The following is a 227,970-nucleotide window of genomic DNA, read 5'->3' as shown; positions in this document are numbered from 1 at the left end:
TGCTGGTGCACGCTGCTGTCGTCGATTCGCCTCCTAGAGACGCGAGCCATCGGGCCTACTACGGCGCTGGAGTTCCTACGGAGTCTAAAGTCATCCTCGAAGATACCGCGGAAACGTTCACCACGGTGCACGAGGTACGGCTGACCCGAGGTGTGGATTGGTTCAAGGATCCGTTTCCGGTGCCTGCGTGCCTGCTAACCGATGACGGCAAGCTGCAGGCAGAAATCATAATGACCGTGGCGTATGCGCCCGTTGTTGATGCGGCGTTTGGGGACGAATGTGTGCGCAGCAGTGTTGACGCGAGTTTCGGGCGAATGGTGCCAAGCAACGGTGGATTCCAGCTTAAAGGACTGGTGCCCTTTGAGAAGGGCACCGAGCCGCACGCTTGGGAACGGCAGCGTGTGGAAATGGGTAAATGGAGCCCGATAAAGACATACAGGGCAAAGTATCCTCAGGGAACGCAGGGCGGAGACCGTTGGGCACTTAAACTTTCCCTCCTCGAGAGGGTCGAGGGGGAAGTTGCAAGTACCCAGCGCGTCTTTGTGATCTTGACGTTCAAAGGGCTGCAGCCTTCCTTGCCGGTATATCAAGACGGGCTTGCTTCCATCCGAGCTAATAGCTATTCGAGTCTCAGCCTCAGGAATGATCCCCGCATCCGGGTAAGAGGGGACGTGTGATTTATTGAGCCCACTTCCGGGCAACGTTCTGTCCTGCTGACTTTTCCTCACTGCGGTGGGCGCTGTCGTGCTGGCGCGATATGCGGCGGCATCTTCTCCCTGCAAGTTCTGTAGCTTGGGCCTTGGTCCACGGCGAAAGCGGCAAAGGTTGCCGCCGACTGCGCTGGCGGACATCCCGTCAATCCCACGGTCACTCGCGTGGCCGGTGCCGGCAAGGGTGGGCACGACAATGCCCCCGGCTTATGCCGGGGGCATTGTGCTGTCACTTGGCCAGATAGCGATACAGCGTGGCAACCGAGACGCCCACAGCGTCCGCGATTTCCTGGGGACTCATGACACCAGCGGCGTGCAGTTGCTTCGCTCTGTTGACCTTCGCGCTGTCCAGCAGTTTGGGCCGGCCCCCGCTGCGGCCACGTGCACGCGCGGCCGCAAGTCCGATGTTGGTTCGCTCGCGGAGTAGATCACGTTCGTATTCAGCGAACGCCCCGTAGATGCCCAGCATGAGCTTCGCCTGGGCGCTGTTGCCGTCCGTGCTGAGCATGGGGTTATCCAGCACACGTACCCCCACGCCCTGTTCCGCCAGCTCCTGGAAAACGTGGACCAGATTCCCGAGGGACCGCCCCAAGCGGTCCAGCTTGGCGACTACCAGAGTGTCCCCCTCCCGCAGGGACTCCAAGCACTTCGTGAGGCCGGGGCGCTCTGCCTTAGCGCCGCTGACGCCGTGATCCTGGAAGAGGTGGCGGGGGTCGGCTTTGACCCCCGCCGCTACCAGCGCGTCCAGCTGGCCGTCCGTATTCTGATCTGCCGTACTCACTCGCATGTATCCAACCAGCGCCATTCCGATTTTCCATTCTCAGTTACTCAACCCTAAGTGATGTTATGAGAATTAGTTTATGCGAAGGGTAATGAGAATACAACTCCCTTTAATTTCCGGGGTCGGCCGCCCACGGCTGGCCGCCATTCCGATACTCAACAAACGATCGTTTTGAAGAATGATGCGGCAAGCTCGAAAGGAGCCTGCCGACGTGGGTCAGGTAAGTTCGATCTATGTCTGATGAACCGAGCTGGGTGCCGCTGTTTACAACCGAACGATTCGACGTTCTTGTGGACGGGTTTCCCTCATACCTGCGCGAGCCCGTCCTCGGCTGGCTGCGAAATGGGGTTGCAAGCGTAGATCGCCTTAACCGCTGGTTTTTCTTGAGTTTCAAGCCGCGTCACGAACTGACCTTGGATTTCGCGAGGATTGGCACTCTTGGACCGAGCATGCAGCCCCGCTTCTCCGCAATATCGCCGACAGCCACTTCACCAACCTGGTCGACTATGCGCTATTTTCCGCAACCTCAAAGGCCCGAAGGCGTGCCCTTGAGGACATACTGCGTGCGGGGTCCTCCAAATGGAAAGTCGGCGAGGTCAACGGTCGCGGGCGTCTTCTCGAGCGAGTCCCGGCGGGGGTGCAGGGCGCCTTTGATGAGGTGCTGTCAGATGCCGCGCTGGCGTCGCAAAAGCTCAAGGAAGCTTGGGCTGACGCTTATGGTGTCAGTCCAAGACCCAGCGTGGCCTATGCCAATGCCGTCGTGGCTGTTGAGATAGCAGCCCTTGAAGTAGTTCCGATCAATAAGCCGGACCCGACGCTGGGCGATGTGATCACCATCCTGGACACCCAGCAAAAATACTGGTCACTTCCATTCCGGGACAACGACAAGGCTCCGCGAATCGAAGTTCTGGTAAAGCTGATGCGGCTGCTCTGGCGTGGACACAGTAGCCGACATGGACGACCGGACTACCGCGACGCCTCTGACGAAGAGGCGCGGGGTGCGGTCCTTTTGGCCGCCACCTTGGTTGGTTGGCTAACCGCAGGTCTGCTCGTCGACGCCAGAGAGGACCTAACACAGGCGACGGTCACGGGCGCCTAGCCGGCGCGGCAAGGGGGTGGGGGGTGACCCCCAAGCCGATCCCGCGCCGCCCCCGCTCGTGATAGCGCCTCCCTGCGTGAACAGGTTAGAAAGTCTTCTAGGCAATAAAGAGTCGTACATACCGGACAAACACAGTTGTCGCATTCCTTACTGCGGCCTCAGCACAGCTGTTGCACTCTGCGCTATCTAAGTTTCCGATCGTTTCTGAGAAGATGGGGCGGGCCGGCCGGCAGGAGCTGAGTCCATAATGAGCTTTGGAGGCGGCGTGGGCGCGACGATGGAATTTGGGATTGGCTGTTTTGCCTTCGAATGGCGGGAAGAGAAGGGAAGCAGATCAGCGAACGACTGGGCCAGAGATGTAACCGATACCCTGTCAACCCTTCCCAACGTCTCTGCAATCGATGTGCCAGGGCTCGGCGATACATATATGTGGAGGGCCGGCGCACCGGGAGGTGACCTCGCGATCGAGGGGTACGCTCACCCTCATTTTCATAGCGCAACCGTTCGCTTCGATATAACAATTCCACGTAGGCACCATGACTTGGTGCTCCCGGGGATGGTTGCAAGCGAGAACTATCGGGTCGTTATTCATTACGGACCAGAAAGTCCAGTGGCCTACGTTGTCCCCTTGGACGCCGTGTCGGGTAGGGGAGCCGCCTCCACGGGGGTGATGCTAGTCCGCAAACACCTCGCGCAGCACATTTCGGACACGAGTAAGGTGAAGTTTTCGTCCGTAGGCCCTAGCCCTTTTCACGCCGAGTTCTACCTAGCGGCGGGAGGCCGTCTGAATGAGATATTCGAATGCGACGTTGTACCAACCCGTGGCAACGACGATATTGTCTTCCGCTATGACGAGAGCTCCTTCGGGGATCTTGTGGAGGCCCAGACCGCACTGATGCAGGAAGTCGGCCCTGAACTTTCGCTCTACTACCAGCTAGTACGATCGCGGAACGCGCGGAGTAGAGCAGCTGCGGAAGTCGCCCGACAGGCCCAAACCCTCGTCTCCTTGCATACAGAACGGGGCTTCAAGGGTCGGTGGCGCAGATTGTTCCAGTCTGGAGCGCAAGCCAGACAGCTTTCGCTTGCTGTGATGGATGCTGAGCTAGGCGCCGCGTGGGACTCCGAACACTCCGAGAAAGCCATCCAATCGTGCTACAAGAGTGCCGATGGATATTTGCGGTCTTACATCGACGCCGTTGCAATCAACAGTCTGTCGCCGCTGGTCGTAAATGCGCGCAACGTCGTACATCAACTCGAGTCCGGTCGCACCAAGGAGTTGGAGATCACTCTAGTAACAACGGCCACGCTCGCGGGGGCTGTTGCTGGCGGCCTCATCTCCGCAGTTGTCACTCTCATGGGGCAAGGCTAGGGGGTACCCGCTAGCCTTGCCGGGCTCGCTCCCCGCCCGTGATAGCGGCTCCCTGGTTGAACAGGTTGAAAAGTTTTCGTGGGCGCGCTGAGGCGCCTCCACTGCACCGCGTCGAGCAACAGATGCGCGAGTGAGCGCCGTATCCTTGGCGGTAGAGGCTCGCCAGACAGCGAACGGACTGGCACCGTGATCGACCCAGCCGAGGTCGATCTTGAACTTCAAACATGGGGGAATTTTCGTGGCAAAATTCTGGTGGGTCAATCAGGGCCAGAGCTACAAGTGGGAGTCCGCGCTCGGGGTCATGTGGGCGCCACACGTCAACGAAGACGGCAAGACCCAGCACCACTGGGAACGAATGGACCGCGTGCAGCCCGGTGACGTTATCGTCAACTATGCCGATATGCAGATCCGTGCCATCAGTACGGCACTGACAGACGCTCGCCCAGCCGCAAATCCGCACGTCGGCCTCACCGAGTTGGAGTGGGAGAAAGACGGCAGGGAAATCAAGCTACGGATGCAGGAGCTTGAAGTACCTATGCATTTGAGTGATGTTCCGGAGGCTCTGCGCAAATCTTGGAAGTCCTATGGGAGCCCCTTCAATATCAAGGGGGGCGTGAACCAGGGCTACCTCTTTGAGCTTCCCGAAGAAGCGGGGCTATGGATCATGAACGAGCTCAGCCTGGTGGCTGAGGCCGGTGACGATCTTTCAGACGTCATTCCGGACGCTGGTGAGAGCGAAACCGACGCCGTGATTGTTGTTGGCCCCGATGGAGAAGTCGTCGTAAAGTTCAGAGCTGAACACGGTCAGCTCAAGAAGCATCTGTTCGGGGGCAAGAAGGAAAGCGAATGCGCACTATGCGGCAAGCTCCTTCCTAGAGGACTCCTGGTAACGTCCCACATCAAGAAGCGCGCCGAGTGCAACCCTGGCGAGCGTATGGATAAGAGAGTCGTCATGGCGGCATGCGCTCTGGGCTGCGACGCCGTTTACGAGCGCGGGTACATCAAGGTGAGTCCGGCCGGGGTGATCGAAATCGGTCCGCGGATATCTGCAACCGAACACCTTTCGGCATTTGTCAACGATCTAGTGGGAAAGAAAGTTTCGGCCTTCACCCCCCATACGGCCAAGTATTTTGCCTGGCACGCCAAGTGGCATGCCAGGACTGCGTTGCACGTCTAGCAGCGAGGCCATGCAGGGTGCTTCACCACCCTGCATGGCTGATCTCTCCTTCGCTGTTAGGCCATTGAGCCTGTACCAAAGGTAGGCGGCCCGGAACGTCCGATAGCGGGGTACTTGGTGACACTTTGCCGCTTCTCGTAGGCGTGGGGACGGGGCGAGCTACCGTTGTCACTAAATCCCACTGCACACCCCATTGAGGGGGTGTTGTTACGTGGTGCCGGAGGCAAGCCTGCTGCCCCGCGTCGCGGGGAGTCGGATCGCCATAGCCCTGGCTCAGCAGTTGGGAACGTGGCGATGGCTATCTGACAAGCGGAACAGGGCGGCCGGGAAATGGAGAACCCTATCTGGTGTCCCCAAGCGGCTTGGGCTGCGCACGGGCTGCAAAGGCCGAGTGCCAGATAGTGGTTCTTGTTGGTGTCGAATGATCGCGCCTGCCGCAAAGTTTCAGGTCGCTGGTTCATGGGTTGATGGATGGAAATGGTGGTGCTCCCTTTCGGCGGGGGTGGGGGTGAAGGTAAGAGGCGCACTGGAGTTACTCGGAGCTTTGCTCCGCCCTCGGGGCTGCGCGGCGCTCCGCGGTCTTCTACGCAGAGGGATTCCCAGCAGGGGGATTGCTTCGCCCCGACTGCGCGGGCTTCTACTTCTTCCATGGCCGTGCCCCAAGGCAAGGCCTGCTAGCTACGACTTCGCCCTTGGGCTCAGCAGCTATAGGTAGAAGAAGAGGTAGTTCTACTGAGGTAGAACTCTGAGGTAGTTAGGTAAGCCCTATGTCGGGGTACCCAACGCGACTTTTGCGGGGTAGCCAGACGGCTTTGTAGTGGGTGGCCCGCCTTGCTCTAAACAGGTAGCTGGGGCCACACGCGCAGGTTGCCCTGCAACCATTGCGCGTTCGTGACCACGGGCGCCGGTAGCGCCTCCACGTCTTCGGCGAGACTTTCGATGACTTCGTCAACGTCCAGAGGCGGCACCGTGATCGTGTAGACGATCGATCCGTTGAAGCGTCGCTCCTTGTGTAGGTACCCGCGGGATTCCGCTATGGCCGTATGTTTGGAGACAACTGGCTCGGAGAGCCCCGTTGCCTCCGCTATGGTCCGCACGGTCGGGAATGCCCGACCGGAATTGTTGTTGGCGAACGTTCCGATCGCCCAGCAGGTGGCCCGCGTTCCGGTTGGCAGATCTGACTGAGCAATCGCTTTGGCATACTGCAGAGGTCGTGAGGGGTCCCCTACAACCGTGGTCATGCGTTCGCCTCGGGGAATGTGAGTGACCAACCTCGCGATTGATCAAAGCGGTTCCCCTGGTACCGGCCCAGATATCCGGCAGCCTGCAGTTCCCGAACTACAAACAACACCTCGTTGTCGGTCCTGTTGCGTCCAAGTGAGGTGTTGAGCCGCTGCCAGTTCGTGAATGCAATGCGGCCTATGCCGACTGATCGCGAGAGTGCCAGGGCAACGGCACGGGCATCACTTGAGAGCTCGTGATCTCCTTCGATCTCCGTCAGCCACGTGTTCAAGTGTGCATTCATCGCACAAGCCCGATCGCCGGGGACTGCGGCGCACGTTGCTGTCGCGCCCAGCTGACGACGTCGGCGACGAGGTACCGACATTGATTGCCAAATTTGTAGAAGGGTGGCCCGGAGGTCCGGCCCGATTGGGCCAGCCACTTCTCCGAGACGCTCAAGTATTCCGCGGTCTGACGCCGCGTCAAGTAGGGGGACGAGACCCTGCCGATGGCAGGGATGCTGGCCGACGGCACTTGGTCGGGATGAATTTGCAAAGCGCTCCTTGGTGATTGGGAAAGCACGGTTTGCCTGGCTGGCGAACTGTGTTGATGTGAGCGTAGTACATATGGCTTGGCAGTGCAACCGTGTCGCGCACGGTTACTTTGGTAGGTCGACTGTGTTACGCTGGGGACATGACATCCAAAGAGCTTCCACCGCTGCCCAACGGCGTGGAGTACCTCGGCGACCCAGACGGCCCCGCCGAACACCCGCTAACAGAAGACGGAATGGACCTAACGGTCCTCTGGGCGCATTACCGCCTGGCCGGCCTGACAGTGAACGTCGGCTGGACGATCGGTCACGTGCTGGGCAGCTTTCGCGAACCGGACAGGCTGCACGTTGGCTTTGACGCTGAGCACTACGCCACGCATGTGGACCAGAATGCGAAAACTGTCTTCGAATCAAATGCTTTCGACGGCATCACCACCTCGTTCTTGCGGGCCATTCCAATGGCCCATGCCCGGTCCCTCATGCGTGATCGGCACGAACGGCTGTCCGTGGCCAGCGTTCGAAACGAAATCACGCCCTTACCCGCACGTGTCGAATCGGATAGCGATTACGTGCACGTTGCCTCGGCCTACGTTGCCCTCGGCCAAACGTCAGTGGAACCCATTAAGCGACTATCAGAGTGGTCCGGGGAGAGCAGCGAGACCTGGTCGGCGCGGCTGCGTCGCGCACGCTCTAAGGGCATCCTCGAGGGCAAAGGCCGCGATGCCCGCATTGCACCGGCTTTCGTGGCCCAGTCGAATGAGCTCTGGACCACAATGCGAGCGAGAAAGGCCAATGGCGTTGGCGATTAACAAGCTCGACAACGGACTAAAGCGGTGGGAGGCAGACTGGACCACGGCTGATGGAAGACGCACAAGGAAACGGTTCTCGACGAAGCGAGAGGCCGAGGACTTTCTCCGCTCGACCGTCGGTTCGATTCGATCAGGCACGTTCATCGACCCTCGAATAGCCAACAAGACTACGGTGGGACAGCTCTACGCTGAATGGATCGAGCGTGTTCGCACGATCGGCGCTACCGGACGAAAAGCAGCTAGCCCTAAGACTGTGGACAATTACCGCCGGTTCTATGAAAACTACGTGGGACCACGCTGGTCCCACACACCGCTTGCCAGCGTCAGCTACGACGACACTGCCGCGTGGATAACGACGCTTGTCGGCCGAAACGGGTTGCCCGCAGGATCGACTACCCGACGTGAAGTGGCACTCTTGTTCGGGCGCCTCATGGGATACGCGGTAAAGCGGAGGCTGCTCGCGGCCAACCCCACCAAAGACCCGCTCGGGCAGACTGATTACATCCCGGCGCGGGACAGACAGCGCGACCACGTCTACCTCACGATGCCCCAGCTCACCAAGCTGGCGGATCAGTGCGACGACTTCGACCTCTTCGTAATGCTGGCGGGCACATGCGGTCTTCGCTGGGGCGAAATCACGGCGTTGAAACGAGAGGACGTGACCCTGGGCGAGCGACCATCAGTTTCGATAACCCGGGCCTACTCGGAAGTGAATGGGCAGCTAATCCTTGGTTCCACTAAAGGCGGCGAGAGCCGGACGGTACCCTTGCCCCGGCTCATTGCTGCGCGGCTCGAGCGCCAGTGGCTCAGTATGGCAACCGACACCCGCCTTTTCAGCGGGGCGCGAGGATCAGCTCTCCGCAACAACACGTGGACTCGACGGCACTATGCACCCGCCATCGCACGCCTCTCCGCCAGCGATACGACCTTCCCGCGTCCAACCTTCCATGATCTTCGGCACACCGCAGTAAGCCTCGCAATTAGCTCTGGTGCCAACGTGAAGGTGGTCCAGCGGATAGCGGGACATGCGTCAGCGACGATGACTCTGGACACCTATGCAGGCCTCTTCGATCACGACCTACACGACAGCGCTGGTAGATTGAATGCCGCACTATCAAGTCTGGGCTGGAATTAGTACGTCACTTTTTCGTCACCAAGGTCCGATGCTTGGCCTATATCGAGGGCTTCTGCCTGCTCACTCGTAATGAGAAGGTCGCCAGTTCGATTCTGGCAGGAAGCTCGAGTTGCAAAGATCGGCCCCGGCGATTTCGCCGGGGCCGATCTTTTTTGTCCCCCAGGTACGGCTGCCCGGTCCCCGACGCGGCCCGTCTCCGGGCCCGGGCCGGCTGCCTCTTGTCGTGGCGCCGGTCAGCGGCCGACCATTGGCAGATGGAACAGCGGGGTCAGAGAACGGCGGCCGGCACTTCCGTGCCCGGCGCGAACCGGCGCGGCCTCTGGGGTCCGGTGATCGGCTTTGGCCTGGTGAGCCTGGCAGCCGACATTGTCTCCGACGGCGCCCGGCCGCTGGCTGGTCCGCTGCTGGCCCAGCTGGGCGCCTCTGCACTGGTCGTTGGCCTTGTGACCGGCGCAGCCGAGGCCGCGGCACAGGGACTGCGGCTCCTGTTCGGACCCTGGGCGGACCGCACCCGCCGGTACTGGACGTTCACGCTGGCCGGATACGGGCTCACCGCGGTTTGTGTGCCCCTGCTCGCTGTGGCGCCGCTCGCCGGGGAAGCCGGATTGGTGCTGGCGTCCGTTCTGATTATCGGAGACCGCGTTGGCAAGGCCATCCGCAGCCCGGCCAAGACAGTTCTGCTGGCAGCGGTCGCCAAACAAGTCGGCCGGGGCCGCGGCTTCGCCGTCCATAAATCACTTGACCTTCTCGGCGCGGTCCTCGGGCCGGTGCTGATCGCGGCAGTACTTGCCGCCACCGGCAGCATGTCGGTGGCCTTCGCCGTCCTGGCCCTGCCGGCAGCTGCAGCGATGTTTATGCTGTTCTGGCTGCGCCTCCGGGTACCGTCATCCGTTCCTGCCGCCGTCGACGCCTTACCCCCGCCCGGTGCCGACCGACCGGCGACGGTCTTCACCCGTGGTTTCCTGCTGTTCGCCGTCGCCGCATTCTTCTGGAGCGCCGGCCTGGTGGCGTTCGGTGTTATCGCCTTCCACCTCACGACAACGGCGGGAGTTCCAGTGGCGGTGGTACCGCTGCTGTACGCCGGGGCGATGGCAGCCGCAGCCCTCGGCGCCCTCGCGAGCGGCGTCATTTACGACCGTTCCGGGGCGGCGGCGCTCCTCGCGCTTCCCCTGCTGATCGCAGCAGTCCCGCCGCTGGCGCTGGCGCCCGCCGCAGGCCTGGCATTTGCCGGAGTCCTGGTCTGGGGGACGGCCACAGGTATCCAGGATTCCACCGTCAAGGCGCTTATCGCGGACCTCGTCCCGGAAGGGCGCCAGGGCACGGCGTACGGAGTCTTCGCGGCGTTTGAAGGTGCCGGGGCGCTGGCGGGCGGTGGGCTGTACGGCTCGCTGTATAGCAGCCGTCCGCTGCTGATCCTGGCCGTGGCCGTCCTGCAGCTGATCGCCTTCTCGGTCTTGGTGGTGGCGTTGTTGCGGATCCGCGAACCGCAACGGGGCCGTTCGGCGCGGACCCTGCGGCAGGACTGATCGCTGCAGCCCCGGCCCGGCTGTGGGGTCCTGCTTAGGTGCTCCAGACCGAGGCCGAGCCGGAATGGCCGGTTACGATGCTTTGGTAGACGAAAACGGCCCCCGCCGCCGCCGCGATGACAAGGAGGGCCAGCCGGACCGCACGGTTGCTCCGCAGGGGCCCCAGGAAGGCAAACCACCGGCCGATGGGCTCGTAACTGACCACCAGGGTCGCCGCGATAACCACAAAGAACACCACGGAGACGGCCTTGAGTACGTCCCCTTGCTCCACATGCTCGCGGATCAAGGCAGATGAGGGCCGGGCGTTCTGCAGCTGCTCCCCGGCCTGCGCGGTGAGCAGGGACACGGGAACCAGGCCCAGCGAAAGCACTCCCAGCGGCCAGGCCAGGTAGTTCCGCCAGCGTGGTGCGACGGCATATACGATCGCGCCGAGACCGGCGATCGGCGCCAGCACGACCACCGCGTGGACGAGCAGAATGTGGGCTGGAAGCCCCGCTATTTCAATCATGTGCGCCCTTTATCTCCAGCAGAACTGCCCCTTTGCGGCCGCATTCCCGGGCCGGGCTTCTATGATTCTTGCATGGCAGAGCGCGGACTGGCGGACGTTGCGGCGCGGCTCTATGCCCTCCCGTTCGACGACTTTGTCCCCGCCCGGACCGCCGCTGCCAAAGCGGCCGGCGCCACAAACACGAAGAATTCCCTCGCCGCGGACGTGCGTGCCCTGCCCAAGCCGTCCTTGGCCGCATGGTCCGTGAACATGCTCGCGACCCGGCGACCGGAGACCCTTCGGCAACTCGCCGAGCTGGGAGAGTCGATGCGTGCTGCACAGTCCTCCCTTGATGCCACGACACTGCGCCGGCTGGGACAGACACGGCGCCGGCTTCTCGCCGGCGCAGTCCAGGCAGCACGGGACGTGGCCCAGCAGCAGGGCAGGACGATCAGCGGGGCGACCGCTGCGGACGTCGAAGGGACGCTGCGGGCGGCGACTGCGGACGAGGGAGCAGCTGCGGCCGTGCAGTCCGGTCGCCTCCTCCGGGGCCTGTCCGCCGACGGTGTCGACGCGGTGGACCTTTCGGACGCGGTAGCACTCCCGGGGCTGGTCCCACCAGCAACGCCGGCACCGGATTCCGCGCCGGCCCCTGGCGGTGAGTCCAGCAGGACCGGAGTGCTGACTTCCGACGCCGCCCCGGCGGGAGCCACTGCGCCGCAGGCTGCAGGGCGACCCCGCCTGCAGGCCGTCCGAGAGGAACCGCGCCGGCCCAGTCCCTCAGCGCAGGAACGCGCACGGGCCGCACTGAAGGAAGCCGAAAACACAGCCAGCGTGGCGGCCGATGAAGCCCGCCAGCGTGATGCGGAGCTGGCCCAATCCACTGCCCTGGTAACGGAACTCTCCGACACGGCCCGGGACCTGCGCGAGCAGCTGGCCCGGTGCGAACCGGAGCTCAAAGCGGCCAGGAAACGGCGCGAACTGGCCGCTGCCCAAGCGCAGCAGGCTGATCGGGCGGCGGGTAGGGCCCGGCGAGCCGAGGACCTGGCACGGGAACGGGTGCTGCGGATTGGCAACACGCCGGACTGATGGCCACTTAGTGTCAGTGCCCGGCGGCACACTTAGTCCATGGAAAGCACCCAGTACTTCGAAGTCACGTACCTGGACACGGACTGCGGCCGGATCCGCACCGAGACGTTTGATGACGTCCACGCCGCCGAACGCTTCGCCGCCCGCCAGGCCGCCGACGAGCGTGGCTGGGCAATGGTTGACGCCGTTCCGGTCGAGGAAGCCCGGAAGGCTGCCTAGCTGGGTTGCCTTCCGCTCCCGGGACAGCAGAATGGGCCCCACCCGGTTCGGGTGAAGGCCCAGCTGCACGCTTCGCCGGCGGCTTGGCCGGGGTGGCTTTAGGCGAAGTCCGAGACTGCCGGGTCCGCGCCAATGCGGCCGGCGCCCTCGGCAGAGTTGTCCATTCCGTTGATGGCCTGAACATCGGTCTCGTCCAAGGTGACCTCCAGTGCCGCGTAGTTCTCGCGGATACGGGATTCGGTCACCGACTTGGGGATAACGACGTTGCCGATGGCCAGGTGCCAGGCGATAACGACCTGCGCCGGAGTGGCGTTGTGCTTTGCCGCAATCTGAGCGATGACAGGGCTCTCCAACAGCTCGCCGCCCTGGCCCAGCGGCGACCAGGCCTGGGTGAGGATGCCGTGGGAGGAGTTGAATTCGCGCAACTCGGCCTGGCTGAAGAACGGGTGCAGTTCGATCTGGTTAATGGCCGGCACCACACCGGTCTCGTCGATCAGCCGCTGCAGACCTTCCTTGGTGAAGTTGGAAACACCGATGGTCTTCACCCGCCCCTGCTTCTGCAGTTCAATGAGGGCCTTCCAGGTATCCACATACTTGTCCTGCTTGGGCTGCATCCAGTGGATCAGGTACATATCCAGGGTCTTCAGGCCCAGGCGCTCCATGGATTCCTCGAAGGCCTTCAGCGTGGACTCGTAGCCCTGGTCCGCGTTCCACAGCTTGGTGGTGATGAAGATTTCCTCGGGCGTGAGCCCTGAACGTGCGATGGCCCTGCCCACGCCTGCTTCGTTGCCGTAGATCTTGGCGGTGTCGATGTGTCGGAAGCCCGCCTCGAAGGCCTGGACGACAACCTTCTCAGCGACGTCATCCTCAACCTGCCACACGCCGTAGCCGAGCTGGGGGATGGTATTGCCGTCATTAAAAGTCATTACCGGTGAAGAAGTCATCTGGCTATCGTGCCAACGTCCACGCCGCTGCGCCAGTGGAAACCGCGCAGCTAAGCTAGGCGCTTAACCGGGAATTTTCCCGCGTATCCGGCGCACGTCCCGTCCGTCAGCGCGAAGCCGACGCCTGGGCAAGGCGGCGTTCGGCGTCGATGACGTGCTCCAGGACCATCTGGGCGCGGCGTCGAACCGACTCCGCTCCTGCGGGGACCGGGTGGACTGCGAGGCGGACCATCGCCGCTGCTTCGGCTGTGGTCGCCAGGGAATTTCCTGCCGTTGACAGTGCCCGGTGGACTCCCGTCATGGTCCCCGGGATGTCGAGTCCCTCGCTCGGCGCCCGGCGCTGGGCCTCCACACAGATTTGCCGGACCCGTCCCGAGAGCGCCGAGAGTTCGTTGCCGACCGCCAGGAGCTCGGCGTAGAGGGCCTCGTCCTCGACCCCCTCGAGGATTTGGTGGTAGCGGTCCAAGCCCCGGATGAAGCGGTCGTGGGCCCGCCGCCAGAGCCCCTTGCCAAGCTCGGCGTCGTCTTTCCGCCCCTGCCGGGCGGCGCTGAAAAAACCCACGGGCGCCTACAGGTACTGGCCGGGACCGTGGTCCGGGTCTGCGGGCCCGGGAAGCCGGGAGGGTTCCGCGCCCGGTGCCGGCGCCGCCGCCCGCTGGGGCTCGCCGTTCGCACCGATAATCACGCCGGGGGCGATCATGGTGCCGGGCGGCAACTGGCGGAGCTGCGCCTGCGCCACGGCCTGCTCCCGGGCAGCGTGTTTGGCCGCGAGGGCGGTTTGGATTCCGTGGAAGAGGCCCTCCAGCCAGCCGACCAGCTGGGCCTGGGCGATCCGCAGTTCTGCGTCCGACGGGGTCCCCTCCGCCGGAAAGGGAAGGGTGATCCGTTCCAGTTCCTCGACCAGTTCCGGGGCGAGCCCGTCTTCCAGTTCCTTGAGGGACCGCTGATGGATTTCGGCCAACCGGGCGCGGGCGGCGTCATCGAGCGGGGCAGACTTCACTTCGTCCAGGAGCTGCTTCATCATGGTGCCGATCCGCATCACTTTCGCCGGTTCATCGACGAGGTCCTGGAGCTGGCCGGTCCTTTCCCGGGTATCCGCGGCACGCCGCGACCGTGCCGGGTCCTTCGGGTCCGAGGGGCGCAGCGGTTCCGGCAGCTGTTTGTCTCCCGGCTGGACGCCGTCGCCGTCCGGGCTGGAGTCCAGGGTAGTGCCCTCGACAGGTACCACGGCGTCGGTCTGAGTGTCGTGCGGATCGCTCATGGCTTCATACTCTCACGAGCCGGGTGCCCGGCTGCGGGCGTACCCGGCCGGGCCCACGCAGTCGCTCACCCGCACCCCTCTGGCGCTGCACCCTCCGGTCCGGGCTGAGGCAGCTCAACGCCCGCTGCCGCACGTGGAAGTATTCACCTATGACTAACGAGCACAACGAGGCCACCCGCCCGGCGTTTACGGACCCCCAGGGCCCGGACGCCGCGACCGAATCCAGCCGCAGGTGGGCCCATATCGGGGCCATCATTGTCGACGCCACCCTGCAGCGCCGGCAGAACTACCACTCGACAGTCAAGCCGCGCGTTGTCGCCCTGGTCGACACCTGGCCGGATGCCGACACAACCAGCGGATTCCGCCGGCACCTCGACACGGGAACGCTCGCTGAAGTCATCAGCTGGCCCTCGCCTGGCCGTCTCGCCCAGGTCGAGGACATAACGGGCGTTTTCGAGGATCAGGGCATCGAAACCGTCATGGATCTCCGCGGCGCACTCGGTGACCCGGCCAGGAGGACCGGTCTCCGGCAGGCCCTTGCGTCCGTGCGGCATGTCAGCCCCAAAACCCTGGACTACATCGAAACCCTCAGCGGAGTGTCCACTGAGGGTGTTTAACTAGCCGGCACAGCTGCGGCGAAGGGCGACGCCGGGCACCTGTGTGCCCGGCGTCGCCCTTCCCCTGCCGGCTGAGTTCAGCTACGCCGGCCAGTGCGAACCGGTCAGCAGCATCGGCCCTGCGGGTTGGCGTCCTGGCGGTCCGTCAGGTCCCGCCAAAACTCCCGCTCAGTCATCGGCGTCGTGCCGTGGCCCAAGGCCGCATGATGCGCCGAGTACTTCGAATAGGCATCCGCGCCCATAACGCTGCCCAGGTAGCGGGCGAAACCCCGCAAACCCACAACGACGGCGTTCATTTCCGTGCCCGCATCAGTGCTGGCCGGCCTTTTCGAACCGCTGATCGGCCGGAAGTTTGTTCCACTCGGCCATCAGCTCGCGCTCCGACGGGGTGGGGATCACTCCGGCCGGAGCGAAAACGCGCGAGGCGACTGCTGGGTCCTCATGATTCGGGTTCGGCAAACCGCGCGTTGCATTGCGGAACGCCTTCACGCTGGCCAGGATCGCGGTGATAATAACGATGATGCTCAGCACCACAAAGATCACCGACAGCCAGCCCTGGATCATGGTGTTGCGGACCACGGCCTCCATGGCCAGCTGGGTCTTGGCCGTGCCGAAGGAGGTCTTGCCGTCTGCAAGGGCCTTGGTGAAGGCTGCGTTGTTTGCGAAGTAGCCCACGGCGGGCACCGGCGAGAAGATCTTGTAGAAGCTGGCGGTGATGGTCACAACGGCTGCGAAAGCCAGGGGAAGCGCCACAATCCAGAGGTACTTGAAGGATCCGCGCTTAGCCGCAATGGCCATACAAACCGAGAGGGCAATGGCTGCCAGCAGTTGGTTGGCTATGCCGAACAGCGGGAACAAGGTGTTAATGCCGCCCAGCGGATCGGTGACGCCCATCAGCAACACCGCGCCCCAGGCCGCGACCATAATCGCGGTGCAGAGCCAGGCGCCGGGGCGCCAGGAGTGCTCCTTGAACTTAGGGACAAAGTTGCCAATCGAGTCCTGCAGCATAAAGCGCGCAACCCGGGTACCGGCGTCGACGGCGGTGAGAATGAACAAGGCCTCGAACATAATGGCGAAGTGGTACCAGAACGCCATCATGGCCGTACCGCCGATGAACTGCTGCATGATGTGGGCCAGACCCACGGCCAGGGTGGGGGCGCCGCCGGTGCGGGAAATAATGCTCTCCTCGCCCACATCCTTGGCCGTCTGGGCCAGGAAATCCGGGCTGATGTTCACGCCGGCCAGCCCCAGGCTGTTGACCCACTGCGCGGCGGTCTCCACGGTGCCGCCGGTCAACGCCGCCGGGGCGTTCATGGCAAAGTACAGGCCGCGGTCAATGGAGATCGCTGCGACGAGGGCCATGATGGCGACGAAGGATTCCATCAGCATGCCGCCGTAGCCAATAAACCGGGTCTGGCGTTCCTTCTCGATCAGTTTCGGCGTGGTGCCGGAGGCGATCAGGGCATGGAAGCCGGACAACGCGCCGCAGGCGATTGTGACAAACAGGAACGGGAACAGGGACCCGGACAGGACCGGTCCGTTGTCCCGGCTGGCGAACTCGCTAAACGCCGGTACGTTGACTTCCGGACGGACCACGATGACGGCCACAGCCAGCATGGCGATCACACCGATCTTCATGAACGTGGACAGGTAGTCGCGCGGTGCAAGCAGCAGCCAGACGGGCAGGATCGCGGCGATGAAGCCGTAGATGATGAGTCCCCAGGCGATGGTGACCTTGTCCAGGTGGAAGAAGGCCGCTCCCCACTCGGTGCCGGCGACGGCGCCGCCGCCGATGATGGCCGCCATAAGCAGCACGAAGCCGATGAGGGAGACTTCCATAACCTTGCCGGGCCGAAGGTAGCGCAGGTACACGCCCATAAAGAGTGCGATCGGAATGGTCATACCCACGGAAAAGACGCCCCAGGGGCTCTCGCCGAGGGCGTTCACAACGACGAGGGCCAGGATCGCTACGATGATCACCATAATCAGGAGCGTCGCGATCAGGGCAGCGGTGCCGCCGATCACCCCGAGCTCTTCGCGAGCCATCTGGCCCAGCGAGCGACCGCCGCGGCGCATGGAGAAGAACAGCACGAGGTAGTCCTGGACGGCACCGGCCAGGACGACGCCGAGGATGATCCAAATGGTGCCCGGAAGGTAGCCCATCTGGGCGGCAATGATCGGACCGACGAGCGGGCCGGCACCGGCGATAGCGGCAAAGTGGTGGCCGAACAGCACGTTGCGGTCCGTACGGACGTAGTCTTTGCCGTCGGCCTTGTACTCGGCCGGGGTGGCGCGGCGATCGTTCGGTTTGGTCAGGTAGCGCTCGATGACCTTGGAGTAGAAGCGGTAGCCGATCAGGTAGGTGCACACTGCGGCGAACACGAACCAGATGGCGTTGACTGTTTCGCCGCGCACTATCGCGAGCATAAACCAGGCCACCGCACCCAGCAGGGAGATCGCGGCCCAGAGGGCGATCTTGGCCGGCGTCCAGTTGCGCTCTTCGGCTTCGGTTACGCCGGCGTCCACCGCGGTGGGCGGCAGCAACGGGTCCGGCGTGATGCCGTCGTCGACCAGTACGTTCTTTGGCGTGCCATCTGGCATTGTGCCCATGTCTCCTCCTTGAGAAACCAACTGGGCAAATCCCCGACAGAGGTGCCCCAAGGCACCCTACCAACGTAGGTGGTGCATGGGTATGGCTTCCGCGCCAACCGGTTCGGCGGAAGCGGTGAACGGTGCGGCAAACGCGTCGAACGGCCGAACTCAGGCGGACGGGCCGGTCAACTGCATCAGCCGCGCCTCACAAAGGTCAAGCCAGCGCACTTCGGCCTCGGTCTGGAAGATCAAGGAATCGAGTACCAGCAGCCGGGCGGTATCCATGGAGCGTTGCTGGGATGCCGTCTCACGCCGGGCTTTGGTGTAGTCCTGCAGGGCCCGGACTGACACGGCACGCTGGGCATGAATGGCGGCACCGACGTTGACACCGGGCAAGGTCAGCCCCAGCGCGAGCTTGATGGCCAGTTCGTTCCGCGGCGGACTGCTCCGCTGCACCGGGGAGCTGAACCAGCGGGTAACTTCAGCAAGCCCGTCCGCGGTGATGCTGTAAACAATGTGGCCCTCACCGTCGGCACCATCCTTGCGGACGAGCCCGTCGCGCTCCAGGCGGTCAAGAGTCGTGTAGACCTGCCCGATATTCAGGGGCCAGGAGGACCCTGTGCGCTCTTCGAACTCGATCCTGAGCTGGTAGCCATAGTGTGGCCGGTCCTGCAGGAGGGCGAGGAGACTGTGACGGATGGACATGTTGCTCCCGGAGGGTAGCGGGACGACAGCATACACGCGCCCCAAGACGCGTGTATACCGCGTATGGAATTACATTACAGTCATTTCTTCTCCGCAAGCAATTCGGATATGCCCGCCACAGAATGTGTTTGAGGCGCCGCCGGCCGGGCCGAGACTCGGGTCCGGCTTACAGGAGGAGCAGAATCTTGCCCACATGGTCACCGGAGTCGAAGTACCGGTGCGCCTCAGCGACCTGGTCCAGCGGGAAGGTCTTCGCCACCAGCGGCCGGATCCGGCCATCGGCGAGCATCGGCCAGACACCGTCGCGGACGGCGTCCATAATCACGGTCTTCTCCGCTACGGGCCGCGGGCGCAACGCCGTCGCGATAATCGCAGCACGCTTACCCAGCAGTTTGCCAAGATCCAGCTCGCCTTTGGCACCGCCCTGCAGCCCGATCACCACCAGCCGCCCGTACTCCGCCAGCGCGTCCACGTTCTGTCCCAGGTACTTGGCTCCGACGACGTCGAGAATAACATCGGCGCCCTTGCCGCCATTTTGCGCGCGCAGGCTCTCCGGGAAGTCTTCTTCCGCATAGTTGATCGCGATGTCTGCGCCAAGAAACGCCTTGGCGGTGCCGACTTTCTCCGCGGTGCCGGCCGTCGTGGCGACCACGGCACCGAACGCCTTCGCGAGCTGGATGGCCATAGTGCCGATGCCGCCGGTCGCCCCGTGGATGAGGACGGTCTCCCCCGGCTGCAGCTGCGCTGTCATGATCAGGTTGGAATAGACCGTCGCCGCCACTTCGGGCAAAGATGCTGCGGTGACAAGGTCGATCCCCTCGGGGACCCGCAGGACCTGCCCCGCGTGTACAGCAACCTGCTGGGCATAGCCGCCGCCGGCCAGCAGCGCAACGACTTTGTCGCCCACGGAGAACGGTTTGGTGACTCCGGGACCAAAGCCAGCGATCCGGCCGGAGACTTCCAGCCCGGGAACCTCCGAGGCTCCGGGCGGCGGCGGGTACAGGCCCTTGCGCTGCTGGACGTCGGCGCGGTTTAGCCCGGCGGCGACGACGTCGATCAGCACCTCACCGGGACCCGGCACCGGGGACGGGACCTCGCGGACCTCCAGGGCCTCGGGTCCGCCCGGCCTTAAGATATAGACAGCCTTCATGGAGAACTCCGATTTCTAACGAACGTATTGCGGCCGTGTGGCCCGGCTGCGCCGCCGGGACATTATGTCCGAAGCGCTTCCTCCCAGAATATGCGGAGGAGATACCGGCGCCCGCGAGCGCAACCGCGTTTTTGTTGCTGCCGACTGCCTATGAAACACTACTCGTTAGGGAAGGTTGTCCGAGCGGCCGATGGAGCTGGTCTTGAAAACCAGTGTGCGGTGACCCCGTACCAAGAGTTCGAATCTCTTACCTTCCGCGGGAGCGCAGAGTTTGCGCGGCTTAGGGGCCGGTTGGGGCAATCGAGAGGTTGCCCCAACCGGCCTCACTCGTATCGCCGGCCTGCAGATGCCCCGCCCACCCGCCACCGGTACCAGCCGCCCGCGGGGCGGGCACCCGGAACCCGTTGAAACCGTCTGCGCTCAGGCATACCCTCACAGTGTCTGCTTCGCCGTCCCAAGATAAGGCGCCCCGCCAGTACCTTTCACCGCCGCAGAAAGTACAGGAGTCCACAATGCCAACACCCGAGCACTCCAACGGAGCACCGTGCTGGATCGACCTGATGACCTCCGACACCGGAAAGGCCCAGGCGTTTTACGGTGACCTTTTCGGTTGGACGTTCGAAACTGGCGACCAGGAGAAGTACGGCGGTTACATCACTGCGCTGAAGAACGGCAAGTCGGTCGCCGGAATCATGCAAAAGCAACCGGACCGGGCCGGTTTCCCTGACGCCTGGTCCACGTACCTGCGCACGGACGATGCCCGCGCGGCTGTCAAGAGCGCGGCGGAGCACGGCGGAGCCGTCTACCTGGAAGCCATGGATGTGCCAGAACAAGGCACTATGGCCATGGTGGGCGACGCCACCGGCGCGGCCATCGGCATCTGGCAGACCGGGGAGATGACGGGCTATGAGCTCGCCGCCGAAGACGGTACCCCTGCGTGGCACGAACTCCACACCAAGGACTACGCCACGGCGGTCAAGTTTTACCAGGACGTTTTTGGCTGGAACACCGACGTTATGAGCGACACCCCGGAATTCCGCTACACCACGCTGGGGGCGGGAGACACCGCCAAGGCAGGAATCATGGACGCCTCGGGATACCTCCCCGCCGAGGTCCCCTCCCATTGGCAGGTGTACTTCGCGGTTGCGGACACGGACGCCGCCACCGAAAAAGCCGTCGCCATGGGCGCCCAGCTGATCGAGGGGCCCGACGATACGCCGTTCGGGCGCCTTGCCACGCTCGCTGACCCCACCGGCGCCAGATTCAAGATCACGGCCCCGACGGCGCAGTAGAGCGCGGACATCGGTCCGCAGGGCAGCTGGGCGTCAGGGCAAAGCTCAAGGAATCTTGAGCAAGAACTTCAGGAAATCCTGCCGCAAAAATGCCCCGGGAATAACCGGCCAGCCGCTCCACTTCGGCCACCGGCCGGTATTCTTTTGGCATGCGCGGCCCCAGCCGGCCGGCATGGTTCACCCGACACAGCTCGGGGCAACCCACTCCGTCGCCGGGGCGCATAGTTGCTGGCCCGGTGCCGACTGTGACGCGTTCCGCTGGGGGACGTTTCGCCGAATGCACATGCAAGACATGTCGTGTTCACCCACCTCTGTTTTGATGTGCCGGGAACTGCTTGACCAGGAGCACCTACCGGCGGTCTGCGGCGTTACGCGGACACCTCCACCCAGCCCTTACCCGGGCACCTCATGAGAGTTAGAGCGGATGAAACACTTACCTTGGAAAACCGCGCTCTGCACGGCGCTGTCGGCAGGGCTCATCGCAGCCCCGCTGGCCGCTGTGCCGGCGTTTGCCGTGGAAGTCTCCCCGGCAGCGGCTGGCAGCTCGCCAGTGATCATCAACGAGGCGTACCTCAGCGGCGGCAGCGCCGGCAGCGCCTACAAGAACAAGTTCGTTGAGCTGTACAACACCTCCGATGCGGCAGTCTCGCTGGACGGCTGGTCCGTCCAGTACCGCCCGGGAACCGGCACCGCGGCACCCAGTGCAACCGCCTCGCTCACCGGAAGCATCCCGGCCAAGGGCTACTTCCTGGTCAAGGGCGGGACGAACTCCAGCGCGTCTACGGCCCCTGAACTGCCGGCCGCCGACGTGTCAGCCGCTGGTTTCAACCCGAGCGGCACAACCGGCACCATCGTCCTGGCCAAACAGGCAACCGCTCTGGACCCCCTTGCCACCGGCTCAGTCGTTGAACCTGCCAATGTCGCCGATCTGCTCGGCTACGGGACCTCCAACACCTTCGAAACCCAGGCGGCGACGGCGCCGTCGGGCAACACCGACGTCAAGAGCCTGAACCGCGGCAACGGCGCGGACAGCAACAACAACGCTGCTGACTTCACCCTGAACGCGACCATCACTCCCAAGGCTGCCAACGGTGTGGCCGCTCCCGTGGATCCGCCTGTCGATCCCGGCCCCGTCACGCCCCCGGCCGTCAAGACGATTGCCGAGATCCAGGGCAACGGTACTGCGAGCCCGCTCGTCGGAAGCTCCGTCACCACCCGCGGCAAAGTCACCGCAGCCTTCCCGACCGGAGGGTTCGCCGGCTACTACATCCAGACCCCAGGCACCGGCGGCGACCTGACCCCGGCCAGCCACTCGGCGTCGGACGCCATCTTCGTCTTCTCGTCCGCCACGGCCGGCGCCGTCCAGATCGGCGACTACGTCGAGGTGACGGGCGCCGTCAGCGAATTCTTCGGCATGACCCAAATGACCGTTGCCGCAGAAGCTGACCTCAAGAAGCTCACGGAAGCGGCCCCGGAGGTCAAAGCCACCGGCTTTTCGCTCCCGGCCGAGGAAACCTTCCGCGAGTCGCTGGAAGGAATGCTGCTGGCCCCGCAGGGACCGGTCACTGTCACCGACAACTTCTCGCTGAACCAGTACGGTGAAATCGGCCTGGCCGGCGGGTCTGCTCCGCTGGAGCAGCCCACCGCCGTCGCCCCCTACGGATCGGCAGAGTACACCGCTACCGTCGCCGCCAACACCGCCAACGGCATCCGGCTCGACGACGGCGCCACCACCAACTTCCTCAAGGACGCCACCACCAAGGCCCTGGAGCTGCCGTACCTGACCACTACCGAGCACGTCCGTGTCGGCACCCCGGTGAGCTTCAAAACCAACGTGGTGCTCAGCTTCGCCAACAACGCCTGGAAGTTCCAGCCGCTGACGCAGCTGACCCCCGCCACCGCGGACGCGGTCCAGCCGGTAAGTTTTGGCGGCAGCACCCGCGCGGACGCTCCGGCGGCCGTCGGCGGCAACCTCAAGATTGCCTCGTTCAACGTGCTCAACTACTTCCCCACCACTGGCGATCAGCTCACCGGGTGCACCTACTACACCGACCGTGCCGGGAACCCGATCACCGTCCGCGGCGGCTGCGATGCCCGCGGCGCGGCGAACGCCGAAAACCTCCAGCGCCAGCAGGACAAGATCGTCGCCGCCATCTCCAAGTCCGGCGCCGACGTTGTATCGCTTATGGAGGTCGAGAACTCCGCACAGTTCGGCAAGAACCGTGACGATGCCCTCGCCAAGCTGGTTGACGCACTGAACATCGCCACGCCGGGGATCTGGGACTACGTCCGGACTCCCGCCAACGCACCCCCGCTGGCCGATGAGGACATGATCCGCACCGCCTTTATCTTCAAGAAGGCCACAGCCGAACCGGTGGGCGAGTCCATCATCCTCAACGACACCGTTGCCTTCGCAAGTGCCCGCAAGCCGCTGGCACAGGTCTTCAAGCCGGTGGGCGCGTCCGATGACAAGAAGTTCATCGCGATCGCAAACCACTTCAAATCCAAGGGCTCAGCCGCCACCCCGGACGACACGGACAAGGGCCAGGGCAACTCAAACCTCGCCCGCACCGCGCAGGCCCGGTCGCTGCTGGCGTTCTCCGACGAACTGCAGAAGTCCAAGGGGACGGACAAAGTCTTCCTGATCGGTGACTTCAACTCCTACGCCAAGGAAGACCCGATCAACGTCCTCACGGCCGCGGGCTACATCAACCAGGACGAGAAGGCCAAAAACGCCGACGGTTCCGCCAAGCACTCCTACCTCTTCGGTGGCCTGGTGGGCTCGCTGGACCACATCCTCGCCTCACCGGGAGCCAACGCCGTTGTCACCGGCGCCGACATCTGGAACATCAACTCCGTGGAGTCTGTGGCCCTGGAATACAGCCGCTACAACAACAACGTGACTGACTACTACGCTGCGGACCAGTTCCGGGCGAGCGACCACGATCCGGTGGTGGTGGGCCTGAACCTGCCCGTCACCCCTGCCAGCGTTGAGCTGAACCTGCTTAACATCAACGACTTCCACGGCCGCATCGATTCCAACACCCTGTTCTTTGCCGGAACCATCGAGAAGCTGCGGGCCGCGGCTGCCCCCGGTGCCACGGCGTTCCTCTCCGCGGGGGACAACATCGGCGCCTCGCTGTTCGCCTCGGCCGTTGCCAAGGACCAGCCGACGATCGATGTGCTGAACGCCCTTGAACTGCGGACCTCCGCCGTCGGCAACCACGAGTTTGACGGCGGCTGGGCCGATCTGCGCGACCGCGTCATTGCGGGCGGGGCCAACGCCAAGTTCCCGTATCTCGGTGCCAACGTTTACAAAAAGGGCACCACCGAGCCGGTTCTGCCGGAGTACACGGTGCTCAACCTGAACGGCGTCAAGGTCGCCGTGATCGGAACCGTTACGCAGGAAGTGCCCTCCTTGGTTACCCCGGCGGGCATCGCCGATCTTGACTTCGGCGACCCGGTCGATGCGATCAACCGCGTCGCCGCGAAGATCAAGGCGGACAAACTTGCCGACGTGATCGTGGTGGAAAACCACGACGGCGCCGGTTCCGGGGCGCCCGAAGGCGCTACCCTGGCGCAGGAGGTCGCCGCCGGCGGACCGTTCGCCAGGATGGTCACCGAGGTCACGCCGGACGTTGCCGCGATCTTCAACGGCCACACCCACAAGCAGTACTCCTGGGATGCCCCGGTCCCCGGCGCTGAGGGCAAGACCCGCCCGATCGTCCAGACCGGCAACTACGGCGAGTACATCGGCCAGATCCAGCTGACCATCGACACGAAGACCATGTCGGTGACCGGCTACAAGGCCGGCAACGTCAAGCGCACCACCTCCGCTGACCAGCCGGCAGCCGATCTCGTGGCCGCGTACCCGCGGGTCGCCGCCGTCAAGACGATCGTTGACAAGGCACTCGCCGACGCTGCAGTGGTTGGCAACCAGCCGGTCGGCTCGGTGACCGCGGACATCACCACGGCGTTCACGCCTGCCACCACCACGACTCCGGCCTCACGCGATGACCGCGGCAGTGAGTCCACCCTGGGCAACCTGGTCGCGGATGCGCTGGTTGACTCGCTCAAGCCGGCTGACCTCGGTGCTGCCGAGATCGGCGTCGTCAACCCCGGCGGGCTGCGCAACGAGCTCTACTACGCCCCGGACGGGACCGTCACCTACGCCGAGGCCAACGCGGTCCTGCCGTTCGTGAACAACCTCTGGACCACCTCGCTGACCGGTGAGCAGTTCAAGACGCTCCTGGAGCAGCAGTGGCAGACCAACCCGGACGGCACGGTACCCAGCCGCGCCTACCAGCAGCTCGGATTGTCCAAGAACGTCAACTACACCTACGACGCCGCCCGCGCCGCCGGTGACCGGATCACCTCGATCCGGGTCAACGGCGCACTGATCGACCCCGCGAAGTCCTACCGGATCGGAACGTTCAACTTCCTGGCAACAGGAGGAGACAACTTCCGCATCTTCAAGTCCGGCACCAACACCAAGGACTCCGGACTCGTGGACCGCGACGCGTGGATCAAGTACCTGCAGGTGCACAGCCCGGTCGCACCGGACTTCGCACGCCGCTCCGTTGCCGTGGTGAACACCACCGCCGCGCAGGTCAAGGGCGGGGAGGCCATCACCCTGGCCGTCTCCAAGCTGGATCTCACCTCGCTGGGCAGCCCGGTGAACACCTCGCTGCGCGCCGAGTTCACCGATGCCAAAGGCACCCTCACCGCGCTGGGCACAACACCGGTTTCCGCCGGAACCGCCACAGTTGATCTGAAGGTACCCGCCGGCGCCGCAACGGGCACCGGTACCCTGACGCTCACCGCCGTCGAATCCGGCACAGTGGTGAAGGCAAGCGTTGTGGTCGCAGCCAACGTACCGGTCCCGCCGGCCTGCACCGCACCGGTTCCGCCGACGAAGTGGTACGACTTCAAGGGCTGGATCAAGTACTCGATCGCGTGGATCAAGTACCGGAACTGCCTCCGCGGCTAGCCTTCTGGCTCCGAGCCCCTGAGCATGCCCTCCCCCGGGCTGCAGCGCTGGACATATAGCCAATATGTCCAGCGCTCAGCACGGACGGAGGGCATGCTCATTTTTTGGCCCACCGGACGGAGGGCATGCTCATTTGGCCCACCGGACGGAGGGCATGCTCATTCGGACTGCGCGGGTCAGGACCCCAGGATGGCCCGGGCGATCTCGTCGGCGTCCCGCAGCGTGCGCTGGCCGCTGCGGTAAACGGGCCCGGTTTTCTGCTGCGCTTCGGCCGCGATCGCGGTTCCCCACTGCACGGCGGACAGTTGCAGTCCCAGCACGTACAGGCCGTCGGTCACCGAGCCGTTGGCACCCAGCGGCCGGTACGGATGCGGCACCACGTCCAGCCCTGAGGTCGGCACCGGCGTTCCTTCAACGGTCATCATAAGCCGCGGCCGGACCAACCCTTCGGCCATCAGTTGTTCCAGCAGGGCTGAGACGTTCACAGCGACCTTGTTGGCCGGCGCCAGTGCCTCGATCATGGCGGCGGCTGTCACCACGTCCCCGCCGCCGTCGCCGGTGCCCGGTCCCACCCAGGGCGAGACGGCCGTGAAGGACCCCGCTCGGCGGTCCACCCCGAACTTGGGGTCCGGTCCGACGAACCGGACGACGCCGGCCCGGGCCAGGGCCGCGAGCTGTTCGGCCCGCTGCGCGGGGGGTCCGCTGGCCAGCCCTTCCACAAACGATTCGAACCAGCCGCGGAGTCCCGCGACCCAGGACTCGTCGGTGATTCCGCCGTCCGCGACGGCGCTCTTCAGTACCGCGCGGCCGTGGTGCAGGGCCCCGATGGTCATCTTCACCGGATCATCCTCCGCCAGGGCGGACCGCCGGGCGTCGTCGAGCAGGTAGTCAACGACGGCATTATCGAGTTCGGCCCTGGCGGCGAACGACCTCCCGGCCAGCGGTGCCGCCAGCCCCAGGAGATCCAGCCGGTGGGCCGGGCGGACGTGCACCTCCAGCACGGAGTCCACCTGGTCCTCCCATTTGGCGGCAGAGTGCGCGTGCGGGCGCAGAGCTTCCGCAAGGACCGCCAGGAAGTCGTCAGGGTCCGTCAGGATGGCACCCGGCTGCGAGCGCGCCAGGGTGGAGTAGTAAGCCCAGAGCGCGTCGCGGTGCAGGAGCGGCCAGAAGTCGTGGTCAAAGGCAGGCCGGATTCCCGCTGCCGCGAATTTCGCCAGGGCGCCTTCGGTGCAGTACCTCAGCGTGACGGCGCCGGGGTAGTACCCGGCGAGGGTTGCCTTAGCCCGGTACGGGGTGCCGCGCCGGGACCCGGCGATGATCAGCGGTTCGCGGCCGGAGGGCAGGTATGTCATCCTGCCGTCGCCGCCGGGCAGGAACTGTCCGCCACGGCCTTCGGTCAGCTGACCCATAACGTCGAAGAAGTTCAGGCCCATACCGCGTACCAGGACCGGTTTGGCTGCCGGCACACGGGACCAGTCGACGTCGGCCGGGGCAGCCGGCGGCAGGTAGAGCAGCCCGAGCTCCGCGGCCGCGGCCTGGAGTTCGCGCTGTTCCGGGTTAAGCCGCGATTCGAGGTGGCCGAGAGCCAGCACCACGGAATCAACCGTGAGGACCCTGCCGCTGGCCAGCGCGACGTCGAAGCTGACACGGTTTTCGTCGCCGGCGGCGCTGGCGGCGGCGGCGCTGGCGGCGGCGGCGCTGGCGGCGGCGGCGCTGGCGGCGGCGTGCCGGACGGATGTTGCCCTCGTGCGGTGGAAATCTACTGTGGCCCCGGACGGTAACCGGGTCAGCAGCTCTTCCACCGTCGAGCGCAGGTAGCGCCCGTACAGTGCCCGGCTGGGAAAGTCCGCCGGGCCCAGCGCTGACAGCTCGGCGCACTCTTCGGCGGTGAGCTCCGGGTGGGGCTGCCTGCGTTGCAGTTCGCGCCACCGGTCAAAAGTGTGGCCGGCAAGCGGCCGTGCGAGGTCCGGGTCCTCGGGGATGACTGAAGGGTAAAACGACTGGGTGTTCATCAGGTAGAGCCTGGACTGGCCGGTCTGCCAAACGTGGCCCGGCCCCGCGGGATAGGGGTCAATGACGTCAATGTGCAAGGTGGAACCCGGTGCGGTGGCGCCCCAGTTGGCCAGCAACCGCTCCAGCACGCTGGTGCCGCGGGGACCGGCGCCAATCACTGCCGTCCGGATGCTCTGCGATATGCCCACGGCATCCAGCGTATCCGTAACCGGCCGGCCGGCCGGACCGTCCCGGTACGTCCGGGCCGGACACCGCCGGGCCGGACACCGCGGAAACGGTGTGACTTGCTACCGGAGCTCCGATGTTGCTTGGATGGGAAAATGACCACCGCTGAAGCTGCTCACCCGCCCGAGTCCGCCCTGCCCACCGGCCCCGCCGCGGCGGGCACCGCCCCCGAACCGGTCGACGAGAACATTTGGCTTGAGGAAATCTACGGCGAGGAACAGCTCGCCTGGGTCCGGGAGCAGAACGCCCGCACCGAGGAGTTGCTGGAAGACACGGACTACGCCGAGCTGGAAAACAGCATCCTGGAGGTACTCGACTCCACCGACCGGATCGCCATGGTGGGCAAGCACGGCGAGTGGTACTACAACTTCTGGAAGGACCGGGAGAACCCCAAGGGCGTGTGGCGCCGGACCCGCTGGGAAAGCTATCGCGGCGGATCACCGGAGTGGGACGTCCTGCTGGATGTGGACGCACTGGCCGCCGCCGAAGGTGAGGAGTGGGTGTTCCATGGAGCCGCCTTCCTGCGCCCGGCCGAGGGCGAACCGCACCGGCGGGCGCTGCTCGCGCTGTCCCCCGACGGCGGCGACGCCAACCGCTACCGGGAGTTCGACGTCGGGTCCCGCAGCTTCGTGGACCCGGCGGCCGGCGGTTTTGATCTGCCGACGGCAAAGGGCAACGCTTCCTGGCTGGACGCGGACACCCTGTTGGTCGCCTCCACTGCCGAGGGAATGCCAAAGACCACATCCTCCTACGCCCGGACCGGCGTCAAACTGCGCCGCGGCGAATCCCTGGTCACCGCCGAGCGGGTCTTTGACATCCCCGAAGACCACATGATGGCCCTCGTGGCGCACGACTCGACCCCTGGTTTCGAGCGGACTTTTGCCGTGGACTGGATCAGCTTCTTCGAGAAGTCCACCTCGGTGCTGCGCGACGGGCAGTGGGTGCAGTTCGATGTCCCGGCGGACGTAAACCTCAGCACCCACCGCGAATGGCTGCTGTTCCGTCCGCAAACAGACTGGACCATCGGCGCAGCCAGGTATCCGGCCGGGTCCCTCCTCGCAGTGGGGTTCGATGCGTTCCTGGCCGGCAGCCGGGAACTGTCCGTGCTGTTCACCCCGGATGAGCACACCTCGCTGCAGTCGTGGAGCTGGACGCGGGACTTCCTGCTGCTGAACCTGCTCCGCGACGTGTCTTCGGAAATCCGGGTCCTCGATCCGCAGCGGCCCGGGGAGGACTCCGCCTGGGCATCCACCGTGCTGGACGCGTGCCCGCCGTTGCATGACGTCAACGCCTACGCCGTCGACGACGAAGATGAGGACGGCGGCTCGGACGCCGCCGGCGCCGGGAACGACTTTTGGCTGGTGGCTACCGGCTTCACGACGCCGAGCACCCTCACCCGCGGAAGCCTCAAGCGCGGACCCGACGGCGCCGGCGTGCTCAGCACGCACGAGGCTCTGCGGTCCTCGCCGTCGTTCTTCAACGAAGCGGCGTACGAGGTCCAGCAGCACTTTGCGGTCTCCCAGGACGGCACCCGGGTGCCCTATTTCCAGGTGGCATCCAAGGATCTGGTGCTGGACGGCCAGAACCCCACGCAGCTCTCAGGCTACGGCGGCTTCGAAATCTCACGGACTCCGGCCTACAGCGGCACGGTCGGCCGTGCCTGGCTGGAACGCCGCACCGAGGAATCGGCCGGGCACGAGGGGGACGCCCCGCACACCCGCGGCGGCGTCTACGTTGTGGCCAACATCCGCGGCGGCGGCGAATACGGTCCCGCCTGGCACCGCGCTGCCCTGCAGGAGAAGCGGCACCGCGCCTACGAGGACTTCGCGGCCGTGGCGGCGGACCTGATCTCCCGCGGTGTGACCTCCCGCGAGCGGCTCGGCTGCGTGGGCGGATCCAACGGCGGACTGCTGGTGGGAAACATGCTCACGCGGTATCCGGAGCTCTTCGGGGCCGCCTCCTGCGGTGTCCCGCTGCTGGATATGCGCCGCTATACAAAACTGTCCGCCGGCTACTCTTGGATTGCTGAATACGGTGATCCGGACGTTCCGGAGCAGTGGGAATTTATCAAGACGTTTTCCCCGTACCACCTCCTCAAGGACGGGGTGGACTACCCTGAGACGTTCATCTGGACGGCCACCTCGGATGACCGGGTAGGCCCGGTGCAGGCACGGAAGATGGCCGCCCGCATGCAGGCGATGGGCATCCCCAACATCTGGTTCCACGAGGCGCTGGAGGGCGGCCATGCGGGCGCCTCGGACAACCGCCAGGCCGCGGCGCTGCAGAGCCGCAGCCAGCACTTCCTCTGGCGGTCACTGGCCGGCCGCGGGGCCTGAGCCGTTGAGCCGCTGCGACAGTTGTGGCCGTTTTGCACTGCGTGGCCCCTTCTGCGTATCCTTGGTTGGCTAGTTAATAGCATTTGGAGACGTGCCAGAGCGGCCGAATGGGCTTCACTGCTAATGAAGTGTGGGGCACAACTCCACCGGGGGTTCAAATCCCCCCGTCTCCGCGTTTGGCCCCGGTCCTTGGACCGGGGCCTTTTGCGTATCCGAACCCGCTAACCCCCGGTTGCAGGGTCACAGGACCGGTGCCCGGCGCGGCACGTCCGGCTGCCGGACACCTGAGGCCCCGTAGTCGCCCGGATGGCAGGATGGGCCCATGTCGAGCACCCCCAGGTCGAACAGCAGCGCGGACAACACCGCGCCGGACGCCAGCGCGTTTGACGCGATCATTGTCGGCGGCGGCCACAATGGCCTGGCCGCGGCTGCGTACCTCGCCAAGGCCGGCAAGGCGGTCCTGTTGCTGGAGAAGCTTGAGCAGCCCGGCGGCGCCGCGGTATCCGCCCGGGCGTTCGAGGGCGTCGACGCCAACCTCTCGCGGTACTCGTACCTGGTGAGCCTGCTCCCGCAGCAAGTCATCGACGACCTTGGGCTGCACATCCGGCTGGCCCGGCGGCGGTATTCGTCCTACACCCCCGACCCCCACGACGGGCGCCGCGCGCTGCTGATCGACAACGCAGATGCGGCGGCCAGCGCTGCATCGTTCACCACTGTCGGGGCGCCGGAGAGCGAATTCCGCGCATTTACCGGCTTCTACGACGATTGCCGACGGCTCACCGGTGCCCTTTGGCCCACGATGACGGCGCCACTGCCGACGCGCTCGGAGGCAAGGGAGCTCGCAGTCCGCGCCGGTGCCCTGGAAGCGTGGGATGCCATCGTTGAACGGCCAATCGGGGAAGCCATCACCCGCTCTCTGCAGCACGAACTGGTCCGTGGTGTGGTGCTGACGGACGCCTTGATCGGCACCTTTGCCCGGGCCTTCGACGAGGACCTGCAGCAAAACATCTGTTTCCTGTACCACCTGGTCGGCGGCGGGACGGGTGACTGGGATGTGCCCGTCGGCGGAATGGGCGCCGTCTCCGGAGAGCTCGAACGCGCCGCCCGCGACGCCGGGGCGACCATTGTGACCTCCGCGGAGGTTACCGCCGTCCGCCCGGGAGGTGTGGTTAACTACCGCCAGCACGGGGCGGAGCATACGGCCGCCGGGTCCTGGATCCTCGCCAATGTGGCCCCGGCGGTCCTGGACCGGCTCAGGACCGGCTGGGCGGCACCGAATACCCCCTCGAACCCGAACCACCTCCGGGAGGGCGCACAGGTCAAGGTGAACCTGCTCCTGAAGCGCCTCCCCCGGCTGTTGGATCCGCAGGTCAGCCCGGCAGCGGCGTTCGGCGGAACCTTCCACGTCAACGAGACCTTCCCGCAGCTCGACGCCGCCTACCGCGCCGCCGCCGCGGGAACCATCCCGGATCCGCTGCCGTGCGAGATCTACTGCCATTCGCTTACCGACCCCAGTATCCTTTCCCCGGAATTGCAAGCATCCGGCGCGCAGACTCTCACGGTATTCGGTCTCCACGTCCCGGACCGGCTGGTTTCGGCAGGCAACAATGACCGGCGTCGGGCCGAACTTCAGGCAGCGGTGCTGAAATCCCTGAACTCTGTCCTGGCCGAGCCCATCGAGGACCTGCTGCTGAGCGGCCCGGACGGTCAGCCCTGCATCGAAACCAAAACCACCCTGGACATTGGACGCGCGCTCGGTATGCCGCGGGGCAACATCTTCCACGGCGGCCTCGACTGGCCCTTCGTGGAGGATAACGCCCCGTTGGACACCCCGGCGAGGCGCTGGGGTGTCGCGACGGACGACGCGCGGATCCTGCTCTGCGGCTCCGGCGCCCGGCGCGGCGGAGCCGTCAGCGCCATCGGCGGGCACAACGCGGCGATGGCTGTACTGGAGGCCGAAAAGCTCGAATCCGGCCGGCGTACTCCGCCCGTGTCCGATGAGGCTGAGGGTGGCGCCGAAGCAGTCCCCGAATGAGTGGGGACCCGCCCGCTGACGCCACGACCCCCCGCGGTCCCGGCAGCACGCCGTCGGACGGCTGGAGCCCCCGGCTGGCCTTGCTCGTCGCCGCGACGTTTTTTATGGAGTTCCTGGACGGCACCGTCCTGACCACGGCGATCCCCAGTATCGCGGCGGACTTCTCGGTGCCGTCCGCTGACGTCAACATCACAATGACCGCCTATCTGATGACCGTGGCGATGGGGATTCCGCTCAGTGCCTGGCTGGCCGAACGCGTCGGCGCGCGCCGTGTTTTCTGCCTGGCCATCGCGACGTTCACGGCGGCCTCCCTCCTGTGCGCACTGAGCCAGGACCTGACGATGCTGACCCTGAGCCGGGTGTTGCAGGGCGCGGGCGGCGCGATGATGGTCCCGGTGGGCACCCTCCTGGTGCTCCGCGGCTCAGCAAAGAAGGATCTGCTTCGCGCCACTGCCTACCTGGTGTGGCCGGGATTGCTGGCACCTGTCCTGGCCCCGCTCGTCGGAGGCGCACTCACAACGTTCCTGTCATGGCACTGGATATTTCTGGTCAACCTCCCGCTGGGCCTCGCGGCACTCCTCACGGCGCTGCGGCTGGTTCCGGCCGTCCCGGGCGACCGTAGCCGACGCCTGGACTGGGTGGGACTGGCGCTTACGACCCTGGGCGTGGGGACCGTCGTGGTGGGCCTGGAGCTGGCCGGCGGCCGCGGTGCCGGCGCCCCGGCGGCCCTCACCTGCACCGCTGGGGCACTGTTGCTCGGTGCTGCCGTCTGGTGGCTGCGGCGGGCCCGGTACCCCTTGTTCGATCTGGTCGTCTTTTCCGCCCGTACATTCCGCGCCACGGCGACCGGCGGTTTTATCTACCGCCTGACGATCAGTGCCGCGCCCTTCCTCTTGCCGCTGATGTTCCAAAACGGCTTCGGCTGGGATCCGCTGCACGCCGGGGTGCTCGTCGCTGCAGTATTCGTGGGCAATATCGGGATCAAACCGGCCACGACCCCGCTGATCCGGCACTTCGGTTTTAAAGCGGTGCTGGTGTTCGCATCCCTGGCCTCGGCGGCCACCTTTACGCTGTGCGCCCTCCTCGACGCCGGCACCCCGGAGCCGCTGATCTTCGCACTGCTCGCGGCCAGCGGAGCCTTCCGGTCCATCGGTTTCTCGGCTTACGCCTCGGTGCAGTACGCCGACGTCCTTCCGGCCCAGATGACATCCGCCAACGCCGTGTCCGCGACCCTCGTGCAGCTCGCTGCGGCGGCCGGGATAGCGATTGGGGCACTGCTGATCCGCACCTTCGAAGCCGGCGGCCCCCTGCCGGGCGGGGCTGGTGCGGCAGCCGCCGCCGGCGATCCGGTGGCAGCCTACCGTGCAGCGTTTTTTGCGATTGCTGCGCTGATGCTCCTGAGCGCACTGGACAGCCTGACGCTGCCCCGCCATGCCGGGGCGGAAGTCAGCCGGCCTGGCCAAGCACCAGCGGAAGTACCGCCCCGGCACCCGCGAGCCTAAGGGCCCTGCCTGCGACGGTCAGGCTCCAGCGGCTGTCAACCAGATCGTCAATCAGCATCACACTCTGGCCCTGGATCCCGGCAAGGGCCGCCTCCAGTTCAGGGCCCACCACAAGCCGGTCCCAGACCCCCGCAAGCCGGTAGGCGCTGTTGCCTCCACGGCCGCCGGTCGGTCCGCCGTGCCCCAGTTGCAGCTGGCCCAGATAGGGGAGCCGGCCGATCTCCGAGATGCCGCGGGCCAGCGAGTCGACCAGCGCGGGCTTGCTGCGGGACGGGATACTGATGATCGCGGCGGGCCGGCCGGCACCACTCCAGCCGGGCGTGCGGGAGTCACCGGCACCCCATTCACGCAGCACCTGAACGCATGCCTGAAGCATGCCGGCGTCCACCGTGCGGTCGGGGGCTCCGGCGGCGAACGCTTCGCGCAGGGCGCCGCCCCAGCCCAGGTCCGTAAGCCTGGCCAGCGCCCGGCCGCTTGCGACGCTTTCTTCGGGTTTTATTTTGCCCTTCACCGGCACGCCCAGCCGGTCCATGCCGCTGGGCCATTGCAGCCGGGGTTCCAGCGGTACACCGGCGCGGCTCAGCGTCTGGCCCGCTGCTTCGGTGGCCGCGGCGGCAATGTCTGCGGGGAACCACTGACCGGCGCAGTTATCGCAGCGGCCGCAGGGGCGGGCTGTCTCGTCGTCGAGGACCGACGTGATGTATTCCATCCGGCAACCGGCGGTGTCCTGGTAGATCACCATCGAGTCCTGTTCGTCCACCCGGGCTTCCGCGATCCGGCCGTAACGCTCGGCATCGTAGGTCCACGGCCGTCCGGTGGCCCGCCAGCCGCCGCCCACACGCTCCACCGCACCGTCAACTGCCAGCACCTTCAACAGCAGCTCCAAAGGGGTCCGGCGCAGGTCCACCCGCGCCTCCAGCGCCACCGTTGACACAGCAGCCCCGGCTTCGGCAAGAGCGGTCAGTACGGCGCCGGCTTTCTCCTCCGAGGGCATGGATGCGGTGGCGAAATACTGCCAGATATCGCGGTCCTCGGAACCGGGGAGCAGCAGCACGTCGGCGTTCGCGGCCCCACGGCCCGCACGGCCGACCTGCTGGTAGTAGGCCACCGGCGAGGACGGCGCGCCGAGGTGCACCACAAACCCGAGATCGGGCTTGTCAAAGCCCATGCCAAGGGCAGAGGTGGCCACGAGCGCCTTGACCTGGTTGTCCTTCAGGAGCTGCTCCGCGCGTTCCCGGTCCGCAGGGTCTGTCCGTCCGGTGTAGGCGAGCACTTCGTGTCCGGCTTCGGCGAGAAGCCGGGCGGTATCCTCGGCAGCGGAGACCGTCAGCGTGTAGATAATTCCACTGCCGGGCAAGTCTGTCAGGTGCGTGAGCAGCCAGCCAAGCCGGTCCCGGGAGTCCCGCAGGCTCAGCACGCCCAGCCGGAGGGAATCACGGCCGAGGGCGCCGCGGATGGTCAGCACACCGGCGCCCAGCTGCTCCTCGATGTCATGAACCACCCGGGAGTTGGCGGTGGCGGTGGTGGCCAGCACCGGGACGGAGTCCGGCAGCTGGGTGATCAGGTCCGCGATACGCCGGTAGTCGGGACGGAAATCGTGGCCCCAGTCAGAGATGCAGTGGGCCTCATCGATGACCAGGAGCCCGGTGCGGCGGATTAGTTCCGGCAGCTGGTTCTCCCGGAACGAGGGATTGGTGAGCCGCTCCGGCGAGACCAGCAGGACATCGACTTCATCCGCCGCGAGCTGTTCACGGACGCTGTCCCAATCCAGCTGGTTGGCGGAGTTAATGGCCACCGCCCGCACACCGGCGCGGGCCGCGGCGGCCACCTGGTCACGCATCAGGGCCAGCAGCGGGGAGACAATCAGCGTGGGCCCGGCGCCGCGGCGCCGGAGCAGCAGTGAGGCAACAAAATACACCGCCGATTTGCCCCAGCCGGTGCGCTGCACCACAAGGGCCCGCCGGCCGCCGTCGACGAGGGCCTCAATCGCCTCAAACTGGCCGTCATGGAACTCCGCAGCCGGGTGGCCGACCAGCTCGCGCAACACCGCCTGGGCCAGTTCCCGGGTTCCGCCGGGCCCGGCGGCAGCATCGGGAGCGGCGGACAGCAGTGCAGCGTTCTGGTTAGTGGCCATTGCTTCAGTATCCCAGCCGCCGCCGAGAGCCGCGAAGACGCAGGGGCCGCTATGTGGACAATCACAGCGTCCGCCGGCAGATCCGCCGCGGACCGACTTCGCCGGCACTCCTCCACAGCGGTGAACGGCTGCAACGTAAGATAAGACGCGTGACTACGGAAAAGACGAAGACTTTTGACCTTTCGGCCTCCTTCAAGGCCTACGACGTGCGCGGCATTGTCGGCGAGTCAATCACCGCGGAGATCGTCGAGGCTGTGGGCGCAGCGTTCGTTGACGTCCTGCAGCTGGAAGGCGAAATGGTCCTGGTCGGCGGCGATATGCGCCCCTCCTCCCCCGAATTCAGCAAGGCCTTCGCCAACGGTGCCGCCCGGCGCGGGGCCAACGTCCAGCTGCTCGACCTGATCTCCACCGATGAGCTCTACTACGCCTGCGGCGCGCTCAATGCAGCCGGCGCCACCTTCACCGCCAGCCACAACCCCGCCGCGTACAACGGCATCAAAATGGCCAAGGCCGGCGCCGAGCCGATCTCCTCCGAATCCGGACTCAAGGAAATCCAGGCCCGCGCCGAGGAATACCTCAACGCCGGTTCGATCCCCGCCGCCGCCGCCCGCGGCCTGATCGGCGTCCATGACGTCCTGAAGGACTACGCCGAGTACCTCCGCAGCCTGGTGGAGCTTGCCGGCAACCGCCCGCTGAAAGTCGTCGTCGATGCCGGCAACGGCATGGCCGGCCTCACCACGCCCGCGGTGCTCGGGGACACCCTGCTGCCCGCGCTCCCCCTCGAAATCATTCCGCTGTACTTCGAGCTCGACGGATCGTTCCCGAACCACCCCGCCAACCCGCTGGAGCCCGAGAACCTGCGTGACCTGCAGGCTGCCGTCCTCGAACACGGGGCAGACATCGGGCTGGCCTTCGACGGCGACGCCGACCGTTGCTTTGTCATCGATGAGAACGGCGAACCGGTCTCGCCGTCCGCGATCACCGGCATGGTGGCCCGCCGCGAAATTGCCCGCGCGCAGGGACTCGGCGAGGAGAACCCCACTGTCATCCATAACCTGCTGACCTCCCGCGCCGTCCCCGAGCTGGTGGCGCGCCACGGCGGCCGGGCAGTGCGCACCCGCGTCGGCCACTCGTTCATCAAGGCCGAGATGGCAGCAGAAGGGGCCGTCTTCGGCGGCGAACACTCCGCGCACTTCTACTTCCGCGACTTCTGGAACGCGGACACCGGCATGCTCGCCGCGATGCATGTCCTCGCGGCCCTCGGGGAGCAGGCCGGCCCGCTGTCCGAGCTCGGCCGCGAGTACGAGCCATACCGGTCCTCCGGCGAGATTAACTCGGAAATCGAAGACAAGGCCGGCGCCGTGGAACGGGTCCGCCACGACTTCCATTCCGAGGACGTCGAGATCGACTACCTCGACGGCAGCACCTTCATTGCCACCGACGGCAGCTACTGGTTCAATCTCCGCCCTTCCAACACCGAGCCTTTCCTCCGCTTGAACGTCGAGGCGACGGACAAGGCCACAATGGAGCGGGTCCGCGACCGCGTCCTGGCACTGGTCCGGGGCTAGGCGCGTGTCGGAACTGCCCTCGGAGACATCTGCCCCCTCCGCTCCTAATTCCTGGCGCGGCACCGTCCCGGAAGCCAGCGCCACCGATCTGGAGAACCTGCTCGGCACCGGGGTCGGTGCCGCCCAGGAGCAGCTTGAGCGCAACGGCGGCTTCCTGCCATTCGCCCTGGTGGTGGAGAACGACGGCGAGGTCCGGCTCGTCGCCGTCACCCCCGCCGACGCAGACGAGGGTACCGACGCCGATTTTGACGCGGACTCGATGATCAGCGACCTCACGGAACTGCTGAGGCAGCACCGGGACGAGTTCCGTGCCGCGGCAATCGTTTGTGACATCACCCTGCTGGAAGAAGCTTCGGACGCCATCCACGTGGCCGCTGAGCATCGTGACGGCTCGCTGTTTGCCGCGGTCCTGCCCTACGCCGCCAACCCTGCGACCCGTGAGCTGGAATTCGGCGAGCTCTCCGCCGACACCAACGAGCCCGTCGTTTGGGTGGACTAGACCGCCGGTAAACTGGTGTTATGAAGATTAACGCCTTCGCGGATGTGAGCCTGCGGGCCATGATGGTGCTCGCCGCGGCTCCCGACGGCGGACTCCTCACCACCCAGAGCGTCGCCGACGCCGTCGCCACGCCGTACAACCATGTCAGTAAGGCGATGGCGAAGCTGCGCGAACTGGGCATGATCGACGTCGAACGCGGCCGGCACGGCGGTGCCCGGCTCAGCAGCGCCGGCCGGACCGCCACCGTCGGGGCGCTCCTGCGCCAGCTGGACACACGCCTTGACCCTGCCGACTGCGTCTCTACCGGCGGAGTGTGCCCGCTGATTAACGAATGCCGCCTCCGCGGCGCCCTCGCACGGGCCCGCGAGGCCTTCTACCTCGAACTTGACGATCTGGTGGTCGCATCGCTGCCCACCTCCCGGCAGATGGCGCCGGTGTTCCAGGTGATTGGCCTGCGCCCGGGCCTCTGAACCCCCGCTTCGCCCGCCCCACCCCAGCACCCAGTCGCCGCGCCCGGGAATCCACCCGATTTGAAGTTGTTTTCTACACGCTGTAAAACTGAAGTATAGATACTTGCATTTCAAATACATGTATTTTCATCGGTCCGGTTACAGACCCGGGCCACTATCTCAGGAGTCCCAATGCTCTCGGACAAATCCTTCCCCGTGATCGAGGCCACCCTTCCCCTGGTCGGTTCCCGGATCGGTGAAATCACGCCCAAGTTCTACGCCCGACTCTTCGCAGCACACCCGGAACTGCTGGACGGACTCTTCAGCCGCTCCAACCAGCGCAACGGCAACCAGCAGCAGGCGCTGGCCGGGAGCATCGCCGCGTTCGCCACCCACCTGGTGAACAACCCCGGCACCCTGCCCGAGACGGTGCTCGCCCGCATCGCCCACCGCCACGCTTCCCTCGGCATCACCGAACCCCAGTACCAGGTGGTCTACGAGCACCTCTTTGCCGCCATCGCCGAGGACCTTGCCGAGGTGATCACCCCGGAGATCGCCGATGCATGGACCGAGGTCTACTGGCTCATGGCGGATGCGCTGATCAAGCTCGAAAAGGGCCTCTATGCCGCACAGGCCAACGGCACGATGTGGAGCCCGTGGCGGGTCGCCGCCAAGGCCGCTGCCGGGACCGGCTCCACGACCTTCACCCTGGAACCGGCCGACGACACCCCTGTCACTGAGGCCCTCGCCGGGCAGTACGTGAGCGTCAAGGTCCAACTGCCGGACGGGCTGCGCCAGGTCCGCCAGTACTCGCTGTCCGGCAGCGCCGGCACCAGCCGCACCTTCACCACCAAAAAGGACGACGGCGGCGAAGTCTCCCCCGTCCTGCACAACAACGTCCGGGTGGGCGACATACTCGAGATCTCCAACCCCTATGGTGAAATCACCCTCAAGGAAGGCGAAGGCCCCGTTGTGCTGGCCTCCGCAGGCATCGGCTGCACACCGACTGCCTCGATCCTGCGCTCCCTCGCGGACGCCGGCTCGGACCGCCAGGTCCTGGTCCTGCACGCGGAAAGCGACCTGGAGTCCTGGGCTTTGCGCAGCCAGATGACCGACGACGTCGAACGCCTCGACGGTGCCGACCTCCAGCTCTGGCTCGAGAGCCCGGCAGCCGGTGCCAAGAACGGCTTTATGTCGCTGCGCGAAGTGGACCTTCCGGCCAACGCCTCGCTGTACCTGTGCGGCCCGCTGCCCTTTATGAAGAGCATCCGCAACGAGGCCATCAACGCTGGTATCCCGGCGACCAAGATCCACTACGAGGTATTTGGTCCGGACATCTGGCTCGCAAGCTAGATCCCACCGCCCTGGCTTCGTAGACCCCGGCGAGGGAACGACGGCGGCCCCGCACCTTTTCGCAAGGTGCGGGGCCGCCGTCGTCAGATCAGCCCGCTGCTAGTGGGCGGCCATGCGTTCCTTCAGGCCTTCGAGTTCGGAGCGCAGGGCCTCAGGCAGGGAGTCACCGAACCTCGCGTACCACTCTTCGATCGAGGCGAGTTCGGTGTCCCACTCCTCGCGGTCCACGCGGACGGCGTCTTCGACATGAGCGTGCGTGAGGTCCAGTCCGGTCAGATCCAGGGAGTGCCCGGCCGGGACGAAGCCGATGGGGGTTTCCACGGCCTCCGCCTTGCCTTCGATCCGCTCGATGGCCCATTTGAGGACCCGAGCGTTGTCGCCGAAGCCGGGCCAGGCGAAGCCGCCCTCGGCGGTGCGCCGGAACCAGTTGACCAGGAAGATGTGCGGCAGGCGTTCGGGATCAGCCTTCCCGGAGACGCTGATCCAGTGCTTGAGGTAGTCCCCCGCGTCGTAGCCGATGAACGGGAGCATGGCCATCGGGTCGCGCCGCAGCACACCGACCTTGCCGGCCGCCGCGGCGGTCGTTTCCGAGGACAGGGTGGAGCCCATAAAAATGCCATTGGTCCAGCTCCGGGCCTGGGTAACCAGGGGCACAGTGGTCTTGCGCCGGCCGCCAAAGAGGATCGCGGAAAGCTCCACACCATCGGGGCTGTAGTACTCCTCGGCCAGCATGTCGACCTGTGATATCGGGGTGCAGAAGCGGGAGTTCGGGTGGGCTGCAGGCTGGTCCGAACCAGGAGTCCAGGAGTTGCCCTGCCAGTCGGTCAGGTGCGCGGGAACCTCGTCCGTCATCCCCTCCCACCAGACGCCGCCGTCGTCCGTCAGGGCCACGTTGGTGAAGATGCTGTGGCCCTTGGCGATGGCGCGCATGGCGTTGGGGTTGGTACCCCAGCCGGTGCCGGGGGCGACGCCGAACAGCCCGGCCTCCGGGTTGGTGGCCCGCAATTCACCTTCCTTGCCGATCCGCATCCAGGTGATGTCGTCACCAAGGGTTTCGACGCCCCAACCCTCGATGGTCGGATCCAGCAGGGCGAGGTTGGTTTTGCCGCAGGCCGACGGGAACGCGGCAGAGATGTAGTAGTTCTTTTTCTCCGGCGAGGTCAGCTTGAGGATGAGCATGTGCTCAGCAAGCCACCCCTCATCGCGGGCCATCACGGAGGCGATGCGCAGGGCGTAGCACTTTTTGCCCAGCAGGGCGTTGCCGCCGTAGCCGGAGCCGAAGGACCAGATCGAGCGCTCCTCCGGGAAGTGCACGATCCACTTGTCCGGATTGCAGGGCCAGGCAACGTCTTCCTGGCCGGCGGCCAGCGGTGCGCCCAGGGAGTGCAGTGCCGGGACGAAGAAGGCATTGGTCGCGGTGATCTTCTCCAGCACCTCGGTGCCGATCGTGGCCATGATGCGCATGGAGGCGACAACGTACGCGCTGTCCGTAATCTCCACACCAAACTTGGGATCCTCGGCGTCAAGGTGGCCCATAACAAACGGGATGACGTACATGGTGCGGCCGTGCATGGAGCCGCTGAACAGGCCGCGCAGCTTCTCCTTCATCTCCACCGGAGCCATCCAGTTGTTGGTAAAGCCTGCATCACGTTCGTTTTCCGAGCAGATGAAGGTCTGCTCCTCGACCCGGGCCACATCGGCGGGATCGGAGAATGCCGCGAAAGATTTGGGAAACAGCTTTTCGTTCAGGCGGGTCAGTGTGCCCGCGGCAACGAGTTCATCCGTGAGCCGGGTATTCTCTTCTTCGGAGCCGTCTACCCAGTGGATCCGGTCCGGCTGGGTCAGTTCAGCTACCTCTTCAACCCATGCCAGCAGCCCGGCATGTGTGGTGGGTGCCTTTTCAAGCAACGGCAGTCGCGCCAAATCTCCCATTACGGTTCCCTTCCTCGGGTTCAGTCGTGTGTCCTAAATGTAGGGCTAGATCACCCCCCGAAAATGGGGCAGTATGTGGGGTGAATGGGGGAAGGGATTTCAAAAAGCCCGGAAATTCAAGGAATCAACACTGCGGACCGATGCTATTTTGTGACTAAGGTCACGTAGACCGGTCTAGTCAGCTATATTACACCTGTTTCGATTTGTCACCGCGGCCCCCTCTCGCGTAAAGTAATTCGAGGTTCAGGGAGCGAGAAGTTCCAGGAACAGAAAATGCGCCCATAGCTCAGCTGGATAGAGCGTCTGTCTACGGAACAGAAGGTCAGGGGTTCGAATCCCTTTGGGCGCACAGAGAAGAAGATCCGCACCGGCCTGCCGGTGCGGATCTTCTGTTTAACCCACCGGCGGGCCCAGCCCCGGCGTGCCCGCTGCGGACGGCCCGGCCGGACCTCGCGGGGGTTAGGCTTTTGCCATGACGGCACAGCAAAAACAGGAATTCGATGTCATTGTGATCGGCGCCGGTGCCGTGGGCGAGAACGTGGCGGAACGTGTGGTCCGGGGCGGGCTGACCGCAGTGCTGATCGAGGCGGAACTCGTCGGCGGCGAATGCTCCTACTGGGCTTGCATGCCTTCCAAGGCGCTGCTGCGGCCGGGTACCGCCCTGCACGGCACCCAGACCGTTCCCGGCGCAGCGGAAGCAGTCACCCGGACCCTGGACGTAGCCGCAGTCCTGAAGCGCCGCGACTCCTTTACGTCCAACTGGCAGGACGACGGCCAGGTCACCTGGGTAGCGGACGCCGGGATCGAACTCATCCGCGGCCATGGCTGGATCACCGGCAGCCGCAGCGTCGAGGTCGCGGGACTGGACGGCAACGGATACACGCTCACGGCGCGGCACGCAGTGGTGGTGGCAACCGGGTCCGCACCAACCGTGCCGCCGCTCGAAGGCCTGTCCCAGGTGGATTACTGGACCACCCGCGAAGCAACGTCCGCGAAGGTCATCCCGGAGCGGCTGGCGGTGCTCGGCGGCGGCGTGGCAGGCACCGAACTCGCCCAGGCCTTCGCCCGGCTGGGCTCCGCCGTGACAGTGGTGGCCCGCAGCAGCCTGCTCGGCTCTTTCCCGGCGGAGGCAAGCTCCCTGGTCGCCGCCGGACTGCGTGCGGACGGCGTCGATCTCCGCCTGCACACCGGAACCAAAAGCGTCCGGGAAAACAGCGACGGCTCGCTCACCCTCGAGCTGGCGGGCGGCAGCTCCGTGACAGCCGACAAAGTCCTGGTCACCACCGGCCGGCATCCTGCCCTGGCGGGGATTGGACTGGAAAGTGTTGGCCTTGTCGCCGCGGACGGCAAAGGTCTCCGGCTGAGCACCGACTCCACCGGCCTGGTCACGGGTTTGGCCGGGAACGGCGGGGACCCGTGGCTCTACGCCGTCGGCGATGCAGCGGGCAAGGTCATGCTGACTCATCAAGGCAAGTATGAGGCCCGGGCCACCGGCGATGCGATTGCCGCCCGCGCCAAGGGCGAGCTCTCAGGCGATCCGGCCCCGTGGAGCCGCTTCGCCCAGACAGCAGACGAGCACGCCGTCCCCAATGTCGTTTTCACGGATCCCGAACTGGCGAGTGTGGGCCGGAGTGTGGACCAGGCCCACAAGGACGGCTACCGCGCCACTTCCGTGCAGCTGCCCATCCAGGTGGCCGGTTCCGCGCTCCACGCCGAGCACTATGAGGGCTGGGCCCAGCTGGTGATCGATGAAGAGCGCACGGTCCTGCTCGGCGCCACGTTCGCGGGACCGGACGTGGCCGAACTGCTGCACGCCGCGACCATTGCCATCGTCGGAGAAGTTCCGCTGGACCGGCTCTGGCATGCCGTCCCGTCCTACCCCACCATCAGTGAGGTGTGGCTCCGGCTGCTCGAAGCGTACGGCCTGTGATCAGTTGATCACACGGGAGGATTCTTATTTGAACTGACCAGTCAGTTCAGTTAGCCTTGGAGGAGACCCGACCCGAAAGGCTTATATGCTCTCCGCGCAACACCTCCAGGTGAACGGCCGCCGGAATGACCTGCTTCCGCCCACCTCCCTTGAGGTGCTCCCCGGGGAGCTGCTTCTGGTGGAAGGCGACGGCCAGGACCAGCGGACCGCACTCGCGCTCACACTCAGCGGCCGGATGAGGCCCTCCGGCGGAGTGATCAGCTGGGACGGCAACCCCAAGATCAAGCGCCTCCGCCTGGCCAGCTCCCTGGTGGACTCCCCGGGTGTCAACGAGCCCGAACAGCATCTCAGCGTGGGCGATCTGGTCACCGAGGACCTGGCGCTTGTCCCCCGGCGTTATCGCGGAGCGCTGCTCAGCAAACCCTGGCTCAAGGTCAACCGCTTCGAGGACATTGCCGATCTGTGGACCGAGGAGATTCCGGCCCGGCGGCGCGTCGAACTGCTCACCGCACTGGCCTTGGCGAATCCCCGCACGGATCTCCTGGTCATCGACTCCCCGGACCGGCACAGCGCGGATTCCGGCGACTGGCTGCCCCGGCTGCAGGAACTGGCGTACGACGGCGGACGGCCGCTCGCCGTCGTCGCGACGGTCGCAGCGCTTCCGGTCGGCTGGACCGGACCCTTCGCCGCCATTGGGAACGCCGTTGAGGCTGCGCCCGCAGCTGCACCGGCGGCGGTGGCACCCGCTGACGCCGACACGTCCGGCACGTCCGGCACGTCCGACACTCGGAAAATGGACATCCCTCCCGGAAAGCACCGGGACCACCCATCAATCCTGCTCGAAACCGAGGACTCACAGTGACTGTTCTGCGGCTGGCCCGCTCCGAACTCAAGCGTATGACCGGCGGACTCCTGCCGAAGCTGACCATCCTTGCCCTGACCCTGGTGCCGTTGCTCTATGGCGCGGTGTATCTCTACGCCAACTGGGATCCCTACGGGAACCTGGACCAGATCGACGCCGCCCTGGTGGTCGAGGACACGGGGGCGGCCGCCAGCGACGGAACCCGGCTGGAAACCGGAAAGACGGTCGCAGACAGCCTGGTCGAGGCCCACGTCTTCAACTGGCAGACCGTAGCCACTGCCGAAGAAGCAGACCAGGGCGTGAACAGCGGCAAGTACTCGTTCGCGCTCAAGATTCCCAGGGACTTCTCGGCCAATCTCGTCTCGCCGGGCAGCTTTGACGCCGCAAACCAGGCGATGCTGAATGTCACCACCAACGATGCCAACAGCTATGTGCTCAGCACCGTTGTGGACAAGCTGACCACCGCCGTGCACTCAACGGTGGCCAAGGAGGTGGGCGAGGAAACGGCCAACGAACTGCTGACCGGCTTTGGCACCATCCACACCCAGATGGTCAAGGCGTCCGACGGCGCCGGGCAACTCGCCGGCGGAGTCGCCAAGCTCCGCGAGGGGGCGTTCGCCCTCCACCAGGGCACCGGCGATCTCAAGAGCGGCGCCGCCGAGCTCTACGCCGGCCAGCTCAAACTCCGGGACGGGGCCACCGCCCTCAACACCGGGGCGGACCAGCTCAGCAGCGGACTGTCCCAGCTCAAGGACAAAACCGCCACCTTGCCTGCCGATTCCCGGACCCTGGCCGACGGCGCCGCGCAGATCGCCGCCGGAAACGCGGCGCTGAACACGAAGGTACAGGGACTCGCAGGGCAGCTGGCAGCCACCGAGCAGGCGACCGCCCAGGCCCAGCGCGGCCGCGTCCTCGCGTCCAATGACCGGCTCGTCGCGGCCGGCAGCATCACCCCGGCCCAGGCCGGTCTCATCCTCGCGGACTTCGACGCAAATGCCGCCCCGCCGGCCTCCCCGGGACCTGCGGCCGCGCTCAAGTCAGCCGCAGGGCAGATCCAGCAGCTGGCGGACGGCTCAGCGGCTGTCAGCGCAGGAGCGTCCCGGCTTGCGGAAGCAACCCCGGCCCTCGGCAGCGCCATTAGCCAGTCATCCACCGGCGCGGACCAGCTGGCCGCCGGCGCGTCCGGCCTCGCCGCCGGTGAGCAAAGCGCCCTGGACGGTGCCGCAAAACTCTCCGGAGGTGCGCAAACACTCGACGACGGTGCCGCGCAGCTGGAAAGTGGAACGGCGACGGCAGCCGACGGCGCGGGCACCCTCGCCGCCGAACTCGCCAAGGGTGCCGGCCAGGTCCCGAACCCCAACGACTCCCAAAAAAGCAGCCTGTCCAAGGTGATCGCTGACCCAGTGGCGGTCAGCAACGTCTCGCAGGCCAAGGCCGCTTCCTATGGTGCGGGCCTGGCCCCGTTCTTCCTGACGCTGGCACTATGGATCGGGATATTTATGCTGGTCCAGGCAATGCGGCCGATCACGCAGCGGGCGCTGGCATCCAACGCCCCGTCGTGGAAGATCGCCGTAGGCGGCTGGCTGCCCTTCCTGGCCGTCGCGGTGGTCCAGGCAAGCCTGCTCACCCTCGTGGTCGACGTAGTGCTGGGCCTCAACCCCGTTCACCCCGTCCTGATGTGGTTGTTTATGCTGGCTGCCGCGATGGCCTTCACCGCCATCATCCAGGGTGTGGTGGCACTGCTGGGAACTCCGGGGAAATTTGTGGTTCTTGTCCTTCTGGTCCTGCAGCTGGTCTCCTCCGGCGGAACTTTCCCCTGGCAGACCACTCCCCCGCCGCTGCACGTTGTCCACGAGGTCCTGCCAATGGGATACGTGGTGTCCGGAATGCGGCACCTGATCTACGGCGCCGACCTGTCAATGATCGTGCCCACGGCGGCGGGCCTGCTTGGTTACACCGTGCTGGGGGCGGCGCTGTCCACGCTGGCCGTTCACAAGCACAAGTTCTGGACCCTCAAGACCCTGAAACCGGAGATCACAGTATGAGCGAAGTGGAGTCCGGCGACAAGAAGCTCCGCCCCGGACGGACCAACGCCACCAAGCAGAAGCTGTTCGAGGCCTCGATGGAGCTGATCGGTGAACGCGGGGCCGCCGGCGTCACGGTGGATGAGATTGCTGCGGCGGCCGGCGTTTCCAAAGGAACCGTGTACTACAACTTCGGCAGCAAGTCCGATCTGATTGCCCAGTTGCTCCGCTACGGCGTGGACATCCTGCTGACCGGGCTGCTCAGCGTTCGGGATGAATCCGGGGATCCGTTGGAACAAATGGACGTTATGATCGGCCGGGCCATGGACTTTATGGCTGAATACCCCTCCTTCGCGAGGCTGTGGGTCAGCGAGAACTGGCGTACCCCAAGTGAATGGCAGGAGACGTTCGCCGAGCTCCGCGGACGGCTGCTGGAAGTAGTCGGAGCGGCGATCGATGCGGTGGCGGCCGTCTACCCGGTGGATCCTGCCGTGTCCCGCGGCAGCCTGGAGACCGCCATCCTGGGGGCCTGCTTCGTAGTTGGCCTGGACCGGCAGGCCTACAACCCGGAGCGGACCCGCGAGCAAAGCGTCGGCGCCATTATGACCTCCATGCGCGGCTACGTTGCAAAGTAGCCCCGCTCGGGGATGATGATTCACATGGGCCACATGAGTAACAGCGGCAAGTTTGCCATCGGTGCGTTCCTCGCCGCCCTGGCGCTTCTGGCGTTGGCTGGCATCACACTCCACGAAACGGTGTTCCTGTGGTTCCTGGCGGCCGCCGGGGCAGCCTATGTGGCCTGCGTTTCCGAGGTGGTCATCCGCCGGCGGCACCGGACGCTGGCAGCCAGCGGGATCGGGAGCATGCTGTTTATCGCCTTCGGCATAGCGTTCCTGCGACAGTGGGGATTGGCCTTCAACGCTGATCCGGATGCGATGTCGGCTCCGGTGGATTCGGACCACCCGGACCTGTACTTCTACCTCGCCGCCGCGGCCGGCGCAGCTACCCTGCTGCTGCTGGTTGCCGGAACCGTCCTCCCGGGGCGGGGCAGGCAACCGCGGCCCCGCGGTTCCGTTCCCGGCCGCCGTCCGACGGCCGCGCGGGGCACCGCTTCCAAAGCCCCGGCCGGCCGCCGCGCACCCTCCCGGACTGCCAGCCAGCGGCCGGCACCACGGTCCGCAGCGCCGCCGGCACGCGCTCCTGCCCCGCGGCCTGCAGCCCCGGGAGCCAGGCGTCCGGCCCCGTCCGCCGGGCGAACCACCGGCACAAAGTCCGTTGCCAAAGGCCCCGCCAAATCAGTGGAACGCACCCCGGCACGGTCGTCGACGCGCCGCTGAACTTCGGTGCGCCGGCCCCCCGCCGGGCATACCCCGGCTCAGCGCCGGCCCCCGGGCGGGCATACCCCGGCTCAGCGCCGGCCGCCGGGCATGCCCGGCGGGATCGTCTGCCCGGCTCGTGACCATCCCGTCCGGAAGAATTGTGGGATGGCTTGGCCCGGGTCGCGGCTCACGGTTCGGAGAATAGCTCGATGAGTCCGTCGATTTCCCGGGCCGCGGTGGTGGGGTGGCGGAAGTGCTGATGGGGTTCGATGGCGTACTGGGTGCGCCGTCCGACGCGGGTGCGGTGCAGGTACCCTCCGGTTTCCAGGTCCTTGAGGATCTGCAGGGCTGCACGTGGCGTTATGCCGACTCGTTCGGCGATGTCAGTGACCCGCAGCCGCGGATCCGTCGCCACGGCCAAAAGGACATGTCCGTGGTTCGTGAGGAAGGTCCAGGCCGGGCGTGGGGATGCGGCCGGCTCGGCGCGGATCATTTGATTCAGGATCGTGACTGGTCTGCTGGGCGGAACGGTCATGGTTGCTCCTGGCTGACGTGTGCGCTGGCGGGATCGGATTGCGGATGCGGCATAAGCAATAGTTCGTGTCCGCTCATCTGCGTTCACCCGGACCCGGACCCGGCGCGTCCGCGGAACCGCCGGTGTCACCGTTGCCGGGGGCATCGGCGGTGGCCGTGGTTGTTGCTTCCGTGCGCTGGCGCGCGCGTCCCCACAGTGGTTCCAGCTCGGCGATCTCCGCAGCCGAGGCGGTTCCGAACGGGGAGGATGCCGGCGCCTCGGGAACCGTGCGTTCTTGGCCCCGGGTGGCCCAGAGGCTGATTCCGATGGACACCGCCAGGATAGTGGCGATGACGGCCAGAGACAGCGGTGTGGGGATGTAGTAGAGGTCGATCTTAAGGAACATTTTGATGCCTACCCAGATCAGGACGAGCGCGAGTCCGATTTTGAGGTAGATGAAGCGGTGGATCATGTCAGAGAGTAGGAAGTACATTGCCCGCAGGCCCAGGATGGCGAACGCGTTGGCGGTGAAGACCAGGAACACTTCGTCGGTGACGGCGAAGATCGCGGGGATGGAGTCCACGGCGAAAATGATGTCGGTGACCTCAATGAGGGCCAGCACCGCGAGCAGCGGGGTGGCCAGCAGGACGCCGTCCTTGCGGATCAGGAAGCGCTGGCCGTGGAAGTCGTCCGTCATGGGCACACGCCGGCGGAAAAGTTTCAGTGCCCGGGACTTTTCCGGGTCAAGCACGTCGTTGCGGTGGCGGATCATCCGGTAGCCGGTGATGAGCAGGAACGCTGCAAAGAGGTACAGCACCCATTCGGCACTGGCGATGATTACCGCGCCCGCGGCGATGAAAACGCCACGGAAGACCAGCGCGCCGAGGACCCCGAAGAACAGGACCCGGTGCTGGTATTCGCGGGGTACCGCGAAGTACGTGAAGATAATTGCCCAGATGAACACGTTATCGACGGCGAGGGATTTCTCGATCAGGTAGCCGGCGAAGTATTGCTGGCCAAACTCCTGGCCGTAAATCTGCCAGATCAGGGCGCCGAAACCAACCCCGACAACAACCCAGACCGCGGACCATAGGGCCGCTTCCCGGACACGGATCACGTGTGCGCGGCGGTGGGCAAACAGGTCGACCGCAAGCATCAGGACGATGCCGCCAAGCACAGCCAGCCAAGCCCAAAAGGGAACATTCATGGGGATACCCGCTTCCAGTCAGCTCTAACCAACCGGAGGTCTTTCCCGGCCCAAAGGGGGCCTGCTCCGCCGGGCCGCTCAGGGGCGGCCGGGCTGACGACGAAACATCCAGGGGATACTCCCCTCCACGAACAGTGAAACACATTTCACCTGTTGCGGCAATGGCCGGTGGATTTCCCGGTATCCGGAAGTGACCGCCGCCCGCTGGTGGCCCGCCGGGCGTTCCCTCGGCCGCTCGGCTAGGTGAGTGCCGGGATAATCGCGCCCGAAAAAACCTGCCAGGCCAGCGCGGTCTTGGCGACAAGGCTCAGCGTAATGTAGGCCCGCTCGCCGCGCAGATAGTCCCGCCAGCCGCCGACCTGCCGGTACTGCAGCAGCTGGTTTATTGCGAACGTGTTGAAGAACAGGAACAGCGAAATGATGATCCCGTAGACAAAGGCCGGCGGGGAGGCCTCCGTGGTGGAGCCCGGAGCCAAGAAGTAAATGATGATCACGATCCACGGCACCACGCCCGCGATCGAGCCAAAGACAAACGGCAGGAACCTTCCGTTGCCGGGTGTTTCGTACTTTTCCTGCAGGGCCCCGAACATAATCATCGCCGCGTTGACGGCGAAGATCGAGAACAGCGCCGCGATATCCGTGATGCCGGTAATCTGGGCGATCAGCCAGATCATGATCGACGAACTTAGCGAGTACTCGACCCAGCGGAAGTAGTTGTGATTCGCCTTCAAGCCGGCCGCGTAGCGGGGAAAGAACCACGGCGATGAGATGAGGAAATGGAACACGGCAGACAACGCCAGGAACGCCACTACTCCCAGACCCACGTTCACATCGAACAAAGTTACCCGCTCAGGCGGCAGCGGAACACCTGGAGGACCGCTGAGGTAGTCGGCCGTGACCGCGAAGGTGACCTGGCTGCCCAGCAGGGTCAGTACGTAGGCGAAGCCGAGGGCCTGCACCAGATGCAGGGAGCCGGCCACGATGTTGTATGCCCTCAGCCGGGAGATCTTCTGATCGGCAGTGCGTACTTTCCGTGCCATCAGGAACTCCTTCAGAGTGGATGAGGCAGACACTAGCAGGGACGCAGGCGCAGAGGAACCCGTCGAGCTGAAGCACACACCGCTGATGGGCTGCGCCGGCATCGATCCGGCCGGCAGTTCGGGCCTGTTTCCAGGCTGCCGGACCGCTGAGACGACGTCGGCCGGGGATTATGTAGCCCTGGGAACCTTAAAGTGCGTGAGCCTCGCGTCCTGGCCGTCCAGTTCGGCCCAGGACTTCTCCGTCTCCATAACGGTCAGCGCACTGGTGGGGTATCGCGTGGCGGCATCCATATAGGCATCGTGGCTCGAGTCCCGGGACGCGAGGTGCATCGCGAGGTCCTGCACTCCGGGCATGTGCGAGATCACCATCAGGGTGGTAACGGTATCCGGGACGTGGTTGATGACTGTCAGCATCCGCGACGCCGAGGCGGCGTAAAGTCCGTGCTCAAGTTTCGGCGTCGGTGCCTTGTCGCCTAATTCGCTGCAAACCCAAGTGCAGGTCTGCCGCGTGCGCAGGGCGCTGGAGCAAAGAATAAAGTCCGGGACCACACCATGTTTCAGCAGCCACTTACCGGCCTGCGGAGCATCACGGTGACCGCGCTCTTCCAGCGGCCGGTCATGGTCCGCTACGCCGCCGGGCCAATCCGCCTTGGCATGGCGCATGATCACCAGCCGTTTGATGTGATGCGCGCTCATGGATCAATCCTAGTGCGGGGTATCACCCGGTCCGCGCAATCCGGAAACGCAAAAGCGCCCGCCCCGGTTCAAAGGACGGACGCTTTCGCGTGGGGCGTGTGGGCCCAACGCTAGATCGAGTACTCCGGTGCGGCCCAGACCACAACTTCCGGGTGCTCATAGAACCGGTAACCCTGGCCGCGGACCGTCCGCACCGTGTTGGCGAGGCGGCCGAGCTTGGAGCGCAGGCGGCGGATGTGGACGTCGATGGTCCGCTCGTTGGGCACTTCTTCGGCATTGCGCCACAGGCCCTCCAGCAATTCATCACGGCCTACGGTACGGGTGCCGTTCTCAACGAGGTAGTTGAGCAGCTCGAACTCCTTGAACGTAAGGTTCAGGGATTCGCCGTCGAGTGCCACTTCACGGCGGGCAAGGTCGATCAGCACACCGGACGGGCGGGGATCCTGCGGCTGCTGCAGGCGGGCGCTCTCGGACCGCTGGCGGGAGCCCACTGTGGGGTCGCCGAAGGTGGAACGGACGACGTCGAGGGCGGAGCCCGGCGCGCTGGCCGGTGCGACGGCGACGGCGGCGTAGCTTTCGGCACCGGATACCAGCGACTGGGCGTAGGCCCGGATTTCCTGGGCCAGCTTGGCAATGGAGGTGCCGGCAGCCGCTGCTGTCTCCTCATCGATACCCATGTAGAGCACAAAACCCCGGGCGACGTTGTCAACCGGGACGGGGCGGAGGGGGCTGCCGCCGGCAGGGGCAATCACGGGCGTCGGCGCAGTGGCCGGTGCCGGCGGAACAGCCCGGAGCTGTCCATAGGAGTTGGGGTTGTAGCCCTGGGGTGCAAAACCCGGAGTGGGGAAGCTGTTTCCGGAGCCGGCGGGCGCGAAGGATGCCCTGTCGCCGAAGCCTTGGCGAATACCGGAGGTCTGGCCGGCTTTGCCGGCGTTACGGACGGAGATGTGGACGTATCCGGATGCAACTGACATGGATTGCTTACCTCAATGTGAATGGCCGTCATCGCGGCTCGAATGCTACTTTTCCCCGCAATGAATACTGGGGAGGGGCGCCCGACACTGGGCTGGGGCGAATGCCTAGAAACCTTTGGGGTGTAAAGGTTAGGCGTGCATTCGACAACAGCGCTTCCCTGCGTCAGCGGGTGCGCTGATCCAGGAAACTGCGGCTGCAGGTGCTGTTGAGTTCTTGTTCACAATTGAAGTGTGCAACGTAACAATGAAAACTTGCAAGTAACAAAGGCTCCTGGATTCCACATTCTGAGACGAATATTCACAATGTGGTGCGGATCACGCTTCGGCCAAGAGGGCGAGTCGAGCAACAGATTTTACGATCAGCAAGCAAATGCTGCCTTTTGCGAATCCTATTCGGCAAATCGAGACAACGAGCATGCATAATTCTTTGCTGGCGAGTTGAGTGACTACTGGGCCGCCACTCCACGCGGGGCTGCCGTCCCACCTGGTGGTCATCCTGCTGCCGGGAAGCGCCCGGACCCGGGATCACGCAGCTTGGCGACCGCCCAGCGGCTTATCTTGGCGACCGCATCAGCAGGACGCTGCCGTGGGCAGTCTCCTCTCCAGCTCGCTAGGGTGGGATTCACAGGTGCCGCACAGGATCACCAAAGGCGTAGCTAACCGGCAGATCGGAGAGTTGTCCCATGGCCACCTCGCACTCCATGACCAACAACCTCCCGCAGCTGAGCCATCCGGACGGCTCCCCCATCCGCGCCCTGGTAGTGGACGATGAACCGAGCCTCTCCGAGCTGATGAGCATGGGCCTGCGAATGGCGGGCTGGTCGGTGGCTGTCGCCGCCGACGGACCGGAGGCCATGAAGCTCGCCCGGGAATTCCGGCCCGACGTCCTGGTGCTCGACGTGATGCTGCCCGGGTTCGACGGCGTCGAGCTCCTCGGCAGGATCCGGGCCTTCGCGCCGGAGGTACCGGCATTGTTCCTGACGGCAAAGGACGACGTCCAGGACCGCATCACCGGGCTGGCTGCCGGCGGCGACGACTACGTGACTAAGCCGTTCAGCATGGAGGAAGTGTTGCTCCGCCTGCACCGGCTGGTCCAGCGGTCCGGGGTGGCAGCAATGGATACGGCCGAACTCGTCGTCGGGGACCTTGTCTTGAACATCGACACACGGGAAGTGCGGCGCGCAGGTGACGAGCTCCACCTCACGGCCACCCAGTTCGAGCTGCTGCGCTACCTCATGGAGAACCCGAAACTGGTCGTCAGCAAAGCCCAAATCCTGGACCGTGTCTGGGACTACGACTTTGGCGGGCAGGCCAACATCGTGGAGCTCTACATCTCCTACCTCCGCAAGAAGGTCGACGCCGTCCACCCGCCGATGATCCACACGGTCCGCGGCGCCGGCTATGTCCTGAAGCCGGCGGACTGAATCGTGCCTGTCCGTTCCGGCAGGGCCGGCCCCGCCGGACCCGTGTGGCACACCCCTTCCAGCTGGCACCTGCGCACCCGGCTTGTTCTGGTTGCCATGGCCCTTCTGGTGGCGATCTGCGGTGCTGTCGGCCTAGTCAGTTACGCCTCGATGGATTCCTTCCTGACCAGGCAGCTCGACACACAACTCGAGCAAGCCGCGGACCGTGCCCGCGAGTTTGGCCGCACCGGCGGCCGCGCCGACCCCCTTGAGGCCCGGGGCCAGGGAATCGGGACCCTTAACGCCAGGATCGTGGCCGGCTCGGTACGCGGCGCCGGTTTCCTCGCCGAAGACGCCACCCGAAAGTCCCTGACCAGGGAGGACAACGCAGCTCTCCTGTCGCTCCCTGCGAGCAGCGAGCCGGTCAACCGGTCTCTTTCCGCCGGGGCCTATCGGCTGGTAGCTTTCACGGCCCCGGACGGCGGCGTGATCGTGACCGGGCTGCCGCTCGCCGAGAAATTGAACACGCTGGCCTCTTTGGTTTGGACTATGGTGCTTGTCTCTGCGGGCGGCCTTGTTGTCATTGGCCTCGCCGGCACGGCGTTGATTCGCCGCACCATGAAGCCGCTCGATCAGCTCTCCGAGGTGGCCACGAAAGTGTCCCGCCTTCCCCTCGACGCCGGAGAAGTCGGACTTGCCATGCGGGTGCCCGCATCCGCAGCACATCCCGGCACCGAGGTGGGCAGTGTTGGCCACGCCCTGAACCTGATGCTGGACAATGTGTCCAGCGCACTCGAAGCCCGGCAGAAGAGCGAAATGAAGGTCCGCCAGTTTGTCGCAGACGCCTCGCACGAGCTGCGCACACCCCTGACGGCGATCCGCGGGTACACCGATCTGATGCGGATGACCGAACACTTCACCCCAGACGGCGAGAAGTCCCTGGCCCGGGTGCAGAGCCAGTCCGAGCGGATGACCACCCTGGTGGAGGATCTGCTCCTGCTTGCCCGGCTGGACGAGGGCCGGCCGCTCCGCCTCAGCGACGTGGACCTCACCCAGCTGGCCATCGAGACGGTGAGCGACGAAAAAGTGATGGCACCGGACCGGGTATGGCACTTGGAGCTCCCGGCGGAGCCGGTGGTGGTCCGCGGCGACACGACCCAGCTCCACCAGGTTCTGGCCAACCTGCTCTCCAACGCACGCAAGCACACTGGAACCGGCACCACCGTGGTGACAGCTGTGCAGCGGGCTCCCGACGGCACCGCCGTGATGACCGTAACGGACAACGGCCCCGGGATCGCCCCGGAGTTCGTGGACCGGGTCTTTTCGAGGTTTACGCGCGCGGATGCGTCGCGCAGGAATCCTGCAACCGGTACAACGCCGGTGTCCGGCCGGCCTCGCCCGCTCGTGCCGCTGCGCGCACACCGGCTGCCGTCCGCACCGGGTGCGGACTCACCCCTCGCCGCCGCGGCTGCCGGCCCGGCCCGAACTGCCGCGTCGTCTGAGGGCACCAGCGGGCTGGGATTGTCAATTGTGCAGTCGATTGTGGAAGCCCATGGCGGCACTGTCAGCGTAACGTCGGTGCCGGGCCGGACCGAGTTCACCGTTCGGCTGCCGGACGCTCCGGCCGAGGACCGGACACCCCGCCGCTCCAGCTAATCCGCGAAGCAATCCGCCGCGCCGAACCCGCCGCTCCTGTTATCGAAATGTGACATTGGCGTTCCGGTCCTGTACCGTTTTTAGCGTGCGGTCATCACTCGGACCGCATATCCGGATGCACGCCAAACTCTGCCGCCTCCCGGATTCCGCTGGATTAGGCAGAGGCGGGGGACCCAGAGTTCCCGGGCATTTCTGCACATTGCGCCCTTGGGGTGAAGCCGTCACGTGAGATTCCGTGCGGCCGGGTGACCTCATCCGAACCCGACAGCTAACTCCGCAGGCGTTGAGAGGCGACCATGACTGAATTCACGGTACAAACACGCCCTGAGGGCGATGTAAAGAGGCGCTCCAAGCCGTCGCGACACCGCGCCGAGCCCGCCAAACCGGCGTCGGCCCTGTCCCGGTTCACCACCGGCCTGGGCTCCACCGGCCGCCGGGCGGCAGTTGTCGCAGCGGCGTGTGCAGTGCTCGTGGGAGCCGGCGCCGCCGGCCAGGCGTCGGAGACAGCCACCCGCAACGCCAGCAGCGCCAGCAGCGCCACAAAATCGGCAGTCAGCGCGGATCCGCTGCAGCACCTCGACTTTGAACGCGTCCTGGTGGCGAACCAGACCGTTAGCCCGCCGGCCGATGCCCCGGCCCCGGTCGCCGAGGTTAAGCCTGCCGAGTTACCGGCCCCCGCCGCCGCACCGGCGCCGGAGCCCGCGCCGGTTCCTGTTGCCGTTGACGATCCCGCCGGAGCGCAGGCTTATGCGGCCAGCCAACTGGGTGCCCACGGCTGGGACGCCGGCCAGATGCAGTGCCTGGTCAAACTCTGGACCAAGGAGTCTGACTGGAAGACTACTGCCACCAACCCGAGCAGCGGCGCCTACGGCGTGGTTCAGTCCCTCCCGGCCGAGAAGATGGCCAGCGCAGGCGCCGACTACCTCACGAATTACCGGACGCAGATCAACTGGGGACTGAACTACGTCCAGGAACGCTACGGCTCACCGTGCGGGGCGCTGAACTTCCACTACGCGAACAACTGGTACTGAGCTGCGGCGGAGGCACCGGCCCTTCGAAACGGGGCCACGGTTTCACAGCCGGAAAGAGATGATGCTGCGGCCGGCGTCGTCGACCCCGACCTCGCACAAGACGGCTGAGTAATCGGCGATGCGCAGAACGCCGTCGGGCAGTTCGCCGGGGTTCGGGCCTACCGCCACCGTCCGCATCCCGGCAGCCAGGCCGGCGGCGATGCCGGCCGGCGCGTCCTCGAAAACCACGGCGTCCGCCGGGTCCACTCCGAGCAGTTCGGCCGCGCGCAGGTAGCCTTCCGGGTGTGGCTTACCGCGGCCGACGAGATCTGCTGTCACGGCGGTGGCGGGCAAGGCAAGACCGGCGGCGGCCATCCGAATGTCTGCCAGCAGCCGGTCCGCCGATGTCACCAGGGCGACGGCGTCCGCCGGCAGCAGGCGCAGCAACCCGGCAGCGCCCGGCAATGCCACGATGCCGGCAGTCCTGGCGCGTTCCATGGCACCCAGTTCCGCGGTGAGGGCCGCGACGTCGGCTCCCGCCGGCGCGAAGCGCCGCACCGTGTCCGCTGCCTGAACGCCATGGGAGGTGCGCAGGATCTCGGCAAGGTCCAGACCATAGCGGGCAGCAAACTCCCCCCAGACCTGTTCCACCGCTGCGGTGGAATCAACGAGAGTCCCGTCCATGTCAAAAAGCACCGCCCGGACGGTGAAGGCGGTCGGAAGCGCGGTGCCGGTAACTGAAGTCATCGTCCCATCTTGCCGCGTACCAACCGGATGTTCCGGATCCCTTGGCTGTCCGGAGCCGGTTGACCGTGCCGTGAGCTGTTGCACCGCCCACTTGTTGCCGTCGGGATCGGCAAAGTAGAGGAAATGTCCCCAGTCCTGGACATCGACGCCGCTGCCGTCCACGCCGTTGTCCTTGAGCTGCTTGTGGGCGGCCTGAATGTCGCTGACCACGAGTTGCAGGGTCGGTGCCGTACCCGGCGGTGCATCGCTGGGGCCCTCACCGAACGCGATCGAGCAGCCCGAGCCCGGCATCGGATACGGGAATTAAAATGAGTTCGAGTTTCCAGTCCATGGGCTCAGGCCAGTCCCGTGTTGAGTTTCCCGGCAGGCCGGGCCCCCACTGGTGGGAAGGTCCGCCGCGCCGGTGTTGCTGCCGGGCGCTGGCTCAGCCGGCCACACCGTAGAGACGGTCGCCGGCGTCGCCCAGACCCGGGACGATATAGGACTTCTCGTTGAGCTTCTCGTCGATCGAAGCAAGCACGATCGTGACGTTGGCGTCAGCCAGCTCTTCTTCCAGCTTCGCCAGGCCTTCCGGCGCGGCCAGCAGGCAGATGCAGGTGACATCGGAGGCGCCGCGTTTGAAGAGGAACTTGATGGCCTCGCGCAACGTCCCGCCGGTGGCAAGCATGGGGTCCAGGACGAAGATCTGCCGGTCCGTGAGGTCCTCGGGGAGGCGCTCGGCGTACGTGATGATGTCCAGGGTTTCTTCGTCGCGGGCCATGCCCAGGAAACCGACCTCAGCGGTGGGGACCAGCTTGGTCATGCCCTCGAGCATGCCGAGGCCGGCTCGCAGGATGGGGACAACCAACGGAGTCGGTTTGGTGAAGGCGGTGCCAACTGTGGTGCTGACCGGCGTCTCGATGGTCACCGGTTGGGTGCGGACATCGCGGGTGGCCTCATACGCCAGGAGCGTGACGAGCTCCTCGGTGAGCTGGCGGAAGACCGGGGACGGGGTGTTTTTGTCCCGCAGAACGGTGAGTTTATGGGCGACCAGCGGGTGGTCCACAACGAAAGTGCGCATGGGTCAAAACTATCACCCGGCGGATGGGGTCCTGCCCGTGGGACCGGGGGCGCCGGCGTCGCGCTCCTCACCCGCAGTGCTGCCGCCGGTGGCGTCGGCGTTAAGGTGGACCTCGTTGTCAAACGTCGGGGCTGGACCGGCCTGTTCGCGGTGCCGCAGGACGTGGAAGAGCCGGTGGGCCAGGATCACTATCCCGACCCATGCCAGGCCCAGAATCCAGCCGAAGATTACATCGGTCATCCAGTGGTGGCCCAGATAGACCCGGCTCATTCCCATCGCGAAGATGAAGACCGCGCCGGCCGCTATCAGGCCCACCCGGGCGATGGTGCGTGTGATCTGCAGGCATGCGAGGTACACCACCAGGCCGATCACCACAGTGGTATTGAGCGTGTGGCCGCTGGGGAACGACGGCGATGACTCATAAGGCGGCACGGCGTCGGTGTGGTCCGGGCGGGTCCGGCCGATCAGTTTCTTGCCGATGGCGGTTGCCGTCACAGAGACCGCGGCGGCGCCTCCGATCAGGATCAGCGGCCGCCAGGTCCGGCTGGCCCAGATGAGCGCCGCCGTAAGCAGGCTGGCCAGGATGGGCATCCCGATCCCGCCGCCGATATTGGTGAATCCCGTGACGAACGAGTCGAGGGCGGGACTGCGCAACTGTTCCATCATCCCGAGGGTGGGCTTGTCCAGGTTGGCCAGGCCGGCGTCGTCCACCACGTTGTCGTAGACCTCGGCGCTTAGCAGGGCCAGGACCAGCACCACCACACCGCCGATCAGCATCGTGGCCCACAGCGCCGCGTAGGGCACCACCCATTTACCCCAACGGCGGGTCAACCAGCGCTCTGTCCCGGTCTTCACGGTTTCTCCCGAATGTCGTGCCGGGCAGCCGGGCTGCACAGCTTGCTTACTGTCGAAACTATCATTGAGCCATGACTTCCCCGCACCCCCGCCATGCCGATTGGATGGGCCTGGCCCTTGAGGACGCTCGTGCCGCACTGGCCACTGCGGACGTACCGATCGGCGCCGTTGTCATCGGTCCGGACGGTACGGTGCTCGGCCGCGGCCGCAATGAACGCGAGGCCCTCGGGGACCCGACGGCGCACGCCGAGATGGTAGCCATCCGGGCGGCTGCCGCGCGGCTGCAGGAGCCTGATTCGCGGGGCCGGAACGGCGGGGACGGCTGGCGTTTGGCGGACTGCACCCTGGTGGTGACCCTGGAGCCTTGCGCCATGTGTGCCGGGGCCGTGGTGTTGGCCCGGATTCCGCGCGTGGTATTCGGAGCGTGGGACGAGAAGGCCGGGGCCGCCGGCTCCGTCTTCGACATCCTCCGCGAGCGCCGGCTCAACCACTGGGTGGAAGTGTATGGCGGGATAAGGGAGTCCGAAAGTGCGGCGCTGCTGCGGGATTTTTTTGCCGGGCACCGCGGCAGCTAAGCCCGGCCGGGTCCTCTTCACCGCTTCCGCACACTAGCTGGAGCCGGTTGCGGCTGCCGCCAGGCCGTCGATGCGCTTTTGCCGGGTGGCCGGCGAGTCGAGGCTGAAGGCGCGAAAGTCGCCCAAGTCCGCACGGATCCACTCCTGAACTTCGGCGATCCGCCGGATCACGGCAGCCGTAGGCCGGTGGAACAGCCACGGCACGATCCGTTCCTTCCCGGGATCGTACTGCCAGAGTCCGATGATCCGGCCTCGGTCGAAAATCGGGTGATCCGGAAGGTCCGCCTGAAGGGCAAGCGAACCCCTTGTTATCAGGTGCCGGTCCTCCTCGGCCAGCATTTCCGCCGCGTTGCGCCGCAAGAGCGTCAGTGAGTCGGTTCCGGCGAGCAGCTGGATCTGCTCGCCGGCTGGCTCCTCGAAGGCCGCGAGACGCCCGACGTCCGCGGGCAGCATCCACAGCGCCTCGCCGGCGGCAGTGGCTACTTCCGCCGCGCCCGCTGCCGCAAGCGCCGCCTTGCTCTGGGCCACTGTAAAAGCCGTGAACCATTGTGACTGCTTGAACGTGGCCCCTCCGGTCCAGCCGAGGTAGCGACGGATCAGTTCGGTGCGGGCTTCGTCATCGTCGATCTGGCCCGGCGGCAAATTCCACAGGTCATAGGCGTAGCGCTGCTGGTCCAGTCGTCCGTTGGCCGGAACCCGGCGAATCCGCCCCTGCGACTGCAGGATTCCCAGGGCTGTGGGCAGCGTGGTGGCGGCGCCCTTCTTTTTGCCTTCCTCGCCGAGGTTCCGCACCGAATCGCCCAACTCCTCCTTGAGCTGCCGGGGGTCCATCGGGGCTGCTGCCTCGGCCAGGGTATGGAGCACCTGCTCCTCCAGCAGTGTGATTTCGCCGCGGTCCACGCCGAGCCTGCCGAGCACCTTGACCGCGGAGTCGGCCGCATCCCGGCCGAGCCGCAGCGCCCACGCAAAGTCGTCCCGGCCCATAACGTAGGTGCAGCCGCGCGCAGCCGGGAGTTCCAGGATCCGGCGCGCCAGGACATCGGCGTCCGCCTGTTCGCGGCGGATTCCAGCCCGGGCAAAGAGTGCGAGGTAGGGGTTGGCGCCACCCACGGAGCGGGCCCATCCGGCCCGGGCGAACACCTGCTCCGCGGTACAGCCGGTCAACGAGCCGTCCAGTCCCTGCTTGTGCCAGGCCCACGCGCGCAGCCGCTCCCGGGTGAGGGTCCCGGCCGGCGGCGTGTTCGCCGGGGGTGGCTGCGTAGAAAGTGGCTGCGAAGTAAGTGGCTCGGGGGTCATGGGGTCATTGTCCCCCTGCCGATGCGGCAGGGGAATCTTCCACGGCAGGCATTTTCCGGCGGTCCGGCCGTCGGCGGCCCGGCCGGACGGTCCGGTTTCAGCATTTCACCCGGACCGGCCCCTGGCATCCCAGCCGGGCCGACCGTTCCCCTCAAGAAACCTGAAGATGTACAACATCCCCGGTAAAACCCCCTCGCCGGGGTTGACAAGGAGCAGGCTGCCAGACAGTGTCAAGCATGGTTATTCCATTTATTGGATAAAACAAGGGAGATCCATGAAAAAGAAGGCTCGCGCCGCTTTGGCCCTCATAACGGCCTGCGGTTTGGCACCGATCGGGGTTGTAGCCTCTTCGGCCCCCGCCAGTGCCGCCAACTTGGGGCACTGCTCATCATTGACCCTCGACAGGGTCTCGTACTTCCCAAACCATGATTACGTGGTTGGCTCCTGCGTTCCCCCCAAGAAGGGCCCGGGCGCTCGACTTATGCTTCGCGTCGAATGCCACGTGACCGGCTGGAGGAACGTGTACGTCACGCTCAACTATGGGGCGTCGTTCCGCGTCGACTCCGGGTGTGGAGGATGGGGCGCCCGCCAGGTTACCTACAGTCCGACCTAAGGAACAACTTGATGAAAAAACTTCGTACACTCACGGCCTCCCTCGGGACCGCGGCCCTCAGCGCAATGTTCCTTATTGGTGCACCGGCACCAGCAATGGCCGGCGTTGGTGGATGCTCATCGCTGGCCGCCGACGGGCAATACATCGTGGGCAGCTGCACCGCCAACAACCCCGGCCCCAACGCAACGATCACCGTGGCTCATTCTTGCTTCGGCCTAAAAAACGGCGCAAGCATCCGCAAGACGATCACCGTGGGCTACGGATCATCCTTTAGGGTGAAATCTTCGTGCTGGACCTGGGTCACACAACTGGATCGCGTGGGGTAACGTCCAGGCCAACAAAAACGAGGTGGCACTGCCCGCGTCGGACACTCGACGCTCGCCTGCCGTGTGCGGCAGGCGAGCGAATAGTAGTTTCCAAAACCAATTGATCGACACGATGGAGATTGAAATTGAAACGTAAACTGATCGCTTTCCTGGCTGCCCCTGCGGCGGCCGCGGCGGTATTTATTGGTGGAGCGCTGCCAGCACAAGCGGCCACGCCCCGGGTGTCTTATTACTCATCCCTTTCCCAGTGTTCCCAGGCTGCCGACTACTTCAGTCAGCGCGGCACAATCGTGCAGTTTTGTACCGCCGATGTCTACATAAACGGGAAGCCGTCCAGGTGGCGATTGATGTACAACCTGTAGGAACCGGGTCACCCGGCACATTGGCGTTGAACCAGCCTGCGATGATCACAAAGTACGCGGGCGGTTAGCCTCGTAAGCCTGAATCACGCAGCTGCGGATTGGCCGCCAGGAACCCGGAGCGGGGCAGGCACGCCGGAGGCAGGGAGCGTTAAGCTGCACCCTGCTTTCGGTCGTCGCCGGCATCCGGGCCAGCCTCGAAGTCGAGCGTGTAGCTGGCCCACGCGTCGGGGGTTTCGCGCAAGGTAACGTCCAGCCCGGCGAGCTCTCGCCCGTCCGCGCCGGTGCAGATCCTGGCCGCTACGGCGTCGGCTATGTACTGGGCCAGGGCCTCGGTGGTGCTGAGCCTGCCGGCAAAATCAGGGTGCTCGTCAAGGTTCTTGTAGTTCAGGCCGTCAAGGATGGAATCCAGCACGGTGCCCGCCTCGCCAATATCCACAACGATCGAGTCACCGTTCAGGGCGCGACGGCGGAAGGTCACTTCCGTGACGAAAGTGGCGCCGTGCATCCCCTGGGCGGGCCCGAAGGCAGGGCGCGGGAGGCTGTGGGCGATCATAAAGTTGCGGCGGACGGTCAGGCTGAACACGGATTTACCTCGTGGCTTCTGTGGGGGCTGGCTGTACGGATTTGCTACGCACTCGCCGGGTATTCAATAACATGGCAGAGCGCGTCCAGTACGCCGTCGGAGAGCTGCTGGACGACGTCGGGCAGCTGCGCGAGCGGGGACGAGCCGGTGAGGAACACCTCGAAGGCGGGATCGCTCAGCAGAGCGACGGCGAGCCGCAGCCGGTCGGCGTTGGTGCGGCGGTGCCGGCGCGCGCGGGCCACAACGCCCACCTGGCTGGCGCGGATGGACAGCCTGCGGGCGTGGAAATCTTCGCCCAGCGGGACGCTAACTTTACGGTCGGCGTACCAGGACATTTCGATGACGTCGCCGTCGTCGCCCGCGAGCTGCAGGGCTCGCCCGAGGCCCGCTTCCGAAGCGGAGCAGTGGATAACGATGTCGCAGTCGCCCAGGGCATCGTCCGGGTGGCTGAACTCCACGCCGAGCGTCTCGGCGAACGCCCGCTTGGCCGGGTCGACGTCGATCAGCTGCAGCCGTCCGAGCGGGAAGGAGCCCAGGAGCTTGGCCACCATGCCGCCGACGAGGCCGGCGCCGATGACGGCGACGCGGTCACCCAGGCGGGGACCGGCCTCCCAGATCCCGTTGATCGCGGTCTCGACGGTGCCGGTCAGCACGGCGCGGCGGGCCGGCACGTCCGCCGGAACCACGGTGAGTGACTCCACCGGGACGATGTACAGGTCCTGGTGCGGGTACAGGCAGAATACCGTTTTGCCCGCCCAGTCCGCAGGGCCCGCCTCAACGACGCCGACGGAGAGGTAGCCGAACTTCACCGGGGACGGGAAGGAGCCTTCCTGGTTAGGGGCGGCCATTTCCTCCGCCACGCACTCCGGCACGCGGGCGTTGTGGACCACCAGCTCGGTGCCCTTGCTGATGCCGGAGTAGAGGCTCCGCACCAGCGCCTCGCCGGGCCCGGGGGCCGGCAGGTCCTCGCGCCGGAGCTCGCCCTTTTCCAGGCCGACCGTCCAGTAAGCGGTGGCGGTTCTCTGCTGCGGTGGTTGCTCGTCTGAATTGCTCATCCTGCTGACGAATCTAGTCCCCTACCCATGCGCGGGGAAGCCCGGGCCATCCCGGGCGCGCCGCCGCCAGCGGTCCCCGGGGCGCCGCTGGGTGATCTGCCGGGGTGCCGTTTTGTGCATCAGCGCTTGGCTCCGGTAACCTATTCAGGTTGGTGACGTGTCCGAGCGGCCGAAGGTGCAACACTCGAAATGTTGTTTGGTGAAAGCCAACGTGGGTTCAAATCCCACCGTCACCGCCAATGAGAAAGGCCCTGCTTCCCTTGTAAACAAAGGGAAGCAGGGCCTTTTGCTTTGACCTGGATGGACTCATCGGCAAAGACCTGGCAATACTGGCGTCCTTGCCGCTAGGACGTTTCCGCCGCCGGACGACCCGTACCTGCAATCGGGCCGAGGACTCGATCTGCGCGCAATCGGCTTCGTTCTGGGCGGCTTGAAACAGCCAGCCGGCTATCACCGGTTGCCGCGGCCAGCTCCAGTCCGGAGCGCGCGTTCGAGCAGGACCAGCCGGGCGGCCCAGAACACGAACAGGAAAGCACCAGCTGCCAGGAGCAAAGCGTCAGGCCAGCTGAAGCCCCGCTCCAGCAGCCGGAACCATGCCGGGCCGGCAACCGTCGTCGAAACGAAGATCCCCAGCCACCCTGCCAGCCGCGTGCCATAGCGTTCGGTTGGCGTCTTCTCCATCAGTCCCCCTGCATGATTGAAGTACGATGCCGCCCTTGCGGGCTGTCGACGACACGATGCCTAGCCCATCGATCTCGTCCAGTGTTGCCACAATGGCCGCACAGGACTGCGGTGAGCCGGCCTGGGTCTCGCCGCGCCAAAACACCTGCTGCAGTCGGATTCATCAGTCCACAGAGAATCTTCAGGAGGGTCGACTTCCCGGCCCCGTTCGGACCGAGCAGACCGACACACTCGCCCCGGCCAATACCGAAGGTCACTCCTGCGATGCCTGTTTTCTGTCCATACCTCTTTTCCAGGCCTGTCACTGAAACGATTGGTTGCGCGGCCATAGGATTAGCTCCGCTCCCGCAGGAGTCCGATGAAAACCCCGAGCACAACCAGCAGGATCAGGCCGACAGCCAACGTAATGCCCAGGAGGACGGGCTGGGTGCCAGTCGCGGCCAGCATCGCGGTCAGGCCGCCCAGCGTGGCTACGAGGGCACCAAGTACGGCGATAAGGGGGATGGTTGCCTTGCCTTGCGTCATTCGCATCGTCGCTCTTTTCTGCAATTTGATGTCGTGGGAAATGCCTGTGGGGGCGGAAATAAGACTTCCACCCCCACAGGGACAATCATTTCTAGGTGATGGCTACGCCGATGCCGATCCCACCGTAAACAAGACCGCCGCCAACAACTGCGCCTACGCCTACTCCGGCAACCCCTTCGCCCCATCCGGGCGCGTCGATCTCTTCAGGCTGCTCAATCTGAGCGAGTCGGTTCTCCACAGTCCTTAACTCCCCTCAGAAGTAGCAGGATGCAATTGTCCATTCGCTGGACAAAAAGAGAATATAACAGACCGAACGTGAAGCCTTGCCGCAGCAGGGCCGACACTCCTCATGTGACTTGCAGTTCACCGGGGAGCATGAAGTAATCCTGACGCCAACGGAGTGGGAGCTGCCGAAACTTGGAAGGCGCGAGGATTCCGGCCTAGCCCGGGCCCCGGAATGATGCCGCTGCCATGGGCATCCGGCCGTAGAAACCCCAACCGGTTCAGCCTTCAGCGAAACTACGCACTGCGCGGCTCAGCCCAGCCGCGATCGTGGGGAATGTCGCGGAATCGGCGGTACGGCCCGGTGCCGCCGTCGAGAATTGCGTAGGTGTCCGCGCGGGTCGCGAACGACAAAACCGAACTTCTCGACCTTATTGCCACGGTTGCGAAGATCGCCGACGGAGGGGAGCTCTGATGGGCCACGGATCTGAACGCTGGCGTTGCGGCGCCGTTGGCCGCACACGCGCAGCAGCTGCTCTGCATCCCCGGACGGGTCGCACACCATGCGGCCGCGACCTATCTCGGAACTGGCAAAACCGACGCGAAGCCTCCAACCGGCTTGTGCTGCGGCTCAGGATCAGATCAGCGCTGACCCGCAGCTGCCCACTGCCCGTCGAACGGATCTGATGTGAGCCCGGGATCCTTGCTGGCGCCCACGCCTAGCCCGCCGGGTGCGCGACGTCTTCCAGCACCGTCCGGTCGAAGAAGCGGATTTCGCCGGTTTCGGGGAAATACACGGGAACAACAGAAGTGCTGGGGTCCTTCGAAGTTTCGTAGATTTCGGGGGCACCGCCGTGCCTGCGGGCAATGGTTCCGACCAGGTCCGTACCGCGGACCTTGACGGTCCGGTATTTGTAGCTCATGCGGGCTCCTTAGGTGAGGTGGGACACAGCCTACTCCCCGCCGTCGGGCCGGCACGGGCCGAGCCGGCCGGCGCCGGCGACACCGTCGGGTGCGTCGCGGAAGAATACCCGGCCCGCACTGGGGCACAATGCGTCTATGACCAATGACGCTCCACGCCCGGTCTACTTTCTTTCGGACAGTACGGGCATCACCGCAGAAACGCTCGGCAACACCCTGCTGACTCAATTCCCCGAGAACCTTTTTGACCGCATCACGGTCCCGTTCATCACCACTGTCGACCAGGCCAGGGCCGTCGTCAAAGTCATCGACAACCTAGCCTCCACCGGACTGCAGCCAATCGTCTTCTCCACCGCCGTCGGCAGCGACATCCGCCAGGCTCTGGGCACCTGCAACGGGATCATCGTGGACCTCATCGGCACGCACGTCGGGCAGCTGGAGCGGGCCCTCGGAAGCGAAGCCAGCGGCGAACCGGGCCGGGCCCACGGCCTGGGCAACGCCGCCCGCTACCAGTCCCGGATGGCCGCCGTCGAATACGCAATGGAGCACGACGACGGGCAGAGCCTGCGTGCGCTCGAGAAAGCCCAAGTGATCCTGGTGGCGCCGTCGCGCTGCGGCAAGACCCCCACCACCATGTACCTGGCGCTGCAGCACGGCATCTTCGCCGCCAATTTCCCGCTGGTGGACGAGGATTTTGAACGCGAAGGCCTCCCCAAACCGCTGCGTCCCTTCGTGTCGAAGTGCTTCGGCCTCACCACCAACCCGCTCCGGCTGAGCCAGGTCCGCACCGAACGCCGCCGCGGCTCGCCCTACGCGTCGCTGCGGCAGTGCGGCTTCGAGCTGCGCAGCGCCGAGCGGCTGTATGTCTCGCACGGGATCCCCTACCTGAATTCGGCCAGCGTGTCCGTCGAGGAAATGGCCGCCACCATCCTCCAGAGAATGAACCTTAAACACTAGGCCGTCGATTCACCAGTGTTGCGTGGGCCACATCAGCTGGAACCACCGGCGCGGACCTGTCACTGTGGACAGGAATTGCGCCATCAACTGGCTGCCGCCCAAAGCGGGCCGCGGCACCGATTGCCACCATCTGCAAAGGAGCAGCAACCATGACGACAGACATCCTGTGGTTCTCAGAACTCGGCCTCAAAGATCTGGACCGGGTGGGCGGCAAAAACGCCTCCCTCGGCGAGATGGTGCAGAACCTGACCTCCGCCGGCGTCCAGGTGCCTGACGGATTCGCTACGACGGCAGATGCCTACCGCAGCTTCCTGGCCGGCTCCGGCCTGGACCAGAGGATTGCCGACCGGCTCGTCGGCCTGGATACCGATGACGTGACGGCGTTGGCGGCCGCGGGCCAGGAAATCCGGACCCTGATGCGCGAGACGCCCTTCCTGCCGGACTTTGAAGCCCAGATCCGCGCCGCATACCAGGCGCTTGTGGAAAAGCACGGCGGCTCCGACGACCTTTCCTGGGCGGTCCGCTCCAGCGCGACGGCGGAAGATCTTCCGGATGCCTCCTTCGCCGGGCAGCAGGAGACGTTCCTGAACGTCCGGGGCATCGAGAACATCCTGGTGGCCATCAGGGATGTCTTCGCGTCCCTCTATAACGACCGGGCCATCGCCTACCGGGTGCACCACAAGTTCGAGCACGCCGAAGTGGCGCTCTCGGCCGGCATCCAGCGGATGGTGCGTTCCGACGTCGGCGCTTCCGGCGTGATGTTCACGATGGACACCGAATCCGGGTTCGAGGACGCTGTCTTCGTCACCTCCTCCTACGGCCTCGGCGAGGCCGTCGTCCAGGGGGCCGTCAACCCGGACGAGTTCTACGTGTACAAGCCCGCCCTCGAGGCAGGGCGCCCGGCCATCCTCAAGCGCGGCCTGGGTGAGAAGGCCCTCCAGATGACGTACACAAGCAACCGCGAAATCGGGCACACCATTGACTTCGTTCCGGTGGAGGCGTCCCTGCGGAACCGCTTCAGCCTTGACGACGACGACGTCGAACAGCTCGCCCGGCACGCAGTCGCGATCGAGAACCACTACGGACGGCCGATGGACATCGAATGGGGCAAGGACGGGATCGACGGCGGCCTGTACATCCTGCAGGCACGCCCGGAGACCGTGCAGTCCCGGCGCACCTCCGGCAGCCTGAGCCGATTCCGGCTGAACGGCTCCGGCCGGGTGCTGGTCGAGGGCCGCGCCATCGGCCAGCGCATCGGGGCCGGCCGCGTCCGGATCCTCACCGCGATTGACCAGATGGCGGCGTTCAAGACCGGCGACGTCCTTGTCGCGGATATGACCGACCCGGACTGGGAACCGATCATGAAGCGCGCCTCCGCCATCGTGACCAACCGCGGCGGACGTACCTGCCATGCGGCCATCATCGCCCGGGAACTGGGGATTCCCGCCGTCGTCGGCACCGGTGGCGCCACCGACGCCCTCTCCGACGGGCTCGAGGTGACTGTTTCCTGCGCCGACGGCGAAACCGGTGTCATCTACGAGGGACTCCTGGACTTCAGCGTCGAGGAAACTGAAATCACCCAGCTGCCGGAGGCCCCGGTCAAGGTCATGATGAACGTCGGCACCCCCGAGCAGGCGTTTACGTTCGCGCAGCTGCCCAACCACGGGGTGGGCCTGGCCCGGCTGGAATTCATCATCAACCGCCAGATCGGCATCCACCCGAAGGCACTGCTGAACATGGCCGACCAGCCCGCGGACGTGCTGGCGGAAATCAAGGAGCGGATCGCCGCCTATGGCAGCCCGCGCGAGTACTACATCAAGCGCCTCGCCGAGGGTGTGGCGACCATCGCTGCGGCCTTCGCACCGGAACCGGTGATTGTGCGGATGTCCGACTTCAAGTCCAACGAGTACGCGAATCTCCTCGGCGGACCGGCCTACGAGCCGCACGAGGAGAACCCGATGATCGGGTTCCGCGGCGCCTCGCGGTACCTGGAGCCGTCCTTCCGGGACTGCTTCGACCTGGAGTGCGAGGCCCTGTCCTTTGTCCGGAACGAGATGGGCCTGACCAACGTGAAGTTGATGATCCCGTTCGTGCGCACCGTCGATGAGGCCAGCGGCGTGATCGACCTGCTCGCAGAGAACGGCTTGCGCCGCGGCGAAAACGGCCTGGAAGTCATCATGATGTGCGAAATTCCGTCCAACGCGCTGCTGGCCGATGAGTTCCTGGACTACTTTGACGGCTTCTCCATCGGCTCCAACGACATGACCCAGCTGGCACTGGGCCTGGACCGGGATTCCGCGATCGTCGCCGGCAGCTTCGATGAGCGCAACCCCGCCGTGAAAAAGCTGCTCAGCATGGCGATCAAGGCCTGCAAGTCGCGCGGGAAGTACGTCGGCATCTGCGGCCAGGGCCCGAGCGACCACCCGGACTTCGCCGAATGGCTGGTCGAAGAAGGCATCGATTCCGTCTCGCTGAACCCCGACACCGTTGTGGACACCTGGCTCCGGCTCGCCGGAGCCGCCGCAACGTCGCCGGCCGCGGCGAGCTAAGGTTCTTGCGCCAGGGCCGCGGGATGGGGTTTCGCGCCTCCCCCGCGGCCACTCGGAGTCATGACCGACCAGCAGAAGACCTGGCACGCGAAACACCAAGCCGCACCCACTCAGGGCCAGCGCGCCGGCGACACCGAGGGCCTCGAGGGCCTCGAGGGCCTCGAGGGCCTCGACCCAGGCGGCGCACAGCATCGCCGGCGCTGGGCACCGGCGCTGGACGCTTGCACAAGACGGAACCGGCGTCACCGTCAATTGGTCCATTGAACGGTGGCAGCCACCCGGGGTTAGCTTGGAATCATCACCGTTCCGCACCAATGACGTTCAGGACACCTCGTGACTTTGCAGCAAGATCGGGCCAGCGGCGCCCCCCGGCTTTGGACCGACGTACCACCCGGAGGCCGGCTCAAAGACTTGGCGGTTGACGAATTGTGCCCTGACGACTGCCACTTCTGCTCAGGACCCGAAACGGACTGACGCCAGCCGGTTCCCGGTCGCCCAGCGCTTTTCGCAGCCCGGTAGAATCCGCCGGTAGAATCGGGGGACAACCCGCAGCCGGCAACGCCCGCGGGAGCAACCATGGCCGCCGCTGGTGAAGGGAGTGTTCTGTGCGCACAGCCGCCCGGGCACCATTCCACGCCCTGCGTTCCGCCATGGTGGCGCTCACCATCCTGTCCCTGGCTGCGGGCGCGCACACGCTGGCCGGCGGACAACTGCCGGTCTCCGGCATCCTGCTGGCCCTCCTGGCCCTGACCGGGCTGGCCGCCACCACCGCGACGCGGCTCAAACTGAACCTGCCGGCACTGGCCGGGCTGTTGGGTGCCGGACAGTTGCTGCTGCACGAGGCCTTCACGGCTTTGAGCCCCCAGGCCTTGGGCGGATCTGCGTCCGGGCCGGCCGGCCCCGCCGCGCCGCACCATCTTGCGGCGATCCCGCACTTCCTCGGCCCTGAGCTGCAGACTGCCTCCAGCGGCACGGCGGCCGAGGCCCCGTTCGTTTCGCTCCTGATGTTGGCCGGCCATGCGCTGGCGACTCTGCTCTGCGCCGTCCTGCTCGCCCGCGGTGAAGACGCCCTGTGGTCCCTCGCGGCCTGGCTGCGTCCCCTGCTCCGGCTCCCCGCGCCCGTAGCGCCCGACGTCGTTGCGGTTCCGGCTGTTACCGGCTGGCCCGCGGAGTGCGCACCGCTGCCGTGGCGGAACCTTCGGCGCGATAGCGGCCGCGGACCCCCCGCCGCCGTCGTTGTATTTTACTGACTCCTTTCCCGGCCGCGGCCGCGACCGGCCTCCACCTGCGGGTCCGGATCATAAGCAGCGCCGCGCCACCCCCATTTTTTGCGCCTGCCGCTGTGCTGCGCGCAGGCCTGAAAGGCAACCCCTGTGAAGACCTCCTCCACCTCCGCCATCCGCCGCACCCTCTCCGGAACGGCCGTGGCCGGCGGAACCGCCGCGCTGATGCTTGCCGGCATCTCCGGCGCTTCCGCGCACGTCGGAGTCACCCCGGACACGACCGGCGCCAACTCCTACGCCTTGCTGACCTTTGGGATCCCGCACGGCTGCGACGCATCCGGCACCACCAAAGTCACCATCACCCTCCCCGCCGAACTCAACGACGCCCAACCCACGGTCAATCCCAATTGGACGGCCGCCAAAGTCACCGAACAGCTGGCCGAGCCGAAAAAGCTCGCAGACGGCTCCTCCATCACCAAACGCACCAGCCAGATCGTCTACACCGCCAAAGCCCCGCTGGATCCGGCCTTTCGCGATGCCCTGGTGCTTTCGGTCAAACTGCCCGACGCTGCGGGCAAGACCCTGTACTTCCCGACGCTGCAGAACTGCGAGGTCGGCCAGACGGACTGGTCGCAGCTCCCCGCCGAGGGGCAGGACCCGCACGCGCTCAAGGCGCCGGCGCCGTCCGTGACGGTCACGGCGGCCGCTGCGGCCGACGGGCACAGCGGCCATGCCGCCAGCACCTCCGACGCCGCGCCGGAGACGGTACAGGCCGCCGCGGTGAACGACGACGGAGCCCAGGCCCGCAGCTGGGCTGGACTGGTGGCAGGCGTCGGCGGGCTCGCCCTCGGCGGACTCGCCTTGGCCCGCAGCCGAAGCAACACCCCGGCGCCGGTTCGCACCCCGGCGCCCGCTTCCGTGGCCAAGGAGTAGCTGACCCACGATTGATGCCCGGAAATCACAATCCGGGCATCAATCGGACAGCGCTGCCGTGGCGTCGTTGACTCAGGCAACATCGGGCGTGAAGGTGGTGCCATGACGGCTCAGCGAATCAACACCAGACTGGTATTTACGACGGCAGCGGCCGCGGCGGCACTCCTCCTCGCCGGCTGCGGCACCGGAACACCGCAGTCCCAAACGTCCAGCACTCCGGCGTCCTCCCCGGAAACCTCCGCCAGCCAGTCGGCCGGGGCGGCAGCTACCGCCCCCGCCCCCTCGGCCTCGGCCTCGGCCTCGGCACCGGCACCTTCCACCCCCGCGGGCCCGGGCTTGTGCAAGGCCGCCGGCCTGACCGCCACGACCGATGCCACCGGCGGCGGCGCGGCCGGCAGCGTCTACATGCAGCTGATCCTGACGAATTCCGGCACCGAACCGTGCCGGCTGGTGGGCTTCGCCGGCGTCTCGCTCACCGCCGACGCGAACGGTGCCCCGATCGGCGCCCCAGCGGCGCGGGACGAGTCCACGCCCTCCGCCGAAGTGCTGCTCGCACCGGGACAGGCCGGAACCGCCACCCTGCGCTACACGCAGGCCCGCAACTACTCGGACTGCACCCTCGTTCACGCGGCGGGCTTTCGGGTCTACCCGCCCGAGGACACCGCGTCCTTGTTTATCGCCGAACCACATGACGCCTGCAGCAACGCCGGCATCAACGTGCTGACCATCGGGGCGTTCACCGGCAAGTAGCCCCACCGCACCGCGTGACTCCCAGCAGCCGGTGCTGCGCCTAGTCGGTGTCGCCGAGAACGGCCCAGCCGTAACCGTCCAGGGTAAGAGTGCCGCGGTCCGGATGCTTCCCGCCCCGCCCCGCCAGTAACGCGGCGGCCGAGGCGGGCACGGACACTTCCACGGGAGCGCCCGAGAGGTTCAGGGCTACCGTGAGCGAACCGCCGTCTCCGCTGGCCTCATAGACGAGGTGTTCGTTGCTGATTGTGAGTACCCTGGTGCGCGCGGAGTGCAGCCACGCGTGCCGGCGTCGGAGGCTGATCAGTTCCTGGTGCAGGTGGTAGACCGGCCAGCCAAGCCCGGCGAGCTCTGCCGGGGTGCCCGGGAAGGCCGGCCGGACCGCGTCGTCTCCTCCAGCCCGGTCCTCCTTAACACCGCGAAAGGCCTGCTCGTCGCCGTAATAGATCGACGGTGTGCCGCCCACTGTGAGGAGCACCGCCAGTGCCAGCGGCAACTGCTCCGGATCCGTCAGCCGGCTCGCCAGCCGGGTGACGTCGTGATTGCCCACAAACGTCAACGGGGTAAAGGTCGCCAGGAAGCCGTTGTGCCGCTCCAGCGCAGCGGCCAGTTCGTAGAAGTTGCCGTCATTCAGCGAACTCCACACGGCCTTCCAGAGTTCGTATTGGGTGACGGCATCGAGGGTACTTGCCTGCACTTCACGGGCATAGTCGCCGTGGATATATTCACCCACGAAGTACGCGTCCGGATAGTCACTGCGCACCTGCGCCAGGACCGGTTTCCAGAACGACGGCGGCACGGCATACGCCGCGTCCAGCCGCCAACCGTCCGCTCCGCGCCCCAACCAATGCTTCATAACGTCCGCGACGAACTCGGCAACCTGGGGTTCCTCGTGGTTCAGCGCGACCAGGTGATGGTGGCCTTCGAAGTCCTTGTAGCCCGGCTCGACGCCGGGGGCCCAGCCGGCTTCGGGCCAGTCCAGCCGGAACCAGGAACCGGTGGGTGCTGCCGGACCGTCGGCAAGAACCTGCCGGAACGGCCCGAAGCTGCGCCCGGTGTGGTTGAAGACGCCGTCGAGCAGGACCTTCAAACCGCGGGCGTGGGCCTGGGCAACCAGTTCGTCGAAGTCGTTGTCGTCGCCCAGCCGCGGATCGATGCGGTAATAGTCAGTCGTGTCGTAGCCGTGCGATTCGGAGGCGAAGACCGGGCCGAGGGCCAGCCCGGAAGCCCCCAGCTCCACTGCGTAATCCAGCCAGGCGTGCAACCGGTCCAGGCGGTGGACCACCGGTTCCGCGGCTGTGCCTGCTGCTGCGTCGGCGCCGGTGAAACCCAGCGGATAAACCTGCCACCAGATTGCGTGCTGTACCCAGGTCGGCTCACTCATCAGGCATACCCTCTCTGTCAGTGCGGTGGAATCGACCGCGGGGCCAATCGGCCCTAAAGTCTTTCCGAAGTATCCGGCAGTTGCTCCGTGAACAGGCTAGGCCTGCGCAGCACGTCGCCGCGGCCACCACCAAGATTGCAGCAAGAAGGACGAGTATTAGCTCGATCAGGATACCTTCTGGGCCCTTGCGGCATTCGTCGGTGACGATATTGTCGGAGGCCTCACGGCGCACGGGAGCCGCCTGGTTCACGAATTACGTGAGCAGGCCGCGGCCGCAGGCATCCACGAGGTTTTCGTCCCGGCCTCAGCCTGCTGAGCATCGCGGTCGCTGAGGCGATGCCGGGGCCGCCCGTGACTGTCGGTGCCGTAGGGCATGATGGAGGAATGAAGGGGCAGGAGCTCGCTGGCGGCACACTCGCGGCGGAGGCCATGGACCGGTTCAGCCGGCCAACCCGGGACTGGTTCCTGGGCGCCTTCACCGCGCCCACACCCGCCCAGGAAGGGGCCTGGAACGCGATTTCCTCCGGCGCGCATGCCCTCGTCGTCGCCCCCACCGGTTCCGGCAAAACACTCGCAGCCTTTCTCTGGGCCCTCGACCGCCTGCTCATCGCGGCCCCCGCTGAGCCCGAGGGGCTGCCCGGCCTTGACGCTGCCAAAGGCGCCCGCCGAAAGACGCCCAAACGCAAAACCCGGGTGCTCTACATCTCGCCGCTCAAGGCGCTCGGCGTCGACGTCGAACGCAACCTGCGGGCACCGTTGATCGGCATCACCCAGACCGCCAAACGCCTTAACCTGCCCGCACCGCTGATCACCGTGGGCGTCCGGTCAGGTGACACCCCGGCCTCGGAGCGCCGCTCGCTGCTGGGCAACCCCCCGGACATCCTCATCACCACCCCCGAATCCCTCTTCCTGATGCTCACGTCCAAGGCTCGGGAGACCCTCAGCGAGGTGGACACCATCATCGTCGACGAGGTCCACGCCGTCGCGGGCACCAAACGCGGTGCCCACTTGGCAGTGTCCCTGGAACGCCTCGACGCGTTGCTCCCAAAACCCGCCCAGCGGATCGGGCTCTCGGCCACCGTGGAACCCAAGGAGTTGGTGGCACAGTTCCTCGCTGGCTCCGCCCCGGTGGAAATTGTCGCTCCGCCGTCGAAGAAGACCTGGGACTTGACGGTCTCCGTCCCGGTGGAAGACATGTCCGACTTGCAGGGCGCTGCCGGCGCGTTCGACTCCGGGCCTGCATCCGGGCTGCAGCCCCAGGCATCGATCTGGCCGCATGTGGAGGAGAAGATAGTGGACCTGGTGCTGGCCAACCAGTCCACCATTGTGTTCGCCAATTCCCGCCGGCTCGCCGAACGCCTCACGGCCCGGCTCAACGAGATCCACGCCGAGCGGCAACTGATGGCCGCCGGCGGTGGCGGCTGGGACGGTGCCGCCGTCGGGACGCCCGCTTCCACCGCGACGCCGGCGCACATGATGGCCCAGGCCGGCAGCACCGCCGGCGCCGATCCGGTCCTGGCCCGCGCCCACCACGGCTCGGTCTCCAAGGACCAGCGGGCCCTGATCGAGGACGACCTGAAATCCGGCCGGCTGCGCTGCGTTGTTGCCACGTCCTCCCTCGAACTCGGCATCGACATGGGGGCAGTTGACCTCGTGGTGCAAGTGGAGTCCCCGCCTTCCGTGGCCAGCGGGCTCCAGCGGGTGGGCCGGGCCGGTCATCAGGTCGGGGAAATCTCCCAGGGTGTGCTCTTCCCCAAGCACCGTGCAGATCTGGTGCACACCACCATCACGGTGGAGCGGATGCTGGCCGGCAAAATCGAACGCCTCTACGTCCCCGCGAATCCGCTGGACATTCTGGCCCAGCAGACCGTCGCGGCCACGGCACTGGAGCCCATCGAAGTGGAGGAATGGTTCTCCACGGTCCGCCGGTCGGCGCCGTTCGCCTCGCTCCCCCGCTCCGCCTTCGAGGCCACACTGGACCTGCTCGCCGGCCGCTACCCTTCGGACGAGTTCGCGGAACTGCGGCCCCGGATCATCTGGGACCGCAATGCCGGCACCATCGAGGGCCGGCCCGGAGCCCAGCGGCTGGCGGTCACCTCCGGCGGCACCATTCCGGACCGTGGGCTTTTTGGCGTCTACATCATCGGCACGGAAGTCGAAGGCTCCGGCTCCCCGGGTTCCGCGAGCGGTGACGGCAGGGCGGCCAGCCCGGCCGCCGCCGCAGCCAAGGGTGGCCGCCGGGTCGGCGAACTCGACGAAGAAATGGTGTACGAGTCCAGGGTCGGTGACGTGTTCGCCCTGGGCGCCACCAGTTGGAAGATTGAGGACATCACCCATGACCGGGTCCTGGTCTCTCCCGCCTTCGGCCAGCCGGGGAAGCTCCCTTTCTGGAAGGGCGACTCCCTCGGCCGGCCGGTGGACCTGGGCCGCGCCCTGGGCGCGTTTGTCCGCGAACTGTCCGCGTCCGACGTCGGACCGGCCACGGAACGCTGCAAGGCCAGCGGCCTGGACGATTTCGCCGCCAACAACCTCATCCAGTACCTCGCCGAGCAAAAGCTGGCCACCGACGTGGTCCCCAGCGACACCACGCTTGTGGTGGAGCGCTTCCACGACGAACTCGGCGACTGGCGGGTGGTACTGCACAGCCCCTTCGGCATGCCGGTGCACGCGCCGTGGGCCCTCGCAGTCGGGCAGCGCCTGCACCAGCGTTACGGGATGGACGGCTCCGCGATGGCGGCCGATGACGGCATCGTACTGCGTGTGCCCATGATGGACGACGAGCCCCCCGGCGCTGAGCTGTTCATGTTCGACCCGGAGGAACTTGAACAGATCGTGACGGCGGAGGTCGGCGGCAGCGCCCTCTTCGCGTCCCGGTTCCGTGAGTGTGCCGCCCGGGCACTGCTGCTGCCCCGGCAGAACCCGGGCAAACGGCAGCCCCTGTGGCAGCAGCGGCAACGCTCCGCCCAGCTGCTGGACGTGGCGCGGAAATACCCCACCTTCCCGATCGTCCTCGAGACGGTCCGGGAATGTCTCCAGGACGTCTACGACCTCCCGGCACTCAAGGACATCGCCGCGTCCATCGAGCGGCGCGAGCTGCGGATCCTGCAAACCACTACGCAGCAGCCCTCCCCCTTCGCCAAGTCCCTGCTGTTCGGCTACGTCGCGCAGTTCCTCTACGAAGGCGATTCCCCGCTGGCCGAGCGCCGGGCTGCGGCGCTGGCGCTGGATTCGACCCTGCTCAACGAACTCCTGGGCCGGGTCGAGCTGCGTGAACTGCTCGACGCCAAGGTCATTGACGACACGGAGCAAGAACTGCAGCGCCTCGCCCCGGATCGGAAGGTCCGCGGGCTGGAGGGGGTTGCGGACCTGCTCCGGCTGCTGGGCCCGCTGACCGCGGGGGAGGTCGCCGCCCGCCTGGAAGCCGCGGCAGGGCTTGAAGGATCGGTCGCCGAGCCGGTGGCCGACGCTGTTGAGGCTCCGGTTGCCGATGCCACCGCACACCTTGTGGCGCTCCAACGCGCCAACCGCGCCATCAAGGTCAACGTCGGCGGTACCGAGCGGTATGCCGCGGTGGAGGATGCCGCCCGGCTGCGCGACGCCATCGGCGTCCCGTTGCCGATGGGCGTGCCGCTGGCCTTCATCGAGCCGGTCGCTGACCCTTTGGGCGACCTCGTCTCCCGCTTCGCCCGAACCCACGGGCCGTTCACCTCCGCCGAGGCCGCCGCCCGGCTGGGACTCGGAGTCGCCGTCGTCGCTACGGCGCTGAAGCGGCTCGCCGCGGACGGACGGGTAGTGGAAGGCGAATTCCGCCCGCACGCCGCACCACCGGCGGCACCGGCGCAGGAGGCCGACGGCGGGACGCAGGCAACCACGGCCCCGTCGCTGGCCGGGGTCAGTGAATGGTGCGACGCCGAAGTCCTGCGCCGGCTCCGCCGCCGCTCGCTCGCCGCACTCCGCGCCGAGGTCGAGCCGGTGGACGCCGCCGCCTACGGCCGCTTCCTGCCCGCCTGGCAGAACGTCCGCGTCCCGGGCAAGCGCGGGCAGTCGGCGCTGCGCGGACTGGACGGGATCATCACCGCAGTCGACCAACTCTCCGGCGTGCCCATCCCGGCCTCAGCCTGGGAACCCCTGATCCTCGCCAGCCGGGTATCCGACTACCAGCCCGCCATGCTCGATGAGCTTATGGCGGCCGGCGAAGTCCTCTGGTCCGGAGCAGGAGCGCTCCCCGGCAACGACGGCTGGGTCAGCCTCCACCTGGCCGATTCGGCCGAACTGACCCTCAACCCGGCCATCGACTTCGAGCCCGGGGACGCGCAGCAGCGGCTGCTGGACTACCTGCGCAACAACGGCGGCGGATACTTCTTCCGGCAGCTCTCAGACGTAGCCGGCGGCATGGACACGGTGCTCAGCGACCAGGACGTCGTCTCCGCACTCTGGGACCTGGCCTGGGCGGGCCGGATCACGGGCGACACCTTTGCCCCGGTCCGGGCGATGATTGCCGGCGGCCACACCGCGCACCGGCAGGTTGCCCGCGCCCCACGGGCCCGGGCCCCCAGACTGAGCCGGCTGGGGCGCTCCCACGGCACCGGGTTGCTCGGGTCCCCGGGGCTGACCGGCGGCCGGTACGGCTCCGCCAGCGGCACCGCCCCCACTCCCCCGCTGGCCGCCGGCCGCTGGTCCGCCCTCCCCGCTCCCGAACTTGACGCCACCATCCACGCCCGGGCCACCGCGGAACTCCTGCTGGACCGGTACGGCGTGGTCACCCGCGGCTCGGTCATGGCGGAGAACATCCTGGGCGGCTTCGGCCTGATGTATAAGGTCCTGGCGCGGCTGGAGGAAGCCGGCCGCTGCCGTCGGGGTTACTTTATCGAGCACCTCGGTGCGGCGCAGTTCGCCGTTCCAGCGACCGTGGACCGGCTGCGCTCCTACGCCGAGGACACCCAGCTGCACAAAGCCGAGCCGGTGGCGTTGGCCCTGGCCGCGACGGACCCGGCCAATCCCTACGGCGCCGCGCTGCCGTGGCCCGCGCTCAACGTCGAAGCGGGAACCGGCCACCGCCCGGGCCGAAAAGCCGGCGCCCTGGTGGTCCTGGTGGACGGCGCCCTGGCGCTGTACGTGGAACGCGGCGGCAAGACCCTGCTGGCCTTCAGTGCGGACACCGAGGTTCTGGCTGCGGCCGGCGCAGCCCTGGTCAGCGTGGTGACCCGCGGCGCGGTGGACAAACTGATTATGGAAAAGGTCAACGGCCACGGCATCCTCGACACTCCCATCGCTGCCGCCCTAGCCCATGCCGGGGCCTACTCCACACCCAAGGGACTGAGGATCCGTGCCTGAGGGCGATTCGGTCTTCCGCGCTGCCGCGCAGCTTCAGGCCGCACTGGCCGGACAACAGCTGATCTCCTCCGACTTCCGGGTGCCGCGGTTCGCCACCCTCAAACTGGGCGGCTGGACCGTAACCGAGGTGGTGCCAAGGGGCAAGCACCTGCTGATGCGGCTGGAGGCCCCGGCGCGGCCAGACGGCTCCGGCCCGGCCGGACCGGAGCGGCTAACGATCCATTCCCATCTCAAAATGGAGGGGACTTGGCAGGTCTACCCTCCGGGCGGGCGCTGGCGCAAGCCGGCATTCACCGCGCGTTGTGTGTTGCGCACCGCCGCAGCGGACGTTGTTGGATTCTCGCTCGGAATCCTCGAGGTGGTCCGCAGCTCTGAGGAAGCCGCCGTCGTCGGCCACCTTGGCCCGGATCTGCTCGGTCCTGACTGGGACATGGCCGAGGCGGAGCGGCGGATCAGTGCAGCGCCGGACGTCCCGATCGGCGTCGCCCTCCTGGACCAGCGGAACCTTGCCGGGATCGGCAACATCTACCGCTGTGAGGCCTGCTTCCTCTCCGGCGTTCACCCGGCGGCACCCGTCTCGGCCGTGCCTGACATTGCGGCCCTCATCACCGACGCAAAGCGCCTGCTGGAGGCAAACCTGGGCCCTGGTCGACGAACCACCGTCCTGAACCGGCGCGGCGCCACCGTGGGCCGGACCGCCGGGCTGCCCGGCTACTGGGTCTACCGGCGCGAGCACCAGCCATGCTTGAAGTGCCGGACTCCGCTGCGGCGGGGGGTCCTGGCTACGGCCACCGGTGCCGAGGAACGCGACATCTACTTCTGTCCCTCGTGCCAGCCAGTGCCGATCCCCGGCTAGCTACGCCCGGGATGCGGGGGGCGCCGCCCCGGCGGCCACCATCGGCGGGCCCGGCACCGTCAACTCCGGCACGGTGAACCGGGGCAGCAGCAGTTGAACCAGCGGACCGATAGCCAGGGCGTAGAGCACGGTCCCGATGCCGACGGAACCGCCGAGCAGCCAGCCCGCGGCCAGAACGACGATTTCAATTCCGGTCCGGGATGTCCGCACCGACCATCCCGTCCGCCGGGCGAGGCCGGTCATCAAGCCGTCGCGGGCGCCGGGACCAAAGCGGGCACCGATATAGCAGGCCGAGGCGATGCCGTTGAGCAGCACGGCGCCGGCAAGCATTCCGGCCTGCCCGCCGAGGTGGCTGATCTGCGGGATCAACGCCAGCCCGACGTCCGCGAAGACGCCCACCAGCACGGCGTTGCACAGCGTGCCGATGCCCGGCCACTGCCGGAGTGGAATCCACAGGAGCAGCACCAGAAAACTGACAATGATGACCACTGTGCCAATGCTCAACCCGGTCTTAAGGGCCAGGCCCTGGTGGAACACGTCCCAGGGGTCCAAGCCAAGGCCGGCGCGGATGAACATGGCCAAGGATACGCCGTACATGGCGAGGCCGATTAGAAGCTGGAGGATCCTGCGCGTCATCATGGAACCATCCTCCCGGAAAACTGGCCTTGCAATCCAGAGCCAGTTTGAAATACTGGCTCTATGTCCGGTTCGCTGAATTCAAGCTCCCTGACCCGTTTGCTGGGCGACTGGAACCTTGGTGCCGCCCCCGCCTACCGGGAACTCGCCGACGTCGTCCGCCTTCTGGTCCTTGACGGCCGGGTGCCGCTCGAAATAGCCCTCCCCAGCGAACGGGCGCTGGCCTCGACACTTGGGATCAGCCGGACCACCGTTACCGCCGCCTACTCGGTGTTGCGCGAACAGGGCTTCCTCAGCAGCGGGCAGGGCAGCCGCGGCCGTACGTGCATCCCGCGGGCCAGCCAGGTTGGCGGCGGCGGCGGGACGAATCTCAGCGGCGCACCGGGCCTGGCCGTCCCGGACGGGATTCTCGACCTTGCCTACGCCTCGCTGCCGGCCAGCGGCGAGGTGGTCCACCGGGCCTTCGCCTCAGCCCTGACCGAGCTTCCGGCGCTGCTGCCGGGCTTTGGGTACGACGCCCTCGGTGTCAGGCCGCTGCGGGAAGCTATCGCCAGGCATTACGCTGCGGCCGGTGTGCCCACCACTGCAGCGCAGATTCTCGTGACATCCGGGGCACAGCACGCCCTGAACGTGGTGCTGAGTACCCTGGCCAGCCGGTCTGACAAGGTCCTCGTGGAGCATCCGAGCTACCCCAACGCGATCGACGCCATCCGGGCCGCGGGTTGCCGGCTGGTACCGGTGGCCATGCCCGCCGTCGAGCCGGGAAGGGACTCCGCGCCGTTTTCCGCTGGACGGCCCGGGTGGGACCTGGCGGCGATCGAGTCCGCGCTGAGGCAGCAGTGGCCCGCGATGGCCTATGTGGTCCCGGACTTCCACAACCCCACCGGGCGGCTGATGTCGGATTCCCAGCGCCGCAGGCTGGTCCACGCCGCTGCCGCCGCCGGCACCGTTCTTGTGGTCGATGAAACGCTTCGGGCGCTGAACCTGGACGGAATCGAGACTGCCCCGGTGGCGGCTTTCAGCCCCGCCGTCGTCTCCATCGGTTCCCTCAGCAAGTCGCACTGGGCCGGTTTGCGGACCGGCTGGATTCGCGCTGACGAGTCCCTGATCCAGCGCTTCGCCGCCGCGCGTACCACCATGGATCTGGGCGGGCCGGTTGTGGAACAGCTCGCGGCGGCCCACTTGGTCAACGCGCTCTCCGAGCCGCTCCCGGCACGGCTGGCCTCACTGCGCGGCAACCGGGACACGCTGCTGGACCTCATCGCAGGACGCCTGCCGGGCTGGCAGAGCGAACGGCCCGACGGCGGGCTGTCCGTGTGGTGCCGCCTCCCGGCCCCGATCAGCACCGCCCTTGCCGTGGTGGCCCCCGACTTCGGCATCCGGCTCGCGGCCGGCCCGCGTTTTGGTACGGGTGGGGCGTTCGAGAGCTTTCTTCGGGTGCCGTTCACCCTGCCCCCGGAACAGCTCGAAACCGCTGTGGCGGCGCTGCGTGCAGCCCAGGACCGGCTGGAGGCCTCCCCACAGTTGCGGCGCAGCCCTGGCGCCGTGCCCGCCGCCGCCCTCGCCTGATCCGACCCCGGTGAGGTCAAACGATGGCGCGCTGCAGGCCAGCCCCGCGTCGCGGATCCGCTAGGGGCAGACCTTCTCGAGGAAGCCGCCCCAGGCCCTTGCCGCAGCCGCGGAGTCCTTGCCGGCGCTGAAGTCGTGGACAGTCATCCCGGCACGATGATTTCGAAGTTCCGCTTGTCGTTCATTGTCCTGCTCATTAGCTGAGGAGGTTTTGGGTGATGCCGTCGGTGGTGTCCTGAGCGACGGGTGAAGTGCGACGACGAGGCGGTGCCTGCGCCCGCCGCCCGCAGTGGCGCCGGGCCTCGGTCCGCCGTCGTGGTATTTGCCCACGAGCTGGGTCACGGTGACGCCGAGTTCCTCGGCGAAGTTGCCGCGGCGGCCGGGTCTTCGATCATCGGCTGCGGGCCGGTGTGCCGAGTTCGCCGGAAGCTCCCGGGGTCGCCGGAAGCTTACGGCGACCCCGGGCGCTTCCGGCGACCTCGTGCCCGGCCCGAACCCCGGCAAAGTAGAATGGACCGGTGATGCAATCCCCCCTGCCCGTGCGCGACGGCGTCAATGCCACCCGGCTCCGCCTCCCGGACGAGGGGCCGTGGGACACCGCGATGGACTACATGATGCACCGCTGGGGCCACATCGATCCACAGGGCATTGAAGACCGTTTCGACGCCGGCGAGATCGTGGGTGCGGAGGGCGTCCCCCTGGACCGGGCCACCCCGCTGCGGAACCACACGTTCATCTGGTACTACCGCACCCTGCCGCCCGAAGTCCGGATCCCGGTGGAACTAAGCATCCTGCATCAGGACGAGCATCTTTTGGTGGTGGACAAACCGCATTTCCTGCCCACCACCCCCGGCGGGACCTACATTCAGGAGTCCGCGCTGGTCCGGCTCCGGAACCAGCTGAACCTCCCGGATCTTATTCCCATGCACCGGCTGGACCGCATGACTGCCGGCATCCTTCTGCTCTCCACGAACCCGCAGACCCGGGGAAAGTACCAGGTGCTCTTCGAGAAACGCCAGGTCCAGAAGGAATACGAGTGTGTGTCTGCGGCCGAGCCTGCACCCGGGTACCCCGCCGTCGAATTCCCCGTGGTGGTCCGGAACCGGATGACCAAGTCCCGCAGCTACCTGCTCGCCGAAGTAGTCGACGGCGAACCCAACGCCGAGACCAGGATTGAGCGGCTGCGGACCTTCGACGGCCCCGCCCCGAAAGCGCCCGACGCCGGCACTCCTCCCAACTCCGCCCTGCGCCGTGCGCTGTACCGGCTGGAGCCGCACTCGGGAAAAACGCACCAGCTCCGGGTGCACATGGCCTCGCTGGGCCTCGGAATAGTCAACGACGCCTTCTACCCGGATTTGCTGGCAAAAGCCCCGGACGACTACTCGAAGCCGCTCCAGCTCCTCGCCCGCGGAATCCGGTTCGTGGACCCAATCACCGGGGAGCCGGTGGAGTACCGCAGCGGACTGGAGCTCAGCGAGGACACCTAGCCGGCTCGGGGCGCCGGTAAGGCAGAGTGATCCATATGGACCAAAAATCTGACTTGCACGGATACCTTCGAATTCGACGCACGGACCTTCTCGCCAAACTCGACGGCCTGGGCGACTACGACGTCCGCCGTCCGCTGACTCCAACCGGCACAAACCTGCTTGGACTCATCAAGCATGTCGGCAGCGTGCAGTTGGGGTACTTCGGGGAGGTGTTCGGCAGACCCAGCAATCGAGTTGTGCCGTGGCTCGGCGCCGATGCGCCTGCGGACGCCGACATGTGGGCCGCCGACGGCGAGACCCGGGCCGAGATCATTGAGTTCTTTGAGTTCTCGGGCCGCCACAGCGACGCCACGATCGAGACACTCGCTCTCGATGCGCACGGAGACGTGCCGTGGTGGACTCCGGAGCGCCGCCGGGTAACCCTGCATCAGATCCTGGTTCACATATGTGTTGAGACCGCCCGCCATGCCGGTCACGCCGACATCCTCCGCGAACTAATCGACGGCACCGCAGGGAACGGCCCGCAGGACCCGAACGTGCCGTCCCGCACAGCGGAGCAATGGGCGGCATACCGGTCAGAACTTGAGGCTGTGGCACGCCGGGCCGGCGCCCATTGACCCGCCTGGTAAACGGGCGTCCGGGCCGAAGTGCGATACCTTGTGCGCATGGACTTCGGCAACGCTGACAACTGGGGGGACGCGATCTATTTCTGGATCATCCCCCTGGTTATGGGCGATGCGATTTTCCCCCCGGTCCCCTCCGAAATGCTGCTCATCACCGGCGGCGCGCTCTCCGCAGTCGGCCGCGCCAACGCCGTCGTGCTGATCCTCCTGGCGGCGGCGGCGTCCTGGCTCGGCGACATCCTGGTATTCCAGCTCTTCAAGCGGCGCCTGAGCCACGTCCTGGACCGCTGGCAGTGGGGCCGCAGCTTTCACCGGGCCGTGCACAGAGCGACAGGCAAAGCCGGCCGGTCCACGACCTACGGCGCGATTATCGGAATCCGGTTCATTCCCGGCGGACGGCTCGCGACGACGGCCGCAGCCGGCATCGCCAACGTCTCCACCCGCGGGTTCAGCCTCTGCGCAGCTTTGGGCGGCATCCTCTCGGCCGTCTGGTCCGTCGGTCTCGGCTATGCCACCGGCGCGGCCACCGGACTGCCGTTCTGGGCGAGTTCGCTCATCGGCGTCGCCCTCGGGATCCTGATCGGCGCCGTCGTCGGCGTTATTGTCACGCTCCGGCGCGGCAACAACTCCCCTGTGGTGGACAGCCCCGGGGAGGAACTGGACTTCTGAGCGGCCGCCCGGGGCCTAGACGGGCGCCCAGCGGCCGCGGTTGCGGCGAAGGACCAACAGGTTGCCGGTCACCGCAACGCGCTCGACGGCGTCGCGCATCATCGCGGCCGACTCCAGCGCCTGGCTGTTCTCGCCGCCGTAGGAAGTGGGCTCAACGAGGAAACGCAGATTCAACTGCGGGACCCCTCCGGCCAGGTCCAGCTCGTTCGCTTCGACGTGGTGCCGGCTCTGCAGTGCCTCCACGGCCGCAGCCATCACGGCCTCCGGTGGTTTGCCCGGTTTGAGTCCGGTGATCTTCAATCTGGTCTGGAACGACGGCATACCACCACCCTATCGGGACGCGCTGCCGGCTCCGCCGGGCCTAGCCGGTGTTGCGCAGGCCGGCCGCCACGCCGTTGACCGTGATGAGCATGGCTCGCTGGAGCCGCTCGTCGATCTCGCCGTTGGGCATGCCCTCCCCTGCCGCTTCGGAACGCACCCTGCGCAGCAGTTCCACCTGCAGATAACTGATCGGGTCGAGGTACTGGTCGCGGATCTCCAGCGAGCGCTTTAGGGTGGGCTGCGCGTCGAGCAGCAGGTCCTCGCCGGTCAGGTTCTGGATCTCGGTGACAGTCAGTTCATATTCGGCCAGGATGGCACGGAAGAGGTGGTGCAGTTCCGCAGGCACCAGGGTGGAGACGTAGTAGCCGGCAATGTCCATGTCCGTTTTGGCCAGCGTCATCTCGACGTTGGAGAGGACCGAGCGGAAGAAGTGCCAGCCGTCAATCATCTCCACCAGCTGGTCCGAGTGGCCGGCCTCCCGTGCTGCCTTGAGCCCGGAGCCGACCCCAAACCAGCCCGGAACGATCTGCCGCGACTGCGTCCAGCCGAACACCCAGGGGATGGCCCGCAGGCCTTCCAGTCCCGAACCGGAATCAGGTCGTTTGGACGGCCGCGAGCCGATGTTCAGCGAACCGAGCTGCTCCACCGGGGTCGACGCCATAAAGTACGCCGGCAGATCCGGATCATCGATTAGGGTCCGGTACCGGGCGAACGCGGCGTCCGAAATCGTCTCCATAACGTGCCCGTAGCGTTCCCGCTGGTCCTCCGAGGTACGCGGCGTGCGGTGCAGCGCTGAACCCTGCATCACTGCAGCGAGCGAGAGCTCCAGGTTCTCGCGGGCGAGTTCGGGCAGCGAGTACTTGTCCGAAATGACCTCGCCCTGCTCGGTGAACTTGATTTCACCTTCGAGCACCCCGTTGGGCTGGGCCATGATGGCATCGTAGGTTGGCCCGCCGCCGCGGCCCACAGAGCCGCCGCGGCCATGGAACAAGCGCACCCGCACACCATGCTTAGCGGCGACATCGCGCAGTTTGCGCTGGGTCTTGTGGATTTCCCACTGGCTGGTCATCACGCCGGATTCCTTGTTGGAGTCCGAATAGCCGAGCATAATTTCCTGCACGTCACCGCGCAGGCGGACCAGCTCGCGGTAGGAGGAGTCGGAGAGCAACCGGTCCACGATTTCAGCCGAGGAGCGCAGTTCCTCCACTGTTTCGAGCAGCGGCGCAAAGCCGATCCTGGCATAGGGGGCCGCGCCGAAGAGGTTGACCAGGCCGGCTTCGCGGGCCAGCACGGCCGCGGCCAGGACATCGTCAGCGCCTCGGGTCATGGAAATGATGTAGGTCTCGATCACGTCGGGGCCGTAGGTGCGCAAGGCCCGCCGGATCTCACGGAAGACGTCGTACGTTCCATCCGCAACGCCGTCGAGCTTGATCGGGTGGCCGGAAAGCGGGCGGCGGGAGGCAAGCTCGGACCCCAGCACCTCGAAGCGCTCGGCCCGGCTGAGTTCCGCATACCGGATGCCGGGGCCGCCGAGCCGGTCCATCAGCTGGCCGACGGCGTCGTGGTGGTGGTCTGCGTGTTCCCGGATGTCCAAGGTAGCCAGGTGCAGCCCAAAAGAGGCAATGGCCCGGCGCACCCTGGCCAGGGAGCCGTCCGCTGCCAGCGCCGCGTGATGGTTCCGCAGGGATCGCTCCAGCAGGGCCAGCTCGGCGAGCAGCTCCGCGGTGGCGGTGTAGTCGCGGCCGGGCTCATGCACTGCCCCGGCCGCCACACGCCGGGCGGTGTTGAGCAGTTTGGCTTTGATGCAGGTGAGTTTTAACCGGTACGGCTCCTGGGCATTAAGTTCCAGGACCCGGCGGTCCAGTCCCGGCAGCTTCTTCAGGTCCGCATCGATCGAGTCCAGCAACTCCTGGTCCGCACCCGCGAGGGCCGTTGAGTTGGAAAGGATCGAAATCAAGCCGTCTATAAGGCCGATGCTGATCCGGACGGCATGCTGGTTCTGGATCTGCAGGATTTCGCGGGTGACTGCTGCTGTCACATTGGGGTTGCCGTCCCGGTCGCCGCCGATCCAGGAGCCGAAGCGGATGGGGGCCGTCTCCGCGGGCAGGGTGACACCGTGCTCGCCGAGCAGTTCCGAGAGGTCCGAGAGCATCTCGGGCAGGGCGTCCCCCAGGATGCCGGTGAGGTAGTAGATCGCGTTCCGGGCCTCGTCCACCGGGGTCGGCCGGACCTGGCGCAGTTCGTCCGTTTGCCACATCTGGTCAATCACTTCGGCGAGCTGACGGTCCTGGCGGCGGCGCCCGGACGTACCTTCCGTGGTGCTCTCGGCCAGAATGTCGGAGAGCCTGCGAACCTTGTCCAGCACGGACCGGCGGGACGCCTCTGTGGGGTGGGCCGTGAAGATGGGCCGCACATCGAGTTCGTTCACGACGTCCTGCAGGACCGCCGGCCCGGCCTGGCTGGCGATGTCGCTGACGGCCTTGGCCAGCCAGCCGTCCTTTTCCTTCCGGGTGCGCAGCCCGCGGACCCGGTGGACCTGTTCGGCGGCGTTGGCGAGGTGGAAGTAGAACGCGAACGCCCGCACCAGGTCGGTTGCCTGCTCCAGCGGCAGGGAGCCCAGCAGTTCGCGTACCTGCGCGACGACGTCGTAGGAGCTCCACGGTCCGGTGGCATCCGCGCCGCCGCGGGCGGCTTCCTTGGACTCCTTGGTCAGCAGGCGGACCTGTTCCACGAGCACCAGGAGCTCAGGGCCGTGCTGGCGGACCAGGGATTCGCCGAGGAGGGTGGAAACCCGGCGGACATCCGCGCGCAGTTCGGACGCGAGATCGGTGCCGGAATTAGTTGCAGTGTCAGCCATGGATACAGTCTTTCGAGAGGACGTGGCTCGTACACTGCGCTGGATACTGTGAGCCCGGTTACTTTCTTCCTACTGGATGCTACCCGGAGCCGCGACCGGCGGGGAATCCGTCTCGGATAGTGTCCGGGGCTCAACCCAGCCACCCTTCCCAACTGGCTCGCAGCTGGGGTCGTTTTGGGCGCTCAAAACGACCCCAGCTGCGAGCCAGTTGGGTGGCGGGTGCTAGCGTGCGATCTTGAAGTTGAAGTCCGCATTGCCGAAGGCCCCCCAGAGCCGCAGCCAGATCGGCAGGATCATTTCGGCGCCGCGGGCGGTGGTGATGTCGCCCAGGTCGATGATGTCCCGGTGGCCGAATCCCCTGAGCAGCACTGCCACGGTCTCCTTGGCCGCCGCGTCGTTTCCGGAAACGAAGACCGTGTGGTCGCCGCCGGCCACACTCGCCGGGTCCACCATTACACTCGCGGTCATCGTGTTCAGTGTCTTGACCACCCGGGCGTCCGGGAAGGAACGCTGGATCTGCTCGCCGAGGCTGTCGGTGTTGACCGGGTTCAGCGACGGCGGCATGCCCTGCGAGAAATCCAGGGGGTTGGCGATGTCCATGATGACCTTGCCGTCGAGGTTCCGGGCGCCCGCTGCCGTCAGGGCCGCCAGCGAGCCTGCGCCGTTCGTGGCATTGACGACCACCTCGGCTTCGGCCGCGGCGACGGCGAACGCGGCGACGCCGATTCCGGAGTTCGCGGCATGCCACTGGGCGAACGGTGCATTGCCCATGGCGTCCGGCTGCGTCCGGGCCAGCGTTTCCTCCCTGTCGCGGGTTCCGACGACGACGTGGTGCCCGTGGCTGGCGAGCGCCGCGGCGATCGTCCGTCCGACCGTTCCGGTTCCCAGTACCGCAATTTTCATGGCATCCTCATTCTGAAGCGGTGAAGTAGACAGATCTGTCTACCGACGGGAAGGACGCTACCAGACAGACCTGTCTACGGCAAGGCGGCGCGTTGACTGATAAATAACCTCCGCGTAGCCGCATACGTTGACTCAGGAGAAAAGCTCCGGGAAGGTTGGCCGGCGGAGATCCTTGAGGGATGGGATTGACGATGGGTGGGCGCACTGCTGTCACGAATCACCTGGCCGCGTCCTACCGGGCGGGTGACCGTACGAGGAAGGGCCGGATCCTCGATGAGCTGGGGTCGAGCTGGTCGAGCTGGTCGAGCCGACGGGCTGGCCCCGGGATCACGCTTGGGCGGTGCCGCGAGGGCCGGCGGGCAAACTGCTGGCGCCGATGCTGCCGGACCTCGCTCCGATACTGCGGGCCGAGAAGGCCCTGGATATCACCGACGGGCAGGCGGCGTTGCTTGCCGGCATGAACTCGGCGACTATCGACCGGCGGCTGGCGGGCCAGCGGGCGAGGCTCCCGCCGCGTGGCCGGCCCCATACCAAGCCCGGATCGCTGCTGAAGTCCCAGATCCCGGTCCGGACCTGGGCCCCGCCGCACTCTCCCGGCAAATCCTGGCCATTTCGGGACGGCTGGAAACCCTTGCTACCGCCAAACAACCGGCGCCGATCAAACCCGCCGTGAACGAACGATGGAACCGCCTCGACAGCCGAAGGTTTTCATCTAAGGCAACGACTGCACCTTCCCGGAGGTATTGACGTGCGGCAACAGGGGCGGGCCGCCTTTCGCAAGTAACGGAACGACGGTACGATCCGGAATCCAGCAATCACCCGTAGACAGACTTGTCTGTGTAGCATAGAAGCCATGATTCCGACCGGCACCAGGACACCACAGGCCCTCCGGGCGCCCGCCGGCCAGGCGCGGGAAAGGATCCTTGCCACGGCCTTCCGGCTCTTCTACGCCCACGGGCTCCGCGCCGCCGGCATCGACACGATCATCGCCGAATCCGGCGTCGCCAAGGCCACGTTCTACAAGTACTTTCCGGCCAAGGACGACCTGATCCTGGCGTACCTGGAGAAGGTGGACGGGGTCTGGGCCGGGCAGCTGAAGGCCGCGGCGGAAGCCGCCGGGCCGGACCCCGCGGGCCAGCTCGTGGGGTTGTTCGACGCCCTGGCCAGCGCCTGCCGCCGCGACGGCTACCGTGGCTGCGCCTTTATCAACGCCGCGGCCGAGTCCGCCACCGGAACCAGGGTCCACGAACGGACAGTGGCCCACAAGGAGCACATCAGGGCCTGGATCCGTGACCTCGCCGTCCAGGCCGGCGCCCCGGATCCGAACCAGCTCGCCCGCAGCCTGACCCTGGTGCTCGACGGCGGCCTCGCCAGCGGCGTGCTCGACGCTGATCCGGCGGCGGCCACCGCCGCCCGCGACACCGCATCCCAACTTGTCGCCGCCAGCCTGGGCCACACCGCCGTAACCGCCGCCGGCTGACGTCCCGCCGGACGCCAGCCGGACAACAGCGGTGAACAGCCGTCGAACTCTAATCAAATCCTGCCGGTCACGAGCCGGAATCCCTGCCCGCCCGGCGAACAATGACGTATCTTGATATTGCCTTGACAAAACCTGTCAACTCTCTGTGCGCGACTGTTCCGGCGATCGCCCCGCTTCGAGGAGCACTTCATGACCCCAGTCCCCGTCCCGGCCACCCAGACGGGTGCGATCACGGGCCCGAAAGCCGCCGGGCCCGCGCGCAGCCCGCTGCTCGCCGTCGCCCTTGTCCTCAGCCTGCTCTTCGCCGGACTGGTGGGGCAGTCCGCGGCTGCACCCGGCTCGCAGGCGGCCGCGCCGCTCACGGTGGCCCAGGCCATCGCAACCCAGGACGGCTCGGCCGCGGCGGTGACCGGTTACATCGTGGGCCAGCCGACGTCGGCAACCACAGTGCTCCGCACCGGCTTCACTTCGGACACGGCCCTGGCGATCGCCGACTCGGCGGCCGAGACGAGCACGGCGAAGATGCTCTACGTCCAGGTCACCACGCAGTACCGCACCGCGTTCGGGCTGCAGAGCACCCCGTCCCTGCTGGGCAAAAAGGTCAACGTCACCGGACTGCTGACGGCCTACTTCTCGCACGCCGGGATCAAGAGCCCCACCAGCATGGCGCTGTCGGCAACCCCAACCCCAACCCCCACGCCAACCCCAACCCCCGGTGACTATTACGCCCCGGCCGCCTGAAAGACCGGACCGGCGCTGGAAAGCAGCCTGCACCAGATCATCTCCGTGCAGCAGAAGCTCAGCTATGACCAGGTCTGGGATGCGCTGAAGGACACGGACCAGGATCCGTCCAACAGCAACAACGTCATCCTGCTGTACACCGGACGCTCACAGTCCAAGGCCACCAACGGCGGGGGCGTGAATGACTGGAACCGGGAACACGTCTGGGCCAAGTCGCACGGGGACTTCGGCACGGCCACCGGCCCGGGGACCGATGTGCACCACCTGCGGCCCACCGACGTCACTGTCAACTCCGCCCGCGGAAACAAGGACTTCGACCTGGGCGGCACACAGTCCGCCGAGGCCCCGGGCAACTACACCGATGCCGATTCCTGGGAGCCCCGCAACGCGGTCAAAGGGGATGTGGCACGAATGGTCATGTACATGGCGGTCCGGTACGAGGGCGGTGACGGCTTCGCCGACCTGGAGATGAACAACTCCGTCAACAACGGCACGGCACCTTATATGGGCAAGATGAGCGTGCTGCTGGAGTGGAACCGGATCGATCCGCCGGATGCCTTCGAACAACGCCGCAACCAGCGGATCTTCGAGCAGTGGCAGGGCAACCGGAACCCGTTTGTGGACCACCCGGAGTACGCCGAGGCGATCTGGAACTGACAGTATTTCGCGCCCCACCCGGCTAGCGGCCGGGTGGGGCGCGGCTTAGGGTGGTAGCCAAGGCAGCCGTTCACCGCTTGGAAGGATACCGTGAGCACCACCCACCGCGACCTCGACGCCCAGCTCGCCCGCTGGCAGCGTTTCCGCAACAGCCGCAACACGGCCCTCGCGGGCGATTACGGCTGGCTGACGCTCACGTCCTTCCAATGGCTGGAGGACCGGCCGGCCGCGCTCGACCTCGCCCCCGGGCTGTGGTCCACGGACGGTACGACGGCGTCCCTCACCGCCACCGCCGCCGAGGGGCTGACGCTGGTGGACACCGGCGAACCCGTTGCTGGCACCATCAAGGCCTCGCTGCTCAATGAGGCATCGCTGCTCTGGGTCCGGTACGGCGGAGCTGACGGCCGGCAGGTGGTGGTTGAGCTGGCCATGCGCGCCGATAAGTACGCCGTCCGCACCCGGGATTCGACGTCGCCGGTGTTCACCGGGTTCGACGGCGTACCCACCTTCGACTACCGCCCCGAGCTGGTGGTTGAAGCCAGCTTCCACCCCTATCCGGCACCCGTGGACGTCCCGATCGGCACCGCCAACCCGTTGGTCGACGGGGTCCACCGCTCGGTTGGCGAACTGGTGTTCCGGCTCCCCGGCACGGACCACGAGTTCCATCTGCAGGCCGAAGAGGAAAAGCTCGGCGCCCTGACGGTCACGTTCCACGACGAGACGAACGGTGAGAGCACTGACGAGTGGCGGAAGGTCTCCACGGCCCGGCCGCGCGTCGACGCCCTGGGGAACCGCACCGTCAGCCTGGATTTCAACCGGGCCATCAACTACCCCAGCGCCTTCACCCCCTACGGCACCTGCCCCATGCCGGTGAGGAACAACAGCCTGGACTACCGGATCGAGGCCGGGGAAAAGGAGCCCGCGTTGTTCTAGGCACCCGCCCTAGACGATCGCGGAAACCCCGGTCACGGCCCGCCCGACGATCAGGGTGTTGATCTCGTACGAGCCCTCATAGGTGTAAATCGCCTCGGCGTCGGCGAAGATCTTGGCCATCCGGTAGTCGGTGACAATGCCGTTGCCGCCCAGCAGGGACCGGCCCATCCCCACGGTTTCCCGCATCCGGGCGCTCACATAGGACTTCGCAAGCGCCACCTGCGGCATGTCCGCGGCTCCCGCATCCTGCAGCTGTGCGATCCGGACCATCATGCCCATGCTCGCCACTGCATTGCCGAGCATCGTCACCAGCTGCTGCTGGACCAGCTGGAATTTCGCCAGCGGGCGGCCGAACTGCCGGCGTTCGACGGCGTACTGCCGGGCGACGTCGAACGCGGCCAATTGCTGGCCAACACCCTGCCAGGCGACCATGATCCGCGACCCGCGCAGCAGTTCATTGGTGTCCTCGAAGCTGTTGATCCCTGCGAAACGGTCCGACTCTGCCACCTGGACGTCGGTGAAGACGATGTCCGCGTTCTGCACCGTGCGCAGCGCGATCTTGTTCTCGATCCTGCTCCGGCTCACGCCCGGCAGGGTCGCGTCCACAATAAAGCCGCGGATGCCGCCGCCGTCCTCGTCGCGGGCCCAGACCAGCATGTAGTCGCAGAACGTCCCGTTGCCGATCCATCGCTTGGCGCCGTTGAGCACCCAGGTGTCGCCGCCGCCGGGCGCCCCGCCGCGGACCCGCCGGGCAACGGATTCCATGCCACCGGCCACATCGGAGCCGTGTTCAGGCTCGGTCAGGGCGAACGCCCCGGTGGTCCGGAGGTTCGCGGCGTCATCGAGCAGCCGCGCCTTCTGCTCCGCGGAGCCGAAGCCGTAAAGGGCTTCGACAAAAAGATCGTGATGGACCAGGAAAAACGTCGCCAGCGAGGTATCCACCCGGGTCATCTCGGCGATCACCAGCCCGGCAAACAGGTTGCTGTAGCCGCGCTGGGCCGGTGCGCTGAGCTCCAGGGCCGCCAGCTTGGGCAGGATGTGGGCGGGGAACTCGGCCCTATTCCACCAGTCGGCCGCGTAGGGTGCCACTTCCCGGGCCAGGAAGTCCCGCAGTTCGGCGAGCTTAGCCTGTTCCGCGGCGTTGAGCATCGCCTCGAAGCCGAAGAAGTCCGCGGTTGGAAGGCCCTCGGTTGACGCAGCGGACGCCGGCGACTCCGCCAACCCGGCCGGCCTCATTTCGGCCCCATCCGGATGGCGCCGTCAAGCCGGATGGTCTCGCCGTTGAGCATGGCGTTCTCCACGATGTGTGCGGCGAGGTTCGCGTACTCTGCGGGCCGGCCCAGCCGGGATGGATGCGGTACCTGGGCCCCGAGGGAGTCCTGGGCTTCCTGCGGCAGTCCGGCCATCATGGGTGTCTCGAAAATGCCTGGCGCAATTGTCATCACACGGATCAGGGACCGGGCAAGTTCCCGGGCGATCGGCAATGTCATCGCGTGCACGGCCCCCTTGGAGGCGGCGTAGGCAGGCTGGCCGATCTGGCCATCAAACGCGGCGACGGACGCGGTGTTGATGATCACCCCGCGCTCGGGCCCGCCCAGTCCGGTCACGGCCGGCTCGGTGGCAGCCATCGCGGCCGCCGCGAGGCGGATCACGTTGAAGGTGCCCACGAGGTTGATCTGGATGACACGGCTGAACGTCTCCAGTGCCAGCACGCCCGTCCGGCCCAGGACCTTTCCCGGGGTGGCGATTCCGGCACAGTTGACCACAATCCGGAGCGGCCCCAGCTCCACGGCAGCGTCAACGGCGCCCTGTACTTGCTCTTCGCTGGTGACGTCGGCTGGCACAAAAACCGCCCGGTTGCCCTGCCGCGTCGGGCTGCCGGCCTCGGCGGTGTTCGCCTGGACGTTGTCCGCCGCGTTCAGTTCATCGGCGAAGGCGCTGCCGGCGGAGCCGGGCAGGTCCACCAGGACGACCGAGGCTCCGGCGTCGAACAAACGCCGTGCCGTGGCAGCCCCGAGCCCGGAGGCCCCGCCGGTAATCAGCGCGACTGTACCTTTGATGTCCATGCATCCTCCTTGATGTGGAACCGGAACCTGCCACGACACTGTGGGCAGCGTCACGAACCGACAGAGAACAATAGTTAATGAATGTTAACTGGAATGCCGGCAGAAAGCACCTTCGCCCCGCAATGGCGCAACGGTCCCGCGCCGGACGCGGGGCCGCCACTACGCTGAAGCCATGACGCCCGCAGACATGCCCCCGGCCCACAACTGGTCTTTCCGGGCCGACGAAGCAGCCCGGTCGGTAACCAGAATGTTCGGGCAGCGGCTCTTTTTCCTGCCGGGAACCCATCTCGCCGCGATTGTGCGACCCTCCGGCAGGCTCGGAAACCTTGCCCGGCCCTGGCACTACTGGTGGCAGGCGCACTATGTGGACTGCCTCGTGGACGCCGGGCGCCGGGAACTGGGCCGTGAACACCGTCCCGGAAAACCGTTCGACGGCAGCACCCTGCCCAGCGCCGGCCGCCTCGCATCCTGGCTGGTCACCGGAATCCGGCTCCGAAACTTCCTCACCGTGGTCAACAACTATTACGACGACATGGCGTGGCTGGCCCTGTCCACGTTGCGGCTGGAGCAGCTCGCCGAGGACAGCCGCCACGATGCCGGCCGCCGCCGTAACGCCAAGGTCCTGAAGAGCCTCACCCTGCAGTTCGACTCGGCATCCACCGATGACCTCGGCGGCGGCACGTTCTGGAGCACAAAACGGGATTTCAAGAACACCCCGGCCACCGCGCCGGTGGCGCTCCACTACGCCCGGACCGGCCAGCCGGCCAAGGCGCAGGCCCTGCTGGACTGGCTGAACGCACGCCTTTTCGACGCCGAACAGGGCCTGTACCGCGACGGGCTCCGGATCACGCCGGCCGGCGGCGTGGTGCTGGAGGGCGCCATCTACAGCTACAACCAGGGCCCGGTGCTGGGCGCCCTGCTGGAGCTGGGCGGCGAGGCCAACCTGGCACGCGCCGCCGAGCTGGTGGCGTCGGTGGCACGCGGACTCACCGTCCCGGCAGCCCTGGCGGGGCGTACTGCCGACGTCCTGCGCTGCGAGGGCACCGGCGACGGCGGCCTGTTCACCGGCATCCTGGCGCGCTACCTGGCCCTAGCCGCCGCCGACCAGCGGCTTCCGGCCCAGGCCCGGGCGACGGCCACAACGCTCGTGAACAACACTGCCGAGGCGTTCTGGGAAGGCCGCCGCCCGTTGTCCGCGGCGGAGCCACTGGCCGGCAAGGGCAGCCGCGTCCTGTTCTCCGACCGCCCCGAGCGGCCGGCGCTGCGCAGCTACCCGCCGGGCGCCGCCGTCGAACTTTCCACCCAGCTGCAGGCGTGGATGGTGCTGGAAGCCGCGGCGGCAATCGCCGCTCGGTCCGGGCACCCGGCAGGGAACGAGTCAGCCACCCCCACGGAACCGGCCGCCGACAATTAAGTCATGCAATAGTTTCGTAATTCACGTGATCCTCGTCACTTAAGGCGTTCTCGGCTTGGTTGCTTAGGGTTGGCTAACCTACAGTTTTTCCTAGTGAGCATGCCCTAACTTCCCCCGCTCACGGGGGCTAGGGCTCCAGAGACCTTCCCTCCAGAAAGCAGCCCCATGAAGATCCGCAACAACGCGCTGGCAGGTATCGCACTTGCCGCCACCGCAGCGCTCGGCCTGGCCGCCTGTGGCTCCGGCACCTCCACGCCCTCCGGCAGCGACGCCGCTGACGGCAAGATTTCCGGTGCGATCACGGTGTACAACGCCCAGCACGAGTCCCTTTCCCAGGAATGGGTGGACGCCTTCACCGCCGAGACCGGCGTTAAGGTCACCGTCCGCCAGGGTTCGGATACCGAAATGTCCAACCAGATCATCCAGGAGGGCCAGGCCTCCCCCGCCGACGTGTTCCTCACCGAAAACTCCCCGGCCATGGCCCAGGTGGAAAACGCCGGCCTGTTCGCCGACATCGACAATGCCACCGTCGCCCAGGTTCCCGCCGAATACCGGCCCTCCACAAACAAGTGGACGGGCATCGCAGCCCGTTCCACTGTCCTGGTCTACGACAAGTCCAAGCTGAGCGAAGACCAGCTGCCCAAGTCGATGCTGGACCTGGCCAAGCCGGAGTGGAAGGGCAAATGGGCGGCGTCGCCCTCCGGCGCCGACTTCCAGGCGATTGTCTCGGCCCTGCTCGAACTCAAGGGCGAAGCGGCCACCGAGGAATGGCTCAAAGGCATGAAGGAGAACTCCAAGGCCTACAAGGGCAACAGCACGGCCATGAAGGCGGTCAATGCCGGCGAAGTGGATGCCGCCCTGATCTACCACTACTACTACTACGGCGACCAGGCCAAGACCGGCGAGAACTCCAAGAACGTCACGCCGTACTACTTCAAGAACCAGGACCCGGGCGCCTTTGTCTCCGTCTCCGGCGGCGGCGTCCTGCAGTCCTCAAAGAACGCCGCGGCGGCCCAGGCCTTCGTCAAGTTCATCACCGGCAAGAAGGGCCAGGAAATCCTGCAAAAGGGCACCTCCTTCGAATACGCCATCGCCTCCGCCACCCCGGCCAACGAGAAACTCGTCCCGCTGCCGGAGCTGCAGGCACCCACGGTGGATCCCGCCAAGCTCAACTCCGCCAAGGTCAGCGAGCTGATGACCAAGGCAGGGCTGCTCTAACTTCGTGGCAACCAAGCTGGCGGCGCCCGAAACATCCGGGAGCACACCGACGGCGGGCCGGGGCAAACGCCCCCGCCCGCCTTTCGGCGTTTCTGTTATTGCGGTCCTGGCCGTCCTGATTGCCCTGTTCGCGCTGATTCCGCTGGGCTACGTCATTGTTATGACGGTGGCCACCGGCTGGGACACAGCCGTGGAGCTGATCTTCCGGGCACGCGTCGGTACGCTGCTGCTCAACACCGTGCTCCTGATGCTGATCACCGTGCCGCTGTGCCTCATCCTCGGCGTGGGCGGAGCCTGGCTGGTGGAACGCACGCACCTTAAGGGCCACAGATGGTGGGCCGTGCTGCTCGCTGCCCCGCTGGCCATCCCGGCGTTTGTCAACAGCTATGCCTGGGTCTCCGCGGTGCCGTCGCTTGAGGGTCTGTGGTCCGGCGTGCTGATCGCGACCCTGTCGTATTTTCCGCTCGTTTACATTCCGGCCGCCGCGACCCTCAGCCGGCTGGACCCTGCCATCGAACAATCGGCCGCGTCCCTGGGCCTGGGCGCCTGGCGGGCCTTCTTCCGTGTGGTCCTGCCGCAGCTGCGCATCGCGATGACCGGGGGCGCGCTTCTGGTATCCCTGCACCTGCTGGCCGAATACGGGGCGTTCGCGATGATCCGTTTCGACACCTTCACCACAGCGATCATGGTGCAGTACCAGTCGACCTTCAACGGCACCGCAGGGAACATGCTGGCCAGCGTCCTGGTGTTCCTGTGCCTGATCCTGCTGCTGGTTGAAGTGCGCAGCCGAGGCAGTGCCCGGTACGCCAGGATCGGTTCCGGGGCCCAGGCGCGCGCCCTGCGGCTTCCGCTGCGTGCTTACCAGCTGCCCGCCCAGCTGTTCCTGGCCGCGCTCACCGCCCTGGCCTTCGGACTTCCGCTGACGTTCGTGCTGCGCTGGATCGTCGCCGGCGGGCCGGGCATCTGGGCCGCAGACGAATTCCTTCCGGCCCTGCTGCTGACCCTGATGTACGGTCTCGCCGGCGCCCTGGCCACCACCGTTGTCGCGTTCCCGATGGCCTACCTGGCAGTGCGACACCCCGGCTGGTTCAGCAAGGCCCTGGAGCTGTCCAACTACATCACCAGTTCCATGCCCGGGATCGTGGTGGGCCTGGCCTTCGTGACCGTCAGCATCAAGGCTGCGCCCAGCCTCTACCAAACCTCAACGCTGCTGATCGCGGCCTACGTGTTGTTGTTCCTGCCGCGCTCCCTGGTAAACATCCGTTCCGGCCTGGCGCAGGCGCCCAAGGAACTCGACGAGGCCGCCCAGGCGCTCGGCAAACCGCCGTTGCTGGCGTTCCTGCGCGTGACACTCCGGCTCACGGCCCCGGCCGCCGCCGGTGGCGCCGCGCTGGTGTTCCTGGCAATCGTCAATGAACTGACGGCGACGCTGCTGCTCTCCCCCAACGGCACCCGGACCCTGGCAACGGAGTTCTGGAGCAAGAGCAGCGAAATCGACTACGCCGGGGCGGCGCCATACGCGTTGCTGATGATTCTTTTGTCCGCGCCGATGACCTACCTCCTCTTCCAGCAGTCCAAGAAAGCAGCGGGACAGTGACCCAGTACAGCCCTTCCCGGCTCCCGGCACCGCGGATCGCCGCGTCCGTGGCCACCAGCACCAACAACCACCTGCAGATCGACGCCGTCACAAAGGATTTCGGGACCCAGGCGGTCCTCAAGGGCGTCAACCTCTCGGTGGCCAGGGGCGGCACAACGGCGATCGTGGGCCCGTCCGGTTCCGGCAAGACCACGCTGCTGCGGCTGATTGCCGGTTTTGAACACCCGGACACCGGCAGCATTTCACTCAACGGCACCAAGGTGGCCGGCGGCGGCGTCTGGGTCCCGGCACATAAGCGCCACGTCGGCTACGTGGCGCAGGACGGAGCCCTGTTCCCGCACCTGAGCGTCGGGCAGAACATCTCCTTCGGCCTCGATACCACCAAACTTCCCGGCGGCCGCCGGGCACTGAAGGACCGGGTGGCCGAACTCCTGGAGATGGTCTCGCTGGACCCGGCCATGGCCAAACGGCGCCCGCACCAGCTCTCCGGCGGCCAGCAGCAGCGTGTGGCCCTGGCCCGTGCGCTCGCCCGCGAACCGGAACTGATGCTCCTGGACGAGCCGTTCTCGGCCCTGGACGCAGGGCTGCGGGTAGCCACCCGCAGGGCGGTGGGCAAAGTACTCCAGGACGCCGGGGTCACCACCATCCTGGTCACCCACGACCAGGGCGAGGCACTTTCCTTTGCGGACCAGGTGGCGGTGATGCGCGGCGGACGGCTGGCACAGATCGGCAACCCGTTTATCGTTTATACCCGCCCCGCGGACCGGGCCACCGCCGAGTTCCTGGGCGACGCCGTGATCCTCGATGCCTGGATGGAAGGCTCCCTCGCCACCTGCTCACTGGGCGGCATCCCGGTCCGCCGGCCCCCGGCCCAGGGCCGGGTCCAGCTGATGCTGCGCCCTGAGCAGATCCGGATCGCCGAAGACGGCCCCATCCGCGGTGTTGTGGTGGACACCGATTACTTCGGGCCGGAAACCACTGTCCGGCTTAAGCTCGCCGCCCCTCCCGTCCTCAGTGAAGGGGCCATCGCAGACCACCGCTACCCCGGCGGCGGCGAGATCATCACCATCCGGCACTGGAACGCCTCCATCGCCCGGCCGGGCACCGAGCTGTGTCTGCGCGTTGTGGGCGAAGCCGTGGCTTTCCCGATGGAGGACCTGCCGCAGGCATAGCCGTCGGGGATCCAGGCATAGGGTGGGCGCATGACAGTTCAGCCAGCACTCCACCGCCAGCACTGCTCCGTTGCCGCCCCCACCCAGTTGTGGCTCGATGCCGAGGGCCGGCTCTCGGGCCGCGGCGGTGGCGCGGAAGCTTCCGGCGCCGCGGGCGAGGGCTGGTTTACCGGCCTGCTGCACGGCGACACGCGGATGCTGTGCCGTGCGGAGGTGCGTGTGAACGGCCTTGAGCCGGAGCCCGCCACGATCGAGGCGGCGGCCGGCGGTGTGCTGCGGGTGCGTGGGCTGGTCCGCGGCATCCCGGGGTCCTCCGAGGACCCCGCCGTGGAGCTTCTGCAGACCTGGACGGTGACGCCCGGCGCCGTCCGGCATTCCCTCCGTCTGGCCACCTCCCTCGAGTCGCTTGACGTGGAGATCGAAATCCAGCTCGCCGCGGACTTCACCGACATGGCCGCCATCCGCCTGAGCCGCTTCAGGGAGCCCTCCGGCCCGTTCTCCGCTGATGACTCCACGCTGCGCTGGCGCGACGGCGGGCGGACCCTGACCGTCGCCGCCCCCGGCAGCGTCGCCGCGGGCGAACGGCTCATCTGGCGCGGCACTGCCGGCCGGGGATCGCCGTTCGAGGTGGAGTGGCAGGCCATGCTGGCTGACAGCGAAGACACCGTGGTGGCGGCCAGGACGCCCGCCCCGCACCGGGTACGCGCCGAACCGGCCGGCGCCCTCGGCAAGCTGCTGGACAACGCCATCGATGAACTCGCCGGGCTCCGCCTGGCCACCCGCAAGTTGCCCGACGCACCGTTCGCCGCCGCCGGGGCACCCTGGTATTTCACCTTGTTCGGACGCGACTCGCTGTGGGCCGCGCGGCTGCTTCTGCCGCTGGACGCCGGACTCGCCGCCGGAACGCTGCGCACACTGGCCGCGTTCCAAGGCACCAGGCACGATCCGGCCGCCGCGGAGGAGCCCGGCAAAATCCTGCACGAGCTCCGGTCCAAGGAATTGCTGCTGGAGAGCCAGGGCCTCCGCCTGCCCCCGGTGTACTACGGCACTGTGGACGCCACCCCGCTCTGGCTGTGCCTGTTGGCCGAACTTGGCCGGGCCGGGCTGGATGACGCCGCCGTCCGCTCGCTCCTGCCCAACGCGGCCCGCGCAGTGCAATGGCTACTGGCAGCCGGCGGTGCGCCCGGAAGCGTCAACAGCGGGTTCCTGAGCTATCAGGACGAGACCGGCCACGGTCTCAGCAACCAGGGCTGGAAGGACTCGGCGGACGCCTTGCAGTTCCGCGACGGCCGCCTGGCCGAGGGCCCGATCGCGCTCTCCGAGGTGCAGGGCTACGCCTATCAAGCCGCGGTGGACACCGCCGCCCTCTTCGACGCCTATGGCGAACCCGGCGGCCAGGAGCTGCGGGACTTCGCCAAAGCCCTGCAACAGAACTTCCGCGCGCGCTTCTGGGTCCAGGACGACAGCGGGACCTTCCCCGCCATGGCCCTCGACGGGAACGGTGATCCGCTGGATGTCCCGGGCTCCAATATGGGGCATCTGCTCGGCACCGGGATCCTGGACGCCTCCGAAGCCAAGCTCGTGGCCGACCGGCTGCTGAGTCCGGAGTTGTTCTCCGGCTTCGGCGTGCACACGATTTCGCGGCGCGCGGCCGGCTTCTGGCCGTTCAGCTACCACTGCGGTTCGGTCTGGAGCCACGACACCGCGATCGCGGTCCGGGGACTGCTCGCCGAGGGAATGCCCGCCGAGGCCAGGATCCTCGCCGAAGGCCTGCTGGCCGCGTCCGGCTCCTTCGGTGACCGGCTGCCGGAACTGTTCGCCGGTATCACTGCCGACGAGGCCGGCCAAGCGGTGCCCTATCCGGCGTCGTGCCACCCGCAGGCCTGGTCCTCGGCCGCTGCAGTTGTGGTCGCGCAGGCCATGGGCGTGCACTTCTAGGACGTTCCGCCCGTCCCGGACGGCGCTGCGGGTGTCCCGGGGAGCGCCCGCCGGGCCTCACGGAGTCCGTCCACCAGGATCACGACCCCGACGACGGCGACAGCCAGGCCCAGGGATGCGATGACATCGGTCAGCCAGTGGTAGCCCAGGTAGATCCGGCTGAATGCCACCACCAGGGTGCCGGCGGCCGCGGCGGCAAAGCCGAGCACCGCCGTCGACGTCTTCCGGCTGCGGGACGCCAGCAGGTAGGCCAGCACCAGGAAAAAGACGCCCGCACCCAAGGTATGGCCAGAGGGGAAGGAAAACGCGTCGTCCGGTCCCAGCAGGAAGTCGCCGGCCGGCGGCCGGGCCCGGTTGACCTGGTGCTTGATGAATGTCGACAGCCCGAATGTCGCTGCCATGGCACCGATCAGCAGGGCCGGACGCCAGAGTTCGCGTTTCCGCACATACCACGCCACCGCCAGGACCACGCCGATCACAGTCATCCACAGCGGCGACGTCACTGTGGTCACGGCCGCCAGCGCGGAAGTAGCGAGGGAAGTACGCGACGCCACCAGGCCGTCATGGACGGTCCCGTCCAGGGCCGCGGGCCCCCCGTTCGCCCGGACCGCCGCCAGCGTCAGCCAAAATATGGTTTCTCCGGCCACCAACAAGGCTGCCGCGCCAAAAAACACCGCGCGCTGGGATCGCACCAGCCGCACATCAGGGGTGCGCGGTTCGCGCTGGGCAACGGGCATTGGGCTATTGTTCCAGTCGAAGCTCCCGGCAGGCCGGATGCCCGCTGGGAAATCCCTAGGGGACAGCTGGCCGTTTGGTCTGCGGATACGGGGTTTCATGCCGGGCGAGCATTTCGACGAAAGCCGCGATCTTACGCTCCCGGGTGGCTGCCTGCTTGACCGCGTTGGTCCGGTAGATCAGGGCGTACCTGTTCACGGAGGTCAGGACGTCGAACATTGCCTGTGCCCGCGGCTCGGCGGCAATGGCTGCGGCAAGGTCCGGGGGCACTTGCGCCGAAGCCGCCCCGTCGTAGGCAGCCTCCCAGCGTCCGTCAGCCTTGGCGCTTTCGACGGCGGCACGCCCGGCAGGAGCCATCCTGCCCGCCGCTTCAAGGCGGCCGATCCGCTCCACGTTCCGGGCCGACCACACACTTCTCGGCCGCCGGCGGGTCATCCGCTGAAAGGAACTCTCTCCGTCGCGGCGCCGGGCCTGTCCGTCAATCCAGCCGAAACAGAGGGCTTCCTGCAGTGCGGCCTCATAGTCGAGTTCCGTAACCGTCCCGCCTTTTTTATGCAGCACCAGCCACACGCCGGGGCTTCCCGCGTGGTGTTCCTCCAGCCAGGCGCGCCACTGGGCAGCATCCCGGACCAGCAGTTCCTCAAGTTCAGCAACCATGGCACCATTGTGCCCCGCGACTCTGACAACAGGGGTTGCTTTGGTGGGACGATATCCCTGTCAGCTGGAATCCATCACACCCCGAGGAGCAACGATGCTGCGCGTCCGCCCGATCCATTTCACCTCCCGTCTTGATGAATGGGAGCGGTTGCTCACCGCCCTGGGCATGGTCAAGACCGTCGACGAGCCCACCTGGCGGGAGTTCGACGCCGGCTCCGGCCGCCTCGCCCTACACTTCGTCGAGCCGGGCGCGGCTGAGGACGGCACTACATCCTTCGGCGTCGAAGTAGGCGATCTGAAGGAATTCGCCCGGCGGACCAAGGAGGCCGGCACCACCGCGGAACTCATCGACGCGGACCACGGCCCTTCCTGCCGCGTCACCGCCGCGGACGGATTCACTTTCCTCGCCGACCCGGCCACGCGCGCCGCCGACGGCAGCTGGGTGGAACCAGCGGACGCGGACCCGGGGATCGCCGTCGTCGAAGTCTGGTTCTCCGAAGACGCCGTCACGGCGGCTCAAACGCTGCGTGACATCGGCGCCCGGCCCCGCCCGGCCCCGGGCGACCCGGACGCCGTGGAATCCGAAGCATTCACGGCAAAGAACGGCGGGGTCCTTATGGTCGGTGCAGGCACCGGCGCCGGGCGTGCCGGCCTGGGCTTCGAATACGACGGTGACTTTGACGGCCTCCGCCAGCGCCTCATCGCGGCGGGACACGAGGCCGCGGTCATCGAGGAAGCCGCCGTCCCCACCCTGCATGCAGCCAACCCCGATGCGGACGGTGGGGCCGCCCACCCGCCGCTTTGGATTTCAGCGGCACCGGCCGGCGAACCACCGGAATCGGTGCCCGCCAGCTGAGCTGCGTCACGGTGTTCGGGCGGGGATGGGGTAGAACTTAACCATGAACGTTCGCACTCCTGACCCGAACCCCGGCTGGCTCTCCGACGATGATTTGTTCGAGGCGCGCGGCCGGTTGCCCATGGTCTACGTCGAGGCCGTTCCGGTCCGGCTGGACCCGTTGGGGTTCGTCAACGAGGTCGGTACCCTCCTGCAGGCCGAGGAGGACGGCACGATGGTGCGCTCCCTGGTGTCGGGCCGGGTGCTCTACCGCGAGACCATCCGCGCGGCCCTGCTGCGCCACATGGAGAAGGACCTCGGCCCGCTGGCCTTCCCACAGCTACCCATTAGTCCGGTGCCGTTCACTGTGGCGGAGTACTTCCCGTCCCCGTCCCACACTGGATTCACCGACGACCGCCAGCATGCGGTGGCGCTGGCCTACATCATCCCCGTCACCGGTGAATGCTCCCCCCGGCAGGACGCGCTGGAACTGACCTGGATGACCCCGCAGGAAGTCATGAGCTCGGACGTCCAGCTGGAATTCAGCGGCGGCCGCGGGGCCCTGATCCGCCAGGCCCTGGCTTTCGCCGGCGTCGGGAACTGACCGGAGCCCGCGTCCCAGACTTCCCCGCGCCTTTGTAGACTGTTGGGCGGACCGCAAGAGAATTTAAGGACTCCAGATGACTTACCCACCGGCCGCCCCGAACTACATTGAACAGCAGGCTGGCTCGTTGCAGAGCGGCGATCATCTGCTGTTGCCCGACGGCACCCGCTCTGCCGAAATCCAGCGTGTGGACATCGAAAACGACGACTTCGGGACGCCTGCCATGGTCCTGGCGACCCTCACCGGAGGCGGCGGTCTCCGGATTGCGGCAGCCTCCACGGTCCTGATTCTGGAGTCCGCGTCCGAAGCGGAAGAATCTGCCTCCGAGGATTCCGGCTCGCTCCTGCAGCTCGTCGAACCGTCGCTGGCTGACGGCGGCGTGGAATCCGACGCCGGCGGCACAAGCGGTCCCGGGGAGGCAGCCAGCGGAGCCGTCCCCGGCGTCGTGGTCCCTCCGCTGCCGCCCGTTCCACCGCTGGTGAGTGGCCCCAGCGACGAGGACCTCGCGCTGATCCCTGCCCCGCATGGAACGCCCGAGTCGGTCGTGGCAGCTGTGGCAGAGGCGCACCCAAGCTCGGTGAGCGTGCTGCTGCTGAGCGAACGGCTCGCCAAGGGCATCAACACGAAGTCGGGGAGTTGCCTCAAAGACCTCAGCGACCTGGCCCAGGAACTGTTCATTGTCCTCAAGGACGCCGACAACGCGCTCGCCGTTGCGGATCTGCTTAATGTGCTGCCGTTCGACGGAAACCGCGGCCGCTGGGCCTCGGTGGAGGCTTCCCTGGCCCTGTCCAGCTACATTTGCCGCCAGCTCGGCGAGACCGAACGCGCAGCCGTCTACGAGAAGTTCCTCCGCGCCCCCGATTCCATGGAGGCGGACCCGTTTAAGGCCCGGATCAACGCCAAGGTCCGCCAGCGCTCGCTGAATGAACCGAACCTTTACGACAAAGAGATCTTCCGCGCCATGGACAACTCGAATCCGGATGCGGAGCGCGAGTGGCGGCAACTGCGGCTCGAGGCGCTGCTGTTCCTGCGCGCGCACGGCGGCTCGGAAACCATTGGCGTCCCGGAGCTGGAACGCCGGATCGGCAACGAACTCGAATCCGTCCGTTCCTGAGGTGTTTTGCCCCCTACCCCCTGGTGGCCGGGCGTTGTAGATTCAGCCCATGACGAACAATCTGAGCGTTGTCATTAACTCCGACGCGCAGCAGGTTTGGACAATGCTGCGCGAACCCTCCCTGGTTGCCCAGTGGCACGGCTGGGAAGCCGATGACCAGGCGGCCGAGATCGATGAGATCTATTTCAGTCCCAAAGTCGTTGAAGGCGCCGACCACACCTCGCTCGTGGTCGACGGCGGGGATGTGTTCACCCTGAGACCGGTCCCGACCGGCACGGAGCTAAGTGTCACCCGGGCCGCAGTGGACCATCACTCCGAGTGGGCCGCCTGGGACGAGGACATCACCCAAGGCTGGCTGACCTTCATCCAACAGCTCCGGTTCGCCCTTGAACGGCACCCGCACGGCAGGCGACGGACCTTCTTCTTCTCGGTTCCCGGCACCGAGGGGTCCGCCATCGAAAGGCTCGGCCTGTCCGATGTTCCCCCGCCCGGCGAGCCGTATTCGCTCGCCCTTGCCACGGGTGAGAAGGTTGCCGGCAAGGTCTGGTTCCGGAGCAACCACCAGGTGGGACTCACAGTCCACCACTATGCAGAACACGGCGAGGGCCTGGTCATCGTGGCGGACCAGCCGGTCATCCCCGATGTCCGGCCCAACGGCGGGTCTTTGGTCATCGTCTCCACGTACGACCTCGGGGCGCACCAACTCGGATCCGTGCGCACGTACTGGGACACCTGGCGGGCTGAGAACTACCCCACATCCGATCCGCTGCACTAAGGGTTGGCGCCTGTTAGCTGGCACACTTGAACGGTGCCAGCCAATCCTGAATCACCAGTGTCATCGCCCCTGCCAGCGCGGCAGTCCGAGTTTTCCTTCCGGGTGGGAAAACGCCTTAGTGAAAGCTGTTCACCGTCGGCGTCCCAGATCGCTGCCAACGGCGGGGAGTTCCTCGGCCGGACCGGCACCATCAGCACACCGCATGGTGAGATCCAAACCCCGGCGTTTATCGCCGTCGGCACCAAGGCCACGGTCAAGGCGGTGCTGCCGGAATCCATCGCCGGGCTCGGAGCCCAGGCCGTCCTCGCCAATGCCTACCACCTGTACCTGCAGCCCGGGGCGGACATCCTGGACGAGGCCGGCGGGCTGGGCGCGTTTATGAACTGGCCCGGCCCCACCTTCACGGATTCCGGCGGGTTCCAGGTGATGAGCCTGGGCTCGGGCTTTAAAAAGGTCATCGATATGAAGTCAGTGGACCAGTCGGGGCCGGATGACGCTGTCGCCCCGGGCAAGGAGCGGCTGGCCCACGTGGACGAGGAAGGTGTGTGGTTCAAAAGCCACCTCAACGGCGACCGGCACCGCTTCAGCCCGGAAATTTCGATGAACGTCCAGCATCAGCTCGGCGCGGACATTATGTTCGCCTTCGATGAGCTGACCACCCTGCAGAATTCCCGCGGCTACCAGGAGGAATCCCTGGAGCGCACCCGCCGCTGGGCCGAGCGCTGCATCACCGAGCATTTTCGGCTGACATCGGAGCGGACCGGCAAGCCCTATCAGGCACTGTTCGGCGTCCTCCAGGGCGCCCAGTACGAGGACCTTCGACGCAAGGCCAGCCGCGACCTCGGCGCCATGAACTTCGACGGCTTCGGCATCGGCGGGGCGCTCGAGAAGGAAAACCTGGGCACGATCGTGCGCTGGTGCAACGAGGAACTGCCGGAGAACAAGCCGCGGCACCTACTGGGCATTTCCGAGCCCGACGACATCTTCACAGCGATCGAGAATGGCGCGGACACCTTCGACTGTGTCTCCCCCACCCGGGTGGCCCGGAACTCGGCTTTCTATCACCCCACCGGGCGCTACAACCTCTCCGGCGCCAAGTACAAGCGCGACTTCGGGCCGCTACAGGAAGGCTGCGACTGCTACGCCTGCCTGAACTATTCCCGCGCCTACATCCACCACCTGTTCAAGGCCAAGGAAATGGTTTCAGCCACCTTGATCTCAATCCACAACGAGCGCTTTGTGGTGAAGATGGTCGATGACGCCCGGCTTGCCATCGAGGCAGGCACCTTCTTCGACTTCAAGGCCGAGACCCTGGGCCGTTACTACTCCTAGCCGCTGGGCGGCCCTGTCGCCGAAGTCGCCGAAAGCGTGCCATGTCGCCGGAAGGCCGCGGCGAACTCGCAGGCTTCCGGCGACGTCGTGTTTCCACATAGCGACGGCGGGGCCTCCCGGGAACTCCCCGCGGCGCCCGAAACTGGCGTCATGCCTCAACAGAAGCCGCTCACGCTTCCGCCGCGTGGAAACCTTTGGCGCACTGACCAGCTAATCGACCTGGGCTACGGCTCCCGGTCCATCAAGTCGTTGCTGGACTCGGGTTCGCTCGTTCGCCTGCGGTACGGCTGCTATGCCCGTGGCAGCGTGTGGAACGCTCTGCCGGCACCGGTCCGCAGCCGGCAGTTGATCTATGCACATGCACACGGAACACTCACCACATCAACCGGAGCCTTCGCCTATAGCCACACTTCCGCAGCTCGTCTGCACCGCCTCTATCTCTGGAACGTGGACGAGCTAATCCATGTCCTGCAGCGGGTGCGCCCGTCGGCCGAGCGCCACGGCAAGGATGTTCGGTGCCACACACGACCCTTCTCCGACACTGAGCTGACACAAGTGGGCGGTCTGCGAACAACCTCGCTGGAGCGGACAGCCGCGGATTGCGCCATGCTGCTGAGCTATCGGCAGGCGCTCATCGTTATGGATCATGCGCTGCGTCTTGGTGCGGACAGGTCTCTGCTGCAGGAGATGGCTGATTCACTGGAGGGCCGCCGCGGCATCCGCACCTTCCGCCGAGTACTCGACACGGCGGACGTTCGCTCGGAATCCCCCGGCGAAACGCTGACCCGGGAGCTGTTCCTCCGGCTGGGCATCTCGATGCCCGAACCGCAGGTTGAAGTCACGAGCCGGATCGGACGGCATCGACTGGACTTCGCCTGGAAGAAGGAAAAGGTGGCCATGGAGTTCGACGGCAAGGTCAAATACTTTGACTTTCGGCCCACCGAGGAAGTGCTTTTCGAGGAACGGCGACGCGAGAAGGCCCTGACGGAGGAAGGATGGCTTTTTCTCCGTGTCGAGTGGAAAGACCTCTTCCGCGAACAGGAATTCAAGAACCGTGTGCTCCGGGCGTTGACGGGCCGGCACCACTCGTCCTGAGCCAAGAGCCCGCCGCCCCGAGTTCGCCGGATGCCCGCGAAATCGCCGGAACGTTGCGGCGACTTGGCACGTTTCCGGCGACTTCGGCGGAAGTGGAGTGAGCGCTTACGCCCCGTAGCTTGGCTCGCGCTTCTTCACCCAGCCGATGGCGAGTGAAGTCAGCGGCACAAACGCAAACTCCACGAGGGTCTTGTAGAGGAAACCCACCAGAACGTAGTTCACGAACATCGCGCCGTCGCTGATCCCGATCACGGAGGCTGCGATGCTGCAGAAGATCAGCGTGTCCACAAACTCGCCCACCCCGGAGGATCCCATCAGCCGAGCCCAGAGTGACTTTTCCCCGGTCCGGGCCTTCATCTTCACGAGGATCCAGGAGTTGATCGTTTGGCCCGCGAAGAAGGCCAGGAGCGAGGCGAATACGATCTGCGGGACCGGCCCCAGGGCGCTCTCCAGTGCGGACTGCTTGGCAAGGCCATACTCGTCCCCGAAGCCGGGGAGGGCGATGATGATCCAGTAGCACAGGGACGCGAACACCGATAGCGCGAAGCTGGTCACGATGGCCTTGCGTGCCACCTTGAAGCCGTAGACCTCGCTGATGACGTCGCCCAAAATGTACGCGAGCGGGAAGAGGAAGAACCCGCCGTCGGTGATGATGGGCCCGATCGCCACACCCTTGGATGCGCCGATGTTGGAAAGGATCAGCACCACTGCCATAACAGCCAGCATGATGCCGAAATACGGCGATCCAATGGTGGCAAACTTTGGCGGGGCGGCAGCAGGGAAGGTCTTGGCGGCAGTCATGGGTAATCCATTCGTAGTGGTTCGCTCGGCGGTCCGGAACGGTTCTGGGCCCGGGGTGGCCGGCTGTATTAGCACTGGAGGCTCCGGTGCAGCGCGCCGGGAACCGCTTCCATTCTCGCACCTTGGCCGGGCCGGCCGCCCGCCGCGGCCCAGCCCCGGCTATGGATACCTCCGCACAGCCACGCACTCACAAATTTGAACACGCTCAAAACCTGTGCCACACTTTTTGAACACGTTCAGAAATGAGGACGACCATGGCAGCCAAGAGCGATCAGACCCGGCAGCGGGTGGCGGACGTCGCATTGCGGATGTTTCGTGACATCGGCTTCGAAAAAGCCACCATGCGCGCCATTGCGGCCGAGGCCGGAGTGTCCGTCGGCAACGCCTATTACTACTTCGCGTCAAAGGATGACCTGGTCCACGAGCTCTATCTCCAGGTCCAAGGCCAGCACGCGGACAGGGCCGCGGAGGCCGTCGTCGGGTTTAACGACCTCAGCGCCAGGCTGAAGGCGACAATGCACGCGGGCCTGGACGTTATGGCGCCGTACCACCGCTTCGGCGCCGATTTCATCGCCACCGCCATCCGCCCGGCGTCGCCCGTCAACCCGTTCAACGCAGAATCCGGCAGCGCCCGGGAAGCGTCGCTGGCCATTTTCCGCGCCGCCGTAGACGGAGCACGCCCGGGGCCGCCCCGGAGGCTCCGGGCGGAACTGCCCGGGCTGCTCTGGCTGGGGTACATGGGGGTCACCCTCTTCTGGGTGTACGACACCTCGGAGGGGCAACGCCGGACCCGGAAACTTGTTGACGGCGCCGCCCCCCTGATCGCCCGCGGGCTCTCGCTCACGAGAATTCCAGGCGTCGGCAGGATCCTGGACGACGCCATGGACTTAGGCCGCACGGTCCGGGGCTAACACCGGGCATCAACTCACAATTATGGGGGAACTATGGGCAGAAGCATTGTGGTCGTGGCCGGCGCCTCTGGATTCATCGGGCGCTATTTCCGCCGCCGGTTCGGGCAGGACGGCTGGGACGTCCGGACCATCGGCCGGTCCCCCGCTGATACGGCTCGCTGGGGTGACGACAGCGCTATCACCGCCGCACTCGACGGCGCCGAACTCCTCGTGAACCTCGCGGGCCGTTCGGTGAGCTGCCGCTACACCGGGCGGAACAGGGCCCAAATCCTGAACTCCCGGGTGTCTACCACCGCGGCATTGGGCCGCGCCCTTGCACGTTGCAGCACTCCCCCCGTCGCCTGGCTGAACGCCAGCACGGCAACAATCTACCGGCACGCGGAGGACCGGCCCCAAACTGAGGACGACGGCGAGCTCGGCACCGGGTTCTCCGTCGACGTCGCCCGCGCCTGGGAAGCGGCCCTCAACCAGGCGCCGACGCCGCAGACCCGGAAGGTGGCGCTGCGGATTGCCATCGTGCTGGGGCCCGGCGGCGGGGTGATGCGGCCCTTTGCGACCCTCGCGCGGCTGGGCCTGGGCGGAGCCATGGGCCCAGGGACGCAGAAATTCAGCTGGATCCAGGTGGAGGACCTCTACCGTGCAGTGCGCTTCCTGAGCCGGCGCACCGACCTTGCCGGCCCGGTTAACATCGCGGCGCCGGACGTGGTGACCAACCGCGACCTGATGCGGGCGGTCCGCCGCACCCTCGGAGCGCCGTGGGGCATGCCCACTCCAGCATGGCTCCTCAAGCTCGGAGCCGTGCTGATCAGAACGGAGGCCGAACTGGTGCTCAAGAGCCGTTGGGTGGCACCCCGGAAACTGCTCGACGCCGGGTTCGTCTTCCTGGAGCCTGCGCTGGAACCGGCGCTGGAGCGGATCTGCGGACCCCGTCGGCCCTCTGGCGCCGCGGATTGAGTTAACGGCGACGGCGGGCCGCCGGCTTCCGGAACCGAAATCCCGCAGCCGGCAACCCGCCGTCGTCCGCGCCGAGTCCGCGCCGAGTCCGCGCGGCGTCCGGCGGCGTCCGCCGTCGTCCGCCGTCGTCCGCGCCGAGTCCGCGCGGCGTCCGCCGTCGTCCACACCCTACCGGCGCGTGGCGTCGATGAGGTCCTTGCCTTCGCCGTCGCGGTCCGCTGCGGACTCCCAGGCGTGGCCCTGCTCGTGATCCAGGTGCGTGGACTTCTTATTCTTGAGCGCGAAGATGTAGACCAGCAGCGAGATGGCGATGGCCACTGTGACGTAGGTGAAGAACAGGTCCACCTGGCCGACCTTCTGCAGGGCGGCCCCGATCAGCGGGACCGTGCCGCCGAAGAGCGAGTTCGCGATCGCGTAGCCCAGTCCGACGCCGAGGGCGCGGATGGACGCGGGGAACAGCTCGGCCTTGACCAGGGCGTTGATCGAGGTGTAGCCGCCGACAATAAGCAGGCCGCCCATCATCAGCAGGAACGCGGTGAACGGATCCTTGGTGCCGGCCAGGGTGGAAAGCAGCGGCCAGGTGAACACCACACCGGTGATGCCGAACCAGAGCAGCAGCGGCTTACGCCCGACCTTGTCCGAGATGATGCCGTAGACGGGCTGGAGCAGCATAAAGATGAACAGCGCCCAGAAGTTGATCACCGAGGTCTCGGTCTTGGCGATGCCGGAGGTGTCATTCATGAACTTCAGGATGAAGTTGGTGTACGTGTAGAACGCCACCGTGCCGCCGAGGGTAATGCCGATGCAGATCAGCAGCGGCTTCCAGTAGCTGGTGAACAACAGTCTCATGGTGCCCGGCTGCGCCTGCCCGGCGACGGCGGGGGCCTTGGCGGCCTCGAGCTGTTCGGCCGAGACGGTTTCCTCCATCGAACGGCGCAGCCACAGGACTACAAGCGCGGCGACGCCGCCAATCGCGAAGGGGATCCGCCAGCCCCACTCGCCTAGATCGGCCTTGGGGATAGAGTTCTGCAGGATGACCAGAACCAGCAGGGCCAGCATCTGGCCGCCGATCAGGGTGACGTACTGGAAGCTGGAGAAGAATCCGCGGCGCTTGGTGGTGGCAGCCTCGGACATGTAGGTGGCGCTGGTGCCGTACTCGCCGCCCACCGAGAAGCCTTGGATCACGCGGATGAGGACCAGCAGGATCAAGGCCCACAGGCCGATCTGCTGCTGCGTGGGCAGGATGGCGATGGCAAAGGACCCCGCGGACATCATGGTCACACTCAGAGTCAGCGCGGCCTTGCGTCCCTTGCGGTCCGCGTAGCGGCCGAAGAACCAGGCGCCGACCGGCCGCATCAGGAACGACGTCGAGAAGACGGCCATCGCTTCGAGGCCGGCCTGGAGGTCGTCGGTGGGATTGAAGAAGTGCGACTGGAAATATGCCGCGAACACTGTATAGACGTAGAGGTCGTACCACTCCACGAGGTTGCCGGCAGATCCTTTGAGAATATTGCTGACGGCTTTTCTGGTCTGCGCCGCTTCGGACAGCTGGGTGCTCATCGATGAACCTTCCTGGATCCGGCGCCGCAAGAAAGCAACACCGTCCGCCACCCTAGTCCCGGTGATCCGGGCCACTCGGGTTGTGTTCATATTGGTCATACGCACAATGCGTCCGGATTTCCCGGGGTGGCAGGATAGATCCATGACTCCTTACGCCGTGGACAAGCTGACCTCCGACGCGGGCCCCTACCCCGCCGTCGCCCTGACCATCGCCGGCTCCGAGGCGACCGGCGGCGCCGGCGCACAGGCGGACCTGAAGACCTTCCAAGAACTCGGCGTCTTTGGTATCGCCAACCTGACCTGCATCGTGTCCTTTGATCCGAAGGACAACTGGAACCACCGCTTTGTCGCTATCGACCAGCAGGTCATCGCCGACCAGCTGGAGGCAACGACGGCGGCGTACGGCGCCGCGTCCGGTGCGCCGTCCGCGCTGGATACGGTGAAGATCGGCATGCTTGGCAGCCCGGCGACGATTTCCACGGTGGCCTCGGCGCTGGCCGCGGGACAGTTCCGCCACGTGGTGCTGGACCCGGTGCTGATCTGCAAGGGCCAGGAGCCGGGCCATGCACTGGACACCGACCAGGCGCTCAAGGCGCAGATCCTGCCGCTGGCCACCTTCGTTACGCCGAACCACTTCGAGGCCGAGTCACTCTCCGGGCTGGAGATCACCGACGTCGAATCCCTCAAGGCCGCGGCTGTGCGCATCCATGAACTCAGCGGTGCGGCGGTGCTGGCGAAAGGCGGTGTGCGCCTGGCCGGCCCGGACGCCGTCGACGTCTACTACGACGGCGAAACGCTCGAGGTCCTCTCCGCCCCGAAGGTCGGCGAGGTGGCCGTCTCCGGCGCCGGCTGCTCGCTGGCTGCCGCGGTGACGGCCGAGCTGGCCAAGGGCGCGGCGCCGCTGGAGGCAGCCCGGACCGCGAAGGAATTTGTCACGGCGGGGATCCGGAACCGCGTTCCCTCCGGTGCACCGTTCGACGCCGTGTGGCAGGGCGGCCCGCGCTAGCCCCTCCCGCGCCCGCGCTAGCCCCTCCCGCGCCCGCGCTAGCCCCTCCCGCGCCCGAGTTCGCCGGAATCGCCCCGGTTCGCCGGAAGCTTCCGGCGAACCGGGGCGATTCCGGCGAACTCGAGAAGGGCTAGCGGCGCGGGATGTTGCGCAGGTTGCTCCGGGCCATGCTGACGGCCTCACCGGCGCCCCGGTTGAGCACCACTTTGGACATCGCCGTCGCGAACCCGAGGATCTGGGCACCTTTGATCTTCGGCGGCAGCGAGAGCGCTTTGGGGTCGGTGATGAGTTCCACCAGGGAGGGTCCCGGATGGGCAAAGGCTTCCCGGTAGGCGGCCTCAATCCGGGACGGATCCGTGACGCGGACGGCATGGAAGCCCAGGGCCCGGGCCACGGCCGCATAGTTGGCATCGGGCACATCGACGCCAAAGTCCGGCAGCCCGTCCACCAGCATCTCCAGCTTGACCATGCCCAGGGTGGAATTATTGAACACCACCACATTGACCGGGAGCCGGTGCGCGGCCACTGTGATCAGCTCCCCCAACAGCATCGACAGGCCGCCGTCGCCCGAGACCGAGACCACTTGGCGCCCGGGGTAGGCCAGTTGGGCGCCGATCGCCTGCGGCAGCGCGTTCGCCATGGAGCCGTGCAAATACGAGCCGATCAGCCGCCGGGTACCCAATGGGTTGATGTAGCGGGCGGTCCAGACGTTGCACATACCCGTGTCCGCGGTGAAAATCGCGTCCTTGGCGGCGAGCTGGTCCAGCAGCGACGCGGCATACTCGGGATGGATCGGCTCGGTTTTCTCCACTTTCCGGGTGTAGGCGCCGACGGCTTTGTTCATCAGCCGGTCGTGCTTCTTCAGCATCGCGTCGAGGAACCGGCGGCTCTTCTTTGCTGCCAGCAACGGCATCAGCGCGGTCAACGTGGGCAACACGTCGCCATGGACCGCGACGTCGACGTCGGTGCGCCGGCCCAGGTTTTGCCCGGCCCGGTCCACCTGGGCCGTCCGGGTCGCGGGCAGGAACTGGTCGTACGGGAAATCGGTCCCCAGCAGGATCAGCAGGTCCGCGTCCTCAATCCCCTCGGCCGCCGCGCCATAGCCCAACAGCCCCGTCATACCGATGTCGTAGGGATTGTCGTACTGCATAAAATCTTTGCCGCGCAGCGAATGGCCGATCGGCGCCTTGAGGAGTTCGGCGAGTCCAATGACCTGATCATGGGCGCCCTGGACGCCTGCACCGGCAAAGATGGCGACCTTGTCCGCGGCGTTGATGGCGTCGGCAAGTTCCTGCACGCTGGCGGGGTCCGGGACCAGCGTGGCCGGCAGGAAAGCTGCCGGCGCCGGGGTTTCTGCGGTCGCGTCCAGTCCCGCGATGTCGCCGGGCAGGGTCACGACGGCGACGCCCCGAAGCGCGACGGCATGCTGGATGGCGCTGTGCATCACCCTCGGGGCCTGGCCGGCGGTGCTGATCAGCTCGGAGTACACCGAGCACTCGTTAAAGAGCCGGTCCGGGTGCGTTTCCTGGAAGAAGCTGCTGCCGATTTGTTTGCTGGGAATGTGCGAGGCGATCGCCAGCACCGGCGCGCCGGAACGGTTGGCGTCATAGAGGCCGTTGATCAGGTGCAGGTTTCCCGGCCCGCAGGAGCCGGCGCAGACCGCCAGACGGCCGGTCAGCTGGGCTTCGGCCGAGGCCGCGAACGCGGCTGCTTCTTCGTGCCGGACATGGATCCAGTCGATCCCGCCCTTCGCGGCACCGCCGGTTTTGCGGACGGCGTCGACAATCGGATTGAGGCTGTCGCCGACAATTCCGTAGATACGCTGCACGCCGGCGGCTTGCAGTTGTTCGATGAGCTGGCTGGCAAGTTCCTTGGCCATGGCTGGGCACTCCCGCGGTCGGATCCGTTAGCTGACACGGCCAATATAGTCGCCCCGGCCGCGTGCCGCGCCAGGCGGGCCCCGGCCGGTCCTGGCAGTGCCCCAGCTAGTTCCCCGCGTGCGCCTGCAGGAATGAGTAGACCTCGGTCTCGTCCACGCCGGGGAAGGCGCCCGGCGGCATCGCCGCAAGCAGGTGCGAGTGGGCCCGTGCGGAGGGCCAGGCATTGCCGGCCCACTCCGAGGTCAGCGCGGCCGGCGGACGCTTGCAGCAACTCTCATCCGGGCAGGTCGACGTGGACCGCTCGGTGGTTTCCCGGCCGCGGAACCACTTCACCTGCGCATACGGGACACCCACGGAGAGTGAGAACTCCCCGTTCGCGGAGCGCTCCGTGCGCGCCGTGCACCAGTAGGTCCCGGCCGGGGTGTCGGTGTACTGGTTGTAGGCACTGAACTTGTCCGGCACATCGAAAACCACCCGGGAGGTCCAGTTCTTGCAGGACGGCTGGCCCTCGATGGCGCCGGTGTGGTCCTGCGGGAACGTCACTCCGTCGTTCTCGTAAGCCTTGTAGATAATGCCGCTTTTGTGCGTCTTCTGGAAGTGCGTCCGCAGGTCCAGGTGCTCGGTGGCGAGGTTGGTAAAGCGGTGCGCCGCGGTCTCATACGACACGGCGAAGGCGTCCCGAATGTCCTCCACCGAGATCTCCTTGGCCTGCTTGGCCTTTTGCAGGAACTCCACGGTGGCCTGCTCCGGCAGCAGCAGCGCAGCAGCAAAGTAGTTGGTGGCCACCCGCTGCATCAGGAAGTCGCCGTAGTTCGTGGGGGTCTGGTGCCCCAGGACATAGTGGCCCAGTGCCTGCAGCAGCACCGAGCGCGGATCATGGTCGCTGCGCGCGTTCTGGGTGAGGTAGATCCGGCGGTTCTTGAGGTCGGTCACCGAACGAGTGGAGTGCGGGAGGTCGCCCACGTGGTGCAGGCTGAACCCGAGGTGCCCGGCAATGTCTGCGATGACGTGGTGGGAGAGCGGGCCGCTGGTGTGGCCGACGGAGGCGAGGACCTTTTGCGCTTCCGCCTCGTACTCCGGGAAATAGTTGTTCCGCTCGCGCATCATGGCGCGCAGCTTCCCGTTCGCGCGGCGGGCCTCCTCCGGCGTCGCCACCTGCTCGTTGAGCCGCCGTTCCAGCTCGTGTTGGAGCCCCACCATGGACTCCAGCACATCCATGGGCAGCCGGGAGCTGATCCGGATCGTCGGCAGCTTCAGCGACTCATAGATGGGGCTGCGCTGGTAGCGCTCCAGCTCAATCTCCAGGGCCGCGCGACGGTTGGGCGGTTCCGCACCGAGCAACTCGTCGATGCTGACACCAAGGGCCCCCGCCAGCTGCTGGAGCAGACCGAGCTTGGGTTCGCGCTTTCCGTTCTCGATCAGGCTCAGCTGGCTGGGGGCCGTTCCCACCGTGGCGCTCAGGTCATCAAGAGTGAGTCTGGCGGCCTTGCGGAGGTGCCGGACCCGGCGGCCCATGCTGATGACGTCGACTTCAGGGACGGCGGGGGCGGTCGCTGCGGATGCGGGACGGTTCCAACTGGCGGGGTGCATTTCTTAAGAATACGCGAAGAAGTTCATTTCTTTCCATGGTTTTGGTCTAGAAAGATGCGTGGAAGTGCAGAAAAGTGGATCTTACGGAAAAGTTACACCGCTCCGGATCAGCCAGGGGCTCTGCGAAGAAGCAGCGCACCCGGTCCCGGACCCACCAAGGAGACAAAGATGACTGCAGCATTTGAGCCCACCCAGCAGACGCCCGCTGAGCAAGCCGCGGCCCTGGAGCTCGAGTGGGCCGCCAACCCGCGCTGGGAAGGTGTCACCCGGGACTACAAGGCCTCCGACGTCGTCCGGCTGCGCGGCCGTGTCTCCGAGGAACACACACTGGCACGCCGCGGCTCGGAGAAGCTGTGGAAGCAGCTCACCGCCGAGCACAAGGAAGGCAAGTACACCAACGCCTTGGGTGCACTGACCGGCAACCAGGCAGTGCAGCAAGTCAAGGCCGGCCTGCGTGCCATCTACCTTTCCGGCTGGCAGGTTGCGGCCGACGCCAACAACTCCGGCCACACCTACCCGGACCAGTCCCTCTACCCGGCCAACTCGGTGCCCACTGTGGTCCGGCGTATTAACAATGCCCTGCTCCGCGCCGACCAGATCGAGTTCTCCGAAGGCATCCAGACCGTTGAGGACTGGATGGTCCCGATCATCGCCGACGCCGAGGCAGGCTTCGGCGGGCCGCTGAACGCCTACGAACTGATGAAGTCCATGATCCAGGCCGGCGCCTCGGGAGTGCACTGGGAAGACCAGCTCGCTTCGGAGAAGAAATGCGGCCACCTCGGCGGCAAGGTCCTGATCCCCAGCCAGCAGCACGTCCGCACACTGAACGCCGCCCGCCTGGCAGCCGACGTCGCGGGCACCCCTTCCGTCATCATCGCCCGCACCGACGCCGAGGCAGCCACCCTGATCACTTCCGACGTCGACGACCGGGACAAGGAATTTGTCACCGGCGAGCGCACCGCGGAAGGCTTCTACAAGGTCCGCAACGGGATCGAACCCTGCATCGCCCGCGCCAAGGCCTACGCCCCGTATTCCGACCTCATCTGGATGGAAACGGGCACCCCGGACCTGGAGCTGGCACGTAAGTTCGCCGAATCCGTCAAGGCAGACTTCCCGGACCAGATGCTCTCCTACAACTGCTCGCCGTCGTTCAACTGGAAGAAGCACCTCGACGACGCCACGATCGCCAAGTTCCAGCGCGAACTCGGCGCCATGGGCTTCACCTTCCAGTTCATCACCCTGGCCGGCTTCCACGCCCTGAACTACTCGATGTTTGATCTCGCCCACGGCTACGCCCGGGAAGGCATGAGCGCCTACGTCGAGCTGCAGGAGAAGGAATTCGCCTCCGAATCCCGCGGCTACACCGCGACCAAGCACCAGCGCGAAGTTGGCACCGGCTACTTCGACGACATCGCAACCGCGCTCAACCCGAACGCATCCACCTTGGCCCTGGTGGGATCCACCGAAGAAGGCCAGTTCCACTAGACACCCGACGGCGGTGCCTCCGTCCGGCCTTCGGTCCGGCATTGCTCTGCCTGCTATTCCCCATTGCCGCCGCTGCTTCGTTTCCACATCGCGGGGCGGCAATGGGGCCCCTTTTACGCAGGCTGCCGCAACACCGGCACCTTCGGCCTGGTACGCACGTCGCCAGCCGCCCTCGAACTTGCTTCTTCTCTAGGGAGAGATTGAAATGAACAGTTTCACTGACAACTTCACCATCAACGGAATCACGTTGACGGCCCAGCCCATCTGCCGGCAGAGCGAGGTCCTGACGCCGGACGCGCTGGCCTTTGTTGGCAAGCTGCACAAGGCCACTGCGGAACGTCGGCTGGAGCTGCTGCAGGCCCGCCGTGACCGCCGCCAGCAGATCGGCAAGGGCCAGGACCCGCGGTTCCTGAGCGAGACCGAGTCCGTGCGCAACGATCCGACCTGGCGCGTCGCCCCGCCCGCCCCCGGCCTGACGGACCGTCGAGTCGAGATCACCGGCCCGGTGGACAAAAAGATGACCATCAACGCGCTGAACTCCGGTGCGAAGGTGTGGCTCGCGGACATGGAGGACTCCTCCACCCCGTCGTGGCGCAACGTCATCCAGGGCCAGCTCAACCTCATCGACGCCTTGGAGCGCCGGATCGACTTCACCTCAACCGAGGGCAAGGAATACAAACTCCACCCCGCCGCGGACCTGCCGACGATCGTGGTCCGTCCCCGCGGCTGGCACCTGCCGGAAAAGCACATGCTCATTGACGGCACCCCGATCGCCGGCGGCATCGTGGACTTCGGCCTGTACTTTTACCACAACGCCCGCCGCCTGATCTCCCAGGGCAAGGGTCCGTACTTCTACCTGCCGAAGATCGAGAACCACCTCGAAGCCCGCCTGTGGAACGACATCTTTATCCTCGCCCAGGACCTGCTCGGCATCCCGCAGGGCACCATCCGCGCCACCGTGCTGATCGAAACCATCACCGCCGCGTTCGAAATGGAGGAAATCCTCTACGAGCTCAAGGACCACGCCGCGGGTCTGAACGCCGGCCGCTGGGACTACATCTTCTCCCTGATCAAGAACTTCCGCACCCGCGGCCCGCGTTTTGTCCTGCCGGACCGCAGCCAGGTGACCATGACGCAGCCGTTTATGCGTGCCTATACCGAACAGCTGGTCCGGGCCTGCCACAAACGCGGTGCCATGGCGATCGGCGGCATGGCGGCGGCTGTCCCCAACCGCAAGGACGCCGAGGCCAACGCGATCGCCATCGAGAAGGTCCGTGCCGACAAGACCCGCGAGGCCGGCGACGGCTTCGACGGCTCCTGGGTGGCGCACCCGGACCTGGTTCCGGTCTGCCGTGAAGTGTTCGACGGCGTCCTGGGCGAACGCCCGAACCAGCTGGACCGGCTCCGCGAGGACGTCACCCCGGACGACCGCGCACTGCTCGACATCGCCGCCACCACCGGCACCATCACCGAGCAGGGCATCCGGAACAACATCGAAGTTGGCATCCGCTACATCGAGTCCTGGCTTCGCGGCAACGGCGCCGTCGCCATCCACAACCTGATGGAGGACGCCGCCACCGCGGAGATTTCCCGCTCGCAGCTGTGGCAGTGGATCTTCTCCCGTGCCATCACGGACCAGGGCGAGGTCATCTCCCGCGAATGGGTGGAGGACATGCTGGAGGAGGAGTTCACCAAGCTGGAACGCTTCGAGGGCGACCGCTTTGCCGACGCCCGGGACATCTTCGAGGAAGTCACGCTCACCCCGTCGTTCCCGGCATTCCTGACCCTGCCGGCCTACGACCGGTTCCTGCATGAAGCGCGCGACGGTGAGCTCCCGGTCGAGGACCCCGCACTCGCCCCCGCCTGAGGTCCGGACCGGACCCCCGGAAGGTAAAGATTTCCGTCTGCTGGGCTGCCACGCCCTTCGCAACAGGCACCCCCGAGATCCGGGGCGGCGGCCCAGCGACGGAAGACCCCCGCAGCAACTCGACGACGGCGTCGGGAAGTAACAGCCAGGGCCCATGTTCCCCAGGGAATATGGGCCCTGGCTGTCCCTCCGCGGAAGCGGTGCGCCCGGTTCAGTGTGCTTTCGGGACGTGACGGAGCGAAAAAGCGGTGCCCAGGATGAACATCGCCACGGAGCCGAGCACCATCAGCAGTGGCCCGGTCCAGGACCCCGAGACGCCGTTTACATAGCCCAGGAGGGTCGGCGCCAGCGCGCCAAAGGAATAGCCGACCCCCTGCACCACGGCGGACATCCGGCCGGCCGAGGCCTGATCCCGGGCCAGCCGGATGATGGCAATAAAAACCAGGGTGATGCCGCCGCCCTGGGCGATGCCCCCGAACGAGGACCACAGCCACCACAGCCCGGGCGAGAGCAGCAGGCCCGCCGGGACGGTCAGCCACAACAATCCCAAAGTGAGTCCGACCGCCGTCGTACTGGCGAAACGGGCCGCCAGCGGAACCCCCAGACCGCCGACGATGGCGAGAATCTGGAACAGTGAGGACCCGGCGCCGGCCCCATCGGCCGTCATGCCCAGCTCGTCGGCGAGGATACTGGGCAGCCACGCGGTCACACCATAGTAAGAGAACGCCTGCCCGGCGAATCCCACGGTCAGTCCGACCGTAATCCAGCGCGACGCGCGCTTGATCCCGGCGCGTCCCGTGTCCGGCATTGGGACGGGTTCAGGGCGGAATGCCCGGTTGCCGAAAGCGAACAGCCAGGCCAGCACGGCCGCGACGGCGAAGAGCCCGCAGGCGCCAAGGGCCAGCCGCCACCCAAGCATCCCGGCCAGCGGCGCCATCACCATGGCGGTGACAAAGGAGCCAATGTTAAGGGCCGCGGTGTAGATGCCCATCGCGGTGGCCTGCCGGGCCGGTGCAAAGTCCCGCCGGATGATCAGCGGCACGGCGATGTTGCCGATCGTGATGGCGATCCCGAGGATCGCGGTGCCCAGCATAACCGTGGCGCCGCTGCCGGCGGAACGGACAATGATGCCCAGCAGCACCCCCAGGAGGGTGAGACTGATGGCGGCTTCGGCGCCGAGTTTGCGCCCGGTCAGCGAGGCGAGCGGGGAGGCGAGGGCGAAGCACAGCACCGGGATGCCCGTCAGGAGGCCCAGTTCCACCGGAGAGAAGCCGAGTTCCTGCTGCATCAGGCCGACCACCGGCGCCACGGCCACGAACGGGCCGCGCATGTTCAGGGCGATGAGCCCGATTGCGGCCAGCAGGATCCAGCTGCGCGGCACCTTGGCGAGGACGTTGGCGCTCATGGCTGCCGCAGCCCGGCCGGCGGGCGGAAATATGCTTTCATCAATCCCATTGCTATCACGGGCCACGGCCGGGCAGGCGTTTATGACAGGTCCCCGAACCCGAGTGTTAGCCTGCCGCCTGCAGGGTCGCCTCGATCGCTGCCGGCGAGAGGACGTACTGCGTGACCATCTGGCTGGCGCCCAGGATGGCGGCCTGGTCCCCGGCCATGGACAGGCCGATCCGCAGGTGGGTGGTGGCCAGCGGCAGCGAACGCCGGTAGACCACCTCCCGGACCCCCGCCATCAGGTGTTCGCCGGCCTGGCCCAGGCTTCCGCCGATCACGATGACCGAAGGATTAAGCAGGTTCACCACGGTGGCCAGGACGTCGCCGAGGTCCCGGCCGGCTTGGCGCAGCGCCTGGATCGCCTGCAGGTTTCCGCCGGCCACAAGCCGCAGCACGTCGCCGCCGTTTTCCGCCTGCAGGCCTTGGAGCGCCAGGCCGTGCGCGATGGCGGGGCCGGAGGCGAGCGCCTCAAGGCAACCGTAGTTGCCGCAGCGGCAGAGCACCTCGTCGCCGCGGGGCACCCGGACGTGGCCGAGGTCTCCGGCCGTGCCGTCGGCGCCGCGCTGGAGTTGGCCGCTGCTGATGATGCCGGCGCCAATGCCGGTGGCCACCTTGATAAAGAGGAAGTTCTCGTGTTCCGGCCAGTAGCCGGTCCGCTCCCCTAACGCCATGATGTTAACGTCGTTATCCACCAGCACGGGGACCGGCAGCGAGCGCCGGACGTGCCGGACGACGTCGAACCCGTCCCAGCCGGGCATAATGGGCGGCTTCACCGGCATTCCGGTGCCGTGCTCCACGGGGCCGGGCAGTCCGATGCCGACGCCTGCGAGGTCGTCCCTGCCGCGGCCGGCCTGGCCCAGCAGCTTGGTCCCTTCGGCGACGAGACGGTCCAGCACAACATCCGGGCCGTCGGCGACATCCTGGGTCAGCCGACGCTCCGCCAGTACGGTGCCACCCAGGTCCGTAACGGCGATGATCATATGCGTGGCTCCGACGTCGACCGCCAGCACAACGCGGGCGGCCGGGTTGAAGGCAAAGCGCGACGGCGGCCTGCCGCCACTGGAGCTGGCCTCGCCGGCGGGCCCCACCAGTCCGGAATGCATCAGCGCGTCGATGCGGGATGCGACAGTGGAGCGGGCCAAGCCGGTGGTGAGCGCCAGTTCGGCGCGGGTGCGGGCCTTGCCGTCGCGCAACAACTGAAACAGGTCACCGGCTCGGGAAAGGCTGCCGGCGGCCTCGGGCGCGGCGGGTTCGGCGCCGGTGGTCGTACTCATGAGTAAGTGATAGCACGAAGTTCTTATGCATGTCACCTTGAAGAAAGACTGGCACTAAGTTTGCAACTTTTGCTTGACGGTCAGCATAAGTCGTTCTAGCTTGGGGTGTGAGGCGGCTCACTTGCCTGACTGAACCGGACGCCCCACGAAGGTGCGTCGGGCGGTCCAGTAAAAACAGCTGCAGCTCACACCCCAACGACGAGGAGAGACAGTGTCATACTCGATCCAGCTCTACACGGTCCGCAAGGCCCTTGAAGAGGATCTCGCTGGAACCATCCAGCGCCTGGCCGACATCGGCTTCACCATGGTTGAGCCCTATCGTTTCGTCGCCAAAGCCGCTGAACTGAAGCAGGCCATGGCCGAGAACAACCTCACCGCCCCTTCCGGCCACGCGCCCCTGCTCAGCGATGATCAGGACGCCATCTTCGCGGCGGCACGGCAGCTGGGCATCGGCACCGTCATCGATCCGCACGTTCCGATCGAGCGCTGGAACACGATCGAGGACATCAAGGAGACCGCATCCCAGCTCAACGCCGCCGCCGCCAGAGGTGCCGGCTATGGCGTCCGCGTCGGCTACCACAACCACTGGTGGGAAGTTGAGTCGGTGATCGACGGCAGGACCGCCCTGGAGCACCTCGCCGACCATCTGGACCCGGAGGTCGTCCTCGAGCTCGACACGTACTGGGCTGCCGTCGGCGGCCAGGATCCGGCCGGCCTCCTCGCCCGTCTGGGCAACAGGGTGAAGTTCATCCACATCAAGGACGGACCCGTCACCGCCGACCCCGCCAGCCAACTCGCCGTGGGTGACGGCAAGATGCCGGTCTGGGACGTACTCGCGGCGGCAGGATCCCTCGAAGCCGGTGTGATCGAACTGGACGATTTCCAGGGCGACATGTTCGACGCGGTCCGGGACAGCTACAACTACCTCAGCGCCGGGAAGGTCTCCGCATGAGCCACTCAGCAGCAGCGTCCGGCCCGCTTGGATCGGGACCCGTCGGCGTCGGCATTATCGGCGCCGGGGTCATCAGCAAGCAATACCTGGATAACCTCACGAGCTTCCCGGACGTCAGGGTCGTCGCGATCGGGGACCTCTTCGAGGAGGCTGCCGCCGCCCGCGCAGCCGAGTACGGGATTGAAAACCACGGCGGAGTCGACGCCGTACTGGGCAACCCCGACGTCGAGATCGTCATCAACCTGACCATCCCGGCAGCCCACGTCGAGGTGGCCACCCAGGCCGTCAACGCCGGCAAACACGTCTGGAGCGAGAAGCCCTTCTCGCTGGACCGCGAAAGCGGCCGCGGACTGCTCAAGGCGGCCGACGCCGCCGGTCTTCGGCTCGGCTGCGCCCCGGACACCTTCCTCGGCGCGGGGCTGCAGACCGCGCGCCGGATGATCGATCGCGGCGACATCGGCACACCACTGACGGCCCTGACCCTAATGCAGTCGCCCGGCCCGGAGTCCTGGCACCCGAACCCCGCATTCCTCTTCCAGGACGGGGCCGGTCCCCTGTTCGACATTGGCCCGTACTACCTCACCACCCTGGTCCAGACCTTCGGCAGTGTCCGACGGGTGGCGGCGTTCGGCTCCACGTCCCGCGAAACCCGGGTCATCGGTTCCGGACCGAAGGCCGGCGAGGAATTCGCCGTCACCGTCCCCACGCACGTCAGCTCCATCCTGGAGTTCGAAGGCGGCGAGTCCGGCCAGAGCATTTTCAGCTTCGATTCACCGTTCAAGCGCGCGGGCTTTGTGGAAATCACCGGCTCCGACGCCACCATCGCCCTGCCGGACCCGAACAACTTCGACGGCGACATCCGGATCTGCGCGCTTGGCTCCGACGACTGGACCACCGTCCCGTCCATCGGCTCCACCGCCGGCCGCGGCGCAGGGGTGCTGGAAATGGCCCGCGCCATCCGCGCGGGCCGGCCGCACCGGGCCCAGGGTGAGCTGGCATTCCACATCCTCGACACCATGGCCGCCATCTCCGACTCGATCGACACCCGCGCCTTCGTGGAGGTCGAAAGCTCCGCCGCCAAGGTCCCTGCCCTACCCGAGGACTGGGATCCGACCGCGGCGACCCTCTCCGCCTAGCATTTCAGCCCGACCCTATACACCAGCCCCAGCTCGACGACGAGAAACCCGGAGCAACCATGAAGAACCCCATTAAAGTCCTGTCGGCCCTGGCCGCCACGGCATCGCTGGCATTCGGCATGACCGCCTGCGGCGGCAGCAGCCAGGCAACCAACAGTGACACCATCACCTACTGGGCCTCCAACCAGGGCAACAGCCTCGAGGACACCGCGGCCAAGCTCAAGCCCAGCCTGGACCGTTTCACCGAGAAGACCGGAGTGAAGGTCAAGCTCGAGGTCATCGGCTGGAGCGACTTGTACAACCGCATCCTGACCGCCGTCACCAGCGGCGACGGCCCCGACGTCCTGAACATCGGCAACACCTGGGCAGTCACCCTGCAGGAAACCGGCGCGTTTGAACCGGTGGAGGGTGCCTTGCTCGAAGCTGTCGGCGACAAGGACCGTTTCCTGCAGACCAGCTGGTCCACCGGCGGCGCTGATGGCAAGGCCCCGACCTCGGTCCCGCTGTACGGGCTCGCGTACAACATGTACTACAACCCGAAAATGTTTAAGGAGGCCGGCATCGAGGCGCCGCCGGTCACATGGGATGAGTTCGTCGCAGACGCCAAGAAGCTGACCAAGGACACCAACGGCGACGGAAAGCCGGACCAGTGGGGCTTTACGGCTGCCGGAGCCTCGGTCTCCGCCAACTCCCACCAGGCCTTCGTGCGCGGGCTGCAGAACGGCGGCGCCCTCTTCGACAAGGACGGCAAACCGACGTTTGACAGTGCCGCCCAGGTCGAGGGTGTGAAGCAGTGGGTTGACCTGATGGCAACTGACAAGGTGATGTCGCCCTCGGACGCCGAAATCTCGGATGGCTCGCAGAAAGTGGACAACCTGATCAACGGCAAGGCAGCAATGGTTTTCGACCAGAGCCCGGTTAAGAACTTTGAGGCCCGCGGCTTCACGGACTGGGCCGTTGCCCCCATCCCCATGATGAAGGCAGGTGCCAGCGGACCCGAAGGCACCCAGAGCCACGTCGCCGGCATCAACCTGAGCGTGTTCAAAAATTCCAAGAACAAAGAAAACGCAATCAAGCTGGCCGGCTGGCTCACCAGCGACACCGAGCAGGTCGCGCTGAACAAGGCCTACCGTTCCCTGCCGGTGGTTTCCAGCGTCTCCTCGGATGCCGCATTCCAAACCGACGAGGTCAAGCTCAAGAACGACGCACTGGCCAACCATGCCCTGCCCATGCCGCTGATCCCGAAGGAAGGCCAGATGGAAACGCTGACAGGCACCGCGATCAAGAACCTTTTTGCCAAGGCTGCCACCGGGACCGTCACGGAAGCAGACGTCCAGTCCGCCCTCAAGGATGCCAACAACCAGATGGTTGCGGCCCAGTAACAATGCCTGACAGGTGCGGGGGCCACGCCCCCGCACCTTCGGCCAAGGAGCTTCCATGACCCACTCAGCATTGGACCGCGGCGATCCCGCACCCGGCGGCGGCGACGCCCCGCAGCCAGGGCTCGCCTCCGGCCCTGTTCCTGATCCTCCGGCGGCACGGACCGCATTGCCGGTCCGCAAGAAGAAAAAGTCCTTCCTCCCCTACGGCCTTGTCCTGCCAGCGGCCCTGCTCGAGTTGCTCATCCATATCGGCCCGATGCTTCTGGGGGTGTGGATTGCCTTTATCTCGCTCACCCAGCTCAACCTCACCAACTGGCTCAACGCCCCGTTCGTCGGCCTGCAGAACTTCGTCAACGGACTGAACCCCGAAAGCACCATCGGCCAGGCGTTCTTTAGCACCGTCGGCCGGACCCTGCTCTACACCGTGACGGTGGTTGGCTTCTCCTGGGTCCTGGGCATGGCCGGCGCGGTGTTCCTGTCCTCCAATTTCAAGGGCCGCGCCATCCTGCGGACCTTCTTCCTGGTTCCCTACGCCCTGCCTGCCTATGTGGGCACAATCGCCTGGGCCTTTATGTTCAATCAGCGCGACGGCGCCGTGAACCAGATCCTCGTTGACACCCTGCACCTTTTTGGGGACGAGCGTCCGTTCTGGCTCCTGGGCCAAAACTCCTTTGGTGCCATGATCGTGGTGAACGTCTGGCAGCTGTGGCCGTTCGCGTTCCTGATGCTGATGGCCGCCCTGCAGACCGTCCCCGCCGACGTCTATGAAGCCGCTTCGATTGACGGGGCCTCGCTCTGGCAGCAATTCCGCAGCATTACCCTGCCGATGGTCCGCCCTGCGAACGGCGTGCTGCTGCTGGTGATGTCGCTCTGGACCTTCAACCAGTTCAACATCCCGTTTGTGCTCTTCGGCGCGGCCTCCCCGAAGGAAGCTACCCTGGTTTCGCCGCTGATCTACCAGAACTCTTTCGGCAGCTGGAACTTCGGCCTGGGCGGCGCCATGAGCGTACTGCTCCTGATCGCTTTGTTCATTGCGTCCTTCTTCTACATCCGCATGGTGCTGCCCAAGGGGGCCGACAATGATTGAGACCCGCAACTTCCGCATTCTGCGCAATATCGTCCTGACCATCTTGTCCCTCTGGGTGGCCGTGCCGCTCTACGTCGTTGTGTCCACTTCGCTCAAGCCCCTCAAGGACGTCTCCGGGCTGTTCCAGTGGATCCCGGACGAGCTCACGGCTTCGCCCTACTTCGATATCTGGACCACGGTGCCGCTGGCCAAGTATTTCCAGAACAGCCTGATCATCACAGTGGCCGCCACGGTCTGCTCGGTGACCGTCGCCGTACTGGCCGCGTACGCCGTCGCGCGGCTGCAGTTCCGCGGCCGGCGCGCCTTCAGCCTGACGGTGCTGTCCACCCAGATGTTCCCCGGCATCCTGTTCCTGCTGCCGCTGTACCTGATCTTCACGCAGATCAGGAACGTCACCGGGTTGCAGCTCCAGGGCTCATACCTGGGCCTGATTATCACGTACATGACCTTCACCCTGCCGTTCGCCATCTGGATGCTGACCGGGTATTTCGCCGCCATCCCCAAGGAACTCGAAGAGGCCTCGATGATCGACGGCACCGGCCGGATGGGCGCCCTGTTCCGGGTCATCCTGCCCGTGGCCAAGCCGGGCATCATCGCCGTGGCGGTGTACTCGTTTATATCCGCCTGGGGGGAAGTCCTGTTCGCCTCGGTCCTGACCAACGAGGCGACCAAAACGCTGTCCCTGGGGCTCAAGTCCTATGCCAGCGAATCCGACGTGTTCTGGAACCAGTTGATGGCCGCGTCCGTGGTGGTCAGCCTGCCCGTACTCATCGGCTTCATCCTGGTCCAGAAGCACCTCGTCTCCGGGCTGTCGGCAGGGGCAGTGAAGTAGGCGCGGCAAGCGCAGTGAATTCCACCCGGCCCACCCCCTGACCCGGCATACGCCGTTGCGGCCCGGCCACCCCAGTTCCAAGGAGCATCAGATGACGACGGCGCCCACGCCACCGCCGGCGCAGCCCGGCACCCGCACCTTCACCCCGTCCGGCGGGGCAACCGGGTCCCCTGCCGGTTCCCCGCTCGGCGTGGCCATGATTGGCTACGCGTTTATGGGCAAGGCCCACTCGAACGCCTGGCGCAACGTGGCCAGCTACTTCGACGTCCCGGCCTTCGAACAACGCGTCCTGGTCGGACGGGACGCGGCCGGGGTAGCCGAAGCGGCCGCCAGGTACGGCTGGGCGGAGTCCTCCACCGACTGGCGCTCGGTGATCGAACGCGACGACGTCCAGGTCGTGGACATCTGCGCCCCGGGCTTTATGCACGCGGAGATCGCCGTCGCCGCGCTGGCCGCCGGCAAGCATGTGCTGGTGGAGAAGCCACTGGCCAACACCCTGGCCGAGGCCGAGTCGATGACCGCTGCGGCGAAGTCGGCCCGGCGCCAGGGTATCCAGTCCATGATCGGCTTCAACTACCGGCGCGTCCCGGCCCTGGCCCTGGCCCGGGAACTGATCAGTGAGGGCCGGCTGGGCGCCGTCCGGCACGTCCGGGCGGCATATCTGCAGGACTGGCTCGTTGACCCGGCGTCGCCCATAACGTGGCGGCTGAACAAGGACACCGCCGGCTCCGGGGCGCTGGGGGACATCGCCTCGCACGCCATCGACCAGGTGCTCTTCCTGCTTGGCGACCAGGTCACCGAGGTCTCCGGCCGGCTGCACACCTTCACCTCGCACCGCCCCGGCCGGAACGGACTCGAAGAAGTCACTGTCGACGACGCCGCCTGGGCCACGCTTTCGCTCGCCTCCGGAGCCGTCGCCTCGGTGGAAGTCTCCCGGGTCGCCACCGGGCGGAAAAACTCGCTCAAACTGGAGATCTACGGGGACAAGGGTTCCCTGCTCTTCGACCTTGAGTCGATGAACGAACTGGGTTTCCTGGACGCAACGGTGCCGGTCCGGGAACAAGGCTTCCGGCGCATCCTGGTCAACGAACCGGTTCACCCCTATGCCGCCGCCTGGTGGCCGCAGGGGCACGTGATTGGCTGGGAACACACTTTCACCCACGAAATCCGGGACTTCCTCGTCGCGATCGGCGCCGGCTTCGAGCCCTCGCCGTCCTTCGAGGACGGCTTGATAGTCCAGCGTATTCTGGCCGCTGTGGAGAAAAGTGCGGCGGCCAAAAGCTCCATCATCCAACTCGCCGGCGAGCCGACCGCCGGCATCCCTGCATCGAACCCCGCCCCCGAAGGAGCCTGACATGGCCCGCCCGTACACCCTGTTCACCGGCCAGTGGGCCGACCTGCCCTTCGAGGAAGTGGCTCGCCTGGCATCCGGCTGGGGCTACGACGGCCTGGAAATCGCCGTCTCGGGGGACCACCTGGACGCCTGGCGCTGGGACGAACCCGGCTACGTCGAGTCCAAACTCGCCGTGCTTCAGAAGTACAACCTCAAGGTCTGGGCCATCTCCAACCACCTCAAGGGCCAGGCCGTCTGCGATGATCCGATCGACTTCCGGCACGAGGCCATCGTCGGGGCCAAGGTCTGGGGCGACGGCGACCCCGAAGGCGTCCGGCAGCGAGCCGCCGAGGAAATGAAACACACGGCACGCCTGGCCAGGGCCCTGGGCGTGGACACCGTAGTCGGGTTCACCGGCTCCTCGATCTGGCAGTACGTCGCGATGTTCCCGCCCGTACCGGAAAAGGTCATCGAGGCCGGCTACCAAGACTTCGCCGACCGCTGGAACCCCATCCTGGACGTCTTCGACGAATGCGGCGTCCGCTTCGCCCACGAGGTCCACCCGTCCGAGATCGCCTACGACTACTGGACCACAGTCCGGACCCTCGAGGCGATCGGCCACCGCGAGGCCTTTGGGCTGAACTGGGACCCCTCCCACTTTATGTGGCAGGGCATCGACCCGGTCTCCTTCATCTGGGACTTCCAGGACCGGATCTACCACGTGGACTGCAAGGACACCAAGCTGCGCCCCACCGGCCGGAACACCGTTATGGGCTCACACCTGCCCTGGGGCGACCCGCGCCGCGGCTGGGACTTCGTCTCCGCCGGCCGCGGCGACGTGCCGTGGGAATCGTCCTTCCGCGCCCTGACCGCGATCGGCTACACCGGCCCGATCAGCATTGAATGGGAGGACGCCGGCATGGACCGGCTGCACGGCGCCCCCGAAGCCCTCGCCGCGCTCAAGAGGTTCGACTTCCCGGCGTCGAATACCTCCTTCGACGCCGCGTTCAAGCAGTAAGTCAGGGGTCCTTGGTGCCCGGGGCGCTGGCAGCCGGCCACCGCTGCGAAGTCTGGATCGCGTCCCTGACCACGGGTGCCCGCGAGCTCATCCTCACCAGCGCCGTGTTGCTGGAAGCGCCGAACTGGGCAGCGGACAATTCTGCGCTTTTCCTCAACGGTGCCGGTGGCTTGTGGCGGCTGGACATGTCCAGCCGCTCGCTCGGGCAGGTCCCTCTCACCGGCATCCCCGATCTGAACAATGATCATGTTCTGGCCCCCGGCTGCAACCACATCTACCTCTCCGCCGATGACGGCCACATCTACCGGGCGGCGATCCAGGGCGGGGAAGCGGTCCGGGTAACGGAGCACGACGGGTCTTCGCACTTCCTGCACGGCGTGAGTCCGGACGGACGCGAACTCGCCTATGTGGGGGTTGCGGCGGGTGATTTCGCGAAACCGGGTCTGCTCATCACGATGCCGGCCGGGGGCGGACCCGGGACAACAATTGACACCGGGCCGGGGCATTGCGACGGGCCGGAATACGCACCGGAGGGCGAGTGGATCTACCTCAATACCGAGAGTTTCGGCGACTGGCCCGGGCACGCGCAAATCGCTCGTGTTCGCAGCGACGGATCAGGGCTGGAGCAATTGACGCGGAGCGGAACAGCCGATTGGTTCCCGCATATTTCCCCCGACGGGCTTCACGCCGCTTATCTTCGGTTCCCGGCAGGTACCGTCGGCCACCCGGCAGATCTGCCCGTCGAGGTCGTAACGGTCTCGACGGCGGACTGGAACACCGCGCTGCACACCTGGACCCTGCGCGGGGGCCAGGGGACGCTCAACGTCAACAGCTGGTCTCCAGATTCAACCCGCTTCGCCTACGTCGCGTACCCGCTCGGCTGACTCCCGCAGCGGACTCCGGGCGCAACAACGCTTCACAAAGCGCAGGCCGCCGCTTCCGCGGGCTACGGTTCTGGGCATGACGCACGTAATCAGACCGGCAACCGCCCACGACGCCGCCCGGCTGGCCGGTCTCGCGGCCGTCACCTTCCCGCTGGCGTGCCCGCCGGGTTCTTCCCCGGAAGACATCGCCGCCCACCTCGCTAGTACACTCAGCGAGGCCAACTTCCGCAGCTACATTGCCGATCCTGGGGTCACCGTCCTGGTGATCGACGCCGGCGGTGACCTCCGGGGCTACAGCCTCCTGGCCACCCGCCCCACCGGGGACCCGGCCGTCGCTGCGGTCCTGACAGAACGTCCGTGCACCGAGCTGAGCAAGTGCTACGTGCATCCGGACCACCACGGCCTCGGCGCCGCAGCCGAATTGATGCATGCGAGTATCGGGGCAGCCGCGGCGGCCGGCGCCCGCGGACTGTGGCTCGGGGTGAACAGCCAGAATGCCCGCGCCATCAGGTTCTACGAGAAGTCCGGCTTCCGCAGGGTCGGCACCAAATCATTTACGCTCGGAAACACAGTGGAACACGACTTCGTGATGGAACGCCGGCTCACCCCGTGACCAACCCGACAGTGCCCGGGGGAATGGAGCCGGCCCGGTGCGGGTTGCGGTGGATATGAAGATTGAAATCTGGTCCGACGTCGCTTGCCCCTGGTGCTACATCGGCAAGCGCCGCTTTGAAACCGCACTCGCGGCCTTCCCGCACCGCGATTCGGTGCAGGTGCTCTGGCGCAGCTACCAGTTGGATCCTTCCCTGCCGGACCACTACGACGGCACGACCCTGGAGTACTTGAGCACCCGCAAGGGTATGGCCCCGGCCCAGGTCGCCGGAATGTTCGCACATGTGGCGGAGCAGGCCAAGGGCGAGGGCCTCAACTACCGTTTCGACGACGTCGTTGTCGCGAACAGCTTCAGCGCCCACCGGCTGATCCACCTCGCCGCCGCGCACGGGTTCCAGGATGCTGCGAAGGAGCGGCTGCTCAGCGACCACTTCGAACACGGCAAAGATATCGGCAGCCAGGACTACCTGACCTCACTGGGTCTGGATCTGGGGATCGGTGCTGCCGAATTGGACGAGCTGTTCAGCACCGACAAATACGCCGATGAGGTGCGGCTGGACTTCGAAGAAGGGCGGGCGCTGGGTATCACCGGTGTACCGTTCTTTGTGATCGACCGCAAGTTCGGGCTCTCCGGCGCCCAGCCCGCCGAGACGTTCGGCAACGCCCTCGAACAGGCCTGGCAGGAGAGCCGCCCCCTGACGATGGTCCCGGCCGGCGCCGGCGGCGCCGCTGAAACTGCGGCGGCCTGCGGACCGGATGGTTGCGCCGTCTAACGGCTGCCGCGGCTGGCGACATAGCGCATTTTGCTGACAGATCGCGCTAAAGTGTCCGTATGCCCAGGATTTCGGCGGCGAACAACGCCGCCCAACGCGCCGAAACCCAGCGGCGTATCCTGACCGGTTTCGGCGAGCTCCTCTTTACGCATGGCCTGCCGGGGCTGACGATGACCGACGTCGCACGGCATGCCCGGATTGGCCGGACGGCGGTCTACAACTACTACGCGGACATCGAAGAACTGCTGATTGCGTACGCGCTGGATCAGACGGGGCGTTTTCTGGTTGACCTGAGGCAGTCCCTGGATTCCTTGGAGAACCCGGTGGACCGTCTGGCCCGCTACGTCCGCGCCCAGGTTGAGGACCTCAGCCGGCGCCACCTGCCACCCGGACCCGCAATGGCCACAGTGCTCTCGCCGGCATCGTTCGCAAAACTCGCCGGCCACGTAGGGGAGCTCAGCCAGCTGTTGCAGGGCATCCTGCGGGCCGGCATGGCCCAGGGTTACCTGCCGGACGCAGACGTCATCCAGCTGGCGCAGCTTATCCACGGCACCCTCTCATCCAGTGCCGCCCGTGGCGACGGTGCGTCCGGGGACGCCGAGGCAGAAACCCGGCTGGCCCGGACGGTGCGTTTTATCCAACTGGGCGCCGGTGCACGGTTTGACGGCGAAGGCCGGCCCGTCCGCCGAATCGTCTAACCGCCGGGAGCGGGCGTGACCGCAGGCGTAATGGAACCCGGCTCATCCACTACCCGGCGGCCCTCCCGCGGACAGCTAAGCTTGCCGGGGGTTTGATCGACCAGTTCCGGCTTCGCGAGTTCCTTGAAGTCCCCGGTGAGGACAACGTCCACGCTGGGGTCCGTCCTCCCGTCCTGGAAATAGTCCGAGCCCGGCAGGTTGCGCTGCACGCTGAACGCCGCGGACTGGCCGGCGGCACCGGAGACAACCAACGCCACCCCGCGGTAGCCCGACGTCGAATTGTCGACGGCGCCGACCAGAAACTTCCGGGCCGCGAACTCGTCGGCCACGGTGCGGGCCAGACCGGGGCGGGATGTTGAGTTATAGACATTGAGGTTGATCTTCTCCGGCGGCGTGTAGTCAAAGCTCGCCGCCGGGCAGGCGGACGCGGCCGTCTGGCTGGGCTGCGCCGTCGGAATCTTAATCTGCCCGTTCATAATCGCGACCGCCACCACAATCGCGGCCGTAACCAGTCCCACCAGCAGCACCAGCACAACGCCGTGGCGGATGCGTCGCCGCATTCTGACCGGATTCTCGTGCAGTTCATCATTCGCCACAAAGGTGGCTCGCAAATCCGCGCCGGTGATGACCTGGTGCCCATGCAGGACCCTGACGTCCTTCGGCTTCCTAGCCATTTATCACCAGAACGCGTGCGTGGATCGCAGTGCGCTGGTGCAGGGCAGTCCGAAGGGCACGGTGCAGTCCGTCCTCGAGGTAGAGGACGCCGCGGTATTCCACCACATGCGGAAACAGATCGCCGAAGAACGTGGAGTCCTCCGCCAGCAGCGCCTCGAGGTCCAACGTGCGCTTGGTGGTCACCAGCTCATCCAGCCGGACCGGCCGCGGTGGCAGCGACGCCCAATCTTTAGGCGTGTGGTAACCATGGTCGGGGTACGGGCGGCCCTCGCCCACGGCTTTGAATATCACCCGGCAAGCCTATGGAACTTGGCTGGCCAAGGGAATCCACCACTCCCCCTAGCGGGAGGTTGTGGCCAAACGGTAACCATCTGTCACACCGTCGAGTCGAAGCTGTCACAGTGCCCATCTTCCGGCAGCACGGCTTTCAACGGATCCATTGGTGCCTGGCTGCTGGAAGAATGGGGTCATGACAACTGCCGAGATCAACGCCTCCCTCACGCCGTCGACTCCCCCGCTGGCACTCCTGCTCGACGTCGACGGTCCGGTAGCGAGCCCCGTCACCCGCACGGTGCAGCCGGAGATCATCGCGGACCTGCTCGCGCTGGCCGGGGCCGGGATCCCGGTGGTCTTTAATACCGGCCGTTCGGCCGACTTCATCCGTGAACAGGTGATGGAGCCGATGATTGCCGCGGGAATGCCGGCCGGCACCCTGATCCATGCGGTATGTGAAAAGGGCGCTGTCTGGTTCAGCTACACCGCTGCGGGGCCCGGCCCGGTGCAAGTCGACCATGAACTGGCCGTTCCCCGGGCTTTCAGCGATGACGTCCGCCGGCTCGTGGCGGAGGACTACACCAGCCACATGTTCTTCGACGAAACCAAGCTGGCCATGGTCTCCGTCGAACAGCACATCGCCGTCGAGAGCTCCGACTACCAGGCCGAGCAGCAGCTCTTCGACGCCGACGCCATCGAACTGATGTCCCGGCATGGTCTGGGAGTCGTGCGGCTGGACCATCACGTACCGGACTCCGATGACCGGGTCGACTATCGGGTGGATCCGACCATCATCTCCACCGACATTGAGTCGGTCCGGCTCGGCAAGGACCTCGGCGCGAGCCGGGCCGTGGAACTGCTGGCAGCGCAGGGCGTTACCCCGCAGGCCTGGCGCACGGTGGGCGATTCCCGCACCGACTACGCCATGGCCGACTGGCTGCACCACAACGACCATCCGGTGAAGCATGTCGATGTCCGGCCGGCCGACGGTGTCCCGGTAAAACCTTACGAGGTCCTCACCGCGGCGGATCTGGGTTTGGGTGCGGAAGTCATCCACGACGACGCCGGCGCGGCCTTCCTGCGCAGCTGGCGCCTAGCCCTGGCGGGCTGAGCCGGCCGGCCACTTCCGCAGCATCCCTGCCGCGGAAATTCCGGCCGATTTTGGGGCGGGCGTTATCATGCAAGTAGGCACCCACTCACGCAAAGAATCACGGAGAACCGAAATTACAGACGCAATGGTCCAGGACGAGATCTATTACGGCAGCCAGGCATCCGTGGACGCCCACGACGAGGTCACCTCCGCGGCTGCGGTCGCGAGATTCCGTACCCGCCAGCACGTCGTGCGCCGGCGGGGCCGCTACGGCCTGATCAACGAAAACCGCACGCCGTACCAGGCCATGGTCGAGGACCTGATGCTCATCAGGTCGGTGCTTGACGACGCCGGGCTCGACTACCTCCTGGTCCGGGGCAATAACGACCGGCCGGTCATCGCTGTGGACTGGAAGGACCGCAAGAAACTCCGCAGCGCCCTCGTCACTGCCTGCCGCGACGAGCCTTTCTACTCGATGACCGTTGACGCCAAAAAGAAGTCCTCCGTCCTGGTTGCCGACGGCGAACTCTCCCCCAACCGGCAGGCCCGGATCTTCCGGTTGTACCGTCCGCGGGTCGAGCCTGAGGGCGGCTTCGAGTTCGGCGCCTCGGCCGGCGTGCAGCTGGAACTGTGGAGTTTCGAGGGGGACCAGCTGATCCTGCCGATCGAGAACTCGTTGACCCGCCGGACACTGCTGGCCCAGGACGCCGTCCGCGGCACGGTGGAGCGCTACGGCCACACTTGGCCCACGATCGAGAACATGTTCGCTGACCACGCAAGTGACATCAGCTTCGACGTCGACATCGTGTTCTCCTGGGTGGACGGCAGTTCCCCGGAGTACATTGCAGCGCGGCGCGCACGGATGGCCGGCGTTGTGGTGGGCGAAGGCGACGACCACGAAGCCCGTTTCCGCCAGATCGACGAACTCAAGTACGCGCTGCGCTCGGTGTACATGTTTGCGCCCTGGGTCCGCCGGATCTTCATCGCCACGGACTCGACCGCGCCGGCCTGGCTTGCGGACCACCCGGGAGTGACGATTGTCCGCAGCGAAGAGTTCTTTGCGGACCCGTCCGTGCTGCCCACCCACAACTCACAGGCCGTGGAGTGCCAGCTTCACAACATCGACGGCTTGTCCGAGCACTTCCTGTACTCCAACGACGACATGTTCTTCGGCCGTGCCGTCGGACCGGACATGTTTTTTACCCCAGGCGGCATCACGAAGTTTATTGAAGCCGAAACCCGGATCGGGCTTGGGGACAACGACGCCGAGCGCAGCGGCTTCGAAAACGCTGCCCGGGTCAACCGAAAATTGCTCTGGGACCGCTTCGGCCGGATCACCACACGGCACCTGGAACACACGGCCGCACCGCTGCGACGCAGTGTCGTGGCCACGATGGAACAGGAATTTCCGGCCGAATTCGCAAAAACTGCGGCCAGTACCTTCCGCGCGGCCGACAACATCTCGGTGACCAACTCGTTCTACCACTACTACGCCCTGCTCACCGGCCGGGCCGTTACCCAGACGGCGGCAAAGGTGCGCTACGTGGACACCACCGCCAGGGCCGGCCTGAACTACCTGCCAAAACTGCTCGCCAAGCGGAACATGGACTTCTTTTGCCTCAATGACGGAAGCTTCCCCGAGGTTGCCGCTGAGGAACGGGCCGAGCTCGTGACTGACTTCCTGGAGAAGTATTACCCGATCAAGGCCCCCTGGGAAAAGTAGCCGGGCGCGGGCCGCGGGGCGAAACCAACATCGCCCTCCGGCCGCGGTCACCGGACCGGGGTCCCGGCGGGCGACGGCGGGTCCTGCGCTAGCTGCGGGAAGTCAGGCGGCGGTTGCTGGGGGTCCTGGCCGGATCCTCAAGCTTCGCCTTGGCCGGGATGCGGATCCCGGCCGCCGTGATCCGCCGCTGGACCTCCGCGGCCGGAACAATCTCGCCGACCGCGGGTGTGTCGCCGAGCAGGACCACGGAGTGCACAATTGTGTGCTCATAGACGTGCACGAGATTAAACGCCTGGCCGCCGTCGCGCCCGCGAGTTCCGCCGACCGGAACGTTGAGGTCCTGCGTGTAACACGTGGCTGACGCTACCGAGACCGGGATCCCGGCGAAAGTCGCCGTCGTCGAATAGTGTAGGTGGCCACCCAAAATTGCGCGAACGTCGGAGTTCCGCAGGACCCCGGCCAGGGCCGCCTGGTCCCGCAGCTCGACGAGGACCGCGAGATCCAGGACCGAAGGCACCGGCGGGTGGTGCAGGGCCAGGATGGTTCCATCCGGGGCGGGCGTGGCGAGTTCGGCCGCGAGCCACTCCAGTTGCCCGGGGCTCAGCTCGCCGTGGTGGTAGCCCGGAACCGAGGTGTCGAGGGTGATGATCCGCAGCCCGTTGATGAAATACGTATGGTCCACGGGGGAATCGTCGGCCGGGACGTCCAGCAGGCCGGTACGGAAGTTGGCGCGGTCGTCGTGGTTTCCCATTGCCCAAATGACCTTTGCCCCGAGGGCCTTGCAGGCGGGCTCAACAATGGCCCGCAGTTTGGCGTAGGCCGCCGCTTCGCCCCGGTCGGCCAGGTCGCCGGTGAAAATCACGGCTTCCGGGCGGGCTCCGGAGGCCTGCACTTCGTCAAAAAGTTGTTGGAGCAGGGATTCGCTGTTGACCACACCATGGAGTGGATCCGGACCTCCCAGCAGGTGGGGGTCACTCAGATGGAGTAGAAAATGACGTGGCCGGGGGTGTTCGGCCTCGATGAGCTCCATTGCTACCTTCCTGGTTGGGTGGAGGCTGTAGCCCCCAACGTCCCTCTCAGTAAGGTCTATCCAACCAGACAATCGGCGAACAATGCGCAAACTCCAGTAGGCATGTTTGAAAAAAAGACAACAACGAGTATTCCGGCGAACGCATACTTGCCCCGCTATGCGCTCGCCGGAACGTACTTACTCAGGCACCTGGCTGCTAGCTCAGGTAGCCGTTCGGGTTCAGCACGTACTTCGTGGCGGCGCCGGCGTCGAACTCCGCGTAGCCCTTCGGCGCTTCCTCCAGCGTGATCGCCTTGGCGTTGACGTTCTTAGCGATGTGGACCCTGTCATGCAGGATCGCCATCATCAGCTGGCGGTTGTACTTCATCACCGGGCACTGGCCGGTGGTGAAGCTCAGCGATTTGGCCCAGCCGGTCCCGAGGCTGAGCGAGAGCGCCCCCTTTTTGGCCGCTTCGTCCACACCGCCTGGATCCCCCGTGACGTAGAGCCCCGGAATGCCCAGGGCGCCGCCGGCTGCAGTGATTTCCATCAGCGAGTTCAGCACCGTTGCCGGCGCTTCCTTGGCGTCGTGGCCGTGTCCCCTGGCTTCGAAGCCGACGGCGTCGACGCCGCAGTCGACCTCCGGGACGCCCAGCAGCTGTTCGATCTGCTCCGCCGGGCCGCCTTCGCTCAAATCCACGGTTTCGCAGCCAAAGCTGCGCGCCTGCGCCAGGCGGTCAGCGTTCATGTCACCGACAATAACGACGGCGGCGCCCAAGAGCTGGGCGCTGGTTGCCGCAGCCAGCCCAACAGGGCCCGCCCCGGCGACGTAGACCGTGGAACCGACTCCAACGCCGGCGGTAACAGCGCCGTGGAAGCCGGTCGGGAAGATGTCCGAGAGCATGGTCAGGTCCATCATCTTCTCGAGCGCCTGGTCCCGGTCCGGGAACTTCAGCAAGTTCCAGTCCGCGTACGGTACCAGGACGTAGTTGGCCTGGCCGCCGACCCAGCCGCCCATGTCGACGTAGCCGTAGGCGCTGCCCGGACGGTCCGGGTTGACGTTAAGGCAAATACCGGTCTTGCGTTCCTTGCAGTTGCGGCACCGTCCGCAGGCGATGTTGAAGGGAACCGAGCAGATGTCCCCCACCTTGATGAACTCGACGTCGGGCCCTACTTCGACCACTTCGCCGGTGATTTCGTGCCCCAGCACCAGGTCTGAGGGAGCGGTGGTGCGGCCGCGGACCATGTGCTGGTCCGAACCGCAAATGTTCGTGGCAACGGTTTTGAGGATTACGCCATGGCGCACGGAGCGGCCCACGTTGGCGGGGTTGACCCCCGGACCGTCTTTGAGTTCGAAGCTGGGGTAGTCGATGTCGATAAGCTCGACCTTTCCCGGCCCCTTGTAGGCAACGGCTTTGTTCCCTGTCATCACATTCCTCCTGGTTTCACGGACCCGCTCTGAGAGTCCGGTAGTGATTCACGAAGCGTACTGACATACCGTCCCCAGGCACGCGCAGCAGAGCGCCAGCGCGCACGAGCGCGTTGGCGCCGTGGGCATGCCCGGTGTATCTGGAAGGTCCGGCCAGTCTAAGTCGGTAAGCCTGCTTAGGGATAGGGGTCCTTGTCCCCTTGCAGTCCGGGACCCAGCTCTCAGCTAAGGGCCGAGCGAACGGCTTCCAGTACTTCGGGCGAATCCGGACCGACGGTAGGAGCAAACCGGGAAACCACTGCGCCCTCACGGTTCACAAGGAATTTCTCGAAGTTCCACTTCACCAGCCCCGGCAGGAAGCCGTTTTTGAATTTCGTCAGTTCCGCGTAGAGAGGGTGCTGGTTTTTGCCGCGGACGTCGGCTTTGGTGCTGAGTGGAAAGGTCACACCGAAGTTCCGTTCGCAGAATTCCGCGATCTCGGAGTCCGCGGCGGGTTCCTGGCCGGCAAACTGGTTGCAGGGCACCCCGAGTACCTGAAAGCCCTGATCCCGGAACTTATTGTGAAGCGCCTCAAGCCCGGCGTACTGCGGGGTGAAACCGCACTGCGACGCCACGTTGACCACCAGCACCACCTCCCCCTTGAACCGGCCAAAGTCGGTGCTGGTGCCGTCGATAAGGGTGAGCGGAATGCTGTGGAGATCGGTCATAGCGGGGTTCCTCGCGAAGTTGGTAGGGAGTTCGTGCCCGGAGCAGTGATCCGGATTGGTCACGACTGTCATTCGATACCAACGTACGCGGGTATGGGTCGGGGCCTGCTACGGCCCCGGAGGCAGCGACGGGACGGGTACCCGCGGCGCAGTCAGCGGCGTGGGCTCGGTCGTCGGGGTAGGGGTAGGGGTGGAGGCGGGGGTCACTGTGGGTGTGGGCGTCGGCGTCGCGGTGGCCGGCGTCGTTGGCGGCGCGGTGGGCGGTGTGGGCGCGGGCGGGGTCGTTGGCGGGGTCGTTGGCGGCGTCATGGTGGGCGGTGTGGGCGCGGGCGTCACGGTCGGTGGGGTCGTCGGCGTCGCAGTTGGTGTGGGCGCGGGCGGGGTCGTTGGCGGCGGTGTGGTGGGCGGTGTGGGCGCGGGCGGGGTCGTCACGGGCGGGGTCGTCGGCGGCGTCATGGTGGGCGTCGTGGTGGGCGGTGTGGGCGCGGGCGGGGTCGTCACGGGCAGGGTCGTCGGCGGCGTCATGGTGGGCGTCGTGGTGGGCGGTGTGGGCGCGGGCGGGGTCGTCACGGGCAGGGTCGTTGGCGGCGTCGTGGTGGACGTCGTCGGCGTCGCGATGAGGTTTGGCAGTTGCGGCAGCTCCGTTGCGGGTGCTGCTTGGGCGCCGGCGCCGGACTCGCCGCTCCGGTCGCGGGAACCCGGGATCGCCCAGCCAAGTGAAGTATTCGACGGCAGTCCGGCATTGGGCGCGTAGCTGGTCATCACCAGGGCGCCAAGCTGGTCCGTCTGCACCGTCGGTAGGAGGATCCATTCATGGGGGTTTTTGTGGGAGCCGTTGAGGATGGTCTCAAAATGCAGATGGCAGCCGGTGGAGGACCCGGTGGTTCCCACCCTCGCAATGACCTGGCCAACCCGAACCGAGTCGCCCTTTTTGACGGCGATCCCCTCAAGGTGGTTGTAGGTGGTCACGAGGCCGTTGCCGTGATCGATTTCCACACGGTTTCCGCCACCCCAGGGGTGCCAGCCGACTGCCCGCACCACTCCGGCGTCGGCGGAATAGACCCGGGTACCGCATGGCGCCGAGTAGTCCTGGCCCCAGTGGAATTCGCCGGGCGCTCCCGAGATGGGGCTGATTCGCTGCCCAAAGGGAGAGGACTCGTGGAGGGATTCGAGGGGAGCCATCAGGAAGCCTTCTGCGGGCCGTTTCAATCCGGCAGATGCAACGTTGAGCTGCACGGCTACGCCGTCCCTGGGCGTCGTCAGGACGCTTGACCGGTTGTAGGCCAGAAGCGCCAGTGCGTCGGCGGTGAATGATGTGGCGGCCAAGGCGCCAACAGCCGAAACGGCGGGGATGCCTCCACCGTCCGCCGCCAGGGTGCCCGGACCTACGACGCCGGAGGCCAGCACTCGGGCCGGCAATCCGGCAGTTCCGCTGCCCGCGAGCCCCTGGACTCCGAAACTCAGCACCGCAAGGGAGAGGCACAAACCCCCGGACAGAAGGCGCCCAGCAAAGATTCGGGTTCTAGTGGCCTGCCCACCCGATGAGTTTCCCCAGTGTTTTCCCACGATGTGGCTCCCGCATCCTGTTCGCCGATCGCAAATACCTCGGACCGACGTTCTTATGGGACCACATTCGTCGTGGCCTGTGAACCGCAAAAACCCGCGGCTTTCAAACTCGAGTGGGCAGCACAGTAGTTCCGCGCCCAGCGGCGAGTATCTGGCACCGCGGCTGTGGGTGAGAATGGGAGTATGCGCAATGTCCTCAGGGAATGGCAGGCCGAACTAAAGCAAACGTTTTCCGGGTCCCGGGACGAGGTCCCGGAATGGGTGCCCCGTCTTGCGGAAGGCAACGACCCCGGCTACCACCTGCCAGGCTCGGCAGTCTGGGCCGTGCATGGGGACATGACACCGATTGTGGCGGGCATTCGGGCGCTGCTTATGCAGGCGCTCCATCCCGGCGCGTTGGCTGGCGTCCACGACCACTCCCGTTTCCGCGAGGATCCACTGGGCCGGCTTGCGGGGACGATCCGCTGGATCTTTACGGTTACCTACGGGTCAACCACCGCGGCCCGCGCTGCCTCCGACTGGGTGCTGCGGCTCCACGGATCGGTGCGCGGGGAATACGTGGACGGTCACGGCGTCGCGCGCAGCTACGCGGCTGATGATCCGGAATTGCTTCGCTGGGTGCATATCGCCTTCACCGACGCTTTCCTCTCGACGCACAAGATCTGGGGCCGGCCGATTCCTGGCGGTCCCGACGCCTACGTGCGTGAATGGGCACAGGCCGGTGAACTGATGGGGGTGCAGTCGCCGCCGCTCAGCGAGGCGGCTATGCGCCAGCAATTGGACCACTGGTATGAAGCCGGCGAGCTCCGCTCCGACGGAAGGGTTGCCGAGACCGTGGCGTTCATCCGCAACCCGCCGCTCCACCCCGTGCTCAGACCGGGCTACCGGGTGCTGTTCGCAGCGGCCGTGGTCAGCCTCGAGCCCAAGTACCGGGACTTGCTGGGCCTGCGCACCGCCCGGCTGGGGCCCTTCCCGCTGCCGGTGCGGCTGGCGACGAAGGTTACGCTCAGCATCGTCCATCTCGCTTTGGGCCGGGTGGGCCCGAGTGAACAGGCTGCCCGGAATCGACTCCGCAGGCTGGGCTACCGGGCCTGAGGGCGCCGGGCCGTCATCTTCGCGGCAAGCAAAAAGGCCCCGGTCCAAGGGACCGGGGCCAAGCGCGGAGAATGGGGGATTTGAACCCCCGAGGGCGTTAACCCAACACGCGTTCCAGGCGTGCGCCATAGGCCGCTAGGCGAATTCTCCAGTAGCTTCTGAATCAAAAGCAGATACTAGAATACCTGAACTTCCCGGCATCGCCCAATTGGCCCCACCCCCGGCCCCACCGGACATGCCCCACGCTCGCCGCGACCAATGGACATATGCCTATTGTGCCCTGCCTCTGCACTGGAAAATGAGCAAGTCCGGCGGGATTTTCCCGGCTCGCAGCCCACGATTCGGGGCACACTCAAACGTCGGGTAAACTTGCTGACGGCCCCTCATGTGGCGTCATCCTGTTGAACTCCCCCAGGACCGGAAGGTAGCAAGGGTAAATGGGCTCTGGCGGGTGCATGAGGGGTCTTTTATGTCTGTGCCGATTGGTAGGGTTTAGCTGTGACTGTTACTACCGCCCTTTACCGTAGATACCGCCCTGATTCGTTCGCGGACGTTATCGGGCAGGAACACGTCACCGAGCCGCTGATGACCGCTCTGCGCAAGAATCGCGTGAACCACGCCTACCTCTTTTCGGGCCCCCGCGGCTGCGGAAAAACGACTTCCGCCCGCATCCTGGCCCGTTGCCTGAACTGCGCCGAGGGCCCCACGGATACCCCTTGCGGCAAGTGCCCGAGCTGCGTCGAACTGGCCCGGGGCGGCTCCGGGTCCCTCGACGTCATCGAGATCGACGCCGCCAGCCACGGCGGTGTCGACGACGCCCGCGACCTGCGCGAACGGGCAACCTATGCTCCCGTCCGCGACCGCTACAAGATCTTTATCATCGACGAAGCCCACATGGTCACCTCAGCCGGCTTCAACGCCCTGCTCAAGATCGTCGAAGAGCCGCCGGAACACATCAAATTCATTTTTGCCACCACGGAGCCGGACAAGGTCATCGGCACCATCCGTTCCCGTACACACCACTACCCGTTCCGCCTCGTGCCGCCCGAGCCGCTGATGGCGTACCTGGAGCTGCTCTGCAGGCAGGAAGATGTCCCCGTGGCGCCGGGCGTGCTTTCGCTCGTTATCCGCGCCGGCGGCGGTTCCGTGCGGGACTCGCTCTCCGTCCTGGACCAGCTTATGGCCGGCGCCGGACCGGACGGCCTGGACTACGAGCTCGCCGTTGCCCTGCTGGGCTACACCCATGCGACGCTGCTCGACGACGTTGTGGAGGCCGTCGCGGCCTCCGACGCCGCCACCGTGTTCCGCGCAGTGGACCGGGTCATCCAAACCGGACATGACCCGCGCCGGTTCGTGGAGGACCTGCTCGAACGCTTCCGCGACCTCATCATCGTCCAAGCCTTGCCGGAGAGCGCCCAGTCAATTCTCCGCGGCGTTCCCGCCGACCAAATCGCGCGTCTGCAGAACCAGGCACACAACCTGGGCGCGGCAGAGCTGTCCCGGGCAGCGGACGTCTCCAACACCGCTCTGACCGAGATGACCGGTGCGACGTCGCCGCGGCTGCACCTGGAATTACTCTGCGCCCGGATCCTGCTGCCGTCTTCGGAGCAGACAGAGCGCGGCATTGCCGCCCGAATCGACCGGGTGGAACGCCGCCTGAATTATGCCGGAAACGACGTCGGGGCCCCCCTTGCCGCCCCAGCGGTCACGGCCGCCCAGGCCCCGGACGCTACCGCAGCGGCGGCTGCCCCCGCGGCGGCGGCTCCGGCGCCTGCCGTTCCGGTGCCTGCAGCCGCCACTCCGCCGGCCGCCGCCGTTCAAGCGGCCCGGCTGCCCGACGCTGAACCGGCCAGGGAAACTCTCACTCCGCCGCGTGTCAGCACCCGGGACTGGCCCGTCACTGAGCCGGCGGCGGTCAACCCGGCGGCCTCCGGACCGGCGCCGGCGCGCGAGGCAGCTCCGCCGGTGCCGGCGGTCGCTGCCCCGTCCGCTGTGGCCCAAATCCGGCCCGCCCCTTCCGCCGCGTCAACAGCTCCCGCTGCTGCTAATGGCACCGGATCCGGGGCCGATGTCGAAGTCCTCCGCCGCGCATGGCCCGAGATCCTGCAGACCCTCAGCAAGATCAAGCGGAGCACCTGGGCCCTCGTCGAACCAAATGCCCAAGTGGGGCACTTCGAAGACCATGTACTGACGCTCGCCTTTAATACCGCGGGCCTGGCGGGCGCGTTCGGGCGGGCAGATCACTCGGAGAATCTGCGGCAGGCGATCCACAAGACGATTGGCATCGAATGCCAGATCACTGCCGTGGCCAGTGGAAGCAACAGCGCAGCGAGCTCTGAGCCAAACCCAAAAGCACCCGCTAGCCGGGACGTCCCGGCCACGCCCACCGACGCTGGCTGGAGCCTGCCCACGGCCGCGGCGGAGCAAAGTGCTGCGCACCAGGACGCCCCGGCCACCGCGCTGCCACCAGGGCCTGCGCCGGCCGAAGATGCTCCAGCGGCGGCCCCGGCACCCGCTGCCTCTGCCTCTGCCTCTGCGCCTACGCCTACGCCGTCGCACGCTCCGACAGAAACCACGCCGGAGGAACCCCGGACCGCCGTTCCGGCAGCTTCGGCAGCGAACGAACACCCGGGACCGGTCCAGGACCCGGCCGGCTCCTACGCCTATCCCGACGACGATTGGGGACCGCCGCGGGACGAAGACGCTCCGCCGCTGGACGAGGAACCGCCGATGGACTGGGACCCTTCGGCCCCAGCTGCCAGCGCCGCCCCGCAACCGGCAGCCTCAGCTGTACGCAACAGGCCCGCCGCACCCGCCCGCGCCGGGGCTGCCGCCAAAACAACCCCGACCGCCGTTCCGCCGGTCGAAGCGCCAGCCCCTGCCGACGACCCCTGGGGCCGTGCCCTCGAGGAAGCCCCCGGCGTCTGGACCGTCGGCACCGACTCCAACGTCGGAGGCTACCGGCGCGAGGAAACCGTCGCTGCCACCCCAACGCCCGAGCCCGATCCACCGCAGTATGAACCAGCAGCGGCACAGGTCCCGCAGTACGCCGCGGCAGTGTCGGCTTCCGCGTCCTACCAGCCCGTTGCCTCTTCGAACGGGTGGGGAGATTCCGCGGAGCTGGTGCCGGCCGTCGCTGCCTCCGAGCCAGCGTCAACCAGCGGCGAGCCCGTTGCCCTGCACGCCACGCCGGTGATGGCGCCCGCGGACCTGGCAACCCCACCATCCGCTGGCAGGCAAAGCCTGTACCAGCGCCTCTCCAACAGCCCTGAGGCCGAAGCGGGCCGCGCCAAGGCCCCGGCCCGCGCCGCAGCCGCGGTCAACACCTATGTCCAGGACGAACCCAGCGCCGACGACGAGACTATCGAAGAATCAGGCGTCTTCGGACGGGCCGCCGTGGAACGCATCCTGGGCGGAAAACTCGTGGAAGAACGGTCCTTGGACGGCAGCGCACTGCCGCCGCGGTTCTAGCCGCCCCGCCGCAGGCCACCGACCCCCCCACACACAAAGACGAACGAGGACAAAGTGTACGAAGGTGCAGTTCAAGAGCTGATCGACGAGCTCGGACGGCTTCCCGGCGTCGGGCCCAAGTCCGCCCAGCGGCTGGCTTTCCACATCCTTGAAGCCGACCCGCAGGACATGAAGCGGCTGGCCGATGCCATCATCACTGTCAAAGAGCGGGTGAAATTCTGCACCGTCTGCGGGAACGTCACGGAGCAGGAACTCTGCAACATCTGCCGGGACCCGCGCCGGGACCCCTCGATCATCTGCGTCGTTGAAGAATCCAAAGACGTCCTTGCCGTCGAACGCACCCGATCTTTCCGCGGCCGTTACCACGTGCTTGGAGGGGCCATCAACCCCATCGCCGGTGTTGGCCCCGAGCAGCTCCGGATCCGTGAGCTGCTCACCCGGCTCAACGACGGGGCCATCCAGGAAGTCATCATTGCCACCGACCCCAATCTGGAGGGCGAGGCAACGGCTACCTACCTGGCCCGTATGCTCAAGTCGATCGGGATCGCCGTCACCAGGCTGGCGTCGGGACTGCCCGTGGGCGGCGACCTCGAATACGCCGATGAGGTCACGCTGGGCCGTGCGTTCGAGGGCCGCCGCAACGCTCTGAGCTAGTCCACCCGGGATGATGAACGCCGCCTCGGCCCCACCTTGGCACACTAGCGCCTAACCGGCCCGGGGGCGTTTACCTCGGAGCAACCTCACGCCGTCGGACTGCCGCAGCCCCTCCGTTCAGGAAAATCCCGGCCAGCACACCCTGGCCGGCCAACCCGCTGAGAGCCAACGGGATCTGCAGTCCGGATTCTTCCAACGGCTCCGCTTCAAGACACGGGACATGCCGGCCTTCGGCGGCGGCCTGGAGTTCAACCGGCAGCCAGCGGAGGGAGTCCGGCGGAGACGATGGGTCCCCAAGCAGCAGGGTAAATATAATCACCGGGTTCGAAACCGCCAGCCAGAAGATCCGCTCGGTGTGGAAGACCTCGGCAATCCCGGCAAACTCGGGCGAACATTCAAAATGCACCACCCGGCCCAAGTCATCGCGCTCGACATTGATGGCCACCAGCACCGGCTCGTCAGCGCGAACCGCCGGCAGTAGAGCGACCACTGCCACCACGTTTCCCAGCACCAGAAAGGCCGCAACAACGCAGGCGGCGGTTCGCGCGGCACCGGGACGGAGCCAGGCAGCGGCGCCGGCACCAATCCCACCGAACGCCGCAGAAGCCACCACCATAACGATTGCCGCAACAACCGCTGCTTCAACCGGCCCGCCGGATCCAAAGGCCGGCACCAGCAGGAAAACGAAGGCAGCCAAAGCAAACGCGACACCCCGCGACGCAGCCTCGAACCAGCGTGGCAGCGGGCCAGCGCCGCCGCCCCGTTCGGACACCGGCTCCGAAGGCGAGGGGCAATGGACCCGGCTGCGCCAACCGAGACCCCACAGCACCCCCGCTAACGCCGCGACCATTGTCAACGCCGCCGCGGTCAGAATGTACGCCAAACGGTACGAATCGCCGTGGAGTTCTTCGCCGGCACCCAGGACCGCGACCAGCAACATGGCCAAACCCCACGAAGCCAGCGATACCGCTGCCGACGCGAGCCAGAACCTCAGCGTGCGCACGGCCAGCAGGCGTTCGTGAACGGCTGCCCGGACTACGCGGGTCATGCGGCCGGCGGCCTGGAATGGCCCGCCGTCCCGGTCGTCGCCGCTCTGCCCGTCGCCGACCCCGGGCGCGGCATCCGGAGTGGCCCCGGCGCCGATCAGCTCATAGCCAAACTCTTCCCCATCCTGGTCCACCGTTTGAGCCTCCGACCTAGTGGACATGTCCAGCACCCGCGTCCCTGAACGGACATACCCGCCATATGCCCAATCCTGATCCGCGAGGGAGAGCATGTCCAGAGGAAATGAGGGGGCCCGTCTGCCATTCGGTCACAATGAAGCAACCGACGGGACACGGCGATAAACTGGGCTGAGAAGTTACGCCGTCGCGCCGTTTGGTTGCCTGGCCCAGAACCCCGATGATCCAGTGAGGGTGCGCGCATGAGTTTGCCCACTACCGAAGTCCACTCCGGACCGCAGCCGCTAACGCTGCCCGTCACGGCCGCCCCCACCAGGCACCTGGTGGTCAAGAAATTCGGCGGTTCCTCAGTAGCGGATGCTGCGGGGATAAAGCGGGTGGCCAGGCGGATCGTCGACGCCCAGAACGCCGGTGACGAAGTCGTTGTGGTTGTCTCGGCCATGGGCGACACCACCGATGAACTACTGGACTTGGCCGCACAGGTCACCGATGCGGCGCCGGCCCGGGAAATGGACATGCTGCTCTCAGCCGGTGAACGCATCTCGATGGCCCTGCTCGCCATGGCCATCAACAAGTTCGGCGCTTCGGCACAGTCCTTCACCGGCTCCCAGGCCGGCATGATCACCGACGGCATCCACGGCAAAGCCCGGATCATCGACGTCGACCCGCACCGCATCCGCACCGCCCTGGACAAGGGACACATTGCGATCGTCGCAGGCTTCCAGGGCATGAGCCGCACCACCAACGAGGTCACAACGCTGGGCCGCGGCGGTTCGGACACCACAGCGGTGGCGCTGGCCGCCGCCCTCGATGCCGACGTGTGCGAGATCTTCACCGACGTCGACGGGATCTACACCGCAGATCCCAGAGTTGTACCGTCCGCGCGCAAGATCGACCGGATCTCCAGCGAGGAGATGCTCGAACTGGCGGCGTCCGGCGCCAAGATCCTGCACTTGCGCTGCGTCGAGTATGCGCGCCGTTTCGGTATGCCGCTGCATGTAAGATCCTCCTTTAGCCAGAACGAAGGCACCTGGGTCCTACCCGGCGCCGACGACAAGATCCCAACCCAAGAAGGAGTTGCCTTGGAGCAGCCAATCATCTCCGGTGTTGCCCACGACCGTTCCGAAGCCAAGGTCACGGTCGTCGGGGTTCCTGATATTCCCGGCAAGGCCGCGGCGATCTTCCAGGTCATCGCCGATGCGCACTCGAACATTGACATGATTGTCCAGAACGTATCCACGCACGGCACCGGCCGGACCGATATTTCCTTCACCCTGCCGATCGTCGAGGGCGCCGACGCCCTGGCCGCCCTGCACGCCGCGCAGGACCGGATCGGCTTCGAAAGCATCGAATACAACGAAAAGATCGGAAAGCTGTCGCTGATCGGCGCCGGCATGCGGTCCCATCCCGGTGTCTCTGCGCGGTTCTTCGCGGCGCTTTCGGAGGCCAGCATCAACATCAACATGATCTCCACCTCGGAGATCAGGATTTCCGTCGTCACGCACGCTGATCTGCTCGACGACGCCGTTCGCGCCATTCACAAGGCTTTTGACCTGGACAGCGAGGACGAGGCAACGGTCTACGGCGGTACCGGCCGCTGACCGGAACGGCGGGACTCGGCGGGGATTCACGCCGGACGCGGCTAGCCAGCCGTCATTAAGACAAGACACCATTATTGAAGGCAGGGACCGGCGCCGGCCGCTCCCTGCCCGTTACGCCCGGGACCTTTGCGCCCCTCCGGCGAATGCTCAGGCTTCCTGGTTCCGGAGATCTTCCTTTCGGACAGCGTAGTGATGTCCCTGCGCATCGGTCTCCACTTCGAAACCGGCGAGGTCCACTTCGGAAGCCCGCTCAAAGTCGTCGTGCTTGTGCACGACCGGCGAGGAGGTATCCCCCCTCGAAGCAGTACCGAAAAAGAAACCTATCCAGGACGACGGGTGCAGGTGCTTTCCGAGGGCAGCTTTCCGCAGTGCGAGTGCCACAATTCCCACCCCCTCTCCAGCGTCCGGGCCATGCTGAACGGCCACGGCTGCGTGCGGGGCCAGTGCCCTCATTTTACGCCCGACGGCGGCAAAAGGCGCCGGGCGGCCCGAGACCAGGGCCGGACGCGGTCCCGGAGCCCCGGCCTTGCTGCGGCTCAGCGCAGTGACTTGTCATCGGGGTTGCGCGGCACAACATAGGTGCTTCCGTCCGGCCTCCGGAGGGTCTCCCACTGCTGGGTTTCGGCTTCGCGCGCGGCCAGCAGCTGCCGGTTCTGTTCCGTCATCTCATGGCCGAGGGCGCTGCGGTTGGCGGGGCCGAAGATCATCCGGAGCTTGCCGGTGGCACGCATAAAACGCTGCGAGCCGTTTTCGGCTTTTTCGTTGGCCATCACAATCCACTCCTAGAACGGGACGATGACTCCAGTGTACGCTAATGATTAGTACACGAACTATCTAGGAGGCCAGATGACGGAATCGACCGGGGAAGCCCGGGACGACCTCCTGCTCGAGCACCAGCTCTGCTTCGCTCTTACGGTGGCCTCCCGGAGCGTCGTCGGCGCCTACAAGCCGGTGTTGGACCAGCTCGGCCTGACCCACCCGCAATACCTTGTGATGCTTTGCCTCTGGGAATCCAGCCCCCGCTCCGTACGAGACATCAGCGCTGCCATCGCCCAGGAACCGGCAACGATTTCGCCCCTGCTCCGCCGCCTGGAGTCGGCCGGATTCATCACCCGCCAGCGCGTGCCCGGCAACGAACGGACCCTTGCCGTGGGCCTGACGCCGCGGGGTGCGGCGTTGCGGCAGCAAGCGACAGCCGTGCCCGGCACCATGATGGATCGGCTGGGCATGACCCGTGAACAGGTCAGCCATCTGCACAGCGCCATGATGGGCCTGATTGCTGCCACAAAGACCCCCGTCGAGCTGCCGCCGCGGCGGTAGACTGGGCAAAACACAGGAGGACTGCTGATGCGCAAGCAACTGAGCCAGGCGGCGTTCGTTCTGATGGCAGTGGCCGGACTCGCCGCCTGCTCGCCAGGAACAACACCGACGCCGTCGACCACCGCCACCGCCCCGACGGACGGGACCAGCACTGCCCCGACAGGCACACCCTCGCCCGATGCCGAAACAAAAACGCCGGCACCTGCGCCGTCCGCCGCCTCCGCGACCCCGGGGCCGGGACTGGGCAACGCCGAACTCGCCATCAGCGTCAAACCGTCCGCGTCCGGCACACCCGCAAACTTCACACTGGTCTGCGTGGACGGAGTTCCCTCCGCCGAGAGCCAGCACCCCAACGCTGCCGCAGCCTGCACCGCCCTGAAGAACGACGCAGCGCTCCTGAGCCCGCAGCCCCGGCCAAAAGACCAGGCCTGCACCCAGCAGTACGGCGGCCCGCAGGAGGCCACGGTCACGGGCGTCGTGGACGGACGTCCGGTCGAAACAACGTTCAGTCTGCGCGACGGCTGCGAGATCTCCGCCTGGAACGCCGCCAAGGACGTCCTGGGCTCCACCGGCGGAGCTGTCTAAACTGCAGGGACTTTCCACAGATCACTGGCTTCCCCGCCAAGCTGCCCACCACGCGCGTGTCCGCCGCTACGCGGACCCTTACCTCGCCCGGCGTTCGGCGGGCAAGAAGCACCCGGTAGAGGACTTTCTCTTCACCTACTACACCCAGAAACCCGGGCAGTTGCTGCGCTGGCACCCCGGCGCCGGCGTCGTACTGTCAGGGCCCGCCGCGGCCGAGCGGACCGGCTGGAAGTACTACCGCGCGGCCGACGACGGCGAACTCGCCGCCGCGGGGCTGCCGCCGGGCACCACGGCTGCCACTGTCGACGTCGAAGCCTTCGTCCGGGACCGTCGGGAGGCCCTGGTATTCGCCGGGATTATCCTGGCCGGGACTGCGGCGCGCCCGGCCCAATTCGGCTGCTTTGGGCTGCACGAATGGGCCATGGTCTACCGGCAGGATAAGTTCGAGCTTCGGCACGAATACCTCCAGCTGCGGCTAGGCTCCGAACGGACCGACGAAGTGGTGGAGCAAAACCGGATCCGCTGCTCCCACTTCGACGCCTTCCGTTTTTACACACCGGACGCGGTTCCGCTCAACAGCCTGGCGCCAAGCCGGGAAAACCAGCGGTCGATGGAACAGCCCGGTTGCCTGCACGCCAACATGGACCTCTATAAGTGGGCCTACAAGCTTGCCCCGCTGCTGCCGAGTGAGCTGGTGATGGACTGTTTCGAGCTCTCCTGGCGGATCCGGGCCATGGACATGCAGGCATCCCCCTATGACCTGGACGAGTGGGGCTATCCCGCCATCCTGATCGAAACACCCGAGGGCAAAGCCGCCTATATCGAATACCAGCGGGCTTTTTCGACCGAAGCGCAAGACCTGCGGGAGCGGTTGCTGCGGGAGCTTGCTCCCCTGCTGCGGTCGATACGGTCCGGCCCTGACATCGAACGTACAAAAGGACAGTAATGACCCACAATCACCACGAGATCGATCTCACCGTTCGACTGACCGAGGCACCGGGCGCCCCGGAACACGTTTTTCAGCTGTCGGCAAGCGACGGCGTCCTCGCGGCGGGATGTACCCTGCCGGATGCCACCGCCGCCCTCGCTGCCGTCACACAGCATGGGGAGGACATGTTCTTCCCCCGGCCCGGTCCGCCGAAATTGTGCACCCAGCAGTACGGCGGTCCGCAGCTGGCCGTGGTCACCGGGTGGTTCCTGGGCCGGGAAGTCACCAGCCAGTTCAGCCGCACGGACGGTTGCGAGATCGCCCGCTGGCGGGCCATGGCGCCGCTGCTGGGCGGAGTGGCGGGTTCCACCGGCGCGATCTAGGCTGGCCGCCTGCGTCCGGCAGGACGCAGGAACGGCAACGGCCGGCAGTGCAGGAACGGCAACGGCCGGCGGTGCAAACCGCCGGCCGTTGCCGTTTTGTCAGGACTGGAACTGCGCCTAGACGGCGTTGTTGGGAGCGCTAAGTTCCTCGTTCTGGAACTTAGCCTGCTCCTTCTTCACCTTTTTGCCCTTGTCCTTTTTGTCCTTTTTGTCCTTGCCGTCGTGGCTTCCGTCGCCGCTGTCACCGGGACCGTCATTGCTGTCCTGGTCCTCAGAGGTCGGCGGCACCACCACGGCGCCTGCCGGAGTCACGAGCACACTGACAAACGTCGGCTCGCTGGTGCCGGCGAACGTCACCCGGCCGATGTAGGAACCGACTGCCAGGTTCTTCCATTTCAGCGTCACGACTCCGGACTTGCCGTTGGCAAGACGCAACGGGTTGGGCGTCAACGTCGCGTTGCCGACATTGGAGCCGAGCACAGCTGCATCGACGCTCGCCTTCGTGGCCTGGCCGTTGGGGCTGGCGTAGAGGTTCACGAAAATCCGGTAGGTTCCCGGGGTCGGGTTGGGGATTGAGAGCGACTCGCTCGCAGACGAGGTTGCGACCTGGATCAGCTGGTTGGCGGGATTCACCACATACATATCGAAGTCGGCATTCGGGTCCGCGGAGTAGACCGAGAGCTTGGCCAGCGGGCTGCCGGCCGGCACCTGGACGGCTTTGGCGAAGTTCGAGGCGTTCGTAACCCCAAGGGCCACCGGACCGGGGACCAGTTCAACGGCAGAGGAGTCCGCCTTGGATAGACCGTCCAGGGTCATGTTGATGGCATTGTTGGTGCCCGAGACAACCTTGAGGTCACCGGAGCCGGTGCCGCCCTCGGAGGTGAAGGCAACATCCTTGGAGGTGACGACCGACTGCGGACGGACCGCGATCGGGGAAGCCACGTTCTTGTTGGCGCCCTGCCAGGTCAGCGAGCCCATGGCGAACTTGCCCAGTGCTGCGCTCTGATTCTCGAAGGAGACCTTGAAGTTCTTCTTCTCCCCTGCCGTTCCGAACGTCAGGATGGACGGGGTTACCGTGACCTTGACACCGGGGACGTCGGCCTTGACCCGGTAGGTGCCGGGGGTCAGCGCGGTCAGGGTCCGGGTTACTTCGATCTTGCCGGTCAGGTTGCCCAGCGAGAACGACGGGACGTTCATGTCGCGGGCCTTTGTGCTGCCCAGCCCCGGGATGCCGAGGTCCACTCCGGTGCCCTGGATGAACTTCAGGTAGTCGTCTTCGTTGGCGTCGTACACCAGTCCAGGGTCCAGCATGCGGGCCGGATCAACCTGGCCTGCGCCGGTGGCGAGGACATCGGTGTTCTTGCTGCCGTCGGCATTCTTGATGTCACCGGCGGTGGTCATCATCGCGGACTTGACCGTGGCCGGGGACCACTTCGGGTTCTTGCCGAGGACCAGTGCGCCGAAGCCGGCGACGTGCGGAGCCGCCATGGAGGTACCGGACAAAAAGCCAAAGTTGTCCCCGCCGGTGCCTATCGGCGAAACGCCCGCCAGGACTGCAACGCCGGGGGCAGTCACATCAGGCTTCAGCAGGTCGGATTCGGTTGCCAGCAGCGGGCCGCGGGACGAGAAACCGGCGATCTGCGGCTGGGCCTCAGGCGCCAGGCCGGTGGTGTCCTTGTTGACCAGGGAAACCGTTATGGCCGGGTTGGCCGTGACCTTGGCCTTGATGGTCTCGGTGGCCGGCGGGTTGACGTGGACGGTCGGGACGGCGTGCTTGTCCGTGTCCAGCGAGGAGTTGCTCAGGTTGACGAGGATCATGCCGACACCGCCGCCGCGCTGGACTTCCTTGCTCTTGGCGACGCGATCGAAGACGCCGCGGTCACAGACCACTACCTTGCCGGCGACTTTCGCCGGGTCCAGTGTGTCCGGGCCGCAAAGTGCTGCGTTGGGGATTCCGGCCGTGGCGGCCGCGTTGGCAGCCAGCACGACGCCGGCACCCTGGACTTCGCGGTTCATGATGCTGGCGCCGCGGAACTTGCTTCCGTCGGAGAACTCGACGGTGCCCTGCAGTTCCTGCGAGAAGCTGCTGGCAGCGACAGTCGTGACCCACGGTTCACCGTGGTTCACTGTGCTCGCCGTCGGGCCGGAGTTACCGGCCGATGCTGCCACGAAGATTCCGGCGGAGGCGGCCGACAGGAACGCCATGGAGACCGGATCGGTGGTGGTGGAGGTGGCGCCGGAAATCGAATAGTTCAGGACATCCACACCGTCGTAGATGGCCTGGTCGACTGCGGCGATCGATGAGGAGCTGTAGCAGCCGCCGCTGTTCGGGTCGGTATCCTCCCAGCAGACCTTGTAAACAGAGAGCTTGGCCGCGGGGGCGATGCCGCTGGTCAGACCGAAGCTGCGACCGTCAACGAAAGTCTCGACGTTCGCGTTCCCGGCAGCGGTACTGGCCGTATGCGTGCCGTGGCTGGCGACATCGACCGGGGAGATCTTCTCCAGCGGGGAGCGTTCTTCCGCCGGAACGTACGTCAGGAAGTCATCGGCGAAGTAATGCGCCGCGAGGACTTTGGAGTTGCAGGCGGAGCCGTCAAAGTCTGCGCCGGTACCCTCGCCTTTCTGGCACTCGCCGGTGAAGGTATCGCCGTCGGACTTGAGCATTGCAATCTTGCCGTCGTCGGTGCGGTACGGCACGCCAACGACGGGATCGCCAACGAGCGGCATAACCTGGTCGCCGGCGAAAAAGGCGCTGGAGGGGGTGTAGCCGGTGTCGATGACACCCACGACAACACCCTTGCCGGCGGCCGCCTGGCCGCCGAACTTCGTGCTCCAGGTGCCGTTGGGGCCGCTGAGCTTCAGGAAGTCAGTGCTCGAGTAGTCCGGGGCGTTTTCGGTATCCGGAGCAACCACCAGCACGCCGGGGTCCTTGGCCAGCTTGATGGCCTGGTCCCCCGTGAGGTTTGCGCTGAAACCGTTGACGGCCGCGGTGAACTGCCGCTTGATCCGGACGTTCTGCTGCCCGGCGACCTCGGCCTGCTTCGCTTCGAGGTGGGCCTCGTAACGCTGGACGTCGGTCTTCCCGGTGTCGAGCTTCTTGCCGGAGTCCGGCTTGGTTGCCGCCAGCCCGGGCGTCCCGCCATCGTAGGTGGCCGCCGGTTTCTCATTGAGGACGACAATGTAGCGTCCGTCCTGGTAGCTGTTCGGATCCAGATTCTTCTGCGCAACTCCGGCGACGGGCGAGCCCATCGCGGGAGCCGCCGTGGCGGGCGCGATTGCGGCTGTTGACAAGAGAACCGGCAAGCCCAGGGTCAGTGCCGCGGCCCTCCGGAGTCCCCCGCTTCGAAGGAAGCTCTTTCCTGGTGATTTCACGTGTAGTTGAACCTTTCATAAGGAACGATACCGGCGGCGTTGCCGGGTCAGGGGACTGCGGCGGCACTACCGGGTCAGGGGACTGGCAGGACTGAAAGAGCTAGGAACCTCACGGCCCTGAAGGATACCAGCCGATTCATACAGTACAGACTGAGAGCCGGTTATGACATAGAACACAAACAGGAAATCGAAATTTGTCACACAATTCGACAAGATCCTTGGGCCGGGCCGCCCGGGTGGGCCCCGGAGGCCGAATTGCGGCCCCCGGAAGAAAGGAGCCGGGCGTCTCGCCGGCACGCTACTCCCGCGGCGTCCTCACCAGTTCGCTGATCCCGGCGCGGGTCTTCTCGTCAAGCGGGCCGGCCACATTGCTTTCCCTGGCCTTCCGGTCCCCCATGACCTTCTGCAGGACCATCCTCCCGAGGCCCGCAAAAACGGCAGCAGCAACAACGGGCAACAGCACGGACTTCGTTTTCTCAGCCATAGGCACATGCTACTGACGGGGCACCGGGGTGACCAGAGCACTGCGGCGTCCCGGGCCGGAGCCGAAGGGCGCACCAGCGCCTGCGCCCGCCGCGCTGCCGGTGTTCACACTGCCCGCGCGAATGCGGCCGGACGCACCGCGGCCGGTAGAATAGGGATGCAAGCTCGCGGAGCGCCCTTTTACGCTGTCCTCACCACACAGCAGACCGGCGTGAGACGGCACCACTCCGCTGCGCCCTTACCCAACGCTCACGCACAGGAGTTGCCGGATGCCCCGGATCGTTGTCGACGTTATGCCCAAGCCCGAGATTCTCGACCCCCAGGGGAAGGCCATCGTGGGTGCACTCCCCCGTCTGGGCTTCACCGCGTTTAGCGCTGTCCGCCAGGGCAAGCGCTTTGAACTCACGGTCGATGGCGAGGTGACCGAAGAGATCCTGGCCCAGGCCCGGAACGCCGCGGAGACCCTGCTGTCCAACCCGGTGATCGAAGACGTCGTCAACGTCGAGGTCGTCGAGGCCTGAGATGACTGAACTTCCCCTGATTGGCGAAGCCATTGCCGTCGCCGCAGAGCCCCGGCTCGCCGGCGCGAAGATCGGCGTCGTGACCTTCCCCGGCACCCTGGACGACCGCGATGCCATCCGGGCGGTCCGGCTCGCAGGCGCCACCGCCGTCCCGCTCTGGCACGCCGACACCACCCTGGGGGACGTCGACGCCGTCGTCATTCCCGGTGGTTTCTCCTACGGCGACTACCTCCGCGCCGGCGCCATCTCCCGGTTCGCGCCGCTGATGACCAAAATCATCGACGCCGCGACCTCGGACGGCAGGCTGCCCGTGCTGGGCATCTGCAACGGCTTCCAGATCCTGACCGAATCGCACCTTTTGCCCGGCTCGATGATCAAAAACGACCACTTGAAATTCATGTGCCGCGACCAGGTCCTGCGGGTGGAAAACAACACAACCGCCTGGACCGGCGACTACGCCGCCGGCCAGGAAATTACCGTGCCGCTGAAGAACCAGGACGGCCAGTACATCGCGGACGCCAAGACCCTTGACGCGCTGGAAGCCGAGGGCCGTGTGGTGTTCCGCTACGTCGGCTTCAACCCGAACGGCTCCCGCCGCGACATCGCCGGCATCGCCAACGCCGCGGGAAACATTGTGGGCCTTATGCCGCACCCGGAACACGCCGTGGAAGCAGGATTCGGCCCCGAGAACGGCTCCGGCACCGAGGGCCTTGGCTTCTTCACCTCTGTCCTGAACAAGATCGTGGGAGACAACAAATGACGGACACGTCGCGCCCCAACGCCACCGAGACCAAGAAGTTCAACATCGACACGGTCGAGAACGCGGCCAAGACACCGGACGTCGAGCTGCCGTGGGCCGAGCTGGGCCTGAAGCAGAACGAGTTCGAGGAAGTCGTTAAGGTCCTGGGCCGCCGCCCGACAGGCGCCGAGCTCGCCATGTATTCCGTGATGTGGAGCGAGCACTGCTCCTACAAGTCCTCCAAGAACCACCTGCGCCAGTTCGGCGAAAAGGTGACCGAGGAGATGAAAAAGGACATGCTTGTGGGCATCGGCGAAAATGCCGGCGTCACGAATCTCGGTGACGGCTGGGCGGTGACGTTCAAGATCGAGTCGCACAACTCGCCGTCGTTCGTCGAGCCCTACCAGGGTGCCGCGACCGGCATCGGCGGGATCGTCCGCGACATCATCTCGATGGGTGCCCGGCCCGTGGCCGTAATGGATCCGCTGCGGTTCGGCGCCATCGACCACCCCGATACCGCCCGCGTGATGCACGGCGCCGTCGCCGGCATCGGCGGCTACGGCAACTCCCTGGGACTGCCGAACATCGGCGGCGAAATGGTCTTCGACTCCGTGTACCAGGGCAACCCGCTGGTCAACGCCCTCGCCGTCGGCGTGATGCGGCACGAGGACATCCGCCTCGCCAACGCCTCCGGCAAGGGCAACAAGGTGGTGCTCTTCGGAGCCCGCACCGGCGGTGACGGCATCGGCGGCGCCTCCGTGCTGGCCTCGGAGTCCTTCGACGACACCAAACCCTCCAAGCGTCCGGCCGTCCAGGTCGGGGACCCCTTCGCCGAGAAGGTCCTGATCGAATGCTGCCTCGAACTGTTCAAGGGCTCCCTGGTTGAGGGCATCCAGGACCTCGGCGCCGCCGGCATCTCCTGCGCTACCTCCGAGCTCGCCTCCAACGGCGACGGCGGCATGGAAGTCGAGCTCACCTCCGTCCTGCTGCGCGACCCCACCCTGACGCCGGGCGAGATCCTGATGTCCGAGTCGCAGGAACGCATGATGGCCGTCGTCACCCCGGAAAACGTCGCAGCATTTGAAGCCGTGATGGACAAGTGGGCTGTCGAGTATTCCTGGCTGGGCGAGGTGACCGATACCGGACGCCTCATCATCACGTGGGAAGGTGACGTGATTGTTGACGTCGACCCGCGCACAGTGGCCCACGACGGGCCGGTCTACGACCGGCCGTTTGCCCGCCCCGCCTGGCAGGACGCCGTGCAGGCCGACTCCTTCACCGGGTCCGTGCAGGACGCCGGCCGCCCGTCCGCCCCCGCGGACCTGGCCACCGCCATCACCGAGCTCGTTTCCTCGCCGAACATGTGCAGCAAGTCCTGGATTACCAGCCAGTACGACCGCTATGTCGGCGGCAATACCTCGATGTCGTTCCCGGACGACGCCGGCGTGGTCCGGGTGGACGAGGAAACCGGGTTGGGCGTGGCTCTGGCCACCGACGCCAACGGCCGCTACACCTACCTTGATCCCTACCACGGCGCACAGTTGGCGCTGGCCGAGGCGTACCGCAACGTCGCCACCTCCGGCGCCGTGCCGATGGCCGTCAGCGACTGCCTGAACTTCGGCTCGCCCGAGGATCCCGACGTTATGTGGCAGCTTGCCGAAGCCATCCGCGGCCTGTCCGACGCGTGTATGGTCCTGGGCATCCCGGTCACCGGCGGCAACGTTTCGCTCTACAACCAGACCGGCACAGTGCCCATCCACCCCTCCCCCGTGGTGGCCGTGCTGGGCAAGTTCGACGACGTCGACCGGCGCACGCCGTCGGGCTGGCAAGAAGACGGCCAGGCCATCTATTTCCTCGGCACAACCGCTGCGGAGCTGGACGGTTCGGAGTGGTCCAACATGCGCGGACACCTGGGTGGTTTGCCTCCCAAGGTTGACTTGGCCGCCGAGCGTGCGCTGGGCGAGATCCTGATTAACGCTTCCCGCGACGGCATGGTGGATTCCGCGCACGACCTCTCCGAGGGCGGCCTTGCCGCGGCCCTCGTGGAGTCCTCGCTGCGCTACGGCGTGGGTGCCCGGATTGCGCTGCAGGATATCCTGGACCGCGATGGCGTGGACCTGTTCACCGCGCTGTTCTCCGAGACCCAGGGCCGCGCCATCGTGGCGGTGCCCCGCTCCGAGGAAATCAGGTTCAAGGACATGTGCACCGCCCGCGGCTTCGCGCACCTCCGGATCGGCGTCGTGGACGCCGAGGGCGGCACGCTTGAGATCAACGGCGTCGACACCCTGGACCTCGCCTCGCTCCGCGAAGCCCACGAGGCTACCTTGCCGAAGTACTTCGGCTAGTCCGCACCGCAACCCTGACCCCACGGCGCGGGCCTAACCGACCGCGCCGTGGGGCCACTTGCCGCTTGGAGAACCCCCTCGGGATGGGCGCCAAGTCACCCCGCGTGGCTTGGACAGCACTGACCGCGGCGGTCCACGGCGGAGGCTCGTCCTGCCCGGGACCGCGGGCCCTGGCGGCACCCGCACCGCCGCTGCTGCATCGATCAGTTGAGGTCAGTCATCGCTGCGCAACTCCCGTTGGCGGACGCTGAGCAGCTCCATGTCGGGCCGGGCGGCGACAAAGCGTTCGACGGCGGCAAGAACTTCCATAAGATGAGCCCGGTCCGCTGCGACGAGACCGGCGCCGATTATGGTCCGCCGGTACTGGTCCTGGAGGCCAGCCTCGGTCACGGAGACCTCAAAACGCCGCTTCAGCTCGGCCAGCACGGGCCGCACCACGGACCGCTTTTCCTTCAGGCTGTGGACGTCGCCAAGGAGCAGGTCACATTCAATCCAGCCGATCCACATTGCACTGTCCCTCCTGAGGTTCTAGACGATGGCGAGCTCCACCATCGCCCGAGCGCAGCGGCGTCCCTCATGCGGCGTCCGGTCGAGGCCCTGCTGGGTCGAGGGTCAGTTGATTCAGCACTGTTGCTGCTCTCAGTCCACCCCTGCGGCAAGTTCCCGTGCACTCCGGATGTAGCGGGACGTGATGTGGCCCCGCACCCGCTTCGCCAGCACGTCGCCCGCCGCGTAGAACCAGTTGGACGGCACCCCAAACGCCGTGATCCGGATAGCTACCCGGCCCCCTGCATCGATGGAAATCTCGAACGCCTCCTCGCCCCGGACGGGATGCCCGGGGAGGGTCCCGTAGCCGAACCCGGCGGACTGCGGGCCCTTACCGGGTACCGGGCGGCGGACCCAGACCACCTCGCACGGTGCGTCGATCCGGAACGGCCCGACGCCGAACCCGCTGACCACGCGGGTGCCGGGGGCCACCACATCCGATTCCGCGCGGACACGCAGTCCTGCCCGTTTCTGCAGTTGCCAGTTCAGCGTCCCTTGGACCACGCGCCGGTAGCTGGCCAGGCCCTCGCCCACGTAGGCGTGCGTGACCAGGCATTCGTAGCCCGCAGGCGCCGGCCCATGCTCCGTGGAGCCGATGCCCGGATAGTTCAGCTCTCCGGCCGCGATCCGCGCGCTCATGCCCGGCCTCCTGCCAGCCGCGCCCAGCCCAGCTGTTCCTGCTGGCGGCGGTTCAGCGAAGCCACCACGAGGTCGTAGGAATCTTCAACCATGTCGCGCACCATCGCATCGGGAAGGGAACCATCCAGGCGCACACCATTCCAGTGCTTCTTGTTCAGGTGCCAGGCTCCGGTGATCTCGGGGTGCGCCGCACGCAGCTGCTCTGCCAGGGCCGGCTCGCATTTCAGGCTGACGGAGAAGTCAGTCGCCTGCAGGGCAGAGAGGGCGAATATTTTTGCTTCGTGGCGGACGCCGCCGGACACTGCGGCCCGCACCTTAAAGACAGCGGTCTCCGGGCCGAACGGAAAGTCTTCGAAAGCACCGGTCAAGCCAAGGCAGATTCCACGAAGTCCCGCTGCGTCCATGAACTCAGCCTACTTGCCTCCGCCGACTTTCTTGGGTCCCCGCCGGGAGTACCTCAAACGACGCCGAGAAAGTCCTCCAGCAGCACCACTTCAAGGCCGGCGGCCAGCTGGGCGGCCCGGAAAGCAGCCAGATCGGCGGCGAACTCGGGGCGGAAATGCATCAGCACAATATCCCCCGGACGCAGGGTATTGCCGTACTGGTAGTCCATCCGGCCGGCGTTGGCTTTAGCCTCCCAGGTGACGATCGCCTTAATCCCTGCCGCCGCGGCTGCCTGCCGCATGCTGATCGAGTAGGCGCCACCGGGCGGGCGGAACAGCGCGGGACGCCGTCCGAACACCCGCTGGGCATAATCCTGCATACCGGTGATTTCTGCGAGCTGCTGTTGGTACCCCATCTGAGTGACCATGTTGATGTTGTGGCTCAGTGTGTGGTTCTCCACCAGGCTCCCCTGGGCGGCGAAGGGTTCGAAGAAACCGGGGTTGTCCTGAACGAAGTTCCGGGTCAGGAACATCGACGCCGGATAATCGTACGCGGCCATCAGCCGGATCATTTCGGGAGATTTCGCCACCCCGTCGTCAATGGTGAGGAAAACCACCGGCTGCTTCGTCTCGATCTTGGTCAGCACCGGCGCCAGCCCGTTCTGAACCGGAGGCAGCGTGAAATCCCGGATAACCGGTGCGCGCGGACGTCGGGTGGGTCCGTCGTCGGGCAAGAGCGGGAGGCGCAGACGCCCGGGCCGGGCGGACACGGCAGGGGCGGACACGGCAGGGGCTGCGGGGCCGGGTGCTTGCGGCGGCGCAGTGGACGGGCCAGCCGGATCCGCGCAGGCCACCAAGGCCGTCGCCAGCGAGGCGCCCAGGAACCCAAGCGCCGTCCGGCGCCCAAGGGGCCGCCGGGGCTCTGTTACGTGGTGCTCACACAAGTCTGGTCCCAGCGCTAGGCGAAGTAGGTCCGGCGCAGAATAGCAGGTCGAAGTGACCGGCAGCCTGCGGCCGTTACTCAGTGACCGAACCGCGGCGCTTCCTGCGCCGGGCAGGCGTTCATCACCACGTCCAGCCCTGCGGCTTTGGCACGGGCGGCGGCGGCCTCGTCGATCACGCCCAGCTGCAGCCAGACGGCCCTCGCGCCGGCGGCGATCGCTTCGTCCACTACGGCTCCGACCCGCTGCGAATTCACGAAGCAGTCCACAACGTCAAGGGCTTGGCCGGACGCCGGGATGTCGGCCAGCCTGGCGTAGCCGGGCTCGCCGTGGACGGCATCCCCGGGCAGGTTTACCGGGACGATCTCCATCCCGAGACTGTCACGGATAAACAGGGACGTCTGGTATGCCGCCCGCCATTGATTCGTCGACAGTCCGACGATGGCCCAGCGCCCCTTCTCGCGCAGGAGCCGTTCGATGACTGCGGGGTCGTTCACATGGGTCATCTACCCAGCCTAGGCCCGCGCGCGGCCATCCCGCGCGGGGTCACGGCACCCCGGCACGGCGTTTCGAATAATCTACGGAAACACCTGCCCGCGCCGTCAGGTTTCCGAATATTACGTTGTCGATTTGGGCAAAACCGGCAATTCCGTTTTAGTAGAAGGTGACCATCCCGAGCGGCCGAGAGACCTGGATCGATGAAGCCGCAGCAACCCTGGTCGCCGGAGTTCTTCCCTTGGCTCCGGCGATAACGAGGTAAGAGCCGCGGGAACGGCCGGACTGACCATCCGGCCGAGCGGCTCTTTCCGTAGGGTGCTACTGCCAGGACCGATGGAGTGCCCCATGACTACTGCCCTGTCCGCCCCCGCGCCGGCGTCGTCCTACGACGCCGCCCGAGCCGCCCCCCGCACCCCGGCGCTGCCGGTTGCCTTCCGATCGCTGCGCCGCACCTTCGGGGCCGGGGCCGCGGCGCACACCGTCCTGCGCGACGTCGACTTCGAAATCCGGGCCGGCGAAGTCCTCGCGATCCTTGGCACCTCCGGATGCGGAAAGTCCACGCTGCTCCGGGCCGCCGCAGGGCTCGACTCCCCCACCGCCGGCAGTGTTGAGATCGACGGCACACCGGTCCAGGGCATCGACTCCCGCTGCGCTTTCGCCTTTCAGGAACCGCGCCTCCTGCCGTGGCACACCCTGCAAGCCAACATCGCGATCGGCCTGCCCGCAGGCATCAGCGCCAGGGACGGAAAGGCTAAGGTGGCCCGGCTGCTTGACCTCGTGGGCCTCACGGAGTTCGCCAAGCACCGGCCCCGCGAAATATCCGGCGGCATGGCCCAGCGCGCCTCCCTGGCCCGCGCCCTTGCCCGCAACCCCGGTGTCCTGCTGCTGGATGAACCGTTCGGCGCACTCGACGCGCTCACCCGGATCAAGATGCAGGACCTGCTGCTGGAGATCCACCGAGTCGAGCCCACCACTGTGCTGCTTGTGACCCATGACGTCGACGAGGCCCTCCAGCTTGCCGACCGCATCATCGTCCTGGGCAAAGAAAGCGGGCCCGGTACCGGATCCGCCGCGGCCGGGACCAGCGCGACGATCGTTCGCACCGCTGTGGTGCCCGGCGCGCGGCCCCGCGGCCGCGGTTCCGTGGAACTGGCCAGCCTGCGGACCTCGCTCTTTCAGTCCCTCGGCGTCGGCGGCCATTAGCAGCCCGCCGGCGCCTCGAACGCCGGCCGGAATGCCGCTGCCCGGCCCGCGCCACCTCCTGTTACACCGCGAGTTTTCGCTCCGGTCCACGTTGCTTCACTTCCGCATTTTTCACTTCCCAGAGGATCGCCATGTCATTCGCCCGCACAACCACCCGCCGTTCAGTAGTGGCGGCCCTTGCCGCCTCCGCCGCCCTTGCTCTTACTGGCTGCGTTGCGGGCGAAGGATCCTCCGTGGCCCCCGCCGCCGCAGTCTCGGGCGGCACGCTGAATATCGACTTCGCCACCTACAACCCGCTGAGCCTGGTCATCAAAAAGAAGGGCTGGCTCGAGGCCGCACTCAAGGACCAGGGTGTCACAGTGAACTGGGTCCAGTCCGCGGGCTCCAATAAGGCGAACGAGGCGCTGCGGTCCGGCGCGATCGACGTCGGTTCCACGGCCGGATCTGCCGCGCTGCTGGCCCGTGCCAACGGTTCCCCGATCAAGACGATCGACATCTACTCGCAGCCCGAATGGTCCGCGCTCGTCACGGGGCCCTCCTCCGGGATCGCCACGGTGGCCGACCTCAGGGGCAAGTCCGTGGCCGCGACCAAGGGTACCGACCCGTACTTCTTCCTCCTGCAGTCCCTCGCCGAAGCCGGACTTTCGGCCAAGGACGTCACCGTGCAGAACCTACAGCACGCGGACGGACGCACGGCACTGGAGAACGGGGCCGTGGATGCCTGGGCCGGCCTCGATCCGATTATGGCCGGCGCCGAGAAGAACGGTGCAAAGCTGTTCTACCGAAACGTGTCCTTCAACAGCTACGGCTTCCTGAACGCGAACGAGTCGTTCCTGGCCGCTAAGCCGAAGCAGGCGCAGGCCGTCGTCAATGCCTACGAGAAGGCCCGTGCCTGGGCCGCCGCGAATCCGGACGAGACCGCGCAGATCCTCGCCGACGTCGCGGGCCTCGACGTCGGCATCGCCAAAACCGTGATCCTGGAGCGCAGCAACCTCGCCGTCGACCCCGCGCCGGGTGAGGCCCAGCGCAAGGTCCTGGCCAAGATCGGCCCCACTTTCGTTGAGACCGGGGATGTCACCGGCCAGGACAAAATCGACACGGCATTGTCGACTCTTCTTGATGACTCGCTGGTGAAGAAGGCGGATGCATCCGCGATCAGGGATTCCTGATGACAAACCACCGGAATCCGCCTGGCACCGGCACGAGCGTTGCCGACGGGGGCACTGCAGCCGTCCCCGCACGTCCGGCAGACGCTGCCCGGCCGGCCTCCCCTGGTTCGCGCGCTGGCGGCTCCCCGGCGAACGGATGGTTCCCCGCCGGGATCCTGGCCAGCCGTTGGACGCGTCTGTTCCTTGGATTGGTCCTTCCCGCGGCGGTTCTGGCCGCCTGGCAGGTCTCCACGGCTGCCGGGGTCTTCAGCGTTGTCCAGCTCCCGCCGCCGGAGATGGTGCTGGAGGCAGGCCTTGACCTGCTCCAGCGCGGGCAACTCGGCCAGCACATCGCGATCTCCACCCAGCGCGTGCTGATCGGCTTTGCTGCCGGCGCGGCCCTTGGCCTGGTGTTCGGGTCACTGGTAGGACTGTCCAAAGTCGCCGACTCCCTACTGGCTCCGACCATCGGGGCCCTCCGCGCCGTCCCCTCCCTCGCGTGGGTACCGCTGCTTATCCTCTGGATGAAAATCGGCGAGGATTCCAAGATCACCCTGATCCTGATCGGCGCCTTTTTCCCCGTCTTTACGACCGTCTCCCTGGCGCTGCGGCACGTGGACCGCAACCTGGTGGAAGCCGCGCGCGCCTTCGGCCTCAACGGGGTAAAGCTGCTGACCACCGTCCAGCTTCCGGCAGTGGTTCCCGCAGTGTTCTCCGGACTCCGGCTCGCGCTGGCCCAGGCCTGGCTGTTCCTGGTGGCCGCCGAACTCATCGCGTCCTCGATGGGGCTTGGCTTCCTGCTCACGGATTCGCAGAACAACGGCCGCACGGACCGGCTCCTACTCGCAATCGTGCTGCTGGCCGTGATCGGCAAGATCACGGACGCCCTGCTGGGCCTGGCCGAGAAATGGGCGGTGAACCGGTGGGCATAAGCACCGAAACGGCACCGGCGGGTTTCCCGGTCACCGAACAAGAGCGCCTCTCCTTCTGGGAGGCAGCTGCCCTCCGGCTCGACTGGGAGGAGGTGCCGGGGCAGGCCAGGCCCTGGCACACCACCCACCGCTGGATCCCGGCAGACGGGGCTGCCGGCACCGGTCCGGGAATCACCTGGTTTGAGGGCGGCAGGCTCAACGTCGCGTCCAACTGCGTCGACCGCCATGTAGCGGCGGGACGCGGGGACAAGGTGGCGTTGCACTTCGAGGGCGAACGCGGGGACCGGCGCACCATCAGCTACGCCGAACTGCAGCGGGAGGTCTGCCGGGCTGCCAACGCCCTGCTTGCGCTGGGAATCGGCAAGGGCGACCGCGTGGTCATCTATCTCCCGGTCATCCCCGAAACCATCATCATCACCTTGGCCGTGGCACGCATCGGCGCCGTCCACTCGCTGGTTTTTGGCGGTTTCTCCGCCGAAGCGCTCAGATTCCGGGTAGCGGACACCGGTGCGAAGCTGCTGGTCACCACCGACGGCCAGTTCCGCCGCGGCGAGGCAGTACCGGTCAAGGGCAATGCGGACGCCGCCGTGGCCGGCAACAATGCTATCGAGCATGTCCTGGTAGTCAACCGAACCACCCCGCCGGAGCTTCTGGCGACCGTCCCGATGACCGAGGGCCGCGATGTGTGGTGGCATAACGCCGTCGGGCGGGCCTCCGAGGTCCACGAAGCCGAAGTGTTCGACGCCGAAACGCCGTTGTTTATTATGTACACCTCCGGGACCACGGGAAAGCCCAAGGGCCTGGTGCACACCTCCGGCGGCTACCTGACACAGGCGTCCTGGAGCTTCGAGCATCTCTTTAGCAATCCGGACCCCGCACTCCGTGACCGGGACGTTCACTGGTGCACGGCAGACCTGGCATGGGTCACCGCCCACACCTATGAGCTTTACGGTCCGCTCTCCAACGGAGTCACCCAGGTAATTTTCGAGGGCACCCCCAACACTCCGCATCCGGGCCGGCACTTGGAAATCATTGAGCGCTACGGCGTGACGCAGTACTACACCGCTCCCACCCTGGTCCGTTCGCTGATGGGCTGGTTCCCCGACGGCGTCCCGGCCAGCTACGACCTGTCCTCCATCCGCCTGCTCGGCACCGTCGGTGAGGCCGTCAACCCCGAAGCATGGCGTTGGTTCCGGCAGAACATCGGTGCCGGAACCGCCCCGGTCGTTGACACCTGGTGGCAGTCCGAAACCGGCGCCACCATTCTCTCCCCGGCCCCGACCGACGCCGGCTTTAAGCCCGGCTGTGCCGCCCGGCCCCTGCCCGGCGTCAGCACCCGGATCGTGGACGACGCCGGCGACACTGTCCCGCCCGGCGTCCAGGGCTTTATTGTGGTGGACGCTCCGGGCCCCGCCATCGCCCGGACCGTCTGGGGGAACCCGCAGCGCTACTACGATTCGTACTGGCGCCAGTACGCCGCGCAGGGGTGGTTCCTCGCGGGGGACGGTGCCAAATACGACGACGACGGCGACATCTGGATCCTCGGACGGGTGGACGACACCCTCAACGTCTCAGGACACCTGCTCTCCACGATCGAGATCGAATCAGCCCTCGTCGCACACCCGGACGTCGTGGAGGCCGGGGTCTGCCCCGTCGCGGATCCGAAGACCGGCCACGCCATCGTCGCGTTCGTCGTTCTGCGCGAAGCAGCGGCTGCCGGGTACATCGCGTCCGAATTGAAGGCGCACGTCGCGAAGGCGATCGGGCCTATCGCCAAGCCCCGCGATGTCGTCGTCGTCCCGGATGTGCCGAAGACCCGCAGCGGCAAGATCATGCGACGGCTACTGACCCAGCTGTTCGAGGGCAGCGCGCTCGGCGACACCACGTCGCTCCAGAACGAACCATCCATCGTGGACATCCAGGATGTCCTGCGAACCCGAAATACCCCAGAAGTAAGGAACACCCATGACTGACATCAGCAATGTGGCCCGTCTCTCCGAACCGCTCAAGTTCGCCTACTGGGTTCCGAATGTCTCCGGCGGCCTCGTCGTTTCCACTATCGAACAGCGCACCGGCTGGGACTTCGAGTACAACAAGAAGCTGGCCCGGATCGCGGAGAATTCCGGCTTCGAATACGCCCTGACCCAGACGCGCTATGCCGCCTCCTACGGCGCGGACAAACAGCACGAGGCCACCTCCTTCAGCCTGGCGCTGCTGGCGGCCACCGAGCGGCTCAAGGTCATCTCCGCCGTCCACCCGGGCATGTGGCACCCCGGCGTTCTCGCCAAATTCATCATCACCGCGGACCATATCTCCGACGGCCGGGCCGCCGTGAACATCGTTTCAGGCTGGCTTAAGGCGGAGTTCGAGAACTTCGGCCTGGACTGGCTCGAACACGACGAACGCTACGTCCGCACCGAGGAGTTCATCCGCGTCCTCCGCGGGCTCTGGACCGAGCAGGAGTACAGCCAGTCCGGAAAGTATTACAACATCACCGGCTTCACCCTGAATCCGGCCCCGGTGGACGTGCCCGGCCGGGCACACCCGGAGATCTTCTTCGGCGGAAACTCCACTGCTGCGCAGGCCACGGCAGGCCGGGTCGCCGACTGGTACTTCTCCAACGGCAAGGACCTGGAAGGCTTCAAGGAGAACATCGCCGGCGTCGTGGCTTCCGCGGCAGAAGGCGGACGCGGGACCGCGCCCAAGACCGGCGCCACCGAGCCCGCGCTCGCCGCCCCGCGCTTTGGCCTGAACGGATTCGTGATCGCCCGTGATTCCGAACGGGAAGCCCGCGACACCCTCCGCGAGATCGTCGAGAAGGCGCACAAACCCGCCGTCGAAGGTTTCCGCGACGCTGTCCAGGAGGCCGGCGCGTCCACAAAGGACGGCAAAGGCATGTGGGCCGACTCAAGCTTCGAGGACCTGGTCCAATACAACGACGGCTTCAAAACCCAGCTGATCGGCACACCGGAGCAGATCGCGGAGCGGATCGTGGAGTACAAAAAGATCGGCGTGAACCTGTTCCTCACCGGCTACCTGCACTTCCAGGAGGAAGTCGCCGCCTTCGGCCAGGACATCCTGCCGATCGTCCGTAAACTCGAGGCAGACCTCGCCCGCAGGAACGGCAGCGAACTGGATCTCTCCGGCACACCGGCGGTCTCGGCCACCCCCACCCCCGGGCTGGTGAACGCGTAATGTCTGACCGCAAATTTGGTTTCCGCACCCGCGCCCTGCATGCCGGGGGCACCCCCGATGCCGAGCACGGCGCCCGCGCCGTGCCGATCTACCAGACGACGTCCTTCGTCTTCAAAGACACCCAGGACGCCGCCAGCCTCTTCGCACTGCAGAAGTACGGCAACATCTACTCCCGGATCGGCAACCCAACCGTCGCCGCGTTCGAAGAGCGCATCGCCTCCCTCGAGGGCGGTATCGGCGCTGTGGCCACGTCATCGGGTATGGCCGCGGAATTCATCACCTTCGCCGCGCTCACCCAGGCCGGGGACCACATTGTCGCCGCCGCCCAGCTCTACGGCGGCACGGTGACCCAGCTTGACGTCACCATGCGCCGCTTCGGGGTCGACACCACTTTCGTCCCGGGGACCAACCCGGCCGACTACGCCGCGGCCATCCGGGAGAACACCAAGGCGATCTTCGTCGAGGTGGTCGCCAACCCGTCCTCGGAGATCCAGGACCTTGAAGTGCTGGCAAAGGTCGCGCACGACGCCGGAATCCCGCTCGTCGTCGACGCCACCTTGAGCACTCCGTACCTCGTGCGGCCAATCGAGCACGGGGCTGACATCGTGATCCATTCCGCCACGAAGTTCCTTGGCGGGCACGGCACCACCCTCGGCGGTGTCGTTGTGGAAAGCGGCCGCTTCAATTGGGGCAACGGCAAGTTCCCCATGATGACCGAGCCCGTCGCGTCCTACGGCAACGTCTCCTGGTGGGGGAACTTCGGCGAATACGGGTTCCTCACCAAACTGCGCTGCGAGCACCTCCGCGACATCGGCCCGGCGCTGTCTCCGATGTCGGCCTTCCAGCTGCTGCAGGGGGTGGAAACGCTCCCCCAGCGCCTCGACGAGCATCTGAAGAACGCCCAGGCCGTGGCGGAATGGCTCGAGGCGGACGAACGGGTGGCCTACGTGAACTTCTCCGGCCTGCCCTCGCACCCGCACTTCGAACGGGCCAGGAAATACTTGCCGCTGGGGCCGGGCTCGGTGTTTTCCTTCGGCGTCAAGGGCGGCCGGGCCGCGGGGCAGAAGTTCATCGAGTCCCTGCAGCTGGCCTCGCACCTGGCCAACGTAGGAGACTCCCGGACCCTGGTCATCCACCCGGGCTCCACTACCCACCAGCAGCTCAGCCCGGAACAGCTCGAATCCGCCGGAGTCCCGGAGGACCTGGTCCGGATTTCGATCGGCCTCGAGGACCTTGAGGACATCCTGTGGGACCTCGACCAGGCCTTGGATGCGGCCTCGGAAGAGTCCGCATCCAAAGCGCGCACGATCGGAGCGCTGCTATGAGCCGGGAAGAAAGCCGTACCTGGACCGGGCCGTCCACACCGGAACGGTTCAACCTGCTGCGCAGCGCCAGGTCCATCGCGATTGTGGGTGCCTCGGACAAACCGTCCCGGGCAAGCTATTTTGTGGCCACCTACCTGCAGTCCTCCACCCCGTACAGGCTGTACTTCGTGAACCCGGTGGTGGAGGAGATCCTGGGCCAGCCGACGTATAGTTCACTCGCGGACCTGCCGGAGAGCCCGGACATCGTGGACGTCTTCCGCAAGCACGATGACCTGCCGGGAGTCCTGGAGGAGTCCATCGCGGCCGGAGCCGGAACGCTCTGGCTGCAGCTTGGGTCCTGGCACGAGGAAGTCGCGAAAGAAGCCGAAGCCGCCGGGCTCGACGTCGTGATGGACCGCTGCGTGAAGATTGAGCATGCCCGGTTCCACGGCGGTCTGCATCTGGCCGGCTTCGACACTGGGGTCATTTCCGCCAAGCGGCAGGTCCTGGCCTAGCGCTTCCGGCGCGTTCGAATGCCGAACTCGCCGGTAACGTGCGAGCTCGCTGTTGTCCTACGGCGAGCCCGCACGCTACCGGCGAACTGGGCGGATCGGGAGCGCGTGGCCTAGGGCTGGCCCGGGAGCGAAGGGAGCACCCGGGGAATGGCCCGCCCCGGCAGCTGAGCCTTGGGGAGGGTCCGGCTCTCGCCCGCGCCGGGAAGTCCCGGCACGGCCGGCGTGACGGCCGGTATGACAGGGCGATGGGGCGGCAGCGGGAGGAGTCCACCCCGGCCTTCAGCCGCCGGAGTGCCCGCGCCGCCGGGCTTCGCAGGCTTCGCGGCGGGGGTTTCCGGTGCCTCAGGAGCGTCCACTGACGGCGGCAGCGCAGGGTTGCCGGCTGGGTTGGCGGGCACAACCGGGGCCGGAATATCCGCCGGCGACGGGGCGGCGGGCTCCGGAGCAACGTCGGGAGTCGGGCCGGAGGGCTGGAAAATGCCGCCTACAGTGTGGCTGACATTTTTGCGGAAGTCCTCGCTTGAGGCGGCGACCGCGCCGGCACCGAGCGTCATTGCACCCACGACGGCGCCGCCCAGGATCGCCAACCCGCGCTTGCGGCCGCGGCGTTCGCCGAGGCTGACCACCCCGCACGGCAGGACCCCGGCAATGGCGCCTGGCACCGGCGTCACAGCGGGTACGGCCGCCGTCGGGTGTGCAGCAGGACCTGCAGCGGCGGAACTGCTGCCGCCGGCGGTGAGCATTGCCGCGAGGTCGGCCCGGGGAGTAGGGGCCCGGTCCGGGACCATGGCCTGGAGCTGCGCCAGGGTGCTGCCGAGTTCGGCGGCACCCTCGAGACCGGAATCACGGAGCATCGCCTGAATGCCGCCATCCTGCAGGGGTTCGCGTGTGCCGGTCATAATGCTGCGTGGTCCTTTTCGGTGACGAGTTCGCGCAGGGCGCTGAGCCCGCGTCGCTGAAGCTGTTTGATGGCACCCGGGCTCTTGCCCATGATGCCGGCCACCTGGTCGATGGAAAGGTCCGCGACGATCCGCAGGACCAGGACTTCCCGTTGCTCGCCGTTGAGCCGGGAGAGTGTGTAGGACAGGCCGCCGAGGGAACCGAGGGCCTCGTCCTCGGCGGATGCGGAATACCGCGCGTCGTTCAACGGGTTATATTCAGCCAGACACGGTGTCCGTTCGGAGCGCCGGTGGTGGTCTACAAGCCTGGCGTGGGCGACCGAAAAAATGAAGGTTCGCAGGCCTTTGTGGCCACCGGTGACATTCGCCAGTTTCGGCAGAACGTCCACAAATACGTCCTGGGTCAGGGCCTCCGCGTCATCGACGCCCTTGGCCCGGAAGTAACCGAGCACTGCGGGGGAAATCAAGGTGTAGACGGCGCTGAATCCGGACGGGTCGCCAGCCAAGGCTGCTGACAGATCGTCATCGCTCAGCTGGTCTGCCAAGTGGCTTTCCTTCCGTTACTGCTGGCGGTGCGGCCCCCGATAGTGTAGCGGCCGCACCCCGTTACCTCCGAAGGGAGGCGTGCAGTGCTTACTTGTCGAGCTTGGGCAGCTCGGCCGACGGCAGTGCCGGAACAGCGGGGACAGCGGGGACGTTCCGGGCGCCGGGAACTGCCGGGGTGGCCACTGTCACGCCGGCGTGGGCCTTGGCCTCGGCACCGCCTCTGGCGTTGGCTGCACCCTGGACGGAGACGCCGTCCTTCGCAGCGGCAACGGAACCCTCGGCGGCACTGTCGGTATCCTCAACGTCGGCGCCGGCCTTCGCGGCGCCGTCACTGTCCGGGGTGGCGGGCACTGCCGGGGTGGCGGGCGTAGCGTGGTTCACTTCAGCCTGCTGGGTGCTCGAAACCTGGGCCGCGTTGGCCAGGCCGATTCCGGAAAAGCCTCCGACCGCGAGAACAGCGGCGCCGACAGCAATCTTGGTGCTCGTGCTAACACTCTTCATAAAAACGTGCATCCTTTGGTTGATTGAAGGCTGGCCGGCGCCGCCCGATGGGGGCAGGCGCCGGCAGCACTTGCAGTGGAAGGCCCCGGATACCTGATGGGGGTCCAGGTTCCGGCGGCGCTTACAAAGGAGTAATCGCTGAGGCGCCCCAAAAGGTTACGCGCGGATTGGAAGTTCTTTTTCAGGTCCGGGACGGTTAACGACGACGGCGGCGGGCCACCTTATCCAGGTGACCCGCCGCCGTCGTGCGTCAGTTGTTGCGTCAGTCGTTGATCAAGTCATTGATAACAATGGTCTGGTCCCGGTCCGGGCCGACGCCGATCGCGGAGAAACGGGTGCCGGAGAGCTTCTCGAGCGCCAGCACGTAGTTCTTGGCGTTCTCGGGCAGGTCCGCCAGGGTGCGGGCCCCGGTGATGTCCTCGGTCCAGCCTTCGAAGTACTCGAAGATGGGCTTGGCGTGGTGGAACTCGGTCTGGGTCATCGGCATTTCATCGTGCCGGACCCCATCCACGTCGTACGCCACACAGACCGGGATCTGCTCGATGCCCGTGAGGACGTCCAGCTTGGTGACGAAGTAGTCCGTGAAGCCGTTGACGCGGGATGCGTGGCGGGCCAGCACGGCGTCATACCAGCCGCAACGGCGCGGGCGTCCGGTGTTGACGCCAAACTCGCCGCCGGTCTTCTGCAGGTACATGCCCATGTCGTCGAAGAGTTCGGTGGGGAACGGCCCGGCGCCCACTCGGGTGGTGTAGGCCTTGATAATGCCGATGGAGCGCGAGATGCGGGTCGGGCCGATGCCCGAACCCACGGAGGCGCCGCCCGCCGTCGGGTTCGAGGAGGTCACAAAGGGGTAGGTGCCGTGGTCGACGTCCAGGAAGGTGGCCTGGCCGCCTTCCATCAGGACGACTTTGCCCTCGTCCAATGCGGTGTTCAGGACGTAGGTGCTGTCGATGACCAGCGGGCGCAGGCGTTCGGCGAAGGACAGGAAGTACTCCACAATCTCCTCCACCTCGATGTCGCGGCGGTTGTAGACCTTGACCAGGAGTTCGTTCTTTTGGCGCAGCGAGCCTTCGACCTTTTGGCGCAGGATGGAGGCGTCGAAAACGTCCTGGACGCGGATGCCAAGCCGGGCGACTTTGTCCATGTAGGCCGGGCCGATGCCGCGGCCGGTGGTTCCGATGGCGCGGCTGCCGAGGAACCGCTCGGTGACCTTGTCCAGGACCTGGTGGTAAGGCGCGACGAGATGGGCATTGGCGGAGACGCGCAGCTTGGAAGTGTCGGCGCCGCGGGCTTCGAGGCCGTCGATCTCCTCAAACAGCGCCTCCAGGTTCACCACACAGCCGTTGCCGATGATCGGAACCGCGTTGGGGCTCAGGATGCCGGCCGGAAGGAGCTTTAGCTCGTACTTCTCACCGCCTACGACGACGGTGTGCCCGGCATTGTTGCCGCCGTTGGGCTTGACGACGTAGTCGACTCGGCCACCAAGCAGGTCAGTGGCCTTACCTTTGCCTTCGTCGCCCCACTGGGCTCCGACGATCACGATTGCTGGCATGGGATCCTCCCCCATTCGTTCGGGCCGAAATCCGGGTGATCCACGGGTGGTCGCGGATCTCAGCGCCGTTCATGAGAATGCCCCGAATCTACCGCTGTGCTCTTGTCATCAACGCCAGAGTCCGGGGCTCTTACCACCCAAGTTTAGCCGATCGCGGTAGCTGCGGCTCATTTGACCATCCAATGGACTTCCCGCAGATGGTGCACGCACCCCGCTGTCCAGCCTGCGGAACGCGGGCGGAAGGACTTGCGCAGGCCCGCCCGGTGGAATTAGGTGAGAGGTGACCATCCCGAGCGGCCGAGGGACCTGGACCATTGACGCCGCAGCAACCCCTCCGTTCGCAGCTTGTGGCGGTTCAGGGTGCTACCGCCAGGACCGATGGAAAGGAAGCGCCCCATGCACCAGAACACCGACCACATCCGGGCCACCCATGCAGGCTCCCTGCCCCGCACCCCTGAGCTCATCGCCGCGAATGAGGCCAAGGACGCAGACGGCATCAGCCCGGAATTCCTGGACCTGCTGGCAACCTCCGTGGTGGATGTGGTGCAGCGCCAGAAGGACCTCGGCATCGATATCCCCAACGACGGCGAATACGGACACACGATGTCCAGCTCTGTGGACTACGGTGCGTGGTGGAACTATTCCTTCAGCCGGCTGGGCGGCCTTGAACCGACCGACGTGGACCGCTGGGCCGACTCCGCGGTGCGCCGCTCAAGCCCCGGAAACATCGTGCTGACCTCGTTCCCGGACCGGCGCGACAGGCAGAAGTTCAATGAGGCCTACAACGATCCGTCCGCGGGGATCCTCGCGCACCGCAAGAGTGTCACGCAACCGAAAATTGCCGGACCGCTGAGCTATACCGGGCAGGCCCTCGTCGGCTCGGATACCGCCAACCTGAGGGCGGGGCTGGCCGCCGCCGGACTCACCGAGGGCTTCGTGGCTTCCCTCTCCCCCGGATCCTGTGCCCGCGTCGCCAACGAGTACTACAGCAGCGATGAGGAACTCCTCTATGCCTGCGCCGACGCCATGCGCGAGGAATACAAGGCCATCATCGACGCCGGGCTCACGGTCCAGCTCGACGACCCGTCGCTGGCCGAAAGCTGGGACCAGATTAACCCGGAACCAAGCCTGGCCGACTACCTCAAATTCATCCAGCTCCGGGTCGAAGCCACAAACTGGGCACTGCGCGGGCTGCCACAGGAGAAGATCCGGCTGCACGTCTGCTGGGGCTCGTGGCACGGGCCGCACACCACGGACGTCCCCTTCGCGGACATTATCGGCTCCGTCCTGCAGATTAAGGCAGGCGGTTACTCCTTCGAGGCAGCCAACGTCCGCCACGAGCATGAATGGCGGATCTGGGAAGACACCCGGCTTCCGGACGGAAAAATCATCATCCCCGGCGTCGTCTCCCACGCCACAAACGTCGTCGAGCACCCGGATCTGGTAGCTGACCGGATCGTACGTTTCGCCCAATTGGTGGGCCGCGAAAATGTGATTGCCTCCACAGACTGCGGTCTCGGCGGCCGCGTGCACCCGCAAATCGCTTACGCCAAGCTGGAAGCCCTGGGCGAGGGTGCGCGCCGCGCCAGCGCACGGCTCTGGTAGATCGGCGGCGGCAGGTCCGCCATTTCGCAGGGCTTGATAGACTAATAAGGATCGACTAGGAAATCGGTCCACACCACCTTTTCAAACCGCACCATATTGGGCGTGCCCCGGTGTTAGGCGTGCCCTCGTACGGTCCGGCAGCTTTACCAATCCCGCAGGAGACTCAGCAATATATGACAGCCTTGGCCACTGAAAATTCCCGCGAACAGCTTCTGAGCCGCCGCTATGAAACTAGCGTCGCGGCCGTCAACGAGCTGTGCGACACGCTGCAGGCAACCAAAGCTGGCACGAACGTCCCCTACGTTGACCCGATTCACGACGTCGATGAGTGCCGCATCATCAGCCTCTTCTCCAACATCGGGACGGAGGACGAGTCTGGTTTTATCACCGCCGGTGATGATGAAGCCGCCACCCGCCTGCTCGGTGTCCAGTGGAAGCTGGGCCTGCGCCCCGAGTACGTGATGCCGTGGAACGTGCACCCCTGGTACGTCCCGGGCGAGCCGAACGGCAAGTTCACCCCGGATCAGATTTCCGCGGGCCTGAAGCCGTTGCTGAAATTCCTCGCTGTGGTGCCCCGCGCCTCGGTTATCGTGGCGCACGGCACCGAAGCCAACCGCCTCGCGAACCTGCTCCTCAAAACCGAGGTACCCATGATCTGGCGCCGCGGCCTCAAGACCTACAAGGTCCGCTCACTCAGCGGCCGCGCCTTCGCCGGCACCCCCGCCCGGCAGGAACAGTACCTCGACGAGATGGGCACGGTTTACGCCGACGCCATGGCCCGCACCGGTCTGGCCAAGACCAGCTAGCCCCCAGCCAACGCACGACGGCGGGGGGCCCCCCCCCCCGGGGGCCCCCCCCGCCCCCCCCCCCCCCCCCCCCCCCGCGGGGGGGGCCCCCCCCGGGGGGGGGCCCCCCGCCGTCGTCATTTAAGCGCGGGTAGGTTTAGGCGCGAATTAGCGCTTCTCGGCTTCGATGGCCGCCTTGGCCCTGGGGTCCGAATCGTTAAGGAACTTCTCGATCCGCTCGGGCTCCTCGGCTTCCCCGATGGCCGCCGAGGCCCGGCCCAGCGAGTACAGGGCGCGCAGGAAGCCGCGGTTCGGTTCGTGCTCCCACGGGATGGCTCCGACGCCGCGCCAGCCGTTGCGGCGCAGCGAATCCAGGCCGCGGTGGTAGCCAACACGGGAGTAGGCGTACGAGTCGATGGTCCGGCCCTCGGCCCACGCTTCTTCGGCCAGCACGGCCCACAGCAGCGACGAGGTCGGGTGCTTTTCCACCAGGTCGAGAGCTTCCTGACCAGCATCCAGCCCCCTGTGGATGTCAGTCTCGGCCGGCAGGAGCGTCGGCTCCGGGCCCATCAGATTCCTGCGGAACTCCTCCGACATCCTTAGAACGTCCTGCCGGTTGAGCCGAGCTGCTGGGCAGCCTCGACGACGCGGGCCGCGAGGCCAGCCTCGGCGGACGCACCCCAGACGCGGGGGTCGTACAGCTTCTTGTTGCCGACCTCGCCGTCGACCTTCAGCACACCGTCATAGTTGCGCAGCATGTGGTCCACTACAGGCCGGGTGTATGCGTACTGGGTGTCGGTGTCGATGTTCATCTTGATCACACCGTAGGAGACGGCGTCGGCAATCTCCTTCTCGGAGGAACCGGAGCCGCCGTGGAAGACCAGGTCGAACGGGTTCGCTTTGCCGAGCTTGGCGCCGACCTGTTCCTGGATGTCCTTGAGGATTTCCGGGCGGAGCTTAACGCCGCCGGGCTTGTAGACGCCGTGCACGTTGCCGAAGGTCAGCGCCGTGATGTAGCGGCCGTTCTCCCCGGAGCCGAGTGCCTCGATCGTGGCCAGCGCGTCCTCGACGGTGGTGTAGAGCTTGTCATTGATGGCGTTCTCGACGCCGTCTTCCTCGCCGCCGACGGTGCCGATTTCGACCTCAAGGATCATCTTGGCGGCAGCGGTGCGCGCGAGCAGTTCGCGGGCAATCCGGAGGTTCTCCGGGAGGGTCTCGGCGGAGCCGTCCCACATGTGCGAGCTGAAGAGTGGATTTCGACCGGCCTTGACCTCGGCCTCGGAAGCGGCGAGCAGCGGCAGGACAAAGCCCTCCAGCTTGTCTTTGGGGCAGTGGTCCGTGTGCAGGGCGATATTAACGCCGTAGTTCTTTGCAACCTCGCGGGCAAACGCGGCGAATCCAAGCGAACCGGCGACCATGTCCTTGGTGGACGCGCCGGACCAGTAGGCTGCGCCGCCGGTGGAGACCTGGACGATCCCGTCGGACTCGGCCTCGGCGAAGCCGCGGAGGGCTGCGTTAAGGGTCTGGGAGGAGGTGACATTGACGGCCGGGAACGCGAAGCCGCCCGACTTGGCGCGGTCGATCATCTCGGAGTAGATCTCTGGGGTTGCAATGGGCATGCTGACTCCTAAAGTGAATTTCGTCTGCGGGCTGGTTGACCCTGGAGTAAACCTCGTCGGCTACGAACCATCCTAGCCACTCCTGCGCCGCGGCAGTGTCTGCGGTCACTCGGGCCCGTCATAGTCGCGGCCGTTGCTGTTCCGCTTCGCCGGGTGTGCACTTCGCTGCGGTGTTTCGCGACAGACTGCCGCGAACTGCCAACCCGCGGGGTCCCGGGCGCCGCCCCTTCGTGCGGCTTACCCCGGGAGCTGGTTGAACACGTGCCTGCGGATCCAGGCGTGCATCGCAATGGCAGCGGCCGAGGCGGCATTGATTGAGCGGGTGGAGCCGAACTGCTCGATCGACAAGGTGTCCACCGCCGCCTGGTGGACCTCGGCGGACAGCCCCGGGCCCTCCTGGCCAAACACCAGTACGCAGTTTTTGGGCAGTTCGTAGGTCTCCAGCGGGACGGAGTCCGGGAAGATGTCGATGCCGATGATGGCCAGCCCCTCCCCCTGTGCCCACGCCACGAAGTCCGCCACTGTGGGGTGGTGGCGGATGTGCTGGTACCGGTCGGTGACCATAGCCCCGCGGCGGTTCCATCTGCGTCGTCCGATGATGTGCACTTCCTTGGCCAGGAACGCGTTGGCGCTCCGCACGACGGTGCCTATGTTCATGTCGTGCTGCCAGTTTTCGATCGCGATGTGGAAATTGTGCCGCTTGGCGTCCAGGTCCGACACGATCGACTCGTGCCTCCAGTAGCGGTACTTGTCCACCACGTTGCGGCGGTCCCCGTCTGTCAGGAGGTCCGGGTCCCAGTGATCGCCGTCCGGCAGTTCGCCTTCCCAAGGGCCGACGCCGACCTCCGCCTTGGCCTCTGCCCCGGCGGCCGCCTCCCCCGCCTCCGCCGTAACGGGAAGGGATTCGCTGGTTATCTCGGGTTCAGTCACCACTCAACATTAGACTGGGACTGGCATCGGCACATTATCGGCGGAGGACAGCATGGCGGATCAGCAGGCAGACCACAGGGATGACGCGGACGACGTGTACTCATCAAAATCGGTGTACCGCAGCGGCCAGGAGATTGAGTGCTGGCTGACGGACATGGACGGTGTCCTGGTCCACGAAAACCAGCCCATTCCCGGCGCCGCCGAACTCATCCAACGCTGGGTGGACACCTCCAAACGCTTCCTGGTCCTGACCAACAACTCCATCTTCACACCCCGCGACCTCGCAGCCCGGCTGAAGAGCTCGGGCCTGGAAATCCCCGAGGAGAATATCTGGACCTCGGCCCTGGCCACGGCCCAGTTCCTCAAGGATCAGGTGCGCGGCTCGGATTCCGGCAACCGCGCTTACACGATCGGCGAGGCGGGCCTCACTACCGCGCTGCACGAAGCAGGTTTTATCCTCACCGACCAGGACCCGGACTTCGTGGTGCTGGGCGAAACCCGCACCTACTCGTTTGAGGCCATCACCATGGCCATCCGGCTGATCTTGGGCGGCGCGAGGTTCATCGCCACCAACCCTGATGCCACCGGGCCCTCGAAGGATGGTCCGATGCCTGCCACCGGCGCCATCGCTGCGCTTATTACCAAGGCGACCGGGCGGGAGCCCTACATCGTCGGCAAGCCGAACCCGATGATGTTCCGCTCAGCAATGAACCAGATCGACGCGCATTCGGAAACCACCGCCATGATCGGTGACCGGATGGACACCGACATCATCGCCGGCATGGAAGCGGGTCTGCACACGGTGCTGGTGCTCAGCGGCATCACCCACAAGGACGACATCGCCGCGTACCCGTTCCGGCCCAACCAGATCCTGAACTCCGTTGCCGACCTGAAGAGCCAGATTTAGGCAGCCCTAGAAGGCGGTTTTTTTCCCTCCGCCGGACGGCAGCGGCAGGATTTCGTTCTGAAGTTCGTCGATGATGGGCCGGTAAACGAACGGGTTCCAGCCGGGGCTGGCGTGCGCCGGCCGGGCGCCGTCGGTCGTGAACGAGTCCGAGGCCATGTTTTCCTTAAAGATCAAGGACCAGGAGTCCCGTGCCGATTCGTAGTCCACGGTCTGGTCGCGTGGATTGCCGACAAAAGCCATCCGCGTTCCGCCGAGCTTTCCCGCGAACCTGGTGGGATCAAAGTGGTAGATGTAGGCCGACTCGGTCTGGATCAGCACGCTGGACGGGGCAATCGGAGAGAGCTGTTCCAGCGTCTGGTCCAGGATCTGTCCCCAGCTGCGCTCGTCCTTGTGCAGCATCCGCTCGCCGAGTTCGTAGCCGCCGCGCAGCACCGTGGGGAAGCGGAAGCCGCTCTCGTAGAGAAACACAACACCCTCAAACCAGCTCTGGTCCAGAACGTCGTGCCGGCTGCTGGGACTGGAATCCAACAGAATGAAGGCCACTTCAATGCCATGAAGTTCACGGAGCCGGGCGGCGACTTGGGTCGCCACCATACCGCCGAAGCTGTGGCCGTAGAAGTAGTAGGTGGTCAGCTGATGGGCCCGCGCGTACTCCACCACGGCGATGACAATCTCGTCGATGTCAATGCCGACGTTGGAGTATCCGACAGCGGCCAGCTGGCCCCGCTTGGTCAGCGTCCCGCGAAGCGCCGTCAGGATCCACTGGGCTTCTTCCCAGCTCGTTTTGTAGCCTGGAAAAAGGAACCAGCTGGTGTGCGGGAAGTACTTCTCCGCAGTCTCGTCCGGCACCGGGAGGATCTTGTGGACGCGGCGCTCGGCCTGCACACGCCGGGTAAACAGCATGTCGGCAGCCAGCACGGAAGCCGCGCTTGTCCCGGCCAGGAAACCCCGCCGGGAGAACCGTTTCAGTTCCGCGGCGTGGCGAAGCATCCGGGAGGCATCGCCCACATCCTCAACTTCCGGCTCACGCGGCACCCCTCTACCGTAGCCATCAAAGAACGCGGATCAGAAACCGCACCCGGTAACAGCTCAGCCACAGCCGGACGGAAGTGCGGCCTAGGCCGGCTCGGGTTCGCGGGCGGCGTCCGGGCGGCCGGGTTCGAGACAGATTTCGCGCCGGCTGATTTCGAGGCCGATTTCGTCATAGGTGGCAAGCAGTTGCGAACGGGCCATATTAGCCGGGTTGTCCAGCAACCCGAACACTGAGTCACTCGCAGCGAACAGTTCATCATTGGAGAAGCCGTTTAATGGCCTGGGGCCCGTTGCGTGAACGGCCGATGTGAGGTCCGCCGAAACATCGATGGACGTCAACGCGGCGACGGCGCTGTCCGGGTGGGGGTTCAGCTCGAGCGAGACTCCTGCCGAGCCTGGCAATGCGCCCGCCGCGTCGACCAGTGCGGCTGCACCGTCAATGACGTTAAGATCGTTTCGCAGGCCCGCCAAAGCTGCGGATTCCACAAACTGCGCCCGGCCGAGGCACACCCGGATGTGCGAGGTGATGCCCATCCGCCGGATGCGCTGAATCAGCTGCATCAGCTCAGGGCGAGAGTCCTGGGAGAGGCTTCCCCGGACATCGATCCGGAAGATATCCGCGGCAATATCCAGTGCGGCTTGAGCGTTCAGCGAGGTATCCATAGGTACTCCAAAAGAGGGTTGCTATGGCCGACGGCTCAACCTCACCCAGAATATAGGCCCCCCGAGGGGCGCACAAGTCACAGTGTGCTGCCAGTTCAGCCAGCCGCTCTCCCACCAGGCTCTTCAAAATGTGTCCGGGACGCGGCGCCGCCCACAGACGTCACCAGGGACGCTGCGATATCACGCAGCTTAACGTTGCCGTTGCTGGAAGCGTCCGTGAGGATCCTGACGGCTGCCTCCTGGCTGCACCGGTTCTGCGCCATCACAATCCCGATAGCCATGTCGATCACCGTGCGGGATTTGAGCGTGGCCCGAAGGTTCGTGGCACCGTCGGCGTGCATGGAAAAGCGGACCGCGAGCCGCAACGCCTGTGAAATTTGCCGGGTATAACCACGAGCCCTGGCGGCGACGTCGCCGTCGAATTTGCGCGGGACATCAGAGTAGAGGTTCAGCGCCGCCTGGGCTTCCCCCTGGAGATGGAACGGCACGGAGAGAACGGAACGCAGGCCATGTGCAGCGACGGCGCTGGCGTAGTCAGGGCCCCACCGGTCCTCATCCAGAAGGTCCGGCACATAGACTTCGCGCTCTTCCTTCGCCGCCGTCAGGCACGGGCCCTGCGAGAGGCTGTACTGGATTTCATCCACTTCACGGGCGGTATCGCTGCTCCAGCCAATCGTGGCGGCCTTCCGGTCGCGCAACAGTGTGATGCCGCACAGCGCGTCGTCGCCGGAACCGGCTACCTGGTGGGCGGAAAAGCGGGCGAGTTCATTGAGGAATTCCTCGAAATCCGCGCTTTCCAGGATGAGGTTCTGAATCTGGTCGAGGGTACTGAGGGGCTCAGTGCCGAGGATTTCTTCGGGGAGCAGCATGGCTGTGGCCTCCGGAGGCGCTTGATGGATATTCGACATAATAAGTCACCGCCACCCTCCGGACCATGCGTGCCGGCTAAAGGAACCAGCGCCCTAGCTCAGCCCGAGCTCGTCCTTGCCGAAGGCGAAGAGGTAGGGAACACCGGCCGCCGCTTCGATTCTTTCCTTCGCACCGGTGTCACGGTCCACGATCACCGCGACGGCGACCACGTTGCCGCCGGCCCTTCGGACGCCCTCGACAGCAGTCAGCGCGGAACCGCCGGTGGTGGACGTGTCCTCCAGGACAAGCACCTTGCGGCCCTCGACGGCGGGACCTTCCACCTGGCGGCCCATGCCGTAGGACTTCTGCGCCTTGCGGACCACAAAGGCATCCACCGGACGTCCGGCGTCGACGGCGGCGTGCATCACGGCGGTTCCCACAGGGTCGGCACCCATGGTGAGCCCGCCCGCGCACTCGAAGTCGATACCGGCGTCGGCCAGCATCGCGAGCATCACCTGGCCCACCAGTTTGGACGCCTCATGGTGCAGCGTGATCCGGCGCAGGTCAATATAGTAATCCGCTTCGGCGCCGCTGGAGAGGATGACCTTGCCGCGGACGACGGCCAGCTCCTTGATCAGTTCAAGAAGGCGGGCACGGGCGGCAGCGGTGTCAGCTGCGGGGGCACTGTTGGCAGTCATGGGACCCAGTTTAGTGGCTGGCCGGCGCCGGATTCCCAGCCGCCCCGTTGATGTCGGGCCGTCACCCGGTTGCTCCCGGCACGCGCCGGGTCTTTGTCCTCTAGGAACCCTTGCCTGGCAGGAGTGCGATGGAACCATGACGGCAGGCACGGAACCCTCGACCCGCTGGCCCACCATTGCCAAAGACGTCGGCGGCCTCCGGGTCCGGCCGAACCTGGTGGACTATAACGCTGCGTGTGCCGCGTTCTCCTGGGACGAAGCCCGCCATCAACTGTCCGGACTGCCAGGGGGCCGCGGCGTCAACATCGCCTACGAAGCAGTGGACCGGCACGCCGCCGGGGGACTCGCCGGGCACGAGGCGCTGCGGTTCGTCCGGGCCGACGGCAGCAGCCACTCACTCACGTTCGCCGAACTTGCAGAGCAGACCACCCGCTTTGCCGGGGTGCTGCGCGCCCTCGGCATCGGGCGCGGTGAGCGCGTCTTCTCGCTCACCGGCCGCGGCCCGGCGCTGTACATCGCGGTGCTGGGCACCCTGAAGAACGCCAGCGTCTTCTGCCCGCTGTTCTCCGCGTTCGGCCCCGAACCCGTCCGCCAGCGGCTGCAGCTGGGCTCCGGCCGGGCCCTGGTCACCACCCGGGCCCTGTACCGCAAGAAGATTGCCCAGCTCCGCGACTCACTGCCGGAACTCCGGCACGTCCTGCTGACCGACGCCGACGGCAGCCCGGAGCCGGGAACGCTGGACCTCGCCGCGCTGATGTCCGCAGCGCCGGCCGACGGCGGGATCTCCGCGACGCAGGCCGAGGACATGGCCCTGCTGCATTTCACGTCCGGCACCACCGGAACCCCGAAGGGCGCCATCCACGTACACGACGCCGTCACCGCCCACCATGCGACCGGCACCTCCGCGCTGGACTTGCACCCGGAGGATGTCTACTGGTGCACGGCCGACCCCGGCTGGGTCACCGGCACCTCGTATGGTGTGATCGCGCCGTTGACCCACGGGGTGACAACGATCGTGGACGAAGAGGAGATGGACGCGGACCGCTGGTACCGGATCCTTGCCGAACAGCGCGTCACGGTCTGGTACACCGCCCCCACGGCGCTGCGGATGCTGATGAAGGCCGGCGCGGACCGCACCAAGGGCCATGACCTGTCGGCGCTGCGCTTCGTCGCCAGCGTCGGGGAACCGCTCAATCCGGAGGTCGTCGTCTGGGGCCAGGAGGCGTTCGGCCAGCCCGTGCATGACAACTGGTGGCAGACCGAAACGGGCGGCATCATGATCTCCAACTTCGCTGCCACCGAGATCCGCCCCGGCTCGATGGGCCGGCCGCTGCCCGGCGTCGAGGCGGCCATCGTGGCCCGGGACGCCCAGGACAAGCCCATTGTCCGCAACGGCAAGGCGGTCCTCGTGACGGCGCCGGACGCCGTCGGCGAACTGGCCCTGCGGCCGGGCTGGCCCTCGATGTTCCGCGGCTACCTGCATGAGGAGGAACGCTACCGCCGGTGCTTCGTGGGCGGCTGGTACCTCACCGGCGACCTCGCCCGGCGCGACGCCGACGGATACTACTGGTTCGTCGGACGCGGCGACGACGTCATCAAGTCCTCGGGTCACCTGATCGGCCCGTTCGAAGTGGAGAGCTTGCTGATGGAACACGAGGCCGTGGCCGAAGCCGGGGTGATCGGGGTCCCCGATCCGGTGGCCGGCGAGGTGGTCAAGGCGTTCGTGGAACTGCGGCCCGGCTGGGAACCCTCCGAGGAACTGCAGCTGGCGATCATCGGCTTCGCCCGCAAGAGACTCGGCCCGGCGGTGGCGCCCCGGCTGTTGGACTTCACCACGGCCCTGCCGCGGACCCGCAGCGGCAAGATCCTCCGGCGGCTGCTCAAGGCCCGTGAACTCGGCCTGCCGGAGGGCGACACCTCGACCATCGAGGCCCCGGCCGGGGCGCCGGAGCCGGACGCTGCCGCACCCGGGCCCCAAGCACCGGAGGCCCGGACATGACCGGGTCCGCGGACGTGCCCGGCAGCCACCCGGATCCGGCCCACGGCCGGCACCTGCTGCTGCAGATGCTCCGGGTCCGCCGTCTTGAGGAGAAATGCGTCGAGCTCTACAGCGCCGCCAAGATCCGCGGCTTCCTGCACGTCTACATCGGCGAGGAAGCCGTCGCGACCGGTGTGCTGGAAACCCTGGCCCCGGAGGACGCCGTCGTCGCCACCTACCGGGAGCACGGCCACGCCCTCCTCCGCGGGGTCTCCGCCGGTGCGATCCTGGCGGAGATGTACGGCTTCGTGGAGGGCTGCTGCCGCGGCCGCGGCGGGTCCATGCACTTGTTCGACGCCGCCACCCGCTTCTTCGGCGGCAACGCAATCGTCGCCGGGGGCCTGCCGCTCGCCGTCGGACTGGCTCTCGCGGACAAGATGGCCGGACGCTCCCGCGTGACCGTGTGCTTCTTCGGCGAGGGCGCCGTCGCGGAGGGCGAATTCCACGAAAGCCTCAATCTCGCCGCGCTGTGGCAACTGCCGGTGCTGTTCTGCTGCGAGAACAACCTCTATGCCATGGGGACGGCGCTGGGGCGTTCGGAATCGCAGCCGGACATCGCCCTCAAGGCCGCCGCCTATGAGATCGCCGCGTGGGCCGTGGACGGCATGGACGTCCTGGCCGTCGAGGAAACGGCCCGGCGCGCCGTGGACGCCGTCCGTTCCGGCGGCGGACCGCACTTCCTGGAGCTGCGCACCTACCGGTTCCGGGCGCACTCGATGTTCGACCCGGAACGGTACCGCGAGAAAGCCGAAGTCGCCCGCTGGCTCGAACGTGACCCCATCGTCCTGCTGCGCGCCGCGCTGGAGGACGCGGGCCAGCTCTCCGCGCAGGACTGGGAGCAGCTGGAGGCGGACGCCGACGCGGAGGTGGCCGCCGCCGTCGAGTTCGCCGAAGCCGGCAGCCCCGAACCGCTCGAGGACCTCACCCGGTTCGTCTACAGCGAGCGCGGCGCCGGCCCGGAAACCAGTATCGGCGGGCGGACCGGGCCATGAAATCAAGCTACCGCGAGGCTCTTCGGGCCGGCATCCGCGACGCGATGCTCCGGGACGAGCGGGTTTTCCTGATGGGCGAGGACGTGGGAGCCTACGGCGGCTCCTTCGCGGTCAGCCTGGGGCTGCTGGAGGAATTCGGGCCCGACCGGATCCGCGACACCCCGCTGTCGGAGTCGGGCTTTGTCGGGGCAGGGATCGGCGCGGCGCTCGGCGGGATGCGGCCGATCGTGGAGATCATGACCGTCAACTTCAGCCTCCTCGCGCTGGACCAGATCGTGAACAACGCCGCTTCCCTGCTGCACATGTCCGGTGGCCAGTTCAATGTCCCGGTCGTGATCCGGATGACCACCGGCGCCGGCCGCCAGCTCGGGGCGCAGCATTCCCACAGCCTTGAGGGCTGGTACGCCCACATCCCCGGGCTGCGCATCCTCGCCCCCGCCACGCTCGCCGACGCCCGTGGCATGTTGTGGACCGCTCTCCAGGACCCCGACCCGGTCCTGATCTTCGAGCACGGCTCGCTGTACAACGTCACCGGGGAGCTCGACGACGCCGCCGGCCCGGTTGACATCGACACCGCCGCGGTCCGGCGCCCCGGGAACGATGTTTCCCTCATCACCTACGGCGGAACCCTCCCGGCAGTGCTGGACGCCGCCGGGCAGCTCGCAAATGAAGGCATTGACGCCGAAGTGCTGGACCTGCGCACCCTGCGGCCGCTCGACGACGAAGCCATCCTCACCTCTGTGCGGCGGACCCACCGGGCCGTGGTGGTGGATGAGGGATGGCGCAGCGGAAGCATTTCCGCGGAGATCAGCGCCCGGATCACCGAGCAGGCGTTTTATGACCTGGATGCCCCGGTGGGCCGGGTCTGCAGCGCCGAAGTGCCGATCCCGCATTCCAAGCAGCTGGAACTGGCGGCACTGCCGTCCGTCGAGCGGATTGTCGCTGCAGCCCGGGAGGCGGTCGGCGCGCGTGGCTGACTTCCTAATGCCGTCACTCGGTGCTGACATGGAGCACGGCAAGATCGTCGAATGGCTGGTCAAGCCCGGTGACTACGTGCGCCGCGGGGACCTTGTGGCGGTGGTAGATACCGACAAGACCGTCATGGATGTGGAGTCCTTCCAGGAGGGAGTGGTCGCCGAGCTCCTCGTGGACCTCGGCGAAACAGTGCCGGTGGGCACCCCGCTGGCCAGGATCACGCAGACCCCGGCTGAGGTCGGGGCCCCCCGCCATGAGGCGCCGCCGCCCCGGGCTGGGGCCGCCGCCGTTGCTCTCACTGCCAAGGAAGTTCCCCCGATCGCCCCTCCCGTGCGCCATCTGGCACACCGGCTGGGGGTGGACACCGCCAGGATCCACGGCACCGGCAAGGGCGGCGCCGTCACGAGGGCGGATGTGGAGCACGCCGTGGCGGCAAGGCCGTCCGCCGCCGGACGCGTGCGCTCCTCGCCCCGGGCCCGGAGGCTGGCCGCCGAACTCGGCGTGGAGCTTTCCGCCGTGAGCGGCACCGGACCGGAGGGTACCGTCAGCGTGGCGGACGTGCAGCGCGCCGCGGCCCGCCACCCGGCGGCAGGCACCGCGGCGGCAGGTGCCCCCGGGGCCGGTCTCCCGGAGCCGGCCCCGGAGGCACCGGCCGCGGGGCCACCCGTTTCCCTCGAAGAACCCTCGGAGGCCCGCGAGCGCGTGGCCAGCCTGCGCCGGGCCATCGGGTCACTGATGTCGCGCTCGAAGAAGACCATCCCGCACTACTACCTCAGCACCACACTGGACCTGCGGGCCGCCGTCGACTGGATGCAGTCTGTCAACGCCCAGCGGCCGGTTGCGTCCCGGCTGGTCCCCTCCGCGCTGCTGCTCAAGGCAGCGGCGCTCGCGGCCAAGGAGGTCCCGGAGGTGAACGGCTTCTACGACGACGGCGGGTTCCGGCCCAGCGCGTCCGTGCACCTGGGTGTCGCCGTGGCCCTGCGCCAGGGCGGCCTCGTGGCCCCTGCCATCCACGACGCGGACACCCTGCCGGTAGGTGTGCTGATGGAGCAGCTCCGGGACCTCGTCAGCCGCGCCCGCGCCGGGCGGCTGCAGCGCGCCGAAATGGCCGACCCCACGATCACCGTGACGAACCTCGGGGATCTCGGGGTGGAGAGCGTCTTCGGCGTCATCTATCCCCCGCAGGTCGCGATGGTCGGCTTCGGCCGGGTGCTGGAACAGCCGTGGGCGCAGAACGGGATGCTCGGAGTCCGGCCCGCCGTCGTCGCCACCCTCTCCGCTGACCACCGGGTCAGCGACGGGCTGCGCGGCGGCCGCTACCTGGCGCGGATCGACGAGCTGCTGCAGAAGCCGGAAGACCTGTGAACCGGGTGGGTCCGGGTGGGTAATGTGAAACGGGAGGAACCATGAACGAACACGACGCCCGGGCGGCGGTACAGTCGGCGATCGGCAAGGTCGCACCGGACGTGGACCTCGCCGGCGTGAACGAAGACGCCCGGCTGCGGCAGGACCTCGAACTCGATTCGCTGGACTTCCTCCGGCTGGTCGAAACGATCGACACGGCCACCGGCGTCGACATCCCGGAGCGGGACTACCCGGAGGTGGCCACGGTCAAGGGACTGATTGGCTACCTCGCAGCCCACGGCTGATCCCGGCCCGGTCGCCGGGCCCCGGCTAGGGGTGCGGCTGGGGCCGGGCTTAGGCGCGCCGGGCGAACGCCGGCGCGTGTTCCGGGCGCGGCCCGAAGGCGATAAACCGGGGCAGCAGGTGTCTGATGGCCGGGCTATGGCGTGCCACGGACAGCAGGGCCGCCGGCGCCCCGGACCGTTTCCCGATCATGATCGGCTCGAACAGGAGCTTGTGCATCACCCGTTGGCCGGTTTGCACTACGACGGTGGGCAGCCGCCGCCGTCGTTGGACTTTCGCCAGTTCCGTGCGTGGCACCTTGCCCCGAAGCAGTGCCGGGGCAAGGATCGCTGCGGCTGCGGCGGCGTCCTGGATGGCGAGGTTTATCCCCACGCCGCCGGCCGGCGACATGGCGTGCGCGGCGTCGCCGATGCAGAGGAGTCCGTTGATGTGCCACTGGCGCAGCCGGTTAAGACGCACGTCCAGCCAGTGCAGTTCCGCCAGCGAGGCGATGGCCCCCACCCGGTCCGCGAGGTCTGGGCGCAGGGCGGCAACCCGGTGCCGGATTCCCTCGACTCCCTCGGCCCGGATCCTGGCATCCGCGCCCTTGGGCGCCAAGTACCCCAGCTGATAGTAGTCGCTGCGGTTTAGAGTCACCAAGGCCTCGCCCCGGCCGAATGCGGGAACGATTCCCGCCACGGCACCCGATTCGGAGGAATAGCGGGGCAACCGGAACCACCAGGTATCAAAGGGCACGGGGTATTCTTTCGGCGCGAGCCCGGCCGCGCGGCGCAGCGTGGAATGCCGCCCGTCGGTGGCAACCACCAGATCCGCCCGGAGCTCTCCCCCGGCACCGTCGGCGTTTGTGTACTTCACACCGGCGACCCGGCCCCCGTTCCGCACCAGCGCCGTGGCTGTATGGCTCATCCGCAGCTCAAAGGACGGTTCCTGGGCGGCGGCGCCGGCCAGGAAGTCCAAGAAGTCCCACTGCGGCATCATGGCAATGTAGTTGTAGGGCGCAGGCATCGAATCGAAGTTCCCCACCGTCACCGGCGGACCTCCGGGCACCGGGAAAGCGATGCTGCTGAGCCGGCTTTGGGGCAACCGGCGGAACTCGTCGCCCAGGCCCAGCTCGTCGATCAGCCGGATTGTGGACGCATGGACGGTGTCGCCGCGGAAGTCCCGGAAGAAGTCGGCATGCTTCTCCAGTACCGTAACGCGCACTCCGGCACGGGACAGCAGCAACCCAAGCATCATGCCTGCCGGACCCCCGCCGACCACCACGCACCCGGTCGTCTCCATGGCCATACGCTACTCCTGCCGGGGGTGCCGCGGCAGGGGCCAACGCGGCGGGAATTTGCTCCCTGCAAAGCCTCATCCGCGGGGTCGGGCGGGGCGACACAGTTGAGTCCGGTTGACACCTCTGGCTAGGCTTTGGTTCATGCGTGACATCCAGGCGAAAATCATCGAAGAAATGGGCGTGCAGCCCCGGATCGATCCGGCCGGGGAGGTGCGCAAACGCGTCACGTTCCTCAAGGACTACCTGAAGGCGACCCACACCAAGGGATTCGTCCTGGGCATTTCCGGCGGACTGGATTCGTCCCTCGCCGGCCGGCTGGCCCAGCTCGCCGTCGAGGAGTTGGCGACCGAAGGTGTGGATGCGAACTTCGTTGCCGTCCGCTTGCCTTACGGAGTGCAGCGCGATGAAGACGACGCCCAGGCCGCCCTGGACTTCATCCAGGCCAAAACCGAGTGGACATTCAACATCTCGGCCGCCGTGGACGGCTTCGAGGACGAATTCGAGAAGACCGTGGGCAACGGGATCTCCGACTTTCACAAGGGCAACACGAAGGCGCGGACCCGCATGATCGCGCAATACGCCCTCGCCGGTGAGCACAACTACCTGGTGATCGGCACCGACCACGGCGCGGAGTCCGTGACCGGCTTCTTCACGAAGTACGGCGACGGCGGCGCCGACATCCTGCCGCTGTTCGGGCTGAACAAGCGCCAGAACAGGGCGCTCCTTGCCGAGCTCGGCGCCCCGGCGCGGATCTGGGAGAAGGTCCCCACGGCCGACCTCCTCGACGGTCAGCCCGGCCGCACCGACGAGGACGAGCTGGGCCTGAGCTACGACACGATCGACGACTACCTCGAAGGCCGCGACATCCCGGTGGCAGCAGCCGAGCTGATCGAGCAGAAATACCTCCGCACCCGGCACAAACGAACCGTCCCGGTCACCATCTTCGACACTTGGTGGAAATAGCCGCCCCAAGACCCGCTCCGCCCGGGCACCGGCCTATTTGGCGCCCTGCAGCAGGGTGGAGATCCGGTGCGCCTCGTCCATCAGGAGGCGGCCCAGCATCTCCTGCCGCTCGGCACGGAAGCGCTGCTCGATGCCGGTCAGCGACAGCGCCCAGGCGGGCCGTCCGCGCTGGTCGAAGACCGCTGCCCCCATCCCCCAGCTGCCTTCCAGCACGAGCCCGGGGTTGACCGAATAGCCAGCCTGCCGCGTCGCTTCCAAGTTCTCCCGGACCAGGGACCGGGTGTGGGCGGCCGTAAAGCTGCCGGCGTGCGCTGTCCAGCCGGCCAGCAGCTCTTCCTGCTCCGCCTCCGGCAGGAATGCCATGATGGCGGTCCCGGCGGAGGCGACCCCGATCGGGAAGCGGACGCCCTCGTGCAGCACAAAGGACCGCACCGGGAAGCTGCCCTCCTCCCGGAGCAGGCACACCGTCTCGGCGCCGCGCCGGATGGAGAAGAACGCGCTTTCGCCGGTCTCCTCTGCGAGCCGGCGCAGGCTGGGCCGGGCGATCTCCTCGAGTGGAAAGCGCGCCGACGCCACAGAGCCCATCAGCAGGATCTCCGGACCCAGCACCCAGTTGCCGCTGACCGGGTCCTGGTCCAGCAGGCCCTCGGAGGCCAGCGAGGAGAGCAGCCGGTGCACGGTGGGGCGGGTGAGCCCGGATTCCCTGACGAGTTCAACGAGCGGGGATCCTTCCGGTTTCCGCCCGACAATACGCAGCAGGGAGGCGGCGCGGCTGACGACTTGTGCGCCCTGGACCGGTAATGAAGTCATCTTCTTCCTCGGGTTTTGTGTTCAATCGTCTTAAAGTATCCATATTGTGGACAGTCATTAGCCTACCGTCCACACTGTAAAAATGGCACTATGGAGGGCAAAATCATCCATTGACAGCCCCCTTTTTGGCACCGTAGGCTCCAACAGCAGAGGAGCAGTCCACAAAGTGGATTGCGTCAACAGCTCAATGAGGAGATGCAGATGTCAAAGCTGAAATCCGGCGCGGCAGCCGCGCTGCAGGACGTGCTGCGGGACGGCATGACGCTCGCCGTCGGAGGCTTTGGCCTCAGCGGCATCCCGGCCGACCTGATCGAGGCGGTACGCGATTCCGGTGTCAAAGACCTCACAGTGGTCTCGAACAACATGGGCGTGGACGGCAAGGGCCTCGGCATCCTGATCGAAGCCGGCCAGGTCCGCAAGGTCATCGCCTCCTACGTGGGCGAGAACAAGCTCTTCGCCGAGCAGTACCTCGCCGGCAAGCTGGAGGTCGAGTTCACCCCGCAGGGAACCCTCGCCGAGCGCCTACGCGCCGGCGGCGCCGGCATCCCGGCCTTCTACACCAAGACCGGGGTCGGCACCCTCGTCGCCGAAGGCAAGCCGCTCGCCGAATTCGACGGCGAAACGTTCGTCCAGGAACGCGCCATCAAGGCCGACGTCGCCCTGGTCCACGCCCACACCGCCGACACCGACGGCAACCTGATCTACCGCTACACCGCCCAGAACTTCAACCCGGTGGTCGCGACGGCGGGTGTCGTGACCGTCGCGGAGGCCGAGGTAATCGTTGAACCCGGCGCGCTCGACCCCAACCACATCGTGACGCCCGGCGTTTTTGTCCAGCGCCTCGTCCGGGCCAACGCCCGGGTCAAGGACATCGAACAGCGCACGGTCCGTCCCCGGGCGGAAGCGGCCGACGCCACAGAAACCGCACCCGTTCCGGCCTGAGCGCCGCCCTTACTTTCTTCAGGAGAATCATCATGGCTTGGACCCGGAATGAAATGGCTGCCATCGCGGCCGAAGAACTCAACGACGGCGACTACGTCAACCTTGGCATCGGCATCCCCACGCTGGTCGCCAACAACCTGCGTGAGGGCGTCCGCGTTGTCCTGCAGAGCGAGAACGGCCTGCTTGGCATGGGACCGTTCCCCTTCGAGGGCGAGGAGGACGCGGACCTCATCAACGCCGGCAAGCAGACCGTCACGGTCCTCCCGGGCGGCAGCATCTTCGACTCCGCAGCATCTTTCGGCATGATCCGCGGCGGGCACGTCAAGGTCGCGATCCTCGGCGCCATGCAGGTTTCCGGCGGCGGCGACCTCGCCAACTGGACCATCCCCGGCAAAATGGTCAAGGGCATGGGCGGCGCCATGGACCTCGTTGCCGGCACCCCGCGCGTTGTGGTCCTCACCGAGCACAACGCCAAGGACGGCACCGCCAAGATTGTCAGGGAATGTACCCTGCCGCTGACCGGCCTGAGCTGCGTTGACCGCATCATCAGCGACCTCGCCGTGTTTGACCTTGAAAAGGTCGACGGCGGACGGAAGCTCACGCTCACCCGCCTCGCCCCGGGCGTGACTGTCGAGGAAATCCGCGAAAAGACGGAAGCCGATTTCGACGTCGCGCCCTCCGTCGACACAACCCCCACCCTTGAAGGAGCCACAGCATGAGCCTGCGCGAACAGTTCGGCAAGGATGTCCTGCTGACCGGCTGGGGACACAGCCGCTTCGGCAAGCTCACGGACGAGACCCTCGAGTCCCTGATCGTGCAGGTCGCCACGGAGGCGATCGCCAACGCCGGGATCGAGCCGGGCCAGATCGACGAGATCTACCTCGGACAGTTCAACTCCGGCATGATGCCGCTGGCCTTCCCGTCCTCGCTGGCGCTGCAGGTCTCGGAGCAGCTGGCCAACGTCCCGTCCACCCGGGTCGAGAACGCCTGTGCCTCCGGGTCGGCAGCGTTCCAGCAGGGCACCAAATCGCTGCTGGCCGGCACCGCGAAAACCGTCCTGGTGATCGGCGCCGAGAAGATGACCCACGCCGGGGCCGATGTCGTCGGGGCGGCGCTGCTCGGCGCGGACTACGACATGGCCGGTAAAGCCTCCAGCACCGGCTTCACCGGGCTGTTTGCCGAGGTCGCCAAGCATTACGGGAAGCGCTACGGACCGATCTCGGACGTGCTGGGCACCATCGCCGCGAAGAACCACCGCAATGGCGTCGACAACCCCTACGCCCAGCTCCGCAAGGACCTCGGCGAGGAGTTCTGCCGGACCGTTTCGGACAAGAACCCGATGGTCGCCGACCCGCTGCGCCGCACCGACTGCTCGCCTGTGTCCGACGGCGCCGCCGCCGTCGTGCTGAGCGTCGCCCCCACCGGCGGGGCCACTGCACCGGTCCGGCTCGCCGGGTTCGGCCAGGCCAACGATTTCTTCCCGGCCGAGCGCCGCGATCCCACCGCCTTCGCCGCGACGCGGGTCTCCTGGCAGCGCGCGCTGGGGATGGCCGGCGTGGGGCTGGAGGATCTGGACTTCGCTGAGGTGCATGACTGCTTCACCATCGCCGAGCTGCTGATGTACGAGGCCATGGGACTGACCGAACCGGGCCAGGGCTCGCGCGCTATTGAGGAAGGCTGGGTCTTCAAGGACGGCAAGCTGCCAGTCAACGTCTCCGGCGGACTCAAGGCCAAGGGCCACCCTGTGGGCGCCACCGGCGTCTCGCAGCACGTCATCGCCGCGATGCAGCTCACCGGCACCGCCGGCGGCATGCAGCTGCCCATCGCCCGCCGCGCCGCCGTGCAGAACATGGGCGGCGTCGGCATCGCCAACTACGTCAGCGTGCTTGAAGCGCTCTGACGCCAACGCGGGTCAGATACAGCCGATGCCGGGCGTCGGAATGGGCCGTATCTGACCCACGTTGGCAGAGCTGCCGGCGCTCGGGAGCCTGGGACCCGCACGGAGGAGTTGCCAAGGGTCACACCTGTCTTAGGCGCCGCCGTTCCCATAGAATCTCAGAGGGCCAAATGCATTCCCGGCGACCGCCGGACCACAAGGAGGTGGCGGATGCCGACAGGACCACCCAGTGCGTCAAGCAAGTTTCGCGCGCCCGAGCCGGTTGGCCAGTGGGTCCACCGCACGAGACTGACTGAGATGCTCCACTCGGACCGGAAACGGCGGCTCGCGTTGATCCATGCCCCGGCCGGATTTGGCAAGTCAACCCTTGCCGCCCAATGGATGGAATTCCTCGCGGCCCAGGACCTCGTCACCGTCTGGCTGTCCCTGGACCGCGATGACAACAACACCATCTGGTTCCTGTCACATCTGCTTCAGGCAATCCGCAAAGCCCGTCCCGGACTTGACGAGGAACTGCAGCAATTACTGGAGGAACGGCCCGACGACGCCGAGCACTATGTGGTTCCCGCGCTCATCAACGCCATCGATGAGGGCGGCCAGGACATCGTCATAACCCTGGATGACTGGCACCTGGTCACGGAGCCCAGGACCAGGGCGGTAGTGGAACGGCTGCTCGAAGCCGGCGGCTCGCATCTGTCCTTCATCATCACCAGCCGCAACCGCTCGGGCCTGCCACTGGGGCGGCTGATGGTGCGGGACCAGCTGATCGAGGTGGACGCCGTCGCCTTGAGGTTTGATGAAAACGAGTCCCAGGACTTCCTGGTCGGGATCAACCGGCTCGATCTGGATGCGGGAGACCTGGCTAGCCTCCACCGGACGACTGAGGGCTGGATCGCCGCGCTGCAACTGGTTTCCCTGTCCCTCAGGGACCACCGCGGGGCCTCAGACCTGATTGAACGGCTCTCCGGCAGGCACGCGTCCATTGGTGAGTATCTCGCCGAAAACGTCCTCGACACCTTGGACCCCGAAACACTGGATTTCCTCCTGATGACCTCGGTTCCGGAACGCCTCTGCGCGGGGCTGGCGTCCGCGCTCTCAGGGGTGGAACTGGGCCAGGCCATGCTGGAGAAGATCCAGGCGCAGGATCTTTTCCTGCAGCCGCTCGACGACGACGGCACGTGGTACCGCTATCACCACCTGTTTGAGGACTACCTGCGCCGCCGCCTGGAGCGCGACTACCCGGGCCGGACCGGGGAACTGAACCTGGTCGCTGCCCGCTGGTATTCGGAAAACGGATTCCCCAGCGACGCTGTGGACCATGCCCTCGCCGCCGGGGACGTTGAGCTCGCCGTGGAAATCGTCGAACTCCGCGCGATGTGGCTGGTGGAGCACTCGAGCATGTCGACCCTGCTGGCACTCGTCAGCAAGATCCCGGCCGACCATGCGGCCGGCCAGGCCCGGCTCCAGACGGCAATAGCCTGGGCCCATACACTGCTGAACCAATCCGGGGCGGCGCAGAGGGCCTTGAACCTGGCCGAAAGCGTGATGCCCGCCGATGCGACCCTGACCGAACACGACCGTTTTGAGCTGGGCGTCGAAGGGCTCGTTGTTCAGAGCTGCATCGACATGTACGGCGACAGAGTAAACCACGTGGATGAACTGCACGGGAAGTGCTTCGCCCAGGCCAACCTGCTCCGGCCCTGGATCGTCTCGGTGGCAGCGAACGTGTCAACGTTCAAGAAGATCCACGACGGCGATTACCGTCTCGCCCTGGAGCAACAGCGCTGGGCCGCGAAGTTCCACGGCCTCACCTCGGGCCCCTTCAGCGGAGTGTATGGACACTGTTTTTCCGGTCTTGCCGCCTACGCCCTGCTTGATCTGGACCGCGTGGACCAGCACTTCACCGCGGCCGTGGAGCTCGGCCGGCGCAAGGCTGGACGATACTCACATGCAGCGCGGCTGGCGGGAGCGATGATGGGCCAGCTCCTTTATGAACGCGGCGAACTCGACAAAGCGGAGAAGTTGCTGGAAGAAACCCGCGAGCTGGGTTCCGAAGGCGGGGTGGTGGACTTTATGGTGTCCACATACGCCACGCTGGCAAGAATAAAGGCACTCCGGGGGGACACCCCACGGGCCCGGGAAATACTCGACGAAGGCGATCTGGTGGCCGACAGCCTCGGCCTTGACCGGCTTAGGCTGGTCATGAATCTGGAACGCGTGCAGTTGGGAATCGGCCCCCGGGCGATCGACGCCGAACCAGACCGTGCCCTACCGGGCGCGGCAGCTGTCCGGGAACCGGCGGACATCACCGGACCACGGCTGGAAGGGCTGGCCGAGGCCAAGGCCCAGATACAGCTGGCCACGCAGTTGCGATCCGCCATGGCTGACGCCGGTCACGGGAGCCAGGATTCCCCGGGCAAATTGGACACGGTGACCGGCGCCCGCCGCCTGCTGGCGCGGGCCGCCGCCTACTTGGGGCCGCGGGCAGAACTTAATGCCCGTATCCTACTGGCGGCCGCGCTTGAACAGGCGGGGAACCGTAAGGAAGCGGAATCGACGCTATGGCCTGCCCTGGAGACGTGTTCCCGGCTGGGCCTCGTCCGGCCCGTCCTCGATGGCGGCCCAAGCTGCCTGGAACTGGTGCGGGCCACTTCGGCCAGGCTGCGACGCGAGCCCGCCCCGGAGCTGGGCAGCCCCGAACTGCCGCGTTTCCTCAGCATCCTCATCCGGTTGGAAGCGCAGGCCAGGACCAACCGGGATGCAGGGTGGTCAGCGGAGCCGGTCCCTCCCCCCGGCACGGGCACCACTGTTCCGGAACCGGGCTTGTCACAACGCGAACAGATGATCCTGCGCCTCGTCGAGAAGGAACGGTCCAACCGCGAAATCGCCCAGGAGCTGCATCTGGGCATCAACACCGTCAAGTGGTATCTCAAGAGCCTGTTCAACGCTCTGGGCGTCAGTGACCGAAGGGCCTGCGTCACAGAGGCCCGACGGCGGCACCTGCTGCCCAAGTAACCAGGGGGCTACTACCCCAGGGTTTCCAGCCTGGCCAGCACGCCCTCCGGAGAAGCCGCGCTGGGGATGTCGCCCAGGTAGAAGTCCCCGGCCGGGAGTTCCACGCCCGTCTCCAGCCAGAACCCGGCAGGAATATAGGCGCCAACCGCGGTGTCCCCGTGCAGTCGCGCCTGGTCGTCGTCGAGCTGCCCCAGCGTCCACCGGTAGTTGCTGGCCAGATTGGCAATCGGAGTGTAGGCCTCCAGCGGAACGTGCACGCCGCGGGACGCGCCTGCAGCCGTTCGGTTATCCAGCAGAAGTCCCGCGACGGGCAGCGCCGCGAACGCCCGGAGCCAGTCACTGACATACATGGAGGCATTCTCGGCGTTGTCGGCGTCGAGGTCGGTGGTGCCGTCCGCGCCCGAGAAGTGGTGCGTTCCGGTGAGCCAGGCCATCGGCGACGGGATGCGCAGCACCACAGGCTGGCGGGCTGTCTTGGTGAACACAGTAACGAAGTCCAGCACCGCGCGGTTGAGGTCGTCGTCGCCCAGCAACGTCCGCAGCGCGAAACCTGTCCGGGATCTGGCCGCCATGCCGGACTCGAGCCCGGTGTTGCCGGTGGTCAAATGACCGTACAGCCGGTTCAGGTCCAGGAGCGCGACGTCCGGCCGGAGCAGCCCCTGTGCCTGGGCAAAGAATGCCGCGTAGGCAGTGGCGTTGTCCCAAGGGACAGGCCGGCCACGAAGAATGACGGAGGCTGCGTACTCGTGGTGGTCAAAGACCACGGCTTTCGGCCGCCCCGACGGAGGGCAGGCAACAACGTTGGCGAGGGTGGTGGCAGTGGAAGTGGTCATGACGTCTTTCTCCATACATTGGCGAATAAAGGCTTTCAGCGCCGCACCGTCCTGGATGGGGAGGATGCGGCGCTGAAGGGTTCGTGAGTTGCTGCGTCCCGGGCCGGGACGTGCCGTAGCGGGCTAGGACTTACGGTGGACAACTTCCCCGTGCTTCAGTTCGAGCTCACGGATTCGGTCCTCCAGGGCGCTGATCTTGACTTCCCTGCGGTCTGGAAGCATGATCAGCGGCAGCTTGTCGATGGTCGCCTTGACCCGCTCCGGTCCGTTGTTGGTGAAGTGGGTGGCTGTGAGTTCCTCCGTGTCGTCGCCCCAGGACCCGTAGTAGAGCAGGTCCTTCGGGGGCTCGGCCTTCACGTATCCTTCGAGGAATTCCTTGTACGGCTTGCCACGGGCGATCCGGGCCTGCCGTGAGTCGTGGCGCAACTGGGTGGTTGCCTCTTGGTCCACCACGAAAGTCTCAGGGTCCCAGACGACGCCGTAGATGCTGGTGGCGACCTTCGGTGAAATGCGGCCGAGTTCCAGATCCTTGGCCACCGCCTCCGGATCACGTTCCAGAACGTCGCCATACCCTCCGCCGGAGCCCTGGGCAATCATGTACATCTCGCCATCCTTGGCGACGTCGAACTGCAGGCCCATATGGGAAGTGGTGTACTTGCCGCCCTCGTAGGGCTGCTCGTTCATGATCCGTTCCATGGACAAATCGAACTTGCTGGAGTCCTTGCGGATCACGTCGTAGATGTTGATGCCCTTGACCATGGCCAGCGGCGTCGTGCTGCAGCCGTAGCCGCCGAACATTCCCGTCACGGACGAGAACTTGGATCCCGAGGTGACGGTCATGAAGCCCCACATCGGCGTTCCCTCGGCGGCAACGATCATCTCGTAGCCCATGCCGCCGCTGTTCTTGCCGAAGCCCTGGTTGTCGCGGACGATCCGCTTGCTGACCAGCTGCATAAAAGGAACTTCCTCCTCCATGACTTCCTGTTCAGCGGTGTCAGCCATGGCGCAGAACAACGGTGAGACGGCGTCCTCACCGTCGCGGAAGGCCTTGGCACCGCCGCCCATGCCGTTGAGGTCGGCACACAGGTTGCCCACCTGGTCGCCGTGCTGGGTCAGGCCTCCCCACAGGAAGGTGTTGATCTGGTTGAACCACGGAGCGAGGACGTTGGAGAACTTCTCCGGATTGGAGAACTGCATCTTGGCAAAGGCAGTCTGCAGGGCAGAGAATCCCCGGAACGACGCCTGCAGCGACTGCCCCATCGGAGCGTCGTAACCAGCGTCGGCCCACGTGTGTTCATCCGAGATGATGTCGATGGGTGACATCGCCGAGGTACAGCGGGGCAGGTCAGGCCACCAGAACGCCAAGATCGCCTGCATCATCATCGACTTGACCGAGCACAGCGGGGAGTTGATGGCCCGGTTGAGGATTTCGGGACCCGTCCCCCTTAGATCCACGGTCATTTTGTCTCCCTTGACCGTCACCTTGCAGGCGAACTTGATCAGGATGTTCTCCTTGAGGGTGGAGTCCATGAACTGGTTGAAGGACACGGTCCCGTCCGGCAGTTCACTGATGCGGCGCTTGACTTCCTGCTCCACGTCTTCAACGGTGACGCGCAGGGCAGCGACGAAGGTCTCCACTCCCACTTCGTCGATGATGCTGTCGACGCGTTCCTGGATGCGCTGGACGGCACCGATCTTGACCTTGAGGTCAGCCAGTTGCAGCTTGGGATCGCGAACCGAGTGCTGCAGGAACGTCAGCAGGTCCCGGCGCAGATCGCCCTTTTCAACGATCTTAAACGGGGACATCCGGAGTCCGTCGTCGAACGGGGTCTCGGAGCCCGAGGGCATTCCGCCGGGCTCGCAGGCCCCGTTTTCGCCTTCGTGAATGGTCGCGGCGACCCAGGCGATGATCTTTCCCTCGCGGAAGATCGGCATGATCATGGACTGGTCTGTATTGTGGACGTTTCCGTACCGGGCATCGTTGTGGATGAATCCATCGCCGGGGTTGATCCCCACCGTCGGCTCGTCCTTCCAGTACTTCATGATGTAGCGGATCGGGTGATGCAGGATCGCCGAGAACGCGATCACACCGTGGCAGGACAGGTAGGTGACGTCCCCTTCGGCGGTGTAAATCGCCGTCGTCAGGTCCCCCCATTTGGCACCGGGAGCGGCACCCATGGCCTCGCACATTTCGTAGCCCTCATCCAGGGCGCCGGCGAGGCGCTTGCGGATGCGGTCCACTTTGATCGGGTCCACGCCCTTGGAGATGCACTCCTCCTCGTAAGCGGAGCGGGACGTGATCTGGTGGCTTCGCATGATGGCCGGGTCCGGGCCGAGGAACAGGGTTGTTTCGTCCATAAATTGGGCCACCCACTGCTGCTCCTGGGCAGTCAGCGGCTGGGAAGCGTCGTCGGCTGTATCTCCGGCTTTGCCGGCAGTGCTGCGTTCATTTGCTGTAAGCGTCATTGCTGTCGAGCTCCTTCAATGGGATGAGCTGGAAGGTCTGGATGGGATCCGTGCGGCACGGGATCAGTCTTTGAGGAACCACACGGCTCCCTGGGATGTCGGTTCCAGGCGCCATCCCGGTTCCACCAGATACGTCGTGTTTTCGGTGGTGACGATGGCCGGGCCGTGGATGACGTGTTGGTGGTGGAGGGCCTCGGCGTCGTACACCGGAGTGTCGACGGCCCCGTCGATCTTCACGAAGTGGACCTGCCTGGTGCCGACCGGGCTGGGCATGGTCCTGTCGTGTCCGGAGTCGATCGAATCGAACTTGACCACGTCCCCGTCCACATAGGACGACACCCGCACGGTCTGGGCCCGGATACCGGCCTCGGGAGCCTGGCTGCCGGCACCGTAGCGTTTGCCATAGATATCCGAGAACGTCCGGATCAGGTGAAGGACGTCGGCGACGCCGTTCACGCGGTTGATGTCGAAAACGACGGCCGTGGTCACCAGCTGGTTCCCGTAGCGCATGTCCATCTCGAGGCTGTAGCGGATGTCGGCGGGGTCGTACCCCTGGCGGATCAGGTCTTCCTTGCCCTTCGCTTCCAGCTCCTGGATGACATTGTTCAGCTCGTCGTAGCTTTGGTAGAGGCTGCGGTCAGTGGGGTTGTAAAGCACAACATGGGAGCCGCGCTCGTGGATGTGGAGTGGCTTCATGTTGCCGGCGCCGCAGGCCGAGAATACCGAGGAAAACGGCGGCGCGAGGATCCTGCGAATGCCGGCGTGGTCGGCAATGCCACAGGCGTGCAGGGGGCCGTTGCCGCCGTAGGCCAGCATGGTGAAGTCTTCCGGAAGGTATCCCCGGACCCGCAGCTCTTTGGCCATTCCGATCGCCATCTGCTCGTCGACAGCATTCTTGATGATCTTGGCAACTTGGATGGTATCCATGTTTAGGTCATCAGCGAGGACCTCGTCGATTGCGTAGGCGGAACGCTTTTTGTTCAGCTTGATGTAGCCGTTGGCGTAGTTGTCCGGGTCCAGGTACCCCAGGACCAGGTCAGCGTCCGTGACTGTGGGGCGGAGGCCGCCGCGGTCGTAGCACGCGGGGCCCGGATCCGAACCTGCCGATTCCGGCCCGATCTGTACCGCGTGGTGGATGCGGTCATAGCTGGCAATCGAACCTCCTCCCGCACCCAGCGTCAGCAGGTGGATCATGGGAACCGATACCAGCCAGCGGCCTATGGTCGGCTGGAAGTCGTAGTGCTTGACGCCGCCTTCCGGGACCAGGCCAATGTCGAAGGACGTGCCGCCCATATCCGTCGAGATTACGTTTCCCAGACCAGTGCTGTTAGCCAGGTGCTGGGCAGCGCCCACTCCGGCGATGGGCCCGGAATGGATGGTCTGCAGGGCATCCGTCGAGTTGGACTGCGCCATGCCGCCCGAGTTGTGTATCACCAGCATGGGCTTGTCGTAACCGGACGTACGCAGGTTGTTGGACAGCTGCCCCAGCGCGTGGAACATGATCTCGTGCAGGAACGCGTCCACGATCGTCGACGTCGCACGGACGTACTCGCCTTTTCGTCCCGAAACCTGGCTTCCCAACAGGACCGGGATGGCTCCGAGCTCGTGGGCAGGGTACTCGTCCAGGATGATCTCCAGGATCTGCTGCTCATGGACCGGGTTCTCGGTCGAGTTGACCAGGGAGACCACGATCGCTTCCGCTCCGGCGTCCACGAGTTCGCGCACCTGGCTGCGGACATCGTCTTCCATCAGCGAAACGACCACCTTGCCGGCCGAGTTGATCCGCTCCTTCACCGACCGGATCAAGGCGCGGGGCACAAGCGGGTCCGGGCGGGTGGCATCGGGCATGTTCTGCTGCTTGGAAGGGTCCAGTCCTTCGCCGTAGCCACGGCCTCGGGAGAGCGGGATGGTGTCCTCGAAGCCGTGGGTGACCAGCGCCCCCACACGTGGGCCTTTACCTTCGATCAGGGCGTTGGTGCCGAGGGTGGTGGCATAGCGGACTGAGTCGACTTCCTTCAGGACGAGGTCCCGGTCCAGTCCGGCGCGTGAGCAGGCGAGGTCGAGTGCTTCATTAAAGCCTTGGGCCAGGTTGTGGTGCGTGGTGAGCGCCTTTGCTTCAACGTACTGGTCTTCCCAGGCAAAAAAGCAGTCGGTAAATGTGCCGCCGATGTCGACGGAGATTCGTTTCATGACCAGTGGTCTCCTTTATTCCAAGTACTAGCTGAACGAATGGGGGGAATGGTTGTGGGTGTTGTAGGAGCCGAGTGGCGGGCTGAAATCGGCGACCGCCTCTTCGCCGGGTCCGTAGTTGATGACGGTCTCAGGCTTGGTGCCCCGCTTGATCCAGGTTTCGCGGAGCGAGTCGATGTCCCACAGCATGTCCACCGTGGGCGGGTGTCCCGGCGGTACGTACTCCGTCTCCAGCTGTGTCCCGCAACCCGGGCAGTAGAACTCAAGAATCCGGCAGAATGTGGGGTCCGGAGCGAAGGTGAATTCGTACTTCTCCGGGTCCAGGATCGACTGGTGGATTTCCGTGGGGTCCCGGTCGTAGACCAGTGTCCCCTCCTTGTAGTTGCCTCTGGCCTCGCCGAGGTCCTGGTTGCAGACCTTGCAGTTCCACCGTTCAGTGTCGAGATCGATGATCAGATATTCCGTCATTGGAATTCGCATAGCGTGTCTCACCTGTTTTCTTGGCTGTAGTTTGGGGTCACTTCTGGAGGGTGTCTGTGAGCATTAGGTCTCCGGAGACCGTCACGTCGAAGACCCAGCCATGCGGCACCCGGGCCGTGAAGTAGGGGCCTTCGACGATTGCGGGGCCAGCCGCCGAAGCCCCGGCCGTTTGGCTGTCCAGGTCGAAGACCTGAACATCGTCGACCTTGTCCACGGCGGAGCGGACCTTTCGGGTGGAGGCGGCGACGGCGGGCGTCTTCGCCACTGATTCGGCCCGCCTGATCGATGCGTGCGGCAGTTCATACCGGGCCGTCAGGGTCAGCAAGGTGTTGTGGTTGCTGGTGCCGGGCTGCGGGTCGGAAGCCAGGTACGGCAGCTCGGAAACCAGCTGGCCGTCGGCGTCTTCGAGCACCACATTCCATTCGAGCCGGCATTCGTCAATTTCGTGGCCCTCCTGGAACATGTCCCGCGCCGCCCGGGCCAGCAGCGTCGCCTTGGTTGCGCCGAAGTTTTCCGCGTCCATTCCCGCGACGTTGGCCTCATAGGTCTGAGCAATGTCGGAAAAACCGATTCCGAAGGCTGAGAAGACGGCGGCCATCTTGGGCACCAGGACACGGCGGACGCCGGCGATCCGCGCGGCACCACACGCGCTCATCGGTCCGGCACCTCCGAACGCAGCAACTGTTGTGGCGTCCGCAGCCTCGACGTCGGCGGCAAAGGACTGCGACATACGTTCGAAGTAGGCGGCCTCCATCCGGATCAGGGCTTCATTCAGGGTGATCCCCAAAGGTTCCGCGATGACTTCGGTGATGACTGCGCGGGAGCGTTCCGCGTCCAGACTGAAGCCTCCATCGAGGTAGGTGTCCGGATCGAGCACGCCGAGCAGTAGGTTTACGTCCGTGATCGTGGCCTGCTTGCCCCCAAAACCAAAACAAGCGGGACCCGGTGCAGCTCCGACGCTCTCGGGGCCGACGGTAATGACGCCGTGGCGAAGGGCAATGACGGAACTGCCCCCCACGCCGCTGGAATGGACGTTGCTCATCTCGAATGACACCGGGACTCCCTGAATGGCGCCCCTGCGGTCCGTCGAGATGGTCGAGTTCTTGACCGAGCCGACGTCAGTGGTGGTACCGCCGACGTCGATCATCAGAACGTGCGCGAGTCCATAGGCCTCCGAGAGGGCCTTGGTCCCTTCCAGCCCGCCGCGCGGACCGGAAGAGTAGGTCTTCAACGCGACAGACTTGGCCACCCGCGACGAAGCTCCGTCATTGCGGTAAATGAGGAGCGGGTTCTTGACCTTATGGTCCCGCAGCCGGTGCTCGGTGCTGTAGAGAAACCGCTCCATGGTGGGGTGCAGGAAGGAGTTGATGATTCCGGACCACACCCGGCGGGCCTGGACGGTGTCGGGCGTGAATTCCCAGGAGAACAACATGGGTACCGAGCCCAGCAGGTGGCGGGGGAACTTTCGGAGCAGAACGCCTTTGACGGCCTTCTCCTTGTTGCGGTCGGCCATGGCGATGACCAGCCGGGCGGCGCCGTCGGTCGTCAGCCGGTTGACGTGCTTCACAATTTCCTGGGCGAGCTCCTCCACGTCCTGGTCGGCATGGATGACTGCCACCCGCGTCCCGACAAGGTCTTCAAACAGCTCAGCGGCCGCCCCGCCCTTGCGGAGCTCACCGGCCAGCGCGGGGCTGTCTGTGAGGATACCAATCCGGGGACCCTTGCGCTCCACGAGGGCATTTGTCCCCTGGGTGGTGGAGTACCGGATGTGACGGGTTGAGTGCAGAAGCCCGGGGAGATCCTCTTCGCCAAAGATTTCCTTGGAAGCTTTGGCCATGCCGTCGAAGAGACACTGGGAGAGGTCAAAGGGCGTGGTGAGAGTCTTCGTGAACGAGAAATTCTCACCGTCCCAGACGCAGATATCGGTCAGCGTCCCACCGTTGTCGATGTTAATGAGCCGTTCCATTGATACTCCTTTGTATGTTGAGGCGCGGTGACACCAGCGGCGAATTCCTCAACTTTCGACTGTGATCCAAGCCACATTGAGGACTGGTCTCAGTGTGGCTCAGCAGCCGGAGTGGCCCGCAACCACCTGACCGGGTGGACTCTTCAAGGACTGGACGACTACCCGGGTGGGTGGCGGAGGGGGCATAAAGCAACGCGGGGTCGCGGTGGGGTCAGGCCTAGTTGTAAAAGCCGCGGCAAGCACAAGGGCTGAACCGCAGATCAGGGAAGTGATCCCCCTGCGCCCCGCGGGCCGGGAGGACTAAACTCGGTCCAAGCCTGCCCACCCCCACGCAAGGAGCCTTCGTGCGCGCCACCATCATCCATGGCCCCGGTGACATCCGGGTCGAAGACCGCGACTACCCCACCATCCAGCTGCCCACCGACGCCGTTGTGAAAGTTACCGCGTCCTGCGTCTGCGGCTCCGATCTGTGGCCCTACCGGGGGTAAAGCCCACCCACAGGCCGTCCGCCATCGGACACGAATTTATCGGCACGGTGGAGAGCGTCGGCGGGGCAATTACCAGCCTTGCCATCGGGGACCTGGTGATTGCACCGTTTGTGGTCAGCTGCGGGGCCTGCCCGCAGTGCCTCAACGGTGTAACAGTGGCCTGTGAGCATCTGGCCGGCTGGGGCGGCACCGACGATAGCGGCTTGAGCGTCGACGGCGGCCAGGGCCAGGCGGTCCGCGTCCCGCTGGCCGGTTCTACCCTGGTCAAGGTTCCCGGAATCAGCGAACCCGACGACGCCCTCCGGAAGAGCCTGCTCACGCTCTCCGATGTGATGGCCACCGGCCACCACGCTGCCCTCGCCGCGAAGGCCGGGCCGGGCCGGACCGTCGTGGTGGTAGGCGACGGCGCTGTCGGGCTCTGCGGGGTGCTGGCCGCCAAGCGGCTTGGGGCCGAACGGATCATCGCGATGTCCCGCCACGCCGACCGGCAAGCGATCGCCCGGGAGTTCGGCGCCACCGACATTGTGGAAGAACGCGGAGACGACGGCGTCGCCAGGGTCCGCGAACTCCTCGGCGGGGTACTGGCCGATTCCGTCCTTGAGTGCGTCGGAACCAAGGAATCCATGGACCAGGCGCTGCGCAGCACCCGCCCGGGCGGCGCGCTGGGCTTTGTCGGTGTCCCCACCGGCGGCAGCGAGATCCCGCTGCGCTACCTGTTCGACACGAATATTTCCATCGGCGGTGGAATGGCCCCGGCCCGGACCTACATCCCGGAGCTGCTGGCGGACGTCCTCGACGGCACGATCAATCCGGGCCGGGTCTTCGACGTGGTGATGCCGCTGGAGGAAGCCCCGGAAGCCTACCGGGCCATGGATGAACGGCGTGCCATCAAGGTCCTGCTGACTCCCTGAGGCCGCACAGCCGTAGCACAGTTGTGCCAGATAGAATGGGGTCATGACAACGCCGGCGTGCCAGCCCGTCCACCGACCCCAACAGTCCGGTGGCACCTTTGCCTTGGCCCGCCGGGCCCGGAACGTGCTGCGGCGGGTTCCGGTGTGGACGTGGCGGGTGCTGATGCACTCGGTGCGGGCCAGCGAGAATTCCCGCTTCAACACCGACCCGATTACCGGCGTCAAATATTTCCACGACATCGATTTTGTCGGCGACGGCATCCGGGCGCACCGCCTGGACGTCATCACCCCCCACCCCGAAGTCACCGCACCGGCCGGGTCCGCTGCGGCGGGATCGCTGCCCGTCTACGTGTATTTCCACGGCGGCGGCTGGACCTCCGGAGATAAGGCCTCACTGACCAAGTACTGCGCGAGCCAGGCCGAGGGCGGCATGGTGGTGGTCAATGTCAACTACCGGATGGCGCCGCGGTTCCATATGGGCCACGTCCTGGCGGACGCCAACGCCGCGCTCGCCTGGGTGCGGCGCAACATCGACGGTTACGGCGGCGATGGATCCCGGATCGTGCTTGGCGGCGACTCAGCCGGCGGCCAGATTGCTGCCCTCCTGACTGCAGCCAGCTTCCGGCCGGAGCTCGCGCGGCATCACGGGCTGACGCCAGCCGTGCCCGCGGCAGATTTCAAGGGCCTGGTCCAGCACTGCAGCGTGGTGGACTTCTCCGTCTTTTTCGACAAGGGCTTCGTGCTGAGCCTGGACTTCATCAGGATGCTGATGCCGGGCCTCCGCTTCGGCAGCAGGTTCCGCGGCTCCAGTTCCGGCCGGCTCGAGGCGCTGCGCAACGGCGCAATCTTTCTCTCACCCATCGAATGGCTGGATTCCCGTTTCCCGCCGGTCTTTGTGACCACATCTGAACGGGATTTCTTCTACGCCGCCAACATGAACTTCATCGCCCGCCTGCACGAACATTCCGTTCCCGTGGACAGCCTTGTCTATGCCTGGGACAGCGCCAATACCGAACACACCTGGCAGCAGAACTACCGCTACCCGGAATCGCAGGAGGTGTACCGCCGGCTCCGCGCCTTCGTGGGCAAGGTGGCCTGAGCGCGGTCAGCCCAGCCGGGTAGCCCCGGCCGGATCCCTACGGGGCTATGTTTAGTCCATGGCGTCCGCTGACAGCACTGCGCACAACGGTCCGGAACCCGAGGGGTTCGGATCGGCGCTGGTTGACGAAGCCGCCCGCCGGGACGCCGCCCTGGGCGACGTGGACTGGGCCGCCGTGCCCGAGGGCGCTGTCCGGGGGACCTTCGACGCCCCCAGCGGCCCCCTCGCCACACTCTCCATGGGTACACCGGGTAACCCTCGAGTGCTGATGATTCCCGGGGCCACGGGCTCCAAGGAAGACTTTGTCCTGATGCTTCCGGAGCTCGCCGCTGCTGGCTATTTCGCCGTGAGCTATGACATCGCCGGCCAGTACGACTCCGCGGCGGCCGGCCCTGAACACCTCATGCCCGAACGCACGCACTACGATTACGACTTGTTCACTCGTGACCTGGTCGCGATGCTGGACGGAGAAGAAGGGGCCGCCCACGTCGTCGGGTATTCCTTCGCCGCGATAGTTGCCCAGTTGGCCTGCATCCGGCGTCCGGAGAAGTTCCGGAGCCTCACGCTGCTGAGCTGCCCGCCCGAACCGGGCCAGGGCTTTCGTGGGGTTAAGCGCATCGGCCGCTTCAGCGGCCGGGCCAGCCCGCGAATCGGTGCCGCGCTGATGGTCTGGGGCATCCGCGCGAATGTGATCCACGTCCCGCCCCAGCGTCTACGGTTTGTGAAGCACCGGTTCCGCTTCACCCGCCGGAGCTCCGTGAATGACATCTTCGCCCTGATGCAGCGTGCGCCGGACCTTCGGGCGGCGCTGGCCGCGGCGACGCTGCCAAAACTTGTCGCCGTCGGCGAGCATGACCTCTGGCCGCTGGCGTTGCACCGCCGCTTCGCCCAGTCGATCGGTGCCCGCATTGTGGTTTACCGGGGCGGCCACAGCCCAAACGAAACCTCGCCGTACCAACTGAGCCGCGATCTGATCGCGCTTTACGAGTCCGCCTAGCGCCGGTGGTCCCGTTCCCACTGCCGACGGCGGCGACGCCGCCGGAACGGTGGCTCGTCCGCGAACTCGACGCCGAAGGTGGTCCAGGTCATCGACAGCTTGCGCCCGACGGAGCGCCAGCTGGCCAGCGGCCGCGCCGAGACCTGCACCCGCAGCGACGGGGCGGCGATCACCGTCACTTCGGGCGGGATCCGGTAGGAAATGTCCAGATCGTCGTGGACGAGCGGGAAGCCCCGGTGGACGGAGCCGCGGACGCGGTCCCAGACATCGGACCACATCGCGAAGTTCGAGCCGAACAACGGCGGATGCCCCAGCAGCCAGCCGACGGCCCAGAAATATCCCGCAATATAGATGCGACGGCCCACCCATCGGGCGAAGCGGCCTTCGCCATAAAAATCTGCGGGGCCGGAAACGGCGGATAGCGGGCCCGCCTCCTGCAGTATCGCCGCTACTCGCTCGAGCCAGTCAGCTGCCGGGATCGAGTCCGTGTCCAGCCGCGCGATCAGCTCGGAGCGGGCTTCATCGAAGCCGCACGCCGTGGAGGCGGCGATTCCCGGCAGTTCGACGGCGATCCGCCGGGCGCCCGCGGCGGCGCAAACCCGTGCGGTGTCGTCAGTGCTGGCATTGTCCACCACTACGATTTCGTCGGCCAGACGGGTCTGGCGGGCGAGTGCGGCCAGGCACACGGCGAGCATGTCAGCATCGTTCCGGGTAGGGATAACCACCGAGATTGTTGTCATAGTGCCCCGACTATAGACCCGCGGCTTGGGGAAATGCCCCCGTTGGCCTCTTGCACCATGGCCCTCAGCCCCGTAGGTTGGGCAACAGCGGACGAATGTCTCCGCAGCCGTTGGCCTCCGGGCCGCCGGAGATCAGCAGCATTTCAGAAGGATATGGCATGGCTACAGGCACAGTTAAATGGTTCAACGCCGAAAAGGGTTTTGGCTTCATCGCCCCGGATGACGGGTCGGCCGACGTTTTCGCCCACTACTCGGCAATCGCCAGCAGCGGCTACCGCTCCCTGGACGAGAACCAGAAGGTCGAGTTCGACGTCACCCAGGGTCCTAAGGGCCCGCAGGCTGAGAACATCCGCCCGCTCTAAATACCCCGGATAGCAGCATCGGCCAGCCGGCCGCCATGCTTTCCCCAAGACCACAAACGCCCCCCTCGAGGATTTCTCGGGAGGGGCGTTTGTCGTCCGGGACGCCGCCGGTGCGCGGCCTGGTGCGGAGCGTGTGGTTCCTCCGATGTCCGTGACAGTTCTTCCCTGCGGGGCCGTGGCGTGGATACTAGGAAAATGACTACTCGCAGTCCTCTCAACCGGGATGCAGCAATCCCGCAGCCACTGCCGGAACTGCCGGAACTGATCCAGGCAGTCCTGAACGGGATTCCCGCAATGATTGGCTACTGGGACAAGGATCTGCGCAACTGCCTCGCCAACGACGCCTACGGTGAGTGGTTCAAGGTCGATCCCCGGCAGATGCAGGGAATCCATATCCGGGATCTGCTCGGTGAGAAGCTCTTCGCCGTGAACCGGCAGTACATCGAGAAAGTGCTCACCGGTGAACCGCAGCTCTTCGACCGGACCCTGGTGGACGCCGCTGGCGCAACCCGATACGCCCAGGCATCCTACGTTCCGGATGTCAGGGATGGCGCTGTCCAGGGCTTTTTTGTGCTGGTCACCGACATCACCGAGCGGGTCCTGGCCGAGCGGCGACAGCAGCGCGACATGGACCGGTACCGGACACTGGCCCGCAGCATTCCCGGGGTCTTTGTACTTCTGTTCGATGCGGACTTGCGCTACCTGGTGGCGGAGGGGCAGGAGCTGGAAGCATTCGGCTACAGCCCTGAAGCCATGGAAGGCCGGCTGCTCCACGACGCCCTTAGCGCACCCCTGGCCCACGAACTGGAGCCGCGGTACCGGGCCGCCCTCGCCGGCAAGGAAGTCACCTGGAAACGGACCATCGGCGAGCGCCATTACCTTCTGACCGCCCGCCCGGTCTTCTCCGACGACGACGCCGCCGGCATGGTGGTCGCCGTGGACGTGACCGCCCGCCGGCAGCAGGAAAAGACCTGGGCGGCGCTGCATGAAATCGCCACCGCGGTGGCCCGCAGCGAGGCCCCGGCGGAGATCGCAGGCCAGGTCGCAGCCATTGTCAGGACACTTTTCGACGTCGATTCGGCCGCCGTGGCGCGCCTGACCGGCCCCACGTCCGCCGAAATCGTATCGATGGCACCCGTACTTCCACCCACGCTGAGCCGAACACATATCTTCACGGCCACCGATTCTTCCGCCACTGTCCGGGTCGCTGTCACCGGCAAGCCAGCCTTGGTCACTTACGGCCCCGACGGCGGCAGCACCTCTGAGCAGATGCTTGCCGGCGGATTCCGGTCCACCGCGGCAGCACCCATTCGGGTCAACGGTTCGCTGTGGGGCGTGCTCGCCCTGACATCGAAGTCCGCCACGGCCCTGACGGAGTCGGTACTGGCCCGGCTCGCGCAATTTGCCGAGCTTGTGGAGATTGCCATCGCCAACGCCGAGGCCCGGGCGAGCCTGGAACGGCAAGCAAGCACCGACATGCTCAGCGGGCTGCCAAACCGCCGGGCCCTGGAAGAAACCCTCGACAGGGAGGTGGAGCTCGCGCAGACCAGCGGGAGCGCACTCAGCGCCGTTGTCCTGGACATCGATCTCTTCAAGCGGGTCAATGACACCTTTGGCCACCTCACCGGCGACACAGTTCTTTCCGAAGTCGCTGAACGACTGCGCCGGGTAGCCCGCCAGGGCGAGACCGTCGCCAGGTTCGGCGGCGAGGAGTTCGTCTGGCTGTTGCCCGGCCGCGACGCAGCCGAGGCGCTGGAGGCCGCCGAACGAGCCCGCGAAGCCATCGCGTCCCAGCCCTTTGACGGCGTCGGGTCCATCACGATCTCCGCTGGAGTCTGCGAACTACAGGAAGCCGGCACACATAGCCTGCTCTCCTGCGCGGACCGTGCGCTGTACGCCGCCAAGCATGGCGGCCGGAACCGCTGCCAGCGATACCACGTCCCTTCAGCGGACGACGCGGGGATGGCCGACCTTGAGGCCGCGGCTGCGCAGGACAGACGAAGCGCCTGAAGCGGCGGCGAACCCCGCGTCACCGCCCTGCGCTGACCGGAGCCCCGCTTAAGACAGGAAGCCGCGCAGGATGGCGTCCGGCAGCTTAATTCCGGGGCGGCCGCTGGAACGAAAAATCGCTCAAGCTAAAACGCTCGATCTGCCACTTCAACGGACTAAACGAAAGCTGACTTCCCGGTCACGGCCCGGGCGACGATCAGCGAGTTGATCTCGTAGCTGCCCTCGTACGTGTACAGGATTTCGGCGTCGCCAAAGAGCTTGCCCATCTCGTAGTCGCTGCTGATCCCGTTGCCGCCCATCAGCGAGCGCCCCATCGCCACCGACGCCCGGGCCAGCCGGGTGGTGGTGGACTTGGCCATCGCGGCCTGCACCATCTCAAGCTTTCCGTCTTCCTGGATCCTGGCCAGTTGCGCCATCAGCGACAGCGAGGCCGAGGCGTTGCCCAGGATCTCGGCCAACTGCTGCTGGATCAGCTGGAAACGGGCCAGTTCCTTGCCGAACTGTTTGCGTTCCAGCGAATAGGAACGCGCGACGTCGAACGCGGCCAGTTGGATGCCGGCGGCCTGCCAGCCCACCCAGGCGCGCGAATCGCGCAGCAGCTCGTTGGCCTTGGAAAAGTCGGTAGCCCCGGGGAGGAGGTTGGATTCCGGGATGCGGACCGCGTCGAGCACGATGTCCGCGTTCTGCATGATCCGCAGTCCGATCTTGTTCGCGATTTTTGTGGCGGTGTAGCCGGGGCGGTCCGTCTCCACGATAAAGCCCTTGATCTGCTGGTCCGCGACATCCCGGGCCCAGACCAGCGCGAAGTCCGCTATGGTGCCGGCGCCGATCCAGCGCTTGGCGCCGCTGATGACCCACTCGCCGTCTTCCAGCCGGGCCGTGGTGGCTAGCCCGCCGGCAATATCCGAGCCGTGCTCGGGCTCCGTCAGGGCGAAGGCGCCGATCTGCGTGAAGGCGGTGAGCCCGGGCAGCCAGCGTGCCTTCTGCGCCTCGGAGCCGAGCTGGTCGATCATGCCGACAATCAGCTCGTTGTGGATCCCGACGAGCGCCGAGAGCGACACATCGGCGCGGGCCACCTCCACATACATCAGGCCCTTGAACAGCTTGGAGGTGCCGTCCGTCTGGAGGCCGCCGAGGCCGTATTTTCCGAGTTCGGCGAGCAGACCGAAGGGGAACTCCTCACGGTTCCAGTAGTCGATCGAGGCCGCCCGGATTCGGGACTGGAGGAAATCGCGGATTTCCTGGTAACGGTTCTGTTCCGCCGGGGAAAGCAAATCCACGATGTACATCAGATCGGCGTCTGGGAAGGGCGGCTGCGCTGCACCGTCCACGGCTGCTCTACCCTCAGTGGCCTGCTGTCCGCTGACACGTCCTTGTGGCTGCACGGGCATGTATCCCTTCGTTGTGATCCATTCGTGAACCTAGCCGGCTCTTCCAAACCCTTGGATGTCCTAGTATATTGCACAGTGACGGCGATCACTAGGGAACGGGTGATCGCCGGGCAACGGCGCCGGGCTGAAACGGCTGCGCCACCAGACGTCGAAAGGTCCACCATGACAGTCACTGAGGAATTCCGCGCGGCACGCGACCGCATGCTCGATCTCCGCAATAACTATGAAGCGGCGCGCAGCGAATTCCAGTGGCCGCGCTTTGAGTATTTCAACTTTGCCCTGGACTGGTTCGACCAGATCGCGGCGGACCCGGCCAAGGCGGGCAAGCCCGCCCTCGTGATCGTCGAACAGGACGGCACGGCCACTCGGCGCAGCTACGCGGACCTGTCCCGTCGCTCGGCCCAGGTGGCCAACTGGCTGCAAAGCCAGGGTGTACGGCGCGGTGACCGGATGATCATTATGCTCGGCAACCAGATTGAACTCTGGGAACTGATGCTCGCCGGGATCAAGCTGGGCATCGTTATGATCCCCACAACCACCTTGATGGGACCGGCGGACCTCAAGGACCGGGTGGAGCGCGGCGGCGCTAACTGGGCCGCCGTCGGAAGCGCCAATATCAAGAAGTTCGACGAGGTTCCGGGCGGCTACAGACTCATCGAAATCGGCGCCGGCGACGAAACGGACTCGGCCGCCCTGCAGTACACCGAGTCCGCCGGTGCAGCGGAAGAGTTCACTGCGGACGTGCCGACCCTGGCCGACGAAACTATGCTGCTCTACTTCACCTCGGGCACCACGTCCAAGGCCAAACTCGTGGAGCACACACACACGTCCTACCCGGTGGGCCACTTATCCACCATGTTCTGGATTGGAATGGAACCCGGCGATGTGCACCTGAACGTGGCCTCCCCCGGTTGGGCCAAGCACGCTTGGTCCAACGTATTCACGCCCTGGATCGCCGAAGCCTGCGTGTTCATCTACAACTACGATCGCTTCGACGCCAAGGCGCTGATGGAGCAGATGGACCGCGAATCGGTGACAAGCTTTTGCGCCCCGCCGACGGTCTGGCGGATGCTCATCCAGGCAGACCTGACCCTGCTCAAGAACCCGCCCAGCAAGGTGGTCTCCGCCGGTGAACCCCTCAACGCGGAGGTCATTGACCAGGTCCACCGCGCTTGGGGACAGACCATCCGCGACGGCTTCGGCCAGACCGAATCCACCGTGCAGATCGCGAACACGCCTGGCCAGCCAATCAAGATCGGAGCCATGGGCAAACCGCTTCCCGGCTACGACGTCGTCCTTGTGGACCCCGCGACGGGGGCCGAGGGCGACGACGGTGAGCTCTGCCTCCGTCTGGACCCCCGCCCTGTAGGACTGATGAAGGCATACTACGGCGACCCTGAAAAGACCGCGGAGGCCTTCCGTGGCGGCTATTACCACACCGGCGACATGGCAAGCCGGGACGAGCGAGGCATCATCACCTATGTGGGCCGAGGCGACGACGTTTTCAAATCCTCGGACTACCGGCTGTCCCCCTTCGAGCTCGAAAGTGTGCTGATCGAGCACCCGGCAGTGGCGGAAGCCGCCGTCGTACCCTCCCCCGACCCGCTCAAGCTCTCGGTGCCCAAAGCGTTTGTGGTCCTGGCCGCCGGGCACGAGCCTGGCCCCGAACTGGCCGAGGACATCCTGCGTTACTGCCGCGACCACCTTGCCCCGTTCAAACGAATCCGCCGGCTGGAATTCGCCGAACTGCCCAAAACCATCTCGGGCAAGATCCGGCGCGTCGAGCTGCGGCGCAGCGAGGAACTTCGCCATGGCGGCGGAACGGTTCCGGCCGGACTGGGCACTGAGTACTCAGAAGCCGACTTCCCCGGGTTGAAAAGCAACGCCAAGAAGCTAGGCTGAGCCCGATGGGATTCAGCACCGAAAGCAGGGAGCATCGTGGCAACGCCGCTGCCGCGTGACCCGATCGCCGACGCCCGGCTGAACTGGGAGCGGCACGGCTGGTCCGACGTCGCCGCACCGATGGCTGCCATCACCGCCATCATGCGGACCCAGCAGATCCTGCTGGCCAGGATCGAAGGGGTCCTCAAGCCGTTCGGGCTGACGTTCGCCCGGTACGAACTGCTCGCCTTGCTGAGCTTCGCCCGCGGCGGTGCGTTGCCGATGAATAAGGCGAGCGCGCTGCTGCAGGTCCATCCCACCTCGGTGACGAACGCCGTCGACCGGTTACAGGGCGCCGGGCTGGTTTTCCGCTCCCCGCACCCCACGGACGGGCGCACCACCCTGATTGAACTCACCACGGAGGGGCGGACGCTGGCCCAGCGGGCCACGGCGGAGCTCAACTCCGAGGTGTTCGCCCAGCCAGGCTTTCCGGCGCAGGACGTCGACCAACTGATCCGGATCCTGGGTACCTTCCGCCGCGACGCCGGCGACTTCAGCGGCTGACCCCGGTGGACGCCGGAGCAGGCGAAGCACACGGCCGGTGGCTAAATAGGATTCGTGAAGTACCCATCCTGGACTTGAGGGGAGACCGATGATTCCGGAAATTAACATCTGGGCGGTGCTGCTGGCCGCCCTGTCAAGCATGGTGGTCGGCTCCGTCTGGTACACGCCAAAGGTGTTCGGCAACTACTGGATGCGGGTCGCCAAAGTCAATCCAAGCGGGGACGCCAAAGACGCCGTCAAGCCGATCCTAATCACCCTGGTGGTCAGCTTCGTCAGCGCCTGGGTGCTGGCCGGGTCCGCCGCGATCTCGCAGCACTTTTACGGCGGGAATTTCCTGCTCAACACCCTGGTCACCAGCCTGATACTTTGGGCCGGCTTCACGGCCGCGCGGTTCATCACCCACGATGCCTTCGAGCGCCGTCCGGCCGGACTCACCGTGCTGAACTGCGTCCACGAACTCGTGACCCTGATGGTGATGGCCCTGATCATCGGCCTGTTCGGGATCAGCGCTACCTGAGCCTCGGAGCGGGCTTATGCCGCGGATCGGGCCAGGCGAACGGTGCCAGAGCGCAGGAACTGTGGCGCGGCGTCACGCTTAGCGGTGCGTGAAGACGGGCTGGCGCTTCTCGGTGAACGCCGCCATGCCTTCCTTCTGGTCCTCGGTGGCGAACAGCGAGTGGAACACGCGGCGTTCAAAGAGCACGCCCTGGGCCAGCCCGGTTTCGAAGGCGGCGTTGACTGCTTCCTTGGCCACCATCGCCACCGGCTTGGACTTGGAGGCAATCACTTCGGCGGCCTTGAGGGCCTCCTCGACAACGTCCGCGGCCGGCACCACGCGGGACACCAGCCCTGCGCGTTCGGCTTCGTCGGCGTCCATAAACCGGCCGGTCAGGATCATGTCCATCGCCTTGGACTTGCCCACCGCGCGGGTCAGGCGCTGTGAGCCGCCCATGCCGGGCAGCACACCGAGGTTGATTTCCGGCTGGCCGAACCTGGCGTTGTCCCCGGCGATGATGAAATCGCACATCATCGCCAGCTCGCAGCCGCCGCCGAGGGCGAATCCGGACACAGCCGCGACCACGGGGATGCGCAGCCGGGTGAACTCTTCCCAGCCCCGGAACCAGTCGGCCGCGTACATGTCCATGTAGCCTTTGGACTGCATTTCCTTGATGTCGGCCCCGGCCGCGAAGGCCTTGGCCGAGCCGGTCAATACCACCGCACCCACGTCCGGGTCGGTATCCATCGCGGTCACGGCGGCCACGAGTTCGTCCATGGTGGCCTTGTTGAGGGCGTTCAGGGCCTGGGGCCGGTTGAGCGTCACGAGCCCCACCCGGCCGCGCCGCTCCACCAAAATGTTTGTGTACTGCTCCGTCATGAAAGTCCCCTCAGTTGCTGTTCGGAAGTGGTCGGTGTTCGACGTGTCGGCGTCCGGAACTGCTAGTCCGCGGATTTGTCCCGGATATCGGTGATGATGCCGGAGAAGTCCCGGCCCGCCCCGCCTTCCGCGGCAAAGGTAGCGTAGATTTCGGCAGCGAGCGGCCCCAGCCGGGCGGCAACACCGGCGCTCTCCAGAGCGTTGAGCGCCAGCTGGAGGTCCTTCGCCATCAGGGCGCCGGCAAAACCGGGCTGGTAGTCCCGGTTGGCCGGGCTCGCCGGCACCGGTCCGGGGACCGGGCAGTTGGTGGTCAGCGCCCAGCACTGCCCGGAGGCCGCCGACGCGACGTCAAATAGAGCCTGGTGGGTCAGACCCAGCTTCTCACCGAGCACAAAGGCCTCACTGACAGCGATCATGGAGACGCCGAGGATCATGTTGTTGCAGATCTTGGCGGCCTGCCCGGCGCCGTGCTCCCCGCAGTGGACGACGCGCCGGCCCATGACTTCGAGCATCGGCGTCACCGCCGCAAAGTCCGCCGGCAGCGCACCCACCATAAAGGTGAGCGTGCCTGCCTCGGCACCCACAACGCCGCCGGAAACCGGGGCGTCAACGGCCCGGTGGCCGGCCGCAACGGCAAGTTCCGCGGCTTCGCGCGCCTCGTCCACGTTGATCGTGGAGCAATCCAAGAAGAGCGTGCCGGGCGGTGCCACGGCCAGCAGGCCCGGTTGGCCGCCGGCGCCTCGGTAGGCGTCGAGCAGATGCTTGCCGCTGGGCAGCATGGTCAGCACGACGCCGGCGCCGGCGACGGCCTCGGCGGCGGTGCCCGCGGTGGCGATGCCGTGCGCCCGGGCAGCTTCCAGTGCGGCCGGCACCACATCGAACCCGGTCACTGTGTAGCCGGCTTTGACCAGGTTGACGGCCATCGGTCCGCCCATGTGGCCAAGGCCCAGGAAGGCAACAGAGGGCAAGGCTTCAGACATTGTCGCGCTCCTTTGCAAGCTTCAGTTCACGGTCACCCAGCGGCGCGAAATAGGATTCGACGTCGGCGCGGCTGACCTCCGCGAGGCTGGGCGGCTGCCAATGCGGGGTGCGGTCCTTGTCCACGACCTGGGCTCGGATGCCTTCGCGGAAGTCGGATCCGGCGAGGAACCGCAGCCCCACCCGGTATTCCTGCTCCAGGGCTTCCTCCAGGTTTAGTCCGCGGACCCGGCGCAGGGATTCCAGCGCCACTTTCACCGCCGTGGGCGACTTGGCCTCGATGGTCTCGGCGACATCTGCTGCTTCCCCGCCCACTGTGCGCAGCCGGCGAAGGATCTCCGCGGCGTCGTCGCTGGCGTAGCACGCATCGATCCATTCCTGCTGTGCCGCGAGAACGGAGGCTGGCGCCTGCTCTGAAAAGCGCGCGACGGCGGTGTCCGGCGCTTCATTTTCCAGCGCCCGGGTAAGTTCCACGAGGTTCGCCGATGGAACGAAGTGGTCCGCGAGCCCCAGGAACAGGGCGTCGGCGCCGCTTAGGTGCGCGCCGGTGAGTGCCGCGTGGGTGCCTGTCTCCCCCGGTGAGCGCGAGAGCAGCAGGGTCCCGCCGACGTCGGGCACAAAACCGATGGTGGTCTCCGGCATGCCCATCCGGGTACGTTCGGTGACGATCCGGATTGAGCCGTGCGCGGAGATCCCCACTCCGCCGCCAAGGACCAGCCCGTCCATCAACGCGACGTACGGCTTGGGGTAGTCCGAGATAAGGGAGTTCAGTGCATATTCCCCGGCCCAAAAACCGGCGGTCGCGTCGCCGCCGTCGAGCATGTCACGGTAGATGGCCACAATGTCGCCGCCCGCGCACAACCCACGGTCACCGGCGCCGCGGACCAGCACGGCCGCGACGGCGTCGTCGCTGGTCCAGAGCGTGAGCTGGTCCAGCATGGCGGCCGCCATCCCTGCGGTGAGCGCATTGACAGCCCGGGGCCGGTTCAGGGTGACGACGCCGAGCCGGCCGCGGCGCTCAAACAGGACTTCGGCGGTCCCGTCGGCCGCCTGGTCCGGCATCAGCTGCCTTCCGGCATCACGAAGCTGGCACCGGTGCGGATGCCGGAGGGCCAGCGGGTGGTGACCGTTTTGGTCTTGGTGTAGAAACGGAACGCGTCGGCGCCGTGCTGATTGAGGTCGCCGAAGCCGGAGGCTTTCCAGCCGCCGAAGGTGTAGTAGGCGATCGGCACCGGGATGGGGACATTGATGCCGACCATGCCCACCTGGACCCGGCTGGCGAAGTCGCGGGCGGAGTCACCGTCGCGGGTGAAGATGGCGACGCCGTTGCCAAACTCGTGCTCGCTGCACAGGCGCAGGGCCTCGTCGTAGTCCTCGGCGCGGAGCACGCTGAGGACCGGGCCGAAGATCTCTTCCTTGTAGATCGCCATATCCTTTGTCACGTCGTCGAACAGGGTGGGGCCGACCCAGAAGCCGCCCTCATAGCCCTCGACTGTAAGGCCGCGTCCGTCGGCCAGCAGGGTTGCGCCCTCGTCGACGCCGGCCTGGATATACCCTTCGATCCGTTCCTTGGCGGAAGCCGCCACGACCGGGCCGAAGTCGGAGTCCTTGGCGAGGCTGTGGCCGACCTTGAGCTCCGCGATGCGCTCCTGCAGCTTCGCGACGAGTGCATCGGCGGTGGCCTTGCCGACCGGGACGGCAACGGAAATGGCCATGCAGCGTTCGCCGGCGGAGCCAAAGCCTGCACCCATCAGCGCATCCGCGGCCATGTCCAGGTCCGCGTCCGGCATGATGACCATGTGGTTCTTGGCGCCGCCGAAACACTGGGCGCGTTTGCCGTTAGCGGCGGCAGTGGCGTAGATGTACTGGGCAATCGGCGTGGAGCCCACAAAGCCGATGGCCTGGACCCGGGGGTCTTCCAGCAGCGCATCCACGGCTTCCTTATCGCCGTTGACGACGTTAAACACCCCGTCCGGCAGGCCTGCCTCGGTGAACAGCTCTGCGAGGCGCAGCGGCACCGAGGGGTCCCGTTCGGAGGGCTTCAGCACAAATGAGTTGCCCGCAGCGAGGGCCGGCCCCGACTTCCAGAGCGGGATCATGGCCGGGAAGTTAAACGGGGTGATCCCGGCGACGACGCCGAGCGGTTGGCGCATCGAGTGGACATCGATGCCGGTCCCGGCGCTATCCGAGAACTCGCCCTTAAGCAGGTGCGGGGCTCCCGCGGCGAATTCCACAACCTCGATGCCGCGCTGGACGTCCCCTTTGGCGTCAAGGAAAGTCTTACCGTGTTCCGAGGAGAGCAAGGTCGCGAGTTCGTCCATGTTCTGGTTGACAAGATCGACAAATTTGAGCAAAATCCGGCCGCGTCGCTGCGGGTTCATGGCGGCCCATTCAAGCTGGCCCTTTTCCGCGTTGGAGACCACGTTGCGGACCTCCTCGGCGCTGGCCAGCGGCACCCGGGCCTGGACCTCGCCGGTGCAGGGATCGTAGACATCGCTGAAGCGCCCCGAGGTGCCTTCAACATGCTGTCCGTCAATGTAGTGGGATAGCTCGCGAACCATAAGGGAATGCTCCTTTGCACCGTGTGATTGCCGCAGTAACGGAACAGGCCGGATGTGACCTGCACCATCTTCTGCTCCCGAATATACTCGGACTTCCTACTAAATTCCAGAGGGGCCCCGGCCGGCGGCTTCGTCCGGCAGCCAAGTTCGGTAGGTTAGGAACTGTGAAGATAGCTACCTGGAATGTGAACTCGCTCCGCGCCCGCGCCGACCGCGTCGAAGCCTGGCTTCAACGCTCCGACTGTGATGTCCTGGCTATCCAGGAAACCAAGTGCAAGGACGACAACTTCCCGTGGGAGCTCTTCGAGAACATGGGCTACGAGGTGGCGCATTTCGGCCTGAGCCAGTGGAACGGGGTGGCGATCGCCTCCCGGGTGGGGCTCGACGACGTCGAACGGACCTTCCTTGACCAGCCCGTCTTCGGCAAAAACGGCAAGGACGCCGTGCAGGAGGCCCGCGCCATCGGTGCGAGCTGCGGCGGAGTCCGGGTCTGGAGCCTGTACGTCCCCAACGGCCGGGCCCTCGACGATGAACACATGCCGTACAAACTCAACTGGCTGGACACCCTGCGGTCCCACGCCGAGGGCTGGCTGCAACAGGACCCCGCAGCGCAGATCGCCCTGATGGGCGACTGGAACATTGCTCCGCGGGACGAGGACGTCTGGGACATCGACTACTTTCGCACCGCGGGCCTCACCCACGTCAGCGAACCGGAACGGGACGCCTTCCGCGCTTTTGAGAATGCCGGCTTCCAGGACGTGGTGCGCCCGCACACCCCCGGCCCGGGCGTCTACACGTACTGGGATTACACCCAGCTGCGTTTCCCCAAAAAGGAGGGCATGCGGATCGATTTCGTCCTTGCTTCCCCCGCACTGGCCGCCCGCACCACGGGCGCCTCAATCGACCGCGAGGAACGCAAGGGCAAAGGCGCATCGGACCACGCCCCCGTGATCGTGGAGCTGAGCGACTGATGTGCCGGGCCCAGGTAAACGGCGTGATCCAATGACGGGGAACCTCTACCGCGGGCAGGCCGGGCTGCCGTTCTCCTCGTCGCTGCGGATCTACGAACCCTTGGAGGCGTTCCCCGCGGACCAGCAGGAGGAGCTGCGCGCAACCCAAGCCCGCGCTGATTCCCGGGCTGAGGTCGAAAACGCCGAGCTACTCGCTTCTCTTGGCCGCATTACCCGCCAGGGCGGGGACCCGTTCCCCACCGGGGCAACCGATCTGGTGCGGGCCCTCGCGGTGCCGGGAAGCGCCGGGGGCGCAGCGGCATCCGACGCCGGGCAACCAAAGCGGATGCTGTACTGCCCCAGTCAGCTGGTTCTCCGGGCCGGGCTGGCAGCCAACGCCCTGATGGAGGGCATTCACGGTCCGCTGGCCCGGCTGCTGATCCCGGCGGAGCAGCGCGAACGGCACCAGGAACGCATCGATGAAGCACGCTCACATGCCGGGCTGGGACGGCTCCACACCAGGGCGTCGACGTGGGGCATCCCGTTCAGCTGGTTCTGCCTCTTCACCGAATCAGACCCTGCCGACGTGGTGGAATACGATGGCCGCATTGTCACCGTACGCATCCGCGCGACGATCGGCGAGGCGCTGGAGCGCGTCCGCTACGCAGTGGCGCATCTGGCTCTGGCCGCCCCGGATCTGGACATGCTGGAGGACCTCACCCAGCTCACCGAATGGCTGGAGCTCTTCCACCCGGGCTCGGTGGTGGAACTGGATTACGGGGCCGTGGCGGACAAGGTCTACCCGGATGACTCACCGATGGATGTAAGGCTGGGCATTGAGTGCCTCGCCGAAGGGGACATGACCGGCGCTGCCGCCGCCTACCGTCGGCTGGCATCACGGTGGATCCCCATCCGGCAGCTGGCCCGCGCGTCCTGACCGGCTGTCAGGCCCCCGCCGCGGCCGCACGGGCAACCAGCCCGGCGCTGCGGGGCGGCGCCGTCGTGCTTCGGATAATGAGCTGGTGTGGGGCCACCGCCGACTGCACTGAACCGGTGATGCCGTCGAGTTCGTCCAACAGCATTTTCGTGCCCAGCTCCGCCTGCTCGTCCGGACGCTGCCTGACCGTCGTGAGACCCATGGCCTCCGAGAAGTCGTGGTCATCGATCCCGATCACGGAGACCTCCTCAGGGATCCGCACACCGGCGCGGCGCGCCTCGAAAATGACCCCCATGGCCATCTCATCGGAAGCGCAGAAGATCGCCGTGGGCCTCGGGCCGGGCCGGGCCCAGAGCCGGCGGAAGGCTTCCTGGCCACTGCTGAGGGTAAAGTCGCCCCATTCGTCCCATTCGTCCCGGACCCTCAGCCCGGCCTCCGCCATAACATCCTGGAAGGCCGTGATCCGGACCCGGGGGACGTCGAAGTTGAGGTCGGTCTCATCGTCTCCGTGCAGCAGGGCGATATCCCTGTGGCCGAGGCTGATCAGGTGCCGCACCGCCGTCGCTGCGGCGGCGTAGTCGTCGATCCCGATATACGGGCATTCTTCGACGTGGCCGCCGACGACGACCAGCGGGATATCGATTTTCTGAAGGTGTTCGATTTCCTCGTGTGTCAGCGCCATACACAGGACCAGCAGCGCATCGATCTGTTTATAGACCATGGTTTTGCTGAAGAGCCGCTCGCGGTTGCTGCCGTGGCCACCGAGATTAAAGAGCGACAGGTTGTACTGCCGGGTGTGGAGTTCACGGTCTGCGCCCTCGATGGCTTTGGAGAAGAACCAGCGGCTGACGAAGGGTGCCAACACGCCGATGGTCTTTGTGCGCCCGGTAGCAAGCCCCGACGCTGACAAGGACGCCACATAGCCGAGGTCTTCGGCGATGCCCAGAATCTTTTCCCGGGTGGCCGGGGAGACCCGGGGCAGGCCACGGACAGCACGGGACACGGTGGCGGTTGACACTCCGGCGGCGGCGGCGACGTCCTCGATGCTGACGCCCGAATGGCCGCCGCGCTGAGCCCTGTCTGTTGTCTTCGCCACCGTGTCCCCTCATTGATTTTCTGTTGACGCCACTGGCTGGACGCAGGCGGTCCTGATTAGCCCCGGCGACCCTGGATCCGCGGCTTCGAGCCCTAGCTTGGCCTGGTTGCCGTCCGGCGGGGCAGCCGACGGCGCAGCCGGATCATGGCGTAGATCGCCAGCAAGATGCCCAGCAAACCGAGCGCCCAGCCGAGCGCCGGCTGGGCGGTCACCTCCATCCAGACGGTGACCACCAGCAGCACGAACGCCCAGAAGCCCAGGAAGCCGATGATGATGTCGAAATCCTCGCCGGAACGAACCTTGCGTCGTGTCGCCGGCACATGGCCGTCGGTCCGCCCGGCAGTCATCGTGCACCCATCATTTGACGGCGCCAGCCGTCAGCCCGGCCACGATCTTGCGCTGGAACACCAGGACCAGGATGACCAGGGGGATGGTCACAATGGTGCCTGCTGCCATGATCGCGGTGTACGGCACCTGGTTCGGCTGCGCCCCGGCGAAGCTGGCAATGGCCACCGTGACCGGCTGCGTAGCGTCGCTCGAGAGCTGGCTGGCGATAAGGAATTCATTCCACGAGGAGATGAACGCCAGAATCGCTGTTGTGAAAATCGCCGGCGCCGCGAGCGGCATGATCACCTTCCGGAACGCCTGACCTTGGGTACACCCGTCGACCCGGGCCGCTTCCTCAAGCTCCCAGGGCATTTCCCGGAAGAACGAGGTCATGGTGTAGACCGTCAGCGGCAGGACGAAGGAGATATTCGGAATGATCAGGGCCTGGTAGGACCCCATCCAGCCGATATTGGTGAACAGCTGGAACAGGGGCGTGATGAGGGCGACGCCTGGGAACATGGACGCACCCAGGATGAAGCCCAGCACCAGGTACTTGAACCGGAAGTTCAACCGGGCCAGCGCGTAGGCGGCGAAAACGCCGATCAGCAGCGACACCGCTGTGACAACCCCGCCGATGAACAAGCTGTTGA

202 protein-coding genes, 5 tRNA genes, 1 other RNA gene, 3 pseudogenes and 1 riboswitch (2 of these 212 cut by a window edge) are annotated in these 227,970 nt (G+C 66.2%); of the genes and pseudogenes, 122 read left to right on the top strand and 89 right to left on the bottom strand.

The annotated features are described in order from the left end of the window. A protein-coding gene (locus tag ABIB49_RS02420) for a S8 family peptidase (protein WP_354156636.1) crosses the window boundary here: on the top strand, positions 1-677 show its 3' end. The gene continues 1,465 nt to the left of window position 1, outside the view; the window shows 677 of its 2,142 coding nt (coding positions 1,466-2,142); the start codon falls outside the window, past its left edge; the stop codon is at positions 675-677. 262 nt (positions 678-939) lie between these two features. On the opposite strand, the gene ABIB49_RS02415 is transcribed toward ABIB49_RS02420, so the two are convergent. Then, entirely contained in the window at positions 940-1,515 is a 576-nt protein-coding gene (locus ABIB49_RS02415) for a recombinase family protein (RefSeq protein WP_502913742.1), read from the bottom strand. Between the two features lie 613 nt (positions 1,516-2,128). Between ABIB49_RS02415 and ABIB49_RS02410 the strand changes: the two genes are divergently transcribed. The 3 genes from ABIB49_RS02410 (at position 2,129) to ABIB49_RS02400 (ending at position 5,136) form a co-directional block, all read left to right on the top strand. Then, positions 2,129-2,590, top strand: coding sequence for a hypothetical protein (locus tag ABIB49_RS02410; protein ID WP_354156635.1), 462 nt, complete (start codon positions 2,129-2,131; stop codon positions 2,588-2,590). A gap of 247 nt (positions 2,591-2,837) precedes the next feature. Then, positions 2,838-3,959, top strand: coding sequence for a hypothetical protein (locus ABIB49_RS02405; protein WP_354156634.1), 1,122 nt, complete (start codon positions 2,838-2,840; stop codon positions 3,957-3,959). A 211-nt stretch (positions 3,960-4,170) separates the two neighbouring features. Further along, on the top strand, positions 4,171-5,136 hold the full coding sequence (locus ABIB49_RS02400; RefSeq protein ID WP_354156633.1) for a hypothetical protein: 966 nt from the start codon (positions 4,171-4,173) through the stop codon (positions 5,134-5,136). An 836-nt stretch (positions 5,137-5,972) separates the two neighbouring features. Here the strand turns inward: ABIB49_RS02400 and ABIB49_RS02395 are convergent. After that, positions 5,973-6,377 carry a helix-turn-helix domain-containing protein gene (locus tag ABIB49_RS02395; protein ID WP_354156632.1) on the bottom strand — a complete coding sequence of 135 codons (405 nt, stop codon included), beginning with the start codon at positions 6,375-6,377 and terminating at the stop codon, positions 5,973-5,975. Positions 6,378-7,050: 673 nt separating this feature from the next. On the opposite strand from ABIB49_RS02395, the gene ABIB49_RS02390 reads away from it, so the two are divergent. The 3 genes from ABIB49_RS02390 (at position 7,051) to ABIB49_RS02380 (ending at position 10,377) form a co-directional block, all read left to right on the top strand. Continuing rightward, a complete protein-coding gene (locus ABIB49_RS02390) occupies positions 7,051-7,716 on the top strand; it encodes a hypothetical protein (RefSeq protein ID WP_354156631.1) in 666 nt (221 codons plus the stop codon). Next, positions 7,700-8,851, top strand: coding sequence for a tyrosine-type recombinase/integrase (locus ABIB49_RS02385; RefSeq protein WP_354156630.1), 1,152 nt, complete (start codon positions 7,700-7,702; stop codon positions 8,849-8,851). The genes ABIB49_RS02390 and ABIB49_RS02385 overlap by 17 nt, the downstream gene beginning before the upstream one ends. Positions 8,852-9,105: 254 nt before the next feature. Next, the gene (locus ABIB49_RS02380; protein WP_354156629.1) at positions 9,106-10,377 is read left to right on the top strand and encodes an MFS transporter; all 1,272 of its coding nucleotides are present in this window, start codon (positions 9,106-9,108) and stop codon (positions 10,375-10,377) included. 34 nt (positions 10,378-10,411) lie between these two features. On the opposite strand, the gene ABIB49_RS02375 is transcribed toward ABIB49_RS02380, so the two are convergent. Beyond that, positions 10,412-10,885, bottom strand: a complete 474-nt coding sequence (locus tag ABIB49_RS02375) for a hypothetical protein (RefSeq protein ID WP_226773735.1) — start codon at positions 10,883-10,885, stop codon at positions 10,412-10,414. A 72-nt stretch (positions 10,886-10,957) separates the two neighbouring features. On the opposite strand from ABIB49_RS02375, the gene ABIB49_RS02370 reads away from it, so the two are divergent. Further along, on the top strand, positions 10,958-11,953 hold the full coding sequence (locus ABIB49_RS02370; RefSeq protein ID WP_354156628.1) for an NADH-quinone oxidoreductase subunit E: 996 nt from the start codon (positions 10,958-10,960) through the stop codon (positions 11,951-11,953). Positions 11,954-11,992: 39 nt separating this feature from the next. After that, positions 11,993-12,172 carry a hypothetical protein gene (locus ABIB49_RS02365; protein WP_354156627.1) on the top strand — a complete coding sequence of 60 codons (180 nt, stop codon included), beginning with the start codon at positions 11,993-11,995 and terminating at the stop codon, positions 12,170-12,172. A 98-nt stretch (positions 12,173-12,270) separates the two neighbouring features. On the opposite strand, the gene ABIB49_RS02360 is transcribed toward ABIB49_RS02365, so the two are convergent. From ABIB49_RS02360 to ABIB49_RS02350, 3 genes are all read right to left on the bottom strand, one after another. Next, entirely contained in the window at positions 12,271-13,116 is an 846-nt protein-coding gene (locus ABIB49_RS02360) for an aldo/keto reductase (protein WP_226773732.1), read from the bottom strand. A gap of 106 nt (positions 13,117-13,222) precedes the next feature. Next, positions 13,223-13,678: a hypothetical protein gene (locus ABIB49_RS02355; protein ID WP_354156626.1), complete on the bottom strand. Its 456-nt coding sequence runs from the start codon at positions 13,676-13,678 to the stop codon at positions 13,223-13,225. A 6-nt stretch (positions 13,679-13,684) separates the two neighbouring features. Further along, entirely contained in the window at positions 13,685-14,377 is a 693-nt protein-coding gene (locus tag ABIB49_RS02350) for a bacterial proteasome activator family protein (protein ID WP_354156625.1), read from the bottom strand. Between ABIB49_RS02350 and ABIB49_RS02345 the strand changes: the two genes are divergently transcribed. Together ABIB49_RS02345 and ABIB49_RS02340 are read left to right on the top strand one after the other, a co-directional pair. After that, on the top strand, positions 14,376-14,534 hold the full coding sequence (locus ABIB49_RS02345) for a hypothetical protein (protein WP_354156624.1): 159 nt from the start codon (positions 14,376-14,378) through the stop codon (positions 14,532-14,534). The two genes, ABIB49_RS02350 and ABIB49_RS02345, sit on opposite strands and share 2 nt — an antisense overlap. Continuing rightward, on the top strand, positions 14,527-14,994 hold the full coding sequence (locus tag ABIB49_RS02340) for a hypothetical protein (RefSeq protein WP_354156623.1): 468 nt from the start codon (positions 14,527-14,529) through the stop codon (positions 14,992-14,994). The genes ABIB49_RS02345 and ABIB49_RS02340 overlap by 8 nt, the downstream gene beginning before the upstream one ends. Before the next feature lie 104 nt (positions 14,995-15,098). On the opposite strand, the gene ABIB49_RS02335 is transcribed toward ABIB49_RS02340, so the two are convergent. The 4 genes from ABIB49_RS02335 to ABIB49_RS02320 all read right to left on the bottom strand — a co-directional run bounded on the left by ABIB49_RS02335 (position 15,099) and on the right by ABIB49_RS02320 (position 19,441). Beyond that, positions 15,099-15,290, bottom strand: a complete 192-nt coding sequence (locus ABIB49_RS02335) for a YbdD/YjiX family protein (protein WP_354156622.1) — start codon at positions 15,288-15,290, stop codon at positions 15,099-15,101. 13 nt (positions 15,291-15,303) lie between these two features. Beyond that, the gene (locus ABIB49_RS02330) at positions 15,304-17,604 is read right to left on the bottom strand and encodes a carbon starvation CstA family protein (protein ID WP_396021227.1); all 2,301 of its coding nucleotides are present in this window, start codon (positions 17,602-17,604) and stop codon (positions 15,304-15,306) included. Positions 17,605-17,754: 150 nt separating this feature from the next. Next, on the bottom strand, positions 17,755-18,291 hold the full coding sequence (locus tag ABIB49_RS02325) for a PadR family transcriptional regulator (RefSeq protein ID WP_226773726.1): 537 nt from the start codon (positions 18,289-18,291) through the stop codon (positions 17,755-17,757). Between the two features lie 166 nt (positions 18,292-18,457). Beyond that, positions 18,458-19,441 carry an NAD(P)H-quinone oxidoreductase gene (locus ABIB49_RS02320; RefSeq protein WP_226773725.1) on the bottom strand — a complete coding sequence of 328 codons (984 nt, stop codon included), beginning with the start codon at positions 19,439-19,441 and terminating at the stop codon, positions 18,458-18,460. A 169-nt stretch (positions 19,442-19,610) separates the two neighbouring features. On the opposite strand from ABIB49_RS02320, the gene ABIB49_RS02315 reads away from it, so the two are divergent. From ABIB49_RS02315 to ABIB49_RS02305, 3 genes are all read left to right on the top strand, one after another. Continuing rightward, positions 19,611-19,698, top strand: a tRNA-Ser gene (locus ABIB49_RS02315). A gap of 255 nt (positions 19,699-19,953) precedes the next feature. Beyond that, a complete protein-coding gene (locus ABIB49_RS02310; RefSeq protein WP_282360551.1) occupies positions 19,954-20,733 on the top strand; it encodes a VOC family protein in 780 nt (259 codons plus the stop codon). Positions 20,734-21,157: 424 nt separating this feature from the next. After that, on the top strand, positions 21,158-25,723 hold the full coding sequence (locus ABIB49_RS02305) for an ExeM/NucH family extracellular endonuclease (RefSeq protein ID WP_354156621.1): 4,566 nt from the start codon (positions 21,158-21,160) through the stop codon (positions 25,721-25,723). 176 nt (positions 25,724-25,899) lie between these two features. On the opposite strand, the gene ABIB49_RS02300 is transcribed toward ABIB49_RS02305, so the two are convergent. Further along, entirely contained in the window at positions 25,900-27,924 is a 2,025-nt protein-coding gene (locus ABIB49_RS02300) for an FAD/NAD(P)-binding protein (protein ID WP_354156620.1), read from the bottom strand. 132 nt (positions 27,925-28,056) lie between these two features. Here ABIB49_RS02300 and ABIB49_RS02295 point away from each other — a divergent pair, with 132 nt between their 5' ends. From ABIB49_RS02295 to ABIB49_RS02280, 4 genes are all read left to right on the top strand, one after another. Then, positions 28,057-30,297 (top strand): prolyl oligopeptidase family serine peptidase, encoded by a 2,241-nt coding sequence (locus ABIB49_RS02295; protein ID WP_354156619.1) that lies wholly within the window; start codon positions 28,057-28,059, stop codon positions 30,295-30,297. 85 nt (positions 30,298-30,382) lie between these two features. Then, positions 30,383-30,470, top strand: a tRNA-Ser gene (locus ABIB49_RS02290). 149 nt (positions 30,471-30,619) lie between these two features. Then, positions 30,620-32,332 carry a phytoene desaturase family protein gene (locus ABIB49_RS02285; protein WP_354156618.1) on the top strand — a complete coding sequence of 571 codons (1,713 nt, stop codon included), beginning with the start codon at positions 30,620-30,622 and terminating at the stop codon, positions 32,330-32,332. 104 nt (positions 32,333-32,436) lie between these two features. Further along, entirely contained in the window at positions 32,437-33,834 is a 1,398-nt protein-coding gene (locus ABIB49_RS02280) for an MFS transporter (RefSeq protein ID WP_502913744.1), read from the top strand. Here ABIB49_RS02280 and ABIB49_RS02275 read toward each other — a convergent pair. Beyond that, the gene (locus tag ABIB49_RS02275; protein WP_226773718.1) at positions 33,779-35,968 is read right to left on the bottom strand and encodes a RecQ family ATP-dependent DNA helicase; all 2,190 of its coding nucleotides are present in this window, start codon (positions 35,966-35,968) and stop codon (positions 33,779-33,781) included. The genes ABIB49_RS02280 and ABIB49_RS02275 overlap by 56 nt on opposite strands. Positions 35,969-36,117: 149 nt before the next feature. Between ABIB49_RS02275 and ABIB49_RS02270 the strand changes: the two genes are divergently transcribed. From ABIB49_RS02270 to ABIB49_RS02255, 4 genes are all read left to right on the top strand, one after another. Then, on the top strand, positions 36,118-37,536 hold the full coding sequence (locus ABIB49_RS02270) for a phosphomannomutase/phosphoglucomutase (RefSeq protein WP_226773717.1): 1,419 nt from the start codon (positions 36,118-36,120) through the stop codon (positions 37,534-37,536). Between the two features lie 4 nt (positions 37,537-37,540). Continuing rightward, a complete protein-coding gene (locus ABIB49_RS02265) occupies positions 37,541-38,035 on the top strand; it encodes a hypothetical protein (protein ID WP_226773716.1) in 495 nt (164 codons plus the stop codon). 20 nt (positions 38,036-38,055) lie between these two features. Then, a complete protein-coding gene (locus ABIB49_RS02260; protein WP_226773715.1) occupies positions 38,056-38,505 on the top strand; it encodes an RrF2 family transcriptional regulator in 450 nt (149 codons plus the stop codon). 171 nt (positions 38,506-38,676) lie between these two features. Beyond that, entirely contained in the window at positions 38,677-39,837 is a 1,161-nt protein-coding gene (locus ABIB49_RS02255) for a globin domain-containing protein (protein ID WP_226773670.1), read from the top strand. A gap of 99 nt (positions 39,838-39,936) precedes the next feature. Here ABIB49_RS02255 and ABIB49_RS02250 read toward each other — a convergent pair whose 3' ends face one another. After that, the gene (locus ABIB49_RS02250; RefSeq protein ID WP_226773671.1) at positions 39,937-41,769 is read right to left on the bottom strand and encodes a phosphoenolpyruvate carboxykinase (GTP); all 1,833 of its coding nucleotides are present in this window, start codon (positions 41,767-41,769) and stop codon (positions 39,937-39,939) included. 275 nt (positions 41,770-42,044) lie between these two features. Here ABIB49_RS02250 and ABIB49_RS02245 point away from each other — a divergent pair. The 6 genes from ABIB49_RS02245 to ABIB49_RS02220 all read left to right on the top strand — a co-directional run bounded on the left by ABIB49_RS02245 (position 42,045) and on the right by ABIB49_RS02220 (position 47,922). Further along, positions 42,045-42,118, top strand: a tRNA-Arg gene (locus tag ABIB49_RS02245). A gap of 123 nt (positions 42,119-42,241) precedes the next feature. Continuing rightward, positions 42,242-43,699 carry a dihydrolipoyl dehydrogenase family protein gene (locus ABIB49_RS02240; RefSeq protein ID WP_283480407.1) on the top strand — a complete coding sequence of 486 codons (1,458 nt, stop codon included), beginning with the start codon at positions 42,242-42,244 and terminating at the stop codon, positions 43,697-43,699. 85 nt (positions 43,700-43,784) lie between these two features. After that, the gene (locus ABIB49_RS02235; protein ID WP_226773673.1) at positions 43,785-44,561 is read left to right on the top strand and encodes an ATP-binding cassette domain-containing protein; all 777 of its coding nucleotides are present in this window, start codon (positions 43,785-43,787) and stop codon (positions 44,559-44,561) included. Then, positions 44,558-46,606: a YhgE/Pip family protein gene (locus tag ABIB49_RS02230; RefSeq protein WP_354156616.1), complete on the top strand. Its 2,049-nt coding sequence runs from the start codon at positions 44,558-44,560 to the stop codon at positions 46,604-46,606. Before ABIB49_RS02235 ends, ABIB49_RS02230 begins: the two co-directional genes overlap by 4 nt. After that, positions 46,603-47,220 (top strand): TetR/AcrR family transcriptional regulator, encoded by a 618-nt coding sequence (locus ABIB49_RS02225; RefSeq protein WP_226773675.1) that lies wholly within the window; start codon positions 46,603-46,605, stop codon positions 47,218-47,220. The genes ABIB49_RS02230 and ABIB49_RS02225 overlap by 4 nt, the downstream gene beginning before the upstream one ends. A 33-nt stretch (positions 47,221-47,253) precedes the next feature. Then, entirely contained in the window at positions 47,254-47,922 is a 669-nt protein-coding gene (locus ABIB49_RS02220; RefSeq protein ID WP_226773676.1) for a hypothetical protein, read from the top strand. Positions 47,923-48,091: 169 nt separating this feature from the next. Here the strand turns inward: ABIB49_RS02220 and ABIB49_RS02215 are convergent, their stop codons facing one another. The 5 genes from ABIB49_RS02215 to ABIB49_RS02195 all read right to left on the bottom strand — a co-directional run bounded on the left by ABIB49_RS02215 (position 48,092) and on the right by ABIB49_RS02195 (position 52,335). Continuing rightward, positions 48,092-48,439 carry a winged helix-turn-helix domain-containing protein gene (locus ABIB49_RS02215; RefSeq protein ID WP_396021224.1) on the bottom strand — a complete coding sequence of 116 codons (348 nt, stop codon included), beginning with the start codon at positions 48,437-48,439 and terminating at the stop codon, positions 48,092-48,094. A gap of 73 nt (positions 48,440-48,512) precedes the next feature. Then, a complete protein-coding gene (locus ABIB49_RS02210; RefSeq protein ID WP_282468075.1) occupies positions 48,513-49,625 on the bottom strand; it encodes a TerC family protein in 1,113 nt (370 codons plus the stop codon). 239 nt (positions 49,626-49,864) lie between these two features. After that, on the bottom strand, positions 49,865-50,665 hold the full coding sequence (heR, locus tag ABIB49_RS02205) for a heliorhodopsin HeR (protein WP_226773678.1): 801 nt from the start codon (positions 50,663-50,665) through the stop codon (positions 49,865-49,867). A gap of 168 nt (positions 50,666-50,833) precedes the next feature. Then, positions 50,834-51,361 carry a SixA phosphatase family protein gene (locus tag ABIB49_RS02200; protein WP_226773679.1) on the bottom strand — a complete coding sequence of 176 codons (528 nt, stop codon included), beginning with the start codon at positions 51,359-51,361 and terminating at the stop codon, positions 50,834-50,836. A 110-nt stretch (positions 51,362-51,471) separates the two neighbouring features. Next, positions 51,472-52,335 carry a winged helix-turn-helix domain-containing protein gene (locus ABIB49_RS02195; RefSeq protein ID WP_226773680.1) on the bottom strand — a complete coding sequence of 288 codons (864 nt, stop codon included), beginning with the start codon at positions 52,333-52,335 and terminating at the stop codon, positions 51,472-51,474. Positions 52,336-53,018: 683 nt separating this feature from the next. Here ABIB49_RS02195 and ABIB49_RS02190 point away from each other — a divergent pair. The 3 genes from ABIB49_RS02190 to ABIB49_RS02180 all read left to right on the top strand — a co-directional run bounded on the left by ABIB49_RS02190 (position 53,019) and on the right by ABIB49_RS02180 (position 56,425). Next, positions 53,019-53,759 carry a response regulator transcription factor gene (locus ABIB49_RS02190; protein WP_354156615.1) on the top strand — a complete coding sequence of 247 codons (741 nt, stop codon included), beginning with the start codon at positions 53,019-53,021 and terminating at the stop codon, positions 53,757-53,759. A gap of 3 nt (positions 53,760-53,762) precedes the next feature. Beyond that, entirely contained in the window at positions 53,763-55,394 is a 1,632-nt protein-coding gene (locus tag ABIB49_RS02185) for a sensor histidine kinase (RefSeq protein ID WP_283480405.1), read from the top strand. Between the two features lie 137 nt (positions 55,395-55,531). Beyond that, a riboswitch (cyclic di-AMP (ydaO/yuaA leader) is annotated at positions 55,532-55,692 on the top strand. Beyond that, positions 55,691-56,425, top strand: a complete 735-nt coding sequence (locus tag ABIB49_RS02180; protein ID WP_283480404.1) for an aggregation-promoting factor C-terminal-like domain-containing protein — start codon at positions 55,691-55,693, stop codon at positions 56,423-56,425. It overlaps the preceding riboswitch by 2 nt. A gap of 42 nt (positions 56,426-56,467) precedes the next feature. Here ABIB49_RS02180 and ABIB49_RS02175 read toward each other — a convergent pair whose 3' ends face one another. The 4 genes and pseudogenes from ABIB49_RS02175 to ABIB49_RS02160 form a co-directional block, all read right to left on the bottom strand. Continuing rightward, entirely contained in the window at positions 56,468-57,151 is a 684-nt protein-coding gene (locus tag ABIB49_RS02175) for an HAD-IA family hydrolase (RefSeq protein WP_226773703.1), read from the bottom strand. A 54-nt stretch (positions 57,152-57,205) separates the two neighbouring features. Further along, positions 57,206-57,482 (bottom strand): annotated as a pseudogene (locus ABIB49_RS02170) (VOC family protein); the annotation flags it as partial. Between the two features lie 93 nt (positions 57,483-57,575). Continuing rightward, positions 57,576-58,211: a uracil phosphoribosyltransferase gene (upp, locus tag ABIB49_RS02165; RefSeq protein ID WP_226773684.1), complete on the bottom strand. Its 636-nt coding sequence runs from the start codon at positions 58,209-58,211 to the stop codon at positions 57,576-57,578. 12 nt (positions 58,212-58,223) lie between these two features. Further along, complete coding sequence (locus ABIB49_RS02160; protein ID WP_396021225.1) at positions 58,224-59,066, bottom strand: phosphatase PAP2 family protein; 843 nt, start codon at positions 59,064-59,066, stop codon at positions 58,224-58,226. Between the two features lie 71 nt (positions 59,067-59,137). Here ABIB49_RS02160 and ABIB49_RS02155 point away from each other — a divergent pair, with 71 nt between their 5' ends. Next, positions 59,138-59,641 (top strand): nucleoside deaminase, encoded by a 504-nt coding sequence (locus ABIB49_RS02155; RefSeq protein ID WP_226773685.1) that lies wholly within the window; start codon positions 59,138-59,140, stop codon positions 59,639-59,641. A gap of 33 nt (positions 59,642-59,674) precedes the next feature. Here ABIB49_RS02155 and ABIB49_RS02150 read toward each other — a convergent pair whose 3' ends face one another. Continuing rightward, positions 59,675-60,937 carry a DNA glycosylase AlkZ-like family protein gene (locus ABIB49_RS02150; protein WP_226773686.1) on the bottom strand — a complete coding sequence of 421 codons (1,263 nt, stop codon included), beginning with the start codon at positions 60,935-60,937 and terminating at the stop codon, positions 59,675-59,677. A 624-nt stretch (positions 60,938-61,561) separates the two neighbouring features. Here ABIB49_RS02150 and ABIB49_RS02145 point away from each other — a divergent pair. After that, positions 61,562-61,876 (top strand): hypothetical protein, encoded by a 315-nt coding sequence (locus tag ABIB49_RS02145; protein WP_226773687.1) that lies wholly within the window; start codon positions 61,562-61,564, stop codon positions 61,874-61,876. 125 nt (positions 61,877-62,001) lie between these two features. Continuing rightward, on the top strand, positions 62,002-62,238 hold the full coding sequence (locus ABIB49_RS02140; RefSeq protein WP_354156614.1) for a hypothetical protein: 237 nt from the start codon (positions 62,002-62,004) through the stop codon (positions 62,236-62,238). A 148-nt stretch (positions 62,239-62,386) separates the two neighbouring features. Here ABIB49_RS02140 and ABIB49_RS02135 read toward each other — a convergent pair whose 3' ends face one another. Then, complete coding sequence (locus ABIB49_RS02135; RefSeq protein WP_283480402.1) at positions 62,387-62,821, bottom strand: 6-pyruvoyl trahydropterin synthase family protein; 435 nt, start codon at positions 62,819-62,821, stop codon at positions 62,387-62,389. Between the two features lie 44 nt (positions 62,822-62,865). Then, positions 62,866-63,876 (bottom strand): zinc-dependent alcohol dehydrogenase, encoded by a 1,011-nt coding sequence (locus ABIB49_RS02130; RefSeq protein WP_283480401.1) that lies wholly within the window; start codon positions 63,874-63,876, stop codon positions 62,866-62,868. 151 nt (positions 63,877-64,027) lie between these two features. Here ABIB49_RS02130 and ABIB49_RS02125 point away from each other — a divergent pair. Next, positions 64,028-64,115, top strand: a tRNA-Ser gene (locus ABIB49_RS02125). A gap of 211 nt (positions 64,116-64,326) precedes the next feature. On the opposite strand, the gene ABIB49_RS02120 is transcribed toward ABIB49_RS02125, so the two are convergent. From ABIB49_RS02120 to ABIB49_RS02105, 4 genes are all read right to left on the bottom strand, one after another. Continuing rightward, positions 64,327-64,557 (bottom strand): hypothetical protein, encoded by a 231-nt coding sequence (locus tag ABIB49_RS02120; protein ID WP_226773690.1) that lies wholly within the window; start codon positions 64,555-64,557, stop codon positions 64,327-64,329. Then, a complete protein-coding gene (locus ABIB49_RS02115) occupies positions 64,557-64,886 on the bottom strand; it encodes an ATP-binding cassette domain-containing protein (RefSeq protein ID WP_354156613.1) in 330 nt (109 codons plus the stop codon). The genes ABIB49_RS02120 and ABIB49_RS02115 overlap by 1 nt, the downstream gene beginning before the upstream one ends. A gap of 4 nt (positions 64,887-64,890) precedes the next feature. Next, positions 64,891-65,088: a hypothetical protein gene (locus tag ABIB49_RS02110; protein ID WP_283480400.1), complete on the bottom strand. Its 198-nt coding sequence runs from the start codon at positions 65,086-65,088 to the stop codon at positions 64,891-64,893. Positions 65,089-66,023: 935 nt separating this feature from the next. Further along, on the bottom strand, positions 66,024-66,227 hold the full coding sequence (locus tag ABIB49_RS02105; RefSeq protein WP_226773694.1) for a hypothetical protein: 204 nt from the start codon (positions 66,225-66,227) through the stop codon (positions 66,024-66,026). 136 nt (positions 66,228-66,363) lie between these two features. Here ABIB49_RS02105 and ABIB49_RS02100 point away from each other — a divergent pair, with 136 nt between their 5' ends. From ABIB49_RS02100 to ABIB49_RS02080, 5 genes are all read left to right on the top strand, one after another. Next, the gene (locus ABIB49_RS02100) at positions 66,364-67,182 is read left to right on the top strand and encodes a pyruvate, water dikinase regulatory protein (RefSeq protein WP_283480399.1); all 819 of its coding nucleotides are present in this window, start codon (positions 66,364-66,366) and stop codon (positions 67,180-67,182) included. 149 nt (positions 67,183-67,331) lie between these two features. Continuing rightward, the gene (gene ppsA, locus ABIB49_RS02095; RefSeq protein ID WP_283480398.1) at positions 67,332-69,731 is read left to right on the top strand and encodes a phosphoenolpyruvate synthase; all 2,400 of its coding nucleotides are present in this window, start codon (positions 67,332-67,334) and stop codon (positions 69,729-69,731) included. A gap of 605 nt (positions 69,732-70,336) precedes the next feature. After that, on the top strand, positions 70,337-70,981 hold the full coding sequence (locus tag ABIB49_RS02090; RefSeq protein ID WP_283480397.1) for a hypothetical protein: 645 nt from the start codon (positions 70,337-70,339) through the stop codon (positions 70,979-70,981). 198 nt (positions 70,982-71,179) lie between these two features. Further along, on the top strand, positions 71,180-71,887 hold the full coding sequence (locus ABIB49_RS02085) for a YcnI family copper-binding membrane protein (RefSeq protein ID WP_502913743.1): 708 nt from the start codon (positions 71,180-71,182) through the stop codon (positions 71,885-71,887). A gap of 102 nt (positions 71,888-71,989) precedes the next feature. Then, on the top strand, positions 71,990-72,637 hold the full coding sequence (locus ABIB49_RS02080) for a DUF4232 domain-containing protein (RefSeq protein ID WP_354156612.1): 648 nt from the start codon (positions 71,990-71,992) through the stop codon (positions 72,635-72,637). 40 nt (positions 72,638-72,677) lie between these two features. On the opposite strand, the gene ABIB49_RS02075 is transcribed toward ABIB49_RS02080, so the two are convergent. Beyond that, positions 72,678-74,018, bottom strand: coding sequence for an alpha-amylase family glycosyl hydrolase (locus tag ABIB49_RS02075; protein WP_253031296.1), 1,341 nt, complete (start codon positions 74,016-74,018; stop codon positions 72,678-72,680). Between the two features lie 384 nt (positions 74,019-74,402). Between ABIB49_RS02075 and ABIB49_RS02070 the strand changes: the two genes are divergently transcribed. Then, positions 74,403-79,352, top strand: coding sequence for an ATP-dependent helicase (locus tag ABIB49_RS02070; protein ID WP_354156611.1), 4,950 nt, complete (start codon positions 74,403-74,405; stop codon positions 79,350-79,352). Further along, on the top strand, positions 79,345-80,208 hold the full coding sequence (locus tag ABIB49_RS02065; RefSeq protein WP_354156610.1) for a DNA-formamidopyrimidine glycosylase family protein: 864 nt from the start codon (positions 79,345-79,347) through the stop codon (positions 80,206-80,208). Before ABIB49_RS02070 ends, ABIB49_RS02065 begins: the two co-directional genes overlap by 8 nt. On the opposite strand, the gene yczE is transcribed toward ABIB49_RS02065, so the two are convergent. Then, on the bottom strand, positions 80,209-80,847 hold the full coding sequence (yczE, locus tag ABIB49_RS02060) for a membrane protein YczE (protein WP_348774715.1): 639 nt from the start codon (positions 80,845-80,847) through the stop codon (positions 80,209-80,211). A gap of 60 nt (positions 80,848-80,907) precedes the next feature. Between yczE and yczR the strand changes: the two genes are divergently transcribed. Beyond that, positions 80,908-82,413, top strand: coding sequence for a MocR-like transcription factor YczR (gene yczR, locus ABIB49_RS02055; RefSeq protein WP_226774503.1), 1,506 nt, complete (start codon positions 80,908-80,910; stop codon positions 82,411-82,413). Between the two features lie 60 nt (positions 82,414-82,473). On the opposite strand, the gene ABIB49_RS02050 is transcribed toward yczR, so the two are convergent. After that, positions 82,474-82,755 carry a hypothetical protein gene (locus ABIB49_RS02050; protein WP_226774502.1) on the bottom strand — a complete coding sequence of 94 codons (282 nt, stop codon included), beginning with the start codon at positions 82,753-82,755 and terminating at the stop codon, positions 82,474-82,476. 179 nt (positions 82,756-82,934) lie between these two features. On the opposite strand from ABIB49_RS02050, the gene ABIB49_RS02045 reads away from it, so the two are divergent. Genes ABIB49_RS02045 through ABIB49_RS02035 form a run of 3 tightly spaced genes read left to right on the top strand, consistent with a single transcriptional unit; the run spans position 82,935 to position 85,192 of the window. Beyond that, complete coding sequence (locus ABIB49_RS02045; protein WP_283480458.1) at positions 82,935-83,900, top strand: RluA family pseudouridine synthase; 966 nt, start codon at positions 82,935-82,937, stop codon at positions 83,898-83,900. 35 nt (positions 83,901-83,935) lie between these two features. After that, entirely contained in the window at positions 83,936-84,517 is a 582-nt protein-coding gene (locus ABIB49_RS02040; protein ID WP_226774501.1) for a DinB family protein, read from the top strand. Between the two features lie 48 nt (positions 84,518-84,565). After that, positions 84,566-85,192: a DedA family protein gene (locus tag ABIB49_RS02035; RefSeq protein WP_226774500.1), complete on the top strand. Its 627-nt coding sequence runs from the start codon at positions 84,566-84,568 to the stop codon at positions 85,190-85,192. Positions 85,193-85,207: 15 nt separating this feature from the next. On the opposite strand, the gene ABIB49_RS02030 is transcribed toward ABIB49_RS02035, so the two are convergent. The 3 genes from ABIB49_RS02030 to ABIB49_RS02020 all read right to left on the bottom strand — a co-directional run bounded on the left by ABIB49_RS02030 (position 85,208) and on the right by ABIB49_RS02020 (position 89,273). Next, complete coding sequence (locus ABIB49_RS02030) at positions 85,208-85,513, bottom strand: hypothetical protein (RefSeq protein WP_226774499.1); 306 nt, start codon at positions 85,511-85,513, stop codon at positions 85,208-85,210. Positions 85,514-85,553: 40 nt separating this feature from the next. Then, the gene (ppc, locus tag ABIB49_RS02025; protein ID WP_283480390.1) at positions 85,554-88,370 is read right to left on the bottom strand and encodes a phosphoenolpyruvate carboxylase; all 2,817 of its coding nucleotides are present in this window, start codon (positions 88,368-88,370) and stop codon (positions 85,554-85,556) included. A gap of 222 nt (positions 88,371-88,592) precedes the next feature. Further along, a complete protein-coding gene (locus ABIB49_RS02020; protein WP_226774497.1) occupies positions 88,593-89,273 on the bottom strand; it encodes an NADPH-dependent F420 reductase in 681 nt (226 codons plus the stop codon). A gap of 853 nt (positions 89,274-90,126) precedes the next feature. Here ABIB49_RS02020 and ABIB49_RS02015 point away from each other — a divergent pair. From ABIB49_RS02015 to ABIB49_RS02000, 4 genes are all read left to right on the top strand, one after another. Then, positions 90,127-90,753 carry a TetR/AcrR family transcriptional regulator gene (locus ABIB49_RS02015; RefSeq protein ID WP_226774496.1) on the top strand — a complete coding sequence of 209 codons (627 nt, stop codon included), beginning with the start codon at positions 90,127-90,129 and terminating at the stop codon, positions 90,751-90,753. Positions 90,754-90,942: 189 nt separating this feature from the next. Continuing rightward, entirely contained in the window at positions 90,943-91,494 is a 552-nt protein-coding gene (locus tag ABIB49_RS02010) for a DUF6359 domain-containing protein (protein ID WP_354156609.1), read from the top strand. Between the two features lie 15 nt (positions 91,495-91,509). Then, positions 91,510-92,151 carry an endonuclease I family protein gene (locus tag ABIB49_RS02005; protein ID WP_354156650.1) on the top strand — a complete coding sequence of 214 codons (642 nt, stop codon included), beginning with the start codon at positions 91,510-91,512 and terminating at the stop codon, positions 92,149-92,151. 90 nt (positions 92,152-92,241) lie between these two features. After that, positions 92,242-93,084 (top strand): DUF1684 domain-containing protein, encoded by an 843-nt coding sequence (locus ABIB49_RS02000; protein WP_226773213.1) that lies wholly within the window; start codon positions 92,242-92,244, stop codon positions 93,082-93,084. A 9-nt stretch (positions 93,085-93,093) separates the two neighbouring features. Here the strand turns inward: ABIB49_RS02000 and ABIB49_RS01995 are convergent, their stop codons facing one another. Further along, entirely contained in the window at positions 93,094-94,320 is a 1,227-nt protein-coding gene (locus ABIB49_RS01995; protein ID WP_226773212.1) for an acyl-CoA dehydrogenase family protein, read from the bottom strand. Then, positions 94,317-95,150: an SDR family NAD(P)-dependent oxidoreductase gene (locus ABIB49_RS01990; protein WP_226773211.1), complete on the bottom strand. Its 834-nt coding sequence runs from the start codon at positions 95,148-95,150 to the stop codon at positions 94,317-94,319. Before ABIB49_RS01990 ends, ABIB49_RS01995 begins: the two co-directional genes overlap by 4 nt. A 172-nt stretch (positions 95,151-95,322) precedes the next feature. Between ABIB49_RS01990 and ABIB49_RS01985 the strand changes: the two genes are divergently transcribed. From ABIB49_RS01985 to ABIB49_RS01965, 5 genes are all read left to right on the top strand, one after another. Next, on the top strand, positions 95,323-96,564 hold the full coding sequence (locus tag ABIB49_RS01985) for a glycoside hydrolase family 76 protein (protein ID WP_283480389.1): 1,242 nt from the start codon (positions 95,323-95,325) through the stop codon (positions 96,562-96,564). 165 nt (positions 96,565-96,729) lie between these two features. Next, the gene (locus tag ABIB49_RS01980; protein WP_283480388.1) at positions 96,730-97,782 is read left to right on the top strand and encodes an iron ABC transporter substrate-binding protein; all 1,053 of its coding nucleotides are present in this window, start codon (positions 96,730-96,732) and stop codon (positions 97,780-97,782) included. A gap of 4 nt (positions 97,783-97,786) precedes the next feature. Further along, complete coding sequence (locus ABIB49_RS01975) at positions 97,787-99,379, top strand: ABC transporter permease (protein WP_283480387.1); 1,593 nt, start codon at positions 97,787-97,789, stop codon at positions 99,377-99,379. After that, positions 99,376-100,551: an ABC transporter ATP-binding protein gene (locus ABIB49_RS01970; protein ID WP_283480386.1), complete on the top strand. Its 1,176-nt coding sequence runs from the start codon at positions 99,376-99,378 to the stop codon at positions 100,549-100,551. The genes ABIB49_RS01975 and ABIB49_RS01970 overlap by 4 nt, the downstream gene beginning before the upstream one ends. Before the next feature lie 30 nt (positions 100,552-100,581). Continuing rightward, positions 100,582-102,489, top strand: a complete 1,908-nt coding sequence (locus ABIB49_RS01965; protein WP_283480385.1) for a glycogen debranching N-terminal domain-containing protein — start codon at positions 100,582-100,584, stop codon at positions 102,487-102,489. On the opposite strand, the gene ABIB49_RS01960 is transcribed toward ABIB49_RS01965, so the two are convergent. Together ABIB49_RS01960 and ABIB49_RS01955 are read right to left on the bottom strand one after the other, a co-directional pair. Beyond that, positions 102,486-103,226, bottom strand: coding sequence for a phosphatase PAP2 family protein (locus ABIB49_RS01960; protein ID WP_283480384.1), 741 nt, complete (start codon positions 103,224-103,226; stop codon positions 102,486-102,488). The two genes, ABIB49_RS01965 and ABIB49_RS01960, sit on opposite strands and share 4 nt — an antisense overlap. Positions 103,227-103,281: 55 nt before the next feature. Then, positions 103,282-103,881 (bottom strand): YdeI/OmpD-associated family protein, encoded by a 600-nt coding sequence (locus tag ABIB49_RS01955; RefSeq protein ID WP_226773204.1) that lies wholly within the window; start codon positions 103,879-103,881, stop codon positions 103,282-103,284. A 94-nt stretch (positions 103,882-103,975) separates the two neighbouring features. Here ABIB49_RS01955 and ABIB49_RS01950 point away from each other — a divergent pair, with 94 nt between their 5' ends. The 6 genes from ABIB49_RS01950 to ABIB49_RS01925 all read left to right on the top strand — a co-directional run bounded on the left by ABIB49_RS01950 (position 103,976) and on the right by ABIB49_RS01925 (position 109,636). Then, a complete protein-coding gene (locus tag ABIB49_RS01950; protein ID WP_283480382.1) occupies positions 103,976-104,737 on the top strand; it encodes a VOC family protein in 762 nt (253 codons plus the stop codon). Positions 104,738-104,780: 43 nt separating this feature from the next. After that, complete coding sequence (locus tag ABIB49_RS01945; protein WP_226773202.1) at positions 104,781-105,320, top strand: NUDIX hydrolase family protein; 540 nt, start codon at positions 104,781-104,783, stop codon at positions 105,318-105,320. A gap of 76 nt (positions 105,321-105,396) precedes the next feature. Beyond that, positions 105,397-106,434 carry a DUF6707 family protein gene (locus ABIB49_RS01940; protein WP_283480380.1) on the top strand — a complete coding sequence of 346 codons (1,038 nt, stop codon included), beginning with the start codon at positions 105,397-105,399 and terminating at the stop codon, positions 106,432-106,434. 49 nt (positions 106,435-106,483) lie between these two features. After that, entirely contained in the window at positions 106,484-107,209 is a 726-nt protein-coding gene (locus tag ABIB49_RS01935) for an SRPBCC family protein (protein ID WP_282360504.1), read from the top strand. 33 nt (positions 107,210-107,242) lie between these two features. After that, a complete protein-coding gene (gene tgt / locus ABIB49_RS01930; protein WP_226773199.1) occupies positions 107,243-108,541 on the top strand; it encodes a tRNA guanosine(34) transglycosylase Tgt in 1,299 nt (432 codons plus the stop codon). Positions 108,542-108,691: 150 nt separating this feature from the next. Next, positions 108,692-109,636 (top strand): type IV toxin-antitoxin system AbiEi family antitoxin domain-containing protein, encoded by a 945-nt coding sequence (locus ABIB49_RS01925; RefSeq protein WP_226773198.1) that lies wholly within the window; start codon positions 108,692-108,694, stop codon positions 109,634-109,636. A 105-nt stretch (positions 109,637-109,741) separates the two neighbouring features. Here the strand turns inward: ABIB49_RS01925 and ABIB49_RS01920 are convergent, their stop codons facing one another. Further along, a complete protein-coding gene (locus tag ABIB49_RS01920; protein ID WP_282360502.1) occupies positions 109,742-110,437 on the bottom strand; it encodes a queuosine precursor transporter in 696 nt (231 codons plus the stop codon). A gap of 254 nt (positions 110,438-110,691) precedes the next feature. Here ABIB49_RS01920 and ABIB49_RS01915 point away from each other — a divergent pair, with 254 nt between their 5' ends. Both ABIB49_RS01915 and ABIB49_RS01910 read left to right on the top strand, forming a co-directional pair. Further along, a complete protein-coding gene (locus ABIB49_RS01915) occupies positions 110,692-111,348 on the top strand; it encodes a TetR/AcrR family transcriptional regulator (protein ID WP_226773196.1) in 657 nt (218 codons plus the stop codon). 33 nt (positions 111,349-111,381) lie between these two features. Next, positions 111,382-112,302 carry a TIGR01777 family oxidoreductase gene (locus ABIB49_RS01910; protein ID WP_226773195.1) on the top strand — a complete coding sequence of 307 codons (921 nt, stop codon included), beginning with the start codon at positions 111,382-111,384 and terminating at the stop codon, positions 112,300-112,302. A 168-nt stretch (positions 112,303-112,470) separates the two neighbouring features. Here the strand turns inward: ABIB49_RS01910 and ABIB49_RS01905 are convergent, their stop codons facing one another. Continuing rightward, on the bottom strand, positions 112,471-113,862 hold the full coding sequence (locus ABIB49_RS01905; RefSeq protein ID WP_226773194.1) for an MFS transporter: 1,392 nt from the start codon (positions 113,860-113,862) through the stop codon (positions 112,471-112,473). A 142-nt stretch (positions 113,863-114,004) separates the two neighbouring features. Here ABIB49_RS01905 and ABIB49_RS01900 point away from each other — a divergent pair, with 142 nt between their 5' ends. Further along, a complete protein-coding gene (locus tag ABIB49_RS01900) occupies positions 114,005-114,868 on the top strand; it encodes a hydroxymethylpyrimidine/phosphomethylpyrimidine kinase (protein WP_226773193.1) in 864 nt (287 codons plus the stop codon). 130 nt (positions 114,869-114,998) lie between these two features. Here ABIB49_RS01900 and ABIB49_RS01895 read toward each other — a convergent pair whose 3' ends face one another. Beyond that, a complete protein-coding gene (locus tag ABIB49_RS01895; protein ID WP_282359586.1) occupies positions 114,999-116,747 on the bottom strand; it encodes a pyruvate dehydrogenase in 1,749 nt (582 codons plus the stop codon). Between the two features lie 106 nt (positions 116,748-116,853). Further along, complete coding sequence (locus tag ABIB49_RS01890; protein ID WP_354156608.1) at positions 116,854-118,338, bottom strand: helix-turn-helix domain-containing protein; 1,485 nt, start codon at positions 118,336-118,338, stop codon at positions 116,854-116,856. Positions 118,339-118,506: 168 nt separating this feature from the next. Between ABIB49_RS01890 and aceA the strand changes: the two genes are divergently transcribed. Continuing rightward, positions 118,507-119,823, top strand: coding sequence for an isocitrate lyase (aceA, locus tag ABIB49_RS01885; RefSeq protein ID WP_226775028.1), 1,317 nt, complete (start codon positions 118,507-118,509; stop codon positions 119,821-119,823). 205 nt (positions 119,824-120,028) lie between these two features. Next, positions 120,029-121,690 carry a malate synthase A gene (gene aceB / locus ABIB49_RS01880; protein ID WP_283480373.1) on the top strand — a complete coding sequence of 554 codons (1,662 nt, stop codon included), beginning with the start codon at positions 120,029-120,031 and terminating at the stop codon, positions 121,688-121,690. Positions 121,691-121,901: 211 nt separating this feature from the next. Here aceB and ABIB49_RS01875 read toward each other — a convergent pair whose 3' ends face one another. Next, positions 121,902-123,095 carry an MFS transporter gene (locus ABIB49_RS01875; protein WP_354156607.1) on the bottom strand — a complete coding sequence of 398 codons (1,194 nt, stop codon included), beginning with the start codon at positions 123,093-123,095 and terminating at the stop codon, positions 121,902-121,904. Between the two features lie 106 nt (positions 123,096-123,201). Beyond that, positions 123,202-124,413: an ROK family transcriptional regulator gene (locus tag ABIB49_RS01870; RefSeq protein ID WP_226775025.1), complete on the bottom strand. Its 1,212-nt coding sequence runs from the start codon at positions 124,411-124,413 to the stop codon at positions 123,202-123,204. Between the two features lie 211 nt (positions 124,414-124,624). Here ABIB49_RS01870 and ABIB49_RS01865 point away from each other — a divergent pair, with 211 nt between their 5' ends. The 11 genes from ABIB49_RS01865 to ABIB49_RS01815 all read left to right on the top strand — a co-directional run bounded on the left by ABIB49_RS01865 (position 124,625) and on the right by ABIB49_RS01815 (position 135,120). Continuing rightward, on the top strand, positions 124,625-125,365 hold the full coding sequence (locus ABIB49_RS01865) for a sugar phosphate isomerase/epimerase family protein (protein WP_354156606.1): 741 nt from the start codon (positions 124,625-124,627) through the stop codon (positions 125,363-125,365). Further along, positions 125,362-126,501 carry a Gfo/Idh/MocA family protein gene (locus ABIB49_RS01860; RefSeq protein ID WP_354156605.1) on the top strand — a complete coding sequence of 380 codons (1,140 nt, stop codon included), beginning with the start codon at positions 125,362-125,364 and terminating at the stop codon, positions 126,499-126,501. Before ABIB49_RS01865 ends, ABIB49_RS01860 begins: the two co-directional genes overlap by 4 nt. 59 nt (positions 126,502-126,560) lie before the next feature. Further along, on the top strand, positions 126,561-127,883 hold the full coding sequence (locus ABIB49_RS01855) for an extracellular solute-binding protein (RefSeq protein WP_354156604.1): 1,323 nt from the start codon (positions 126,561-126,563) through the stop codon (positions 127,881-127,883). 256 nt (positions 127,884-128,139) lie between these two features. Beyond that, positions 128,140-128,970, top strand: coding sequence for a carbohydrate ABC transporter permease (locus ABIB49_RS01850; RefSeq protein WP_396021281.1), 831 nt, complete (start codon positions 128,140-128,142; stop codon positions 128,968-128,970). Next, positions 128,963-129,802: a carbohydrate ABC transporter permease gene (locus ABIB49_RS01845; RefSeq protein WP_282359583.1), complete on the top strand. Its 840-nt coding sequence runs from the start codon at positions 128,963-128,965 to the stop codon at positions 129,800-129,802. Before ABIB49_RS01850 ends, ABIB49_RS01845 begins: the two co-directional genes overlap by 8 nt. A gap of 196 nt (positions 129,803-129,998) precedes the next feature. Continuing rightward, entirely contained in the window at positions 129,999-131,156 is a 1,158-nt protein-coding gene (locus ABIB49_RS01840) for a Gfo/Idh/MocA family protein (protein ID WP_354156649.1), read from the top strand. A gap of 1 nt (position 131,157) precedes the next feature. Beyond that, positions 131,158-132,153, top strand: a complete 996-nt coding sequence (locus tag ABIB49_RS01835; RefSeq protein ID WP_282359582.1) for a sugar phosphate isomerase/epimerase family protein — start codon at positions 131,158-131,160, stop codon at positions 132,151-132,153. A gap of 14 nt (positions 132,154-132,167) precedes the next feature. Continuing rightward, on the top strand, positions 132,168-133,037 hold the full coding sequence (locus tag ABIB49_RS01830; protein ID WP_354156603.1) for a TolB family protein: 870 nt from the start codon (positions 132,168-132,170) through the stop codon (positions 133,035-133,037). Between the two features lie 76 nt (positions 133,038-133,113). Further along, positions 133,114-133,650: a GNAT family N-acetyltransferase gene (locus tag ABIB49_RS01825; RefSeq protein WP_354156602.1), complete on the top strand. Its 537-nt coding sequence runs from the start codon at positions 133,114-133,116 to the stop codon at positions 133,648-133,650. 55 nt (positions 133,651-133,705) lie between these two features. Beyond that, positions 133,706-134,422: a DsbA family oxidoreductase gene (locus ABIB49_RS01820; RefSeq protein ID WP_354156601.1), complete on the top strand. Its 717-nt coding sequence runs from the start codon at positions 133,706-133,708 to the stop codon at positions 134,420-134,422. 59 nt (positions 134,423-134,481) lie between these two features. Continuing rightward, positions 134,482-135,120 (top strand): TetR/AcrR family transcriptional regulator, encoded by a 639-nt coding sequence (locus tag ABIB49_RS01815; protein WP_226775015.1) that lies wholly within the window; start codon positions 134,482-134,484, stop codon positions 135,118-135,120. Here the strand turns inward: ABIB49_RS01815 and ABIB49_RS01810 are convergent. Together ABIB49_RS01810 and ABIB49_RS01805 are read right to left on the bottom strand one after the other, a co-directional pair. Next, the gene (locus ABIB49_RS01810) at positions 135,117-135,794 is read right to left on the bottom strand and encodes a LytR C-terminal domain-containing protein (RefSeq protein WP_226775014.1); all 678 of its coding nucleotides are present in this window, start codon (positions 135,792-135,794) and stop codon (positions 135,117-135,119) included. The two genes, ABIB49_RS01815 and ABIB49_RS01810, sit on opposite strands and share 4 nt — an antisense overlap. Beyond that, on the bottom strand, positions 135,787-136,086 hold the full coding sequence (locus ABIB49_RS01805) for a type II toxin-antitoxin system VapB family antitoxin (protein WP_226775013.1): 300 nt from the start codon (positions 136,084-136,086) through the stop codon (positions 135,787-135,789). The genes ABIB49_RS01810 and ABIB49_RS01805 overlap by 8 nt, the downstream gene beginning before the upstream one ends. 178 nt (positions 136,087-136,264) lie before the next feature. Here ABIB49_RS01805 and ABIB49_RS01800 point away from each other — a divergent pair, with 178 nt between their 5' ends. Both ABIB49_RS01800 and ABIB49_RS01795 read left to right on the top strand, forming a co-directional pair. After that, complete coding sequence (locus tag ABIB49_RS01800) at positions 136,265-137,179, top strand: Cof-type HAD-IIB family hydrolase (protein ID WP_354156600.1); 915 nt, start codon at positions 136,265-136,267, stop codon at positions 137,177-137,179. A 124-nt stretch (positions 137,180-137,303) separates the two neighbouring features. Beyond that, entirely contained in the window at positions 137,304-138,881 is a 1,578-nt protein-coding gene (locus ABIB49_RS01795) for a stealth family protein (RefSeq protein ID WP_282359574.1), read from the top strand. 88 nt (positions 138,882-138,969) lie between these two features. Here ABIB49_RS01795 and ABIB49_RS01790 read toward each other — a convergent pair whose 3' ends face one another. The 3 genes from ABIB49_RS01790 to ABIB49_RS01780 form a co-directional block, all read right to left on the bottom strand. Further along, a complete protein-coding gene (locus ABIB49_RS01790; protein ID WP_282468072.1) occupies positions 138,970-139,911 on the bottom strand; it encodes a phosphodiesterase in 942 nt (313 codons plus the stop codon). A gap of 196 nt (positions 139,912-140,107) precedes the next feature. Further along, on the bottom strand, positions 140,108-141,319 hold the full coding sequence (fdhA, locus tag ABIB49_RS01785; protein WP_226775009.1) for a formaldehyde dehydrogenase, glutathione-independent: 1,212 nt from the start codon (positions 141,317-141,319) through the stop codon (positions 140,108-140,110). A 221-nt stretch (positions 141,320-141,540) separates the two neighbouring features. Then, the gene (locus ABIB49_RS01780; RefSeq protein WP_226775008.1) at positions 141,541-142,026 is read right to left on the bottom strand and encodes a glutathione peroxidase; all 486 of its coding nucleotides are present in this window, start codon (positions 142,024-142,026) and stop codon (positions 141,541-141,543) included. 160 nt (positions 142,027-142,186) lie between these two features. On the opposite strand from ABIB49_RS01780, the gene ABIB49_RS01775 reads away from it, so the two are divergent. Then, a complete protein-coding gene (locus tag ABIB49_RS01775; RefSeq protein WP_354156652.1) occupies positions 142,187-142,780 on the top strand; it encodes a hypothetical protein in 594 nt (197 codons plus the stop codon). A 74-nt stretch (positions 142,781-142,854) separates the two neighbouring features. Here the strand turns inward: ABIB49_RS01775 and ABIB49_RS01770 are convergent. Beyond that, positions 142,855-143,208 (bottom strand): annotated as a pseudogene (locus tag ABIB49_RS01770) (M23 family metallopeptidase); the annotation flags it as partial. A gap of 567 nt (positions 143,209-143,775) precedes the next feature. On the opposite strand from ABIB49_RS01770, the gene ABIB49_RS01765 reads away from it, so the two are divergent. Continuing rightward, a complete protein-coding gene (locus ABIB49_RS01765) occupies positions 143,776-144,687 on the top strand; it encodes an oxygenase MpaB family protein (protein WP_283480362.1) in 912 nt (303 codons plus the stop codon). A 65-nt stretch (positions 144,688-144,752) separates the two neighbouring features. Here ABIB49_RS01765 and ABIB49_RS01760 read toward each other — a convergent pair. Next, positions 144,753-144,837: transfer RNA gene (locus ABIB49_RS01760), tRNA-Ser, on the bottom strand. Positions 144,838-145,061: 224 nt separating this feature from the next. Here ABIB49_RS01760 and ffs point away from each other — a divergent pair. The 3 genes from ffs to recR all read left to right on the top strand — a co-directional run bounded on the left by ffs (position 145,062) and on the right by recR (position 148,812). After that, an RNA gene (ffs, locus tag ABIB49_RS01755) (signal recognition particle sRNA small type) lies at positions 145,062-145,158 on the top strand. 27 nt (positions 145,159-145,185) lie between these two features. Further along, positions 145,186-148,158, top strand: a complete 2,973-nt coding sequence (locus ABIB49_RS01750) for a DNA polymerase III subunit gamma and tau (protein WP_354156599.1) — start codon at positions 145,186-145,188, stop codon at positions 148,156-148,158. Positions 148,159-148,212: 54 nt separating this feature from the next. Beyond that, complete coding sequence (recR, locus tag ABIB49_RS01745; RefSeq protein ID WP_226773925.1) at positions 148,213-148,812, top strand: recombination mediator RecR; 600 nt, start codon at positions 148,213-148,215, stop codon at positions 148,810-148,812. Between the two features lie 70 nt (positions 148,813-148,882). Here the strand turns inward: recR and ABIB49_RS01740 are convergent, their stop codons facing one another. After that, entirely contained in the window at positions 148,883-149,992 is a 1,110-nt protein-coding gene (locus ABIB49_RS01740; protein WP_226773924.1) for a hypothetical protein, read from the bottom strand. 243 nt (positions 149,993-150,235) lie between these two features. Here ABIB49_RS01740 and ABIB49_RS01735 point away from each other — a divergent pair, with 243 nt between their 5' ends. Next, positions 150,236-151,594 carry an aspartate kinase gene (locus ABIB49_RS01735; protein WP_253031338.1) on the top strand — a complete coding sequence of 453 codons (1,359 nt, stop codon included), beginning with the start codon at positions 150,236-150,238 and terminating at the stop codon, positions 151,592-151,594. A gap of 147 nt (positions 151,595-151,741) precedes the next feature. Here the strand turns inward: ABIB49_RS01735 and ABIB49_RS01730 are convergent, their stop codons facing one another. Beyond that, positions 151,742-151,936, bottom strand: a complete 195-nt coding sequence (locus tag ABIB49_RS01730) for a hypothetical protein (protein WP_226773930.1) — start codon at positions 151,934-151,936, stop codon at positions 151,742-151,744. A gap of 194 nt (positions 151,937-152,130) precedes the next feature. Continuing rightward, positions 152,131-152,364, bottom strand: coding sequence for a hypothetical protein (locus ABIB49_RS01725; protein ID WP_226773929.1), 234 nt, complete (start codon positions 152,362-152,364; stop codon positions 152,131-152,133). A gap of 76 nt (positions 152,365-152,440) precedes the next feature. On the opposite strand from ABIB49_RS01725, the gene ABIB49_RS01720 reads away from it, so the two are divergent. The 4 genes from ABIB49_RS01720 to ABIB49_RS01705 are packed head-to-tail and all read left to right on the top strand — an operon-like array spanning position 152,441 to position 154,810. Further along, a complete protein-coding gene (locus ABIB49_RS01720) occupies positions 152,441-152,914 on the top strand; it encodes a MarR family winged helix-turn-helix transcriptional regulator (protein WP_226773922.1) in 474 nt (157 codons plus the stop codon). 27 nt (positions 152,915-152,941) lie between these two features. After that, positions 152,942-153,499 carry an SSI family serine proteinase inhibitor gene (locus ABIB49_RS01715; RefSeq protein ID WP_226773921.1) on the top strand — a complete coding sequence of 186 codons (558 nt, stop codon included), beginning with the start codon at positions 152,942-152,944 and terminating at the stop codon, positions 153,497-153,499. After that, a complete protein-coding gene (locus ABIB49_RS01710; RefSeq protein WP_282359596.1) occupies positions 153,492-154,445 on the top strand; it encodes a 3-methyladenine DNA glycosylase in 954 nt (317 codons plus the stop codon). The genes ABIB49_RS01715 and ABIB49_RS01710 overlap by 8 nt, the downstream gene beginning before the upstream one ends. Next, positions 154,445-154,810 carry a serine protease inhibitor gene (locus ABIB49_RS01705; protein ID WP_226773920.1) on the top strand — a complete coding sequence of 122 codons (366 nt, stop codon included), beginning with the start codon at positions 154,445-154,447 and terminating at the stop codon, positions 154,808-154,810. Before ABIB49_RS01710 ends, ABIB49_RS01705 begins: the two co-directional genes overlap by 1 nt. A gap of 117 nt (positions 154,811-154,927) precedes the next feature. Here ABIB49_RS01705 and ABIB49_RS01700 read toward each other — a convergent pair whose 3' ends face one another. Both ABIB49_RS01700 and ABIB49_RS01695 read right to left on the bottom strand, forming a co-directional pair. Further along, entirely contained in the window at positions 154,928-158,182 is a 3,255-nt protein-coding gene (locus ABIB49_RS01700) for a S8 family serine peptidase (RefSeq protein ID WP_502913741.1), read from the bottom strand. Between the two features lie 298 nt (positions 158,183-158,480). After that, a complete protein-coding gene (locus ABIB49_RS01695) occupies positions 158,481-158,666 on the bottom strand; it encodes a hypothetical protein (protein ID WP_226773919.1) in 186 nt (61 codons plus the stop codon). A gap of 268 nt (positions 158,667-158,934) precedes the next feature. Here ABIB49_RS01695 and purS point away from each other — a divergent pair, with 268 nt between their 5' ends. The 3 genes from purS to purL are packed head-to-tail and all read left to right on the top strand — an operon-like array spanning position 158,935 to position 162,270. Continuing rightward, positions 158,935-159,186, top strand: coding sequence for a phosphoribosylformylglycinamidine synthase subunit PurS (purS, locus tag ABIB49_RS01690; RefSeq protein WP_056427643.1), 252 nt, complete (start codon positions 158,935-158,937; stop codon positions 159,184-159,186). A gap of 1 nt (position 159,187) precedes the next feature. Next, positions 159,188-159,946: a phosphoribosylformylglycinamidine synthase subunit PurQ gene (gene purQ, locus ABIB49_RS01685; RefSeq protein WP_226773918.1), complete on the top strand. Its 759-nt coding sequence runs from the start codon at positions 159,188-159,190 to the stop codon at positions 159,944-159,946. Beyond that, the gene (gene purL / locus ABIB49_RS01680; RefSeq protein WP_226773917.1) at positions 159,943-162,270 is read left to right on the top strand and encodes a phosphoribosylformylglycinamidine synthase subunit PurL; all 2,328 of its coding nucleotides are present in this window, start codon (positions 159,943-159,945) and stop codon (positions 162,268-162,270) included. The genes purQ and purL overlap by 4 nt, the downstream gene beginning before the upstream one ends. 213 nt (positions 162,271-162,483) lie before the next feature. Here the strand turns inward: purL and ABIB49_RS01675 are convergent, their stop codons facing one another. From ABIB49_RS01675 to ABIB49_RS01655, 5 genes are all read right to left on the bottom strand, one after another. After that, complete coding sequence (locus ABIB49_RS01675) at positions 162,484-162,777, bottom strand: DUF503 domain-containing protein (RefSeq protein WP_226773926.1); 294 nt, start codon at positions 162,775-162,777, stop codon at positions 162,484-162,486. 132 nt (positions 162,778-162,909) lie between these two features. Further along, positions 162,910-163,455: a DUF1990 domain-containing protein gene (locus ABIB49_RS01670; RefSeq protein ID WP_226773916.1), complete on the bottom strand. Its 546-nt coding sequence runs from the start codon at positions 163,453-163,455 to the stop codon at positions 162,910-162,912. Next, complete coding sequence (locus ABIB49_RS01665; RefSeq protein ID WP_226773915.1) at positions 163,452-163,859, bottom strand: MmcQ/YjbR family DNA-binding protein; 408 nt, start codon at positions 163,857-163,859, stop codon at positions 163,452-163,454. Before ABIB49_RS01665 ends, ABIB49_RS01670 begins: the two co-directional genes overlap by 4 nt. A gap of 53 nt (positions 163,860-163,912) precedes the next feature. After that, positions 163,913-164,623 carry a polysaccharide deacetylase family protein gene (locus ABIB49_RS01660; RefSeq protein ID WP_226773914.1) on the bottom strand — a complete coding sequence of 237 codons (711 nt, stop codon included), beginning with the start codon at positions 164,621-164,623 and terminating at the stop codon, positions 163,913-163,915. Positions 164,624-164,859: 236 nt separating this feature from the next. Next, the gene (locus ABIB49_RS01655) at positions 164,860-165,285 is read right to left on the bottom strand and encodes a CoA-binding protein (protein WP_226773913.1); all 426 of its coding nucleotides are present in this window, start codon (positions 165,283-165,285) and stop codon (positions 164,860-164,862) included. A 337-nt stretch (positions 165,286-165,622) separates the two neighbouring features. Between ABIB49_RS01655 and ABIB49_RS01650 the strand changes: the two genes are divergently transcribed. The 7 genes from ABIB49_RS01650 (at position 165,623) to ABIB49_RS01620 (ending at position 173,574) form a co-directional block, all read left to right on the top strand. After that, on the top strand, positions 165,623-166,480 hold the full coding sequence (locus ABIB49_RS01650; protein ID WP_283480356.1) for an ABC transporter ATP-binding protein: 858 nt from the start codon (positions 165,623-165,625) through the stop codon (positions 166,478-166,480). A 131-nt stretch (positions 166,481-166,611) separates the two neighbouring features. Beyond that, on the top strand, positions 166,612-167,649 hold the full coding sequence (locus ABIB49_RS01645) for an aliphatic sulfonate ABC transporter substrate-binding protein (RefSeq protein WP_283480354.1): 1,038 nt from the start codon (positions 166,612-166,614) through the stop codon (positions 167,647-167,649). Further along, positions 167,649-168,560 carry an ABC transporter permease gene (locus tag ABIB49_RS01640; RefSeq protein WP_226773910.1) on the top strand — a complete coding sequence of 304 codons (912 nt, stop codon included), beginning with the start codon at positions 167,649-167,651 and terminating at the stop codon, positions 168,558-168,560. The genes ABIB49_RS01645 and ABIB49_RS01640 overlap by 1 nt, the downstream gene beginning before the upstream one ends. Beyond that, on the top strand, positions 168,536-170,533 hold the full coding sequence (gene acs, locus ABIB49_RS01635; RefSeq protein ID WP_226773909.1) for an acetate--CoA ligase: 1,998 nt from the start codon (positions 168,536-168,538) through the stop codon (positions 170,531-170,533). Before ABIB49_RS01640 ends, acs begins: the two co-directional genes overlap by 25 nt. After that, entirely contained in the window at positions 170,526-171,755 is a 1,230-nt protein-coding gene (gene sfnG, locus ABIB49_RS01630) for a dimethylsulfone monooxygenase SfnG (RefSeq protein WP_226773908.1), read from the top strand. The genes acs and sfnG overlap by 8 nt, the downstream gene beginning before the upstream one ends. Continuing rightward, positions 171,755-173,080, top strand: a complete 1,326-nt coding sequence (locus tag ABIB49_RS01625) for an O-acetylhomoserine aminocarboxypropyltransferase/cysteine synthase family protein (RefSeq protein ID WP_283480353.1) — start codon at positions 171,755-171,757, stop codon at positions 173,078-173,080. Before sfnG ends, ABIB49_RS01625 begins: the two co-directional genes overlap by 1 nt. Beyond that, complete coding sequence (locus ABIB49_RS01620) at positions 173,077-173,574, top strand: CoA-binding protein (RefSeq protein ID WP_283480352.1); 498 nt, start codon at positions 173,077-173,079, stop codon at positions 173,572-173,574. Before ABIB49_RS01625 ends, ABIB49_RS01620 begins: the two co-directional genes overlap by 4 nt. A gap of 110 nt (positions 173,575-173,684) precedes the next feature. Here ABIB49_RS01620 and ABIB49_RS01615 read toward each other — a convergent pair whose 3' ends face one another. From ABIB49_RS01615 to ABIB49_RS01600, 4 genes are all read right to left on the bottom strand, one after another. Beyond that, positions 173,685-174,473, bottom strand: coding sequence for a hypothetical protein (locus tag ABIB49_RS01615; protein ID WP_354156598.1), 789 nt, complete (start codon positions 174,471-174,473; stop codon positions 173,685-173,687). Next, complete coding sequence (locus ABIB49_RS01610; RefSeq protein WP_226773904.1) at positions 174,470-175,018, bottom strand: RNA polymerase sigma factor; 549 nt, start codon at positions 175,016-175,018, stop codon at positions 174,470-174,472. Before ABIB49_RS01610 ends, ABIB49_RS01615 begins: the two co-directional genes overlap by 4 nt. A gap of 88 nt (positions 175,019-175,106) precedes the next feature. Next, positions 175,107-175,520: a hypothetical protein gene (locus ABIB49_RS01605; protein ID WP_354156597.1), complete on the bottom strand. Its 414-nt coding sequence runs from the start codon at positions 175,518-175,520 to the stop codon at positions 175,107-175,109. A 262-nt stretch (positions 175,521-175,782) separates the two neighbouring features. Further along, entirely contained in the window at positions 175,783-177,072 is a 1,290-nt protein-coding gene (locus tag ABIB49_RS01600) for an adenylosuccinate synthase (protein WP_226773566.1), read from the bottom strand. Positions 177,073-177,468: 396 nt separating this feature from the next. Between ABIB49_RS01600 and ABIB49_RS01595 the strand changes: the two genes are divergently transcribed. After that, positions 177,469-178,677 (top strand): cobalamin-independent methionine synthase II family protein, encoded by a 1,209-nt coding sequence (locus ABIB49_RS01595; RefSeq protein ID WP_226773567.1) that lies wholly within the window; start codon positions 177,469-177,471, stop codon positions 178,675-178,677. 173 nt (positions 178,678-178,850) lie between these two features. Further along, positions 178,851-179,483, top strand: coding sequence for a uracil-DNA glycosylase family protein (locus ABIB49_RS01590; RefSeq protein WP_226773568.1), 633 nt, complete (start codon positions 178,851-178,853; stop codon positions 179,481-179,483). Positions 179,484-179,630: 147 nt separating this feature from the next. Here the strand turns inward: ABIB49_RS01590 and ABIB49_RS01585 are convergent, their stop codons facing one another. From ABIB49_RS01585 to ABIB49_RS01575, 3 genes are all read right to left on the bottom strand, one after another. Next, entirely contained in the window at positions 179,631-180,059 is a 429-nt protein-coding gene (locus tag ABIB49_RS01585) for a DUF3151 domain-containing protein (RefSeq protein ID WP_226773569.1), read from the bottom strand. 2 nt (positions 180,060-180,061) lie between these two features. Further along, positions 180,062-181,081 (bottom strand): class II fructose-bisphosphate aldolase, encoded by a 1,020-nt coding sequence (gene fbaA / locus ABIB49_RS01580; RefSeq protein WP_253031359.1) that lies wholly within the window; start codon positions 181,079-181,081, stop codon positions 180,062-180,064. Positions 181,082-181,318: 237 nt separating this feature from the next. Further along, a complete protein-coding gene (locus ABIB49_RS01575) occupies positions 181,319-181,996 on the bottom strand; it encodes a TrmH family RNA methyltransferase (protein ID WP_396021218.1) in 678 nt (225 codons plus the stop codon). 67 nt (positions 181,997-182,063) lie between these two features. On the opposite strand from ABIB49_RS01575, the gene ABIB49_RS01570 reads away from it, so the two are divergent. Further along, the gene (locus ABIB49_RS01570; protein ID WP_226773571.1) at positions 182,064-182,918 is read left to right on the top strand and encodes an HAD-IIA family hydrolase; all 855 of its coding nucleotides are present in this window, start codon (positions 182,064-182,066) and stop codon (positions 182,916-182,918) included. A 6-nt stretch (positions 182,919-182,924) separates the two neighbouring features. On the opposite strand, the gene ABIB49_RS01565 is transcribed toward ABIB49_RS01570, so the two are convergent. From ABIB49_RS01565 to pyrE, 4 genes are all read right to left on the bottom strand, one after another. Continuing rightward, entirely contained in the window at positions 182,925-183,908 is a 984-nt protein-coding gene (locus tag ABIB49_RS01565) for a thioesterase domain-containing protein (RefSeq protein ID WP_226773580.1), read from the bottom strand. A gap of 126 nt (positions 183,909-184,034) precedes the next feature. After that, positions 184,035-184,613, bottom strand: a complete 579-nt coding sequence (locus ABIB49_RS01560) for a hypothetical protein (RefSeq protein WP_226773572.1) — start codon at positions 184,611-184,613, stop codon at positions 184,035-184,037. Positions 184,614-184,708: 95 nt separating this feature from the next. Further along, entirely contained in the window at positions 184,709-185,482 is a 774-nt protein-coding gene (locus tag ABIB49_RS01555) for a GAF and ANTAR domain-containing protein (RefSeq protein ID WP_226773573.1), read from the bottom strand. A gap of 93 nt (positions 185,483-185,575) precedes the next feature. Beyond that, on the bottom strand, positions 185,576-186,160 hold the full coding sequence (gene pyrE / locus ABIB49_RS01550) for an orotate phosphoribosyltransferase (RefSeq protein ID WP_226773574.1): 585 nt from the start codon (positions 186,158-186,160) through the stop codon (positions 185,576-185,578). A gap of 136 nt (positions 186,161-186,296) precedes the next feature. Here pyrE and acsA point away from each other — a divergent pair, with 136 nt between their 5' ends. Genes acsA through ABIB49_RS01525 form a run of 5 tightly spaced genes read left to right on the top strand, consistent with a single transcriptional unit; the run spans position 186,297 to position 191,814 of the window. Continuing rightward, positions 186,297-188,159, top strand: coding sequence for an acetate--CoA ligase (acsA, locus tag ABIB49_RS01545; RefSeq protein ID WP_226773575.1), 1,863 nt, complete (start codon positions 186,297-186,299; stop codon positions 188,157-188,159). Next, on the top strand, positions 188,156-189,190 hold the full coding sequence (pdhA, locus tag ABIB49_RS01540; protein ID WP_226773576.1) for a pyruvate dehydrogenase (acetyl-transferring) E1 component subunit alpha: 1,035 nt from the start codon (positions 188,156-188,158) through the stop codon (positions 189,188-189,190). Before acsA ends, pdhA begins: the two co-directional genes overlap by 4 nt. After that, positions 189,187-190,167: an alpha-ketoacid dehydrogenase subunit beta gene (locus ABIB49_RS01535; RefSeq protein WP_354156596.1), complete on the top strand. Its 981-nt coding sequence runs from the start codon at positions 189,187-189,189 to the stop codon at positions 190,165-190,167. The genes pdhA and ABIB49_RS01535 overlap by 4 nt, the downstream gene beginning before the upstream one ends. Next, on the top strand, positions 190,160-191,530 hold the full coding sequence (locus ABIB49_RS01530) for a dihydrolipoamide acetyltransferase family protein (RefSeq protein ID WP_354156595.1): 1,371 nt from the start codon (positions 190,160-190,162) through the stop codon (positions 191,528-191,530). Before ABIB49_RS01535 ends, ABIB49_RS01530 begins: the two co-directional genes overlap by 8 nt. 41 nt (positions 191,531-191,571) lie before the next feature. Then, complete coding sequence (locus tag ABIB49_RS01525; RefSeq protein WP_226773383.1) at positions 191,572-191,814, top strand: acyl carrier protein; 243 nt, start codon at positions 191,572-191,574, stop codon at positions 191,812-191,814. 49 nt (positions 191,815-191,863) lie between these two features. On the opposite strand, the gene ABIB49_RS01520 is transcribed toward ABIB49_RS01525, so the two are convergent. Continuing rightward, a complete protein-coding gene (locus tag ABIB49_RS01520; protein ID WP_354156594.1) occupies positions 191,864-193,093 on the bottom strand; it encodes an FAD-dependent oxidoreductase in 1,230 nt (409 codons plus the stop codon). A gap of 139 nt (positions 193,094-193,232) precedes the next feature. Here ABIB49_RS01520 and nadE point away from each other — a divergent pair, with 139 nt between their 5' ends. Continuing rightward, the gene (gene nadE / locus ABIB49_RS01515) at positions 193,233-194,054 is read left to right on the top strand and encodes an NAD(+) synthase (protein WP_226773385.1); all 822 of its coding nucleotides are present in this window, start codon (positions 193,233-193,235) and stop codon (positions 194,052-194,054) included. Positions 194,055-194,087: 33 nt separating this feature from the next. Here the strand turns inward: nadE and ABIB49_RS01510 are convergent, their stop codons facing one another. Next, positions 194,088-194,864 carry an IclR family transcriptional regulator gene (locus ABIB49_RS01510; protein ID WP_354156593.1) on the bottom strand — a complete coding sequence of 259 codons (777 nt, stop codon included), beginning with the start codon at positions 194,862-194,864 and terminating at the stop codon, positions 194,088-194,090. A 201-nt stretch (positions 194,865-195,065) separates the two neighbouring features. Between ABIB49_RS01510 and ABIB49_RS01505 the strand changes: the two genes are divergently transcribed. From ABIB49_RS01505 to ABIB49_RS01490, 4 genes are all read left to right on the top strand, one after another. Continuing rightward, on the top strand, positions 195,066-195,806 hold the full coding sequence (locus tag ABIB49_RS01505; RefSeq protein ID WP_282359555.1) for a CoA transferase subunit A: 741 nt from the start codon (positions 195,066-195,068) through the stop codon (positions 195,804-195,806). Between the two features lie 32 nt (positions 195,807-195,838). Next, positions 195,839-196,525, top strand: coding sequence for a CoA transferase subunit B (locus ABIB49_RS01500; protein WP_226773388.1), 687 nt, complete (start codon positions 195,839-195,841; stop codon positions 196,523-196,525). Beyond that, positions 196,522-197,706 (top strand): acetyl-CoA acetyltransferase, encoded by a 1,185-nt coding sequence (locus ABIB49_RS01495; RefSeq protein ID WP_226773389.1) that lies wholly within the window; start codon positions 196,522-196,524, stop codon positions 197,704-197,706. Before ABIB49_RS01500 ends, ABIB49_RS01495 begins: the two co-directional genes overlap by 4 nt. Positions 197,707-198,000: 294 nt before the next feature. After that, on the top strand, positions 198,001-200,718 hold the full coding sequence (locus ABIB49_RS01490) for a helix-turn-helix transcriptional regulator (RefSeq protein ID WP_354156592.1): 2,718 nt from the start codon (positions 198,001-198,003) through the stop codon (positions 200,716-200,718). Positions 200,719-200,729: 11 nt separating this feature from the next. On the opposite strand, the gene ABIB49_RS01485 is transcribed toward ABIB49_RS01490, so the two are convergent. From ABIB49_RS01485 to ABIB49_RS01465, 5 genes are all read right to left on the bottom strand, one after another. Further along, entirely contained in the window at positions 200,730-201,551 is an 822-nt protein-coding gene (locus ABIB49_RS01485; RefSeq protein ID WP_282359554.1) for a hypothetical protein, read from the bottom strand. A gap of 123 nt (positions 201,552-201,674) precedes the next feature. Beyond that, positions 201,675-204,017 carry a hydantoinase B/oxoprolinase family protein gene (locus tag ABIB49_RS01480; RefSeq protein WP_226773392.1) on the bottom strand — a complete coding sequence of 781 codons (2,343 nt, stop codon included), beginning with the start codon at positions 204,015-204,017 and terminating at the stop codon, positions 201,675-201,677. Between the two features lie 63 nt (positions 204,018-204,080). Next, entirely contained in the window at positions 204,081-206,207 is a 2,127-nt protein-coding gene (locus ABIB49_RS01475) for a hydantoinase/oxoprolinase family protein (protein ID WP_226773393.1), read from the bottom strand. Between the two features lie 27 nt (positions 206,208-206,234). Next, a complete protein-coding gene (locus ABIB49_RS01470; protein ID WP_256446489.1) occupies positions 206,235-206,675 on the bottom strand; it encodes an acetone carboxylase subunit gamma in 441 nt (146 codons plus the stop codon). 49 nt (positions 206,676-206,724) lie between these two features. Further along, positions 206,725-208,653, bottom strand: coding sequence for a hydantoinase/oxoprolinase family protein (locus ABIB49_RS01465; protein WP_226773395.1), 1,929 nt, complete (start codon positions 208,651-208,653; stop codon positions 206,725-206,727). Positions 208,654-208,997: 344 nt separating this feature from the next. Here ABIB49_RS01465 and ABIB49_RS01460 point away from each other — a divergent pair. The 3 genes and pseudogenes from ABIB49_RS01460 to ABIB49_RS01450 all read left to right on the top strand — a co-directional run bounded on the left by ABIB49_RS01460 (position 208,998) and on the right by ABIB49_RS01450 (position 212,148). Continuing rightward, positions 208,998-210,052, top strand: a pseudogene (locus ABIB49_RS01460) (zinc-dependent alcohol dehydrogenase family protein). Between the two features lie 43 nt (positions 210,053-210,095). Then, positions 210,096-211,151, top strand: a complete 1,056-nt coding sequence (locus ABIB49_RS01455; protein ID WP_282359552.1) for an alpha/beta hydrolase — start codon at positions 210,096-210,098, stop codon at positions 211,149-211,151. Positions 211,152-211,209: 58 nt separating this feature from the next. After that, complete coding sequence (locus ABIB49_RS01450) at positions 211,210-212,148, top strand: alpha/beta fold hydrolase (RefSeq protein WP_282359551.1); 939 nt, start codon at positions 211,210-211,212, stop codon at positions 212,146-212,148. Here ABIB49_RS01450 and ABIB49_RS01445 read toward each other — a convergent pair. Continuing rightward, positions 212,145-212,888, bottom strand: coding sequence for a glycosyltransferase family 2 protein (locus ABIB49_RS01445; protein WP_282359550.1), 744 nt, complete (start codon positions 212,886-212,888; stop codon positions 212,145-212,147). The genes ABIB49_RS01450 and ABIB49_RS01445 overlap by 4 nt on opposite strands. 158 nt (positions 212,889-213,046) lie before the next feature. Between ABIB49_RS01445 and ABIB49_RS01440 the strand changes: the two genes are divergently transcribed. Further along, positions 213,047-213,250 (top strand): cold-shock protein, encoded by a 204-nt coding sequence (locus tag ABIB49_RS01440; RefSeq protein WP_013599688.1) that lies wholly within the window; start codon positions 213,047-213,049, stop codon positions 213,248-213,250. 195 nt (positions 213,251-213,445) lie between these two features. Further along, on the top strand, positions 213,446-215,260 hold the full coding sequence (locus ABIB49_RS01435; protein WP_282359549.1) for a sensor domain-containing diguanylate cyclase: 1,815 nt from the start codon (positions 213,446-213,448) through the stop codon (positions 215,258-215,260). Positions 215,261-215,415: 155 nt separating this feature from the next. Here ABIB49_RS01435 and ABIB49_RS01430 read toward each other — a convergent pair whose 3' ends face one another. Beyond that, the gene (locus ABIB49_RS01430; RefSeq protein WP_282359594.1) at positions 215,416-216,549 is read right to left on the bottom strand and encodes an acyl-CoA dehydrogenase family protein; all 1,134 of its coding nucleotides are present in this window, start codon (positions 216,547-216,549) and stop codon (positions 215,416-215,418) included. A 264-nt stretch (positions 216,550-216,813) separates the two neighbouring features. Between ABIB49_RS01430 and ABIB49_RS01425 the strand changes: the two genes are divergently transcribed. The 3 genes from ABIB49_RS01425 to ABIB49_RS01415 all read left to right on the top strand — a co-directional run bounded on the left by ABIB49_RS01425 (position 216,814) and on the right by ABIB49_RS01415 (position 219,613). Then, positions 216,814-218,553, top strand: coding sequence for an AMP-binding protein (locus ABIB49_RS01425; protein ID WP_354156591.1), 1,740 nt, complete (start codon positions 216,814-216,816; stop codon positions 218,551-218,553). A gap of 36 nt (positions 218,554-218,589) precedes the next feature. After that, positions 218,590-219,096 carry a MarR family winged helix-turn-helix transcriptional regulator gene (locus tag ABIB49_RS01420; protein ID WP_226773402.1) on the top strand — a complete coding sequence of 169 codons (507 nt, stop codon included), beginning with the start codon at positions 218,590-218,592 and terminating at the stop codon, positions 219,094-219,096. 88 nt (positions 219,097-219,184) lie between these two features. Then, entirely contained in the window at positions 219,185-219,613 is a 429-nt protein-coding gene (locus ABIB49_RS01415; protein WP_282359547.1) for a DUF1761 domain-containing protein, read from the top strand. A 78-nt stretch (positions 219,614-219,691) separates the two neighbouring features. On the opposite strand, the gene ABIB49_RS01410 is transcribed toward ABIB49_RS01415, so the two are convergent. The 4 genes from ABIB49_RS01410 to ABIB49_RS01395 all read right to left on the bottom strand — a co-directional run bounded on the left by ABIB49_RS01410 (position 219,692) and on the right by ABIB49_RS01395 (position 224,010). Further along, positions 219,692-220,471, bottom strand: coding sequence for an enoyl-CoA hydratase (locus ABIB49_RS01410; protein WP_282359545.1), 780 nt, complete (start codon positions 220,469-220,471; stop codon positions 219,692-219,694). A gap of 62 nt (positions 220,472-220,533) precedes the next feature. Beyond that, entirely contained in the window at positions 220,534-221,451 is a 918-nt protein-coding gene (gene mmsB, locus ABIB49_RS01405) for a 3-hydroxyisobutyrate dehydrogenase (protein ID WP_282359544.1), read from the bottom strand. After that, entirely contained in the window at positions 221,444-222,511 is a 1,068-nt protein-coding gene (locus ABIB49_RS01400) for an enoyl-CoA hydratase/isomerase family protein (protein ID WP_282359543.1), read from the bottom strand. Before ABIB49_RS01400 ends, mmsB begins: the two co-directional genes overlap by 8 nt. Continuing rightward, positions 222,511-224,010: a CoA-acylating methylmalonate-semialdehyde dehydrogenase gene (locus ABIB49_RS01395; RefSeq protein ID WP_226773407.1), complete on the bottom strand. Its 1,500-nt coding sequence runs from the start codon at positions 224,008-224,010 to the stop codon at positions 222,511-222,513. Before ABIB49_RS01395 ends, ABIB49_RS01400 begins: the two co-directional genes overlap by 1 nt. 164 nt (positions 224,011-224,174) lie before the next feature. Here ABIB49_RS01395 and ABIB49_RS01390 point away from each other — a divergent pair, with 164 nt between their 5' ends. Both ABIB49_RS01390 and ABIB49_RS01385 read left to right on the top strand, forming a co-directional pair. After that, positions 224,175-224,981, top strand: coding sequence for an exodeoxyribonuclease III (locus ABIB49_RS01390; protein ID WP_282359542.1), 807 nt, complete (start codon positions 224,175-224,177; stop codon positions 224,979-224,981). Between the two features lie 31 nt (positions 224,982-225,012). After that, positions 225,013-225,897 (top strand): DUF8083 family protein, encoded by an 885-nt coding sequence (locus ABIB49_RS01385; RefSeq protein ID WP_226773409.1) that lies wholly within the window; start codon positions 225,013-225,015, stop codon positions 225,895-225,897. Positions 225,898-225,904: 7 nt separating this feature from the next. Here the strand turns inward: ABIB49_RS01385 and ABIB49_RS01380 are convergent, their stop codons facing one another. The 3 genes from ABIB49_RS01380 to ABIB49_RS01370 all read right to left on the bottom strand — a co-directional run. Then, positions 225,905-226,993 (bottom strand): LacI family DNA-binding transcriptional regulator, encoded by a 1,089-nt coding sequence (locus ABIB49_RS01380; protein WP_226773410.1) that lies wholly within the window; start codon positions 226,991-226,993, stop codon positions 225,905-225,907. Between the two features lie 92 nt (positions 226,994-227,085). Further along, entirely contained in the window at positions 227,086-227,340 is a 255-nt protein-coding gene (locus ABIB49_RS01375; RefSeq protein ID WP_226773411.1) for a hypothetical protein, read from the bottom strand. A 10-nt stretch (positions 227,341-227,350) separates the two neighbouring features. Continuing rightward, positions 227,351-227,970, bottom strand: the 3' portion of a protein-coding gene (locus ABIB49_RS01370; RefSeq protein WP_226773412.1) for a carbohydrate ABC transporter permease. 268 nt of this gene lie beyond the right edge of the window; only the last 620 of its 888 coding nucleotides appear in the window; its start codon lies beyond the right edge, outside the window — the gene reads right to left on this strand; it ends in the stop codon at positions 227,351-227,353.

Source organism: Arthrobacter sp. UYCu512 (assembly GCF_040547075.1).
Taxonomy (GTDB): Bacteria; Actinomycetota; Actinomycetes; order Actinomycetales; family Micrococcaceae; genus Arthrobacter.
This window is presented reverse-complemented; position numbering and strand designations above follow the sequence as displayed.

Bases quoted from the DNA above. Each gene is read 5' to 3' on its own strand.
- ABIB49_RS02415 (WP_502913742.1), bottom strand. From the start codon at position 1,515: ATGGCGCTGGTTGGATACATGCGAGTGAGTACGGCAGATCAGAATACG.
- ABIB49_RS02405 (WP_354156634.1), top strand. From the start codon at position 2,838: ATGAGCTTTGGAGGCGGCGTGGGCGCGACGATGGAATTTGGGATTGGC.
- ABIB49_RS02395 (WP_354156632.1), bottom strand. From the start codon at position 6,377: ATGACCACGGTTGTAGGGGACCCCTCACGACCTCTGCAGTATGCCAAA.
- ABIB49_RS02390 (WP_354156631.1), top strand. From the start codon at position 7,051: ATGACATCCAAAGAGCTTCCACCGCTGCCCAACGGCGTGGAGTACCTC.
- ABIB49_RS02385 (WP_354156630.1), top strand. From the start codon at position 7,700: ATGGCGTTGGCGATTAACAAGCTCGACAACGGACTAAAGCGGTGGGAG.
- ABIB49_RS02380 (WP_354156629.1), top strand. From the start codon at position 9,106: ATGGAACAGCGGGGTCAGAGAACGGCGGCCGGCACTTCCGTGCCCGGC.
- ABIB49_RS02375 (WP_226773735.1), bottom strand. From the start codon at position 10,885: ATGATTGAAATAGCGGGGCTTCCAGCCCACATTCTGCTCGTCCACGCG.
- ABIB49_RS02370 (WP_354156628.1), top strand. From the start codon at position 10,958: ATGGCAGAGCGCGGACTGGCGGACGTTGCGGCGCGGCTCTATGCCCTC.
- ABIB49_RS02365 (WP_354156627.1), top strand. From the start codon at position 11,993: ATGGAAAGCACCCAGTACTTCGAAGTCACGTACCTGGACACGGACTGC.
- ABIB49_RS02360 (WP_226773732.1), bottom strand. From the start codon at position 13,116: ATGACTTCTTCACCGGTAATGACTTTTAATGACGGCAATACCATCCCC.
- ABIB49_RS02345 (WP_354156624.1), top strand. From the start codon at position 14,376: ATGGCTTCATACTCTCACGAGCCGGGTGCCCGGCTGCGGGCGTACCCG.
- ABIB49_RS02350 (WP_354156625.1), bottom strand. From the start codon at position 14,377: ATGAGCGATCCGCACGACACTCAGACCGACGCCGTGGTACCTGTCGAG.
- ABIB49_RS02340 (WP_354156623.1), top strand. From the start codon at position 14,527: ATGACTAACGAGCACAACGAGGCCACCCGCCCGGCGTTTACGGACCCC.
- ABIB49_RS02335 (WP_354156622.1), bottom strand. From the start codon at position 15,290: ATGAACGCCGTCGTTGTGGGTTTGCGGGGTTTCGCCCGCTACCTGGGC.
- ABIB49_RS02330 (WP_396021227.1), bottom strand. From the start codon at position 17,604: ATGGGCACAATGCCAGATGGCACGCCAAAGAACGTACTGGTCGACGAC.
- ABIB49_RS02325 (WP_226773726.1), bottom strand. From the start codon at position 18,291: ATGTCCATCCGTCACAGTCTCCTCGCCCTCCTGCAGGACCGGCCACAC.
- ABIB49_RS02320 (WP_226773725.1), bottom strand. From the start codon at position 19,441: ATGAAGGCTGTCTATATCTTAAGGCCGGGCGGACCCGAGGCCCTGGAG.
- ABIB49_RS02310 (WP_282360551.1), top strand. From the start codon at position 19,954: ATGCCAACACCCGAGCACTCCAACGGAGCACCGTGCTGGATCGACCTG.
- ABIB49_RS02305 (WP_354156621.1), top strand. From the start codon at position 21,158: ATGAAACACTTACCTTGGAAAACCGCGCTCTGCACGGCGCTGTCGGCA.
- ABIB49_RS02295 (WP_354156619.1), top strand. From the start codon at position 28,057: ATGACCACCGCTGAAGCTGCTCACCCGCCCGAGTCCGCCCTGCCCACC.
- ABIB49_RS02285 (WP_354156618.1), top strand. From the start codon at position 30,620: ATGTCGAGCACCCCCAGGTCGAACAGCAGCGCGGACAACACCGCGCCG.
- ABIB49_RS02280 (WP_502913744.1), top strand. From the start codon at position 32,437: ATGGAGTTCCTGGACGGCACCGTCCTGACCACGGCGATCCCCAGTATC.
- ABIB49_RS02275 (WP_226773718.1), bottom strand. From the start codon at position 35,968: ATGGCCACTAACCAGAACGCTGCACTGCTGTCCGCCGCTCCCGATGCT.
- ABIB49_RS02260 (WP_226773715.1), top strand. From the start codon at position 38,056: ATGAAGATTAACGCCTTCGCGGATGTGAGCCTGCGGGCCATGATGGTG.
- ABIB49_RS02255 (WP_226773670.1), top strand. From the start codon at position 38,677: ATGCTCTCGGACAAATCCTTCCCCGTGATCGAGGCCACCCTTCCCCTG.
- ABIB49_RS02250 (WP_226773671.1), bottom strand. From the start codon at position 41,769: ATGGGAGATTTGGCGCGACTGCCGTTGCTTGAAAAGGCACCCACCACA.
- ABIB49_RS02240 (WP_283480407.1), top strand. From the start codon at position 42,242: ATGACGGCACAGCAAAAACAGGAATTCGATGTCATTGTGATCGGCGCC.
- ABIB49_RS02235 (WP_226773673.1), top strand. From the start codon at position 43,785: ATGCTCTCCGCGCAACACCTCCAGGTGAACGGCCGCCGGAATGACCTG.
- ABIB49_RS02225 (WP_226773675.1), top strand. From the start codon at position 46,603: ATGAGCGAAGTGGAGTCCGGCGACAAGAAGCTCCGCCCCGGACGGACC.
- ABIB49_RS02220 (WP_226773676.1), top strand. From the start codon at position 47,254: ATGAGTAACAGCGGCAAGTTTGCCATCGGTGCGTTCCTCGCCGCCCTG.
- ABIB49_RS02215 (WP_396021224.1), bottom strand. From the start codon at position 48,439: ATGACCGTTCCGCCCAGCAGACCAGTCACGATCCTGAATCAAATGATC.
- ABIB49_RS02210 (WP_282468075.1), bottom strand. From the start codon at position 49,625: ATGAATGTTCCCTTTTGGGCTTGGCTGGCTGTGCTTGGCGGCATCGTC.
- heR (WP_226773678.1), bottom strand. From the start codon at position 50,665: ATGGCACGGAAAGTACGCACTGCCGATCAGAAGATCTCCCGGCTGAGG.
- ABIB49_RS02200 (WP_226773679.1), bottom strand. From the start codon at position 51,361: ATGAGCGCGCATCACATCAAACGGCTGGTGATCATGCGCCATGCCAAG.
- ABIB49_RS02195 (WP_226773680.1), bottom strand. From the start codon at position 52,335: ATGTCAGTTGCATCCGGATACGTCCACATCTCCGTCCGTAACGCCGGC.
- ABIB49_RS02190 (WP_354156615.1), top strand. From the start codon at position 53,019: ATGGCCACCTCGCACTCCATGACCAACAACCTCCCGCAGCTGAGCCAT.
- ABIB49_RS02180 (WP_283480404.1), top strand. From the start codon at position 55,691: ATGACTGAATTCACGGTACAAACACGCCCTGAGGGCGATGTAAAGAGG.
- ABIB49_RS02175 (WP_226773703.1), bottom strand. From the start codon at position 57,151: ATGACTTCAGTTACCGGCACCGCGCTTCCGACCGCCTTCACCGTCCGG.
- upp (WP_226773684.1), bottom strand. From the start codon at position 58,211: ATGCGCACTTTCGTTGTGGACCACCCGCTGGTCGCCCATAAACTCACC.
- ABIB49_RS02155 (WP_226773685.1), top strand. From the start codon at position 59,138: ATGACTTCCCCGCACCCCCGCCATGCCGATTGGATGGGCCTGGCCCTT.
- ABIB49_RS02150 (WP_226773686.1), bottom strand. From the start codon at position 60,937: ATGACCCCCGAGCCACTTACTTCGCAGCCACTTTCTACGCAGCCACCC.
- ABIB49_RS02145 (WP_226773687.1), top strand. From the start codon at position 61,562: ATGAAAAAACTTCGTACACTCACGGCCTCCCTCGGGACCGCGGCCCTC.
- ABIB49_RS02130 (WP_283480401.1), bottom strand. From the start codon at position 63,876: ATGAGCAATTCAGACGAGCAACCACCGCAGCAGAGAACCGCCACCGCT.
- ABIB49_RS02120 (WP_226773690.1), bottom strand. From the start codon at position 64,557: ATGGAGAAGACGCCAACCGAACGCTATGGCACGCGGCTGGCAGGGTGG.
- ABIB49_RS02115 (WP_354156613.1), bottom strand. From the start codon at position 64,886: ATGGCCGCGCAACCAATCGTTTCAGTGACAGGCCTGGAAAAGAGGTAT.
- ABIB49_RS02110 (WP_283480400.1), bottom strand. From the start codon at position 65,088: ATGCGAATGACGCAAGGCAAGGCAACCATCCCCCTTATCGCCGTACTT.
- ABIB49_RS02105 (WP_226773694.1), bottom strand. From the start codon at position 66,227: ATGAGCTACAAATACCGGACCGTCAAGGTCCGCGGTACGGACCTGGTC.
- ABIB49_RS02100 (WP_283480399.1), top strand. From the start codon at position 66,364: ATGACCAATGACGCTCCACGCCCGGTCTACTTTCTTTCGGACAGTACG.
- ppsA (WP_283480398.1), top strand. From the start codon at position 67,332: ATGACGACAGACATCCTGTGGTTCTCAGAACTCGGCCTCAAAGATCTG.
- ABIB49_RS02085 (WP_502913743.1), top strand. From the start codon at position 71,180: ATGCTTGCCGGCATCTCCGGCGCTTCCGCGCACGTCGGAGTCACCCCG.
- ABIB49_RS02080 (WP_354156612.1), top strand. From the start codon at position 71,990: ATGACGGCTCAGCGAATCAACACCAGACTGGTATTTACGACGGCAGCG.
- ABIB49_RS02075 (WP_253031296.1), bottom strand. From the start codon at position 74,018: ATGAGTGAGCCGACCTGGGTACAGCACGCAATCTGGTGGCAGGTTTAT.
- ABIB49_RS02070 (WP_354156611.1), top strand. From the start codon at position 74,403: ATGAAGGGGCAGGAGCTCGCTGGCGGCACACTCGCGGCGGAGGCCATG.
- yczE (WP_348774715.1), bottom strand. From the start codon at position 80,847: ATGATGACGCGCAGGATCCTCCAGCTTCTAATCGGCCTCGCCATGTAC.
- yczR (WP_226774503.1), top strand. From the start codon at position 80,908: ATGTCCGGTTCGCTGAATTCAAGCTCCCTGACCCGTTTGCTGGGCGAC.
- ABIB49_RS02045 (WP_283480458.1), top strand. From the start codon at position 82,935: ATGCAATCCCCCCTGCCCGTGCGCGACGGCGTCAATGCCACCCGGCTC.
- ABIB49_RS02040 (WP_226774501.1), top strand. From the start codon at position 83,936: ATGGACCAAAAATCTGACTTGCACGGATACCTTCGAATTCGACGCACG.
- ABIB49_RS02035 (WP_226774500.1), top strand. From the start codon at position 84,566: ATGGACTTCGGCAACGCTGACAACTGGGGGGACGCGATCTATTTCTGG.
- ABIB49_RS02030 (WP_226774499.1), bottom strand. From the start codon at position 85,513: ATGCCGTCGTTCCAGACCAGATTGAAGATCACCGGACTCAAACCGGGC.
- ppc (WP_283480390.1), bottom strand. From the start codon at position 88,370: ATGGCTGACACTGCAACTAATTCCGGCACCGATCTCGCGTCCGAACTG.
- ABIB49_RS02020 (WP_226774497.1), bottom strand. From the start codon at position 89,273: ATGAAAATTGCGGTACTGGGAACCGGAACGGTCGGACGGACGATCGCC.
- ABIB49_RS02015 (WP_226774496.1), top strand. From the start codon at position 90,127: ATGATTCCGACCGGCACCAGGACACCACAGGCCCTCCGGGCGCCCGCC.
- ABIB49_RS02010 (WP_354156609.1), top strand. From the start codon at position 90,943: ATGACCCCAGTCCCCGTCCCGGCCACCCAGACGGGTGCGATCACGGGC.
- ABIB49_RS01995 (WP_226773212.1), bottom strand. From the start codon at position 94,320: ATGAGGCCGGCCGGGTTGGCGGAGTCGCCGGCGTCCGCTGCGTCAACC.
- ABIB49_RS01990 (WP_226773211.1), bottom strand. From the start codon at position 95,150: ATGGACATCAAAGGTACAGTCGCGCTGATTACCGGCGGGGCCTCCGGG.
- ABIB49_RS01985 (WP_283480389.1), top strand. From the start codon at position 95,323: ATGACGCCCGCAGACATGCCCCCGGCCCACAACTGGTCTTTCCGGGCC.
- ABIB49_RS01980 (WP_283480388.1), top strand. From the start codon at position 96,730: ATGAAGATCCGCAACAACGCGCTGGCAGGTATCGCACTTGCCGCCACC.
- ABIB49_RS01965 (WP_283480385.1), top strand. From the start codon at position 100,582: ATGACAGTTCAGCCAGCACTCCACCGCCAGCACTGCTCCGTTGCCGCC.
- ABIB49_RS01960 (WP_283480384.1), bottom strand. From the start codon at position 103,226: ATGCCCGTTGCCCAGCGCGAACCGCGCACCCCTGATGTGCGGCTGGTG.
- ABIB49_RS01955 (WP_226773204.1), bottom strand. From the start codon at position 103,881: ATGGTTGCTGAACTTGAGGAACTGCTGGTCCGGGATGCTGCCCAGTGG.
- ABIB49_RS01950 (WP_283480382.1), top strand. From the start codon at position 103,976: ATGCTGCGCGTCCGCCCGATCCATTTCACCTCCCGTCTTGATGAATGG.
- ABIB49_RS01945 (WP_226773202.1), top strand. From the start codon at position 104,781: ATGAACGTTCGCACTCCTGACCCGAACCCCGGCTGGCTCTCCGACGAT.
- ABIB49_RS01940 (WP_283480380.1), top strand. From the start codon at position 105,397: ATGACTTACCCACCGGCCGCCCCGAACTACATTGAACAGCAGGCTGGC.
- ABIB49_RS01935 (WP_282360504.1), top strand. From the start codon at position 106,484: ATGACGAACAATCTGAGCGTTGTCATTAACTCCGACGCGCAGCAGGTT.
- ABIB49_RS01925 (WP_226773198.1), top strand. From the start codon at position 108,692: ATGCCTCAACAGAAGCCGCTCACGCTTCCGCCGCGTGGAAACCTTTGG.
- ABIB49_RS01920 (WP_282360502.1), bottom strand. From the start codon at position 110,437: ATGACTGCCGCCAAGACCTTCCCTGCTGCCGCCCCGCCAAAGTTTGCC.
- ABIB49_RS01915 (WP_226773196.1), top strand. From the start codon at position 110,692: ATGGCAGCCAAGAGCGATCAGACCCGGCAGCGGGTGGCGGACGTCGCA.
- ABIB49_RS01910 (WP_226773195.1), top strand. From the start codon at position 111,382: ATGGGCAGAAGCATTGTGGTCGTGGCCGGCGCCTCTGGATTCATCGGG.
- ABIB49_RS01905 (WP_226773194.1), bottom strand. From the start codon at position 113,862: ATGAGCACCCAGCTGTCCGAAGCGGCGCAGACCAGAAAAGCCGTCAGC.
- ABIB49_RS01900 (WP_226773193.1), top strand. From the start codon at position 114,005: ATGACTCCTTACGCCGTGGACAAGCTGACCTCCGACGCGGGCCCCTAC.
- ABIB49_RS01895 (WP_282359586.1), bottom strand. From the start codon at position 116,747: ATGGCCAAGGAACTTGCCAGCCAGCTCATCGAACAACTGCAAGCCGCC.
- ABIB49_RS01890 (WP_354156608.1), bottom strand. From the start codon at position 118,338: ATGCACCCCGCCAGTTGGAACCGTCCCGCATCCGCAGCGACCGCCCCC.
- aceA (WP_226775028.1), top strand. From the start codon at position 118,507: ATGACTGCAGCATTTGAGCCCACCCAGCAGACGCCCGCTGAGCAAGCC.
- aceB (WP_283480373.1), top strand. From the start codon at position 120,029: ATGAACAGTTTCACTGACAACTTCACCATCAACGGAATCACGTTGACG.
- ABIB49_RS01875 (WP_354156607.1), bottom strand. From the start codon at position 123,095: ATGAGCGCCAACGTCCTCGCCAAGGTGCCGCGCAGCTGGATCCTGCTG.
- ABIB49_RS01870 (WP_226775025.1), bottom strand. From the start codon at position 124,413: ATGAGTACGACCACCGGCGCCGAACCCGCCGCGCCCGAGGCCGCCGGC.
- ABIB49_RS01860 (WP_354156605.1), top strand. From the start codon at position 125,362: ATGAGCCACTCAGCAGCAGCGTCCGGCCCGCTTGGATCGGGACCCGTC.
- ABIB49_RS01855 (WP_354156604.1), top strand. From the start codon at position 126,561: ATGAAGAACCCCATTAAAGTCCTGTCGGCCCTGGCCGCCACGGCATCG.
- ABIB49_RS01850 (WP_396021281.1), top strand. From the start codon at position 128,140: ATGCTTCTGGGGGTGTGGATTGCCTTTATCTCGCTCACCCAGCTCAAC.
- ABIB49_RS01845 (WP_282359583.1), top strand. From the start codon at position 128,963: ATGATTGAGACCCGCAACTTCCGCATTCTGCGCAATATCGTCCTGACC.
- ABIB49_RS01840 (WP_354156649.1), top strand. From the start codon at position 129,999: ATGATTGGCTACGCGTTTATGGGCAAGGCCCACTCGAACGCCTGGCGC.
- ABIB49_RS01835 (WP_282359582.1), top strand. From the start codon at position 131,158: ATGGCCCGCCCGTACACCCTGTTCACCGGCCAGTGGGCCGACCTGCCC.
- ABIB49_RS01825 (WP_354156602.1), top strand. From the start codon at position 133,114: ATGACGCACGTAATCAGACCGGCAACCGCCCACGACGCCGCCCGGCTG.
- ABIB49_RS01820 (WP_354156601.1), top strand. From the start codon at position 133,706: ATGAAGATTGAAATCTGGTCCGACGTCGCTTGCCCCTGGTGCTACATC.
- ABIB49_RS01815 (WP_226775015.1), top strand. From the start codon at position 134,482: ATGCCCAGGATTTCGGCGGCGAACAACGCCGCCCAACGCGCCGAAACC.
- ABIB49_RS01810 (WP_226775014.1), bottom strand. From the start codon at position 135,794: ATGGCTAGGAAGCCGAAGGACGTCAGGGTCCTGCATGGGCACCAGGTC.
- ABIB49_RS01800 (WP_354156600.1), top strand. From the start codon at position 136,265: ATGACAACTGCCGAGATCAACGCCTCCCTCACGCCGTCGACTCCCCCG.
- ABIB49_RS01795 (WP_282359574.1), top strand. From the start codon at position 137,304: ATGGTCCAGGACGAGATCTATTACGGCAGCCAGGCATCCGTGGACGCC.
- ABIB49_RS01790 (WP_282468072.1), bottom strand. From the start codon at position 139,911: ATGGAGCTCATCGAGGCCGAACACCCCCGGCCACGTCATTTTCTACTC.
- fdhA (WP_226775009.1), bottom strand. From the start codon at position 141,319: ATGACAGGGAACAAAGCCGTTGCCTACAAGGGGCCGGGAAAGGTCGAG.
- ABIB49_RS01780 (WP_226775008.1), bottom strand. From the start codon at position 142,026: ATGACCGATCTCCACAGCATTCCGCTCACCCTTATCGACGGCACCAGC.
- ABIB49_RS01765 (WP_283480362.1), top strand. From the start codon at position 143,776: ATGCGCAATGTCCTCAGGGAATGGCAGGCCGAACTAAAGCAAACGTTT.
- ABIB49_RS01735 (WP_253031338.1), top strand. From the start codon at position 150,236: ATGAGTTTGCCCACTACCGAAGTCCACTCCGGACCGCAGCCGCTAACG.
- ABIB49_RS01725 (WP_226773929.1), bottom strand. From the start codon at position 152,364: ATGGCCAACGAAAAAGCCGAAAACGGCTCGCAGCGTTTTATGCGTGCC.
- ABIB49_RS01720 (WP_226773922.1), top strand. From the start codon at position 152,441: ATGACGGAATCGACCGGGGAAGCCCGGGACGACCTCCTGCTCGAGCAC.
- ABIB49_RS01715 (WP_226773921.1), top strand. From the start codon at position 152,942: ATGCGCAAGCAACTGAGCCAGGCGGCGTTCGTTCTGATGGCAGTGGCC.
- ABIB49_RS01705 (WP_226773920.1), top strand. From the start codon at position 154,445: ATGACCCACAATCACCACGAGATCGATCTCACCGTTCGACTGACCGAG.
- ABIB49_RS01695 (WP_226773919.1), bottom strand. From the start codon at position 158,666: ATGGCTGAGAAAACGAAGTCCGTGCTGTTGCCCGTTGTTGCTGCTGCC.
- purS (WP_056427643.1), top strand. From the start codon at position 158,935: ATGCCCCGGATCGTTGTCGACGTTATGCCCAAGCCCGAGATTCTCGAC.
- purQ (WP_226773918.1), top strand. From the start codon at position 159,188: ATGACTGAACTTCCCCTGATTGGCGAAGCCATTGCCGTCGCCGCAGAG.
- purL (WP_226773917.1), top strand. From the start codon at position 159,943: ATGACGGACACGTCGCGCCCCAACGCCACCGAGACCAAGAAGTTCAAC.
- ABIB49_RS01675 (WP_226773926.1), bottom strand. From the start codon at position 162,777: ATGTGGATCGGCTGGATTGAATGTGACCTGCTCCTTGGCGACGTCCAC.
- ABIB49_RS01670 (WP_226773916.1), bottom strand. From the start codon at position 163,455: ATGAGCGCGCGGATCGCGGCCGGAGAGCTGAACTATCCGGGCATCGGC.
- ABIB49_RS01665 (WP_226773915.1), bottom strand. From the start codon at position 163,859: ATGGACGCAGCGGGACTTCGTGGAATCTGCCTTGGCTTGACCGGTGCT.
- ABIB49_RS01655 (WP_226773913.1), bottom strand. From the start codon at position 165,285: ATGACCCATGTGAACGACCCCGCAGTCATCGAACGGCTCCTGCGCGAG.
- ABIB49_RS01650 (WP_283480356.1), top strand. From the start codon at position 165,623: ATGACTACTGCCCTGTCCGCCCCCGCGCCGGCGTCGTCCTACGACGCC.
- ABIB49_RS01645 (WP_283480354.1), top strand. From the start codon at position 166,612: ATGTCATTCGCCCGCACAACCACCCGCCGTTCAGTAGTGGCGGCCCTT.
- ABIB49_RS01640 (WP_226773910.1), top strand. From the start codon at position 167,649: ATGACAAACCACCGGAATCCGCCTGGCACCGGCACGAGCGTTGCCGAC.
- acs (WP_226773909.1), top strand. From the start codon at position 168,536: ATGGGCGGTGAACCGGTGGGCATAAGCACCGAAACGGCACCGGCGGGT.
- sfnG (WP_226773908.1), top strand. From the start codon at position 170,526: ATGACTGACATCAGCAATGTGGCCCGTCTCTCCGAACCGCTCAAGTTC.
- ABIB49_RS01625 (WP_283480353.1), top strand. From the start codon at position 171,755: ATGTCTGACCGCAAATTTGGTTTCCGCACCCGCGCCCTGCATGCCGGG.
- ABIB49_RS01620 (WP_283480352.1), top strand. From the start codon at position 173,077: ATGAGCCGGGAAGAAAGCCGTACCTGGACCGGGCCGTCCACACCGGAA.
- ABIB49_RS01615 (WP_354156598.1), bottom strand. From the start codon at position 174,473: ATGACCGGCACACGCGAACCCCTGCAGGATGGCGGCATTCAGGCGATG.
- ABIB49_RS01605 (WP_354156597.1), bottom strand. From the start codon at position 175,520: ATGAAGAGTGTTAGCACGAGCACCAAGATTGCTGTCGGCGCCGCTGTT.
- ABIB49_RS01600 (WP_226773566.1), bottom strand. From the start codon at position 177,072: ATGCCAGCAATCGTGATCGTCGGAGCCCAGTGGGGCGACGAAGGCAAA.
- ABIB49_RS01595 (WP_226773567.1), top strand. From the start codon at position 177,469: ATGCACCAGAACACCGACCACATCCGGGCCACCCATGCAGGCTCCCTG.
- ABIB49_RS01590 (WP_226773568.1), top strand. From the start codon at position 178,851: ATGACAGCCTTGGCCACTGAAAATTCCCGCGAACAGCTTCTGAGCCGC.
- ABIB49_RS01585 (WP_226773569.1), bottom strand. From the start codon at position 180,059: ATGTCGGAGGAGTTCCGCAGGAATCTGATGGGCCCGGAGCCGACGCTC.
- fbaA (WP_253031359.1), bottom strand. From the start codon at position 181,081: ATGCCCATTGCAACCCCAGAGATCTACTCCGAGATGATCGACCGCGCC.
- ABIB49_RS01570 (WP_226773571.1), top strand. From the start codon at position 182,064: ATGGCGGATCAGCAGGCAGACCACAGGGATGACGCGGACGACGTGTAC.
- ABIB49_RS01565 (WP_226773580.1), bottom strand. From the start codon at position 183,908: ATGCTTCGCCACGCCGCGGAACTGAAACGGTTCTCCCGGCGGGGTTTC.
- ABIB49_RS01560 (WP_226773572.1), bottom strand. From the start codon at position 184,613: ATGGATACCTCGCTGAACGCTCAAGCCGCACTGGATATTGCCGCGGAT.
- ABIB49_RS01555 (WP_226773573.1), bottom strand. From the start codon at position 185,482: ATGCTGCTCCCCGAAGAAATCCTCGGCACTGAGCCCCTCAGTACCCTC.
- pyrE (WP_226773574.1), bottom strand. From the start codon at position 186,160: ATGACTGCCAACAGTGCCCCCGCAGCTGACACCGCTGCCGCCCGTGCC.
- acsA (WP_226773575.1), top strand. From the start codon at position 186,297: ATGACGGCAGGCACGGAACCCTCGACCCGCTGGCCCACCATTGCCAAA.
- pdhA (WP_226773576.1), top strand. From the start codon at position 188,156: ATGACCGGGTCCGCGGACGTGCCCGGCAGCCACCCGGATCCGGCCCAC.
- ABIB49_RS01535 (WP_354156596.1), top strand. From the start codon at position 189,187: ATGAAATCAAGCTACCGCGAGGCTCTTCGGGCCGGCATCCGCGACGCG.
- ABIB49_RS01525 (WP_226773383.1), top strand. From the start codon at position 191,572: ATGAACGAACACGACGCCCGGGCGGCGGTACAGTCGGCGATCGGCAAG.
- ABIB49_RS01520 (WP_354156594.1), bottom strand. From the start codon at position 193,093: ATGGAGACGACCGGGTGCGTGGTGGTCGGCGGGGGTCCGGCAGGCATG.
- nadE (WP_226773385.1), top strand. From the start codon at position 193,233: ATGCGTGACATCCAGGCGAAAATCATCGAAGAAATGGGCGTGCAGCCC.
- ABIB49_RS01510 (WP_354156593.1), bottom strand. From the start codon at position 194,864: ATGACTTCATTACCGGTCCAGGGCGCACAAGTCGTCAGCCGCGCCGCC.
- ABIB49_RS01505 (WP_282359555.1), top strand. From the start codon at position 195,066: ATGTCAAAGCTGAAATCCGGCGCGGCAGCCGCGCTGCAGGACGTGCTG.
- ABIB49_RS01500 (WP_226773388.1), top strand. From the start codon at position 195,839: ATGGCTTGGACCCGGAATGAAATGGCTGCCATCGCGGCCGAAGAACTC.
- ABIB49_RS01495 (WP_226773389.1), top strand. From the start codon at position 196,522: ATGAGCCTGCGCGAACAGTTCGGCAAGGATGTCCTGCTGACCGGCTGG.
- ABIB49_RS01490 (WP_354156592.1), top strand. From the start codon at position 198,001: ATGCTCCACTCGGACCGGAAACGGCGGCTCGCGTTGATCCATGCCCCG.
- ABIB49_RS01485 (WP_282359554.1), bottom strand. From the start codon at position 201,551: ATGACCACTTCCACTGCCACCACCCTCGCCAACGTTGTTGCCTGCCCT.
- ABIB49_RS01480 (WP_226773392.1), bottom strand. From the start codon at position 204,017: ATGACGCTTACAGCAAATGAACGCAGCACTGCCGGCAAAGCCGGAGAT.
- ABIB49_RS01475 (WP_226773393.1), bottom strand. From the start codon at position 206,207: ATGAAACGAATCTCCGTCGACATCGGCGGCACATTTACCGACTGCTTT.
- ABIB49_RS01470 (WP_256446489.1), bottom strand. From the start codon at position 206,675: ATGACGGAATATCTGATCATCGATCTCGACACTGAACGGTGGAACTGC.
- ABIB49_RS01465 (WP_226773395.1), bottom strand. From the start codon at position 208,653: ATGGAACGGCTCATTAACATCGACAACGGTGGGACGCTGACCGATATC.
- ABIB49_RS01455 (WP_282359552.1), top strand. From the start codon at position 210,096: ATGACAACGCCGGCGTGCCAGCCCGTCCACCGACCCCAACAGTCCGGT.
- ABIB49_RS01450 (WP_282359551.1), top strand. From the start codon at position 211,210: ATGGCGTCCGCTGACAGCACTGCGCACAACGGTCCGGAACCCGAGGGG.
- ABIB49_RS01445 (WP_282359550.1), bottom strand. From the start codon at position 212,888: ATGACAACAATCTCGGTGGTTATCCCTACCCGGAACGATGCTGACATG.
- ABIB49_RS01440 (WP_013599688.1), top strand. From the start codon at position 213,047: ATGGCTACAGGCACAGTTAAATGGTTCAACGCCGAAAAGGGTTTTGGC.
- ABIB49_RS01435 (WP_282359549.1), top strand. From the start codon at position 213,446: ATGACTACTCGCAGTCCTCTCAACCGGGATGCAGCAATCCCGCAGCCA.
- ABIB49_RS01430 (WP_282359594.1), bottom strand. From the start codon at position 216,549: ATGTACATCGTGGATTTGCTTTCCCCGGCGGAACAGAACCGTTACCAG.
- ABIB49_RS01425 (WP_354156591.1), top strand. From the start codon at position 216,814: ATGACAGTCACTGAGGAATTCCGCGCGGCACGCGACCGCATGCTCGAT.
- ABIB49_RS01415 (WP_282359547.1), top strand. From the start codon at position 219,185: ATGATTCCGGAAATTAACATCTGGGCGGTGCTGCTGGCCGCCCTGTCA.
- ABIB49_RS01410 (WP_282359545.1), bottom strand. From the start codon at position 220,471: ATGACGGAGCAGTACACAAACATTTTGGTGGAGCGGCGCGGCCGGGTG.
- mmsB (WP_282359544.1), bottom strand. From the start codon at position 221,451: ATGTCTGAAGCCTTGCCCTCTGTTGCCTTCCTGGGCCTTGGCCACATG.
- ABIB49_RS01400 (WP_282359543.1), bottom strand. From the start codon at position 222,511: ATGCCGGACCAGGCGGCCGACGGGACCGCCGAAGTCCTGTTTGAGCGC.
- ABIB49_RS01395 (WP_226773407.1), bottom strand. From the start codon at position 224,010: ATGGTTCGCGAGCTATCCCACTACATTGACGGACAGCATGTTGAAGGC.
- ABIB49_RS01385 (WP_226773409.1), top strand. From the start codon at position 225,013: ATGACGGGGAACCTCTACCGCGGGCAGGCCGGGCTGCCGTTCTCCTCG.
- ABIB49_RS01375 (WP_226773411.1), bottom strand. From the start codon at position 227,340: ATGACTGCCGGGCGGACCGACGGCCATGTGCCGGCGACACGACGCAAG.